We start from the raw sequence: 230,686 nt of genomic DNA on the forward strand, positions 1-230,686 counted from the left end.
CGCGGATGCTTTGTCAGGGAATGCAGAGTAAGTGCCCCGGCATTCGCTTAAATATGGCGAACGGGGTCCATGCGTTCATGCAGCACGCGGATGACCTCGATAACGCCAGATCCGGTGGATCGGTAAAAAACGACATGCACAGGGCGGCCAACTGGCTGTTCTGTGCTATGCAGGCGACTATGGCGGATATGAAAACAGCGAATGTCTGGTCGCAAATCTGGGCGATCAAGGGTCAAATGCCCGTCAGGGGCATTTGCGATGCGTTTTAGTGCAGCAAGGATCAAAGCGGCATAACGATTGCGCGCATCCTGCCCATGCCGGAATGCACTTTCGCTCAGAACCCTGGTAATGTCGGCTTTGGCCGATGCCGTAAGCCGATACTTTGCCGTCAAACGTTATGCTCCCGCCGCGTTGCCGGTTTTGCCAAGCCAGTTTTCCAGGCCTGCTTCGTCCATGTCATCGTATTGGCCGCTATCAAGGTCAGCAATGCCTGCATCAATACTTTTGCGCAGCAGTTCGAGTTTCAACTCGTCCTCTTTCCAGCGTTGTTGCAATCCACGCACGGCATCACGCATGGCTTCACTGGCGTTCTGGTATTTGCCGGTCTTGACCATTTTTTCAACGAACGCATCCTGATCGTCGGTCAAATTGACGTTTCTGGTGGGCATGTTGCAACTCCGTTTTACCGGGTAATTGTATCGATTTTGGCAAAGATTGCCAATTGCTGTTTCGGTGCCGCAAATCCTGTGATGATGGGCCGGATTGCAGGGCAAACAAAAACGGCCGCCCGATTAGGGGCGGCCGTTTGGCTGACAGGGTATTGTCAGAAATTACATGTGGATGGCGCGGCCATCGGCAGCGAGGGCTGCTTCCTTGACCGATTCACCCAATGCCGGGTGGGCATGGCAGGTACGTGCGATGTCTTCGGCGGATGCGCCATATTCCATTGCCAGAACGACTTCGGCAATCAGGTCGCCAGCAGCCGGGCCGACAATGTGGCAGCCGACGACGCGGTGCGTTTTCTTGTCTTCCAGGATTTTGACGAAACCTTCGGTGCTTTCCATTGCCTTCGCACGGCCATTGGCGGTGAAGGGGAATTTACCGACGGAATAATCCGTGCCTTCGTCCTTCAGCTGCTCTTCGGTTTTGCCAACCGATGCAACTTCCGGCCAGGTGTAAACGACGCCAGGGACCTTGCCGTAATCGACATGGCCTTCTTCGCCGGCCAGCATTTCTGCCAGGGCAACACCGTCTTCTTCGGCTTTGTGGGCCAGCATCGGGCCAGCAATGGCATCGCCAATGGCGAAAATGCCCTGAACGTTGGTCTGGAAGTGTTCGTCGGTTTTAACGCGACCACGTTCGTCCAGTTCAACGCCAGCATTATCAAGGCCAAGGCCGGTAACATACGGGCGACGCCCGATGGCAACCAGAACCGCATCGGCTTTGATTTCTTCGGCATCGCCACCCTTGGAGGGCTCGACCGAAAGCTTAACGCCGCCTTTGCCGGTTTTCGCGCCGGTCACTTTGTGACCCAGTTTGAATTCCAGGCCCTGTTTGGCGAAAATGCGTTGGGTCTGTTTGGCCAGCTCGCCATCCATGCCCGGCAGGATACGGTCAAGATATTCGATAACCGTAACTTCCGAACCCAGACGACGCCAGACCGAACCCAGTTCCAGACCGATAACGCCTGCACCGATCACGACCAGCTTCTTGGGAACCGAAGAAAGTTCCAGAGCGCCGGTGGAGGAAACGATCTGCTTTTCGTCGATTTCCACACCCGGCAGCGGGGTCACTTCCGAACCGGTAGCAATGACGATGTTTTTCGTGCTCAGGGTTTCTTCGCCGCCATCAAGCAGGGCAACCTTGACTTCGGTTGCCGAGACGATTTCGCCCGCACCCTTGACATAGGTAACCTTGTTTTTCTTGAACAGGAATTCGATGCCCTTGACGTTGGAATCAACAACCTTGTCCTTGCGGGCCATCATCTTTTCAAGATTGACCTTCGGGGTGTTGATTTCGATGCCGTGGGTATCGAAATGCTGGTTGGCTTCTTCAAACAGGTGCGAAGAATGCAAAAGTGCCTTGGAGGGAATACAACCCACATTCAGGCAGGTGCCGCCCAGGGCGCCGCGTTTTTCAACGCAGGCAACCTTGAGACCAAGCTGTGCGGCGCGGATGGCACAAACGTAGCCGCCAGGTCCGCCACCGATCACGACAATATCGTAGTTCTCGCTCATGAGTTCTTTGATCCTTTTGTCTGATCAGATATCGAGCAGGATGCGTTCCGGATTTTCGATGCATTCCTTGACACGTACCAGGAACGAGACAGCTTCACGGCCGTCAATGATACGGTGGTCATAGGAAAGGGCCAGATACATCATCGGGCGGATTTCGACCTTGCCATCAATGGCAACCGGGCGCATCTGGGTCTTGTGCATGCCAAGAATACCGGACTGCGGTGCATTGAGGATCGGGGAAGACAGGAGGGACCCGAAAACACCACCGTTGGAGATGGTGAAGGAACCGCCGGTCATTTCATCCATGCCCAGCTTGCCGTCGCGTGCGCGCTTGCCGAAATCGACAATGGTGCTTTCGAGATCGGCGAAGGTTTTGTTTTCAGCCGAACGGATAACCGGAACAACCAGACCCTGCGGGGTACCAACGGCAACGCCGATATCGCAGTAGTTTTTGTAGATGAAGGAATCGCCGTCGATTTCGGCATTCACTGCCGGCCATTCGTTCAGCGCGGTGGTGCAAGCCTTGATGAAGAAGGACATGAAACCAAGTTTCACGCCGTGTTTCTTTTCAAAGCCGTCTTTGTATTTGTTACGGCAAGCCAGAAGGTTGGTCATGTCGACTTCGTTATAGGTCGTCAGCATGGCCGCAGTGTTCTGGGCTTCTTTCAGGCGGCGCGCGATGGTCTGGCGCAGCTTGGACATTTTGACGCGTTCTTCACCGTCGCGCAGGTCGCGCTGCGGTTTCGGGCCAGCAGGTGCCGCCGGGGCCGGTGCAGCGGCGCGCGGTGCGGGCTTGCCACCTTCGAGATAGTCAAGAACGTCGCCCTTGGTCAGGCGGCCATCTTTGCCCGAAGCCGGGATTTTGGAGGCATCAAGATTGTTGTCTTCGACCAGCTTGCGCACAGCCGGGGCCAGCGGATGGTCGGTATTGGCAGACTGGGTTGCCGGAGCACTGGCAGCAGCCGGTGCCGCAGCCGGTTTTTCAGCTTTCGGCTCTTCTTTCGCCGGAGCAGCTTCTTCCTTGGCCGGGGCTTCTTCTTTGGCTGCCGAACCTTCGGCGCCTTCGTTGATCATGGCGATCAGGGCGCCAACTTCGACTTCGTCGCCTTCGCCAACAACCAGTTCAGCGATGGCACCGGCAACCGGCGAATTGACTTCGACGGTAACTTTGTCGGTTTCAAGTTCGACAATCGGTTCGTCAGCAGCAACGGTGTCGCCGACTTTTTTGTACCATTTGGCAATCGTGGCTTCGCTAACGGATTCGCCCAGTGCGGGAACTTTTACTTCAGTCGCCATTTTTTCCTCGACCGTTTTTTAAAAAGGCAGTGTGGGGCTGCCGATTTCAAATACAAATTATGATGTGACCAGACCAGACAGGCAGGGAACCCTCCCTGCCTGTCTGTGAAATCATTTTACGCTCAGCGCGGCGTCAACCAGTTCGGCCTGCTCGCGCAGGTGAACCTTGAGAAGACCCGTTGCCGGGGATGCAGCCGTTGCACGGCCGGCATAAACCGGACGCGACGTTTTGTGTTTGATGTCGGTAAGGACTTTTTCGATACGGCGATCGACAAAGTACCACGAACCCATATTTTCGGGTTCTTCCTGACACCAGACCACGTCGGCATTGCTGTAACGTGAAAGCTGTTCGCCCAGTTCCTTTTCCGGGAACGGGTAAAGCTGCTCGACACGTACGATGGCAACATCCTCGATACCGCGATTGTCGCGTTCTGCCAGCAGGTCGTAATAAACCTTGCCCGAGCACAGAACGACACGTTTGACCTTTTTGTCCTCAACCATCTTGCCTGTTTCGGCAAGAACAGGCTGGAAGGTCGTGCCGGTGACGAATTCAGACAGGTCCGATACGCATTGCTTGTGACGCAGCAGCGATTTCGGGGTCATCAGAACCAGCGGCTTACGGAAGCTGCGGCGGATCTGGCGGCGCAGAATGTGGTAATAGTTTGCAGGGGTGGTAACGTTCGCCACCTGCATGTTGTTTTCACCACAAAGCTGCAGATACCGTTCCAGACGGGCCGAGCTGTGTTCCGGACCCTGGCCTTCAAAGCCGTGCGGCAGCAGCATGACCAGACCGGACATACGCAGCCATTTGGCTTCACCAGAGCTGATGAACTGGTCGATAATGACCTGCGCACCGTTGGCGAAGTCGCCAAACTGTGCTTCCCACAGAACCAGCGAATGCGGTTCGGCAAGCGTGATGCCATATTCAAACCCGAGAACACCGGCTTCGGACAGCGGCGAGTTGAGAACTTCAAGCTCGGCCTGGCCCGTACGGATATTGTTCAGCGGGGTGTATTTGACTTCGGTGGTCTGATCTACCAGCTTGGAATGACGCTGCGAGAAAGTACCACGCTGGCTGTCCTGACCGGACAGACGAACGGGGGTGCCTTCACACATCAGGGTTCCGAATGCCAGTGCTTCTGCCGTGGCCCAGTCGATCCCTTCACCGGTCTCGAACATTTTGGCCTTGGCTTTAAGCTGACGCAGGATTTTGCGGTTGATGTCAAAATCGCTCGGCGCGGTCGAAATTGCCCGACCCACTTCCTGCAGCAGATTCTGGTCAACACCGGTTTCACCGATCCAGTCCGCATCTTCGCCGTGGCTTGATGCCAGACCCGACCATTTGCCTTCAAGCCAGTCGGCCTTGTTCGGACGATAGCTTTCGGACGCCTTGAATTCCTCATCCAGATGGTTGTGGAATTTTTCAATGCGTTCCTTCACCTGGTCTTCGGTGAAAACACCTTCCTTGACCAGCTGCTGGGCATAGATGTCCTTGGTGGTCGGGTGTTTGCCGATCACGTCATACATCTTGGGCTGGGTGAATGCCGGTTCGTCGCTTTCATTGTGGCCAAAGCGGCGATAGCAGAACATGTCGATAACGACGTCCTGCTTGAATTCCTGGCGGAATTCGGTGGCGATGCGCGCAGCATGGACAACAGCTTCGGGATCGTCGCCATTGACGTGGATGATCGGGGCCTGAACGACCTTGGCGATATCCGAGCAATAGGGCGAAGAACGCGAATCAGACGGCTTGGTTGTAAAGCCGATCTGGTTGTTGACCACAAAGTGAATGGTACCACCGGTGCGGTAACCCTTCAGGTGCGACAGATCGAAGGTTTCGGCAACCAGGCCCTGACCGGCAAAAGCCGCGTCACCATGGAGCAGAATGCCCATGACCTGTTCGCGAACCGTGTCCTTGCGCTGTGCCTGTTTGGCGCGAACCTTACCCAGAACAACGGTATCAACCGCTTCAAGGTGCGAGGGGTTCGCCGTCAGCGACAGGTGAACGACGTTGCCGTCAAATTCACGGTCAGCCGAAGTACCAAGGTGATATTTCACGTCGCCCGAGCCCATGACATCGTCAGGCTTGGACGGGTTGCCCATGAATTCCGAGAAGATCGCCTGGAACGGTTTGGACATCACATTGGCCAGAACGTTCAGACGGCCACGGTGCGGCATACCGAAGACCACTTCGCGAATGCCAAGCTGGCTGCCGCGTTTGAGGATCTGTTCAAGGGCCGGAATAAGGGCTTCACCACCATCGATACCAAAACGTTTGGTGCCGACATATTTGGTGTGAAGGTAGTTTTCAAAACCTTCGGCTTCGATCAGGCGATCCAGGATGGCTTCTTTGCCACGCTTGGTAAATTCGGTCTGATTGCCGATGGTTTCGATCCGCTGCTGGATCCATGCCTTCTGGTCGGGTTCCTGAATGTGCATGAATTCGATACCGATCGAACCGCAATAGGTTTTGCGGGCCATCGATACGATCTGGCGGATGGTCGCCGTTTCAAGGCCAAGAACATTGGCGATGAAAATGGGGCGGTCCATGTCGGCTTCGGTGAAGCCATAGGTTTTCGGATGCAGTTCCGGATGCGGATCACGCGGGGCAAGACCCAGCGGATCAAGATTGGCTTCCAGATGACCACGCACGCGATACGAGCGGATCAGCATCAGGGCGCGAATTGAATCGTTTGCAGCCGCCCGGATGGCATCGGAATTAACGGTTGTTGCCTGGGCTGCGGGTGCCTGTGCAGCCGCGACCGGGGCGTAACCGCCATTGACCGGACGTTCGCTGTATCCCTGGGATACGTCGTAACCTTCCATGCCGCCCACAACCTTGGTTTCCCGTGGCTGCCAGGTCGGACCGCGCATTTCGGCGAGGAGGTCTGATGCGTCGTCCTGCAACCCTGCAAAAAAGTCAGCCCAGCTCTGGTCTACCGACTGGGGGCTTTCCAGATACCGGGCGTAGATTTCGGCGATATAGGTTGCATTCGACTCGGTTAGAATCGTGTCAATATCTTGAGGTTTCATTTGTGGTCGTGGAAGGCGATGACCCCACCGGGGCTACGCCTTCCTTTGCCTTTCCTCTGATTACCCTGATTACCCTTTCAAAGCCTTGAGCATGGTCGAGCCAAGGCTTGCCGGGGAATCGGCAACAAGAACACCAGCGCTGCGCATTGCTTCCATCTTCGCTTCAGCAGTGCCCTTGCCACCGGAAATGATCGCACCGGCATGGCCCATGCGTTTACCCGGAGGAGCAGATACACCGGCGATGAAGCCAGCTACCGGTTTCTTTACTTTGGAAGCCTGGAGGAATTCGCAAGCCTCTTCTTCGGCAGAACCGCCAATTTCACCAATCATGATGATGCCTTCGGTTTCCGGATCCTTCAGGAACAGGTCGAGGCAATCGATGAAGTTGGTGCCGTTGACCGGGTCGCCACCGATACCGATACAGGTGGACTGGCCAAGGCCGGCAGCAGTGGTCTGTGCAACGGCTTCGTAGGTCAGCGTACCGGAACGTGAAACGATACCGATTTTGCCGCGACGGTGAATGTGACCGGGCATGATGCCGATTTTGCATTCATCGGGGGTAATGATACCCGGGCAGTTCGGGCCGATCAGGCGGGTGTTGGAACCCGACAGGGCGCGCTTGACGCGAACCATGTCAGCAACCGGAATGCCTTCGGTGATGCAAACAGCCAGTTCAATACCGGCATCGATTGCTTCGAGAATGGCATCAGCTGCGAAGGGCGGCGGAACATAGATGACCGATGCGTTGGCTTCGGTAACATGCTTTGCTTCGGCAACGGTGTTGAAAACCGGCAGGTCAAGGTGCTTGGTGCCGCCTTTACCCGGGGTTACGCCACCAACCATTTTGGTGCCATAGGCAATTGCCTGTTCGCTGTGGAAGGTGCCCTGCGAACCGGTGAAACCCTGGCAGATAACTTTGGTGTTTTTATCGACGAGAACAGCCATGGTTACGCGGCCTCCTTCACAGCTTTGACCACCTTTTCGGCGGCGTCGGCAAGATTGTCGGCCGACACGATCGGCAGGCCGGATTCTTCAAGGATCTTCTTACCGAGATCAACGTTCGTGCCTTCAAGGCGAACGACCAGCGGAACATTCAGGCTGACTTCGCGTGCCGCAGCAACCACACCGTCAGCAATGACGTCGCAGCGCATGATGCCACCGAAGATGTTGACCAGAATGCCTTCGACGTTCGGATCAGACAGGATCAGCTTGAATGCGGTGGTTACGCGTTCCTTGGTGGCGCCGCCACCAACGTCCAGGAAGTTGGCCGGTTCGCCACCATAAAGCTTGATGATGTCCATGGTTGCCATGGCAAGACCAGCACCGTTAACCATGCAGCCGATGGTGCCATCGAGCTTGACATAGTTGAGGCTGTGCTTGGCAGCTTCAAGTTCGGCCGGGTTTTCTTCGTCTTCGTCGCGCAGTGCCTCGATGTCCTGATGACGGAACAGGGCGTTGTCGTCGAAGTTCATTTTGCAGTCGAGCGCGATGATGTCGCCGTCGCCGGTAACGACCAGCGGGTTGATTTCAACCATCGATGCATCGGTTTCGAGGAAGCATTCATACATGGCGGTCATGAATTTGACAGCCTTGGAAACCTGCTTGCCTTCGAGGCCCAGGGCGAAAGCCAGCTTGCGACCGTGGAAGCCCGAGAAACCAGCAGCCGGATCGATGTCAACGGTGACGATCTTTTCCGGGGTTTCAGCAGCGACTTCTTCGATGTCCATGCCGCCTTCGGTCGAGGCCATGAAGATGATGCGCGAGCAGCCGCGATCAACAAGAACCGAGAGATACAGTTCGCGAGCAATGTCGCAACCTTCTTCGATATAGACGCGCTTTACTTCCTTGCCATCCGGCCCGGTCTGGTGGGTAACCAGGGTTGCGCCCAGCATCTGGCCAGCGTTGGTGCCGACTTCTTCGACACTTTTAACGACGCGAACGCCGCCTTTGTCACCGGCAGTTGCTTCTTTGAAGGTGCCTTTGCCGCGGCCACCAGCATGGATCTGGGACTTGACGACATAGACGGGGCCAGCAAGGGACTGGGCCGCTTCGGTGGCTTCCTGTGCAGTATAGGCAACCTTGCCGTTCGGCACGGTCACACCGTATTTGCGAAGAATTTCTTTCGCCTGGTACTCATGAATGTTCATGTTCGGTCGCTTTCTTGCCTTCCGTACGATTTCCTGTGGGTCAGAAATCGTGGTTTCAATGTCCTGCTCATCTTAGGACGTTGTTGCGATCCGCGCGGCCATTACCTTGAAAAATTCCAATCAGGGCAATGACAGAAAAACGGGCCAGTTGGAAAACCGGCCCGTTCCGCGTTTCTTACAGCATGCCCTTGGCGGCGTCGACAAGGCCGCGAACGGCCGCCACGGACTTGTTGAAGTTCTCTTGTTCTTCGGCATCGAGATTGATCTCGACAACGCGCTCGACGCCACCAGCGCCAAGAACGACCGGAACACCGACATAGATGCCGTCAACGCCGTACTCGCCGCTCAGGTAAGCAGCAACCGGCATAACGCGCTTCTGGTCTTTCAAATAGCTTTCAGCCATTGCGATGGCCGATGCTGCCGGGGCATAGAATGCCGAACCGGTTTTCAGCAGGCCAACGATTTCGGCACCGCCATCACGGGTACGCTGAACGATCTGGTCGATCTTTTCCTGCGTGGTCCAGCCCATTTTGATCAGGTCGGGAACCGGGACGCCAGCAACGGTCGAATAACGGATCGACGGCACCATGGTGTCGCCGTGGCCGCCCAGAACAAAGGCGGTAACGTCTTTGACCGATACTTTGAATTCTTCGGCGAGGAAGTAACGGAAACGGGCAGAGTCCAGAACGCCGGCCATGCCGACAACTTTCTTCGGATCAAAGCCGGTTGCCTGCTGCATCACCCAGACCATCGCATCAAGCGGGTTGGTGATAACAATGACAAACGCGTCCGGGGCATGCTGCTTGATGCCCTGACCAACCTGGGTCATGACCTTGGTGTTGATGCCGATCAGGTCATCACGGCTCATGCCCGGTTTACGGGCAACACCGGCGGTGACGATGACAACGTCTGCACCGGCGATATCAGCATAGTCGCTGGTACCCTTGAGGTCGGCATCGAACATGTCGACGGGTGAGGATTCAGCAATATCAAGCGATTTGCCCTGCGGCATGCCATCAACGATGTCGAAAAGGACGACGTCGCCAAGCTCTTTCAGGCCAGCGAGGTGGGCCAGAGTACCACCGATATTGCCAGCGCCGACGAGCGCGATCTTGTTGCGGGCCATTCCGTTACCTTCTTCCCTATTGCGCTTCCGGAGTGTTGAAAACTTAACTGGGGAGCGCGATTGAAAATGTAAACCTGCGAACGCGAAACAATCGTTCGCAAACATCGTGTGTGGTAAACCGATTCGTCCCGATTTACAAGGGGAAACGCCGTTGTTTTGACGCGGAAAACCGCCAGTTCAGCGAATGTTGCGACTATTGTCTAAACGCTTAAAAAGCGATCATGTTGCGTGTGCGAAACAAGCGGAAGGCGTGATAAACACTGGCGCTCTATGTTGCACGGCACTGCCTAACAGTTTAGCAGCGGCGCAAAATTATGGCAGTTCACCTTTTAAAACTTCCAAGGTTTGCGCGAATTGGGGATCAGCCATGCGATCAGCGGGACGTTAAATCAATCAATCTGATTAAACATTCTGCTGTTTTTTCATCTCCAAAGCAGCCTTTGCGCAAGATTCTGTATCTGGCAAATCGTTCTGGGGTTGAATTGCGCGCCAGCGAAGGCACCCATCGGTCTTGGAGTCGTAACACCAATGCCGATTCTGCCCGTGAATGACCGCCAAGCCGATGAAAACATATGATGTTACCGGTATCATTTGTCCTGGCTAAGCATATCAAAAACGAAAACCGCCCGTGACGCGGTTATGCGCGTGCAACGGGCGGTTCATCAATGTCGGTCGATGACGGGGATGGCCGGGAATGCGTTATGCATTATGCATTTCGTCCCTTGCCGGTCACCCTTCGCGATCAGGTCAGATGGGGCTGATCAAGATATTCCTGGCTGCGCATTTCTGTCAGGCGCGAAACAGTACGCTGAAACTCAAACGAGAAGTCACCATCGGTGTAAAGGTCTTCGGGTTTGGTTTCCATGGCGCAGATCAGATTGGTTTTATGTTCATACATCGCATCGATCAGCGTGTTGAAACGCTTGGCCCAGTCGCGCCGGGAGGCAGGCATTTGCGGGATTAAATCGATGACGATGGTGTGAAAATGGGTTGCAAGGGCAATATAGTCCCCCGGGCCGAGCGGGCGGGTGCACAGTTCCTCGAACGTGAATCGCGCCACACCGGCACCGGTTTCACGAATGGCAATATCGCGGCCCTTCACGCGCAGGCTGCCGGCATCGACGCGCGCACCTTCGGTGACTTTGGCAAACAGTTCATCAATGCGCGCCGGGGTTTTATCATCGGCGGGATAAACAAACACGTCGGCGGCTGTCAGGTTGCGCATGCGATAATCGGTGCGGCTGGCAAGTTCAAGCACATCAAGCTTTTCTTTGAGCATCTCAATGAAAGGCAGGAAGTTCTGGCGTTGCAGGCCATCCTTGTAAAGGTCGTCAGGCACACGGTTTGATGTGGTTACAACCACAACACCCCGGTCAAAAAGCTGTTCAAACAGGCGGCCAACGATCATGGCATCGGTGATATCGGTGATCTGCATTTCATCAAAACACAGAAGCCAGGCCTGTTTGGCCAGGTCCTTTGCGATGGGCGGGATCGGGTCTGATTCACTATCGCTGCGGCTTTGGCGGAATTTATGCAGCCTGTCATGCACATCCTGCATGAAATCGTGGAAATGGACCCGGCGTTTATGTTCAACCGGGGCGGTTTCATAAAACAGGTCCATCAGCATCGATTTGCCACGGCCGACTTCGCCGTAAATATAAAGGCCCTGTGGCGGTTCCGGGTCGTTCCGGCGTTTGGTCAGGCCGAAACGTTCATACCAGGTGCCCTTGCCATTATTGGGCCGATAATCGCGCAAGGCGTTAAACAGGCTTTGCAGCTTTTCAGCGCACAGTTCCTGCATGCCATCGTGGGTCAATTCACCATCGGCGATTTTTTTACGGTATCGGGAAAGCGGGCCGTCAGACATTCGGTAACTTTCAGGCAGTGGGACACGCAGTATGCCTGCGTAAGGGGCAGGCACAAATATGGCCCGGCAAAAAACGGCTGCCTATCAACCGGGAATTTGCCGGGCATATTTAGAACAAGAAGACATAAAACATCGTCTTCGTGCAATGCAATATGCGGGATGCTGTTCTGCTTTGCACCAGGCAGGTGGTCATGGCCGGGCCGGTGCGCAAGAAGGCCGTCAGATCAGGCGCATTTTCTTAAACAGCCAGACCTCAAGCCCGACCAGCAGGGCCAGGATGATGGAAACGCCCCAGAAACCCCAGGTGTTATCCGCTGCGGGAATACCACCAACATTCACGCCTAGCAGGCCGGTAACAAAACTGATGGGCAGGAACAGCCCGGCAATTACGGTCAGCCAGTACATGGTGCGGTTCATGCGTTCGGTTTCAACGGCCATCAGGCTGTCATTGGCGATCTGGATGCGTTCGCGCAGGCTGTCGAGTTCTTCGACAAGGCGGGTGACACGGTCCGTCAGGGTGCGTGCGCGGCGTTTGTGAATTTTGTCTTCCCAGGTTGGCTTCTGGTCAAAAAACTTTGCCAGGGCATCGCGCTGCGGGGCGATATGGCGGCGCAGGCGCGACAGGCGATGGCGCATATCCGCCGTTTTCAGGCGTAAGGGCAGGGTTTTGGTTTCGGGGACTTCCTCGATCTCGTCTTCAAGATCATCAAGGTTTTCCTCGATGGTGCGAATTTCGGCATCAATGCGGAAAATCAGGCGTTCTGCCAGGGTCAGAACAAAATCATCGCTGCTGGTGGGGGCTGTGCCCTCGGCAATGCTGGCCCGGATATCCTCAAAGGCGCGCATATGCTGGTTACGCAGGGTAATGACCAGTTTGTCGCTGCACCAGATACGCACCGAAATCATATCGGCAGGGTCAGATTCCTTGTTCAGATTAACCCCGCGCAAATTCATCGAATAGCCATGATCATAAAACAGAACCGTTGGCCGTGTGCCCCGGGTGGCGAGTGTTTCAACAATACTGGCTTCCAGGCCGGCCTTTTCGGTCAGCAGGGCTGCGACACCGGGTTCCATCCAGTCCAGATGGACCCAAAGATATTCACCTTCACCCGCGGAAGGAAACGACGTGGCAAATTCATCGCCTGAAAGGGCTGTGCCCTTGCCGGTCCGGTCAATTCGAAAGGCATTGATCAGTGCTTTTGGTGTCATTGGCTGCGATCCGTGGCGCTGTGGTGTGGGTTCATATCAGTTCGGTTCATGATCAGGTTTGGGGCTTTACCCTAAACAACAAATGTTTAAAGGCCGTTATGTGGCAATATGGCGTTTTTGCAATCGATTGGGGCCTTCAGGATGAAACCGGGGGCCGGTGTGGTGCTTCTCACATGATACGGGAACGATAAGGTTACCGGATCGTTTGATCTGGCATTATAAATCGGGCAGAAAATACATACGCCTTGGGGGCGATAGAAATTTCACGATGGTTCGGGAAAAGATGAACAAGTTTCGCCATGTCTTGATGCTGGTTCTGTTTGGGCTGTTTGTGGCACTGGGGACCGCGACTATTGCGGGCACTGCCCAGGCGCAAAGCAATGTCGATGGTGTTGCGGATGCCAATATTCTGGAAAATTCGCAAAAGACACTGGCCCGCTGGAGCAAGACCTTTGACAAGGTTGAAAAGCAGCTTTCGGGCGGGGCGGTGAATGGGCGCGAACTGGCCGACAGCCGGTCGGAGCTTGAACGTGCGATTGATGGCACACGCGACCTTGAGGCGCTGGCACAAAGCAAGCTGGAACGCCTGAATGCCGCCCTTGGCAAACTTGGCCCCAAGCCCGAGGGCGATGCCGCCGAAGTCCCCGCAGTCACGGTGGAACGTGATCGCCTGAACAAGGAAATTTCACGCGTTAGCGGCATTCAGAAACAGGGTGAACTTGCGGCATTCCGCGCGGGCGAGTTGCTTGACCAGGTTGGTCGCATGTCGCGCGAACGCTTTACCCGCCGCATTTTCAGCCGCGCGGATGTGCCGTGGGAACCATCGGTCTGGCAAAAAAGCTGGGCAGAGGCCATGCGCCTGCCTGAAGTCGTACGCAGCCGTTATTCCGATATCAATCTGGCCGATCATATCGGCGACCGTCTGGAAGACGTGGCACCCGAACTGGTGTTTTTGCTGTTTGCCATTGCCTCGGCGCTTATTGGCGGCGAGGTGGTTGTATTCCGGTTTTTGCCGGCCCGCTGGCGCAATGCCAAGGGCGATGACCGCATGGCCCTGATTTCCGGTACGCGCTTTTCGTTAACCGCGATTGTGCCGGGTTTATTGCTGTTTGTGATTTACCGTATCCTGGCATCGCAGGATGACCTGATGGTGGGAAGTGGCGGCGAGCTGATTAACCAGTGCTTTTTTGCCGCCCTGTTCATGATGTTTCTGGGCGCGTCCATTCGCAGTGTGTTTTCGCCCTTTGCCCCGCAAATGCGATCGGCAGGAACAACGGTGGCAGGGGCCAGGGTGGTTGGTTTTTCCGCCCTGTTTGCGGCGGTTGTTTTTGCATCCGACATCGTGCTGTTGCAGGGGGCCACGACAATCGGCGCCTCGCTTGACCTGGCGCTGGTGCAAAGCCTTAGCAACATTACCCTGATTTGCGCGGTGATGTTTATTGCCGCCCTTGGCACCTGGTGGGAACATGATGCGGTAGACGAACAGCAAAGCTGGTGGCGTAAAATTGAACGGCGCTGCCGGCGCGTGGTGCTGTTTGTCTCGGTTCTTTTGCCGATCCTGTCTTTTATCGGCTATGTAGCACTGGCGCGTTTTGTGCTGGAAAACATGATGCTGGCACTGGCTTTTGCCACCAGCTACTGGATCCTGCGCGAATTTTTACGTGCGCTTGTGCATACCTATCTGGTCAAACCCGAAGACAGCACTGATGAAAACACCACCGATGCCGTGCATGGGACGCTGTATTTCTGGCTGCGGGTGACCATTGACGCGATGATGATGATCGTTGCCTTCCCGACCGCGATCATGGTGTTTACCGACATTGCCTGGGCTGATTTGATCAGTGCGGTCGAGGCAGCCTTTATCGGTATCCAGATTGGCAGCATCAATATTTCACTGCGCGCCATTTTAATTGGCGTTTTCCTGTTCCTGCTGCTGCTGAGCCTGATGCGGTTTTTCCAGCGGATGCTCAATACCCGCGTCCTGCCCAATACCAAGCTGGATCAGGGCTTGCAGCATTCGGTTTCCGCCATTTTCGGTTATGTCGGCATTGGCCTTGCCGTGCTGATTGCGGTTTCGGCCGCCGGGGTGGACCTGTCAAACCTTGCTATTATCGCTGGTGCGATTTCGGTGGGTATCGGTTTCGGGATGCAAAGTATCGTCAATAACTTTGTATCCGGTCTGATCCTGCTGATCGAACGGCCCATCAAGGTCGGTGACTGGATTGTGGTCGGGGCTGACCAGGGGTTTGTGAAGGATATTCGTGTTCGCGCAACCGAGATCGAAACCTTTGACCGTTCATCGGTGGTGATCCCCAATTCCGAACTGATTTCAAACCGGGTGCTGAACTGGACGCTTAAGGAACGTTCGGGCCGTGGCATTGTGCCGATTGGGGTTTCCTATGGGTCGGATGCCAATCAGGTGCGTGAAATTCTGTTGGAAATGGCCGACAAGCGCCGCGAAATCCTCAGCTATCCGGCACCGCAGGTGGTGTTTATCGGTTTTGGCGAAAGTTCGCTGGATTTTGAATTGCGCTATTTCCTGCGCGATATCGGCGATGTGCTGGCGGTGGCAAGTTCGATCCGTTTCGAGGTGCTGGACCGTTTCCGCGCCGAAGGTATCGAAATTCCGTTCCCGCAACGTGACGTCAATTTGCGTGACATTGACCGCCTTGAAGATGCCATCCGCAGTCTTGCCCGCCAGAATGGTGGTGGAAAAGACAGCGGACAGGGCACGCGTAATGAAAAGTCGGCCGACCCGCAGGGCGAAGCAAAAGAAACTGCGGATAACCCGGCCCAACAGGCGGATGGGGGCGCGGGTGCCCGGCCGGATGCCGCAGATACCACGATCCCGTCGGATTCATCCACATCCGAAATCCCCGGCAGTGCTACACCGGCCACCCGCGAACTGCCGGACGGCGAACGATAATTTAGATCTGCGCTGTTAAAGTCAGCCAAAGAAAGATCCTGCATCGTGGCGCGGAATACGCAATCACGGTGCAGGATTTTTTTTGGGAGTCGTTGCAACAGAATTGCTACCTAAAGATGAAATTTGCGTCACGGATTTCTTTTGGGATCGTCTATCTATCGGAAATACACGTATAAAAAGATAATTGTTCAAAATTAAAACTTTTTAGCTGTAATCCATCGATATTCCTGAATTACATTTATTGAAGTCATGTTTATCAACCATAGGTGGGGTTCTTGGTTATGGTTTATGTGCGCAAAAGTGTGTGGGCAAATGGTGGCGGTTTTTCCGACCCGATCCTGTTCTGGTATGCCAAAGGGGTTGAGGCATTACAGAAAAAACCGATGTCAGATAAAACAGGATGGCGCTTCATGGCTGCCGTCCATGGGATCGACAAGGCGCTATGGCAGCAATACGGGTATTACACGCCCGGTGAAGCCATGCCGCCGCAAAGCGAACAGGATCTGTTCTGGAATCAGTGCCAGCATCAAACCTGGTATTTCATTCCCTGGCACCGGGGCTATGTCTGGTCGATCGAAGGACTGGTTCGCGAAGAAATCATCAAGCAGGGCGGCCCGGCTGATTGGGCGATGCCTTACTGGAACTATAGCGATAGCCAAAATCCGCAGGCGCGAATGTTGCCACCGGCCTTTGCCAGTAAAACACTGCCTGATAACAGCCCGAACCCGCTTTATGTCGCGCAGCGATATGGCCTGGGCACGGTGCCCATTGTGCTGCCAGCCAAGGACGTAACGCTGGAGGCGCTGTTACAGCCGCGCTTTACTGGCACAGGTGCGGGGGCGCTTAGTGGTTTTGGTGGTCTTAAAACCGGTTTTTCCCACAGCGGCCAGGTTAGCGGGCGGCTTGAAAATCATCCGCACAATATTGTCCATGTCGATGTCGGCGGCGAAGCACCCAATGGTGATCCGGGCTTGATGTCGGACCCCGATACGGCCGGGCTGGACCCGATCTTTTGGCTTCATCATGCCAATATTGACCGGCTATGGAGCGTCTGGACCCGTAACCCCAACCATCAGAACCCGACAGACCCGGCATGGTTGAACGGGCCAATGGACCGCAAATTTGTGGTGCCAACCGTGGATGGAACGAATTATTTTTACACGCCGGCAGACATGCTGGACAGCACGGCTGCGCCTTTGAACTATATTTATGACGAGGAACAAAGCTCGGCGGATACTGTGATGATGGTGGCGGCCAAAGCCGCACCGCAAGCAGGGGGAGAGGGCAAGGCGATGGCAGACGGGAAAAAGGCCGAACTGGTTGGTGCGAATGCCAGCACAATCAAGCTGGTCGGCGCCGGAGCGAAAACCAGCGTCAAGCTTGATCAGGCTCTTGGGAACCAGATGGCCCAGGGCTTCAAGGCAATGCGGGGTTTTGCCACCAGCACCACACCACCTGCAGATGGTGCGCCTAAGCCTGCCGATCAGGTATTGCTTAATCTGGAAAACATTCGCGCAGACAAGGATGCCGCAGTGGTGGATGTTTATGTCAATCTGCCCGCAGGGGAAAATCCCGAGGACCGGCTGGACCTTTTGGCTGGAACGATAGGCTTCTTTGGTGTGCGCAAGGCATCGCTTCCCGATCAGCCGCATGGCGGCATGGGCATCAGCGAGGTGTTTGACATAACGCGTATCGTCGAATGCCTTGAGGCGTCCGGCGCGCTTTCTACTGATAATCTGAATATTGATCTGATCCCGCGCAAAGCCGTGAGCGAAGATGCGGGCATCACGGTCGAACGGATCAGTATTTATCGGCAGGAGCAGTGATGTGACAGTCCGGGGCGGGCGCCTGCGCGCGGTTTATTCCCTGCTGGCGGACCCGCCCTGGCCGACACTGATTATCGTCACATTATGCGGCTGGGGGGCAATGTTGCTGTTTGGCCGGGAACTGGCGCTGTCATCATTATGTGTGGCAGCGACCGGGGCATGGTATGACCAGGGCTTGCGGTCCCTTCGGGCCATGCTGGCATTTGTTTCGCCACTGCATGTTGCCCTGTCATGGTTGCTAATGCTGACGGCGATGATGACGCCTATTCTGGCCGGGCCATTGCACCATGTATGGGTGCGCAGCCTGGCCCGGCGGCGCTGGCGGGCGCTGGCCGTTTTTACTGCGGCCTATCTTGCCGTATGGATGGTCATGGCGCCGGTTCTGGTGCTTGGCGTGGCGGCGTTACGCATGTTCGCCGATGCCATTTTCCTGCCGGTAAGTGTGCTTGCAGTGGTGATTGCGCTGGTCTGGCAGGCGACACCTACCAAACAATATTGTCTTAATCACTGTCACTGGCTGCCGCGGATCGGCGTTTTTGGCTGGTCGGCGGATGCTGATTGTGCCCGTTTTGGCTTTGTTAATGGCCTGTGGTGTGTCGGAACGTGCTGGGCATTGATGCTGGTGCCCATTACAGCCACCGAAATGCATGTTCATCTTGCCCTGATGGCAGGTGTCGCCGTGATTATGGTGGCCGAACGGTTGCAGCCCGCGCGGCCTGTGCGCTGGTATTTTCCGTTTTCACGGGCATCCGGGCGGCTGGTCTGGCGGGTTCTGGGCTGGGGCAGACAGGCCGGAAGGTGAATTATGATGGCCGAATGGCCTAGCCTTCGGCGTGTGAATTTTCCATCCCGGCCAGATGGGCGGTAATTTTTTGGCCCATGGGCGCCATCAGGTGGCGTTCATCCGGGCCAAGCCAGCGCATTTCGGCAATTTCGCGTGAAGGTTCCAGTGTGCCGGAATATTCGGCGTAAAAGCAGGTCATCCGCACGATGGTCCCATCCGGCTGGTGGTGGCCATGGCCGGTAAAAACGCCAATTTCACAAATGGAACTGGCCTTTAGCTCGACACCCAGTTCTTCGCGGATTTCGCGTTTCAAAGCATTTAGCGCCGTTTCGCCCGCATCGATTTTGCCACCGGGCAGATAAAACCTGTCGCGCCCGTGGGTACGAACCGAAAGGGTGCGCCCGCCTTCCTGCAGGACCCAGTTGACCGTTTCAATGGTTTTGGACATGGCACAACGGCCCCGTTTTAAAGGTTTGCTCTGGCGAGGATTTATTACCGGGCCAGGGTGAAATAACCTGGCCCGGTATAGATTGAACACCGCTATCAGGGATGGCGGCAATAAGCCTTGCCTGATTTACAGGATCGCGACATCAAGGCCGATATCAACGGCAGGGGCGCTTTGGGTGATGCGCCCGACCGAAACATAATCCACGCCGGTTGCGGCAATATCGGCGATGGTATCAAGGCGCACACCGCCCGATGCCTCGGTCTTGCAGCGGCCATCGACAATGGCAACGGCTTCGCGCAGCATATCTGGCCCCATATTATCAAGCAGGATGATATCGGCACCGGCTTCTACCGCCTCACGAACCTGGGCGATGGTGTCGCATTCCACTTCGATTTTGGGCAGGTTGGCGGCCTTTGCCATTTCCACGCATTTTGTGATCGACCCGACAACACCGATATGGTTGTCCTTGATCATCACGCCATCATACAGGCCCATGCGGTGGTTTTGTGCGCCGCCCATGCGGGTGGCGTATTTTTCCATTTTGCGCCAGCCCGGCAGGGTCTTGCGGGTATCAAGCAGCTTGGCCGATGTTTTGCCCATTGCCTGCACATAGGCGCAGGTGGTGGTGGCAATACCCGAAAGATGCTGAAGGGTGTTAAGGGCGGTGCGCTCAGCGGTCAGAATGCCGCGCGCCGGACCTTCGATCACGGCAAGGATCGATTTGGGGTTCAGCGTATCGCCATCATTGCATTTTTTGTCGATTTTGGCGTCGGGCACCATTTTGCGAAAACATTCCAGCGCAATATCAAGCCCGGCAACCACAATGCTTTCGCGGGTTTCAAGGGCAACGCGCAGGCGGGCCTCCTCGGGAACTACATTGTCCGATGTGATATCGCCGGTGCCGATATCTTCGGCAAAGGCACGGTCGATAAATTCGGAAATCTCGCTTTGGGTCAATTCGGTCATGGGATGGGTGCGCCGTATTTGGGATCAGACAGGGGGCAATGCCGTGCGGCATGACGGGTTTTATTTCTGCCCTGAAAACAGTGTCATTTTAAGGCGGGAAATTTCAGGGCAGTGAAAAAACAGGCCCTGCACGGAATGCAGGGCCTTTAACTTCGCGATCAATCAGGCTGCCGGTTCGGCGGCGGCCTCTTTTTTCAGCGGAATGTTTTTTGACATTTCCAGCATCCGTTCCAGCGGTTTAACGGCCTGAACGCGCAAATCTTCGGGCATGACGATTTGCGGGCCGTTATTGACCAGGCACAGATACAGCTTTTCCAGCGTGTTCAGTTCCATGAACGGGCAGTTATTGCACGCACAGCTACCGTCTGCCCCGGGAACCGGGATAAAGGTTTTGTGCGGGGCTGCCTTTTCCATCTGGTGGATGATGTGGGGTTCGGTTGCGATCAGGTATTTCTGGTCGGGACCGTCAATCACATATTCCAGAATGGCGCGGGTGGAACCGATCTGGTCAGCATGGCGCAGGATGCCGTCATGGCATTCCGGGTGGGCGGCAATTTTGGCATCGGGATGCTGGGTTTTCAGGCGGATCAGTTCGCGTTCCGAAAACTGTTCATGCACAATGCACGACCCCTGCCACAAAACCATGTCACGGCCGGTTTTCTTGGCAAGATAGCTGCCCAGATGGCGGTCCGGGGCCCAAAGAATAGGCTGGTCCAGCGGGATCTGGTCGATGATTTCAGCCGCATTTGACGAGGTGACGATAATATCGGACGCGGCCTTTACCTCGGCCGAGCAGTTGATATAGGTGATCGACACATGGTCAGGATGCTGTTTGCGGAATTTGCGAAAGGCTTCGGGCTGGCAGGAATCTTCGAGCGAGCAACCCGCCTTTGAATCGGGCAGCAGAACGGTTTTTTCCGGGCTGAGGATCTTGGCGACTTCGGCCATGAAACGGACACCGCAAAAAACAATAACATCGGCATCGGTTGCCGCGGCCTTGCGTGACAGATCCAGGGAATCGCCGACGAAATCGGCCAAATCCTGAATTTCGCCATCCTGGTAATAATGGGCCAGAATAACGGCATTCTTTTCTTTCTTGAGGCGCTTGATTTCGGCTTCAAGATCAAGGGTCGGATCGATCTGGGTTACAGACATTGCACCGGCATTTGCCTCGGCAATGGTGGTAATCTGGTTCATGGCGTTGTCTCATCTCGCCTGTTTGCAACCCGGAGGTAATTATCGGGACCGGATGTTGCAAGTTGATGACTGTTTGAGAAACTGAATATCGTCATTGACGCGTGATGGCAAGGGAATGGGCGGCAAAGCACGGGATAGCACGTATACAGTTTGGGAATATTCCAAACTAAAAGCGATAAGTTTGATCGGGAAATGGGGCGCGATTTCCCGCTGCTACATGCTGTAAAAACAACCGGAATTTAAGGCGTGCCTGCCTGAAACCCCGGTTGATGATGATGACAGGCCCAAGGGCCGGTATCAGATTTAAACCGTAAAGCCGTACAAATCCCATTCCGCACGGCTGACTTCCTGGACCATCTGTTCATATTCGGCGCGTTTGATGGCGCCAAAGGCCGTATGCAGGCAATCACCCAGGGCTTTGCGGGTGAAGCCCGATTGTTCAAAGCGGTCAATGGCTTCAAGCCAGCTTCTGGGCAGGTCGGACGGGGCCTTTTGGACGTCCATTTCAACCTGGCTGGGCGCGCCGGGATCGGTTTTGTTTTCAATACCATCCAGTGCTGCTGCAAGTGTTAGGGTCGCGACCATATAGGGGTTGGCATCCACCCCGGCGACGCGATGTTCAAAATGCCGGGTTTTGCCAGGTTGGCCGGGTACACGAATGGCGACATTGCGGTTTTCAACACCCCAGTCATCCGATGCCGGTGAATAAACCGTGGACGCAAAACGCCGCCAGCTATTCAGGAATGGAGCCAGAACCAGCATGGTATCGCCCACCGTCTGGCGCAGGCCACCAATGGCGTTAAGCATCAGGGGGCTAAGACTGCCATCAGGTTGGTCGGCAAACAGGTTGGCACCGGTTTCATCAGCCATGGATAAATGCAGATGCATGCCAGACCCCGGCTCGCTGCCAAAGGGTTTTGGCATGAAGCACGCTTCCATGCCAAAGCGCCGGGCGCAGGTGCGGATCAGGCGTTTGGCGATAATGACATCGTCTGCCGCATGCAGCAGGTCGCGATAGCGGATGGTCAGTTCATACTGGCCGGGGCCATATTCGGAAATCAGGGTTTCCAGCATGATGCCAAGGTGCGCCGCCCCTTCATAGATGGCATCAAAAAGCGGTGACATTTCATCAAGTTCGTCAACCGACATGGTATTGCGCTGGTGGCTTTGGCGTTTGGTCAGGGCATAGGATGCCGGGTGAAAGCGCCCATCCGCCGTCGGGGTGGGGTTAACCAGATAAAATTCCAGTTCAAACGCCCCCATCGGGTTTAAGCCCATCGCCTTGGCCCGGTTGATCTGGCGCAGCAGGCCCGGGCGCGGTTCACCATCTACTGGCGTGCCATCGTCGTTAAACATCGTGATCAGCAACTGGCCCCGCCCGGTATGGGGCAGATAGCCCAGCGTACCGGCCACAGGCCAGCAGCGTTTATCACCGCCGCCTTCGGTCATGACCAGGCCGGATTCATCGACATCAATGCCGCGCACATCCTGCCCGAAAAGCGACAGGGGCAGGGCGCGGCCGGATTTATAAATGCCTTCAAGTTCGTGGCGACGAACGGTTTTGCCCCGGCCAATGCCGTGGCAGTCGGTCAGAAACACGTCGATTGCCTGCAAGTCGGGATATTTTTCAAGAAAAGCCTTTGCTTCGGCAAGGTCGGCACCGGTCGGGGCAATTTGCGTGTTTCCTGTCATGGTCTTTATCCCTGATAGCGCCGGAAGAAATAACGGTCCTGCGGCACACCTTCGGGCAGGGGTTCTGCAATGGTGCCGGGAACATCGATTTTCTGGTCAGAAGCGACAATCGCCCCCTTCATCAGGGCCGTGGGCAATGTTTGGCCAATGAAGGATGCAATTTTGGCGTTCAGGTCTTCATCGCCCGTGCCAACATCGGAATGCACCAGGGCAACGCGGCCTTTAAACTGTTCAACCGCCTTGGGCAGGGTTTCAAAAATATCGCCCAGAAACAGGTGGGCATCGTCCGGGATACATTTGGGGTGGGCATTGATCTGCCGGTCGAAAACATAGATTTCACGATCGGGCATGATTTCGCGCAAATGGTCGAAGGTGCGGCCATTGCCCAGGCCAATTTCAAGCACAATACCCTCAAGGTCGCTGATCATATCAGCCGATGCATTAAGGCAGTCGCGCTGGGCCTGAAGGCGGCGAATAACACTGTTAAGGCGGGACATTTATTTCTCCGTTCGGGGCGGGGGGACCGGTATGGCCGGGGAAGCCGGTGTTTCGGATATATCGGTTATGTCGTAAAACACCATGCCCGGCGGCGGTTTCTGCCGGTAATGATCCAGCCGGGATTGCCAGTTGCCTTCATGAAGTTCAAGGCGGTGGCCATCCGGGTCCAGAAAATAGACAGACGCCCCTTCGCTGCGATTTGTTTTCCATTCCCGGGCACCGGCATCCTGCAATTTCTGGCGCATGGCGGCAAAATCGGCCGCATCAACATCAAAGGCAAGATGGGTATAGCTGGTGTCGGGCGGTGATGACGCGGGATCAAGGCTCAGACACAGCCATATATCACCCAGCAAAAGATAGGCCCCGCCATCCCAGCGTGCCAGGGGCCGTGCCCCCAGAACGCCGGTATAAAAGGCGAAGCTTCCCGCAAGGTCGCGGGTTGCAAAGGTAATATGGTTAAGTCCCCTGATCACGCTTCGGGCAATCAGGCCAGCGGGTCGGTGGCGTTATAGGCCGGCACCAGATTGCGGAATTCTTCCAGCCAGCTTTGCAAAACCGGATATTTCGCACGCCATGCGCCGTCAAATCGCAGGTCAAGATAACCAAGGGCACAGGCAGTGGCAAAATGCCCGATCGACAGATCACCCGTTAGTGACGGCGGATTGGCCGCCAGTTCATCAAGGGCGCGGCGCACCTTTTCGGACTGATAGGTCAGCCAGTCCTGATGGCGCTTTTCTTCCGGGCGCATGCGGACTTCGTAAACCTGCAGGATCGAGGCATCGACAATGCCATCGGCCAGGGCCTGAAGGGTCAGCGCATCCCAGCGGGCGGCACCTTCGGTCGGATGCAGGCTTTTGCCATCGGCGATGGAATCCAGATATTCGCAAATCACGCGCGAATCAAAAAGCTTGCGGCCATCTTCAAGAATCAGGATCGGAATTTTACCCAGCGGGTTCTGCTGGCGCAGGGAATCTTCGGGATTATTGGTATCAGCCAGTTCAACTGTGATCTGGTCGTAAACACCAAGATATTTGGCGACCATTTTGACCTTGCGACCAAAAGGCGAGGGGGCGGAGCTGCGAAGAATCATCGGGTGGCCTTTCTGTGCCAATACAGGTTATGGGCGCAGTGTAAGGGCAAAATGCAGCCTGATGAAAACCAAATTTCGCAATAGGCCCGTGGCGGCCTAACTTGTTGGCGCGGACCGTTATTTTATCGGTGATGAAGATACGGTTTTACCGGCCCGCCGTTTGGCACACTCACCCCCTTGGGATGCATGAGAAGGGCCAGTTAAACCTGATAGCCATGATTGGCATCCGCATCTTCGGGGTCATTGCGTGACAGGGCGGCAAGGTGCAGTTCGCGCAGCATGCGCACGCTGGGGCGCAGGGCAAAAAAGATACTGCCGATCAAAAACAGCCAGGTGCCTGCTTCCATCAGTGACTGGTAAAAGAAAAAGATGCTGCCAACGATAAAGGCAATCGCGGCCAGCAGGTCAACGCCGGAATAGATCAGTTCGTAAGCGCTATAGACTTCGCGGTGGCGCTGGGTCTGGTCGAACCGGCGGGTACGGAACAGTTTCACGGGGGGATCTCCTGCAAAGGGGGGATGCTTTACAGGGATGCAACGCAAGCGGGGCGGAAATGTTTCGTCAAACTGTTGATTTTATGACGTTTGTTGCTGAAATGCCCGATTTCGCCCTATTTGGGGGGGCTTTACCGTGCGCGGGGATGCGCCCCGCGGTAAACCGCCATCAGGCGTTCGCTATCGACCGAGGTGTAACGCTGCGTTGTCGAAAGCGATACATGCCCCAGCAGGTCCTGGATTGTGCGTAAATCGCCGCCGCCAGCCAGAAGATGGGTGGCAAAGCTGTGGCGCATCGCGTGCGGGGTGGCTGTTTCGGGCAGGTTAAGCAATTCGCGAATACGGCGCATTTCCCGCTGGGCGACCTGGGCGATCAGGCGTTTGCCCCGTGCACCCAAAAATAGCGGGTCAGTACCCTGTTGCGGGTAGGGGCAGGCGCTCAGGTAATCGTCAATCGCCTCGATCACGACGGGTAAAACCGGGACAAGGCGCTGTTTGTTACCTTTGCCGGTAATAATCAGCGATGTGCCCTGCGGGCGCTGGTCGAAATCAAGGTTCAGGGCCTCGGCAATACGCAGGCCACAGCCATAAAGCAGGGTAAACAGGGCAAGGTTACGTTTTGCCAGCCATGGTTCATCCTGAAAGGCACCGGCATTGTCGATCACGGCCATCGCATCTTCGGGGGTTAGCGGTTTGGGAACCGATTGTGCCTGCCTTGGATTGCGGATGGTGGTGATGGCGGCATTTTGGCCCCGCCCGGTGCGATCCAGAAAGCGATAGAAATTTCGCAGGGTCGATAGGGCCCGCGCGGTGGATGATTTGGCCATATTCGCGGCATTGCGATGGGCAAGCCAGCTTCGGAAATCACGCGGGGTAAGGGATAACAGCGTTTCAAGTGTGGGCGCACCGCCGCGATGCTGGTCAACAAACGCGAAAAAGGCGTAAAGATCGACCAGATAGTTTTCGGTGGTGTGGTTGGAAGCACGCCGTTCGCTGCGCAGCCATTGCAGCCAGTCATTGACTGTCTGGCGGGTCATGGCTGGCAGGTTCAGGGCGGTCAGCGCGCTTGAAGGTTTGGTATTCAGGCCGGGTTGGTCAGCCATCGGCGAACACCAAATTCAATCACGGATGACAGGAACATGATCAGATCAGCCCCCTGGGCCGGGCTGAAATATCCCGGTTCGGCAACGCCAAAGGCCACAAGCCCGACCGGGTCGCCATAAAACGGTGCCAGACGCACCAGGGCTGCGGAATTGACGATATCGGCCTTGGGGCCAAAAATGGCTTCATCACCGGCATGTTCGGCCACCAGCCAGACATCATGATCTTCGCCCAGAACCTGGTCAACCGCGCCGTGGGTCAGGCGGCGTACACGACCGCCGCAACGCGGGATCGGGTTATCGGGATGTTCTTCAAAACAGATGGCGATGCAGTCCAGATCAAGAAGATCGGGGACAAGGTCCTGTAATGCTTCGACAAAGGTTTCAAACCCGCGCGCATTCAAAAGGGCCAGAACCGCACGGTGAATACGCTGCTGGGTTTCGAGGTTGGATTTGGAAATATTGATCAGTTCGCTGGTAGCACCGCGCAGCCGGTCGCTTTCGGCGCGCAGACGTTCAACCATGTATTGCTGCATATCGGCAATGCCCGAGCCATGATGGCGCACCGGCATTTCCAGACTGTCGAGAAGGTCGTGGCGGTGTTTGAAGAAGTCAGGATTTTCTGCAAGATATTCGGCGATGTCTTCGGCGCGCAAAGCAGTTTGTTCCATTGGTCCCGGCATTCTGTTGTCATATTAAAAAACCCGGCTGCCACAATGCGGGCAACCGGGTTAAATGCTGATTAAAGGGGGCGCAAAAAATGCCCGCCATTAAATCCTTAAAGGATCGACTGACCGGTTTTTTCCCAGTCGGCCAGGAATGCTTCCAGGCCCTTGTCGGTCAGCGGATGTTTGAACAGCTGACCCAGAACCTGCGGCGGGATGGTGACGACGTCGGCACCCAGACGGGCCGAATCGACAACATGCTGCGGGCCGCGTGCGGATGCGACCAGCACTTCGGTTTCCCAGTTCGGGTAGTTGTTGTAAACTTCGACGATGTCAGCAATCAGCTGCATGCCATCGCTGGAAATGTCGTCAAGGCGGCCAACAAACGGCGAAACATAGGTTGCACCGGCTTTGGCAGCCAGAATGGCCTGACCAACCGAGAAGCACAGCGTGACGTTGGTTTTAACGCCTTCGTCGGTGAAGGTACGGCAGGCTTTCAACCCATCGGGGGTCAGCGGCAGTTTGACGACGACATTGTCGGCAATCGCGGCCAGCTTGCGGCCTTCGGCGACCATGGTTTCGTAGTCGGTAGCTGCCACTTCGGCGCTAACCGGGCCGTCAACGACGTCGCAGATTTCCTTGATCAGGTCGATAAACGGGCGGCCAGCCTTGGCAACCAGCGACGGATTGGTGGTGACGCCATCTACCAGGCCAGATTTGGCAAGTTCACGGATTGCGTCGATGTCGGCGGTGTCGATGAAGAACTTCATTGTAATTCCTGCTGATGAAGACCGTTGTTCGATTACGCAGATTACTGCTATTGGCTGTGGGACCGTATCGTGCCGGGTAACCGGACCGCGAACGGTTCGGATCACGCCAGCCTATCGTGACGGGGTTTATAATATATGTGCGCCGCAAAGGCCATAACGGGAAATCTGTTTGAACGACGCACTGTTTCCGTGCTGCCTCCCCTGCCGCTGGCGGGGCCCTATGACTATGTCGTTCCCGAAGGCCTTGATATTCAACCCGGTGATTTTGTCGAAATTCCGCTGGGACGTCAAACCCAGCGTGGTGTTGTCTGGGGTGATGCCAGGGGTGATGTTGACCCTGCCAAACTGCGCGAAATTTATGGGGTGCTGCCCGCCGCCCCAATGCCCGCTGTAACGCGCCGCTTTATCGACTGGGTATCGGCCTACACCCTTAGCCCGCAGGGCGCCGTGCTGCGCATGGCCATGAGTGTCACCGACGCCCTTGAAGCCCCCAAGCCGGTTTTCCGGTTCGGGCTGGCACATGGCATGGCCGAGTCGCAAGGCAATATGCGCATGACACCGGCGCGCAAACGTATTTTGTCGCTGCTGGCGGATCATCCATCGCTGGAACAGGGCGATATCCTGCAGGAAACCGGCACCAGCGCCAGCGTATTAAAGGGGCTGGTTGATGCAGGCGTCATCCGGCGCGAACAGGTGGCCCCGCCATCGCCCTTTGCCCTGCCGGATTTATCCATTCCCCGCCCCGACCTGTCGCTTGATCAGGAAAAGGCAGCAGATTTTTTGTGTGAAAAGGTCGATGCAGGCGGGTTTTCAGCAATCCTGATTGATGGTGTAACCGGTTCGGGCAAGACCGAGGTTTATTTTGAAGCCGTCCGGGCCGCCCTGGCACAGGGAAAGCAGGTGATGGTCCTGTTGCCTGAAATTGCCCTGTCGGCACAATGGCTGCAGCGTTTTCGTGACCGCTTTGGTGTGGAACCGGCACTTTGGCATTCCGAAGTTGGCCAGGCACGGCGGCGCGAAACCTGGCGCGCGGTGGCCGATGGCAGCGCGCGGCTGGTGGTTGGCGCGCGATCAGCCCTGTTTTTGCCTTATCGCGACCTTGGCCTGATCGTGGTGGACGAAGAACACGAACATGCCTTCAAGCAGGAAGATGGCGTCATTTACCATGCCCGTGATATGGCGGTGGCGCGCGGGCATCTGGGCGGGTTTCCGGTGATGCTGGCATCTGCCACGCCCTCGCTTGAAACGTTGGCAAATGTGGAAGCTGGCCGGTACGAACGTGTGGTGTTGGGCCAGCGCCACGGGGTGGCCGTGCTGCCCAGTGTAGAGATTGTTGATATCCGCGTGGACAAGCCCGAACGCCAGCGCTGGATAACGCCGACCCTGAAACAAAGGCTGATGGAAACCTTTGCTGCGGGCGAGCAGGCGATGCTGTTTTTGAACCGGCGTGGCTATGCGCCCTTAACCCTGTGCCGGGCCTGTGGACATCGTTTCCAATGCCCCAATTGCACGGCCTGGCTGGTGGAACATCGCGCCTGGGGCAAGTTGCAGTGCCATCATTGTGGCTATTCGGCCAAAATCCCCGATGCCTGCCCGGCCTGCGGGGCCGAGGAAAAGCTGGCCCCCTGCGGGCCGGGGGTGGAACGCCTGTATGAAGAAGCGATCCAGACCTTCCCCGATTTGAAAATCGAGGTCGCCACATCGGATAATATTGCCGGGCCAAAGGCCGCGGCTGCTCTGGTGGGCCGGGTGCATAACCAGGAAGTTGACCTTCTGATAGGTACGCAGATCCTTGCCAAGGGCTATCATTTCCCCATGCTGACGCTGGTGGGCGTGATTGATGCCGATCTGGGGCTGGCGGGGGGCGATTTGCGCGCCGCCGAACGCAGCTATCAATTGCTGACCCAGGTGGCCGGCCGTGCCGGGCGTGGCGAACGACCAGGAACGGTACTGTTGCAAACGGCAGATCCGTCAAACCGCGTGATCAAGGCGATTGCGGCCGGGGATCGTGATGCGTTTGATCAGGTCGAGCTTGCGGAACGCATGAAATATGGCATGCCGCCGCACGGCAAACTGGCTGCCCTGATTGTTTCGGGCAAAAAGGAAAACGAAGTAGACGAAGCCGCCTGGCGCATTGGCCGGGTTGCGCCGCGGGGGGATGGCATTGTCGTTTTGGGGCCAGCACCCGCCCCATTATCGCTATTGCGCGGGCGCTTTCGTCGCCGGTTTTTGCTGCGCACCGATAAATCGGTCAAGGTGCAGGCGGTGATCCAGGATTGGCTCAGCCGGGTGAAAACGCCGGGCAGCGTGCGCGTCCAGATCGATATAGACCCCTACAGCTTTATGTAAAATTATGGTGGTGGTCGGCAGGGATGCCGGATGCACCAAACAAAGGCCTATTGCGAATAATGGATTTTGCGCGGGCCTTCGGTGCCCAGATAGCTTTCAATAATGGCGGCGATGGTGCCGTCCTTCTGAAAACGGTCAATGATCGCATCATACTGGCGTTGAAAGCTTTCTTTACCGTGATAGCGCGATGCCTTTGACCAGACATTATAATAGGCCGCCTGGCGAATGGGCGGATAAAGGAAGACAAGCTGGTCGGCAAGGCCATCCTGCTGGGCTTCGTAAAGCGACGTCATGTAATTAAGTGGCACAATATCAAACCGCCCACGCAGCAGCATCGGAATCAGCAGGTTGTTTTTGGCAACGGTTTCAATATTCAGGCCGCTATTCCAGAAGGCCGGGGTATAGGAAAACCCGGCAGCAGCCCCGATATGCAGCCCGGCAAGATCGGAAAAGTCATTAAAGCTGATACGGTCGCTATCGGTTTTGCGAATGGCAAATCGCCAGTCCAGCAGCAGGTGCGCCTCATTGGGATAGTCCAGAAATTCCTGCCGTTCAGGCGACAGGGATAGGGATAGGACAATGTCGCTTGCACCGGTTTTGGCATTGTAAAGCAGGCGGTTGCCGCTGGGCACAAGGCGAAATTCATAATCGCTGATCTGCATTTCCGCCAGAACGGCCTTCATGATGTCGATATCAACACCACGGATTTCCCCGTCCTGCTGCCATTTAAGGGGGGCTTCGCTTAACCCCTCTATAATCAGGGGGCGGGATTGCGCCGGGGAAACTGGCAAAATAAAAAGGATACCCAGCCCGATAAACAGGCTGGCGAAAAAACGACAGACAGCAGTGCTGCCGTGCGTCATTACGTCCTCCAGGTTGGTGGTGGCTACCCCTTTGGAATAAGTCTATATGATTGCGCAGCATCCGCATAACAATTTACGGACAGAACATGCAAAACGAAAACCAGACCACGATTTGCCGCTGGGCGGACGAAACCTTTGGCCCGGTGGCAGACCCCGTTGCACTGGTGGACCGCGCAATGATGGAAATGCAGGAACTGCGCGAAGCGGTCGAAGCCCGCGACCTTTCCGAGATCGGCAAGGAAAGTGCCGATGTCATGATCCTGCTTTATCGCCTTGTTGAACAGTTTGGCCTGGATTTGCTTGATCAGACCGGGGCCAAAATGGCGATCAACCGTAATCGCACCTGGCGGGCCAAGGGCGATGGCACGGGGTCGCATATCTGATCGCTTTGATACGGGCGGAATGTCTGTTGCTGTTTTTCCGGGGCGGGGGGCTCTCCGCCGGGATTGCGGCATTCGGATCGGCGCTATGGCCGGTTGTCATCCTGTCTGGTCATCAGGGTTATCGCGCAGGGCTATGCCCCTGTTATCCCGGGGCAGGATTCACCCCACCGTAAAAGCACAAAAAGAATCGACCCAGAATAAAAGTGGTCCAATTCCATTTTCCCGTTTGGGTTGGGCATCTTGTGTGCTGGTTCACACTTGCGCCGGGGTTGATCTGGGCGATTGGCTTAATTTTGCCTGAATCTTCAAGATTCGCGGTGGATTTGTCGCGCATCTGGCAAAAAAGCGCGATTTCCATAGGGGCAAACGAACCGGCAAGAGGCGCAAAAAGCCGCGATTTTTCAAGGATGATGGCCCCGGAATGAAATGAGTTGCCAAACTCGTCACAATTGCGGTTGCGCGGGGGTTGCTCCTTACAGGGACATGTGCTACCAAACGCTCGCTTCCCGAAGGGCCATCCCTTCGGGGGATCATTTTTTTATATGTATCCGAGTCGTTCTCATAACCAGAATTGAGGGCTTTCACCGGTGTCCCAAAATACTGCCGCGACCGGGCTGCAAGGGCGTTATGCAACCGCACTGTTTGAGTTGGCCTCGTCGGCCGACCAGCTTGATGTGGTTAAAGGCGATCTTGAATTGCTCGACCAGGCCATCGTCGAAAGCGATGATCTGCGTAATGTGCTCCGTAGTCCCGTGATTTCCCGGGATGTGCAGGCGAATGCTATGGCAGCCCTTCTTGACAAGCTTGGTGTTTCCGAGCTGACCAAGAAGACGGTTGGCCTTCTGTGTCAGAAACGGCGCCTGTTCGTCCTGCCGGGCGTAATCAAAGCTTACCTTTCCATGCTCTCCGCACATCGTGGTGAAGTAACCGCACAGGTGACTTCGGCTACCGCGTTAAAGGACGAGCAGATCGAAGCCGTTACCGGCGCTCTTAAGGAAGTAGTCGGTGCCACTGTTAAAGTGGACCTGAATGTCGATCCGGCGGTTCTTGGCGGCCTTGTCGTCAAGGTCGGTTCCCGGGTTTTTGATGCCTCGCTTCGTACCAAATTGCAGAAGCTCGAGCTCGCTATGAAAGGGGTTGCGTGATGGAAATCCGCGCCGCGGAGATCTCCGCTATTCTCAAGGATCAGATTGCCAATTTTGGCTCTGAAGCCGAAGTGGCCGAAGTCGGCCAGGTTCTTTCTGTTGGTGACGGTATTGCCCGTGTTCATGGCCTCGACAATGTCCAGGCTGGTGAACTGGTCGACTTCCCCGGCGGAATTAAGGGCATGGCCCTGAACCTGGAAGAAGACAATGTCGGTATCGTTATTTTCGGTTCTGACCGTACCATCAAAGAAGGCGACCAGGTAAAGCGTACCGGTGCCATCGTTGACGTGCCGGTTGGCAAGGAACTGCTGGGCCGCGTTGTTGACGCGCTTGGCAATCCGATCGACGGCAAGGGTGACCTGGGTGCAACCGAACGTCGCCTTGCTGACGTCAAGGCACCGGGCATCATCCCGCGTAAATCCGTTCATGAGCCTGTCCAGACCGGTATCAAGTCGATCGACTCGCTGATTCCGATTGGGCGTGGCCAGCGCGAGCTGATCATTGGTGACCGTCAGACCGGTAAAACCGCAATCATCGTCGACACCATCCTGAACCAGAAGCCGGTGAACGACGCCGCTGCTTCGGACAGCGAAAAGATGTTCTGCATCTATGTTGCTGTCGGTCAGAAACGTTCGACCGTTGCCCAGGTTGTTAAGGTTCTCGAAGAGCGTGGCGCGATGGAAAACACCATCATCGTCGCAGCGACCGCTTCGGACCCGGCACCGATGCAGTTCCTCGCACCGTTCATCGCCTGCGCGATGGGTGAATATTTCCGCGACAACGGCATGCACGCCACCATCTTCTATGATGACCTGTCGAAACAGGCTGTTGCCTATCGTCAGATGTCGCTGCTGCTTCGCCGCCCGCCGGGACGTGAAGCATTCCCGGGCGACGTGTTCTATCTGCACTCACGTCTGCTGGAACGCGCTGCAAAGATGAATGACGAAAACGGCGCTGGCTCGCTGACCGCTCTGCCGGTTATCGAAACCCAGGGTAACGACGTTTCGGCCTTTATTCCGACCAACGTGATCTCGATCACCGACGGCCAGATCTTCCTTGAAACCGACCTGTTCTACAAGGGCGTCCGCCCGGCTGTGAACGTTGGTCTGTCGGTTTCGCGTGTGGGTTCCTCGGCTCAGATCAAGGCAATGAAACAGGTTGCCGGTTCGATCAAGCTTGAGCTCGCCCAGTACCGTGAAATGGAAGCTTTCGCACAGTTCGCTTCGGATCTTGATCCGGCGACCCAGAAGCTCCTGGCCCGTGGCGCCCGTCTGACCGAGCTGCTCAAGCAGCCGCAGTACTCGCCGCTCAAGGTCGAAGAGCAGGTTGTCGTGATTTACGCCGGTGTTAAAGGCTATCTCGACGCGATTTCTGTTTCGCAGGTCCGTGCGTTTGAAGAACAGTTCCTCTCGGAAATCCGTTCTGCTGGCGCAGACATTCTCGATGCGATCCGCACCGAAAAGGTTCTGTCGGCTGACAGCGAAGCAAAACTGAAGGCGTTCCTCGACAAGTTCGCGAAGACCTTCGCGTAAAAGTCTGAACTTTAGGCGAAGGAGGAAACGCAATGGCTAGTTTGAAGGACTTGCGCTCGCGCATTGCCAGCGTCAAATCGACGAGGAAGATTACCTCGGCGATGAAGATGGTGGCCGCGTCCAAGCTCCGTCGCTCGCAGGATGCAGCCGAAGCAGCCCGTCCCTATGCAGAACGCATGGGGACGATGCTGGGCCGGCTCGCTGCTGCGGTTGGTGGTTCACAGGGAGCACCAAAACTGCTGGCCGGGACCGGCAAGGAAAACACCCATCTGATGGTTGTTTTCACCGCTGATCGTGGTCTTTGCGGCGGTTTTAACGCTTCGATCGTCAAGGCGGCCCGTGCGAAAATTCGCGCACTGAAAGCCGAAGGCAAAACGGTCAAGATTATCTGTGTTGGCCGCAAGGGTGCCGATGCTCTTAAACGCGACAATGGCGATGCGATTATTGCGCGCTATACCGGCGTTGAAGGCAAAAAGGGAATTGAGTTTTCCGAGGCATCCGCGGTCGCAGACAAGGTTCTGGAGCTGTTCGAAGCCGGTGAATTCGACGTTTGCACGATTTTCTACAACAAATTCGTGTCGGCGATTTCGCAGGTTGTTACCGAACAGCAACTGGTTCCCTTTGCCGTTGAGGCAAAAGCGGACAACCAGGAAGCTGACGGAAACGGCGCTTCGGCGATTTATGAATATGAACCGTCGGAAGAAGCCATTCTGGCAGACTTGCTGCCACGTAATGTTGGCGTCCAGATTTTCGGGGCCATGCTGGAAAGCAGTGCTTCGGAACACGGTTCGCGGATGTCCGCAATGGATAACGCAACCCGCAATGCCGGCGACATGATCGACCGACTGAGCATTCAGTATAACCGCTCACGTCAGGCACAGATCACCAACGAACTGATTGAAATCATTTCCGGCGCCGAGGCTTTGTAAGCGGGTCGCAGGAACTAACGGATAGATTTGTCCGAGCAGGAGACAATACCTATGGCGAACAAGAAGGCGGGGAAAATTTCCCAGGTGATGGGCGCCGTCGTCGACGTTAAATTCGACGGCGAACTGCCGCCCATTCTGAACGCGCTGCATGTTGACAACAACGGTCAGCGTCTGGTTCTCGAAGTTGCACAGCATCTTGGTGAAGGTGCCGTCCGTACCATCGCTATGGACACCACCGAAGGCTTGCAGCGTGGTCAGGAAGTCGTCGATACCGGCGATGCGATCTCGGTTCCGGTTGGTCCGGAAACCCTTGGTCGTATTCTGAACGTCATCGGCGAGCCGGTTGACGAACGCGGCCCGGTCAACGCCAAGAAGACCGCACCGATCCACAAGGAAGCTCCGGAATTCACCGAGCAGTCCACCGATACCGAAATCCTGGTTACCGGCATTAAGGTCATCGACCTTATCGCTCCGTACACCAAGGGTGGTAAGATTGGTCTGTTTGGCGGCGCCGGCGTGGGCAAAACCGTTCTCATCATGGAACTGATCAACAACGTGGCAAAAGGCCACGGTGGTTACTCGGTTTTCGCTGGTGTTGGTGAACGTACCCGTGAAGGTAACGACCTCTATCACGAAATGATGGAATCGGGCGTTATCAACCTCGAAGGGGACTCCAAAGCCGCACTGGTTTATGGCCAGATGAACGAACCCCCCGGAGCACGTGCACGTGTTGCTCTGACCGGTCTGACCCTCGCGGAATACTTCCGTGACGAAGAAGGCCAGGACGTTCTGTTCTTCGTGGACAACATTTTCCGCTTCACGCAGGCTGGTTCGGAAGTGTCCGCACTTCTGGGTCGTATTCCTTCGGCAGTGGGTTATCAGCCGACGCTCGCAACCGACATGGGTGCGCTGCAGGAACGTATTACCTCGACCAAAAAAGGTTCCATTACCTCGGTTCAGGCAATTTACGTCCCGGCCGACGACTTGACCGACCCGGCGCCGGCAACCTCGTTTGCCCACCTGGATGCGACCACCACGCTGAACCGTCAGATCGCCGAGCTCGGCATCTACCCGGCAGTGGACCCGCTTGACTCGACCTCGCGCGCCCTTGATCCGGGTGTGATCGGTCAGGACCACTATGAAACCGCCCGTGAAGTTCAGCGCGTGCTGCAGACCTACAAGAGCCTGCAGGACATCATCGCAATTCTCGGCATGGACGAACTGTCTGAAGACGACAAGCTGATCGTGGCTCGCGCCCGTAAGATCCAGCGTTTCCTCTCGCAGCCGTTCCATGTTGCTGAAGTCTTCACCGGTACTCCGGGCGTGTTCGTTCAGCTCGAAGACACCATCAAGGCATTCAAGGCGATCTGCGCTGGTGAATACGACCATATGCCGGAACAGGCATTCTACATGGTTGGCACCATCGAAGAAGCCATCGAGAAAGCCAAGAAGATGGCCGAAGCTGCCTAAGGCAGCTTCGGTCCCCCTCCGGGTAAGGAGCGAGGACTGTCATGACTGATACGACTGTACTGGAACTTGTTTCACCGTCTGCCCTGCTCAAATCCGAGCCGGTCGAGATGGTTGTCGTTCCGGGCACGGAAGGGAACTTCGGTGTGCTGCCCAAGCATGCACCGCTGATCTCGACCATTCGTCCGGGCGTCATTGACATCTATACGGGTGGCAAGGTTTCGGAACGCATTTTTGTGGCTGGCGGTGTTGCCGAGGTTAACCCCGAGCGTTGCACCATCCTGGCGGAAGAAGCGATTTCTGTTGCCGATATCAAGGCTGACGAAGCGCAGACCCGTCTGGAAGCTGCAAAAGCTGCTTTCGATGCTGCAAAGTCTACTCACGAAAAGGCGAATGCTGAACGTGAAGTCGCGATTGCCGTTGCACAGATCGCCGCTTTGACGAACTGATCTGACCGCACTGTCATCAAAAGGGCCGCTATCAAACGATAGCGGCCCTTTTTTTGTTTTATCGGGATGCTGGCGGCAGCAGGAGCGTAGCGGGAAGACGGCCAACTGACGCTTATTCAAAGCAACGGCTGGCAAGGTGATAATCTGCGATATCTGTCCTTGTTCCCATCCAGGCAGAAGACCTGTAAAGGCTCATGCCTGTCAGCATTCCTTTAATCGGTTCTGTTCTGCCGCCCTCAAAGACCGTCTTGCTGGTCCCGAACCGACTTTCGTTTAAATGTCCCGATCGGCGGAATAGGCGATGTCTTTTTGGGCTTCAAGTTCTGACAGGCGTTCCTGCAGGGCCGCATGGATCGATTGATAGGCCGTGCTACCAAGTGTGACGCGGCGCGGGGCCGGGGTTACGTCGACCGACGCCACCATTGCCTGGGCGGTGCGGATGGCATCGCCCTTGATGACAAAGTCACCATTGGCAATGGCATCACGCACATTATGCGCCGGGGTGCCGTCATAGGCATCCATCAGGGGCGGGCTGACCAGTCCCGCGCCAAAACCGGTTTCGGTCGGGCCGGGTTCGATGATCGTGCAGTCAATCCCGAACCCTGCAATTTCCTGACGCAGGGATTCAATAAAGCCTTCGATGCCCCATTTGGTGGTGTGATAAAGGCTGAAATTGGGATAGGCGATTTGCCCGCCTTCGGACGATACCTGCATGATCCGCCCGCTTTTCTGGCGGCGCAGATGGGGCAGAGCAGCGCGGATCACCTGGATCGACCCGATGATATTGGTGTTGATCTGATCAATAATCTGGTCATCACCAAGTTCTTCGGCGGCGCCAAACAGGCCGTAACCCGCATTATTGACGACCACATCAATTGGCCTTTCGGCAAAGGCCGCATCGACCACACGCCGGATGGCGGCCGTATCGGTAACATCCAGCTGATGAATTGAAAGCTGGGCGGGATATTTTGCCGCCAGATCATCAAGCACGCCTTGCTTGCGCAGGGTGGCAATAACGTGATCGCCGCGTTCGAGCAGAATTTTGGTCATTTCCAGACCAAGGCCCGACGATGTGCCGGTAATGAACCATGTACGCATCATGTTTTCCTTTCGGGGTGAAGAAACATGACCTGCATATAGGTGGGTATATTGATGGGACTATGCTATATAATTTGCATAACCTGATGGTAAATTCCCATGAATTATCAACCCAGCCTGAATGACCTGAAGGCATTTGCCTGTATTGCCGCGCGGCAAAGCTTTCGCAAGGCGGCGGATGATCTGGCACTTGCCCCCTCAACCCTGAGCCATGTGATCCGCAGTCTGGAAGAAAATCTGGGCGTGCGATTGTTTCACCGCACCACGCGCAGTGTCGCCCTGACCGAAGCGGGCGAACAATTATTGGCAAGGTTACAGCCCCTGCTGCGTGATCTGGATTTCGCGCTGGAGGAGGTAAACAGTTTTCGCAGCAAACCCAGTGGCGTTTTGCGGATCAACACCAGCGAGATCGCGATTTCCATGCTGCTGGACGATGTTGTACCGGCTTTTCTGGCGCAATATCCGGAAATGTCCCTGGATCTGGTCAGCGACGGACGGCTGGTTGATATCGTTGCCGAAGGGTTCGATGCCGGTTTGCGGCTGGGCGAATCTGTACCGCAGGATATGATTGCGGTACGGTTTGGCGGGGAAACGCGGTTTCTGGCAGTGGCATCGCCCGATTATTTTGACCGCCACAAGCCACCCCAAAGCCCGGATGATTTAAAACACCATCACTGCATTCGCCATCGTATGCCTAGCGGCAAGCTTTATCAGTGGGAATTTGAACGGCACGGGCAGGAAGTGCGTATTGATGTGCCCGGTGCCCTGACGCTGGATCATCCTGGCATGATGGTGAAGGCAGCACTGGCCGGGCTGGGTATTGCCTATGTGCCGCTTTTTCTGGTGGCAGATGCGCTTGATACGGGCAGGCTGGTCAATGTGCTGGATGACTGGTGCCCGACAATTCCGGGCCTGCATTTATATTATCCCGGGCATCGGCATGTACCCAAGGGACTGCGGGCCTTTATCGATGAGATGAAGGCACATATGAAGAAAACCGGCTGACGGATCAGCAGGTTGCATCCGGTGTCATCCGGTTTTAAGCGGCTTTCAGGCAGGTTTAGTGCGACGGGGTCAGTGCGGTGTCGAGCCAGAAGGTTTCGATCATTTTCATCAGATCGATAAATTCGATGACATCGACGGGTTTGCGCAAATAGCAGTTCGCCCCGGCGGCATAACACAAATCCACATCGCGTTCGGCCGCAGATGTTGTCAGCACGATAACCGGGATGCTGGCCGATGCCGGGTCATTGCGGATTTCGCGTAACATTTCGCGGCCATCCTTGCGCGGCATGTTGAGATCAAGCAAAATAAGCTTCGGGCGCGGCGCATTGCGATACTGGCCGTCCTGCTGCAGGAACTGCAGGGCCGTGATGCCATCTTTGACATGATGAAGGTTAACCGGGCGGGAAAATTCTTTCAGCGCTTCTTCGACAAGCCGGGCATCACCGGGATTGTCCTCTATCAGCAACAAATCGCTGGGCGTTTTCATCGCTGACATGTTTTCCACGCTCCATTATTCTTAAGAACAGGGAAGTCACCCCGGTTAGCTAGCATCGACCTAAACTTGATTATAGCATCGACGACTGTTTATAGATGAGCGGTTTTTGATTGTCGTTCGCAATTTAGCTTTCTACGGGCAAAAATCGACATTTTTTCGATTTTACGAAGTGAAAGTGCCAAATAGCATCGCATGCGGGGCGATTTTTTTCGTTAGGCACCGCGAATATACCGCAAACTTGTAAGCATTCCATATATTTTAGGATACTGATTATTGGAGTCGTAACGGTCTGGAACGTTACGACTCCCGGTATGTGATGTGTGACTGAAGGTTCAGTTTGTTGCCAATCCAACCTGGTCGGCAAGGGCAGCCAGTTGGGCCAGGGCTGGTTTGTCATCTTTAAGTGCTGTTTGCGCCTGCTGATAGCTTTCCTGGGCCTTGTCCTTCATGCCCATTACGACATAGGCGCGCATCAGGCGGGCCCAGCCATCCGGGTCCTGCGGGTTTTCTTCAAGGCGGGCGGCAAGGCGGCCGACCATGCCTTCAATCATCTGGCGGCGTTCTTCCGGTGTCAGGTCGGCTGCGGCCTTCATATCCTCCTGCGAGGGGCCGGCATTACCGGCAATGGCCGGGCCTGTTGCCCCGGATGGCAGCTTCAGGCGGCCTTCAATGTCAATGCCACTGGCTTGCGCTGTTTGCTGGATCTGGCGCACCACCATCGGCAGCCAGGATGCATCCGCCGGGGCGGAATTTGCCAGCGCGATCCAGCGTTCAAGGGCTGCATTGGCCTGGCCCTGTTGCAAATCGGCCAGCCCCAGATAAAAGGCAATACGCGGGTTATCGTTGCCCGATTTGGCGGCTTCTTCCAGCGCGCCACGGGCCGGGGCCGTAACCTGCCCGTCGCTGGCACGAATGATGGATTCCGCATACATCGCCAAAAAGGCACCGTCACGGTTGGAAAGTTTTACCGCTTCAAGAAACGCAGTCTGCGCTTCTTTCGGGCGGTTAAGGGCCATCAGGCTGTTGCCCAGCATTTCCCAGTTGCCAAGGTCATTGGGGTTCTGGATCAGCTTGTTGGACAGGTCGGCAACCGCCTTGCGCAGCGCCTGTTCACGTTCGCTGTTCTGGTGCTGGGCATTGCGGGCAGCCATGATTTCATCGGCCCGCTGGGCAATCGGGCGATCCGGCAGGGAGGGGTTGCCCAGGTCAAGATAAAGGCCAATCCCCCCAATAATGCCAATCAGCGTCAGGCAAACCGCCACAGGGCGCACAAAGGCCCCGGTGGTTTTGCCTGCGCGCTTTGCCGCACGGGCCTGAATGCGCTGGTCGGTGGCAAGGATGCGGCGCTGCACCTCGATCCGGGCGGCATCGGCCTGTTCGGCACTTAATACGCCGCGTTCGATATCGCGGTTAATTTCGGCCAACTGGTCACGATAGACCGTCAGGTCACGTTGCAATTCGTCCTGATCGGCAAGGGCGGCCAGGGTGGAAGGGGCGCTTGCCCCGGCTTTATCGCTTTCGTCGGGGGTCGTCTTTTTGCGGCCAAGTGCACCCGTGATGACAGGCCACAGCACATAGCCCGCAACCACAAGCGTAACGAGGGCAAAAACAATCCAGACAGTCATTTTAACGCGGTATCCTGTGTTCGTTTTTGCCGTTTATTCGGCCGGTTGGGCGGCATGGCCGGTATTCTGGGCCTTGCGCGAACGGTTGGGCGCACCCACGCGATAGCGCCGGTCCGACAGCGACAGCAAGCCGCCCGCAACCATCACCAGCCCGCCAACCCACATCCATGGAATCATGGGTTTGATGTAAAAACGGGTGACCCATTTGTCATTTTCATCGGGGTCGCCCAGTACGGCGTAAACATCACCAACAAAGTTTGATTTGATGGCGGCTTCGGTGGTGGGGCGGCCTTCGACGGTGTAAATGCGTTTTTCCGGTGCCAGAATGGTTGTCTGGTCGCCCGGATGCTTGACCGTGATATGGGCCTGACGCGCCATATAATTCGGCCCCTGGACTTCCTTGATGTCGTTCAGGGTAAAGTTATAGCTGCCCACCTGCACACTATCGCCAACCGCCATGGACTGGACGGCTTCGGTGGTCCATGCCTGCGACCCGGTAATACCGGCAATCACAATGGCAACACCGGCATGGGCCAGCATCATGCCATGTGCGGAACGCGGCAGATTGCGCATGCGGCGGAAACTGTTGCCAACAGGTTCGCGAAACAGCTTGATGCGCCCGGCCCATTCCACAAGCGACCCCACAAACAGCCACACCGCCAGCCCCATGCCAAACAGGGCAAAAGCCGGGCCGCCAGACAGCCAGTACGTCACCAGAACCGTCACCACCACAATGGCGATTGCCAGTTTCAGTTTGCCAATCGCGGCAAACAGGTCGGCGCGTTTCCACGGCAGGAACGGACCAATGGCCATGGCAATGATCAGCGGTGTCATGATCGGCACAAAGGTTGAATTGTAAAACGGTTCACCGACCGAGATTTTTTCACCCGTCAGGGTTTCAAGAAACAGCGGATAAAGCGTGCCGAGAAAAACCATCGCTGCAGCAATCGAAAGCAGCACATTGTTAAAAACAAGCGCACCTTCGCGCGAGATCGGCTGAAACAGCCCGCCCCCCTTGAGCGTGGGCGCACGCCAGGCATAAAGCGCAAACGATCCCCCCACCGAAAGGGCCAGCAGGATCAAAATGAAAATGCCGCGTTTCGGATCGGTCGCAAAGGCATGAACCGAGGTCAGCGCACCCGAACGCACCAGGAAGGTGCCAAGCAGCGAAAATGAAAAGGCAATAATGGCAAGAAAGATGGTCCAGCTTTTAAGGGCGTCGCGTTTTTCAACCACAATGGCCGAATGCAAAAGCGCCGTACCCGCCAGCCACGGCATGAAGGATGCATTTTCAACCGGGTCCCAGAACCACCAGCCGCCCCAGCCAAGCTCGTAATAGGACCACCAGGACCCAAGGCCGATACCCGTGGTCAGGAAAACCCAGGCCGCCAGCGTCCAGGGGCGCACCCAGCGTGCCCATGCCGGGTCAACCCGGCCTTCGATAAGGGCGGCAACGGCAAAGGCAAAGGCAACGGAAAAACCGACATAGCCCAGATACAGGAACGGCGGATGAATGGCGATACCCGGGTCCTGCAAAAGCGGGTTCATCCCCTGTCCGTTCAGGGGCGGGTTGGCAATGCGTTCAAACGGGTTGGATGTCAGCAGAATGAACAGAAGGAAGCCAACCGCGATCAACCCCATAACCCCCACAACCCGTGCCAGCAGGCTGGGCGGCAGGTTGCGGCCAAATGCCGAAACCGCAGCGCCAAACAGCGACAGGATCATGACCCATAACAGCATCGACCCTTCATGGTTGGCCCAGACCCCGGTGATTTTATAGATCATCGGCTTGGCGGTATGGCTGTTTTCCACCACATTAAGAACCGAGAAATCGGACGTGACATAGGCATATGTCAGCGCGCCAAAGGCAAAGGCGATCAGAATGAAGCTGGCAATTGCCGTGCGCGGGGCCACGCGCAGCAGGGCTGCATCATTGCGTGCGGCGGCCAGAAAGGGCACGGTGGATTGGGCAAAGGCCATCGCCAGCGCCAATACGAGGGCATAATGTCCGAGTTCAACGATCATGGGGGCGTGCGCGTCCTTTATATACAGGTTCGAGCCGATATAATGTGCGATGCAAAGTTTGGAAACCTTGCGGAATATCAAATTTGCGCTATTTGCACGGGCGCATTAAATAGAATTATTATATACACCCTGCTTCAGCATAAAGTCAGTCCTACCGAAGGGTCATGAAATGAACCAATGTCCGGTTATCGACATTGCACAGCGGGAAATGTGGGCGCGTCGTGCGACGACGGCCTCCATTATCATCGCTGCGACCCTGATTGTCATCAAGGCGATCGGGTGGTTCATGACGGATTCGGTCAGCCTTCTATCCTCCATGATCGATAGCATGCTTGATATCGGCACGTCCGTGATCAACTTCATGGCTGTGCGCAGCGCCTGGCGCCCGGCGGACCATGATCATCGCTTTGGTCACGGTAAGGCCGAACCCCTGGCGGGTTTGTTCCAGTCCGCCTTCATGCTGGGGGCGGCGGTGCTGGTGCTGGCCGAGGCATCATCGCGCCTGATGGACCCGCAACCGATGCGCCTGGCCAACGAAGCCATTTATATCATGGTGGTGTCGCTGGTAATGACCATTGGTCTGGTCTTGCTGCAACGCAAGGCAATGCGAATGTCCGGTTCGATGGCGGTCGAGGCCGATTCGCTGCATTACAGTTCCGATATTCTGGCAAATGCCGCGGTGATCATTGCGCTGTTGCTGGTGGGGTCGGGCTTTTTATGGGCTGACCCGCTGATTGGCGGCATTGTTGCAATCTTTCTGCTCTATTCGGCAGGCAAGGTTGGCCGCGATGCCGTGGCCGTGCTGATGGACCGGGAACTGCCCGAATCCGATAGCCAGCGCATCATCGAACTGACGATGAAGCATAAATCCGTCATTGGTATTCACCGCCTGCGCACCCGGTCATCGGGCGTGCACCGCTTTGCCGAGATTGAACTGATCATGGATGGCGGCATGTTGATGCGCGAGGCACACACCATTTGCCATCAGGTGATGGACAGCATCCGGGGTGAATATCCTGATCTGGATATCACCATTCACCCCGAACCGCCCGAAGACATCCATCTCGATGAATTCAATGGCTACACCGAAGACCCCGAATTCTGGCATGTGGCCCGGGCGCGCAAGGTGGGGCTGGATGATATTCCCGTTTCCAACAGCGAACTGGCAACCGGGCGCTAAGCGCAGCGTCTTTTGCCTGTTGCATATTATCGTCTGTTGTCTGGCACCGATATCAGGGTCAGTTATGTTTCCGTCATGCCTCCTTCATGCGGGCGATTGACAGTTCTTTTTTAAATTGCAATTTTGATTCCCGATCACCTGGGGGGCCCCGGCAAGGGGCTGAGATTCTGCTGGGTAAAGTTTTTGGCTTTACGCGTAGTGACCCTTTGAACCTGATCCAGTTCGTACTGGCGTAGGGATGGTGCAGATGCCCCAAAACAGGGGCACTGATAACGGTTTGATGGGCACATATACCGCGACTTTGCGGGAAATGGCGATTTCGTGCCGTTAGCGGGGAAATGATTTCATCTGAAACCTGACGCGGAACTGGGTCTCCATTGCCAAATGCAAAGGAGCCTTTGATGCCTGCCTTTAATCCTGACGTTAAAATTACCTGTGGTGCCCTGCCAGCATCGCAGAAAATTCATCTTCCCGGCATGTTGCACCCGCAACTGCGTGTGCCCATGCGTGAAATTTCGCTGCATCCCACGGCGGGCGAACCCCCGGTACGCGTATATGATGCATCCGGCCCCTATACCGACCCGAATGTGGAAATCGACATTCGCAAGGGCCTTGAACGCCTGCGCCATCGCTGGATCAAAAATGGTGATGATTTTGAAAACTATGACGGGCGCAGCGTACAAGCCATTGATAATGGCGGCACCGATGGCACCCGCCACGCGGTTGAACCGTTTCCCATAAGCCACCGGCCGATGCGTGCCGCCCGCAACGGCACCATGACCCAGCTTGCCAGTGCACGCGCCGGTATCATTACCCCGGAAATGGAATTTGTCGCCATTCGCGAAAATCTGGGCCGGATGCGTGCCAGCACAGGCCAGGTGCAGGATGGTGAAAATTTCGGTGCTGCCGTGCCCGATTTTGTCACGCCGGAATTTGTGCGCGATGAAATTGCCCGTGGCCGCGCCGTGATTCCCGCCAATATCAACCATCCCGAGGCCGAACCCATGATCATTGGCCGGAATTTTCTGGTCAAGATCAACGCCAATATCGGCAATTCGGCGGTGACATCCTCGATGGAGGAAGAGGTCGAGAAAATGGTTTGGGCCACCCGCTGGGGGGCCGATACCGTGATGGACCTGTCAACAGGGCGTAACATCCACAATATTCGCGAATGGATTATCCGTAATTCGCCAGTGCCGATCGGGACGGTGCCGCTCTATCAGGCGCTGGAAAAGGTTGGTGGCATTGCCGAAGACCTTAGCTGGGAGGTGTTTCGCGATACATTGATCGAACAGGCCGAACAGGGTGTGGATTATTTCACCATTCATGCCGGGCTGCGCCTGCATCACATTCCGCTAACGGTGGAAAGGGTAACGGGCATTGTTTCGCGTGGCGGGTCGATCATGGCGAAATGGTGCCTGCATCATCATCGCGAAAGCTTTTTGTATGAACGTTTTGCCGAAATTTGCGAAATCTGCCGCGCCTACGATGTGACCTTTTCACTGGGGGATGGTTTGCGCCCCGGCTCCATCGCCGATGCCAACGATGCCGCCCAGTTTGCCGAGCTGGAAACCCTGGGTGAGCTGACCCGCATCGCCTGGGACCGCGATTGCCAGGTCATGATCGAGGGGCCAGGCCATGTGCCGATGCACAAGATCAAACACAATATGGACAAGCAACTCGAAGTATGCGGCGAAGCACCCTTTTATACGCTTGGCCCGCTAACCACTGATATCGCACCGGGATATGACCATATTACATCGGGTATTGGGGCGGCGATGATTGGCTGGTTTGGTACCGCAATGCTGTGTTACGTCACCCCAAAGGAGCATCTGGGCCTGCCGGACCGTGACGATGTGAAAACCGGGGTGATTACCTATAAAATCGCCGCCCATGCCGCCGACCTTGCCAAGGGCCACCCGGCAGCGCGCATTCGCGATGATGCCCTGTCGCGTGCCCGGTTTGAATTTCGCTGGGAAGATCAGTTCAATCTGGCGCTTGACCCGGAAACAGCCCGGTCCTTTCATGATCAGACCCTGCCCAAGGAAGCCCATAAGGTGGCGCATTTCTGTTCCATGTGCGGGCCGAAATTCTGTTCGATGCGAATATCCCACGACATTCGCGCCGATGCCCAAAAGGAAGGTATGGCAGCCATGGCGGAAAAATACCGCGATGGTGGTGACCTTTATATGGCCAAGGAAACGGCGGATCTGCCGTGATCAGCCACAACGGCACATAAATGAAAAAGGGCGGCCCGGTTCATCGGGCCGCCCTGCGTTTGATTATTCTTGTGCGACGAAATCGGGGAAGCCTAAAGCACGGTCAACATGCTGGCGACCAGCGGGTGGCGGACAATGTCTTTGTCGCGAAGCTGGACACAGGCAATATCTTCGACATTTTCCAGCCGGTCCGACATTTCCGCCAAACCGGAAAGTTCGGGCAGAAGGTCGGTCTGGTCGGGGTCGCCCGTCAGGATCATGGTGGAATTCCAGCCAAGGCGCGTGACCAGCATTTTAAGCTGTCCGTAGGTGCAGTTCTGCGCCTCGTCAATCACGACAAAGGCGTTATTGAGCGTACGACCCCGCATATAGCCAATCGGCGCAATTTCAATCGTGCCGTCTGACAGATAGGTGCGCAGGCGTTTGGCACCCAGCCGGTCATTCAAGGCATCATAAAGCGGGCGTAGATAGGGGGCCATTTTGGCCTCCACATCGCCGGGCAGAAAGCCGATATTTTCGCCTGCTTCAACAGCCGGGCGGGCCAGAACGATGCGGGCGATATCCCCTGCATCAAGGGCCTCGACGGCCTTGGCAACCGCGATATAGGTTTTGCCTGTGCCTGCCGGGCCAAGGGCCAGGATCAGGTTGAAATTATCAATCGCCTCCATCAGGGCAGCCTGATTTTCGCTTTTTGGCCGGATATGCCGGCGGAAACTTTGATCGCGATGTGCTGGAGGAACATTCTGGCCTTGCTCTGCCAGTGGATCCCAGCCGGATTTGCTGTCATCGAACAGTTCGTGGATGTTGCTGTCTGCCTGTTGCGGACGGCTCCGACGGCGTGCTGCGCGCTTACCCATGATGATCACCTCGCGATTTGAAACCGGCAAAACCGGAACAGTCCAAATTCCGGTCTGACGGTTTACGTTGTGCAAAAAGCAAAACGCGCCATTCCAGTGCTGGAAAGGCGCGCGAACATTCTTCATCGAGCAGAAAATAAGAGGACGGTCTAGGCAACTGACCGGACCCTGATGCATGCTGCATCTGCGATCCGGGGGGAGAGAAGATACGATGTGAGACGCTAATTTGCGGCACTCATTTGTCCCCTTCTGATACCGGTTCACGACCAGTATCAAGAATCCTACGCCCGCAAGTTGGCCTTTGTCACCTTCTTTTGCATTGTTAAATTTGAATGAAACCGGAAATTGCTTGTTTTCAAATGTTTATCTTGCAACTGCGAACAAAAAATTTGCTTCACTGCGAAATGAAATCACTCATGCAGCCCGGATTTACCCCAATTCATGGCCGCGTTGCCCGTTTGCGCGGCGCTGATTTTTGCAATCGGGGCGGGGAAATGCCGCCAGCCGGGGCGGGAATGGCGTGCTTCATGCCCGATATGATGATTTCATTGTGGTAACATGGCCAAAAATCGGTACAGTGCGCCGCAATTGAATATTTCTGGATAATTGGAACTACCATGTCGTCGATCGACCAACAGGTATCGCGCCGTCGTACCTTTGCCATCATTGCCCACCCGGATGCGGGTAAAACGACACTGACCGAAAAGCTGTTGCTGTTCGGCGGTGCCATTCAGATGGCCGGTGCGGTGAAGGCAAAAAAGGAACAGCGTGGCGCACGTTCGGACTTTATGAAGATCGAACAGGATCGCGGTATTTCCGTATCCTCGGCTGTGATGACCTTCGAGTTTGAAAAGAACATCTTCAACCTGCTTGATACGCCGGGCCACGAAGACTTTTCCGAAGATACCTATCGCGTGCTGACCGCAGTGGACAGCGCGGTGATGGTGATTGACGGCGCAAAGGGCATCGAAGCCCAGACGCGCAAACTGTTCGAGGTTTGCCGCCTGCGTGACGTGCCGATCACGACTTTTGTAAACAAACTTGACCGCGAAGCCCGTGATTCGTTTGAACTGATTGATCAGATCGAACAGGATCTGGCGCTTGATGTGTCGCCGGTGACCTGGCCGATTGGCTCGGGCCGTGATTTTCATGGTTGTTACGATCTGGTCAATGATCAGCTTCTGTTCATGGAAAAAGGCGGCAATGTCGTCAAGGAAGCCATTCCGATCAAAGGCCTTGATGATCCGAAGCTCGATGAACTGATCCCGGATTACCTGCTCGAAAAGCTGCGCGAAGAAGTCGAAATGGTGCGCGAAATCTGCCCGCCATTTGATTTGCAAAGCTACCGCGAAGGGCATTTGACGCCGGTATTTTTCGGGTCGGCAGTCAATAACTTTGGCGTGCGTGAATTGTTGCGCGGCATTGGCGATATCGCACCAACCCCGCGCCCGCAGGAAGCTGCCACGCGCCAGGTAGAAGCCGTCGAGCCAAAGGTTTCGGGCTTTGTGTTCAAGGTGCAGGCCAATATCGACCCCAACCATCGCGACCGTATTGCCTTTATCCGCCTGTGTTCGGGGCATTTCAAACGCGGCATGAAACTTAAACATGTGCGTGCAGGCAAACAGATGGCGGTGCATAACCCGATGCTGTTTTTTGCCAATGAACGCGACATTGCCGAAGAAGCATGGCCGGGCGATATTATTGGTATTCCCAACCATGGCACATTGCGCATCGGCGATACCCTGACCGAGGGTGAAGACCTGCGCTTCCGTGGTGTTCCGGCCTTCGCACCTGAATTGCTGCAAAAAGTACGTCTGGATGACCCGTTAAAGGGCAAACATCTTCAGCGTGCGCTTGAACAGCTTGCCGAAGAAGGCGCATCACAGGTGTTCAAGCCGATGATGGGTGCAGACTGGATCGTTGGTGTGGTCGGGCAGCTTCAGTTCGAGGTTCTGAAAGAACGCATCGCGGCCGAATACGGCATCAAGGTGCATTTTGAACCGACCCCGGCCTATGCCGCGCGCTGGGTGATGTGTGATGACCCGCTGGAAATGAAAAAATTCCGCGATTCAAACCAGTCCGCCCTGTTTGAAGACCATGACGAAACCCTGGTTTTCATTGCGCGTAACGCCTGGCACCTTGAAACCATCGAACGCGACTGGCCGAAATGCAAATTTGAAGCCACCCGCGAACAGAACATGGTCGCGGCGTAAGCCCATCAGCTCTGCCAGCAGTGCCATTTAAATGGATATTAAAAGCCGCCCGGCTCATCCCGGGCGGCTTTTGTTATGTGGTGCGCCTACCAGGAAACCAGAACCTGCGGATTGCCAAATTCAGCCCCCATGCTAACAACGATGGGGCCTGCTTCATCGGTATGGATGGTATTCGCCGGGGCCGGTTGCGTCAGGTAATATTGATGCGAATGTGCGTTTTGCTGTGCCGTAACCGTCGCAGTAGGGCCAGCAGTCAGGGTGATGTTGACCTGAACGGCGTCTGGAATGGTAACCGCCTGATGCGGGCCGATTGTTTGTTGGGGCATGGTTTTTCTCCGCCAGAATTGCTCACAGCTTTGTTTTGGCGGGAATGTGGAACGAACAACACGGGCAGCATACCGTGCCGGAAGGTTTGATATGGCAAAGAAAAAGCCGCCGGTTTTGACACGGGCGGCTTTGTGTCGCTTGCGCGCGACAAGGGGGTGACGGGTTGAGCATCAGGCCCCGAAAAAATAACGCCCTGTTGCAACCAGCCCCATACCGGCGATCATGGCGGCAAACAGGTTGCGGGTTGCGATCATGGCAATCAGGGTTCCTGCCGCGCCAATAATGCCGATCAGCCCGGCAGAAAGAGCACTTGGCACCCAGACGGAAATTAAAACAGCACCCGGTAAACGTTCCAGCACATGGGCCCAGCGGCCGGTTTGCGGCAGGCGGTCCGCCATTAAAAGCCCGCCAAGGCGCATGCCATAGGTAACAACGGCCATGCCCATGATGGTCAGGATGGCTTCGGGGGTGAAGCTTGTGAAATCGGGCATGGTTTATTCTCCGGCGCGGGGCGAAAGGCGGCGATCATTGGGATCAGGCGTGTATTCATCGCCCGATACGCCGTTGCTGATGGTTTCTGGCTGGGCTGATTTATCGTCATCCCCCTTCCAGGTCAGGGCCGAAACAACAACACCGGCCCCGGCACCGGCCAGGATCGACCATGTCCCAGGCAACAGATAATGCCCGATGATGGAGCCAATGGCCGCTGCGATCCAGGGCAGTAAATCGGCCTGGCCTTTCCACATGCCGATGGTCAGGGCTGCGAAAATGGCGGTAAAGGCAAAATCCAGTGCATAGACATTGGGATCAGGAATGCCGCCAGCCAGCATATAGCCAATCGTGTTGCCGCTACCCCAGACAATGGCAAGGAAAATGCCGCCGCCCAGCAGAAAGCCGGGAATGGGCGTTTCCTTTTGTGCCATGGTCATGGCCCAGTTTTCGTCGGCAACCATATGCATACCGCAAATTTTTACCCATAGCGGACGCCCGCGAAATACCGGCCGTAAGGACGCACCAATCAGCACATAGCGCAGATTGATCACAAAGGTTGCGATGATAATGGCAACGGTCGGAATGGTTTCACGCCACAGATCGACCGAAACGAACTGGGCGGAACCGGCAAAGACCGTCAGGCTCATGAATAGAAGTTCGCCAAGGCCAAGGCCGCGCTGGGTGGCAAGCACGCCCAATACCGCCCCAAAGATAAAGGTACTGGGGAACAGGGGCAGGCAGGCGATTGCGCCGCGCCGAATGGCATCGGAGGTGAAATGGGGGCCGCTTGGCATGATATTTCCCGGACAGTTTCCTGGTGGCATTTATGATTAAGCCATCTATGCCACTTTTTAGGCGTTCTGATCTTGAACGATATTGCTGTTATCGGGTGTGGGTAATAAAGGCGCTGGGGCTGACACCCCACATGGCCTTGAAATGGCGGTTCAGGTGGCTTTGATCGGCAAAGCCGGTGGCTGCTGCCGTATCGGCAATGCTGAAACCGTCAAACAGCATGCGTTTGGCCCGGCGCAGGCGCATATGGTTAAGGTAGGTGTGCGGCGGCAGGCCGGTTGCCTCGCGAAACACGCGCAGCAGGTGAAACCGGCTAAGCCCGGTCAGGGCGGCCAGGCTTTCAAGCGAGATGTTTTCGTCCTGGTGGCTGTTCATATAGTCGATCACCTGGCGCACGCGGCGGTCTTCGGCACCGGGTTTGAAATCATAGGGGGCGGCATCGGCATGGCGTAGCGACAGGCGCGCAGCCCCGTAAAAAAGCTGGGTGTCGCGTTCAAGGTCGCTGCTCAGATGCTGGCTTTCCGGGGCGAACAGGCGATGCAGTTTCTGCAACAGCAAATGCAGGTCGGGATCATTGATCACATGCTGGCTGAAACAGGGCAGGCCTTTGCTTTTGGGCGAAATTTCCGTCACCAGATCGGCAAAGATTTTCGGGTTAATGAACAGCACCTGATAATGGTAGCCATCCTCGCAGGCGGGGCCGCCATCGTGAACCTGCATGGGGTTCATCGCAATAAGCTGGCCGCGCCGGGCAATGTGGCTGGTGCCGCGCGTGGTGAATTTTTCCGCCCCGTTTAACACCGTGCCAAAGGCGTAATAGTCGTGGCTGTGTTTGGGAAAGGTGAAGCGTTTGTAATCCGCCTCGAACAGGTCAATACCATCGGCAGCGCGCCAGTGGCGGGCACGTTCGCGCGGGCGTTGGGTCGCCGGGGATGGATGGGTCAACATGTTCATGGTGGCAGTATAACGCGGAAAAATTGGCACAGCTTGTACAATATTGATGTTGCCGCGATGCTTCGCAATGGGGGCTGTGCCGGGTCCGCGCGATATCCGTTTGATACGGGTTTCACACCGATTTTATATCCCCCTGGTGTAATGGGGGCGAATGTTGCCTAACACCCTGATTGCGTTTGATAATGGGAAAAACCGCACAAAACTTGAGGATTTTGCCGAGTCGCCGCGTTTCGGGTTCAGGCGGGACCCTGTCCGATGGCCTAATCTTTAGGGTGGGTTCATTTGATGCGTTTTCGGGGTGATAAATGTTCGTTTGATGTATCGTTTCTGGTTGTTCCGGTAATAAACCGGCTGAAACATGATCTTCATAGAAGTGTTACAAAAAGCGGCTGAAATTCACTGTATGGCAGCAGCGTGAACGATTTTTACCGAACCTTCGGAGCCGTCATGTTGTTTGACCGAATTCGTATTGGCCATCGCATTTATGCGGGTTTTCTGATCCTGGTTGTGATGCTGCTGGGGTTAAGTGCGCTGTCATCCTGGTATCTGCTGGGATTTGCCAGTGATGCGGACCGCATTGCCAAACGGACCGAACTGGTCGGCCTTGCCAATGATTACGCCCTGAAGCTGGAACGCCTGTCAAACCAGGTGCTGCTGTATGCGCAAACGGTTGACCCCGAAGTGCGCAGCGAAATTGCCGCCATCCAGGAAAACGCCATTACCAGCCGCGAGGCGTTGACCGATGCGCTGATCGCGATTGGCGATGAAACCAAGGCAAATGACCTGAAGGTTCTGGCGGAAAAATACATTGCAACGCTGGAGCCGCTGGTTCTGCGTGCTGAAAACATGACGGCATCCGCCGATACCATTTTGCTCGGCGCCAACCAGATGGGCGGGTCATCGTCCGATCTGGTGTCGTTTATCAATAAACGCGACCCGGAAATTGCCGATAAATATGGTGATCGCCTGTCAAAGGCGAATTTGACGGCCATTGTCAGCAATCTTGAATATGCGATTGTCCATAGCCCGGAAACGCTCGATGCGGCGCGTAATGCCACATCATCCCTGACCGATTTGCACGAAGAAATCAAAACGGCGATGGGGTCGTTAAAGCGGGCGGACAAAAAGCTGTTTTCCTATGCCACGCGCGACAATGACCTGCTCAAGCAGGGTGCAAACCAGCTTGAAGGGTCGTTTAGCGGCTTTAGCCAGTCGATGAATGATTTTAAGGCTGCCGTGCGCGAAGTGCAGAAAATTACAGGTCAAATCCGTAGCGAAGCCATCGCTGGCCAGAACGAGCTGGTTGATGTGGTGCATGGCAAATCCGAAAGCTCCGCCATGACCAACATGATTGTTGCGATTGTTGGCGCGCTGATCGCCATCATGCTGGCCGCAGGCACCGCAACCAGCATTCTGCGCCCGTTGCGCCGGGTAAATGGCGATATGGCCCGCCTTGCCAGCAATGACACCAATATCGACCTGGCCGACATCAACCGCCGCGATGAATTTGGTGCGATGGCGCGCACCGTTTCGATTTTCCGTGAAAATGCCCTGAAAATTGAAACCATGGCCGAAGAACGCATTGAATTGCAGCGCCAGGAAGAAGAAAAACGCCGCGCTTCCCTGGGCGGGATGGCTGAAACGATTGAAGGTGAAACATCGGGCCTGGTTGAATCGGTTTCACGCCAGGTGAACCGGATGCGCGATGCGGTGGGCGAAGTTGCCGCCGCTGCCAACCGCGTAAATGGCCAGACCGAAGCCGCCACCAGTGCCGCCGAACAAAGCCGCGAACATGCCCAGTCGATCAGCGATGCGGCAAGCCGGCTTTCAGGGGCGATCGGGTCAATTGCCGGGCGGGTTGAACGCCAGCGCACCATTGCCCAGTCTGCTGTCGATAGTACCCGCCAGTCTGCTGCTGCGGTCGATGATTTGCGCGAAGTCGCCAGCAGCATCGAACAGATGGTGGATCTTATTCGCGGCATTGCCGCCCAAACCAACATGCTGGCCCTTAACGCCACCATCGAGGCTGCCCGCGCGGGCGAAGCCGGGCGTGGTTTTGCCGTGGTTGCCGCCGAGGTCAAAAACCTGGCCGGGCAAACCGCCGAAGCAACCGAGCAGATCACCACCCATGTTGGTGCGATGGGCAATGTGACGGATCGTTGCGTATCGGCGATGGAAAATGTGGGTGTCACCGTGCGTGACATGATGGCGATTTCAGACGAGGTCGCCGGTGATGTGATCCAGCAGCGCCGCGAAACCGAAGAAATCTCGCTGGCCATTCAGGCGGCAAGTGATGCGGCCAAAAATGTTGGCGATGCAATTATGGAAGTATCGCGCGATATCGACCATACCCGCAATCTTAGCCAGGATCTGACCGGGCACGCCGATGATGTGACCGCACATGTAAGCGAACTGACCCTGTCGCTGAACCGCGCGGTACGTGATGCGGCGGAAAAGGATGATAACAAGGGCAAAGACCCGCGTGTAACGGCAGGCCGCGATGTGCGTGTGGTGTTTGATGACCATGGCAAACGTATCGAAACCAGCCTGTTTGACCTGTCGATTGGCGGTATTTCCGTTACCCCGTCGCAGGATTGGGAACGGGGCCGCCAAATGGTGGTCGAAATTGATGGCCTGCGTGGCAAATACAATGTCGAAGTCATGAGCCGCCGGGGCCTTGATGCCCCGAAAATGCGCCTGAAATTTACCGATCCGCTGGAACAGCGCGGGGATCTGGTGCTGTTTGTCGCCCGCATGTGGCAGCAGCACCTGGCCGAAAGCCACAATATCCTTGATGGCGATGAAAACCGCCTGCGCGCCGAAGTCGCCAATGATTATCTGGCCGAACCCCAGCAGATTGCGGGTTAAAGCCCATTGCCCTTAATCAGGCGGCATTACCCGGCTGTGTGACGGTAGTTAATATTGGCCGTTTGGCATCGGGCTGCTGGTTTCAAGTAATTTCAATTTTCCGGGTAACGCACCGCGTTGCCCGGTTTTTTGTAACCGGTTGCACCATCTTTCGTGGCTTCCGGGGGCAATTTTGTGCGTGCGTATGGGGCAGGATGCCCGGAAAAGCGGGCTTTTGGTGTGTTTCGTACGCTTTGATACAATGACGTACAATTTTGCACTCGTACAAATGTAATGCCGGTGGCAGTGTAAATATGAGGGCGGTTTAAAAACCGGGCGGCGGGTTGTGAAGTCCTTTCATACCTGTTGAGGGGCATTCACCGATAGATTTCAGGGAACGGGACATTCGATGTCACGAATGGTTAGGCTGGTTGTTATTTGTGTGGTGGCATTTGCTGTCATTGGTGGGCTTTTTGCCTATCGCGAGGGGAAATTGCCGTTTCTGTCGGCTGACGGGCCGATCATTGTGCAAAATGATGGTTCGGGGTCGCCAGCCAAAGGGGGCGGCAAGGGGGCCGCATCCGGCCCGGCCTTGCCCGTTATTGCCGAACGTGCCGTTTCCACGCCCAATAACACTGTTGTCGAAGCCGTGGGTACCGGCCGTTCCGCCATTGGTGTGCAGCTTTTCCCGCCCGTTGCCGGCGAGGTAAAGGATGTGCTGTTTCATGCCGGGGATGAGGTAAAAACCGGGCAGGTTTTGCTGATCCTTGATTCCGCACGGGAAAAGCTGGCGCGTGACCTGGCGGCCGTTCAGGTGCGTGATGCCAAACAGTTGCTTGACCGCTATGAAAAGGCCCGCCCGCGTGGTGCCGTGTCTGACAGCGAAGTGGACGAAGCCCGCACCGCCCTGGCCGAGGCGCGCATTCGCCTGGACCAGGCGGCGGTCGATCTTGATGATCGCACCATTCTGGCCCCGTTTAACGGCATGGTGGGTATTCCCGCTGTGGAGCCGGGGGACCGCATTGAAAAAACCACCGTGATCACGACACTGGATAATATCGACAGTGTATTGGTGGATTTTGAAGTTTCCGAAACCCGTTTTCGCGATGTGAAACTGGGCCAGTCCGTGCGGGTAGAAACCTGGAGCCTTCCGGGCGAAAAATTTGATGGCGTGGTCGATGCCATTGGCAGCCGCGTTGACCCGCAAAGCCGGACTTTCAGCGTACGCGCCCGTATTCCCAACCCCGAAGGTCGCCTGCGTTCGGGCATGTCTTTTGCGGTTTATATTGATATCGCTGGCAATTCCTACCCGGCGGTGCCGGAAATTTCGGTGCTGTGGGGCGATAGTGGCACCTATGTTTGGCGGATCGAAGGGGAAAAGGCCGTTCGTGTGCCAGTACGTGTGGTAAAGCGGACGGCTGGTCGTATTTTGCTTGATGGCCCGGTTAATGACGGCGACCTGATTGTGGTTGAAGGCGTGCAGCGCCTGCGCCCGGGCCGTGATGTTGCCGCCACCATCCGCGGCGATGACCAGGGTATCGCACAACGCAGCGGATCGACGGACGGGGGTTCGTAACATGTCGCAAAATAACGATATTGCGTCATTAAGCGTTCGCCGCCCGATCCTGATTGTTGTGATTTCCCTGCTGATCATTCTGGCCGGTCTGGCCGCGATGATGGGTGTTGAAATTCGCGAATTGCCCGACGTAGACCGCCCCGTTGTCACCATTTCGGCCACCTATACCGGGGCATCACCCGAAACGGTGGATACCGAAGTTACCAGCGTGATCGAAGGCGCCGCATCACGTGTCAGTGGTGTGCAGGATATCAGTTCCAGCAGTGAAGAAGGCAGTTCGCGGGTCCGTATTGAATTTTCGCCCGATGTGGAAATCAACGATGCCGCCAACGACATCCGCGAAGCCGTCAGCCGGGCGCAGCGCAGCCTGCCCGACGAGGTTGATGATATTCGAGTGGTCAAGGCGGATTCCGATGCCAGCCCGATCATGCGCCTTGCCGTCGTCAGCAGCCGACTGACCGAAGATGAACTGGCAAATGTGGTTGAAGACCAGGTTATTCCGGCCTTTTTGTCGGTCCCCGGCGTGGCCGAGGTCAATGAAAATGGCGACAGGGAAAAGGTTTTGCATGTGCGGGTCGATCCGCTGCGCATTGCCAGCTACGGCCTGTCGATTGACGATATTGCCGATGTGCTGGAAACCGCAAAATTTGATATTCCGGCAGGCAGTTTTGATTCCAACGACCAGAACCTGTTTGTGCGTGCCAATGCATCGGTCTGGAAACCCGAAGATGTGAAGGCCATTTTCGTCCGCGATGGCGTACGCCTGGGCGACGTTGCCGATGTCTATTACGGCCCGGATGATGCCACATCCTATGTGCGCCTGGATGGGCGCGCGGTGATTGGTCTTGGCATTGTCCGCCAGGCCCAGTCCAACACGATTTCAATTTCAAAGGGCGTTCATGCAACAGCCGAAAAGCTGAACAAGCAGCTTGATGGCGTGCGGGTGCTGGTAAATTCCGACGATGCGGTTTTTATTGAAGGCGCCTTGTGGGAAGTGATCCGCAGCCTTGTTCTGGCTGTGGTGATCGTGATTGGTGTTCTCTACCTGTTTTTGCGCTCTTTCAGTGCCACGCTTATTCCCACCGTCACCATCCCCATCGCCCTGATTGGCACCGTGGCGGCTGTGTGGATGCTGGGTTTTTCCATCAATATCCTGACCCTTCTGGCGCTGGTTCTCTCAACTGGCATGATCGTGGATGACGCGATTGTGGTGCTGGAAAATATTCAGCGCCGCCGCCATCAGGGCATGGGGTCGCTGGCAGCAGCGGTGCTGGGTACGCGCCAGGTGTTTTTTGCCGTAATCGCAACCACGCTAACGCTGATGTCGGTTTTTGTGCCAATCTCGTTTTTGCCCAGCACGGCGGGTCGGCTGTTTCGTGAATTTGGCTTTGTGCTGGCGGTATCGGTGGCAATTTCGTCCTTTGTCGCACTGTCGCTTTGTCCGCTTTTGGCATCGCGCCTGAAGCATATTGACCCGGAAGCCCCGAAAAAGGGCGATGGCAAATTTCATTTGCTCGATCGGGTCGGGGCGTTTTTTGGCGGGCTATACAAGGCCATTCTGGAACTGGTGCTGCGTTTCCCGGTCATGACGGTGATTGCATCGGTCATTGTTGCCGTATTGGCGATTGGGGCGTTCAAGCTGGTCAAACAGGAACTGCTGCCCGATGAAGACCGGGGCCGTTTGCTGGTATCGCTGCGCGGGCCGGATGGTGTCGGCATTGATTATATGGACCGCCAGGTCGAGGCGGTTGAAAACATCCTGCGGCCCATTGTGGATCGCGGTGAAGCCCAGAACATCTATACCATTGTGGGTTTTCGCGATAACAACCGCGCACTGGTGATCGCAAGCCTGACCCCCTGGGAAGAACGCAGCCGCAGCCAGCAGGAAATTACCGCGTCCATCCGGGGCAAGTTAAATGCCCTGCCGGGTGTGCAGGCCTTTGTCTATCAGCCCAACTCGCTGGGTTTGCGGGGCAGTAGCTCGGGTGAAAGTCTTGAATTTGCCCTGACTGGAACAAATTACCGCAACCTTGCGGCAAATGCCCAGGCCCTGCAAAAGGAACTGGAAAAGAACTATCCCAATATCACCGGCATTCGTGTCGGGTATCAGACAACGCAGCCGCAGCTTCTGGTCAATATTGATCGCCAGCGGGCGTTTGATCTGGGTGTTTCGATTGACAGCCTTGATACCACCCTGCGCGCAATGATTGATGGCTATGAAGTTACCGATCTGTCGGTGGATGATACGACCGTTCCCATCAAACTGCGCAGTACGGCCGGGGCGATCCGCGATCCATCGGATCTCGATAACCTGTTTGTTCCGGGCAAGGACGGGCGCATTTTGCCGCTATCTTCCATCATTCATCTTGATGAAGAAGCCGTGGCATCGAACCTGGATCGCGAAGGGCAACAGCGCGCAGTAACGATTTCGGCCAATATGGTGCCGGGCTATACCCTGCAACAGGCGGTGGCCGATGTGGAAAAGGCCGCACAGGCCGTTGTGCCAACCGGGACAGGCTTGCTGTTTTTGGGCGATGCCGCGGCCCTTGGCGAAACATCGCACGATGTGGTGATTACGTTCCTGGTGGCGGTGCTGGTGGTGTTGCTGGTGCTCGCTGCCCAGTTTGAAAGCTTCATGTCGGCATCCGTGGTGGTGTTAACGGTGCCATTCGGCCTTGCCGCCGCAATTTTTGCCCTCGTGATCAGCCATACCTCGATCAATATTTACAGCCAGATCGGCCTTGTGATGCTGGTGGGGCTGATGGCGAAAAACGGCATTCTGGTTGTCGAATTTGCCGACCAGTTGCGTGACCAGGGCAAATCGGTGCGTGATGCCATTCATGATGCCGCCATGATCCGCCTGCGCCCGATCATGATGACCATGATTTCAACCGTTCTGGGGGGCTTGCCGCTGGTTCTGGGAACGGGAGCAGGGGCCGAGGCCCGTGCCGCGATCGGCTGGGTTATTTTTGGCGGGCTGGGTTTTGCCACGGTATTTACCCTGTTTTTGACGCCGGTTTTATATTTGCTGCTGGCCCCGCTGGTTTCGGCCCGTGCCGATGGCAGCCAGAAACTCGAAGACCAATTGCGCATTGCCCAGGGCATTCCCGATACCGATGAATATGAAGGGAGTGCCGGGTAATGCGGTTACATACCCTGTTAAAACATGGCCCGGTTTTGGGGATATCAATGCTGGTACTGGCAGGCTGTGTTACGGCCGGGCCGGAATACCAGGCACCGCAATTTGATCTGAAGGCAACCTATAGCCCGCAGGTGCCACAAATTGCCGATCATAAACCCGATCAGGCGCGCTGGTGGGAAAGCACAACGGACCAGGTTTTGGACCAGCTTGTGACCGATGGCATCAAAAGCAATATTGACCTTAAAATTGCCGCCAGCCGCATTGCCGAAGCCCGTGCCGTTGCCCGGGGTGTTACCGGCGAAAATGGCCCGCAAATCGGGGCCAGTGCGGGCGGGCGCGCTGAACGGCAATGGTCCACCCGCGAGGATGGCAATTATCAGGATGATCTTGGCGGCAATGCCGGCATTGATTTGTCCTGGACGCCCGATTTATGGGGCGGGCAGGCGCGTGAAGGGCAGGTCGCCGAAGCCGATATCCTCCAGCAGGTATATTTGCGCGAAGATGTCTATCGCGTGGTTATTGCCGATATCATCCGTAATTACATCACGCTGCGCGGAACCCAGCAACGCCAGATATTGCTGCGCAATTCGCTGGATTTGCAACGCCAGACCCGCGATATCGTTGATTTGCGTGCGCAGTCCGGTTTGGCGTCTGACCTCGATTTATCCCGTGCTCGGGCCGAAGTCGCCGATATCGAGGCAACCCTGCCCGTCCTGCAAACCAGTATTGACCGGTCCATTAACGCCATCGCCATTTTAACTGGCGCACAACCGGGCACCTATCGTGACCTGTTAAGCCGCTCAGCACCCCTGCCGGAATTTGACAGTGCCCCGCCAATTGGCGTTCCCGCCGATTTGCTGCGCCGTCGTCCCGACGTGCGAGCCGCCGAACTGGGCCTGATTTCGGCCACAGCGGAAATTGGCGTCCGCACGGCAGAACTTTATCCTGAACTGTCGCTGGATGGCAGCCTGTCACTGGCGGCAACGGGATATGGCACCGGGCCAATTGTGCGCACGGCACTGGCCGCCATCAGCGCGGTGATTGATGCCACCATTTATGATGGCGGCGTCCGCAAGGCCAATATCACCGTGGCCGAGGAACAGGCCCATCAGGCGTTTTACACCTATCGCAAAACCCTGTTATCCGCGATCAGCGATGTTGAATCAGCCATTTTTGGCTATGTCGGTGCGGTATCACAGCGCGACAGTCTGATATTGGCGGTATCGCATCACCGTCAGGCGTTTGAACAATCCCGTGTGCGCTATACCCAGGGGCTTTCCAACTTTTTGGACGTGCTTGATGCCCAGCGTACACTGACACGTTCCGAACAGGACCTGGCCGATGCGCAAACCAGCCTGGAACTTGAAACCATCAATCTGTATTCGGCGGTGGGGCTGGATGCTGATGAAGTCGATCGGCTCGCTGAAAACATGAACCGCGATAGCGACCATAACGGCAAGGCGTTTGATCCCTATTACATCCAGCCAGCAGGATGATGACGCGACCTGCAAAGCGTGTGATTTAATGAAAACCGGGCGATGAGGGTTCTTCATCGCCCGGTTTTTTTAATGTCGAAAACTTACTGCCCGCTAGCAGCGCCAAGAATGGGATACCAAACCGCCAGCGCAAGCAGGGTCAGGAACAGGACGGGTGTTGTAATAACAATGCCGACCTTCATATATTGCCCCCAACTGATTTTATGCCCCTTGCCCGCCAGAACATGTAGCCAAAGCAGGGTGGCAAGACTGCCGATCGGGGTGAATTTGGGGCCAAGGTCATTGCCGATCACGTTGGCATAAACCATCAATTGCTGCACCAGTGCGGGCACATGGCCATTTACCTGGTCAATCGCCAGCGCGCCGATCAGGGTGGCGGGCATATTGTTCATGACCGATGCCAGAAAGGCCGCCGCAAAGCCCGATCCAATGGTGGCGACATAGATATTCTGACTGCCAAGCAGGGTAAGTACATGGGCTGCCTCGCTGGTAAGCCATGCCTGACCCAGCCCGTAAACCACAAGATACATGCCTAGCGAAAACAGCACGATTTGCCAGGGTGCGTTTTTAAGAACATGCGCCAGCGAAATAACCCGTTTGGATCGCCCGCCAAACCAGCGCCCGGCAATGGCCATCAGTGCGAGTGCACCCGCCCCCATGAACAGCGAAATGGGGATATCAAGATGCGCTGTCACGAACAAAGCCACCAGCAAAACGCCGATAATGGGGAAGGCAGCGTAAAATACCTGCCGGTCACGAATGGCGTGGGCGGGGTCTTCCAGGCGTTCAAGCGGGTATTGCGGCGGAATATCGCGGCGGAAATACAGCCAGAGCACCAGCAGTGTTGCCAGCAGCGAAACGATATCGACCGGCACCATGACCATGGCATAGCGCGAAAAGCTGACATCAAAGAAATTGGCGCTGACGATATTGACCAGATTGGAAATCACCAGCGGCAGGCTGGTTGAATCCGCGACAAATCCGGTCGCGATAATAAAGGCCAGCGCGGACTTTTCGCTAAATTTCAGGCGCATCAGAATGGCCAGAACAATAGGTGTCAAAAGCAGGGCCGCACCATCATTGGCAAAAAAGGCCGAAATGGCCGCGCCAAGAATAATGATTAACGGAAACAGCAAACGTCCGTTCCCCTTGCCCCAGCGGGCAATATGCAGGGCTGCCCAGGCAAAAAAACCGGCATCATCAAGGACCAGCGAAATAATGATCAGCGCGACAAAGGTGAATGTCGCATCCCAGACAATATCCCAGACAATGGAAACATCCCCCCAGCCAACCACACCGGTCAGAAGGGCAATGATGGCGCCTGCCATGGCGCTCCAGCCAATGCCAAGACCGCGCGGCTGCCAGATCACGAAAACAAGCGTGATGACAAATATCAGCAATGCAAGCACGTGCGTCCCCTGACTAGATGGAAGGCTGATTGACCCGCCGGGAAAGTTCCTCGGCGGTTTCAACACGTTCGGAATAACGTGCTGTCAGATAGCTGGAATGATGGCGGGTTAACCAGGTGAATTTGGCCAGTTCTTCACACACATCAACAACCCGGCTGTAATAGGGCGATGGTTTCATGCGGCCAGCATCGTCAAACTCGTTAAAGGCCTTTGCCACCGATGACTGGTTGGGAATGGTCAGCATCCGCATCCAGCGGCCTAAAATGCGCATCTGGTTGACAGCGTTAAAACTTTGGCTGCCGCCACATACCTGCATGATCGCCAGTGTCTTGCCCTGTGTCGGGCGTACACCGCCCAGTGACAGGGGGATCCAGTCGATCTGGGCTTTCATGACGGCTGTCATGGCACCATGGCGTTCCGGGCTGACCCAAACCATGCCTTCGGCCCATTCGGCCAGGCCGCGCAATTCGTGGACCTTGGGGTGGTCAACCCCGGCGTCATCGGGCAGGGGCAGGCCGGACGGGTTAAATGTTTTAACCTCGCAGCCATACCATTCCAGAAGGCGCGATGCCTCCTCGGATAACAGCCGGGAAAAGGACCGTTCCCGCAATGACCCATAAAGCACAAGGATACGCGGCGCATGGGTTGGCGCATCGGGGCCAGCCAGGCGGGCATAATCAATGGGGTGCAGGCAGTCGCCATTAATGCCAGGCAGGGTGGATAAATCTTTGTCAGTCATTTTCAGTCTGCGGGCGTAAGGGTGATGACTTCGCCGTCTTCCTTGGTGAAAGACGATACCGGATGGGGCAGCAGGGCCAGCACCTGTTCAGACGGGCGGCACAGCCTTGCGCCCATTTCTGTCACAACAATGGGCCGGTTGATCAGGATGGGATGGGCCATCATGGCATCGATCAGGGCATCGTCGGTCAGGGTTGGGTCATCAAGGCCCAGTTCATCATAAGGGGTGCCTTTGCGACGCAAAAGGTCGCGCGGGGTGATGCCCATTGCCGCAATCAGGTCGCACAGTTTGGCGCGCGATGGCGGGGTTTTCAGATATTCGATGACATGGGGTTCTTCGCCGGACTGGCGCATAATTTCCAGCGTGTTGCGCGATGTGCCACAGGCCGGGTTGTGATAAATCACCGAGATCATTTTTGCGGTTCCGTTTTGCACGATGCCGGTGCGACCCCGGTCAGGGCGATGGGCTGGCACAGTTCGGGGTGGCCAGCACAGCAATCATTAACCATGAAGCCCAGCATGTCGTTCATGCGCGTCAGGCTGGCACGGTAAATGATGGATCGCCCCTGCCGTTTTGATGTGATCAGCCCGGAACGCGATAACACACCCAAATGGGCCGACATCGTGTTGTGCGGAACATCAAGCAGGCGCGCAAGTTCCCCCGCAGGCAAACCTTCCGGTTCATGCCTGACCAGCAGGCGGAAGGCCTCAAGACGGGTGATTTGCGACAGGGCCGTAAAGGCATCGATAATTTCATTTGTGTCCATATGTCCAAGAATATGGACACATTGGGTCGCTGGCAACAGCAATTTTCGCTTGGTCTGTATTTGGATCTGTATTTGGGCCTGTATCAGGCAGGCAGGATGCTGGTGATATATGGCCAAAAGGGCGGGAAACGGGGGGCGGCATTATGCGTTGGAAAAAACAAACCCCGCCATCACATGGAATGGCGGGGTTCGCATAGGGGCGAGTTTGATGCGCCAATATTACTCGGCGTTTTTTAGCAAACCCTTAACCTGGCTATAAAGCGTATCGGAATGGCCGGAAAGATCGGTCGAGAAGGCAGCAAGGCGGTTTGCCTGGTCCGATGCCTGGTCTGCCAGATCATCCAGATTGCCAAGATCGCGCGAGATCATTTGCACGCCATTGGCGACTTCCTGAATATTGACGGTGATTTCCTGGGATGCGGAACGCTGCTGTTCAACAACGGCACCCAGGTTCCCGGCGATTTCTTCGTTTTCTTCGATCACGGTGCGGGTATCGCCCAGTTCATTGACAACACGGCTGGTATTGTCGCGAATGGCGCTGATGCGATCGGTGATTTCCTGGGTCGAACGCGCCGTCTGGGTTGCCAGGGTTTTCACTTCGTTGGCAACCACGGCAAAACCTTTTCCGGCATCGCCCGCACGGGCTGCTTCGATGGTGGCGTTCAGGGCCAGAAGGTTGGTCTGGCTTGCGATATCCTGAATGATTTTAACCACCGAACCGATTTCATCGACAGCTTCGCTCAGCTGGTTCATCACCGAACCGGTATGGTCCATTTCCTTGACCGCGCGATTGGCAATTTCGGTCAGCCGGTCGATCTGGCTGGAAATTTCATTGATCGACTGGGTCATTTCTTCGGATGCGGAAGCAACGCGCTGTGCGGTTACGGCGGTGTTATCGGCAGCACCACGCACCGAACCGGCCAGATCGGCACTGGTGGCCGATGTCTGCGTCAGTTCACCAGAAAGCTTTTTAAGGGCAACGGCGGAATTGCTGACTTCGCCAGACAGTTCAACGCAGCTTTTGCCCAGGGTGACTTCGTCGGTGATGATATCGGCCGAAAGGGCAAAGCCATTCGGGGTGCCATCGTCATTTTTCATGACGGTGATGGCAACAAGGATGGTGTCGTTATCAATGCGGATACGATATTCCAGCGGCAAACGGCTGAGCGAACGGCCCAGATTGCGGAATTTATCCTGGCCCAGAACGCGGTGCAGGTCGTTGATATGTTTACCCTTGGCAGAAGCTGCAGCCTCGCCGCGCCCGGAATAGATCAGTTCACCAAAACCATAGGACATGTAACGCACATTGCCATCAAGGTCGCAGGCAAGCAGGCGGCTGGGAATGGCGTTAAGGATGTGCTTGTAAAGCAGGGCTTCTTCCTGCTGCTGGGCCTGCGCCTGGGATAGGGCGGCCTGGTTTTCGGCGATCTGATTGCGTTTCGACAGAAACATTATTATTCCCCCTTGTGAAATCCGTGCCCGCCAACTTTTGTGGCTTGCCGCGTGGATACAGCCCCTCTGGAACCCCTGCCTGCTTTTGGCATCCAAAGTTGAAATCGGCGTACCCGCGAAACTATGTCGCGGGATTTTCATGGTGATATCAAATGGAAAAGAAAATTGCCTGCAAAGCACCTTCCAACCGGGCGGGGGGATTGGCGATATGGGGTTATAAAACATAATCTTGCGTATATAAAAATTGCCAATTTTTGTAACGAAACCGATATGGCTTATACAAAGGTTTTGTCGAATCGTTTTCGCGGCGCGGCGTAACGAGTCGCATCGCAATTTTTGCGTATGGCGGCGGGTAATTTTGCAGTTCTGTTGTCGGTTTAACGAATTGATACGCGATAAGATAATGATTTGCCGGGATATTTTATTTCAGGTGGATTTTTGATGCTGTGATTTGTTTGTTATGGTTGTGGTTTGGCTGGGGATGGAGGTTTTGTCTGGCGCGGTGAAAGGCCGGGTAATGTTGCGATGCAATATGATCCGCATCACCTACGATAGGGTGGGGTGGATGCTCGATACTTCAAATTTGTCGCAAAACCGCCTAAACCGTTGATATGGAATTCATCCATTCCATTCAGGAAAGAACGGAATAATGCGCGATCTGTTTGCCGACCAGCCCCCGCAAAATATTTTGCCCTGTGATGGCGAAGCCTGGCTTCACCGGGATATTTTACCCCTAAGCGAGGCCGACCGCGTATTTGACCGTTTGCATATGGCCCTGAACTGGCAGCAGGAAACAGCCCATATCATGGGCCGTGATATTGCCGTACCACGGCTGACTTCCTGGTATGGCGAAGTCGCCTATCGCTATAGCGGTGTTTATCACCCGGCAGCCCCGTTCCCCAAGGTGTTGCTGCCGCTGCGCCAGCTGGTCGAAGAACGCGCCGGGCAAAGCTTTAACACCGTGCTGTTGAACCTGTATCGCGATGGGCGCGACAGCGTTTCATGGCATGCCGATGATGAAGATGTGCTGGGTGAAAACCCGGTCATTGCCAGCCTGTCCTTTGGCGGGGAAAGGCGGTTTCACATGCGCCATAAACATAATGGCGAACGCGTCAGCATTGATTTGCCCCATAATTCCCTGCTGATCATGGGCGGCACCATGCAGCATCACTGGGTGCATCAGATCCCCAAAACCGCCAAGCCGGTTGACCCGCGCATTAACCTGACCTTTCGCAAAACCGTTGCCGAACGCCGCGCCTGATTTAAGGCAAGGGTTTTAAAATCTCACCCCTTTTTGCGCGGCAAATGCCAATTTGTTTTCCTGGCGGTTCACGGGTCTTCCTGATCATCTCCCGACTGCCGACTGCCGACTGCCGACTGCTGACTGGCAACTGGCAACTGGCAACTGGCAAATGGGGAATGGGGAATGGGGAATGGGGAATGGGGAATGGGGAATGGGGAATAAGGTGTGGTGGCCTGGCCTCGCCTCGCCCCGCGCGGTTATTTTCAGTCGTGTACGCTTGTATCGAGCAGGATTGTATCGTGTCGCTTTATATCGTGCACGGTCGGTTATGGCCGTCTTACGCGCAAAAAAAAACCGCCCCTGAAAAAGTTGGGGCGGCAGGATATCGAAGTGCAATGCGAAATTGCCGGGAAAACCGCAAACACATAAAGCGCGCGGCAGTGGCAGATTGTGAAGGGAGAATCTGCCAGACAGAATCGTAATGAATCGATTCAACAAAGCCATAGTGGCGGTGCGGGGTGGCATCTGTCAATATTATCGTGAACCGATTCAAAAAAATGTTATCGAATATGTTATTGTGCCAGCGCACGATGGCAGAAAAACGGGGAGAATTTCGGCATATGGGCAATCGGGTTCGTCTGGTGGATGTGGCCAGGGCCGCAGGGGTTTCCCAGGGAACGGCATCCAATGCGTTTGGCAAACCGCATCTGGTGCGCGAAGAATTACGCGAAAAGATTTTGGCCGCTGCTGCCGAACTGGGTTATCGCGGGCCGCATGTGATGGCCCGTATGCTGCGAACCGGCAAGGCCGGGGCGCTGGGGGTGGTTTTTCCCGATAACCTTGAATATGCCTTTAGCGACCCCGTCGCGATTGAATTGCTGCGCGGTATTGGCCGCGAATGTGCGCGCCAGTCGGTCAATATGATGATCATTTCGGCTGAAAACCACGAACAGGCGGTAACAGCAGTAAATAATGCCGCGGTCGATGCGTTTCTGGTGCATTGCTATTCCGATAATAACGATGTGATTTCGGCCATTCGCCGCCGCAACCTGCCAATGGTTGGCATTGATACCGATATTGTCGGGGCAACCGCGACCGTGGTGCTGGATGATTTTGAAGGGGCGGCAAGTGCTGCGCGCCATTTGCTGGAATGCGGTTCCCGCAAATTTGCCATTCTGTCGCTTCAGGCCGATGAAGACGGGCAATTTGGCCTGATGGATGCGCGCAGGCGTGGGTCTGTCAGCCACCGTGTGGTGCGCGAACGGCTGGCGGGTTATCATTCGGTGTTAAAGGATGCCGGTATTGGTGTTACCGATATCGTGCATGTCGAATGTGAAAACCTGTCGGAAAATGTGCGTGCCCAGGTCATCGACCTGATGGCGCAGTTCCCCGATATTGATGGCATTCTTGCCATGTCGGACGTGATTGCGATTGGCGCGCTGGAGGGGCTGGCAAAAACCGGCCATGATGTGCCTAACAAAGTACGTGTGATTGGCATTGATGGTGTCGCGCGTGGGGCGCGCACAACCCCACCCCTGACCACTGTGGCGCAAAATTCGGTTGAAAAGGGCCGTATTGCCGCCGAACTGGCCCTGGCAGGTGATGATGTGGCCGAACCGGTTTTGCTGAAAACCCGGTTGCTGGTACGTGCCAGCAGCAAGGCCACCGATCAGGGCTAAGCCCGCAGGGAATGCCGCCGTCACGCGACATGACACCTTCCCGGCGGATCGTATATTTCCTGTATTTTTGATGTGCAGGTTGTTGTTATGCGCTTAACGCCCTTTGTTCTTGATCAGGGTCATTTTGTATGACTTCGGCGTGTCTTCTGGCTGGGCACATCGCGCAGCGCGGTGCGGTGTATCGGGCAGATGATATAACACACCCAGAAGCCGCCGAAATGAAACCCATAGGGCCGATGCCATTTGTCGCCCTGCCAGGTCGAAATCCTGGACTGTAAAACCGTTACACCCTGCGGATTTCTGCTTGCGGGGCACCAAATGACAGCGGCAAAAAGAGCCTGATTAAGGGCAAAGGGTATTAGCCCGCCGTTAATTCCTGATAGCGGAAGCAGTCGGTTGTGTGATCCATGATCAGACCGGTTGCCTGCAAATAGGAATAAATGATCGTCGATCCAACAAAGCGCATCCCGCGTTTATGCAGGTCTTTTGAAAGGGCATCGCTGACCTTTGTTGTGACTGGCACATCGCCATGCGTCTGCCAGTGATTGACGATGGGCGTGCCATCGACAAAGCGCCAGACATAGGCATCAAAACTGCCAAATTCGCTGGCGATATCGATAAATATCTGCGCGTTACGTACGCTGCTGGCGACTTTCAGGCGGTTGCGGATAATGCCGCTATCGCCCAGAAGTGCAGCCTGTTTGGCATCGTCATAGGATGCCACCTTTTGCACATCGAAATTATCGTAGGCTGCCCGGTATTCCGCGCGCCGTGATAAAACTGTCAACCAGCTAAGCCCGGCCTGCGCCCCTTCCAGGATCAGCATTTCAAAGAAATGCCGGTCATCATGCACCGGTGTTCCCCATTCATAGTCGTGATAGGCAACGTAAAAGGGCTTGTCGATATGGGTAAGCGCCCATTGGCAGCGCGGAATGGCGGTATCGACCGGGCCGGTTTGAGCATGAGTATGGGCGCGGGCATGGTGCTGTTTGGCGTGCTTGTGATCGGTCATCAGGCAATGCTTTTTATAAATTGCGATTTGGGGCGCACAGGCTGCGTTGAGGGCAGCTTAGCACCGCTTACCCCGTGTACCGAGATTATCTTGCCGGGTTTTGCCGGGCAAAAACGGCGAATTGCCCAAAAGGCATGCAGATTTGAGTGCCAAACGGGATGTGACATAAAAGTGCAATCAAAATGCAATTGAATATTAAAAATTGAAATAATTTTAGCGTGATAAATGCTTGGACGGTTCCTTTCCAACAAAAGACCGTTCACCCGATGATTTCCGCTGAAAATTCCACCAGGCAGGCCGGTTCGCCGGTTGTTGTGACCGGCGCATCCCAGCGTTTTGGTCGCAATACCGTGCTTGAAGCCATTGATCTTGCCGTTGCACCGGGCGAGGTCGTTGCCCTGCTTGGCCCGTCGGGCTGTGGCAAAACCACATTGTTGCGGTTACTGGCCGGTCTTTCGCGCCCGACAACAGGCAGCATTCATATTGGCGACCAGCTGGTGGCAGATGCTTCGTCGGGGGCGTTTGTGCCGCCGGAACGGCGTTCGATTGGCATGGTGTTTCAGGATTACGCGCTGTGGCCACATATGACTGTGGCGCAGAATGTCGGCTTCCCGCTGGAAATGCAGAATATTGGCCGCGCTGAACGCGACACCCGCATTGCCGGTGCGCTGGAAATGGTCGGGCTGGGCCATGTGGCAGACCGCCAGCCAGGCACCCTTTCGGGCGGGCAGCAGCAGCGTGTTGCCCTTGCGCGTGCAATTGTATCGCGCCCGCGCCTTGTTTTGTTTGATGAACCGCTTTCAAACCTGGACCGTGAATTGCGCGAAAGCCTGGTGGTCGATATTGCCGCCCTGTTGCGCAAACTGGGCATGACGGCGGTTTACGTCACCCACGATCATGGCGAGGCCTTTGCCATTGCCGATCGTGTCGCCATTTTGCATAGCGGCAATATTTTGCAAATTGATGCGCCAGAACAGCTCGTTGGTCGCCCGACCTCGCCGCAGGTGGTTGATTTTCTGAAGCTGGGGCTGGTTTTGCCCGCCGAAGTCAATAATGGCGAACTGGTTATTGGCGGTGGTGCCCATCGCCTGTCGCCGCCAGCCGGGCTGGTTAATGGCAGCCGGTCGGGGGATTTGTTTTTGCCGCGTTCGGCCCTGATGGCATCGGGTGTGAATAACGGGGCACGCAACGGTAATGCCATTAGCGGCACGGTCGTTCACAGCATGTTTCGCGGCGATGGTTACGCCGTTCAGATGCGTTTTGACCAGAATATCGCCATTGAAATGTTCAGTGCCACACGCCTTGGGGACGGCACGGTTCACGACCTTGATATCTCGTGGGATCGGGCCTTTTGGTATCCGCACGACACTTCACATACCGAACGCACACATAACGCGTAAAAGGGGATGACTAAGATGAAAAGCCTGAAAACGGTTCTGCTTGCAGGTTTCGCCTGCCTTGCACTGACGGGAAATGCCATGGCGCAAAGCGTCACGGTTTACACGGCGGGTCCGGGGGGCCTGATCGAAAAGCTGGCAGCAGGTTTCAAGGATGAAACCGGCATTGATGTGAATGTGTTTCAGGCAACCACCGGCAAGGTGATGGCCCGCCTTGAAGCTGAATCGGCCAATCCGGTTGCCGATGTGGTTATTTCGGCATCATGGAAAACGGCAACCAGCTTTGCCAAAAAAGACATGCTGCTGGATTACACCAGCGACAATGCCAAAACCGTTCCTGATTTCCTGAAAGGCCCGGGTTATGTGGCCCAGGGTATTTCGGCGCTGGCCATTGCCTGGAACCCGAAAAGCGGCACGCCGAAACCGGCAGACTGGTCGGACCTGACCAAGCCGGAATATAAAGACCTGATCACGATGCCGGACCCGGCACAGTCCGGTTCGGCCTATGAGCTGACCGCGGCACTGGCCGCACAGCCTGATCTGGGCTGGAAGCTGTTTGAAGGCCTGGCTGAAAACAAAATGATCGTTCCTGGTGCCAATGCCCAGGCCCTGAACCCGGTTTTGCAGGGTGCCAAGGCTGTTGTGTTTGGTGCGGTGGACTATATTGGTCTGGCACAGGCAGCCAAGGGTGAATCCATCGAAGTTGTTTTCCCGACCAGCGGCACCGTGATTGCCCCGCGTCCGATGATGATTTTGAAAACCTCGTCCCATCAGGACGAAGCCAAAAAATTCATCGATTACGTTCTGTCCGATGCGGGCCAGGCGATGGTGGCAAAAACCCAGTTGATGCCGGCGCGTTCCGACGTCAAGGCTGACCGCCCGCTGATCGCGGATCTGAAAATTCTGGAAGTTGATCCGAAAACCGACCGCAAGGCCGTTCTTGATCGCTTCGCCAAAACCTTTGGCATGGAATAATAGGCCCAACGTGCGCCTGACATCTTTGAAATCGCGAGTATTTGGCAACGGCGGCATGATTTTTGCCGCCGTTGCCCCTGTTTTGATCATTCTGGTGGCGTTTCCGCTGCTGTTTGTGGTGTTACAGGCCATTTTTCCCGATATCGCGCGGGGTATTTTTGCCAATCCGTTTTCCCGGTTTGTCGAAACCCTGTTTGACAAACACCTGATTGCCTGGACGTTAAACACCCTGATGCTGGGCGGCAGTGTTGTGCTGGTTTCGGCATTGGTTGCCGTGCCGCTGGGTATTTTGCGTGGGCTTTTTCGGGTGCCGTTTGCCGGGCTGTGGGATGTGGTGTTTCTGGTGCCTTTTACCATTCCGCCCTATATCGCAGCGCTTGGCTGGATCATGGCCCTGCAGCCACGCGGTTATCTGGAACAGATAACCGGCATTAATTTTGGTGGTTTTCTTTTTTCATTTTGGGGCGTCGTGTTTGTCATGACGCTAAATGTTTTTCCCGTCGTTTATTTTGCCATTTCACGCATGGTTTCGTCGATTGGCGGGCGGTATCTGGAGGCGGCGCGCGTGGCGGGCTGCCCGCCGATGCGGTCTTTCTGGCGTATTACCCTGCCTTTGACGACGCCGGCAATTGCCGCCAGCCTGCTTCTGGTTTTTGCCATGTCGATCGAAGAATTCGGCACACCGGCCGCACTGGCAGCACGCAGCGGTTTTCTGGTGCTGGTCACCGGGATCGAACAGCGCCTGTCGGATTACCCGATTGACCTGCCTGGTGCGTCGTTATTGTCGGTTATTCTGGTGGTGATTGCGATGGGGGCGTTTGTCCTGCAGCATCGCATTGTGTCGCGCCGCGATTTTCAAACCGTATCGGGCAAACCCGGTGCCAGCCGCCCCGCCGAACTGGGGGTATGGCGTATTCCGGTGGTGATCTTTTTTGCCATTATCGGGTTCCTGGGGGCGGTTATGCCGATTTTGTCGGTCGTCCTGACGGCATCAACCCGCACCATTTCCGGCGGGTTAAGTGCCGATAACTTCTCGACCGAAAATTTTGCCGAGATTTTCGCCAATTCCGGCGGTGCGATGGAGGCCCTGGGCACCAGCCTGTCGCTGGGGCTGGGCGCTGCTGTTATTACCGGTATTCTGGGCACCATGACGGCCTATGTCGTTGTGCGCCAGCGCACGGTTTCGTCACGCATCCTCGATTTTCTGACCCTGATGCCCAATACCATCCCCGGTGTTGTGGTGGCGGTCGGGCTTATTCTGGCGTGGAACCAGCCGTGGCTGCCGGTAACGCCGTATAATACCATCGGGGTTTTGGTGCTGGCCTATTGCTGTTTGCTGCTGCCCTATCCGGTGCGTTATGCCAATGCGGCCTTGCGCCAGGTCAGTGTCAGCCTGGAAGATGCCGCACGGGTTGCCGGGGCGGGCGGGATCAAGGTGTTTTTCCGCATTTTGATGCCCCTGATTTTTCCCAGCATCCTTGCTGCCATGCTTCTGGTTTTTGCGGTTGCCGCGCGTGAACTGGTGGCCACCATTCTGTTAGCACCCATCGGCACCAAGACGGTGGCACTGTTTATCTGGCGGCAGTTCGAGCAGGGATCGGTCGGTATGGGCATGGCCATGAGCGTGATGGCAATTGCCATTACCATGACCATTCCGGTTGCCGTTGCGATCTGGGCGCGAAAACAGGGCCGGTTGTTCTGATTTTTGATTGGAAATACCGGGAAAATTGACCAAAACCCGGCGTTTGGGTGGCTTCGCGCTTGCGCCGCTCCGTCCTTGTCATTACCTTCGCGATGAACTGGTTTCCGTCATCCCAACGGGCAAGACAACACGAAGGAGCGGTAATGCAATCTGTCCTGATCCTGATAAGCACAGTGATCAAGCTTTATATCTGGTGCTTGATTCTTCAGGCGATCCTGAGCTGGCTGGTAGCGTTTAACGTCATCAATACCAGCAACCGTTTCATCTATATGGTCGGTGATTTTCTTTACCGTATTACCGAACCGGCCTTGCGGCCCATCCGGGCGATTTTGCCCAATCTTGGCGGTATCGACCTGTCGCCGGTTGTGCTGATTTTGTTGCTGAGTTTCGCGCAAAACCTGCTGTTTGAGCTGTTCGCAAAGATGATGTAGTAATGCCGCCTTTGTTCTGTTGATTTCTGTTTATTGATGATAGCAAAACCTGCATGCGAAATGCTGCCTGATGGCGGGGCGGTCCGGCTTTATCTTAGGTTGACGCCCAAGGCATCGCGCAATGCGGTAGGTGGTTGCCATCAGGATGCAGATGGACAGTGCCGTTTGAAGGCAACAGTTACGACTGTGCCGGAAAACGGCAAGGCAAACGAGGCATTGGTCAAATTGCTGGCGAAAACGGCCAAATGGCCCAAATCGGCGATCGAAATTGTGAGCGGCCAGACCGATCGCAATAAGGTCTTGACCATTGCCGGTGATGCAATGCAGATCATGGCGCAAATCAATATATGGACGGGCGAGAACTGATATGAGCAATGCGAAAATCATTGATGGCAAGGCATTTGCCGCAAAGCTGCGCGGTGATATCACAACCGAAGTTGCCAAGCTGAAGGCCGAACACGGGATCGTTCCCGGCCTTGCCGTGGTTCTGGTGGGTGAAGACCCGGCCAGCCAGGTTTATGTCCGCAACAAGGGCAAGCAGACCATTGAATGCGGCATGAATTCCTATGAACATAAACTGCCCGCCGCCACCAGCCAGGAAGACCTGGTTGCGCTGATTACGCAGCTTAACAACGACCCCAATGTTCATGGCATTCTTTGCCAGCTGCCGGTGCCCAAACACATTGATGAAAATGCTGTTCTTGCCGCGATTGACCCGGCAAAGGATGTGGATGGTTTTCACATCATCAATGCGGGCGCACTGGCAACGGGGGGCGACGGCATTGCACCCTGCACCCCTTATGGCTGCCTGATGCTGCTGAAAGATACGCTGGGCGATCTGTCGGGCAAGCGGGCGGTGGTTGTGGGCCGGTCCAACATCGTTGGCAAGCCGATGGCACAGTTGCTGCTGAAGGAAAACTGCACCGTCACCATCGCGCATTCGCGCACCCGCGATCTGCCCGAGGAAGTCCGCCGCGCTGATATCGTTATTGCTGCCGTTGGCCGCCCCAACATGATCAAGGGTGACTGGATTGGCAAGGGTGCCACGGTGATTGATGTGGGCATCAACCGTATCGAAGGCGAAAATGGCAAAATGAAACTGGTCGGCGATGTTGATTTTGATAGCGCCGTTGAAGTTGCCGGTGCGATCACCCCGGTTCCCGGCGGTGTCGGCCCAATGACGATTGCCTGCCTGCTGAACAACACCCTGATTGCCGCGTGCCGGGCCAATGGCGTTGAAGCCCCCAACCTGGGTTTTGATAGCTAAGCTGTTATCGCGATAAAACATTATCGAAGCGGGGCTGGTGAAAACCGGCCCCGTTTTATTTTGTCTGCATGGTGTTTCTGTGATTGGCGGTGACAAGCGTATGGCAGGGGAACAAAAACAGAAAATCAACTGCCAAAACTGTCAGCAGGCTGTGTTAGGATCGCGGCAAGTTTTTGAAAACAGTCAGGGTTCGCCCCTGTATAACCGCATATCCGCCGAGGAATACATGCCTGAAGTGACCGCCACCAAGCCTGTGTCGATTTCGGCAAAGCAGGCGCGCCATCTTGCCCTGGCGGGGCAGGGATTTGAAACGCCAGATGCCGGTAAACCGGTTGATCGCCGCCGGATCATGAAGATGATCCGTAAAACCAATATGTTGCAGATCGACAGTGTGAATGTGTTAAGCCGTGCCCATTACATGCCGGTATTTTCGCGCCTGGGCATTTATGACCGCGACCTTTTGGACCAATTAAGCTGGGGCACGGCAAAGCAGCGCAAGCTGTTTGAATATTGGGGCCACGAAGCATCGCTGATCCCGGTGGAAGATTACCCGCTTTATCGTTGGCGGATGGAAGATGCATTGAACGGGCAGGGCATGTGGGGCGGCATTGCCCGCACCGCGCGCGAACATCCCGAATTTGTCAGCAGCCTTTTACAGCATCTTGAACGGGAAGGCCCGACAGCATCCAGCGAATTGCATGACGAACCCCGTGAAGGCGGAAGCCAATGGTGGGGCTGGACCAAAACCAAGGCGGCGATGGAATTTCTGTTCTGGAGCGGCCAGGTCATGGCGCGCAAGCGGCGTGGGTCGTTTGAACGGGAATATGACCTGCCCCATCGCATCATTGGCAGTATGGCCCATGAGGCACTATTGCCCCGCGATGTTGCCCAGCGTGCCCTGATCGCCAAGGGCATAGTTGCCATGGGTGTGGCCACCATTGCCGACCTTCGCAAATATTTCCGGCTGCCAACGGAGGATGCGAAGGCACGGGTGGCTGAAATGGTTGAAAATGGTGATCTGCTGCCAGCCAGTGTCGAAGGCTGGACCCAACCGGCCTTTATTGCACCCGATGCCAAAATAAGGCGGCGATCATCGCCCACGGCCCTGATGGTGCCGTTTGACCCGGTCATGTGGGAACGAGACCGCGTTGAACGGATTTTCGGCTTTAATTACCGCATCGAAATTTATACCCCGGCCGAAAAGCGGCAGTATGGTTACTATGTGCTGCCTTTCATGCTGGATGGTGATTTTGTTGCGCGCGTGGATTTGAAAGCAGACCGGCAGGCAAAGGTTTTGCGGGCATTTTCCGCCCATGCCGAAGACGGGCGCGATAATGATATCGTCGCAGCAGCGCTGCACCGGCATTTGTGCCAGCTTGCGGTTTTTCTGGGTCTGGATGATGTGGTGGTGAGGGAAATGAACCCGTTTTCCATTCGCCTTGCGGCACAGAAAGGCAGCATTTAAACGGGCGGCAGGAAGGGTAGTCATCATGGTGGCGTTATTGCCCTGCCAGATGATGCCACCTGATAAAAAGCGAACGGGGCGTAGGTCCCACAACCACGCCCCGTTCTTTCCTTGTCTTGACCCGATCACAAATGAGTTTCAGGACAATGTGATCGTTGGCTAGACCTGCCTCCTTACCAGCAGGAATAGCCCCCATCAGCCAAAACAATGGAACCGGTCATCAGGCTTGCCGCATCGGAAGCCAGGAACAGAACGACAGAACCGATTTCATGGGTTTCGCCAAGGCGAGCCATCGGGGTGCCGTTGATCCAGGCGTCGTACATTTCCGGCTTGGATTTGACGAATTCGTTCAGCGGGGTTGCGATATAGGTCGGTGCAACCGCGTTAACACGAACGCCGCGTGCGCCCCATTCGGCAGCAAGCGATTTGGTCAGGTGATGAACGCCTGCTTTGGAGGCGTTGTAATAGGCCTGTTCCTGCGGCTTGTTGACGATAAAGCCGGACATGGAACCGATATTGACGATCGCACCGCGTTTTTTCTCAAGCATCTGCTTGCCGAATTCACGGCAGCACCAGAAGGTGCCGTTCAGGTTGACGTCGATAACGTTGCGCCAGTGTTCGTCTGCAACGGTTTCGGCAGGCGTTTCGGAACGTGCGATACCGGCATTGTTCACCAGGATATCAATGCCGCCGAGTTCGGCCTGCTTGGCTGCGCTGGCGCGGACCTGATCGGGGTTGGTGACGTCCATCAGATCGATGCTGGCTTCATAGCCTTTCGATTTCAGGTAGTCGCGGCCTTCTTCGGCAACTTCTGCACTGATGTCGCCGATAACCACATGTGCACCGGCTTCAGCAAGAGCCTCGCAGCAGGAAAGGCCAATAGCACGGCCACCCCCGGTGACATAGGCGCGGCGTCCGGTCAGATCGAACATTTTCAGATACATTTTGATCTCGCAGTTTGGTCGGAGGGGAAAACTGGAACAGGGCCGTCTGGTCGTAGGGTGCAAGAACAACCCTGTTCCGGAAATTTGCCAGTTCCCTTAGCGGGGAATGGCTTTTCCGCTGGCATCGAAGCGGTGTATGCGTTCGGCGTCCGGCGTCAGCCAGATACGGTCATGTTCGCCAAGCGGAACTTCGCCGGTGGCACGGACCGTCATCGGGCCAATATTGTCTGCATTGACATGCAGGTAGGTTTCAGCACCCAGATGTTCAGCAATTTTCACAGTCGCCGGGATGGCACCCGCGCCCTGCGTTTCCTGGCTGATCACAAAGTGCTCGGGGCGAATGCCGACACAATGGCAGTCATATGCCTTGGCGTAATCGCCTTCGATGAAGTTCATTTTCGGTGAACCGATAAAGCCTGCGACAAACTTGTTTGCCGGGTTGGCATAAAGGTCCATCGGCTTGCCGACCTGTTCGATGCGGCCTGCCTGCAACACCACGATCTTGTCGGCCATGGTCATGGCTTCGACCTGGTCGTGGGTCACGTAAATCATGGTGGTTTTCAGTTCCTGGTGCAGACCGGTAATTTCCAGACGCATATTGACGCGAAGGGCCGCATCAAGGTTGGAAAGCGGTTCGTCAAACAGGAAGGCAGCCGGGTTACGCACAATGGCACGGCCAATGGCGACACGCTGGCGCTGACCACCGGAAAGCGCGCCGGGGCGACGTTCCAGATAATCGGTCAGGTTCAGGATTTTTGCGGCATTGCGGACTTTTTCATCGATGACGGCTTTGGATTCACCAGCCATCTTCAGACCAAAGGCAATGTTGTTGTAAACAGTCATATGCGGGTAAAGCGCATAGGACTGAAACACCATCGACAGGCCGCGTTTTGCCGGCGAGGCATCGGCCATATCAACGTCATTGATCATGATCTTGCCGCTGGTGACATCTTCGAGGCCGGCGATCAGGCGCAGCAGGGTTGATTTGCCACAGCCAGACGGGCCAACGAAAACGACAAACTCGCCGTCATTGATTTCAAGATCGACACCGGGAATAACGTCGATGTTCCCGAAGGTCTTCTTGACATTTTCCAGTCGGATTGCACCCATTTTGGTGTTCCTTCCTTGTAAAACTTGGGTCGGCTGCGGTTTATTTCACCGCGCCAAAGGTCAAACCGCGGACAAGCTGTTTCTGCGAGAACCAGCCAACGATCAGGATGGGCGCAACCGCAAGGGTCGATGCTGCCGACAGCTTCGCCCAGAACAGCCCTTCGGGGCTGGAATACGAGGCGATGAAGGCGGTCAGCGGGGCGGCATCCGAAGTCGTCAGGTTCAGGGTCCAGAAGGCTTCGTTCCAGGCGAGAATAATATTGAGCAGCATTGTCGATGCGATACCGGGCACCGCCATGGGCAACAGCACAAAGAAGATTTCCTTGGGCAGGGTTGCGCCATCCATGCGGGCGGCTTCAAGGATGTCTTTGGGGATTTCCTTGAAATAGGTGTAAAGCATCCAGACCATGATCGGCAGGTTCATCAGGAACAGAACCATGATCAGGCCAAAACGGCTGTCCAGCAGGCCCCAGTCACGAAATACCAGGTAAATCGGAACCAGCACGCCAACCGGCGGCATCATTTTGGTCGACAGCATCCACAGCAGGGTATCCTTGGTGCGTTTGGTCGGGTTAAAGGCCATTGCCCAGGCGCAGGTAACTGCGAAAAGCAGGCCGATAACCGTGGAGCCAAACGACAGGATGACCGAGTTCATGGCGAACTTGAAGTAGTTCGACTGCGCAAGGATCCCGGTATAGTTTTCCAGTGTCCAGTCAAAGTCGATAAAGAGAGGCGGCATGTTTACCGCATCAATTTCGGATTTGAAGCTGGTCAGTCCCATCCAGAGAATGGGGAAGAAAATTGCAAGACCGACAATCCAGGCAAAGACCGAATAGGCAAGCTGGCCAAATGGTGATTTGAAATTTTTTTCCATTTCTGCCCCCTATGCGTCCAGGTTTTTGCCAATGAGGCGAACCAGAAAGATCGCAACGATATTGGCAAGAATGACAGCAACGATACCGCCCGCCGAAGCACCGCCAACATCATATTGCAGCAGGGCCTGGGTATAGACGAGGAAGGCGATATTGGTGGTCGAAAGACCTGGTCCGCCGCCGGTGGTCACAAAGATTTCGGCAAACACGGTGAGCAGGAAGATCGTTTCGATCAGAATGACAACCGTGATCGCACGGCTGAGGTGCGGCAGGGTAATATAGAAGAAAATCGCAATCGGACCGGCACCGTCCATCTGGGCGGCTTCTTTCTGGTCGCGATCAAGTGACTGCAGGGCGGTCAGCAGGATCAGCGTTGCAAAAGGAAGCCATTGCCAGGCCACCATGATGATGATGGCGGTCAGCGGTGCCTGGGTGAACCAGTCGATCGGCTCGAAGCCAAGAGACATCGATATCCAGGCGAAAAAGCCGGAAACCGGGTTCATCAGCAGGTTTTTCCAGACCAGCGCATTCACCGTCGGCATAATAAAGAACGGCGAAATGACCAAAATACGCAAAATGCCACGGCCGAAAATCGGCTGATCGAGCATAAGGCCGACCAGAATACCCCCTACCACGGTAATAACGAGGACGGATCCGACAAGGATCAGGGTATTGGCAAGGGAAGCAAAAAAGGCGTGATCAGTCAGGAAGAATTTGTAATTAACAAAACCGATCCATTCCTCCATGCCCGGCGTGAGCAGGTTATAGCGAAGGAATGAAAAGTAAATTGTCATGCCCAAAGGCACGATCATCCACAAAAACAAGGCGATGATCGACGGTGCGGACATAACGCGCCCGGCCAGGGTCGAGGCCCGTGTCGACATGGTGCGCTCCCCGTTTGCAGTGTCTTTGACTGACCCGGGAAGAAAAGGGGTGGCGGAAATGCCGCCACCCTAGTCTACCAGGTCAAGGAGGTCAGATCACAGGATCCGGATCAGTAGTAACCAGCTTTCTGCATGGTACGATCCGTGCTTTCCTGTGCGCTTGCCAGGGCCTGGTCAACAGTGACCTGACCGGCAAGTGCTGCAGAGAACTGCTGACCGACAACGGTACCGATACCCTGGAATTCAGGGATCGCAGCAAACTGAACGCCAACATAGGGTTTCGGCTTCAGAGTGGAGTTGATCGGATCGGCGCTGTCGATTGCAGCAAGGGTCTTGATGGCAAACGGAGCTGCATCAAGATATTTTTCGTTCTGGTACAGCGACATACGGGTTCCCGGGGGAACGTTCGCCCAGCCTTCTTTGCTGGCGACCAGTTCGATGTAGGATTTCGAGGTTGCCCAAGCGATGAACTTTTCGGCAGCTTCGGTGTTTTTCGAGGAAGCCGGGATAGCCAGGCTCCATGCCCAGAGCCAGTTGGCACCGGTGCAGGTTACAGCGCAGGGAGCTTCGGTGAAGCCAACCTTGTCAGCAACCTTGGAATCTTTCGGGTTGGTCACGAAGGAAGCAGCAACGGTTGCGTCGATCCACATGCCGCATTTGCCAGCGTTGAACAGCGACAGGTTTTCGTTGAAGCCGTTCGAGGTCGCACCGGGAGGACCGTAGTTGCCGAGAATGTCGACATACATGGAAAGGGCGTCTTTCCATTCCTGGCCGTTGAATTCCGGTTTCCATTCTTCGTTGAACCAGCGTGCGCCGTAAGCGTTGCCCATGGTCGAAATCAGAGCCATGTTTTCGCCCCAGCCGGCTTTGCCGCGCAGGCAGATGCCGTAGACGCCGTTTGCCGGGTCATGCAGCTTCTTGGCGATGTCGAGGGTCTGGTCCCAGGTCAGACGGCCGTTGATTTCGATACCGGCTTTCTCGAAGAGGTCCTTGCGGTACATCATCATCGAGCTTTCGGCATAGAACGGAGCGGCATACAGCTTGTCTTCGTTGCTCAGAGCCGAGCGGATTGCCGGCATCAGGTCGTCGACGTCATAGTCGGCGCCGAGATTTTCGAGCGGTGCCAGCCAGCCCTTTTTCGCCCAGATCGGAGCTTCATAGGTGCCGATGGTCATGATGTCATACTGGCCGCCATTGGTGGCGATGTCAGTGGTGACGCGCTGGCGCAGGGTGTTCTCTTCGAGAGTAACCCATTCAACCGAAATGTCGGGATTTTGTTTGGTGAAGTCATCCGTCAGCTTCTGCATGCGGATCATGTCACCGTTATTAACCGTAGCAATCGTCAGCTTGGTCTCGGCACTGGCACCAAATGCGACGCCGCCGGCCAACAGCGCGCACAGCGCTGCTCCCATAATATTTCTCATAATTCCTCCCAAAAGGACTCTTTCCCGTCGGACAAACTGTGTCGTCCATTTTGATCATTTGTTCAGGACATGAGCATTCACTCAATTTTCATATCCTTTGTCAACCGAATTCGATTGTGCGTTGCAACAGAAAAACCCGCGGCACGAGCCCGCGGGTTTTGGCTAGTTTATTGAATTTGAATAAGAAGTTTTTTCGATTTAGCGCAGCAAAGCTTTTGCTGTCGCTTCGTCGGTAACCAGCGATGTAATTAATTTTCCTGTCATCGCCCCGCGAATCGCAGAAACTTTCTTCGCGCCCTTGGCGACCGCAATTGTATTTTGCGCCGGATATTGCAGCGGGGCGCTGGTCACGCGGTTATTGACATCATGATCCAGGATCTGGCCGTTCCGATCAAAGGTCCAGCTGATCAGCTCGCCAATGCCGCCATGTTCCTGCAGGCTTTTAAGTTCGGCCGGGGTGATAAAGCCATCGACCAGAAGCGGGGCGTCATCGCCCATCTGGCCGATACCGACAAATTTGACATCTGCGCGCGCGGCAAGATGCAGGATATTGTCCATCGGGGCCTGTTCCTGCATCGGTTTGCGCTGTTCGGCCCGTGGCACGATAACAGGAATTGAAAGCGGGTAATGGGGCGCGCGGGTCAAATCGGCCAGTTCGGTTACGGCATCATAGAAACTTGCCGCACCATCGGTGGCAATGGTGCCCACCAGGGAAACGATTTTGTGGTGGCTGGCATCGATGCGCTGCACTTCATTGACCATGCCGCGCATGGCGCGCCCGGTGCCCAGTGCAATCACCTTGGGATCGGGGGATTGTAAAACACGTTCCAGCAGGCTTGCCGCTGCCTGGACAATGCCAAACATGGCATCGGGGGCGGCGGGGTCCGTCGGCACGACTTCGCATTGTTCAAGGCCGAACCTGTCGCGCAGGCGTGCAGCCAGTTCCATGCAATCGGCTATCGGGTGATCCAGGCGCACCTTTACCAGCCCTTCGCTGATGGCGGCCGAAACCAGGCGCTGTGCGGTCGGTCGGGAAACGCCAAGTTTGGTGGCGATTTCATCCTGCGTGTTGCCTGCGCAATAATACAGCCAGCCAGCACGGGCGGCTTCATCAAGGCGGGTTGCTTCTTTACGGGTACGTTTTACCATCCCTGTCTTCCGGTTTTTTCTTGTTGGGCAAATGCGCAGCGGGCCTGCGCTGTGGTTGTGCTCCGATCTTGTATGTCCGGCAGATCATGCCGGTGACCCCAAACGGAATATGGTGCCGTTTTTCCCACCACCTGCAACCGGTGGCAAAGCCAGACGGCAGGCAGGACCAGGCAGTGTGAAAACCGTCAATCCGATTGCGGCTTGGTTCAGTCCGGCTGACAGGCAATGACAGTTTCATTGCATTTTTGCAGGCGGGCTTTGATTTCCTCTAGCTCTTTTTAAGTGGTATGACCAGTCTCAATCACAGGAACGGCCATAAAACAACAGGGCCGCCCGAATGGGGCGGCCCTGGTTCGAAAATACCGGATCACAAAAAACGGTTATTTCTTCGGCAGGTAATCGGAAACCAGCAATTCAGCGATCTGAACCGCATTCAGGGCCGCACCCTTGCGCAGATTATCGCTGACACACCACAGCGACAGGGCGTTGGGAATGCTGGGGTCCTTGCGGATACGCGAAATGAAAACGCTGTCTTCGCCGGCAACTTCCTGCGGGGTGACATAACCTTCATCCTGGCGGTAATCGATTACGGAAATACCCGGAAATGCCTTAAGCGCCTTGCGGGCTTCTTCGACGGTGACGGGCATTTCAAATTCGATATTCACGGCTTCGCCGTGGCCAACAAAAACCGGCACCCGGACACAGGTGGCATGTACAGCCACATCCGGATCAAGGATTTTGCGGGTTTCGGCCGTCATTTTCCATTCTTCGCGGGTCGCGCCATCATCCATGAATTCATCGATATGCGGGATGACGTTAAAGGCGATCTGCTTGGTGAACTGTTCCTTGACGGGCGTGTCATTTACATAAATGCCGCGGGTCTGGTTAAACAGTTCGTCCATGGCGGCACGCCCGGCACCCGAAACCGACTGATAGGTCGATACCACCACGCGCTTGATCGGTTGGAGGTCGTGCAGCGGTTTAAGCGCCATGACCATCTGGATGGTCGAGCAGTTCGGGTTGGCGATAATGTTTTTCTTGGCGTATCCCGCCAGGGCATCGCCATTGACTTCGGGCACTACCAGGGGAATGCCCGGTTCCATGCGCCAGTAGCTGGAATTGTCGATGACAACACAGCCTGCTTCGGCGGCTTTGGGGGCAAGCGTTTTTGCCGTGCTGCCGCCTGCCGAAAACAGCGCGATATCAGCCTGGGAAAAATCAAAGCGGGCGGCGTCCTGTACGGTCAGGTCGTCATCGCCATAGGAAACGGTGCGGCCGATCGAACGTGAAGACGCCAGCGCAAAGACTTCCTCGGCGGGAAAATTGCGTTCAGCCAGTGTGTTGAGCATTTCGCGCCCGACATTGCCGGTGGCGCCAACAACGGCGATTTTGTAACCCATCAAGTGCCTCTTTCAGTTTTGGTCCGGACCGGGATGAGCCCCGAATGTGCCTTTAGACAATCGGATAGGATGCCCCTCGACCGACCGGTAAGCTGGGCGAGATGTAAGGCTTTCTGCGGCGTCGCGCAAGGAGAGTTCGGGTTTTTACTGCTTGTGATTGCAGTGAAATATGTCACTATATCTTACGGGGTTTGCAAAAAGACGGTTGATCTTTTGCAATTTTGGGGGTTGTCGCATTTCCGGCTTGAGAAGGACGGCTATGACGTACCCGATGACTTTGAACTGGACTGACAAGAAAGTCCTGGATTTCTTTCGCGAACATGTCACACGCGGCACGCTTGTTGTGCGCGTTAATGACCGCCACGAAGTTGCCCTTGGCGATGGGGGTGATCCCCGCGCAACCATGACGCTGCCAAACTGGACCGATGCTGTTAAAATGGCCCTGAGCCCGGACCCGGGTTTTGGTGAAGTCTATATGCAGGGCGGCATCAATGTTACTTCTGGCGAGCTTGAAGACCTGATTCGCGTTCTGCGCCTGAATTTTGATGGTGGCCATTCCAGCAGCAATTTTGGCCTGTTGATTGAAAAATTGCAGGCTTTCAAATTTCGCATCGCGCAATTCACCTCGGTCGAGGCGGCATCGCGCCGTGTGCGCCACCATTATGATATTGGCAATGACCTTTATACCCGCTTTCTGGATGCGGATATGCAGTATTCCTGCGCCTTCTGGGATGAGGGTGCGCGCGATCTGACTGAAGCCCAGCAGCATAAGATGCAACTGACGACGGATCGTCTGGAAATTACCGATCCCAACACGCGGGTTGTCGATATTGGCTGTGGCTGGGGCGGGTTAAGCCGCTTTATCCGCCGTACGACAGGGGCCGAAGTGCATGGCATTACCCTGTCGAACGAACAATATAACTGGGCACTGGAACGCAAGGCCGAACTGCCGGCCGATTTCCATGAGGGCCTGGATTATCACCTTCAGGATTACCGCGTTTTCGCCCGGGCCAACCATGACCGCTATGACCGTGTGGTTTCGGTGGGCATGTTTGAACATGTCGGGCGGCCGCAATTTAAAACCTATTTTGAACAGGTTGCCCGGTTGCTCAGGGCCGGGGGGCGGGCGGTGATTCATACCATCATCAAACCACGGCCCGAATTTACCTCGCCGTGGATTGATCGCTATATCTTTCCTGGCGGTTATATTCCGGCGGTGCATGAAGTGGTCGAGGCGGCGGAACATGCCGATCTTGATGTTGAGGCCTGCCATTTCCATCCGGGTGAAAACTATGCCCGGACCCTGATGGCGTGGCGCGATAATTTCCGCAAAATCCAGCACGAGCTGGACCCGGAAAAATACGACACCGAATTTAAACGGATGTGGGAATTTTACCTGGCGGGGTGCATCAATGCGTTTGACGTGCGCGAAGGCGGCGGCGGTATGCGTGTTGGCCAGTTTGTTTTTACCAAACCGGGTTACCGCCATAACTGATTTACTGGTATGATCTTCCGGCGGCAGGGGCTTGTTCCCCCTGCTGCTGGCAACGACCTTTTGAAGCAGTCATTTTTACAGTCATTGGTTTGCGTTTAACGCGACGACCCAGCAGGCCGCAAGAGCCTGTCCGCCGGGACACAGGGATGCAACCGGCCCTGGTAAACCCGGAAATGACCGGTTGATTTCCTTATCGGGAGGAAAACCATGCTGTATTCAGGCCCTGTTCACCCGCGCCGCGGTGTGGACGATTTTCTGTTTCCAACACAATCTGATGACGGACAAAGACCTGCCCATGTTGGTTCTGTTGCGCAATATGCGGCGGCACTGGCGGTGGTTGATCTTTCAAGTTGCGAACGTGACATGCTGCGCGCGCACCTTTATGCGCCCGATCACATCATTACCGGCATGGAGCTTGCCGGTGCTGCCGGGCATTTCGGGCCGCGCATCGGCCATAAAAAATATGGCCGGGTGGGCCGCAAAATTGCGCAGGCGGCCGGTTTGCCGCATTGCCAGGCCGATGTGAGCGATTATCTGGCCGCCATTTTTACCCTGGCCGAAGGAACGCAAATGGAAAGCGAGGACTGGCGCTGGGTGCTTCATCCATCGCTTGCTCATGCCCTGCGCCAATGCGGCTACGCCTGAGCAACAATCAGAAGCGACAAGCTGATTTCCGAAGGCAATGGCCATCTGGCCGTTGTCTTCGCCTGTGTCTGTTTCAGATTCAGAAAATGCGATTTTGCTGCGCGGTGGTTTGTTTGCTGGCGCGAGCAAATTGTTGTGTGTGGATGCGCTGGTTTGCTGCGGTTTTTATACCCCAAGCGGCTTAACCTGTTTTCGGTGAACTATCGCGCCGGGCATATTGACCGATTAATTTTGGGGAAAAATGCAGCATGGCTGTAACGCCGGGCCAGGCTGTTTCGTCCTGTTTTCAGAGAGTGATCCCACAACGGGAAAACTGGATGAAAACAGGAGACGGAAATGAGCCGTTTTGAATTTGCCAAAGCCAGCCCGGTGCTTTTCAAGGGCCTTTATCATGCATCGACCGTGTTTGAGACCAACAATACGCTGGCAAAAACGCTGGTCGAGATTGTCAAATGCCGGGTATCGCAGATGAATGCCTGTTCATTTTGCCTGCGTATGCACCGTGATGATTATCTGAAACATGGTGGCGAGCAGGACAAAATCGATATGCTGGCTGTTTGGCGCAATGCCAAGGATTTTAGCGTCGAAGAACGTGCCGCACTGGATTGGGCGGAAAAGCTGACATCGGCAGCAGATGCCGCGGCCATTGATGCCAGCTTTGAGGCACTGGGTAGCCATTTTAGTGAAGAGCAGATTTCGGAATTGACCACCGGTATTGCCCTGATCAATGCCTGGAACCGTTTGGGCATTGCCCAGCACCAGTTTGCCTGATTAAGGGCAACGGGTTTTCGGATGCTGGTGGATTGATGGCTGCGAACAGCCACCATTAAGAGGTAGCTATTCGCGCGATTGCCATTATCCTGCCCCAGCATGGCGATGGACGACCTTACATGATTATGCGGTGCAGGCTTTGGCCTGCGCCGTATTGTGCGTTTTGAATACGGGATAAATCACATGTCGACGGCGATTTTTGAACAGCAGCGCCCCCGTTTGTTTGCCCTGGCCTTTCGCCTGTTGGGCAGTTACGCCGATGCCGAAGATGCGGTTCAGGATGTGTGGCTGCGCTGGAGCAAAACGGACATCACCAGCCTGAACGACCCGACCGGGTGGCTGGTGCGGGTATGTTCAAACTTATGTCTTGATGTGTTGAAATCGGCCCGGCGGCGACGCGAAAATTATGTCGGGCAATGGTTGCCCGAACCCTGGGTAAACCCGTTTTCGCGCGAAAATGAAGACAGGCTGATTGACCAGGACCATTTATCGCAGGCCTATCTGGTGATGCTGGAGGCGCTAACCCCGCAGGAACGTATTGCCCTGGTGCTGCATGACGTTTTTGACTGGGACCATGCTGCGATTGCCGATGTATTGGGCAACCAGCCCAATAATGCGCGGCAGATCCTGTTTCGCGCACGCCGTAAAATGAGCGGCGTTACCACAAGTGACGATGAATTGGATGCGCTGGCGGCGGATGAAACGCCAGATATTTCGATGGAGGCATTGTCACATTCCAATGCCAATTCGATGCGTGGTAAGCGCCTGACGCGCGATGATCTGGCGGGATTTGTGGAAGCCCTGCAATCGGGCCGTGCAGACAGGATTGCCGCCCTGCTGGCACCGGGCGTGACCCTGCAGGGCGATGGCGGTGGCAAGGCCAGTGTGAATATCAATGTTCTGTTTGGTGCGGACCATGTTGCGCGCTTTTTTGAAGGTGTGTGGCGCAAGAATTTTGTAAATGCCGATATGCACATTCATGAAAGCGATGCTGAAAGCTGGGTGCTGTTTTCGGTTGATGGTGTGGTGCATACCGCAATCACAATTTCCCGGTCCGATGATGGTATCGAACGGGTGTTTGTGCATCGTAATCCCGACAAGCTGGCGGTATTTAACTGATTTTAAGTTATGTGGCGTTGTGACGCGAGGCTTTGGGCTTCTTTCCTCGTCAATGCGCAAGAAAAAGGCCGGGCATGTTCCCGGCCTTTGTGCATCGACGATCGTGCATCAGCTATTGGCTGATTTCGTCATTGGCGAGAATTTTAAGGCCAAAGGTTTCGGCCAGAACCGGCGGGGATGGCGGTACGCGGCTGTTCATAAACGTGGCGAAGGGTACTGGTTTTTCAGGCGACAGCGTAATTTTCAAATGCTGTGGTCTGGCAATCCAGTTGGCCAGTTGCTGCAATGAAGTGCCGAGCTGCCCGGTTTTGCCAAATTGTTGCTGGGCCTGCATGATGCTCATGCCTGCTGTTAGCTGTAACTGGTCAGTCGGGACACCGGTTTTCGCCGAAATCAGGCGCAAAATGGTCGGGACAAGGTTATCGCCATAAATTTCCAGCGAGGCGGCCTTTAACTGACCATGCTGCCCCAGGACTTCTGGCAGCAATTGTTCGGCCCGCAATACCGGAATGGACTGGATCTGCCCGACAATTTCGGGTGTGAAACCCGTAAAGGTCAGCGAAAGTTTGACCGTGCCAAAATCACGCAGGGTCAATTCATCAATGGCATATTGGTATTCGCCATTTTCGCGCGACCAGCGTTGATGGGCGTCCATATCCATTGTGACCTGTGAAAACTTCTTCAGGCCCAATGCATCAAGCAGTTGCGGGTCGCTGGCAACGTCGTCAGGCAGTTCAACGCTAAAGCCGCCAATATGCCCTGTCTGGGCACGGGCAACATCGGTTTCACCCTCGGCAATCGGGCCGATATCGCCCTGGGCGCCGCCAAGCTCGTCGATTGTGATGTGCAAATCCTGGACGCCGGAAATGCCCAGTTCCACCCCGGAAAACAGATAGGTCGAAAGATAATGCGGGCTGAAGGGAAAGCCCATTTTTCCCAGCGTCTGGTTTTCAAGGGCAGCAAGCTGTTCTTCGGGTGTTGTGCCGGTTTGGAAATATTTGGCGGCTGTTGCGATGTTTTTAAGGCTGACATCACGCAGCGTCATATTATCCAGGCCGAATTTCGCCGTGATGCCGGAATCACTGCCATGCACCGAAAAGCCGCGCGATGATATTTCGCCGATTTCCTGATTGCCAAGGTTTTGAACGGAAAACTGGTCCCAGCGAATTTCAGCTTCGGGGGTGGTGTAAAGCTGGTCTGAAAGTTCCAGCGAACCGACTTTCACCGTCTCAAAGGCAGCAAGCCAGCGGGCGAAATCGAATTTTTCGCCGGGTAGGGGGATCTGGTCGGGGTCGATGGCCTGGTCAAAATCGCTGATTTCAATACGGCCAATTTCAAAGGCACCCTGATTGCGCGGCAACCGCACACGCAGGCCATTAACACTGGCCTTTTCAAAGGACTGGTTGTTCAACCCGTCAATTAAAACGCCAGCAGCGGCCATGGCGGAATGGTCAGGCAATGACATGGTCAGATCGGCCAATGCCAGGTTTTTACACGATTCAGCCGAATTCCAGTTAAATTCGGTGGTATCGATCTGCTTAAGCAGGGTCATCGGCCCGGCACAATTGGCGAAAATGCTTTGCGCGATGCTGGCATTGCCAAATTCGGTACCGGCATCATAGGTCCAGGCACCGGTGGTAATGCCGCCAATATGGTCAAAGGCAATATCCTGAATATGGATTTCCTCGATCGTGCTGCTTTGATCAAGGAAAGTCTGTTTCAGGCTGGGGCTTTGAATGTCGCCAGCGGCAAAGGTTTCGGGCAGCCAGCTTGAGGGATCGGCACTGACATCGGCAAGATCGGCGCGATCAAAGGTAATGACGCGGCCATTGCTTTCGATTTTGGCATTGCGAAGCAGCATTTTGCCTGCCAGCGCGTCATGGGCCGGGTTAAATCCATAAACCGCGAGCCAGTCAATGCCGTTAAAGGTGACATTGCCTGCCTGATAAACCGTACCATCCATGCTGACGATTTTGACATCATCGGCCGTCATGGTGCCGCCAAACAGGGACATGTGGAAATTGGAAAATTCGCCGCGAATTTCAGATTGCGGATCGGTCAGGGCGCTGCGCAGGCTGTTTTCGGTATAAATGGGGGCCAGAAGGTGTAATCCGGCGCCAATGGCAGCCACGACAACGACGCTGCCAATGATAAATTTTGCGGTTTTGGCCATCTGCTCAAGCGATCCTTGTTCGTCGGTAAAAGCGTGATGCCAATATATCACGCGATACGTGCATTGCATGAGCCGATTGCGATTTTATGCGATTCTTATTCTCTACAGCAGGTTGAAATAAAATAAAAAGGCCGGGATTGGCTAAAATCCCGGCCTTTGCGATCTGATGGATCGTTTGTCTGATCAGACGAGCTTGTTCAGTTCGTTGATAACGGCTTCACCCATAACGGTGGTCGAAACCTTTGCCATGCCAGGCTGCATGATGTCTGCGGTGCGCAGGCCACCTTTCAGAACGTTCTGAACGGCGGTTTCGATCATGGTGGCGTCTTCGCCCATATCGAAGGAATAACGCAGCATCATTGCAAAGGACAGCAGGGTTGCCAGCGGGTTTGCAAGGTCCTGACCGGCGATATCCGGGGCGGAACCGTGTACCGGCTCGTAAAGGGCTTTGCGTGCGCCGGTTTCATCGGCGGCACCCAGCGATGCGGACGGCAGCATACCAAGGGAGCCGGTCAGCATGGCGGCACAATCGGACAGGATGTCGCCAAACATGTTGGTGGTAACCATCACGTCAAACTGTTTCGGGTTGCGAACCAGCTGCATGGATGCGTTATCGACATACATGTGGCTGACTTCGACTTCCGGGAATTCCTTGGCAACGCGTTCAACAACTTCGCGCCACAGAACGGTGGATTCCAGAACGTTGGCTTTATCAACCGAGCACAGGCGCTTGTTGCGCTTCATTGCCATGTCAAAGGCAACGCGGGCAATGCGTTCGACTTCGGGTTCGGAATAAACCAGGGTGTTGAAACCAAAACGTACGCCATCGCGTTCTTCAACGCCGCGCGGCTGGCCGAAATAGATGCCACCGGTCAGTTCACGCAGGATCATGATATCCAGACCCTTGACCACATCTTCCTTCAGGGTCGATGCGCCAACAAGGGCGTCAAATACCAGGGCCGGGCGCAGGTTGGCAAACAGGCCCATTTCCTTGCGGATTTTCAAAAGGCCGCGTTCCGGTTTGATATCAAACGGAAGGTTGTCCCATTTCGGACCACCAACAGCACCCAGCAGAACCGCATCGGCTGCCATGGCATCAGCCAGGGTTTCGTCGGTCAGCGGGTTGTTGTGGGCATCGATGGAGGCACCACCAATAAGGCCTTCGGTAACGTCAAAATTGATGTCACGCTTTTTTGCCATCCAGTCCATGACACGCTGGACCTGGCGCATGACTTCGGGGCCAATGCCGTCGCCCGGCAACATCAGGACTTTTTTGGTAATCGTCATTTTCTAACCTTCGCAAAGATAGTTCGGCGCGCAGGCGCGCCAGATATGCGGGAAATCGAAAAAGGGCGGCGCATATTGACGCCGCCCGAATTTTTACAGCGACAGCCAGGGCTGGGATGCTGCGCGCTGGGCTTCAAAGGTGGCAATGTCATCGGACTGCTGCAGGGTCAGGCCGATGTCATCCAGGCCATTGAGCAGGCAATGTTTGCGGAACGGTTCGACATCAAACTTGATGCAACCGCCATCCGGGCCGCTGATTTCCTGTTTTTCAAGGTCAACGGTGACGGTGGCGTTGGCACCGCGTTCGGCATCCGCCATCAGCTTGTCCACATCTTCCTGCGGCAATTTGATCGGCAGAATGCCGTTCTTGAAGCAGTTGTTATAGAAAATGTCGGCAAAGCTGGGCGCGATGATGCAGCGAATGCCAAAATCCAGCAGCGACCACGGGGCATGTTCGCGCGAGGAACCACAGCCGAAATTGGCACCGGTCACCAGAATTTTCGCATCGCGATATGCCGGCTGGTTGAGGACGAAATCAGAAATTTCGTTCCCATTGTCGTCATAACGCATTTCATCAAACAGGTTTTTACCCAGACCCGAACGTTTAATGGTCTTGAGGAACTGTTTGGGGATGATCATGTCGGTATCGACATTGAGCATCGGCAACGGTGCGGCCACACCAGTTAAAGTGTCAAACTTTTCCATTGTCTTATCCCTTATTCTCGGCATCCCACACCAGACCGAGTGCTTCGATCAGGTCTTCGGTGGCATCGATGTCATTGGCGACGAAATCGGGAAGGTTGATACCGGTGAGCTGGGGCAACAGGGTTTCAAGAACCATTGCCCGCCCGAAACGCGATACGCCTTCGTCCCGAATGATAAAGCCTTGTGCAGACATTACGGGGCCTTACACAATTTCGAGTTTGCGAACGTCAGCCAGATGACCGGTCACTGCAGCAGCAACAGCCATGGCCGGGCTCATCAGGTGCGTACGGCCGCCACGGCCCTGACGCCCTTCAAAGTTACGGTTCGAGGTCGATGCGCAACGCTCGCCCGGTTCCAGACGGTCCGGGTTCATTGCCAGGCACATAGAGCAGCCCGGTTCGCGCCATTCAAAACCGGCTTCGATAAAGATCTGGTGCAGACCTTCGGCTTCGGCCTGTTCCTTGACCAGGCCGGAACCCGGAACAACCATCGCATTGACATGACCGGCAACTTTGCGGCCCTTGGCAATAACGGCAGCAGCGCGCAAATCTTCGATACGGCCATTGGTGCACGAACCGATAAAGACGCGGTCAACCTTCACTTCTTCAAGCGGGGTGCCAGCAACCAGACCCATATATTCGAGCGAACGGGCGATGGCTTTTTTCTTGCCGGGATCGGTTACATCATCGGGGCCAGGGACAACGGCGCTGATCGGTGCGACGTCTTCCGGGCTGGTGCCCCAGGTAACCTGCGGGATGATGTCATTGGCATCAAGTTCGACAACTTTGTCGTAAACCGCGCCTTCGTCTGACGGCAGGGTCTTCCAGTATTCAACAGCCTGTTCGTAGGCAGCACCCTTCGGTGCCATCGGACGGCCCTTGATATATTCAAAGGTTTTTTCGTCCGGTGCGATCAGGCCGGCGCGTGCGCCGCCTTCGATCGACATGTTACAGACGGTCATACGACCTTCCATCGACAGCGAACGAATGGCCGAACCGGCATATTCGATCACATAACCGGTGCCGCCAGCCGTACCGATACGGCCGATAATGGCAAGGGTGATGTCCTTTGCCGTCACACCCGGATGCAGGTCGCCTTCAACCTTGACCAGCATGTTTTTGGCCGGTTTTTGAACCAGGGTCTGGGTTGCCAGAACATGTTCAACTTCGGAGGTGCCAATACCAAATGCCAGTGCGCCAAATGCGCCGTGGGTGGATGTGTGGGAATCGCCACAAACCATGGTCACGCCGGGCAGGGTAAAGCCTTCTTCCGGGCCGACAATGTGAACGATACCCTGACGCAGGTCATTCATCGGGAAATAATGGATGCCGGTGTCACGTGCGTTCTGGTCAAGGGTTTCAACCTGGATGCGGCTGTCTTCTTCCTTGATGCCTTCCGAACGGTCGGTGGTCGGCACGTTATGGTCGGGAACGGCCAGTGTCAGTTCCGGGTGACGGACCTTGCGGCCAGCATTGCGAAGGCCTTCAAAGGCCTGCGGGCTGGTAACCTCGTGAACGAGATGGCGGTCGATGTAAATAAGGCAGGTGCCGTCTTCCTGCTGATTGATTACATGGCTTGCCCAAATTTTGTCAAAAAGGGTTTTCGGGTTTCCCATTTCGACCTCCTCTCTTATCGAACCTGTATGCGGTAATGCAAAACGTAACGCGCGGGCAGGCGATGTGAATGATACCGGGTAAAGCAGGCCACCCGCAAAACGGGGTAGCAGGCAGTCGGGATGGCGTGAAACGCCCGTTCCTCCGGCGCAGCTTGGCGCTGCGAAATATTATTATTCAGAAACGCGTGCCCGGGGCTGTTTTTGCCGCGGGACTGTTTTTATACACCGCACTTTCCAAATCGCAAGCGCCGCTGCGGGTGTTTTTTTGATCAACAACACCTTTAAATAGAGTTGTTGAAAAAATGGCACCTATAAATAGCTAAAGCAGCACATTTACCGGGCTTTTGAAATTCATCAGGAATACCTGATATAGAAAAAAGTGATCGTTAAGCCCCAAGAAATCCGCCATTGCGTGAAAAAGCACCGAAAAAGTGCGATTCGCTATAATGCAACTTTAAAGGGTATTTGTTTCCTGCGGATCGCGGGTGGTTTGACGGACGGTGAAGATGCAGATGTTTATGAAGCGGCATGTTGTAAGGGCTGACAGGGCCAGCATCGCGCCGCAAAGATGATGACTCGTTTAGTGGGCACAGCCCGACGAAAACCCGCATAAAACCAGCGGCATTACGGGGAAACAGACACCGGTTATCCCGGCGCCATGGCATGGGCGACGCGGGCAGTGAGTGTATTTGAGGGAAGCGTCAACACACTCTATTGCATGGCTGCGTGGGGGAAAAACAACTTATGCGGGGCGCGTGCTGGGATAATAATAAGTCGCATTAACGGCCATGCCTTTTGTAAGGCACTGAAAAACCTCCAGAAGGCATGTCAAAAAAGGAGCAAGTTGTGGCTGCTGATCTAAAAAATTATTCAGGACAATATCGCCAGTTTGAAAATGAACGCACCCGCCCGGTGCGTGACCTGGTGGCGGCAATCCCGGCAGGGGATGTGAAACAGGCGATTGACCTGGGCTGCGGGCCGGGCAATTCAACCGAAGTGCTGCTGGCGCGGTATCCGCAGGCAACAATTGGCGGTGTTGATGCCTCGGCCGATATGATTGCATCTGCACGCACGCGTTTGCCACAGGTACAGTTTGATGTTGTTGATATCGCGGCCTGGGCGCCCGATGCCCAATATGATGTCATCCTTGCCAATGCATCGCTGCAATGGCTGCCCGATCATGAAACCCTGTTTCCCGATCTGCTTGGCAAAGTGACCCCGGGGGGACATTTTGCCGTTCAGATTCCCGATAACCTGGATGAACCTGCCCACAAACTTACCCGTGAAATTGCTGCGAACGGCCCATGGGCCGCAAAGCTTGCCGGTATCAAACGCACCCCACGCCTAAGTGCCAATCGCTATTACGAGGTGTTGGCCCCGCATTGCCGCCATATTGATATGTGGCGCACAACCTATTTCCATGTTTTGCAAGGCGGCAGTGATGCGGTGGTGGAATGGTTTAAGGGCAGTGCCCTGCGGCCTTTCCTTGCGGCCCTAAGCGGGGATGAACAGGAAGATTTCCTGACGCAATACCGTGAAGGCATCGCCCGACATTACCCGGCACTGGAAGATGGCACGGTATTACTGCCTTTCCCGCGCCTGTTCATGGTCGCAACCCGGCGTTAACGGGGTTGGGTGCCTGCGGTTATAAGGTGTTTTGGCCGGCCAAAGGGCTTTAAGACCCGCGCGCTATATAAGCCAGCCGGTTTTCCGCCAGACTATTTAATAGTGCAATTATGCCAAAACAAAACGGGCCCATCCGAAGATGAGCCCGTTTCGTATTTTTGCGATCCGGTTGCCCGGAAGCAAACTTATTTCTTGCGTTCAGCAGCGGTGAGCTTGCCTTTGTGACCGGTGGTCTGCTCGGCGATACGAGCGGATTTACCGGTACGACCACGCAGGTAGTACAGTTTCGCGCGGCGAACGTCGCCACGGCGAACGACTTCGATTTTGTCGATGGCCGGGGAGTAGTTCTGGAAAATACGCTCAACGCCTTCACCCGAAGCGATTTTACGCACGGTGAAAGAAGAGTTCAGGCCGCGGTTCTTACGGGCGATGCAAACGCCTTCGAACTGCTGGATACGCTCGCGCGTGCCTTCAACAACTTTGAGGTGGACACGGACGGTATCGCCAGCGTCGAATTCCGGCACGGCGCGCTTTTCGGAAATTTTATCGAGCTGATCTTTTTCGATCTGCTGGATGATTGCATTGGTCATGATTTAACCCTCTTTGCTGGGCCCGTGGCAACATACTGATCCCAAAGGTCAGGACGCCGTTCACGAGTGATTTCTTCTGCCTGGTCAAGCCGCCAGGCCTGTATCTTGGCATGATGCCCGGAAAGCAGAATTTCCGGCACTTCACGCCCGTTCCAATTGGCCGGGCGCGTGTAATGCGGATATTCCAGCAACCCGGTTTCGAAGCTTTCCTCGTCAGCAGAGGCTGAGGTATTCAGCACCCCGTCGATGAGGCGTACGCACGATTCAATCAGGACCATGGCCGGCAATTCGCCGCCCATAAGGATGTAGTCGCCAATGCTGATTTCCTCGACCTGGTGTTCATCCAGTACGCGCTGGTCGATACCTTCGTAACGACCGCACAACAGCATCACACCCGGTCCGGCTGCCAGTTCGCGGCAGCGTTTCTGGTTCAGCATTTTTCCCCGCGGGCTGAGATAAATCAGCGGTAATTCCGGTGCCGAAGCACGGAGTTCACGCAGGGCGGCATCGACGATATCGGGGCGCATGACCATTCCGGCCCCACCCCCGAAAGGATTATCGTCTACCGTGCGGTGGCGGTCGGTCGCATGGTCGCGAATGTCTTTGACATCAAGCGACCAGATCCCGTTTTCCAGCGCCTTGCCAGCCAGAGCCTGGCCGATGGCACCGGGAAACATTTCCGGGAACAGGGTTGCAACCTTGGCCTGCCACACGGGCATCCTTCAGGCCTCCTTTCCGCTGCCGGTCGCGGTTTCCGCGCCTGCCGCATCTGCGGTCACGGCTTCGGAGTCACGGTCGGCCTGGGTATTGTTGCGCGATTTGGACGCACGACGCGGGCGATTGCCCGGTCCGTCTTCTTCATGCAACAGCCCCTCGGGCGGATTAACCACCAGCTTGCGTTCGGACAAAATCACATCGGGAACAACCGCGCGGGTAAACGGCAACACGACGACTTTTCCACGGCTTTCTTCCAGGGCGATTTCGATAACATCGCCCGCCCCAAAATCAGCCACGCCGCGGACGGTCCCAAAAACGGATCCATCAACATGGATCGCTTTAAGGCCGACCAGATCGGCAAGATAGAATTCGTCTTCGGTATCCGTGTCCGGCAGGGCCGTCCGTGGAATGTGAAGCCGGGTTCCGCGCAGTCGCTCGGCACCGTCACGATCGTTCACGCCTTCGATCTTTGCGATCAACTGGTCACGAACATGGCCAACGGGCGACAGTTTGAATTTCTGTTTCCCTTTGGCATCGAATAACGGGCCATAGCCAACCAGATTATCCGGATCGACGGTATAGCTTTTGACGCGCACGGCACCACGAACCCCGTGTGGGGCCGTGATCATACCGATGCAGACAAAATCCACGTCGTTTTTGGATTTACGGTTCTCAGCCATGTCAGTTCACAATTACCTGGTATCTGATCAGATCGTACGATCAGCCAATTATTCGCTGGCAGCTTCTGCTTCAGCAGCGGCTTCGGCCGCAGCGGCAGCTTTTTCAGCCTTTTCACGAAGACGTTCCTGGGCTTTCGCCTTCGGAGCGGACTTCTGGGGCTGTTCGGTCGGTTTGAAGGCATCTGCCAGACCAGCTTTACCCAGGAAACGGGCAACGCGTTCGGTCGGCTGTGCGCCAACGCCGAGCCAATATTTAATGCGCTCTTCTTTGAAGGTAACGCGGTTTTCGGCTTCTTTCGGAAGCATCGGATCGTAGGTACCGACCTTCTCGATGAAGCTACCGTCGCGCGGAGCGCGAGCGTCAGCAACTACGATACGGTAGTACGGACGTTTCTTGGCACCGCCACGGGAGAGACGAATCTTGACAGCCATTCGGATAAGTTCCTTTCAGCTTGGGTTTAGTAGTCTTTACGTTACGGCCCCTGATGGGGCCAATTTGATCCGGTTCGAATGAACCATTAAGTCTGGTTCCTGCGAGACCGCATGATTTGGTTCTTTCGAACCGGGGGCCTGGTTATTTCTTTTTACCAAACCCCGGAAAGCCCGGCGGCAATCCACCGCCGCCCAATCCCGGAAGCTTCGGCATTCCGCCGCCAACCCCGGGAAAACCTTTGGGAAGCTGGAGGTCGCCAGCATCCCCGCCTTCCAGCATGGACGGATCCATCTGGGGCATTCCTTTGCCAAACAGTCCCTTTTTGCCCATTTTGCCGACCTTTTTGATCATGGTCGCCATGGTCTGGTACTGTTTGAGAAGCTTGTTCACGTCCTGAACGCTAAGCCCGCAACCAGCCGCAATACGTTTCTTGCGGGACGCCTTGATGAGGGCGGGGTTTTCGCGCTCTTTCGGGGTCATGGACTGGATGATGGCTTCCTGGTGTTTCAGGAGTTTCGGGTCGATCTTGGTCTGGGCCATCTGCTTTTTGATGGCACCCATGCCCGGCAGCATGCCCATGATGCCCGACAGATCACCCATTTTCTGAAGCTGTTTAAGCTGGGCGAGAAGGTCGTTCAGGTCGAACTGGCCCTTCTGCAGCTTCTTGGCCATCTTTTCAGCGTCTTCACGCTCGATGGTTTCGGCTGCGCGTTCAACAAGGCTGACAACGTCGCCCATGCCCAGGATGCGGCCAGCGATACGATCGGGATGGAAGGGTTCCATCTCGTCGATTTTTTCGCCAACACCCAGCATCTTGATCGGGCAGCCGGTAACCTGGCGCATCGACAGTGCCGCACCACCGCGTGCATCACCGTCAATACGGGTCAGGACGATACCGGTAATGCCAACCTTGTCGGCAAATTCCTTGGCGACATTGACCGAGTCCTGACCGGTCATTGCATCGGTGACCAGCAGGGTTTCCGTCGGGTTGACTGCATCACGGACCTGGGCGACTTCGCTCATCAGTTCCATGTCGATATGCAGGCGACCGGCGGTATCAAGGATCACGGCGTCAAAGCCTTCCTTGCGGCCCATATCCATGGCGCGTTTGGCAATCGCAACCGGCTTTTCACCAATGATGATCGGCAGGGCATGCAGGCCATTGGCATCGGCCAGAATTTTAAGCTGCTGCTGTGCTGCCGGACGGTAAATGTCGAGCGATGCCAGCAGGACTTTTTTGTTGCGCTTCTTGGTCAGATGCAGGGCGATCTTGGCAGAGCTGGTGGTTTTACCCGAACCCTGCAGACCAACCATCAGAATCGGAACCGGCGGGGTGGCGGCAAGATTGATATCTTCGCCTTCGCCCAGCATGTTTTTAAGTTCATCATGGACGATCTTGACGACCATCTGACCCGGCGTAACCGAACGCAGCACATCCTGGCCGACAGCGCGTTCCGTTGCGTTGGTGATGAATTCCTTGACGACAGGCAGGGCAACGTCAGCCTCAAGCAGGGCGACGCGAACTTCACGCATGGCTTCGCGGACGTCAGATTCCTTTAACGCACCGCGTTTACGCAGTTTGTCGAGAACGCCGCCAAGCCGATCGCTAAGTCCTTCAAACATCCCATATCCCGTCTGTTTGCTGGTGTTTCCACCGAGTGCGCACAAAAAAAATTTGCCCAGTGCTCGAAAACTCGAGGACTGGGGGAGTCATCGTATGGATGACCTCTGGTGAGGGGTGTTTAAGTGAGTACAGGGCAAGAGTCAAGCGCAAACCAAGGAAAAAGGCCCGGTTCCCGCGCTTTTTAATCGAATCGGACGGGCGTTTCGGGGCGGGATTGATTCTGCCCCGAAACATTTTCCATCCCTGGCAAAAACCGGCCTGAAAATAGGCTGTTATTCCATGCCGGGGCGGTCAGGGGTGATCGCTGCGGCAAAGGGTTTACGCCGGGCAGGTCGCACTTTGATGTCGTGCCGTGCCTTGTAACTGCGCGCAGCTTTGCCCGCTGCGCGGCAGGTTGGTGTGCGGATATTGCTTCAGGCGTCGCTGTTTGCCGGAATGATCGCCATATTATCGATCAGCCGGGCTTTGCCCAGGCGCGCAGCAACAAAAACCCGCGCCGGGCGGTCAATAACGCCATGCATCAATTCCAGATTTTCGGCATCGCGAATTTCCAGATAGTCGATCGGGGAAAAACCCGCAGATGCAATTTGTTGCCGCCCGGTTTCAAGCAGTGGTTCAATCGCATCACCACGACTTGCCCGGTCCGTGATCGAGGATAGAACCCGCGACAGCGTGGTGGCTGTTTCGCGTTCTTCCGGCGAGAGATAGCGGTTGCGCGACGACATCGCCAAGCCATCGGCCTCGCGATGGATGGGGCCACCAATGATTGAAACGGGAATATTCAGGTCGGTGACAAACCGTTTGATGACCATCAGTTGCTGGTAGTCCTTTTCGCCAAACAGGGCGTAATCGGGCATGGCCTGCAACAGAAGCTTGGTGACGATTTGCGCCATACCGTCAAAATGACCAGGGCGGGCTGCACCACACAGCATGTCGGTCAGATTATCGATATGCAGGCGGGTGGCAAAACCGGACGGATACATTTCCTCGACCGAGGGGGCAAAGCACAGCTCGACCCCGGCAGCATCAAGGATTTTCTGATCAGCCGGTAATGTGCGCGGGTAGGCTGCGAAATCTTCGGTCGGGCCAAACTGGGTCGGATTGACAAAAACACTGACAATCACCCGGTCTGCCTGTGTACGGGCCAGTTTGGTCAGGCTGATATGGCCTTCATGAAGGGCGCCCATGGTTGGCACAAGCGCAACTTTGAGGCCTTCTGCGCGCCACCGGGAAACCCTGGCGCGCAGATCGGCGACGGTGTGAACGGTAGTCAGGTTCATCTTCTGATATTCGCTTGTCTTATTTTACCGCGCGCAAATTGCCGGGTTTCGCCATGCCATAGCAATGTTCGTCAGCCGGGAAGCTGCGGTTTTTAACTTCGGCGGCATATTCGCCCGCTGCCTGTTCGACAAGGTCGCCAAGATTGGCATACCGTTTGACGAATTTTGGCGTGAAATCGGAAAACAGGCCCAGCATATCCTCGGTCACGAGGACCTGCCCGTCACAGGCAGGCGAGGCACCAATGCCAATGGTCGGAATGTCGATTTCGGCGGTAACAGTACGGGCAACCGCCTCGACCGTGCCTTCGATGACGACGGAAAAGGCACCGGCCGCGGCAACGGCCTTGGCATCTTCAAGCACGCGGGCAGCCGTGGCATCGTCCCGGCCCTGGGATTTGAAACCACCCAGGGTATTTACCTGCTGGGGCATCAGGCCGATATGGGCCATCACGGGCACGCCGCGCTGGGTCAGGAATGCGATGGTGTCGGCCAGTTCGGCGCCACCTTCAAGCTTGACGGCCGCACAGCCGGTTTCGGCCATGATATGCGCTGCGGTGCGAAAAGCCTGTTCCTTTGATTCCTGATAGCTGCCAAAGGGCAGGTCAATGACGACACAGGCGTGTTTGCTGCCACGCATCACGGCCTTGCCGTGATTGACCATCATATCAACGGTGACAGCAAGGGTCGTATCCATGCCATAGACAACCGTGCCGACGGAATCGCCGACCAGCAGCAGGTCGCAATAGGCGTCAAGGCGCTGCGCCATTGGTGTGGTATAGGCTGTCAGACAGACGATAGGCTCGCCACCCTTGCGGGCGCGCAGGGCGGGAACCGTGACCCGACCCTTTTTATTGGTGGTGGTGCTCATGACGTTTCTCCGCCGGTGTGACCGGGATGTGCAGCCCGGTCTTCGCCGGGCGGGCAGTCATGTTTACAATAGGATGACAGCAGGCGCGAAATATTTTTTCGCAGTTGCGTATGCACTTTGGTCGGGGGAGCATCCCGTTTGGCGGGCCATTTCGCGAAAGGCCCGCAATCCTAACGGGTTAAAGGCCTTCGGCCAGATCCTCAAGCATGTCCATGCCAATGGCTTCGATATGCTTGTTATCCTTAAGCGAGATGGTCGCTTCCTTGCGCAACTGGGTCAGAGTGCGCGAAACCGTTTCAATCGTCAGGCCAAGATAGTCGGCAATGTCCGAACGGCTCATCGGGACTTCGATGGCATCGGTATCAAGGCCGCGATGTTCCTGGCGGCGGGCCAGCATCAGCAGGAAGGATGCAACTTTTTCCTTCGCCGTTTTACGGCCCAAAAGCAGCATCTGGTCCTGGGCGGCGGCAAGTTCGTCAACAGCCATGCCCAGCATGCGTTTTTCCAGACGCGGAAATTCGTCAAACAGGCGTTCAAGCTTCTGGCGCGGGAAACGGCATGCCGTGACCGGCTCAATTGCTTCGGCAGTGTAGCTATAGCTTTGGTTCAGGGCCAGACCCAGGAAATCACCGGCAAAAAGGAAACCGGTAATCTGGCGGCGACCATCGCCCAGCAGCTTGTAAAGCTTTACCGAACCCGATGTGACATTGAACACATAATCGGCGTCTTCGGCTTCGTGGAAGATGGTGCTGTGGCTGTCATATTGAACATGGGTCAGCAACTGACGCAAACGGGTGTGTTCTTCGCCATGCAAAGCAGAGCAGAACGTAAGGTCCCGGATATCACAGGCCTCACAAAGCTGGGAACGAACCGCCATCTGTTTCTCCGAGACTGTACAATCTTCACGCGCACAAACTGGAATCACTTTAGACGATTGTCATGTAAGGTTTCAAGACAATCATGCATTGTTAATGCTTCGAATTTGCTTGCTTTTTTACAGCAGGGCCTTCGTCGTCATCAAACAGTATCCGGTTTGCGGCACCATCCATATCGTCGAATTGCCCGGACTTCAATGCCCATAAAAAGGCAGCAAGTCCCATCAGTCCCAAAAACAGGGCGATCGGGATTAAAAGCAGCAGATTGCTCATGGCTTTTTCTTCCAGTTAAGGCGCAGGGCATTGGCAATGACAACCAGCGAGGATGTCGACATCGCGATGGCTGCGATCAGGGGGGTAACCACCCCGGCAATGGCCAGTGGAATGGTGACAATGTTATAGGCAAATGACAATGTGAAGTTCTGGCGCACCAGCCGGTCTGCGGTTTTTGCTACATCCAGTGCCGTCATTACCGCGCCAAGCCTGTCACCCTGAAAAACGATATCGGCGGCATTCTGGCTGATTTCGGCGGCACTGGCGGGCGACATGGAGGCATGTGCCGCCGCAAGGGCCGGTGCATCATTGATGCCATCACCCACCATCAGGTCATGATAGCCATTTGTGCTGCGCTGTTTGACGACATCAACCTTCTGTGCCGGTGACAGGCCCGCCTGCCAGTCATGGATTTCAAGTTCCGTGGCAAGCTGGCGTACATTTTCCGCGCGGTCCCCCGAAAGCAGGCGCGTGGGCAGGCCCGCCCTGTGCAGGCTGGCAATGGTGGATGCGGCATCGGGGCGGGGCAGGTCGCGAAAACCAAAACGAACTGCCGATTTTCCCGGTTCGGCCAGCCACATTTCCGGCCCGGCAACATCACTGGCAGGGATTACCGCATGGTTGGCACCGCAAAATTCGCGGCTGCCCAGCCGGATTTCACCGGTTGGCCCCATCATGGACAGGCCCTGACCGGGATGTTCGCGCACGCGGGCGGCAACAACCGTGTCGCCAACCGCGCGCACCAGCGCCTTTGACAGCGGGTGGGAACTGTTTGCCGCCATTGATGCAGCAAGCTTCAGCGAGTTCGCATCCGGTGTGCTGACAAGTTCGGGGCGGCCGGTGGTCAGGGTGCCGGTTTTATCGAAAATAACACCGTCAATTTTGGTTAACCGTTCCAGCGCCGTTGCCGATTTGACCAGAATACCCGCCTTTAACAGCCGCCCGGTTGCCAGCACCTGAACAACCGGCACCGCAAGGGCAAGAGCACAGGGGCAGGTGACAATCAGAACGGCAATTGCATTCATCAGGGCGTCCTGCCAGTTGGCCCCGGCAAGCAGCCACCAGCCGATGAATGTGATGGCCGCCAGGCTATGGACCACCGGGGCATAGGCACGTGCAACCCGGTCCGCCAGTGCAACATATTTGGCGCGGCCCTGTTCGGCATTTTCCATCAGCCGGACGATTTCGGCGAGCAAGGTTGAATCCCCTGTCGCGGTAATTTTAACCCGGATCGCGGCTGAGAGGTTCATGGTGCCGGCAAAAACGCGGCTGCCCACTGTAACCGGGCTTGGCAGGCTTTCGCCGCTAATCACGCTGGTATCAATATCGGACTGGCCATCGATGATATCCCCGTCAATGCCAACCCGTTCACCGGCCGCCACCAGCACCACCATGCCCGGTATTGCCTTTTCCGGGGCCAGCAATTTGCGGGTGCCATCCTCGGCAATCACGGTGATGGAGCGGGCACGCAATGTCAGCATATGTTCGGCGGCGGATCGCGCCTGGCTGCGGGCGCGGCCATCCAGATACCGGCCAATCAGCAAAAAGAACAAAAGCGTAATGGCGGAATCAAAATAGGCGTGTTCGGCCCCGCGCATGGTTTCAAACAGGCTCATGCCTAGGGCCAGCAAAACAGCCAGCGTGATGGGCACATCCATATTCACGCGCCCGTGGCGCAATGCCCCCAGGGCTGAGCGGAAAAATGGCCGCCCGGCATAGGCCACGGCGGGCACCGCAATCAGGGCGGAAAGCCAGTGAAACAGGTCGCGGGTAAATTCGCCCATCCCCTGGATATATCCCGCCCATATCGACACCGATAACAGCATCACATTGCCTGCGGCAAAGCCCGCCACGGCAAGGCAGCGCAGTAGTTCGCGGTTGCGCTGGTCGGTGGCGCGTTCAAGGGTTGCCGGGTCATAGGGGATCAGGCGGTAACCCATCTGGAAAACCGGGGCGATCAGGTGCGTGATATCGGCCGTATCACCCTGCCATTCCAGATGCAGGCGGCGGGTTGTCATATTGACGCGCGCATGGCTGACGCTGGGCTGTTTTTGCAAAATGCTTTCAATCAGCCAGACGCAGGCCGCGCAATGCAGCCCGTCAATCATCATATCAAGGCGGCACAGGCCATCCTGGCCCGTGCTGACAAGATCGGTGAAATCAAACGCGCCAAGCCCTTCTTCCTCGGGTTTTAGCGCGCGGATATTGGGATCAACACTGCGCCGCGCATAATAGGACTGAAGGCCCAGATCATTGATCAGGGCATAGGCACCTTCGCAGCCATGGCAGCAAAAGTCGGGTCCTGCCGGCGAGCTGGCTGTTACCGGCTCGCCACAATGGCGGCAGGCGGTAATGGCGTTCATTGTTTAATCAGTACGTCCTCGACGACCTGATAGTCGTGGTTCTGTGCATGGGCAACGATACGCAGTTTCCAGTTGCCATAAACCGGGACGCTAGCACGCGTGCGATATTCGCCGGGGCTGACTTCGTTCAGCATGATTTTTTCATCAACGTCGTCACGGTCGTTACGCATCAGCACCGCTTCCATCTTTGCGCCTGAAATCGGCTGCTGGGCCTTGTCACGGAACAGAACGGTGATGGTGGCTTCGTTGTTGATGATGCCTTCAACGCTGACCTTGGTGCGCCAGCCCAGATCGGACTGGGCTTTGGCATCGGCGATGGCTTCGTTGTAATTGTTGCCATCTTCAAAGGCATGATCGCTGACAAGCCCGACCCAACTGGTCTGGGAAAATACGATCAGGCAGACATTGGCAAACAGCATGATGGCGAAACCGCCAACGAAATACCAGGGAATCAACCGGTCCGATTTGCGCGGGCCCGTAGAAGCCGGGATCGAGTTTTGAGTGGTTGTTGTGGTCATTTCGAGGGCCCTTCTGGCGGGCCGGTCCGTTATTTTTTCGGACCGGCAAAGATGGTGTCGTGGGTTTCGGAAACGCCCGAATCAGTGTTGGTGACAATGAAGTCAATCGGTGTGGCATCACTTTGCAGGCTTGAAGGATCTGCTGCAATGAAAACCCGATAGCTCCCAACCTGGTCCGGTGCAACGGTCAGTGCAAACTTGCCATCGGCTTTTGGCTTCTGGCCGATAATCTGGAAGTCGGTGGCATTTACACCCGAAAGATCAAGGATATAGGTCTGCTGGCTTTGCTGTTTGTTCAAAACTTTCAGCGTATAGCCATTGCGCACATCCCCACTGGAAAGCGGCACAAATAGCGGGTTGCGGTCGCGCAGGACATTGACTTCCATGGTCGTGCGGTTCAGCAGGCCAAACAGCATGACCGCGCCAACCAGTGCCAGAATGAGGGTGTAGAAAATGGTGCGCGGGCGGACAATGCGAACCTTGGTGGCCTGGCCATGTGCGCGCAGTTGCGAATTCTGGACAGAGTCAAACCGGATCAGATCACGCGGGAATTCGACCTTTTCCATCATTTCGTTACAGGCATCGATGCAAAGACCACAGCCGATGCATTCAAGCTGCAGGCCATGGCGGATATCAATGCCGGTCGGGCAGACATTCACACAGGCGCGGCAGTCAATGCAGTGGCCGACTTCGGGGACTTCGCCGCGCACCAGGTTTTTGCGTTTGATCGGCCCGCGCGGTTCGCCGCGCCATGATTCGTAGGTAACGATCATGGATTCATCATCAAGCATGGCAGACTGGAAACGCGGCCACGGGCACATATAGGTGCAAACCTGTTCACGCGCCCAACCCGCCAGCAGGTAGGTTGAAAAGGTCAGGAAGGCCATGGTGATGTAAACCGACATGCTGGCCTGACCGGTGAAAATATCAACCACCACGGTCGGCGCGTCGTTGAAATACAGCACAAAGGCACCACCGGTCAGAAGCGAAATTCCGACCCAGGCCAGGTGTGTCGCCCCGATTTTCCAGACCTTTTCAAGGCTCCAGGGGGCTTTGTCCAGGCGCATGCGGGCGTTGCGGTCGCCCTGGATGTGGCGTTCGACCAGCATGAACAGGTCGGTCCATACGGTTTGCGGGCAGGCATAACCGCACCAGATACGACCAAAAAGCGATGTCGCCAGGAACAGGCCAATGGCAGCCATGATCAGGATGCCGGTGATGTAATAAACTTCCTGCGGCCAGATTTCGATAAAGAAGAAATAGGCACGGCCCAGGTCCATATCGATCAGAACTGCCTGATGCGGGGCCGAAGGCCCACGGTCCCAGCGCAGCCAGGGCACAACCCAGTAAACCGCCAGCAGCGTGATCAGGGCAAACCATTTCAGGTTCCGGAAATGGCCGGAAACGCGTTTCGGATAGACCTTCTCGCGGTCCTTATAAAGGGGGATGTCGTCCTCAAGCGGCGCATCGTCGTTTTGCGGCGTCATCTTTTGCGGATCTGATGATTGAGTACGAGACAATTCCATGATCGGGACCTGACCATTCGCCGTGCGATACAGTCCGGCTGCTCTCTCATGCGGGTTGTGGGGCAACCTGCCAGCCGGTTTTCTGCGGGGTTCTGCCGGGTCGGCACGCTCGGCCAGACAGACTTGGGATAATTCAAATCCCGCAGGCAAAATATTGGAAACTGGTCTTGCTGTTCCATGACACAAATCAATTTTCGGCCATCATGGCTTGCGCGGCGCTTTGCGCATGGCCGCAAGAAACGGCGAAAAATCATTCGTCAAAACGCGGTCGGGCGGGGGAGGTGGCAGGCAAGTGCTTGATGTGCCTCATTTTTATATTCAAAAAACGTAATAAAAAGCCGGGTTTGAAAACCGGGCAACGTGATTTGGCTGTGTGGATGGCTTTTAAATTTTATAATTTTTTTGCGAAAAGGATCACTGAAAGCCGCGAAAAACGGGGGATTTTTGATGCCGGAAAGGGGTGATTTTGCCGTACAATATGCATACAAATCAGCCTCGAAATGCAGGGCATTTGCAATCAGCCGTGAAATGAGTCGCCCGCAATTCAGATTCGCAATCGGGATGGTATAGGAAGCGCGGTGCAGGACCGGTGCAGGATATATCCGTAACGATAGCATAAATGATAATGATTATTATTTACATTGCGATGGGCGGGTAAAGTTGCTACCAACGGCGTCCATCCTGTTTTTCACCGTTGGTTTCGCAAGCCCAGGCATGCCTGCACACGATCCGTTGCATCATCTGTTTTCAAAGCGCCGCAAGGCGCTGCTGGCGCTGGCCTATCAGCGGTGCGGTTCGCATACCGACGCCGAAGATTTCGTGCAGGAATGTTTCGCCCGCGCCATGCAACTGGATTGGGGCGAGGTGGAAAAACCCGATGCCCTGTTAGCCACCATTTTGATCAACCTGATCCGTGATCATGGCCGTCGGCAGCAAACGCGCCAGTGGGCCGAAGACGGCAGCGGGTTTGAAACCATGCTGGCAAAAGTATCCGATCAGTCCCCATCCCCTGAACAGCGGCTTGAACATCGCCAGGCATTGGGCCGGGTGATGGCGGCAATGGCGGAACTGCCCGACAAACGGGCGCGTATTTTTCGCATGCGCCGGTTTCAGGGCATGAGCTATGCCGCTATTTCCAGTGCCACCGGCCTGACCAAAAAGGGAATTGAAAAACATATTCAGCGTGCCCTGAGTGACCTGCGCGAGATATTGCGCAGGCAAGATGTTGGAAAAAGGCGTTATTTTCCCGACAAGGACAGTTAGGATTATGAATTCAAACCTGAAAGCAGTGGCGAGCATTCCCCAATCGATGTGCAATTTGGATATCTTGTGATGGCCGGGCCCGATCAGAACAAAGCCGAACAGGAACAGGCGGCGCGTGACTGGTGGCATGTGATGGCCGACGATGCCCGCGCGGCTGAAAATTTTGCGGCCTTTGCCCAATGGTGTGACGCCGCACCGGGCAACCGTGAAACATTTGATCGCATCAGCCTTGCCTATCAGCAAAGCCGCATGGCATCGCCCTTGCGGACCAAATCATCCCGGCGGCAAGACCTGCGCCACCTGCGCCACAAACCGGCACGGCGGATCAATCCGCTGCACCGGTTGGGGATGACCCTTGCCGGTGCGGGTTTTGCGCTGGTTGCGGCTTTATCTGCGGTGGCGGTTATTCCGCGTGATGCCGCCTGGCAGGAAATTGATCTGGCCGATGGCTCGGTTGCTTCGGTTGCACCGGGAAGTGATTATGACATTGCCTTTAATGATCAATTTCGCAACATCCGCCTTGCCCATGGCAGTATCGTTATTTCGGCCGCCAAGGACCGGCAACGGCCGATGCAGGTGATTACTGACCAGGCAACGGTGCGGGTTGTGGGCACCAAATTTGCTGTTTCCATCATTGGGAATGATGTTGAAACGTCGGTTCTGGAAGGCATTGTTGGGGTGCATGGCAATGCCGGGGATGGCCGCAATTATGAATTGAAACCGGGCGACCGCCTGTGGCTTGGTGCCGGGCACGATGCCCTGCAAACCACAGTGCCGCTGGCAAACGCACTGGAAATTCGCAAGGGCTGGCAAAGTTTTCGCAATGCCCCGCTTGCCGATGTGCTGGATGGTATTTCACGCCATAGCGGGCACCGTTTTGTGCTTTCGCCCCTGTATCAGGGACAAAAAAGGATCACCGGGCGGTTTAACCTGACACGCGCAGATCAAACCATTGCCGTACTGGCCAAACTGGCCCCGATCACCATTCAGCCGGTAACGGGTAATTTGACGCTGGTTTATTAGGTGCCCTGCCTGCGTGCCTTGCCGTTTGTGCGTCAGTCATCTGCGATTTTCAGTTCCGGCTGCCCGGCGCAAATGGCAGCCAGAAAGTCAATGAAATGCCGCACGCGTGATGGCATGCGCCGCCCGGCACTTGTTACCGCATTGATCGGGTAGGGCAGTGGTGCATAGGCATCAAGGATGCGTGTCACCTCGCCACTTGCCAGTTCGCGGGTGAAAAGCCAACTGGCATGATGGGCAATTCCCAAACCGGCAAGCACCGCGCCGCGCACATGTTCGGCATCATTGGTGCGAAAGGCCCCCTTGGCATCAAAGGTGGTTTGCTCGCCATTCACCAGAAAACCCCAGCCCATAATGTCACCTTTATAAACATAGCTGATGCAGTGATGCTGGCCCAGTTCATCAAGGTTTTGCGGGGTGCCGTGCCGGGCAAGATAACTGCGGGATGCCAGCGTGATCATGCGCATGTCGCCAATATGGCGGGCGATCAGGGCTGAATCTGACAGCCGCCCGATGCGAATGGCAACGTCAACGCCTTCCTCGATCAGGTCCACATGCCGGCCCGATACCTCCATTTCAATCGCAACATCAGGGAAACGGTCGCGGAATTCTGCCAGTTTGGGAATGATAAACATGCGTCCGAATGCCGGGGAAACCGATACGCGGATCAATCCGGCCGGGGCGGATTGCCCCTCGGTTACCCTTTCTTCAATCAGGTCGATATCCTGCAAAATACCAAGGGTGGCTTCGTAATAATCCTGCCCGGCGGGCGTAACGGCCAGCACCCGCGAATTGCGTTGCAAAAGCTGGATTCCAAGCCGGGCCTCAAGGGCGGCCAATTGCTTGCTGACGGTTGGCTGGCTGATATTCAGGTCACGTGCTGCCTGCGAAAAACTGCCGCTTTCAACAACGCGCACGAACATTCGCATGGCATCCAGCTTATCCATTGTCCACCTTCCAGTTTCTGCTTACCCGGTCATTTACTTTTCCGGTTTTCATATGCGTGACCAAACCTTTGGCTATTGGGCGGGGAAAGGCAGGGCCATCTGAAGGTGCCAGGCCTGCGCGTGCCCTCCCCAATGCTTTGGCGTGCCATGCTGCCGCGTTTTGGCCCTGCATCTTGCGGTATGGATGGCTGCTTGAACCATCATCTTAAATTCTGAAATAGAATAGATGGTATTATAAATGCGTCAATTTCATTCGGTATGTGAATGGATATATAGCCGTGGCAGCGCCCAGTCACGGGCTTTGATTTGAAAGGTAGCATTATGGCGATCAGGATTTACGGTGACGCGGGCTCGGGCAGCCTGCGCCGTGTGACCACTGCAGCAAAGATCATGGGCATTGATATTGAACGCGTCAAAATTGACCTGTTCAAAGGCGAAAGCCAGACCGATGCCTTCAAGGCACGTCTTAATCCCCACGGTTTGACACCGGTACTGGAGGACGAAGACACCATTTTATGGGAGGCATCGGCCATTAACCTTTATCTTGCCAGCAAAGCAGATTCACCGCTGGTGGGCAGGACAGCGAAAGAACGTTTTCAGGTCTTGCAATGGATGTTCTGGTCGGGCGAGCAATGGCGCACCTTTACCACCACCATTTTTGGCGAACGTGTTGCAAAGCCGGTCATGGGCCAGCCCGAGGATGAAGCCGTGCTTAAATATGCCGAAGACCGGATTCACGGGGCGGCGAAGGTTCTGAACCAGCATCTTGAAGGCCGGAATTTCATGGTTGGCGATGCGCTGACCTTTGCCGATATCGATATTGCAGCGCCGTTTTCACAAATTAACCGGGCCAAATTTCCATTTGGGGATTATCCGCACCTGATGGCCTGGCATAACAATCTTTTGCGTACCATCCCGGCCTGGGCCGAGACAAAAGCCGAGGTCGATGAACGCATGGAAACCTTCCTGCGCAGCGTGGGTGTAACCCTGTAGCACGGTTTTGCGGTGGCTGGTTGTCGCTCCGCTGCGGAGAGGGGACCGGCACCCGCATTTGGTGCATGTGTGAGGGCGGGCTGGCAGATTGGGTGATGCCGGTACAGCAGGTTATTCGCGCGAATACCTTATCCTTGCCCTTGGAAAATTCCCCTGAAATATCGTGTAACCTTCGTCCGCAGGCATCGTTGCCAGTACTGGGCGGTGGCGGACAGCAGGGGCGGGAATGCCTAAATCGCGGAAATCCAGCGTGTTTGGGCTGTTTTCCGGTCTTCTCAAAACTAATTGCGAATAATTTTCATTTTCTTTGTCGGGCAGTCAGTTGTTTCTGCGTCCTTACTATCAAGCCGGATTTATTTCTCTGCCGTCAGATAGTTTAGGACACCAGAATATGACTTCACCCTTGCCATCGGGTTCTTCGTTCAAATGGGTATTGCTGTTGGGGACGGCCCTGATCCCTGCCGTTTCTGTATCCGCCTTTGCCCAGCAGAAACCAGTGCTGGCAGCCGATAGCGCCCTGCAATTCAACATTCCCCGCACCGACCTTGTTTCAGCGATTGATCTGTTGTCCCAGCAGGTGGACCGCACCGTTGCCCTGGGGGACGGGGTAAATGGCAGCCAGCAGGTGGGGCCGCTTGTTGGCCGGTATAGCCTGGATCAGGCCCTTTCGCGTTTGCTGGGGCAAAGCGGCATGGGTTATCAATTGGGGAATGGCAGCATCATTGTGCTACCCGCCAAACCGGCAGGCCGGGTGTTATCAAACCAGCCGGGCGAGGTGCAAAAACTTGACCCTGTTATTGTGGTTGCCGACCATATCAACCGCTTTAATGCTGGCGTGTCATCGGTTGACAGCAAGCTGATCGAACGGACCCAGGCAACCACCGTTCCCGAATTGATGGATGATTTGCCCGCCGTTGATATGAATGGCACGGCGCGGCCCCAGGGCCAGTCGCTGAATATTTGGGGTTTTGGCGATCAGGAAGATGTGAAAATCCTGCTTGATGGGGCGCAGAAGGATTTCGAGAAATACCGTCAGGGTACGGTCTTTATCGAACCCGAACTGGTCAAACGGATCGATGTGCATAAAGGTGCCTTTTCACCGCGATCCTATGGTGCATTTGGTGGCACGGTGGAGCTGACGACCAAATCAGCCGCCGATATGCTGCGCGATGGTCAGGATTTTGGTGCTTTTACCAAATTTGGTTATGCCACCAATGGCAATGAAAATACCGAAACAACCGCTGTTTATGGCCGCGACCAGGATGCGGGTATTCAGCTTCTGGTGTCGGGAACACGGCGTGATAACAACAAATTCCGCACCAGCGACGGGCAGCGGCTTAATCTGTCATCAGGCACGCTTTATAGCGGTCATTTCAAAGGCAGCATCGACCGGAATGACCATTTCATCGAAATTGCCGGTGCCATGTCGCAAAGCGATCGGCTTGCCCCCTTTGCTGCCAAACGCGGGCAGATTATCCCCAGTGATTATCTGATTGGGGTTCATGGGTATGACCTGGCATTGGCACGATCAACCGTGGACCGTGAAACCAGCGACCGCTCGCTTTCGGGGGAATATAATTATAATCCTGATAGTGACCTGATCAATACAACTGCCAAGGTCAGCTGGTCGCGCACCAGCCAGCGCGATGCCCGCCTGATTCAGGATATGTTTGTCAGTTTGGGGCTGGGCGGCAACATGAACTGGCTGACCTATGATACCTACACCGCCGACCTTTATAACCAGTCCGATTACAGCCTGTTTGGACTTGATAACAGCTTTACCTATGGTGTGCAGTACAAGTTCCAGGACCGCGACAGTTGGGCCTATGATTACAGCCAGCGCAACAGCGCCAGTGGCAATTATGGCCATCTGCAACCCTATAACATTCCTTCAGGCGATCAGGCGACCTATTCGGGCTGGGGCGAATATAATATCGATTTTGGCAATGGTTTCGAACTGACGCCGGGTCTGCGCTATGATTACGTGGTGACACGTGGTGTTGCCAATGCCGCCAGCAAATATAACAATCCTGCCGTTGGGCATGATTACGGCGAAGAACGCTATAGCGGTTTTTCGCCGTCGGTGAATGCGTTTTACCAGATCAACCCGAATTACAGCCTGTTTGGTGACTGGGCCTATAAGCTGCGCGCGCCGCTGGTGGACGAAATTTATACCGTTGGCAGCACACGTGCGACATCCAACCAGTTGACGGTCGAACGGGTTAATTCAAAGCGCATCGGTTTTGCCACACGGTTTGAAAATGTGCTGCAGGAAAGCGACGTGACCCATACCCGTCTGTCGCTGTTTCGCAATGATGTGGATGATAATATCCAGGTGCTGTTTGGCAGCCCCAATGTCGCACTTTATGGTGACAATGCCCCGTCTTATGCCAACCTGACGGGCTATTACACCCAGGGGATCGAGGCGGAATTTTACTATGACAGCCCCAATGTGTTTGGCGGGGCGACATATTCGCTGATGGAAGGCCAGCATAATGGCTCGCTTCGTGACATCAATGGTGCCGACCAGCCGGTTTATGATGTTGCGCCCATGAAACTGGTGACAACACTGGGCTACAAGGTTGCCGCCTATGACCTGTCGCTGGGTTGGAAGGGCAAGTTTGTCAAACGCAAAACAGACATTCCCGATGATGACGTTTTCCCCTATTCACCCTATCCCGCCAGTGCCGGTTATGCCCTGCATGACCTGTTTGTAAGCTGGACACCCGATGACGGGGCCTTTGCCGGGGCCGAGGCAAACTTCACTGTCCAGAACCTGTTTGATAAAAACTATGTGCCCTATCTGGGCGTTTTCCCGGGCAAGGGGCGGAATTTCAAATTCTCGCTTAGCTACAAGCTGTAAGGGGCGCGCTGCCGAACGCTAACCAACGCTGACGTTCGTAAAGCAGGCATAAAAAAAGACCGGGGCGATCAAACCCCGGTCTTCTTTTTGTCTGGTGTGTGAAACGGTTTTGGCCGTTTCGTGTGGGTCGTTACTGACCACCACCCAGCGAGTGAACATAAACCGCCAGCATTTTGATGGTTTCGTCGCTCAGTTTGCCTTCCCAGGCCGGCATGACGCCACGGCGTGCATTGGTGACCGTCTGGGTAATGGTGGCCTGGTCGCCGCCATAAAGCCAGATATTGTCGGTCAGGTTCGGTGCACCCATTTCGACGATGCCTTTGCCGTCGTCGCCATGGCAGGCCGCACAGTTATCCGCAAAGATTTCTGTGCCACGCGTTGCGGCGTCGGCGTCGGTTTCACGACCGCTAAACGACAGGACATGCTGGACAACGTCACTGATTTCTTCATGTGACAGGATGCCATCCTTGCCAAAGGCAGGCATGTCGTTAAAGCGGGTGTCGTCATTGTCCGAAGAACGAATACCGACATGGATGGTTTGCGAGATGTCATCAAGCGTACCACCCCACAGCCAGTCGTCGTCCTGCAGGGACGGGAAGCCGGTATTGCCAACACCACCCGTACCATGGCAGGGGGCGCAGTTTTCAGCAAAGATCGCCTTGCCGCCAGCCATCGAGAAGTTCAGCAGTTCCGAATCATTGGCAATCTGATCAACATCAAGTGCTGCAAGACGTTCCATATAAGGGGCGCGTTCGGCAGCAACATTTGCCATTGTTTCTTCGATCTTGGAGCGTTCGGTAATGTTGAACACCCCTTTCAAATAGCCGTGTGCGGTTGGAAAGGATGGATAAACCACCCAGTAACCGATCGACCAGATGATGCAGACCCAAAACACATAGACCCACCAGGACGGGAGCGGCGTATTGAGCTCCTTGATACCGTCCCATTGATGGCCGGTTGTTTCGCGGCCGGTAACATTGTCTTTTTCGACATGCGTCGACATAGCTCGGTTCTCCCTCTTCCTAGTCCTTGAAAGGGATCTGGGCGTGGTCTTCGAAGTTCTGTTTCCGCTTTTTGCTTGGCCACATAACGAAAGCAATAATCGCGGCAAAGAACAACATCAGCCACAGACCCCACAAGGGCCGGAGAAAATCAGCGAGTGCGGAAAAAAATTCCATGATTCGCGTCCTTGTCTCAGCGCAGATTCATGCTGGGGTTGTAGGTCGTGAAATCAACCATGCGACCCAGGATCTGCAGATACGCAATCAGGGCGTCCATCTCGGTCAGCTTTTCCGGATTGCCGTCAAAGTCGCCAGTGGCGGCATTCGGATAACGGGCGAGGAAGTCGTCGTAATCCTCGTCAGCAGTAGCCTGGAGATGGAGATCCGCAACCGCGTCCTCGATCTGTTCGTCGGTGTAGGGAACACCAACCATGCGCAACGTCTTGAGGTGATCGGCAACGTCGTCGAACTTCAGTTCCGTTTCAGCAAGGAACGGATAGCCCGGCATAATCGATTCCGGCACCACCGAACGCGGATCATCAAGGTGGGCAACATGCCATGCATTGGAATATTTCCCGCCGACACGTGCCAGATCCGGACCGGTACGCTTGGAGCCCCACTGGAACGGATGGTCATACATGGATTCAGCAGCAAGGCTGTAATGACCATAGCGTTCAACTTCGTCACGGAACGGACGGATCATCTGCGAATGGCAGTTATAGCAGCCTTCGCGGATATAGATGTTCCGGCCTGCCTGTTCCAGCGGCGAATAGGGACGAACCCCTTCCACCTTCTCGATGGTCTGTTCCATTGTGAACAACGGAACAATTTCAACGATACCGCCGATAATGATGGTCAGAAAAATACCAAGGATCAGGAAGAAAACGTTCTTCTCGAGGAAGTGGTGTTTTTTAAGAAGCATTTTCCATTCCTCCTTACTGGGCCGCTGCCGGCGCGCTTACGCCGATCGGAGCTTCCCGACGGGTATCACCGCGGATCGTCTTGTAGACGTTCCAGACCATCAGCAGCGAACCCAGGACGAACAGGGCACCGCCAGTGGCGCGGATGATGTAGTAGGGATGCATCGCTTCAACGGTCTCAATGAAGGAATACTGAAGGAAACCAAGCTGGTCGTGTGCACGCCACATCAGACCCTGCATGATACCCGAGACCCACATCGAGGTGATGTAGAGAACGATACCGATGGTGCCGAGCCAGAAATGGTGGGCAACCAGGCGCATGGAATAGAGGCGTTCACGGTTCCACAGAACCGGGATCAGGAAGTAGATCGCACCAAACGATACGAAAGCAACCCAGCCCAGAGCACCAGAGTGAACGTGACCAATGGTCCAGTCAGTGTAGTGAGACAGGCCGTTGACCGATTTGATCGACATGACCGGGCCTTCGAAGGTCGACATGCCGTAGAAACCGACAGCAGCAACCATGAAGCGCAGTACCGGGTCGGTACGCAGTTTGTCCCAGGCACCCGAAAGGGTCATCAGGCCGTTGATCATACCACCCCAGGACGGCATCCACAGCATGATCGAGAAGGTCATGCCAAGGGTCTGTGCCCAGTCGGGCAGGGCGGTGTAATGCAGGTGGTGCGGACCAGCCCAGATATACAGGAAGATCAGCGCCCAGAAGTGAATGATCGACAGGCGGTAGGAATAAACCGGACGTTCAGCACGCTTCGGAATGAAGTAGTACATCATGCCGAGGAAGCCAGCCGTCAGGAAGAAGCCCACAGCATTGTGGCCATACCACCACTGGGTCAGGGCGTCCTGAACACCAGAGAACATCGAATAGGATTTCGTGCCAAACAGCGAAACCGGAATCGCCAGGTTGTTCCCCAGATGCAGCATCGCGATCGTCACGATGAAGGCAAGGTAGAACCAGTTGGCGACATAAATGTGCGGTTCCTGGCGTTTGAGCAGGGTGCCGACAAAAATGGCCAGATAGGCGACCCAGACAATGGTCAGCCACAGGTCGACGAACCATTCCGGTTCGGCATATTCACGGCCCTGGGTCACACCGAGAACATAGCCAAGTGCGGCCATGACGATGAACAGCTGATAACCCCAGAACACGAAGGCAGGCAGGGCCTTGCCACCGAACAGGCTGGTGCGGCAGGTGCGCTGGACAACGTAAAACGATGTACACAGCAGCGCGTTGCCGCCAAATGCAAAAATGACCGCCGAGGTGTGAAGCGGACGCAGACGCCCGAAATTCAGATACTCGAAGTCAAAGTTCAATGCGGGAAACGCCAACTGCCAGGCGATAAAATCACCTGCCAGAAAGCCGACGACGCCCCAAAAGACGGTCGCCAGCGCGCCCCAGCGCACTACGTCCATATTGTAGTCAACGGCGGACGAAGCCGTCTGTGCCATGCTCCCCTGGCTCATTCTCGACTCCCGTTTGCGTGTGCGGGTGGACTGCCGCATGGGGCCGGCAATCCGAACAGCCCTGGCGGCATCCTGCAATGACCTGGTCATCCCCCGTGCCGCCGACGATTAAATATCCTGTTTCACGTCAAAATTGTAATTCTGCGTGAATTAAACGCTCGTAAATACGTATGTCCGGCATCATCCGCCTATTTCGTTCGCGCCACACTGATCGATATCAATTCGGCGCGATTTACGTCACGGGCGTCGGGAATGCCAAAGACACTCTTCTCGCTTCAGAATGTTTTTTCGCAGTAATGCTTATGCCTTGTTATTGGGGCAGTTGTTGTTGATGCACATCAACGCTGGGGCGTTTTCTTTGCGTCATGATCGCAGGGTAAATTCGGGAAAATGACCATGTTGAACACCTATAGCGCACAACCCCTAACCGCCGGCATTGCGGATATGATCTTTCCTCTTGTCCAGATGACAGAGGCAAATATCACCCTGCAGAAATGGCAGGATTTCGTTGCGGAATATGTCTGCACCGACGACCCTGTTCCCGACAGCCAGTGGCTTCGCGACAAGGGAATCGTGGTGATTCGCAACGACCGTGGTTATGTCCACGGGTTATTTTCATATGAGGTCCGCACCGATATCAGCATCGGTACGGTTCTGCATGTCGACAATGTAAAGGCTGTTGAAATTGTCGCGCGCGGGCATGTTCTTTATTGCATGCGCGAAGCAATGGACCGGCTGTTACGTCTGCATGGCTGTGCTGCAACCTATGTTGCAGTGGACGAACCCAATATGCGTTTGAAATCCTTTCTTTCGGACGCAGGATTTGTGCCGCGCAAAATCCGCTATTGCGCCCCGGCACCAAAGCCGTGATGCTACCGGCTGTAGATGACTTTTTACAGCCGGTAGTAAAACGGACATGAACGGAATTTCCTTTATCAAGATGCATGGCCTGGGCAACGATTTTGTCGTCTTTGACGGACGGCGGGATTCTGTTGTGCTTGACATGGACGATGCCACCGCCGCACGGATTGCCGATCGCAAAACTGGCGTGGGCTGTGATCAGTTGATCGTGATCGAACCGCCGCGCGACGATGACGCCGACGCCTTCATGCGTATTCGCAACAATGATGGCAGCGAAGTTGGTGCATGTGGCAATGCCACCCGCTGTGTGGCCGATGTGCTGATGGGGGAATTCAAACGTCGCGATGTGACAATCCAGACGGTGTCGGGCCTGCTTGAAGCCCGTGGCCTGGATGATGGCACGGTTACGGTCGATATGGGCCAGGCCTGGCTTGACTGGCGCGAAATTCCGTTATTGAAAGCTGTTGATACCAACCATATCCCGCTTAGCGTTGGTCCGCTTGCCGATCCGGTCGGGGTCAGCATGGGCAACCCCCATGCGGTGTTTTTCGTCGATGATGCTGAAGCCATCGATCTGGAAAAATACGGGCCGGTGCTTGAACATCACGATATTTTCCCCGAACGCGCCAATATCGAGGTATGCCACCTGATGGGTGACAACCGCATTCGCATGCGGGTGTGGGAACGGGGTGTGGGCATTACGCGTGCCTGTGGCACTGGGGCCTGTGCGGTGGGTGTTGCCGCGGCACGCCGTGGCCTGACCGGGCGCACTGTTGAAGTTGTGCTTGATGGCGGTGTTCTGGGAATCGAATGGTTGCCCGATGAACATGTTTTAATGACCGGTCCGGTCGCCACCAGCTTTTCGGGTATTTTGCACCCGTCGCTTCTGGGAATTCATTGATAGGCAATTCGCTTCGGGCTTGCGCTGGCCGGGTGGATCGGCCACAAAAGGCACCCGATTGTGCCGCTGTTCTGGCGGCAGTTCCCGGTGGCGGGGCGCGGTTATTTGCGCCCGGCCGGGGCTTGTTAAACGCAAAGGCAGGTTCTGATAATGGTTGATTTCAATACGCTTGACGGTGTTTCAGTCGCAGGCAAGCGCGTTTTGCTGCGTGCCGACCTTAACGTTCCGATGAAAGATGGCGTTGTCAGCGATACGACTCGCATTGACCGCACCGTGCCGGGCCTGGTTGAACTGGCCGATGCCGGTGCGAAACTGGTGATCATTACCCATTTTGGCCGCCCCAAAGGGCAGCGCGTTCCTGAAATGTCGCTTAAACCGGTTGCCGATGCGCTGGCAAAACAGCTGGGCCGCCCGGTTGCCTTTGCCGATGATTGCATCGGTCAGGCCGCAGCGGATGTTGTGAACAACCTGAAGGACGGCGAAATCGCCATTCTGGAAAACCTGCGTTACCACGCTGAAGAAGAAAAGAACGACCCTGCTTTTGTTGCCGAACTGGCCAAGCTGGGCGACATTTTTGTCAATGACGCCTTTTCGTGCGCGCACCGCGCCCATGCCTCGACCGAAGGACTGGCGCACAAGCTGCCGTCCTATGCCGGCCGTTTGATGCAGATCGAACTGGAAGCCCTGGGCAAGGCGCTTGAAGCACCGAAACACCCGGTCATGGCCATTGTTGGCGGTGCCAAGATTTCCACCAAGCTCGACCTTCTGGGCAATCTGGTTGAAAAGGTTGACCAGCTTGTGATTGGTGGCGGCATGGCGAACACCTTCCTGGCGGCCAAGGGCGTTAATGTTGGCAAATCGCTGTGCGAACATGACCTGCTGGAAACCGCGCGCGAGATTTTCGCCAAGGCCGAAGCCGCCAATTGCGAAATCGTGCTGCCGGTTGATGGCCTGGTTGCCAAGGAATTCAAGGAAAACGCCGATCACGTCGTTGCCGATATGACCGGTATTGATGCCGATGGCATGATCCTTGACGCTGGCCCGGCCACTATTACCGATTTGAACACGCGCCTTGAAAGCTGCGAAACCCTGGTGTGGAACGGTCCGCTGGGCGCGTTTGAAATTGCGCCCTTTGACACGGCAACTGTTTCGGTGGCCCAGCATGCTGCCAAACTGACCAAGGCTGGCAAGCTTCTGTCAGTCGCGGGCGGGGGTGACACGGTTGCAGCCCTGCGCCATGCCGGTGTGGACGAAGATTTCTCTTATATCTCGACCGCTGGCGGGGCTTTCCTGGAATGGCTGGAAGGCAAGGTTCTTCCTGGTGTGGCCGCCCTGCGCAAGGCCTGATTGATTTTATAAAAGCTGCTGGTGCCTGCTTTCACGCAGCCACCACCCGGTTTTGATTTTGAAAACCCCTGCCAGTTCTGGATTGGCGGGGGTTTTTGTTTGCAGCCATTTGATCCCGCGCGCGTTGCTGATTTGCGGTCATATCTGCCTTTTTCAGGGGCGACTGGCGAAAGGTATAGGGGCGTTTATGGCAGCATTTGCGATGTGATTCGATTTCGCGATCAATTTCAATTTAACGCGCAAACCGTTACGGGTGGCGGGGCAGGGCGGGATATGCCCCTGAAAAATTGGCAGATTTTTGCAATTTTTCAGGGCTTTGACGTGGTGTCATATTGTTGCCATGTTCTAGCCAAAGGTTGGGGGTGTTAACCCTCCTTTGGTTTTGTCACAGCATGGACATTCGTCACAATGACTGGTCATGACAGCCGTTACCTTCACTGCCCGCTCGTTACACCCATTCCTCCCCCCTCGTAACGGGCAGGTTACGTAAATATCAGCAAAAAAGCTGGCGCGTGTCGCTCTCCCCGCGATGCGTGAATAATTACATGTGTCCCAACCCGTTCAAAAATCCCGTTTACGGAAATAACAGATGATCAAACTGGAGCATCTGACGCGCTGCTATGGCGATTTCATAGCGGTGGATGACGTCAGTTTTGAAATAAAGCACGGCGAGATCGTCGGTTTGCTTGGCCATAATGGCGCGGGCAAAACCACGATCATGAAAATGATTACCGGCTATCTGGAGCCGACTTCAGGTAAAATCGCCATCGATGACCTTGAAGTTGGCCGTGATACCCGCGCCATCCAGAAACGCATTGGCTATTTGCCGGAAAACTGCCCGGTCTGGCCGGAAATGACGGTTATTGATTACCTGGATTACCAGGCCAGCCTGCATGGTGTTCCTGCCGATAAACGCCCTGCCGCCGTGGCAAGTGCCATTCGCCGCACCGTGCTGGAAGCCAAGGCAACCGCCCCCATCCAGACATTGTCGCGTGGCTATCGCCAGCGTGTGGGCGTGGCCCAGGCGATTTTGCATAACCCCGATATCATCATTCTTGATGAACCCACCAACGGCCTTGATCCCACGCAAATCCGCCATATGCGCGACCTGATTGCCGATCTGGCCAAAACCGCCACGGTTATTGTTTCCACCCACACTTTGCAGGAAGTGCAGGCAGTATGCGAACGCGCGCTGATCATGCGGGCGGGCAAGCTGGTGGTGGATGCCCGCATCGATGAATTGCAGCAATCGGGCGGGTTGCTGGTGACGGTGGATCGCAATGCTGATCAGGCTTTTTCAGCTATTCGCGAAGTCACCAATATCGTTAGCCATTCGGAAGAAAACGGTCGTCATCATTACCGGCTGGAAGCCAGCAATGATGCCGCCCCGGTCATTGCCGAAAAACTGACCCGCGAAGGTGTTTTGCTTTTTGCCCTGCAGCCGCAGCGCCGCGACCTAGAAACCATTTTCGCCGAGGTAAACGAGGAGGCGGTCAATGGCTGATGTTCTGCGCATTTCCCGCAAGGAATTCCGGGGCTTTTTTGCCACCCCTGCGGCCTATCTGTTTATCGGGGCCTTTCTGGCGGTAAACCTGTTTGTGTTTTTCTGGGTGGAAACCTTTTTCGCCCGCAACATTGCCGATGTGCAGCCATTGTTCAAATGGATGCCGGTATTGCTGATTTTCCTGGTGTCGGCCCTGACCATGCGCGCCTGGTCCGAAGAACGCCGGGCGGGCACCCTTGAAACCCTGCTGACCGCGCCAGTGCGCCCCATTTCGCTGGTTCTGGGCAAATTCCTGGCCGCGATGCTGCTGGTGGTGGTGGCCCTTATCCTGACGCTGCCTTTGCCCATTACGGTTTCCATTCTGGGGCCGCTGGATTGGGGGCCTGTTATTGGCGGGTATGTCGCAACCCTGTTTCTGGCAGCGGCCTATATCGCCATTGGCCTTTATATGAGTGGCCGCACCGATAACCCGATTGTCGCACTGATTTTAACGGCACTGGTTTGTGGTGTGTTTTACCTGATCGGGTCAGACACCCTGACATCGCTGTTTGGCGACCGGGTAGGTGGTTTGCTGGCCGCCCTTGGCACAGGAACGCGGTTTGAATCGATCACGCGTGGCGTTCTCGATCTGCGCGATCTTTATTATTACCTGTCGATTGTGGGTGTGTTCCTGACGCTGAACCTGTTCAGCTTGGAAAAACTGCGCTGGTATGGCAACCCGGCCAGCAACAAGCACCGCCTGTGGGGGGCGCTTGCCACCCTGTTTGTGCTGAATTTTGTGGCGGCAAATTTCTGGCTGGCACCGATCACGGCGGCCCGTGCCGATATGACCCGCCAGCACATTTATTCGCTGTCATCCTCGACCAAACAGGAATTGCAGCATCTGGCTGAACCGCTGGTCATTCGGGCCTATTTCTCGCCACGGACCCATCCGCTGCTGGCCCCGCTTGTCCCGCGGATCAAGGATTTGCTGTCGGAATATCAGGTGGCATCAAAGGGACATGCCCGGGTTGAATTTATCGACCCCACGGCAAACCCTGACAAGGAACAGGAAGCGGCTACCAAATACGGGATTCGTCCCGTCCCCTTCCAGACCAACAGCCGGTATCAGTCTTCGGTTGTGAACAGCTATTTCGATATCGTGGTTTCCTATGGCGACCAGTTTGAAACCCTGACCTATGGCGACCTGATCGAGGTCAAGACCCAGGGGGAAGGCGATATCAATGTCGGGCTTAAAAACCCGGAATATGAAATCAGCCGGACGATTCGCAAACTGGTGAATGAATATCAGGCGGGCGGAAACCCGTTTGAAAACATGACCCAGCCTGTAACCTTCGAGGGCTTTGTTTCCCCGGAAACCAAGCTGCCCGGCCAGTTGCAAACCTTCCGCAAAACCCTTGATGATGTGCTGAAGGATTACAAAAAGCAGGCTGGTGATAAATTCAACATCGCCTTCCAGGACCCGGATGCCGGTGACGGTGCCCTGGCAACACGGTTGCAGGATGATTATGGCTTTGGCCCGCAGGTGGCCAGCCTGATGAACCCACAGCCTTTCTGGTTTTACATGATGCTGAAAAGCGGCAAGGACGAAGTTCAGGTTCCCCTGCCTGAAACCACCGACAAGGCCGCGCTGAAACGGTCGATTGATTCGGCCCTGCATCGCATGGCACCGGGTTATTTGAAAACCATCGCACTGGTCAAACCGGCCTCGCCGCCGCCCAGCCCCTATATGCAGCAGGCACCGGGGCCGCGTTATACCCAGCTTGATAAAACCCTGTCGGAAAATGCCCGCGTCGTTGAAACCGACCTGAAGGATGGTCACGTGCCCGAGGCCGCCGACCTTCTGATGGTCATGGACCCGGTCGATCTGAATGACAAACAGCGTTTTGCCATTGACCAGTTCCTGATGCGCGGTGGCAGCGTGGTGCTGTCAACATCGCCCTTTGGTGTCAGCATTACCGATTCGCTTTCTGCCAAAAAGGTCGATTCCGGCCTGAAGGACTGGCTGGCAGGCTATGGCATTTCCATTGACGATAAAATGGTGCTTGATCCGCAAAATGCGTCGCTGCCGGTTCCGGTTGAACGCAAAATTGGCGGCATGACCGTCCAGCAGATCAGCATGATGCCTTATCCGCATTTCCCTGATTTGCGGGGCGACCAGCTTAATGCGGACAGCCCGGTTACCGCAGGGCTGGACCAGTTGACCCTGAACTGGGCATCGCCTGTGACTGTGGATGCGGCCAAAAACAAGGGCCGCACCGTAACCCCGCTTCTGCACAGCTCGTCGCAAAGCTGGCTGTCAGACAGCACCGACATCCTGCCTGATTACAAGGCCCATCCCGATAGCGGATATGCCATTTCCGGCAATCGTGGGCAGCATGACCTAGCTGTTGCGATTGAAGGTGAATTCAAATCCTTTTATGCAGGCAAGGAATCGCCGCTTCTGGCGGACGATGCCAAAAACGCCGATAAAAAGGATGCGAAGAAAGACAGCAACACCGCCAAAAAAGATGACGACAAAAACGTCCAGATTGGCGGCGTGATTGACAGATCACCGGCTTCTGCCCGGTTGATCCTGGTTGGGTCCAACAGCTTTGCCGATGACATGTCGCTCAGCCTTGCGTCACGCGGGATGGGCACAAGCTATACGGCGCCGCTGGAATTTATGCAAAACGTGGTCGATTGGTCGCTTGAAGATCAGTCCCTGCTGGCATTGCGTGGACGGACCCAGTTTGCCCGTACCCTTGTTCCGACATCCGAAGGTAGCGAACAGATGTGGGAATATCTGAATTACGGCATCGCCCTGATTGGCCTTCTGGCCGTGTGGGGGTGGCGTCGCCAGGTGGCGGCAGCCGAACGCAAACATTACCAGCGCATTCTTCAGGAGGTCTGAGAACATGAAACGGACCATACAGATATTGGTGGTGTTGTTCGTCGTTCAGGTCGGGTTTGCCATCGGTATCAATTTCTATCAGCCCCAGGCCGATAGTACCGAAGGCAATGACAAACTTGTGGCCGCCAAAACCGATGGTATCGACCATTTGACCATCGAGGATTCGGACGGCACCAAGGTTGCCCTGGTGAAAAACGGCAAGGACTGGCAACTGCCCGACCTTGGCAATTTCCCGGCAGATGGCAGCAAGGTTGACGGATTGATCAGCAAGCTTTCCGACCTTCACGAAGGCCTGCCGATTGCAACATCAAGTGGCGCGATCAAGCGTTTCAAACTGGCAAAGGATGATTTTGAACGCCGCATCACCCTTAAAAAGGGCGATGAGGCCGTGGCGACCCTGTATTTCGGAACTTCGCAGGGGACCCATCAAATTCATGCCCGCCGCGAAGAACAGGACGAAGTCTATGCCGTAACCATGGGCAGCTATGATGCCCCGGCCAAGGCCGATGACTGGATCGACGCCACTGTTTTGCAGGTATCGGCCAACGATATCGACCAAATGGATGTTGCAGGCCTGTCGCTGGTGGCAAAACCGGCCCCGGCGGCCAAGCCTGACGATGCCAAAACCGACAAACCTGCTGCCGATAAAAACGCCGATAAGGCCGATCAGGATAAGGACAAAGCCGTTGTAACCTGGGACCTTGCCAATGCGGCACCGGACCAGAAATTGCAACCCGCTGCGGCCTCGACCCTGGCAGCCATGGTGGCACGGGTGCGTGTTTCGGCGGTTTTGGGCAAGGATGCCAAGCCGGAATACGGCATGGATCACCCGGTTTTGAAAATGTCCCTGTCGTTAAAGGGCAAAGACAAACCGGTTGATTACGTGATTGGCAAAAGCGACGGCAAGGATGGGGATTACACCCTGAAACTGTCCTCGCGGCCGGAATATTTCCGCATTGCGGGCTATACCGGCAAACAGCTTGTCGAACATGCCGATGCCAAGGCGCTTCTGGTCGCAAAACCGGCGGATACCAAACCGGCAGATGATGCCGGTGCAGCTGCCGCCAATGCCAGCAAAGCCATGAACTAGGCTTGCTGCCATACATAAATTTCAAGGCAAAGGCCCGGCGAAAATCGTCGGGCCTTTTGTCTTGTTGCTTAACGGCGTTACCCCAGGCGTCATCTTGCAGATTGGCCTGTGTTGTAGCGTTTGGCTTATTGCGTGTTCGGGCCGGAATCACCGCTGTCTTTTACCGGGTCTGCGGCGTCATCGTGGCTGGCGGCATGGCCCTGTCCGGTTTTGCTGGTGGCGGTTGCACCGGGAAGGTCCGGCAGGCTTTTTTGTGCGGTGTCTTTGATGATCTCGGCCCGGTCGGCCAAAAAGGCACCGTAACCGGCATCCATTAGGGCGGCCAGTTCGATATAGACGCCAAAAAGCCGCGACAGGGTGTCGGTTTCTTCGGGGTCAAGAATGGCAAGCAGTTCAGCACTGCGGGCCTGGCCGGTTTCAAAATGCTCCCATGCCTTTTCCAGCATGAAGGCGCCAAGCTGGTTCAAGGCATCGAAATTCTGCTGGCCGATGGCATTGCGGATTTCACCAATGCTGATATCGGCAGCCAGCAGGATTTCACCTGGAATGGTGACAAGGCGATCAGGGCCTTTCACATCAATTGGCAAATCACGCAGGATATGAACGACATAGCAGAAAATTGCCATGTCGCGCGCATGATAAAGCGGCGATGCCGTCAGCGCGGAGACATAACCGATTTCATCGTCAAACCGTGCAGATAGCAGATAAACAAAGATCGATGCCGGAGCGGCAGTGGCCCCTTCGCAATAGGCGATGAAATCGTCCCATTCATCAAGCGGGTCTTCCGCCACATCCTTGCGCAGGGCATCGGCAAGCTTCACCCACGGATCAACCGAAAGATCGCTTTCGCCAAGGGTCAATGTCAGGGCTTCGTATACGGCAGCGGGAAGCGGGCCGACATCGGGCCAGGGGTTGTCGGCCATGACTTTGGCGGCTTCGATCTGGTCCTGCCAGCGGTCGATAATGTCGAATGTTTCGTCGCGCAGGCTGTCGCGTTCGGCATCGGATTTTTCAAGGAAACCATCATCGACGATATCGTCGATCACCCGCATCGAGGCGTAAGCCGCAAGGAAAAAGCGCTGTCTGGCAGCGTTCAGGCGCATCGCTGCCCGGTAAAGGTTGGCGTTCTTGGCGGCAGCCAGTTCCTTGCAGGCAAAAAACGGATCTTCGGAAGAACCGTAAAAGGGCGATGGTGACGCAGTCATTTAATTTCCAGAACTTGCCGTAATGTCTGTTCCAAAGACGGCATTTTTACCGTGAGTTTGGCCGCTGCATGAAAATGCATCCAAGGGCAACATGCAGCCTTGATGCAGGGCTGGCAAGTGATCAGCCGCATTCGGGGTCAATTTTCGCAAAAATTGATGGATTAAGCCTTAAAACAGGCGATCTCGCCCTTAAAACTGCAACCGGTAACCGGCTGTCAGGCCCAGCATGGCATCAAACCGGTCTGTCGGGCTGCTGCTTGACGATGTTAAATCGCTTGTCAGGCGGCCATGAATGCCAACCCACAAATCCTCGAACGGCATATAGGACAGGCTGGCAGCAAGGCCGGCACTGTCTGAACCCTGTTCATTGCCAAAACCGATGCCCGAAAGGCCGTTTTCGCTGCGCATCGTCGGGGTGACAAGGTAATCCTCGTCATCGCTGCCTGATACGCCAACATGGTTGCCCAGCGAACCATTCAATTCCACAACCGGGCCAACGGCGAATCCAAGGCTGCGGTTGGGGGAATAGCCAATGCCAAACTGCGCCGAAACACCTTTGCCCGGTGTCTGGTCGCTATTGGCTTCAAACCACATCACGCTTTCCTGCTTTTTGCTGCCGGTTTTGGCCTTCGAGCCAGGCAGGGTCAGGATGGTGGCGTGGCTGCGGGACGGGCCGGTGGCGAAATAATTGTCAAACCCGTTGCGCCCCGGTGCGGGCAAAATCCCCTGCACCAGATAGCTTGACGGTTTGCTTTCCGGTGAATTGGCAGCGGCTGACATTTCCTGTTCGGAAACAACCTGTTGCGCGCAAACAACAGACGGCAAAATGGTCGATAGCATTGCAATGCCACCTATCATTCCCGCTGTTAAAATCTGCCGCATTTTCATCGCCGTTAAATCCCGTAAAGCCCCAAAGGGCCGTCTCAACCATGTCAGTCGGGTCTGCAATTGCCCGCCCTGTGTTGCCCAAAATGGCGAACACTGGACTGAACGTTTGCAGGCACCAAAAGGAACGCCCCCGAAAGAAAAAATTTTGCATCTTTGGGCCGAACGGAGTCTGGCGACGGGATGCGGGTTTTCTGTTTGCGTGTCGGGCTGCGGCAATATGGTTAATTTGGCGTAAAACGCCAGCCCGGATATTGCATAGCAACCATTCCATGCCGGTTTTCCGGCTTTTTTAGTCTCGTTCCAGTTTGCGTTGCAAAATGGTTTTTTTGTGATCGCTTTAGCTTTTTAAGAATATTTTAACGGCTTCAATTTGCGCCCTGGTATTCAGATAGGGCGCATGTCCGCAGTTTTCCAGAGACAGAACCGGCATTTCGGGTTTGGCTGCCGTCATTTTTTCGACGATGGCTTTGGGGATCAAATCGGACTTCGCCCCGCTAAACAGGGTGATGGGGCAGGTGATGGCATTAAAGATATCCCAGGCGTCATAATCGTCGATCTGGTCGCGAAAAACATCCATCACGCGCGAATCGTAATGCATGGCGAATTTGCCATTGGGCAGCCTGCGGGCGGAATTCATCGCCAGTTCGGCCCATTCGGCATCGTTTTCCAGGCCGAAGGGCGCATAGATGGTGCGCAAAACGGCTTCGATTTCGGCAATGCTGGCAAATTCCGGCGTGCCACCGACATAGGCCTTGATGCGGTCGACGGCCTCCTGTGCCAGTTCCGGGCCGATATCGTTTAACAGCAGGCGTTCAATACGGCTTGGGGCCATGCTGGTTACAACCATGCCAATGATGCCGCCCATCGATGTGCCAATCCAGCTACAGCGATCAATATTGAAATGGTCCATCATTTCAATCATTTGCCGGGCATAGAATGCCGGTACATATTCCTCGTCCGGGCTATTGGCCCAGGCGGAATGGCCGCGCCCGATAATATCGGGGCATAGAATGAAATAATCATCGGCAAGCTGGCTTGCGAGGATATCAAAATCGTGGGACAGGCGTGCCAGCCCATGCACCATGATAATCGCGGGTTTACCCGGCTGGCCCCATTGCCGGATGCGGGTTTCATAACCGCACAAGGCAATGAAATGGTCGCAAACGACCCGGCCTGGCGTTCCGTTATCCGTATCTTTCTGCGCAGCGATAGTTTCGGTCACGGTCATCAGGGCCTCCGGCATTTGGGGATGGGTCGGGCAAAGAAATGGTATTTCAGGCAGGCTGTTTTATCGTCTCTCAAGACATATCTTTGCACGCCGCGCGCGCAATGGGCAGCCCTTAGGTTTGGTCATTTTGTGCGATGGGGATGGATATGCTTCTTGCGAAAATCAGTCCAGCGATGCGGCAAAGGCCTTCATCAGATCATCAAACTGGTCCATCGGCGGGAATTCATCGAACTGGTATTTCGCCGGGGTGCTGACCCACGAAAGCCGGTTTTTGGTCATTGTCTCGATAAAGGGCGTGGTCCAGCGGCTGTCTTGCAACAATGTCGGGCGGACATTGACAAAGGCATCGATGCCTTCAATCCGCGTGAACATCCATGTCATGCAATGCGGGCAGAAAAAATGGTGCAAGTCTGGCCCGTGCAGCCCACCCAATACCGGTTCGCCCCTGGTTACGGCAAAGGCCGCGCCGGGGACCATGGCGGTCAGGGAAAAGGCGCTGCTGCTCATGGATTGGCAACCTGCACAATGGCAGGCTGCCGTCATGATCGGGCGGGCCGTGATTTGGAAATGTACCTGCCCGCATCGGCATTGTCCCGTCATTGTGTGATCGAGGTTGGCATCAACGGTGGGATCAACGGCGGAACCCATGCTGTGATCATGCGTCGTCATGGCAGTTTCCCTGTTGGCGATTTGGCGGGAATAGGTGGGCAATAACGCAGGGCAGGGCAGGGCAGGCAAAAGGCCGTTATCCGGCCTTGCTGGCAACAATGAATAGCCGGTTGAACGGAAACAGCGTCAGCCCATCCGGGCGGGGCGGGTAAACCTGGCTTAGCCGGGTTTTGTAATGGGTGCAAAAGGCTTCGCGGGCGTCATCATTGGGCAGGTTTGCCAGAACCGGGCGCAATGCGGTGGATGAAACCCAGTTAAAAACCGGGTCTTCGCCTTTGAGGACGTGGCAATATTGCGTTTGCCACAAATCGACATTGCTGCAATGGGGAATCAGAACATCAAAATAATCGCCCGGCCGCATGATTTTAATCTGGTCCTGCGCGGCGGCAACTTCCTTTTCCCATTTTTCACCGGCTTCGTTGATCAACTGGTGGCTGGGCGCAAGGAAATTGTTGGGAACCTGAATGGCAATCAACCCGCCGGGTTTGACAAAACCACACAGGCGCGGCAACAGGTTGGCATGGCCAGGAACCCATTGCAGGGCCGCATTGGTAAATAACAGATCAACCGGCTTTTCCGGCTTCCAGGTGGCAATATCATGCTGCTGCCAGGTGATGCGATCATCATGTTTGCGGGCTTTTTCAAGCATCTCGGCAGAATGATCGACCCCGGTAATGGTGGGCATGTTGCCATCAACGCCATAGGCATCCGCCAGAAGCGACGTTACCGTGCCGGGGCCGCAGCCCAGATCAACAATGTTTTCAGGGGAAAAACCCTGTGCCGGTTTGGGCAGGCGGGCAATCAGATCAATTGCGGGGCGGCGGCGCTCATCACCGAAAAGGCCATATTTAACGGGGTCCCAATGTGTATTGGACAAATTCCGGTCCTTTCGTTTTGGCCCGCCGGGGCACCTGCGCGGGCATTAGTGCGAGGAGTTTTCGACCTCGCTGAAATGGCTGTTGATCAGCTGGAACATGAACAGGATGGCACCAAAAAACAGGGCCAGCCCGACAAAATAGGAATATCCGTCATGTGCGGCTGACGCATAGAACAGGCCACCAAGGCCAACAGCGATGGTCAATATACCGAAAATCAGGCGATCCAAACCCATTTTAGAACCCTTCCAAACCCAGGGGTGTTAACGACACAGGAATTTAAAGCATCGATACCGCTAAAGGAACCATGCTTTGCACATTTGCATGCGTCAGTTTTGCACGCAAACCGTCTTATGCCTGATCTTCTGACTGTTTGATTTGATCTGGAACAGTTTTGAAAATTTCTACCAGCTGTTGGTAAACCGGGCGTTTGAAGGGAACGATCATATCGGGAAGGGACAAAAAGTCGTTCCAGCGCCAGGCATCAAATTCGGGATGATCGCCATGAATGACAAAATCTTCGTCCTGCCCCAGATAGCGCATGGCAAACCATTTTTGCTTCTGGCCCCGGTATTTGCCGCCAAAAGCCTTGCCAATCAAGTGCGCGGGCAGGTCATAGGTCAGCCATTCGGGGGTTTCGGCAATGATTTCGGCCTTGTCAGTGCCAATTTCTTCCATCAATTCGCGAAGGGCGGCGTCTTTTGGGGTTTCATCCCCGTCAATGCCCCCCTGGGGTAACTGCCAGGCGCCTTCAAATCCGATGCGGTTGCCAATCCAGACTTCGCCCTTTTCATTAAACAGGGCAATGCCAACACACGGGCGATAGGGAAGGTCGCTTCCGGGCATATCGCTATCGCTGGACTGACCGGCATCAATAGGCAGCGGCAAGCCTTCGGGTTTGCGCTTTTTCGACTTCTTTTTCTTGTCGGCCTTGGCTTTTTTTACGGGGTCTTTGGACATGGCAGATCAGTTACCCTCGATGGTTTGTTCGGTGGCGTCAGCATTGCCTGATGCGCTATCGCCCTTGTGGGCTTCTTCGTCAGACATGTTTCTGCGCTGTGCGGCGGCGGCTTCCTGCGGGTTCTGCGGGACGACCTGTTTACCGGCAAGGGCGCTTATTGGTGCAAGTTTGACCCCCTGGCGTTCCAGGCGCTGCGCCCAGTTGCGCAATCGCTGGATCGTCACCGGGTAGGATTGGGCAAGGCCAATGGCAAAACCATCGGTTTTTGCCTTGTTCACCATTGCGGCAAGCTGGGCATCAATGGCGCGGCGGCTGGGAATGGTATCGATGTTGAAATCAATAATGGCGTTGGGTTCTTCGGTATTGGCGGCAAGCTGCGCGGCAAGGCTGACCATGCCGCTATTGCTGCCATCAACATACATCAGGCCCGTTTTGTCGAGGAAATCTATCACCGGGCGAATGGAACTGTCCAGATTGGCAAATTTCGACCCCAGATGCCCCACCACCCCGGCATAACCTGGAAAACGCGCCAGCAGCCATTCCAGCCGCACAAGGTTTTCACCTTCGGGCAGGCTGGTCATCAGGGCGCGCGGGCCGGGGTCCGAAAGCGGGAAATCATCGGGTTCCATCGGCAATTGCAGGAACACTTCGTGGCCCATCTGCCGGGCGCGGGCCACAATTTTGGGCAGGTTATCGGCATAGGGCGACAGGCCCAGCGAAATGTTAAGCGGCAGGTCCTCGATCGCCTTGGTGGTGCGATCCTCGTTCAGACCAAGCCCGGTAACAATTACCGCGACATAGGGCTGTTCTGGTTCCAGCGTGAAGGGGCGGGCATAAACCTTGGCAGGCGTGCGGCCATCTTCGGCAATGCGCGGAATGCGGCCAAAGCTGCCTTCTTCATCCATGCCGGGAATGGGGGCCGGGCGCAGCGGGTCGGGTTCGATTTTTTCATCAAATCCGCCGCCTTCTGCAAGGGCTGCCAGTTCCTCGGGCGAGGGGCCACTGGCCGAACCGCCACTGCCATTACCCGCCGCCATTCCGCCCGCACCATCGCCCTGGCCGGTTTCCCCGCCTGCAAGGTCCGATACGCCCGGGGGCATGTCGGCGGCATTGGGGGCGCCCGCACCGGCTTGGGCGGCGGCTTTGCGACGGGCTTCTTCCTCGGCACGGTTGCGCGCCTCGATATCAAGCACGCCTTGGGCAATTTCGTCCTGCAATTCGCGTTCAGTGCCGGGGATGGCATCGGTTACGCGTGGTGATCCCATATGAAACAGGCGCCAGCCGGTTTCAGGGTCCAGCAGGGGAATGGCCGCCAGCGACGCAACGCCAAACGGCAGCAGATAAAGAACCAGCAACAGAAACTTTGACAGGCGCCAGCGCCGTGTTGGCGGGCGCAGCGGCAAACGGCGCAACTGTTCATCATAGGGCAGTTCTGTAAACGGAACATCCTCCGCCCCCGTTTCGGACGATAAATCGTCGTCCGGTTCAGGTGCAGAGGATTCCGCTTTGCGGCCACGCCGCATGAATTTGAACAGTTTACCGATCACTGCGGGTCAGTCTCTTCCTGTTCCCGTCACGATCTTTCAGCTTTTCGTTCGGAAGCTGCCATAAAGCGAGATGCCCCGGATCATATCAAGTGCACGGGCAAGCTGATAATCGTCTTCGGTTACTTTTTCGGCATCCTGGCGGCGTTTTTCTGCCTGGGTTTCAGCATCGCCAATGGCTGAATCCTCGTTATGCAGGGCGCCGTTCAGGTCGGCTTCGGACCGGCGCTGGCCGGTTTCGATGGTTTCCACCTTGGACTGCGGCACGATGATATCGGGCACAATGCCAACTTCCTGAATGGAACGGCCCGACGGCGTATAATACCGCGCTGTCGTCAGGCGCAAGGCCACATTGCCCGGCATCGGCAGAATGGTCTGAACCGAGCCTTTGCCAAAGCTGCGTGTGCCCATGATGATGGCACGGCCATGATCCTGCAGGGCACCGGCGACAATTTCCGATGCCGATGCCGACCCGTCATTGATCAGAACGACAATCGGCAGGCTATCGGCAAGGTCGCCTTCCTTGGCGGTGTAACGTTCGGTGTTTTTGGTATCGCGCGGGCGGGTTGATACGATTTCACCGGCATCAAGGAACGCATCGGAAACCGCAATCGCCTGGTCCAGAAGACCACCGGGATTGTTGCGAAGGTCGATCACGAAACCTTTCAGTTTCGGGCCGATTTCCTTTTTCTGTTCTTCGATGGCACGTTGCAGGCCGCTAAAGGTCTGTTCGCTGAATTTGGTAATGCGGATATAGCCGACATCGTTTTTCACCTGCGGGCGCACCGACTGGATCTTGATCACCGCACGGGTCAGCGTCACATCGAAAGGTGCCTGTTCGCCCTTGCGCACGATGGTCAGGCGAATGTCGGTATTGACCTTGCCGCGCATCAGATCAACGGCATCGTTAAGCGGCAGGCCGCGCACCGATTTGCCATCGATATTGGTAATGAAATCGCCTGGTTGCAGCCCGGCTTTTTCGGCAGGAGTATCAAAGATCGGGGAAATGACTTTGACAAAGCCGTTTTCCTGCGTGACTTCAATGCCCAGCCCGCCAAATTCACCGCGGGTATCAACCTGCATATCCTTGAAATTATCCATATCAAGATAGGATGAATGCGGGTCAAGCGATGTCAGCATGCCGTTAATGGCGGCTTCGATCAGCTTTTTGTCATCAACCGGTTCGACATATTTGGCTTTGACCTGTTCAAACACGTCGCCAAACAGGTTAAGCAACCGATAGGTTTCTGCTGATGATGTCGGGGAATCACTTGTGACCGGGGCCTGCGCCAAAACAGGCGACGCAAGACCGATATTCAGGCCCGCCGCCAGGGCAAATACTACCAATCGAGACTTTTTCATCCGCTTACCTTGCCGTTTTGTGATGCCAGCCAGGGAAGCGGATTGATCGCTTCGCCGTCATGGCGCATTTCAAGATACAGTTTTGGCCTGTTTTCGCCCATGGTTCCAACAGGTTCACCCGCCAACACATATTGTCCTACCACACTGTCAAGGCGATCAAAACCCGCAACAAGACTATGGTATCCCTCGCCGTGTTCGATAATCAAGAGGCGGCCATAACCCCGGAAGGGCCCGGCAAACACCACTTTACCATCAAAAGGCGATACAACCTGAGCCTCGGGGCGGGTTTCGATCTCAATTCCCTTGGCGTGTGTGCCGCCGGGAAGGCCGCTTTGCACGCTGCGTTCACCAAAAAGTGTTACGACTTTGCCCGCAACAGGCATGCGCAAATGGCCGCGTGCCTCGGTAATCGAGCTGGCAACAACCACTTCTTCGGTCGCTTCGCTTTTTTTGCTGCCGGTTTTTGCTGCCGGTTTGGCGGCCGATGCGGTTTGCGTTGGCAAAACATCGTCAATTTCGCTGTCGGGCCGGTCCTTGACCAGCTCGTAATCGGGTTTGTCGCGCGGTTCGGGCAGGCCCTCGGCGCGGTTTTTAATGCTGGCCAGCAATTCGCCCAGGCTTTTTGCCTCGTCAGCCATTTTTTGTACGGCACGGGCGGCTTCGCGGGCTTCGTCCTCGGTATCCTGGCGAAGCTGGCGTTTATCATCCAGCAGGCTGGAAAGATGTTCGCGTTCGTCGCGCAGTTTGTCGGTCACGCTGGCAAGTTCGCTGCGCCGTGATTTGATGGTGGCGCGCAGTTCGGTAATTTCGCCCAGTTCGCGTTTCAAATCCTTGGCGTGCTGTTCTACGCCGGGCAGGGCTGCCTTTAACAATATCGCCGATCGCAACGTATCCTGCGGGCTGCGCGGCAGGGCGATCATGGCTTCGGGCGGGGTGGTTGACAGGCGTTCAAGCGCCATCAGGATGCGGGCATACTGACCAGCCTTGTCTTCAAGGGCGGTGGTGGCATCCTTTTCGCGGTTTTCCAGTTCAACCAGCTTGTCTTCGATATCGGTAAGCTCGGTTTCATATTGCTGCACGCGGCGCGCAATCGAAACTTCCTCGGATTGCAGGGCCTGTTCTTCTGTCAGCAATTCATGGGATTTGCGTGACAGAAATTCTTCCTGCTTTTTCTGTTCCGAAAGCTGGCTTTGGACGGCATCCAGGCGTGAATCAACCTTGCGCAGCGACTGGGCGTCTGCCGTAAAAAACACCCCGGCACTGGCAACCAGAATGGAAGCCAGTGCCGGGGCCATCAGCCATTTTCCAAGATCAGCTTGCCGAGGGCAGCGCATCATCGGGTTTCAGACCTTCGATCAGCGATTTGCCGGTCATTTCCGCAGGTTGCGGCAAGCCCAGCAATTGCAAAAGTGTCGGGGCGACGTCGGCCAGGCGGCCGTCGCGCAGTGTAACCCCTTCCGGGGCATTGACCAGAATGGTCGGCACCAGGTTCAGGGTATGGGCGGTATGGGGGGCACCGGTATCGGGGTCCACCATGGTTTCACAGTTGCCGTGGTCGGCCGTGATAAAGATGGTACCGCCAACCTTGCGAATGGCTGCAACCACCTTGCCTACGCATTCATCAACGGCTTCGGCGGCTTTGATGGCTGCCGAAAGGATGCCGCTGTGGCCGACCATGTCGGGGTTGGCAAAATTGACGATGATCGCATCATAGGTTTCATCTTCAATCGCGCCGACCAGCTTGGCACAAACTTCGGGTGCCGACATTTCCGGCTGCAGGTCATAGGTCGCAACTTTGGGCGAGGGTACCAAAATACGGTCTTCACCCGGAAATACCTGTTCTTCGCCGCCGTTAAAGAAGAACGACACATGCGGGTATTTTTCGGTTTCAGCGATGCGCAACTGTTTCAGACCGGCATTGGAAACGACTTCGCCAAAAATATTCGGCAGGGTTTTGGGCGGATAAATCGCATCCATATATTCGGCATGGCTGGATGAATATTCAACCATCCCGGCCTGAACGGCAAATTTCACCGGCGTCCCACGGTCAAAGCCATCAAATGCCGGGGCGCACAGGGCTGCCAGAATTTCACGGGCACGGTCCGCCCGGAAATTGGTCATCAGCAGGCCGTCGCCATCCTTCATGCCGGCATAATCGCCAATCACGGTCGGCAGAATGAATTCGTCGTTGGTTTCGGCACCATAGGCATTGGCAATGGCATCTTCGGCGCTGGCGGCTGTTTTGCCGTCCTTGTATGCGCTGCCCTGTACCATGGCGAAATAGGCCTGGCTGACACGTTCCCAGCGATTATCGCGGTCCATGGCGTAATAACGGCCGGTGACGGTTGCGATTTCAACATTCGCATCGCCCAGCAGGGCACGGAATTTTTTCAGGAAATCGGCGGCACTGCGCGGCGGGGTGTCGCGGCCGTCGGTGTAGGCGTGGATTTTAACGGCAATGCCAGCATCCGCGACGATTTTGGCAAGGGCTGCCATATGGGCCTGGTGTGAATGCACACCCCCTTCGGACAGAAGGCCGGCAATATGGCAAACGCCACCGCTTTCCTGCAATTTGGCGATCAGTTTTTTGACAGTATCGGTCTGCGCAATCGAACCGGTTTTAACCGCATCGTCGATTTTGGGCAGTTCCTGCATCACAACGCGCCCGGCACCCAAATTCATGTGGCCGACTTCGGAATTGCCCATCTGCCCTTCCGGCAGGCCAACATCCAGGCCGCAGGCCTTCATAAAGCCGGTCGGGTTGTTGGCATACAGGTCGTCCCACACCGGCGTATTGGCCAGTGCAACGGCGTTATTTTCGCTTTCCTCGCGATAGCCCCAACCGTCCAGAATGCATAGCACCACCGGACGGGGACGCTTTGCGGCGTTCGATACAGTCACTGTCATAACCCCACTTCTAGGATAAAAGGCTGAATTACCAGTAAACAAACCTGTAAATGGTAAATAGCCAATGGTCAAAACGGCGCCGGGCGCGGTGGGTTCCGCCATCTGACGCAAATTCTGGCCTAACTTATCATGAAAGATGCGCCTGAACAGCCACCCCGCGTGAATTTTTAACGCGATCGCAGTGCTGCTTTGACAAGCTTTACTGATTACAGTTACCATCCTAACCCTAAACGGTGATACCTCGCATACCGCAACGGGAGAGACCGGCCGGGCAACGTTCCGGATGGCGCCGAAGGAGCAATCCACCCCGAACACTCTCAGGCAGATGGACCGTTGCGGATTGAGGCTCTGGAGAGCGAAAGGCGAAAAACGCCTTTCCACCGAAGGATGAAGTCGGCGCGGAACGTTGAATGCCCGCCAGCCGATGCACAATCTCAGGTAAGGGCAGCTTTGCGCCCTAAGGACAGAGGGGGCTGGCACCGGTTCGTTGACATCGCAAAAAATAATACGCGATCCTGAGCCGAGGGAGGCCCATGCCTGATACATCCACGCAACGTCCCCAGGACGTTAACCTTTCTGTTGTTGACCTTTACACCATCGGAATTGGCCCATCGAGTTCGCATACGGTCGGGCCGATGCGGGCCGGGTTCCGCTTTTGCCTGGAAATGGAAGCCCGCAATCTTCTGGACAAAACCGGCAGCCTTATTGTTGATCTTTACGGGTCACTGGCACTGACGGGCAAGGGGCACGCTACCGATATTGCGGTTCTGATGGGCCTGAGCGGCCAGCGCCCGCGATCGGTTAACCCCGATGATATCGTACCAACCATGGATGCGATCAAACGCGATAGCTGCCTGATGTTTTATGGCCAGTACAAGGTTGATTTCAACTTTGCCAACAACCTTGTTTTCCACATGGATGAAAGCCTGCCCGAACATCCCAATGGCATGCGTATCACGGCCTATGACAGGGATGGGGTAAAACTGCATTGCCAGGAATATTTTTCGGTGGGCGGTGGCTTTATCGTTTCGGGGGATGACCGCGGGGCGGAATATTCCGGCGATAATATTACCCTGCCACATCCCTTTTCATCGGCTGACGAACTGATGGCGATCTGCAAGGAACATAACCTGTCGATTGCCGAAGTGATGATGGAAAACGAAAAATCCTGGCGCAGCCATGATGAAACCTATGAATTTGTTGATCGCGTTTACCAGGCGATGATGGATTGCATCGAACGCGGCTGTGCCACATCGGGCGTGCTGCCCGGTGGCTTGAATGTCAAACGCCGGGCCAACAAACTGTACCGGGAACTGGTTGACCGGCCTGAAGCCGGCCTGAAAGACCCGCTTACCGTGATCGACTGGGTAAACCTGTATGCGTTGGCCGTGAACGAGGAAAACGCCGCTGGCAGCCGCGTTGTTACCGCACCGACCAATGGGGCTGCCGGGGTTATTCCCGCTGTTTTGCGCTATTATGAACGGTTTTGTCCCAATGTGACCCAGGCGAAAATCCGTGAATTTCTGCTGACCGCAGCGGCAATTGGGTCGATTTACAAAAAGCGTGCCTCCATTTCCGCAGCCGAGGTCGGCTGTCAGGGGGAAGTTGGCGTTGCCTGTTCGATGGCGGCGGGTGCCCTGTGTGCTGTTTTGGGTGGTTCGCCCGAACAGGTGGAAAATGCCGCCGAAATTGGCATGGAACATAATCTGGGCCTGACATGCGACCCGATTGGCGGGCTGGTGCAGGTGCCCTGCATCGAACGCAACACGATGGGTGCGGTCAAGGCGATCAATGCGTCGCGCCTGGCGTTGCGCGGGGATGGGCAACATACCGTGTCGCTGGACCGTGTGATCGAAACCATGCGTCAGACCGGGCTTGATATGCAAAGCAAGTACAAGGAAACTAGCCAGGGGGGCCTGGCGGTGAATGTAAACGTCGTCGAATGCTGATTTGCCCGCGCATTTCGTAAACGTGACGGCAAAAAGGTCAAATATGGCCTAAATGGACGCCTCAAGGGCCGGAAAATGTCGGCTTTTGGGGCGTTTTTGCTGTTTGGTCGCCCAGATAACCCTATTCCAGCCGGAATATCGCCACCAATCAGGGGTAGTATCTGAAAATTGATACTAAACTAAAACTAAAATTGAGCCGGAAAAATCCGGCTGGTTGGTTGGGCTATGACAATGGGTAAAAAACTGTTCCGCGTTTATGTCGCGGTCAGTCTGGATAGTTATGTCGCGCGTCCGAATGGCGCGGTTGACTGGCTGGACGACTATGACCCGACAGAATTTGACTTTGAAGCATTCCTGGACCGGATTGGCACGCTGATTATTGGTCGCCGGACCTTTGATCAGGTGATGTCCTATGGTGAGTGGCCGTATGGCGACCGTCGCACCATTGTTCTGACATCCCATCCGCTAGGGGATGATGCACCTGAAAATACTGTCGCCTTTGGCGGCAGCCTGATGGAATTGACCGATGCCTTGCGCAACGAACGGATAGACAATGGTGATGTCTGGATCGTGGGTGGTGCAAGTGTGATCAACCAGTTCCTGTTTGCCAATATGGTCGACCAGCTTGACCTGTTTGTTATTCCTGTGGTGCTGGGCGAGGGGATATCCCTGTTTGACAAGGATACCAGCCATCTGCGCCCGACGCCGGTTTCAACCCAGATCTATGAATCGGGTGTGGTGAAAATGGAATACCGGCTGAAATAGCCACCATCTGGCAACGCATATTGTGTTTGCACAAAATCAAAAGCCGATAGCAGGTTTGGCCTGCTATCGGCTTTTTTGTTTTTTGGTTTTGCGGTTTCTGCCTATTTGGCGGCCTGTTGCAAGCGCAGGCGTAATTCGTCGGCAAACTCGGTCAGGGATTGGCCAGCGGTTTGCGGCCAGTCGTTATCCAGCACCATTTGCATGCCATCCTGATAATGGTGTTCAACCGTCATGCCATTGCCAAGGGCGGGCAAATCCCCCTTAAGCGTTACCTTTATGCGGTTATGAAGCGTGAGCTGCCAGAAACCCGGCTGCATCCATGTCCAGAATTCAAGGATATCGGCAGTTACCGGAATGGCCTGTGCTGCGTCGGTTGCGTTGCTGGAACCATCAAGCACGCGGTATCCGGCCCGGCGAAAACCGGTTGTGATGGCTTCTTTAACCTGATTGGCAACCGTTTCGCCTTCGGGCAGCAAAACATCCCCCAATGCTTTGCCAAACCCGCCGCGTTTGCGGGCATAGGCGCGTTCGGTAATGGCACGGTCATCAATTTTCGCATCGGAAAGCGACGGGATATCCGCCGAACGCGGTTTAACCTGAAATTCGCGGAGATCATTAACCGCAACGATCCGAACGGCTGTGCCTTCGCTGGGGTTAATCGAGCTTGCTGGCCCGTTAAAGCCCTTTGCCCTTAATCATGTTCATTTTATTTCATTTCGGCGTGTCTTCTGGCAAGGCACATCGCGCAGCGCGATGCGGTGTATCGGGCAAGTGATGTAACACAGCCAGAAGCCGCCGAAATGAAACCCTTCGGGCCGCTGTCATTTGTCGCCCTGCTACGTCGAAATCCTTGGCCGTAAAACCATTACGCCCTGCGGACTTCTCCTTGCTGGGCAACAAATGGCAGCGGCAAAATGAGCATGATTAAGGGCAAAGGGCTTTAATATCGACAACGCTGCGCCCGACGGCGCAGGCCCCAAGAACCATCATGCAGCCCATAACGGCTGCCAGTCGAAGTTGTTTAAACACCCTTAATCCCCCTTTTGGGTTTCATAAGGGCGCTTGTTTAGTCTTTGCTTATGAAATTCGCAAGTATCTGATCATAAAGAATTTATTGGCGCTATGCCAAGGTGGTGAAGGCTATTCTCGATGATAGGGATGGTTGGTTTGAATGGCATGGGCGCGAAAAAGCTGTTCGGCGATCAGGGCGCGTACCAGCATATGGGGCCAGGTTGCCTTGCCGAGCGACCACATGGCATTGGCGCGTGCCTTGATGGCGTCGCCATGCCCGTCGGCACCGCCAATGGCAAAGGCGATATTGCCGCCATTCTGGTCGATCCAGCCTTCAAGTTTTTTGGCAAAATCGATGGAGCCGAATTCTTTGCCATGTTCATCAAGGGCAATCAGAAAAGCATTTTCCGGGATCACGCCGAGCAGCAATTCCGCCTCACGCGCCTTTAGCTGTGCAGGCGGCAGCTTTTTCTTTTCTTCGACTTCACGCAGGGCAAAGGGCCAGCGCAAACGGGCGATGTAATGATCAAACAGGTCCTTTTCCGGGCCTGCCTTGATACGGCCTACAGCGGCAAGGGTGATTTGCATGCGTGTGGTCGTCCGTTTATCTGGTCAGATGGTAGGGATTGGTGCCAGGGGCGGGTATTTTGATATCCGATGCTGAAAACCGGGCGTGACAGGACAGCGTTTTGTGCCGGTTCGCAGGCTGGCGGCCATTTTTGCCGCGCAAAGCCCTGATGCCCGGGCCAGATGGCGTTACGGGCCATATTACAAAGGCAAAAACCGGGGACATGAGCCCGGCATCACGCCGGGCACAAGGCCGGTTGCCTATCAGTACAGACGGGCGGCCTGCTGTTTCAGGGCCGGATTTTCAACGCCCCACATCTGTTCGATGTTGTAAAAGGCGCGGACTTCCGGGCGGAACAGGTGAATGATGACATCACCGGCATCAACCAGAACCCAGTCACCCTGTTCGGTGCCTTCGGCCGCAGCGCGACCCTGTCCGGCATCTTTCAGGGCTTCGACGATATGTTCACCCATCGAGGCAACCCGGCGCGAGCTGGAACCCGAAGCAATGATCATATAGTCAGCCATGGCTGTTTTGTCGGTCAGATCGATGGTTACAAGGTCTTCGGCCTTGTCATCGTTCAAAGTTTCCTGAATGAGCGCAAGCAACTCGCTTGGTGTCAGGCTTTTTTTCGCAGTAATTATTGTCGCCACCTTAATTTGGGGTGGATGTTCGCCGCCATCATCTTGCGGAAATAAAACACCCACAGGTCAAACCTGCCACCGGCCTTCGGCACGAATTGCCGTTGAAGAGGCCGGATGGCGCCGTATCGGCAGGTAAACCCAAGCTGGCGTATCCATATCGGCCAGCAGACCTGCCTTTTCTGCGGCAATGCGCCAGCGTTCCATACGCTTTGCCGCAGTGCCACGCAATGCTTTATTAGAATAACCCTCGCGATCAAGAACCGCAATGGGCGCGCAGTGGATCAGCTTTTGCCAGAACTTCCAGCGATGAAACTGAGCCAGGTTATCCGCCCCCATCAGCCAGACAAATCGCGTTTGGGTAAAACGCCGCTGCAAGGCTGCAAGTGTGTCGGCCGTATAGCTTGTCCCTAACTGGGTTTCAATTGCAGAAACGACAATGCGGGGATGTTGTGCGATCATTTCCGCCGAATCAAAGCGTTCGGCCTGTCCTGCCATGCCCTGGCGGGACTTTAACGGGTTCTGCGGCGATACCAGCCACCACACTTCATCAAGCTCAAGGCGCTTTAACGCCTCAAGCGAGATGTGCAAATGCCCCTCGTGGGCGGGGTTGAACGACCCGCCCAGTAATCCGACTCGGGGTGGCGCATTATGACGGCGCGGAATGCGAACCTTCATCACGGGCGTGTTTGCCCCTTGCCACGCACCACATATTTATAGCTGGTGAGCTGTTCGACACCAACCGGGCCGCGGGCATGCAGCTTGCCTGTCGAAATGCCAATTTCCGCCCCCATGCCAAATTCACCGCCGTCGGCAAACTGGGTCGATGCGTTGACAATAACAATGCCGCTATCCACCCCGTTCAGGAAGGCTTCGGCTGCATTTGTGTCTTCGGCCAGGATGGCATCGGTATGGTGCGATCCGTAATGATTGATGTGATGGATGGCATCTTTCACGCCATCAACCGTTTTGATCGATACAATCGCATCGAGATATTCGGTTGACCAGTCTTCCTCGGTCGCCGGTTTGATCGCGTCATCCAGGCTGCAAACGGTTTCATCGCCGCGCATTTCACAACCGGCATCCTTCAGGGCGGCAATCACCTGCGGCAGCAGGCTGGCAACAACGTCACGGTCAATCAAAATGGTTTCGGTTGAGCCACACACACCGACACGGCGCATCTTGGCATTGACAACGATATCGCAAATCTTTGCCGGGTCGGCACTGGCATGGATATAGGTGTGGCACAGCCCTTCAAGATGTTTGAACAGCGGAATGCGGCTTTCATCCGTGATGCGCTGAATAAGCGACTTGCCCCCGCGCGGCACGATCACATCGATATAATCGGAAAGTTTCAGCATCTCGCCCACGGCGGCACGGTCCGTCACCGGGATCATCTGAATGCAGGCTTCGGGCAGGCCAGCTTCGACCACGCCCTGCTTCATGCATTCAAAAATCGCACGGGACGAATTAAAGCTTTCCGAACCACCCCGCAAAATGGCGGCATTACCTGATTTCAGGCACATCGCGGCGGCATCGGCCGTTACATTGGGGCGGCTTTCATAAATGATGCCGATCACACCCAGCGGTACACACACACGCGCAATATCCAGCCCGTTATGTTCGGGGCTCCAGCGTGCCATTTCCAGGCCAACCGGGTCATTCTGTTTGGCAACGTCCTCAACGCCCTTTGCCATGGCTTCAACCCGGGCGGGGTTCAGCTCCAGCCGGTCCAGCAGGGCGGCGGTCAGGCCCTTTTTGCGGCCACCTTCCATATCAATGGCATTGGCAGCCAGAATCTGGCTGGCATTTTCGCGGATCAGGCGGGCAGCAATATTAAGGGCATCAATTTTTGGCTGTGACGGGACCTGTGCCAAAATCAGGGCTGCATCGCGCGCGGCGATACCGATGCTAAGCATCAATTGTTGAATGTCCTGGTTTTCGGTGCTGGCAAGTGCCGTCATGGTCCTGTTTCCGTCATTGGGCACCACCTTTTGGGATGGTGCGGCCTTAAATTGTAAAATCGTCAACAAATTAGCAACATAGTCCGGGTGCCCGGGAACTGCAATCACCTTGGTGTGCCACATCCCTGCGCTTTATTACGGATATAAACTGTGCGCTTTTTTGGCAAAGGCGGGTGAAAATTCGTACCCGTCCGTGTGTCGGTCTGTTACCTTGAAACTTCGGGTTTCACGGCGGCTTTGGCCTGCCGGGAATAATAGGGAATATGGTGAAGGCAATTTGCCCAGTCCATAACTGCCCCCGCAACTGTAAGTGCCGGTTGCTTCCTTGATGTCACTGGGATCATCCCGGGAAGGCGGAATTGCAACAATCGGCACCAGTCAGGAGACCTGCCCGAATATTTATAACCGACGTAACCGGTGTGCCGGTGCGTCCATGCACGGTGGGTGCAAGAAAGGAATTAGTCATGCATATTGAACCTGGTGTCGTTGATGGTGCCAAAATCGCGCTAAGCTATGCAACCGCAACCGGTGCGGTTGGGGTGGCCGGTAAAATGGCTGTCGATACCGTCAAGCGCGATGGTCTGGGCTCGCTTCTGGCGCGCAGTGTAATCACCACATTGCTTGTTTTTGTGTTTTTTGAAGTTCTGCCGCATCATCCGGTCGGGGTTTCGGAAGTTCACCTTATTCTGGGCTCGACCCTGTTTCTGATTTTCGGGGCGGCACCTGCGGCCATTGGCCTGGCACTTGGCCTTCTAATCCAGGGGCTGTTTTTTGCCCCCTTCGATCTGCCGCAATATGGCATCAACCTGACCACGCTGCTGGTGCCGTTATTTGCCATGGGCGTACTTGCCAACAAAATCATCCCGGCGAAAACCGCCTACAAGGATGTGTCCTATGTGCAGGCACTGGCACTTTCGACCTCCTATCAGGGGGGTATTGTGTGCTGGGTCGCATTTTGGGCCTTTTATGGCCAGGGTTTTGGCGCAACCAACATCGCCCATGTTGTCAGCTTTGGCGCGGCCTATATGACCGTTGTTCTGGTTGAACCGCTGATCGACCTTGCCGTGCTTGCTGTTGCCAAGTCGCTTTATCGGTTCCGCGACAGTGGCCTGTTTGAACGCCGCCTTTATGGTTCGGCGCATTCCGCCTAAGCCATCTGGCCTGATATAGACTGCGTTGGGCGTTCCCTGCTGTGCGGGGGACGCCTTTTTTGTGGCCGTTATGGCGGTGGGTTTTGCCTCTGTCTGGTGCATCTTCATATAGCGATGCTTGCCAAATTGCGGTTTACGGGCCATTTGTGGATCATGGGTAAGGGGAAATTTCGAGAACGCGGCCGGTTATCTGGCGCAACGCCCATATCGGGGACGGGTATGACAAGGAAGAAGAAGTGAAACAAACGGGTGCCAAAGAATCATCCGCCCGCGCCGATCTGGGCGTGATCAAAACCTTTTTGCCCTATCTGTGGCCCAAGGGTGAAAGCGAATTAAAAATACGTGTCGTTGTGGCACTTTTGTTCCTGGTGGGGGCAAAGGTGGCGAACGTTTATGTCCCGGTTTTGTATAAATATGCGGTCGATGCCCTGGGCGGGGGCAAGGCAGCAGCAGCGGGTGATGCGGCAGCCGCGTTGGTGACCGTGCCGGTCAGTCTGATTATCGGCTATGGCCTGGTGCGGGTTTTGTCATCGGCCTTTGGCGAAATTCGTGATGCCGTTTTTGCCAAGGTGGCCCAGCGTGCCATTCGCAATGCGGCCCTTGGCGTATTTGAACATTTGCATGCACTGTCTTTGCGGTTCCATCTGGACCGGCAAATGGGCGGGCTTTCGCGCGCGATTGAACGTGGCGTAAAGGGCATCGAATTTCTGCTGTCCTTCATGCTGTTTAACATTCTGCCCACCCTGCTTGAAATCGTGATGGTTTCGATCATTCTGTGGGTGCTTTACGATGTGTGGTTCGCGTTAATCACGTTTGTCACCATCGTCATCTATATTGCCTTCACGCTGATCGTGACCGAATGGCGCATGAAATTTCGCCGTGAAATGAACCAGCGCGATGACGAGGCCAATACCAAGGCCATCGACAGTCTGATCAATTATGAAACGGTCAAATATTTCAGCAACGAAGCCCATGAATCCTCTCGCTATGACAAGGCGCTGCGTGGATACGAGGTTGCGGCTGTCAAATCCCAGGAATCCCTTTCCAAGCTGAATATCGGCCAGGGGGCCATTATTGCGGTCGGGCTGGTGTTGAATATGCTGCTGGCGGCAAACGGGGTTAAAAACGGCAGTATGACGGTGGGTGACTTCGTGTTGGTCAATACCTACCTGCTGCAGCTGTATATGCCGCTGAACTTTCTGGGTTTTGTTTATCGCCAGATCAAACAGTCCCTTACCGACATGGAACGCATGTTTTCCCTGCTGGATGTTGGCAAGGAGGTCGAAGACCGCGCCTCATCGCAGGATCTGGTGTGCAACGAGGCAACCGTGCGGTTTGAAGACGTGCATTTTGCCTATAACGCCGATCGCCAGATTTTAAAGGGTGTCAGCTTTGAAGTGCCGGCCGGTAAAACCGTGGCGGTGGTTGGACCCAGTGGTGCCGGTAAATCGACGCTGACCCGCCTGATGTTTCGTTTTTACGATGTATCAAGTGGCCGCATCACCATTGACGGGCAGGATATCCGCGATGTGACCCAGGGGTCGCTGCGGCGATCCATCGGGATCGTGCCGCAGGATACGGTGCTGTTTAACGACACCATCGCCTATAACATTGCCTATGGTCGCCCCGGTGCCGCACAGGATGAAATCGACAAGGCCGCAACCCTTGCCAGCATTCGCGATTTCATCAATGGCCTGCCCGAAGGCTTTAAAACCAAGGTGGGTGAACGCGGCCTGAAACTTTCGGGCGGTGAAAAACAGCGTGTATCAATTGCACGCATGTTGCTGAAACGCCCGCAAATCATGATCTTTGACGAGGCGACTTCCGCCCTTGATACAAGAACGGAAAAAGACATCCAGCAGGCCCTGCGCGATGTGTCGCGCGGGCATACGACGCTGGTGATCGCACACCGCCTGTCCACCGTGATCGATGCCGATGACATCATTGTGCTGCGCGATGGCAAGGTTGCCGAACGTGGCCGCCACCATGACCTGCTGGCACAGGGTGGCCTTTACAGTGAAATGTGGTCACAGCAGCAGGAAATCCGCCAGGCAGAAGAAATTCTGGCCCATGCGGGGGATGCTGCGGCACCCTGATTTTTGCTGGAAACCTGCCCCTGTTATGCCCACTATAAAACCGGAGGGTGCATTGCGCCCTCCGGCAATGGGGAGGACGGGGCATGGGCAAAACACATCATCACGGCCATTCTGGCAATGATCATGACCATCATGATCATGACCGTCATGATCACGACCATCATCAGCATCACCTGCATCATGGCGATCCTGCACATGGCAGCACCGTGCATATATGCGATGAAGGTGCCTATCAGGGCGATCATCGCCCGGAAATAGACCATATGCGCCGCAATGTGCTGGTGGGGCTGGGGATGTTGCCGCTTGCCGCGATGGTATTAAATCCGGTGCGCCAGGCCTGGGCGCTTGCCAATCAGGTGACGATCCGTGAAGACGGGGAATATCGTTATATTCGCTCCAACGCGATCCCCGATCATGCCGTTGGCCAGTTTCCCAACCGGCACAACCCCAACACCATAAAGGCGCAGTCGCTGGAATTTCGCCTGCCGGTAAACCCGGTACGAAGCGGGCGTTTTACGCCCAATCCGCGGAATATGTTTGGCATTGCGGTAAATGGCGTCCCGTTTGATCCCTACACCGCCGAATTCTGGCAGCGTGACCGTCAATCAGGCTGGCGATACGAGGCGATTTCACCCGCGCTGGATTTGGGGCTGGATGAAAATAACGCCCATGTGCAGCCCGATGGCACCTATCATTATCATGGTGTGCCCAAAGGCCTGATTAAAAGCTGGTCGCCCAGCCAGCATTCCATCCGCATCGGTTTTGCCGCCGATGGTTTCCCGGTTTATGCCCTGTATGGCTATATCGACCCGCACCAACCTGCATCGGGGGTAAAGGCCCTGACCAGTTCCTGGCGGGTGAAAAAGGGCGCACGGCCCGGCGGACCGGGTGGCAATTATGATGGCACCTTTGGCGAGGATTACGAATTTGTCGCCGGCCTTGGCGACCTTGACGAAGCCAATGGCCGCGAAACGATTACCCCGGAATATCCCGGCGGCACCTATGCCTATTTCGTAACGGAAAGTTTTCCCTTCATCCCGCGTTTCCTAGCCGGAACGGCCGATGCCAGCTTTGATCGCGGGCCGCCCCCCGGCGGTATGGACCGGCCCCGTCCGGGTGGTGGATTTGGTGGGCCTGGCGGCATGGGCGGTCCTGGCGGAGCAGGTGGTTTTCCCGGCGACCGGCCACCACCCCCGCTGCAATTCTGGCGAAATGGCGGGCGCGGGCCGGGCGGATAACCCCGGCTGGCTTGCCATGCCCGCCCCAACCATGCCATAGCCATGCGATATTCAGGCGGGATAAAGCATTTAAACGGGATTGGGCCGCAATATGGGGAAGGATTGGCAGGCAGGCCTGCAAGCGCAGGATTTTACCGGTTTGCAGGGGCTGCATCGCCCGCAGGCAGGGGCGCGTGGCGCAAATTGTGCCGCGTCATTGCAGGAAAGCGGTGTTTGGCAGGCCTTATCCCTCTTTGGCCCTGCCGTGGCGGGCACCATACCGCTGGGCCTCGATTTGCCCGGTTCGGATATTGATGTCCTGCTTGAGGTATCAGATACGCAAAGTTTCACAGCATTTTGCGATCAGAACTTTGCGGGCCTTGATGGCTATCAGCGCCATGATCGCGCCGCGACAGCCAATGTCGGGGCCGCGGTGGTGGTGCAGTTTATGCTGCCTGCCGGGCAATATCCGACCGAGGAAGTCGAACTTTTTGCCACCAATCGCCCGGTTATGGACCAGCACGGTTTTCGCCATATGGTGGTCGAAGCCCGGCTGATATGGCTTTGCGGGGATGCATTTGCCCAACAGGTACGGGCCTTAAAAAAGGCGGGCCTGAAAACAGAACCCGCCTTTGCAACGCTTTTGGGTATTCCGGGCGATCCCTATCTGGGCCTTGATGCCCTGTTTGGTTTATCCCCATCCCAACTGGAACACTGGCTGGCCAGGCGGTTGTGAAGTTATCAAACCGCCATATCGCCAAGGGGCGAGGCTTAAGTCGGGTCGGATAAGCCGGGCAGGATCAGAAAGGCCGCGTCGCTTATTCTGCCGGTAACAAACGAACCGGTGCGCCAAGGGCAATGTCGGCCCCTTCGATCACCCGGCAGGTGACACCACCACGCCAATCAGGGCGCAGGGCTTCTTCAAGGCCGGTTGCGGCTTCTTCCATGCGTTTGCACGGGTCGGTTTCGCCGGAAACCTCCAGTACCAGATCGCCAATGCCAATCCGTGCGCCAACTTCATGGGGCAGGGTAAAACCCGAAACCAGCAGGTTGGCACGGCGCACCGTCCAGTCAAGGTCCGGGCGGGCAATGTCGTTGCAGGCGGCCTGCCAGTCTTCAAGGGCAAGCACGGTTACTTTGCGACGGCGAACCTTGCCACGGTGATCACCATCCACACCCAGTTCGGTTGAAACCGAAACCTGCTGCAATGTCTCGACCGGGGCACGCGGGGCGGCCTTGCGGCCAATACCGCATAATTCACCAACGGTTTTTTGCTGTTCGCTGGAATGCGACATGTTTGTTATTTCCTGTAAAATCAGCTTTTCCACTGGCCTGAAACAACCCAGCGCCCGGCAAAGTTTTCGGGAACCTGGATGGTCTGGCGCGGGGTGGCTGAATCGTCACGTTCCGGGTAATCGGTGGTGAAATGCAGGCCACGGCTTTCATGGCGCCACAGGGCCGACTGAATGATCAGCTTTGCCACAACCGACAGGTTACGCAGTTCCAGCAGATCATTGGTAACGCGGAAATTGCCATAATATTCATCGATTTCCGATAACAGCAAATCCACCCGGTGCTGGGCGCGCTGCAGGCGTTTGGTGGTGCGAACAATCCCCACAAAGTCCCACATCACGTTGCGCAACTGTTCCCAGTTATGGGCAACGATCACTTCCTCGTCGGAATCGGTAATGCCGGTTTCATCCCAGGCAGGCAGGTCGTTGAAACGGTCATCAACCGGCAGGGCTTCGATAATGTCCTGAGCGGCGGCTTCGCCAAATACCAGGCATTCCAGCAGCGAGTTCGATGCCAGGCGGTTGGCCCCGTGAAGGCCGGTTCCCGCACATTCGCCAATCGCATAAAGCCCGGTCAAATCGGTACGACCGCGAAGATCGGTTAAAATCCCACCGCAGGTATAGTGGGCGGCAGGCACCACCGGGATGGGTTCGCGCGTCATATCAATGCCAAAACCCAGGCAGGTTTCGTAAATGGTGGGGAAATGTTCGCGGATAAAATCCGCCCCCTTATGGGTGATATCAAGATAGACGCAATCGCTGCCCAGACGTTTCATTTCATGGTCAATGGCGCGGGCAACAATGTCACGCGGGGCCAGTTCGCCGCGTTCGTCAAACCGGTCCATGAAACGGGTGCCATCGGGCAGCAGTAATTTGCCACCTTCACCGCGCACCGCCTCGGAAATCAGAAACGATTTTGCCTGCGGATGATACAGGCAGGTCGGGTGAAACTGGCTGAATTCCATATTCATCACCCGGCACCCGGCGCGCCATGCCATGGCAATGCCATCGCCGGTCGATCCATCGGGGTTGGATGTGAAACGGTAAACCTTGCTGGCCCCGCCCGTTGCCAGAACAACCGTGCGCGCATTAAAGCTTGCGACCCGCCCGGTTTTGACATCCAGCGCATAGGCGCCAACGCAGCGGCGGCCTTCACCGCCCAGCTTGCGGTCGGTTACCAGGTCGATGGCCAGGTAATTTTCAAAAATTTTGATGTTCGGGTGGTTCAGGGCCTGTTTTTGCAGGGTGGTTTGCACTGCGCGCCCGGTGGCATCGGCCGCATGCACGATGCGGCGGTGGCTGTGCCCGCCTTCGCGCGTCAGGTGAAAGGGCTGGTCATTGCCACCTTCGGGGTCACGCGTCAGATCGATGCCAAGTTCATCAAGCCAGCGCACGGCAGCCGGTGCATTGCGCGCAACAAATTCAACGGTTTCGCGTTTGCATAAACCCGCCCCGGCATTCAGGGTATCTTCAACGTGGCTTTCAATGCTGTCTGCGGCATCAAGAACGGCGGCAATGCCGCCCTGGGCATAGTTGGTGGACCCGTCGTCGATTTTGCCTTTGGACAGAACGGCAACCTTTACATGGGGGGCCACTTTAAGCGCGGTGCTCAAACCGGCAGCACCACTGCCGATGACAAGTACATCATAGTGATAAGAAAGATCGGTCATAATTTCCCGTCATGTGAAGGGTTGTTCGCATTCCGTCCCCGCAGTCGCGGCAGAATAGGACTGTGTGCTGGCAATCTCAAACATTATTGCAACATGCTTGACGATAGGCTGCTTTGTGGAATGATCCTGTCTTGCCCTGCCAGTGCCTGCTTTTTGCCGTGAAGAATGGCTTTTATTGGAAATGTCTGACACCAACTTTGGGTGTTGCGCACGATAAAGGATATCCGTCATGCCCGATAACGATCAGCACGTAACAGATTCCGGCGTTCATGATGAAACGTGCCATCATGGTGGCTGTCATTGTGGTGCGGTGCGCTATGAAGTGCGCGGCGAAATTGATGATGTGACGCTGTGTCACTGTCATTTGTGCGCAAAACTGCACGGGCATGTCAGTGCCTATGCATCGGTTATCAAGGATGAGTTGCATTTTTCCGATGATAGCGGCCTGCGCTGGTATCGCCTGTCCGATAAAACCGACCGCGGTTTTTGCAAGGAATGCGGATCGGCGCTTTTCTGGCGGGTCGTGCGATCCAAAAATATTGCGATTACACCAGGTACGCTTGATGGCCCATCGGGGCTTAAAACCAAATCGCAAATATTTTGCGCTTTCAAGGGCGACTATTACCCGCTTGATCCCGCCATTCCGGCCTTTGACCACGATGATTAGGCAAAACAAAATGGCGGGCCTGTAAAAGGCACCGCCATTTTGATGTTTCTTGGCCGCAAAGCCCGGTTTTGCGCGTTACTTACTGGTCGGTAACGCCGGGCACTTTCATCCAGGTCAGTTCATGTTTGTTATTGTAAAGATGAACAACCTTTGATCCCGGAATATCGGCAAACTGGGCAACGGCGGCGTGGTCGGTATCGCCCTGCATTTTGATGGTGCAGATGAAATTGGTCGCCATGCCGGTTTCCATCCACTGATTGACCAGCCGATACAGGCGATCCGGGTAACAAATGACGTCCGAACACAGCCAGTCGATCGGCCCGGTTTTTTCCGGGTCAAGGCCAAACGCACTTTCCTGGCGGAAATCAACACGCGGCAGCTTGGCAATTTTCGGGTCCAGCTTTGCCTTGTCCACCGAAATCACCGAGGCCCCGGTTTCATGCAAAACCCAGGTCCAGCCACCGGGGCTGCCGCCCATATCCATCGTCATTTCGCCTTCCTGGGGAAACACGCCCAGTCGGGTGAAGGCTTCCCACAGTTTCAGATAGGCGCGGTTTGGCGGTGTGACCTTGTCTTCTTCAAATTCGACTTCGCCGTTTTTCCACGGGCTGGAACAATCCATCGCAGCAATGATGGTGTCCGGGTCAATCAGTGTCCATGACCCCAGCGGTGCGGTCGGTGCCGGTGCGCCAAAAACCTGCCGCTTTGCCGAAACATGGGGCAGGTTGGCTTCGATCAGTTTGGCGCGGGAAAAATGGTCAAATTTAAACATCGCCCAGTTGCGCTGGTTAAAGCGCAAAATCTTGGCTGCCCCCTTGACCGAGGGAATGGCAATACGAACCGGGTTGCGCCACACATTTTGCGCCCAGAAAACCCGTCTTTCCGGGCCAGGCGCAAACATCAGCCGGTCATGGGTTTCAATAACGTCCCCCAGTTCCTGGCGCAGTTGGTCCTCGAACCCCACAGCAGCAAGATAGCCGGTGGCGTTCATCGGTTCGATCACGGCATCAATGCCGTCCGGTGTGGAAAAAATCTCTGTCATGGGCTGCTTTTACCGTGCTTTTGGGGGCGGTAAAAGCAGCAAATAGACATGCTACTTTCAACACTGCCCTGCCGGGACCGCATATGAAATGCAAAGACGGTCCACAAAGGTAAACGGGTATTACCAGAAATCTTCGCGCCGGACGGTAAAGCTTTCCGAAATCGTTGCATATTCCTGATAACCCAACCGCGTTAACGGTTCGAATTTGCCGATATCGACCATGCCATCGGTCAGCACGCTTTCATCAATATGAAGGCCAACAACCGTGCCAATAACCATGCTGTTGGGCTTTCCCGGGTTGGGGCTGGGCAGATCCACAATCTGGAAAACCTTGCATTCCATATGGATCGGCACGCCTTTGACCAGATAGGGCTTCACGACGCTGGCAGGCAGTTTTTCAAGCCCGGCATGGGTGAATTCATCCTCATCGGCGGCAAGCGGGGCTGAACACAGGTTAATTTCGCGCAGCATTGTTTTGGGTGTTACCGCAACAACAAATTCGCCGGTTGCCCTTGCATTGGCCGCACTGTCGCGCGAGGCGCCGCTGGCACCGAACATCACCATCGGCGGCGTGCCGCAAACGGCGTTAAAAAACGAATAGGGTGCCAGGTTGGCATGCCCTTCGGGGCTGATTGTCGATATCCAGCCGATCGGGCGGGGCACAACACAGGCCTTGAACGGATCATGCGGAAGATTGTGCGGGGTTTTACCCGGTTCGTAAAACATTTGGCCGTCCTGTTCTGATTTTCGCCGCATTTCACGACTAGGAAGAAAAACTTGCCAAATAATTGGCGCAAATGTTTTGCGATGCAACGTGACTCTGCAGAAAACCTGAAATTTCGCGTCGCAGCCCGATTTTTCTTGGCCTTTGGATTTCGCAAAAGCGAATCGGCTTTCCCGGGCAAAATTCCCCAGTCTTTTGACGCCTATCAGTTAAGATTGTCTAAACAACTGAAATTCCATTCAAAGTGACGCGACTCCGCAATAATTTTCGGAGTCTGTTAACTTTTTGCGCCCATGATTTCCTCAAGTTTCAAGGGGGAACCGTGAAGGCATTATGACAAAGAAGCAAACATTACCGCTTGATCAGGTTCTGGTAGGTGACTGCATCGAATTGATGAACACCCTGCCGGAAAAGTCGGTCGATCTGATCTTTGCCGATCCGCCCTACAATTTACAACTGGGCGGTGATCTGCTGCGTCCCAACAATACCAAGGTTGATGCAGTTGATGACCACTGGGATCAATTTGACAGCTTTCACCATTATGACGATTTCAGTCGTCAGTGGTTGCAGGCTGCGCGCCGTGTGCTGAAAGACACTGGCGCGATCTGGGTGATCGGGTCCTATCATAACATCTACCGTGTTGGCACGGTGATGCAGGATATCGGTTACTGGATCCTCAATGACATCGTTTGGCGCAAAACCAACCCGATGCCCAATTTCCGGGGCAAGCGTTTCTGCAATGCGCATGAAACCCTGCTGTGGTGTTCGAAAAATGCCGAGCAAAAGGCCATCACCTTCAATTACGAAGCGATGAAGCAGCTTAACGAAGGGCTGCAGATGCGTTCGGACTGGTTGCTGCCGATCTGTTCGGGCGGTGAACGTTTGAAGGATGAGAAGGGTAAAAAGGTCCATCCGACCCAGAAACCCGAAGCCCTGTTGCAGCGCGTGTTAATGGCTACCACCCGTCAGGGTGATGTGGTGCTTGATCCGTTCTTTGGCACCGGCACCACCGGGGCGGCAGCCCGTCGTCTGGGCCGTCACTTTATTGGTCTGGAACGCGAGGAAGACTACGCCAAGGCCGCGCGTGAGCGTATCAGCAAGGTTCAGATGCTTGATGGTGAAAGCCTGGAGCTGACCGAATCCAAACGGTCCCTGCCGCGTATTCCTTTTGGTGCGGTCATCGAACGTGGCCTTTTGGCACCGGGCGACAAAATTTATGACAATCGCGGCAACGTTGCGGCCATGGTCCGTGCCGATGGCTCGATTGCACATAAGGATGCCGCAGGTTCCATTCACCAGGTAGGCGCACAGGTTCAGGGCGCACAGGCCTGTAATGGCTGGACTTACTGGCATTACAAATGCGACGGACGACTGGTTTCGATTGATAATCTGCGCAGCCAGTTGCGCAAGGAAATGGGCCAGATGTCTGCCTGAAATGGCAACCGGGCGCATCATACGCCGTAGCAGTTGACAGCATTGTGAAGACCGAAACGCAGCATTGCGCGTTTCGGTCTTTTTGTTTTGACCTGAATTCTGGTATAAATCACGGGTTGATAAGTTTAGCGGATCGGAGATGACGATGCAGATTGGTGGTTACGGTGCAGCCTATGCGCCCAATCCCGTGCAGATCCAGCAAGCCGTTGCGCCGATCGCCGAAACCGGCGGCAATGATTTGCAGGCACCCCCGGCACAGCGTGTTGAACAGGCTGCCGAAGCCGAACGTGCACAGTCCAAACCGCTTGAAAGCAGTGGTCGGGGCCAGATTATCGATATTACCGCCTGATCGAATGATCATTCATGTCAAAGGCCCGCAGTAATTTGCTACGGGCCTTTTTCTTTGCATCGGTTTATGCCGCTGGCCTTACAGATTTTTCAGGGCGTGGCGGACGATCTTTTTCATCACGGTGGGCAGGGCGTAATCGGCAAGGCCATCAATGCTTGTCCAAACCCCGTCGGGGCCAGGGGCAATATCATTGCCAACCTTTGTTGCCAGAACGCTGACATCGAGATGGAAATGGGTAAAGGTATGCCCGACCGTGCCTGAAATTTCCTGCCAGTCCGCATTGATCGGGGCCTGGTCCTTCATGATCTGGTCCGGGGCGTCAATGGCGCGCCATTCACTGCCGGGTACTTCATATAAACCACCCAAAAGCCCGCTTTCCGGCCGCCGGCGGATCAGGATTTGCCCATCATCACGCTGGACCCAAAAGGCATAACCAACCCGCGTGGGTTTGGCGGGTTTTTTACGTTTGCGTGGTAGTTCCGGGGCGATGCCGGTTTTGCGGCCATCGCAAAATGCCTGCCAGGGGCAAATGCCACAGGCCGGGTTGCGCGGCGTGCAAATGGTTGCGCCCAAATCCATCAATGCCTGGGCATAATCGCCGGGGCGATCTGGCGGGGTCAGGGCGGCGGATTTTTCCTTAATTTCCGGTTTCACATCGGGAAGCGGCGTTTCAAGGGCAAACAGCCGTGAAATAACCCGTTCGATATTGCCATCAACCGGGCTGGATGGCCGGTTAAAGGCAATGGCCGAAACCGCTGCTGCCGTATAGGGGCCGATGCCGGGCAGCTTTAACAGGCCTTCTTCGGTATCGGGGAATTTGCCGTCATAATCGCTGGCAACCGCCTTGGCGCATTTATGCAGGTTACGCGCCCGCGCGTAATATCCCAGCCCCTGCCAGGCATGCAAAACATCGTCCAGTTCGGCATTGGCAAGGTCGGTGACCGTGGGCCAGCGGTTTAAAAATGCCGCAAAATAGGGGCCAACCGTAATCACCGTTGTTTGCTGCAACATGATTTCAGACAGCCACACATGATAGGGATTGGGTGTATCGCCCGGTTCCGAACGCCAGGGCAGTGTCCGGTGATGGCGGTCATACCATTCCAGCATGGTCTGGCGAAGTGTGATGATTTCTTGATCAGTGAAATGCACGGCGTTTCCGTGATATGTTATGCAAATTGGCGATTTTGGCGATAAAGTTGCAGCGACCCTACGGAAGACGCCGCCGTGAGCAAGAGAAAAGATTTCCCATGAGCAAGAGCAACAATTCCGATCATACGTCTCGGGCTTCTGGTGTGGATCAGGAAAGCCAGCGAATTGCTGCAAAAAATGCCGCGCGCAAACGCCAGCGCATCACGCCCATGGCGGGCGACCGTGACCGTTACACAGGTTTGCGCAATGTCGCCCCGCTGGTGTCAAACCTGACGCGGCCGCTGGTGCGCAAGCGCGGCTTCTTCCAGGCCGAAATTTTGCTGCACTGGGCCGAAATTGTGGGGCCTGCGCTTGAAAATTGCACCATTCCCGTGCGCTATACCCCGCCGCGCGGTGAAAATGGTGGCGGTGGCACGCTTATGGTGCGTGTTTCGGGGCCGATGGCGCTGGAATTGCAGCATCGCATGCCGCAAATCATTGACCGGGTGAATACCTATTTCGGTTATCGTGCGGTGGAACGCATCAAAATGATGCAGGGTGATATTTCCCGCCCGGAAAAACGGGTGCTGCGCCCCGCCCACGTGCCCGAAGGCCCGATCCGCCAAGGTAGCGAAAAAGTGATCAACGAAATCGAAGACCCGGCCCTGCGGGAAGTGCTATTGCGTTTGGGTCGTCATATCAGTGGCGCCGGTAAAGGCCAGGGCAAACCATGAAAATGCAGCACCCCGGTTGAATTGTACCGGCGGTGATGTGTTTGCGATAGGCAACCGGTTGCCGCTTTTGTCGAATCAGTTTCTGGCGAAAGATCAACATGGATTTGCCCGAATTTCGGGCAATGTTTGCGACTCGTTGGTTCAACGGCCATTGCGGGGCTGTGTTGACTTAGCAGGCGCAACCGGCTTGTAATCGCAAAAGTTTGTTTTAACGGAGGTTTCCTTGCTTAAGCCGTTTAAATACCTTGTTGCGGTGGTTGGTGTTTCCCTGGCGGCATTGACTGCGCACGGGGCGCAGGCCACGGAATACAAAGAACACGTAATGGGCGCAGAAGATGCGCCGGTGACGATTGTTGAATATGCATCCTTCACCTGCCCGCATTGTGCGCGTTTTGCCAACGACGTGTTCCCCGACGTCAAAAAGGAACTGATCGATACCGGCAAGGTTAAATGGATTTACCGCGATTACCCGCTGGACGGGGTTGCGGTTCGTGCCTCTGCCGTTGCCCAGTGTGCGGGTGATGACCGGTATTTTGGCGTGCTGGAACTTCTGTTCAAATCCCAGTTGACCTGGGCACGCAGCAGCGACCCGATCGCCGGTATCAAACAGGTTGCCCGCTTTGCCGGCATGGACGGCGAAACGGTGGATAGCTGCCTGGCCGATGAAGAACTGATCAATGGCATTGTGGGTTCGCGCCTGGAAGCCGAACAGAAATACAATGTCAATGCCACGCCGACCTTCCTGATCGATGGCAAAACCTATTCCGGTGAAAAGGATTTGGAATTCTTCACCGAAAAGGTCGATGATCTGACCAACTAATTGATTGAAACTTGCTTTACCGGCGCGTTATGCAATGCGCCGGTAAAAACACGGGCCTTTATCGGCCAGGGGAACTGATTGGTCCAATTCAAGTCGCTGCGACTGACGGGGTTTAAGTCCTTCGTCGATTCAACCGAATTGCTGGTCGAAGACGGGCTGACAGGTGTTGTCGGTCCGAATGGCTGTGGCAAATCCAATCTGGTTGAAGCGCTGCGCTGGGTGATGGGCGAAACATCGGCCAAGCAGATGCGTGGCTCGGATATGTCCGACGTTATTTTCGGCGGCACATCCACACGTCCGGCCCGCAATGTGGCCGAAGTTTCCGTGGTGCTGGACAACAGCGAACATCGCGCCCCGGCAATGTTTAACGACCACGAGGAACTTGAAGTCGTCCGCCGGATCGAACGGGGCGGCGGTTCCAATTACAAGGTTAACGGCAAGGATGTCCGTGCGCGTGACGTACAGCTTCTGTTTGCGGATGCCGCAACAGGGGCGCGGTCCAACGCCATGGTGTCGCAGGGCAAAATTGGCGCGCTGATCGGGGCAAAACCCTCGCAACGGCGCCTGGTGCTGGAAGAAGCCGCCGGGATTACCGGCCTGCATTCACGCCGGCACGAGGCCGAACTGCGCCTGAAAAATGCCGAACAGAATCTTGAACGTCTTGAAGACGTTCTGGTGACGCTTGATAGCCAGATTACTTCGCTGCAAAAGCAGGCCCGGCAGGCCCAGCGTTACCGCAAATTAAGCGAAAGCATCCGCCAGACCGAAGCCCTGCTGTTTCATATTCGCTGGCAGGAAGCTGCCAAGCGCCAGCAGGATGCCCGAGAATTGCTGGTGGCCGGTGAATCAGCCGTGCGTGATTTGACCGGCGAGGTCACCCGCGCCACCACCGAACAGGCCCATATTGCCGCCAGCCTGCCCGATTTGCGCAAACAGGAAGCCGAAGCCAGTGCTGCCCTGCAACGCCTGGTGATCGAGCGTGAAGGCCTGGACAAAGAAAAGCAGCAGATCGAAACGCAGATGGCGCAGCTTCGCGCCCGCATTCAGCAAATTGATGCCGACCTTTCCCGTGAAGCCGAACTGGCAAACGATGCGCAAGGCGCGTTGGACAAGCTGAAACGCGAACGCCAGGATTTGCGCGACGCCCAGGGCGGCGAAGACGACGAACTGGATGATGCCCGCGAACGCGTTGCCGAAAAGGCCCTGCGCGTTGAAGAACTCGAAGGTCTGGTTGACGAGCTGACCAGCCGGGCCGCTGCCGAGGAAGCCCGCCTTAAATCGGTGCAGCAGCGTTTGTCCGAACTGGGTGCACGCCGCATCCGCCTGACGGACCGTTACGACGAAGCCGTTGCCAAGCTGGATGATATTCGCGTTGAAGCCGATTTCAGCGATGCCCTTGAAGATGCCGAAATGGCGCTTGAGGAATGCGAGGAAACGGTTGAACAGCGCAAAATGGCAATCGAAGAAGCCGAAATGCGCGTCGCCGAATTGCATGACCGCGAAGATGCCGCCAAAATTGCCGAAAATCAGGCCCGGGATGCCCAGCGCGATGTTGAATCGCGCCTTGCCCGCCTGCGTGCCGAGATCGAAGCCCTTGAAGGCCTGGTCAAAGGCAGCGGCGATGGTCAATATTCCCCGATCATTGAACAGATCACGGTTCAGGGTGGGCTGGAACTGGCGGTGGCTGCTGCCCTTGGCGAAGACCTTGACGCACCCGATGCCCCCGAAGCGCCAACCCATTGGGCCGGGGTGGACCCGCTGCCCGATGACCCGGCATTGCCTGAAAATGTCCAGGCGCTGGCGAAATTTGTGCAGGCCCCGGCATTGCTTAATCGCCGCCTGTGGCAAATTGGCGTGGTTGATGACGACTCCACCGGTAACTGGCTGTGCAAGGAGCTTAAAACCGGGCAGCGGCTGGTCTCACGGGATGGGTCTTTGTGGCGCTGGGATGGGTATCGTATTCTGGCCGGGGCGGAACTGCCCGCAGCAGTTCGCCTGCGCCAGCGCAACCGCCTGGATGAATTGCGTGCCGAACGCGACGAAATCGAAGATCTGGTTGAAGAAAGCGTTGAGCGTGCCGAACTGGCGCGTGAAACGCTGGAACGCTTGAACGAGGAAATTGCCGAGGCCCGTGCAGCCGAGCAGGAAGCCCACCGTGCCGCGCGCGAGGCCGATGGCCAGCTTTCACGGGCACGCGAGGAAATCGCTAATATCAAGCGCGATGCCAGTGCCATTGAAAGCCGCCTACAAGCCGCCGAGGACGTGGTGAACCGCACCCGGCAGGACCTCGATGAACTGATTGCCGAACAGGAAGAGCTAGCCGCCACCCCGCAGGAAAGCAGCGATGGCCTGATCGAGATTAAGGCCGAACTGAACGAAAAACGCGCTGATCTTTCTGATGCACGCGCCGACCAGATGGAATCACGCAGCCAGCTTGAACGCATGCAGCGCGATATGTCGGGGCGGCGCAAACGGCTGGAATTTGTTGAAAACGAAATTGCCACCTGGAATGAACGTGCGTCGGGGGCGGGGGACCGTGTTGCCCAGCTGCGCGAACGCCAGGAAGAAGCGCAGATGGAGCTTGAAGAGCTTGAACTGCGCCCCGACGAAATTGAAGAACGCCGAGCCGTTTTGACCGACCGTGTCGGCTTGGCCGAACAGGAACGCAAGGATAGCGCGGATCGGCTTGTCAGCGCGGAAACAGCGCAGCGCGATGCCGACCAGGCCCTGAAAGATGCCGAACAGAAACTGGCCGAAGCCCGCGAAGGGCGTGTGCGCTGCGAGGCCTTGTTAGAGCAGGCCGAACAGCACCGCCGCGATTTAATCGAGCGTATTCGCGAACGCGTAAATGCCACCCCTGATCAGTTGCCGGAACTGGCAATGCTTGATCAGAATGAAGAACTGCCATCCGAGGCCGATATTGAAGCCCGCCTTGGCCGCCAGACACGTGAACGCGAAAATCTGGGGGCGGTTAACCTGCGTGCCGAGGTTGAACTGGCCGAGATGGAAGAACAGAAAAACACGCTGGTAACCGAGCGCGACGACCTGCTGGCTGCGATTGACAAATTGCGCAATGGGATCAGCCAGCTTAACCGTGAAGCGCGTCAGCGCCTGAATAAGGCGTTTGAGGAAGTCGACAAGCATTTCCAGCAATTGTTCGTGCGGCTGTTTGGCGGGGGGCATGCACATCTGATGCTGACCGAAGCCGATGATCCGTTAAATGCGGGGCTGGAAATCATGGCCTCACCGCCGGGCAAGAAGCTGCAGCATCTTTCGCTGCTATCTGGTGGGGAACAGGCATTGACGGCGATGGCGCTGCTCTTTGCGGTTTTCATGACCAATCCGGCGCCGATCTGCGTGCTTGACGAAGTTGACGCCCCGCTGGATGACGCCAACGTTGACCGTTTCTGCCGTCTGCTTGAGGCGATTGGCCGCCACGCCAATACCCGATTCATGGTTATTACCCACCACCGTATGACAATGGCGCGAATGAATCGCCTGTTCGGTGTGACGATGGCAGAGCGCGGTGTATCCTCCCTGGTGTCGGTTGACCTGCGCCAGGCGGAAGTTTATTCGCAAAAAGAACAGCATGAGCTGGATTTGACCAGTTAGGTCAAAAGAGTGCCTGAAAGATCCATTTCATGTCCGGGAACCCAGGGAAACCGCCGGTTGCACGGCTTTGCGGGTTGTTTTCGGGTCGGGTGTATAAGGAGTGATCCCGAACACACCTGAGGCCCATTTAGGGTGCTTTTTCGTTAAAAATTGTTATTTTTCAATTTGTTAAATGGGGTTTTCGATGCTGCGAACATCCGGGTTTTACGGCTTGACAGCCTATGGGGGGCTAAGTATGTTGCCCGCGCCTTTCCTTGTGTTGCACGCAAGGCTGTCACAGCGGGGTTTGTCACGATGAGCGAGGATAAAGATCGCGCTTCTCTGGCTGAGCTGGATCGCAAGTTGACGGCCGTAGCTGGACGGCGTGAAGAAAAGCAGGGCCCGGTTTCGGGTGGCCGGAAAAGTTCGTCGGCGGGCATGGCGCTAGGCATGCGGATATCAGCGGAAATGATCGCTGCTACTGTGGTCGGGCTGCTGATTGGTTGGGGACTGGACCGGTTTTTTAATACGATGCCTTTGTTGCTTGTCCTTTTTGTCATTCTTGGGGCAGGTGCCGGGGGCCTTAACGCCTATCGCGCAGCCAAAGGCTATGATAGTGCCATTGGACTTGGGCGCGCGATGGGGAAGCCCAAGCAGGGGGACAAGGAATAATCCTTGGCCTGACAAGATTGAGCGAGGATTACGGTGGCTGGACCGCTAGAGCAGTTTGAAATCAAACCGTTGGCCGAAATCTCGGCAGGTGGTTTTGATATTTCCTTCACCAATTCCGCCCTTTGGATGGTGATCGCAGCCGTTCTCGTAACGGCGTTCATGACGCTTAGCATGCGTCGTGGCGCACTGGTGCCGGGTCGCTGGCAGGGTGCGGCCGAGGTGATGTACGAATTCGTCGCCAATATGCTCAAAGATAATGTGGGGACGGCCGGGCGCAAGTACTTCCCGTTTGTTTTCACGCTGTTCATGTTTGTGCTGTTCGGGAACCTTCTTGGTATGATCCCGCACGGCTTTGCCTTTACGAGCCACATCATCGTGACCTTCGCGATGGCTCTGGTGATTTTTATCGGTGTAACGATTATCGGCTTTGCGCGCCACGGAACGCATTATCTGCGTATGTTCTTTCCGGAAGGTGCCCCGATTGCGACTGCGATCATTTTGATCCCGATTGAAATCATTTCCTATTTCTCTCGTCCGTTCAGCCTGGCAATCCGACTTTTCGCAAATATGACAGTCGGCCACATCATGCTGAAAGTGATTGGCGGGTTCGTCGGATTGATCGGCATTTTCGGCGTGCTTCCCTTCGCTATGCTGACGGGGATTACCGTTCTGGAGTTCGGCATTGCTGCGCTTCAGGCCTATGTTTACACAATTCTCACCTGCATCTATCTCCATGATGCAATCCACATGCACTAATGTGCTGTGGACTGGTGTGATCTTTTCTTATTGCCTTTAAGAAATTCGAAAGGGTGAAGTTATGGAACTCGATGCTGCGAAAATGATCGGTGCTGGCCTGGCTGCTATTGGTATGATTGGTGCCGGTATCGGGGTGGGTAACATTTGGTCGAGCCTGATCGCGACCGTTGGTCGTAACCCGGCTGCCAAAGCTGACGTTGAACTTTATGGCTGGATCGGCTTTGCCGTTACCGAAGCTATTGCACTGTTCGCACTCGTCGTTGCGCTGATCGTTCTGTTCGGCTAATCGGCGCCTTTTGCGCGAATACTCGGCCCGGCGAGGGTTTTCTCTCGCCGGCGTCGTTGAATTCGGGAGTAGGCTATGCCGCAGTTTGATATTTCGTCGTTCCCGTCCCAGGTTTTCTGGCTCGCTGTTGTTTTCGTCGTCCTTTACATTCTGATGTCGAAAATTGCACTGCCGAAAGTTGGTGACGTGTTGGAACGCCGTCACAAGACTATCGAAGACAACCTTGGCAAGGCTCGGGCGTTGAAAGACGAAACCGATGCCGCCATCGCACGGTACGAAGCAGCCCTGGCAGAAGCCCGGGAAGCCGCTCATGCCGATATTCGCGAAGCATCGGAAAAGGCTGCTGCACAGCAGGCTGCTGAAACCGACGCGCTGGCCAAGAAACTGTCTGACAAGACATCCGCAGCCGAGAAACGGATTGCAGATGCCAAGACTGCTGCCCTTGGTGGTGTGTCTGAGGCCGCGGCTGATATTGCCCGCGAAGCAACTGCGAAACTGATCGGCGTCAAGGTCCAGACCAAAACTGCAGAAAGTGCAGTTTCGGCAGTCATTGGGGAATAAACACCATGGAAGCAGAACACGGTAGTTTCTTCACCAATCCGGAAACCTGGGTAACTTTTGCATTCCTGCTGGTCGTCGTTCTCGGCGGCTTCAAGGTTGTAAAGGGTATCTCAGCAGCGCTTGATAAGCGCTCTGGCAAGATTTCCAACGAACTTGACGAAGCACAGCGCCTGCGTGAAGAAGCCCAGGAGCTTCTGGCCAAATATCAGGCCAAGCAGCGCGAAGCGCTTAAAGAGGCGGATGAAATCCGTGCTCATGCCAAGTCGGAAGCCGACCGTATGCTGGCAAATGCCAAGGCTGAACTCGAAGCGTCGCTCAAGCGTCGTGAACAGCAGGCCATGGATCGTATCAGCAATCTGGAAGCCCAGGCCGTGGCTGAAGTTCGTGCCCGTGTGGCCGAAATCGCTACCCAGGCAACCATCGCAATGGTGTCTGAAAAGGCAACTGGCGCGAAGGCGGAAGAACTGGTTGATAACGCGATTGCCGAGATCAAGGGCCGCCTGAACTAATTCAGGTTTGCTCCTTTTCGGAAAAAAGCCCCTTTGGCGTTCGCCAGAGGGGCTTTTTCATATCTGCGATCAGGGCCTATGGGGCGGGGGCGATGCTATTATTGAAACGCTTCTTGCTGATCACAGGTATTCACAGCACAGCCTGTAAGTGATGCCCTCGGAATTCATAAAGGGGACTGGCAGAAGCAGTTTGTATGGATATCTGCCAGTCCCCTTTCCATTTTTCGCAAGGGGTTTGTTGGTTCAGTTGGCAAACCGTTCGGCCCGGCCATGGGGTGCCATGAAGTCCAGCATCGGGCCAACCGGCACAATCCCGGTCGGGTTGATCATACGGTGGCTTTCGTAATAGTGGCCCTTGATGTGATCAAAATGAACGGTCTGTGCGATACCGGGATGCTGGTACAGGTCGCGGGTATAGTCCCACAGATTGGGATAATCCTTGAGCATGCGGATATTGCATTTGAAATGCCCGTGATAGACCGCATCAAACCGCAACAGGGTTGTAAACAGGCGCCAGTCGGCCTCGGTTAACTGGTTGCCAACCAGATAACGCTGGCCGCCCAGCCGGTTTTCCAGCCAGTCCAGCGCGGAAAAAAGGGTGCCAACGGCATCTTCATAGGCCTGCTGGGTGGTGGCAAAACCTGATTTGTAAACACCGTTATTCACCTCGTGATAAACACGGTCATTCACCGCATCAATTTCATCACGCAGATGGTCGGGGTAATAGTTCCCTTCCTTCGCGCCCAGGCCATCAAACGCGGTATTGAAAATGCGGATGATTTCGGCTGACTCGTTATTGACGATGGTGTTGGTTTTTTTGTCCCACAAAACCGGCACGGTAACGCGGCCGGTATAGTGCGGGTCGGCATCGGTATAAACCTGATGCATGAAATCATGGCCACCAAGATCATCGGTCAGATTATCTTTGGGGGAAAATTCCCAGCCATTTTCCAGCATCCGCCAATGCACCACCGAAACCGAAATCATATCTTCCAGCCCCTTGAGGCTGCGAAAGATCAGCGCGCGGTGCGCCCAGGGGCAGGCATAGGAAATATATAAATGATACCGGCCCTTTTCGGCCGGGAAGCGGGCATCGGCATCGGTCGAGATTTCATTGCGAAACGCGCTTTCCTGGCGCTTGAATTTGCCGCCGGTGGATTTGGTATCGTACCACTGGTCCTTCCAGACCCCGTCAATCAGCAATCCCATGGTCGTTTCCTTCATTTCCGGCCGGTAAGCATCAGGCAGTCTTACCGGCTGTGCATATTACGGTGTTGACCCTATCTTGACGTTTTCCAAGTTGAAGGCAATGGGGTGATGTGACATTAATTTGTTTCCATATGCGCAACAGTGATGTGGCAAACCCCGACAGGTAAGGATGGGACAATGCTGATTGGTAATCTGGATGGCATGACGGTTTTTGCCCGCGTGGTCGAAGAGCAAAGCTTTTCTGGCGCATCGCGCAAACTGGGCATGTCGAAATCCGCCGTTAGCAAACATGTCACCAAGCTGGAAGACAGTTTGGGCATTCGCCTGTTAAACCGTACCACCCGCCGCCTCAGCCTGACTGATGCCGGTTCAACATTCTATCAGCATTGCGCGCGTGTGGTCGAAGAGATCGAATCTGCCGAACATGCCCTGACGGATTTGCGTGGAACCCCGCGCGGGGTTTTGCGCATTTCGGCCCCGCTAACGTTTGGTCAGCGTTTTTTGCCCAATGTCATTGCGGATTTCATGGAGCTTTATCCCGGCCTGAAGGTTGATATTCATCTGGCCGACCATAAGGTGGACCTGGTGGCCGAAGGTTTTGACATGGCCATTCGCATCACGCGCCTGCGCGATTCCAGCATGATCGCCCGCAAGCTGGCCGATTTTCACGGCCAGATGGTGGCATCCCCGGAATATCTTGAACGGCGCGGTACGCCCAAGCATCCCAATGATCTGGTTGATCATGATATCCTTGCCTACAGCAACCTGCCGAACCCCAATGTGTGGGAATTTGACGGCCCCGACGGCCCGCTCAGCGTGCGGGTAAACCCGACCATGTGGTGCAACAATGGCGAGTTTACCGCCGTTGCCGCAAGGCGCGGTCTGGGCATTGCCAGCCAGCCGGAATTCATTATTGCCGAATCGCTTCATAGCGGTGAACTGGTACCGATCCTGCCGGAATACTGGCCGCGTCTGGGAGGCGGTATTTACGCTGTCTATCCCGAACGCCGCCACCTGCCGACCAAGGTGCGCATGTTTATCGATTATCTGGTGGAACGGTTCAATTCCGGCCTCGCAACCGAAATGCGCGGCCCGTGCGCAAAGGTCGTAAGGCCGCTTCCCGAACATGTATTGGGCAGGGCTGACGACGAAGAAGCAGACGCATAAGCAATCCTGTGCCGTTGTTTTTGACCGCCACAGTTAATTGACATCGCCGCGAATAAAAAACGCCAGAAGGGCCTTTTCCCCTCTGGCGTTTTTACTTTGTTATCTCTAGGTCGCGTAAAGGGCGTTAACGGGTTTCCCGCCGCCAGCCAAACAGGCAAAGCAGCACGCCAATAACGGCCAGTGCAGGCAGTGGCAGCAGGCTGGTAGTTGTGCCAATCAGGGTGCGGTAGCTATCGGTTCGCACAATGCCCGCCCAGTTTGTGCCATGCCATTGGTCCGCCCTGTCCACGCGCCGCCAGTCCGGTTCACCTTTTTCAAGGCGGCCGATAAAGCCATTATTGTCCGCCACCGTTTTTGCCAGAATTTCCGTGGTCGATGTGGTGTTGCGCCGTTCGCGGGTTAACACATCGCGATCAACATGAAGGGCGGTTTGGCTTTTTCCCTGGCTGTCGCGTGCGGTAATGCGGATCAGCCCATGTTGTTCAATCGGAATATTGGCATGCCATGTCTGGTCTGACTGGCGGACAAAGGGGGCCTCGATCGACCGGGCCGTTACCGGGTCCAGCGCCGTAGCGTTTTGCGGGGCTGCGCCAATTTTATGCCAGGTCAAATCCAGTGATTTGCCATCGGCGGACCGGGTGGTTTCGATGGTGTTTTCTTCCAGTGCCGGTTCCTTCATCAGCCAGTGCGACAGGCGGCGCAGCAATTCGGCCACCGGGCCGCCACCATCATGGCCGCGCTGCCACAGCCACATCTGGTCACTGGTCAGGATGGCAGCACGCCCTTCGCGCACGCGCGACAGGGTGAGTAACGGCAAATCATCAATGCCGGTCATAACGGTCATGGCCTGGTTGTTGGTTTGCCGGGTTTCAAGCTGGCGGTACCATTTGCCCCATTTCTGGGTGTTCTGGCGGGGGCCTGCAATGGCCGATGTGACAGGGTGCATCCGCCCGGTTTCATTCACCTGCGGGACAAATCCCTGTTCAAGGATACGCCCGGTCGCGGCAAGCGGCATCATCTGGCCCAATACCGTATCGGCAAGGCCATCTTCGGCAATATATTCAGGCCCGGCCACCACAAGGGCCGCGCCGCCGCCCTGCACATATTCAACCACCTTTTCCAGATACTGCACCGGCAATACGCCACGGCGCTGGTAACGGTCAAAAATCACCAGATCGAACTGTTTCAGGCGCACCTCGAACAGATCTCGGATCGGAAAGGGGATCAGGGCCAGTTCATTGATCGGCGTGTCATCGCCTTTTTCCGGCGGGCGCAAAATGGTGAAATGCACCAGATCAACCCCGGGATCGGCGCGCAACAGGTTGCGCCATGCGCGTTCACCGGGATGCGGTTCGCCTGATAACAGCAAAACACGTAGCCGGTCACGAACACCGGTGGTTTCCAATATCAGGCGGTTATTGCTGGTATCGGCTTCGTCGGGCAGGGCGGGCATGCGCAGTTCGGCCAAAACCGGGCCTGCATGGGTGATGGGAATGGTGACCGATGTTTTCTGGTTGGCTGGCACATCAAACCGCCGCACCGTGCCATCTTCCTGCAAAAGGGTCACACCCAGCGGGCTGCCAGGTGTCAGGTCCGGGTCAATCGCCTCGACAATGAATTCCGCATCTTTGCCAACAATGCCGTAATCGACATTCTGATGCATTTGCAGGCGGCGGTCGCGTTCGTCCTGCGTGCCTGTAATCAGCACATGTAAAGGCGCGTTCAGCTTCAGGCTGGCGGGGACATCATGCACCTGCCCGTCGGTAATCATGATAACCCCGGCCAGGCGTTCGCGCGGGATGCCGCCCAACAGGCGGTCCAGCGCTGAAAACATATCGGTCTGGGTGGTGCCGGGAATATTTTCAATACGCAGGTCAATATCCGGGTCGTCATCATATTCCCGGTGCAGTTCCGCAATGGCCTGATCGGTCTGGGCCTGGCGGTTGCCCATATTCTGGCTTTCGGACCGGTCCGCCAGAACCAGCAGAATATCGCTTAGTTTTTCGTGGGACTGGTCGGTAAATTGTGGCGCCAAAAGCCCGATCAGCATCAGGGCCATCATCACCGCCCGCCAAACACCGCCGCGCAGCCGCATGGCAATGCCAAGCACCAGAAAGCCAATCGCAATCACGGCGAGAAGGCCCAGCCAGTCGGTCGATATCAGCGGATTGATCTGAAAATCCTGCCAGTTGCTCATCGGCCCAGCCTTTCAAGGATGGCAGGCAAATGTACCTGATCCCCCTTATAGCTGCCGGTCAGGGCATAGATGACCAGATTGACACCAAAACGCAGCGCCATTTCGTGGCGGCGTGGTGAAATATCGTCAATCGGGTTGCTGGTGGCTTCGCCGTAACGTTCAAGTTCCAACCGTGTTTGCACCCAGGATGCCGCCCAGTCATTGCCGCCAAACAAAACCGATGCCACACCATCAAGGCGCGGGTCGGGCCGGGCATCTACCCAAAGCGGGGCGTCAAACCGGCCATAGGCCTGATCCAGCAGGTAAAAACTGCGAAAAACAATATGGTCGCCGGGTGCACGTGCCAGTGTCGGAATATCCACCCCGGCCAGCAATCGGCGCAGGCGGGCGGGTTCCACCTCGCGGTCGCGGCTGTCAATCAGGATCATGCCGCCATTGGCAAGGTAACGGTTAAGCTGTTCGCGGCCATAGGCCGACATTTCGTTCTGGCCTTCGGTCAGCGGCCAGTAAATCAGCGGGTAAAAGCTTAGATCATCGGTTTGCGGGTTCACCATGCTGGGCGTTGCCAGGTCGGCGGCAGTGCGCCGGCGCAGCGTTTCGGTCAGGCCGGTCAGCCCCGCCTTGCTAAGGCGGTCAATCGCGGCAACACCGGTTTCCATATAGGCAAGGCGCGGATGCAGGGCCGCGCGAAAATCGCTTTGCGGGGCCTGGCTGTTTTCCTGCGCATGGGCGGTGTTTGGCAATGTTAAAAGGCCGCAGGCCGCGGCCATGCTGCCCGCCAAAATCACCAGCATACCAAGCCGGTTCTGGGCGCCATTATTGCCGCCTGCCGCACCTGGCTTCTGTGTTGCTGCTTTGCTGTGCGCAGCATTGCTGCCCTTAGCACCTCCATCGGATTGCGAAAGCGTGGCACGCATTTTCCGACCCCGGCGATAGCCCTGAAACTGGCTGTTGGCCCCGGTTAAAATAATGATCAGCGTATCAAGCAGGAACAGGCAGAAGGCGGCAAAAACGCAAATGGCGGCAAGGTCCATCTGGTTGTCATCGACCAGGGTTTTTAACTGCACCTGATCGGGCCAGTTCACCGGCCTATCCAGCCCGGTTAAAAACGACCCCAGATTATGGGCAACAGCCTGGCCATTTTGCCCGTAAATACCCGGCGGGTGGCGCGGGTCGGGCATGGCGGCAGTACCCTGAAGGCCCAAAACAGTCGGGTCGGGCTGGTGGGCATGGCCAAACCCGTCGAGCACCGATTGCGCAGGCAATAAAGCCTGAATTGCCGAAGACGCCTGATTATCCGGGCTGGCAAGGGGCAGGATGCGCTGCCAGATTTGCACAAAAAGCCCCGACATGGGCAGGTTGGACCAATCCGCCCACGGGGTGACGTGAAACAGCACAATGCGCCCGGCATTTTTCGCCATACTGGTAATAAGCGGCGTGCCATCGGTTAACCGGGCCCAGGTTTTTTCCACAATATCGCGGTCTGGCTCGGCCAGAAGCTGGCGGTTCACGGTGATGTCTTCGGGGATGGGCAAACCATGAAACGGGCTGGTATCGGCAAAGGCAGTCAAACGTTTGGGCCGTTCCCACGACATGGACCCGCCAAAATCGCGATTTCCCATACGCAGGGTAACGGGCAAAAAGCGGTCATCAGGGCTGCTCGCACTGTCACCGGCAAAACGTACCAGCATCCCGCCATTATCCAGCCAGCTTGCCAATTGGCCCTGCTGGCTGCCCAGGCCGGGAATATTGCCGGTGGCAACCAGAATATCGGGCTTTTGCGCCAGCAGGTTTGCCAGTGTGCCATAACTGATATCGGCATAGGGCGATATTGCCCGATCAAGAAAGAAATACCGGTCCGACAGCAAAACCGGGCCTTCGCCAGAACTGACGATAATGCCAACCTTGCGCTGCTGCCATTTTGCCCCGGTCTGAAACAGGGCGGCGGCACTTTCAATACCCGTCAGGCCAACGGTTTGTATGGCATTGGCAATGTCGCCGGGCAGGGCCACTTCAATGCGGTTGGTGGTCGTTCCACTTTGCAATGTGGCGGGATGGCGCAAAATCACCTGCCCGCGGCTGTCGCGCGCAACAAGGGTAACCGGCTTGTCGCTCCCCAGCGGTGAATGGCGCAAATTAACGCTCATGCCATTGCGATTGCGGCTTAACCCGGAAATAACAATGCTGCCGTCATTGGCATCGGCAACCGGGTGCAAAACAATTAAGGGCGACACCGCCGATAGGTCACCCGCCAGGGTGGCCTTGCCATCGGCGGCAATGTTGTCGGTTACGAAAATGGCGCTGGATATGGCGTTGATAATGTCCTGGCGCGCCGAAATAAGGTTTCCCAAACCATGATAATCCGGCGCCCAGGGGCGGGGTTGAATGCGGTCAAACGCATCCTGGCTGGCATGGGGGGAAAGCGGCCCCAAAATGGGGGGCAGGGCAATGTCATTGGCCCCGGCGGCTTCGGGGGCCGTCAGCGCAATGAAAACCGGCTGGTTGTTTAACCGCGCCTGGTTAACGATCTGCTTCATCCCCTGGCGATATTGCGGCCAGTGCGCGGCACTGGACCAGCTATTATCAACCATCACCAGAATGGCACCATTATCGGGTGCGTAATCGTTTTTGTTCAAAACCGGGTGGGCCGCCGCCAATATCAGGCAAAGCAGGATCAGGCTGCGTAAAATGGTTTGCCAGATCGGTGCGCGTTCGGCATTGCGGCGGTTATTCGTCGCCCCCAGCAGCAAGCGTGCAGCGGGAAAATGAATACGGCGTGGTCGGCGCGGCGCACTGCGAATAATCAGCCACAATACCGGCAGCAACAACAGGCCTGCCAGAAATGCGGGGTAAAGAAACGTAATGGCGTTAAATGTCATGCAGGCCGCCCGCGGGCATTGCCCGTTGCCGGGCCGCCGCCATTGCGCAAGGGCCGTTCGGTAATATGCTGATACAGGGCAAGCAGGGTCTGGTTGGGGCTTTCGGTGGTGACATGCAGGTCATAAAGCCACTGGCTGGCCATGGTCGCATCGCGAATGCGCGCACGCCAGCGCAGGCTGCGCCGGGCAAATTCGGCGTGTTGGTCCTCGAACTTCTCGCTATGCAGCAGCAGGTTGTCGTTGCCATCGGTAAAATCGATGCGGCCGGTAAATTCCGGTGTGCATTCGGCCGGGTCCAATACCTGGATCAACGCCCCGTCATTCAGGTTATGGGCCAGGCGGCGCAGCGCCGTGGCAGGGGATTGGTCCGGCGCGGCATATTCCAGAAAATCGCCCAGAATTAAAACACTGTGCCTGCGCCCGGGATGAATGGCCGAAATACCGCGATCGGCATTATCCGGCGCGCTTAGCATGGCATGGCCCAGTTTTTGTAGCTGGTCATGCACGGTAACGCGGGTGTGGGGGGCATCGAAGGCGCCAACGGTTTCGCCATTGCGCAATAAAAGGTCGGCCAGGGCCAGGGCCATAACCATCATGCGGTCGGCCTTGGGGCGGTATTTTTCATCCGATGCCCAAAAGGCCGAACTGCCAAACACCGGCCATATCCAATAGGTGTGGCTGGCCTGCCATTCGGTCTGGCGAATAAAGGTATTGTCGCTGCGCGCCGAACGGCGCCAGTCGATCTGCCCGGTCGGGTCGCCCGCAACATAGGGGCGAAACTGCCAGAAATCGCTGCCTGGCCCTACCTTGCGGTTGCCGTGCAAACCACTGCGCAGCGCGGTTGCCAACCGGCGCGATTCATCAACAAGTTGCGGCAGACGCGCCGCCAGGGAACGGGCGGCGGCAATCTGGTCAGGCAAATTGCGAGCAGGCACCATTATGCGTGCTGATCCCTTATTCTGGACAGGACATTGGTAATCAGCGATGCGGCGGAATAACCATCCGCCCGTGCGCCATAGGTCAGGCCAAAACGATGCCGCAAAACCGGTATTGCCAGTGCCGACACATCATCAAGCGACGGGGCAAATCGGCCCTGCAACATTGCACGCGCCCGGCACGCCAGCGACAGGGACTGTGCCGCGCGGGTGCCCGGCCCCCAGGCAACATTGTTCTTGATATCGTCAAAGCTGGTGCTTTCCGGGCGGCAGGCCCGGCAAAGCGCAATAATGGTATCAAGCACACGGTCGGGCATCGGCAGGCGACGGACAAAATCCTGTGCCTCGATCAGTTCGTCGGTATGTAAAATCTGGCGCGGGCGATTTAAATGGCGCCCGGTGGTTTGGGCCACAATCTGGCGTTCGGCATCCCGGTCGGGATAGGCCAGGCGAACTTCCAGCAGGAACCGGTCCAACTGCGCTTCGGGCAGCGGATAGGTGCCTTCCTGCTCCAGCGGGTTTTGCGTTGCCAGCACATGGAACGGCAGGGGCAGGGCATGGGAATATCCCGCTACCGAAACCTCGCGTTCCTGCATGGCCTGCAACAGGGCCGATTGCGTGCGCGGGCTGGCACGGTTGATTTCATCAGCCAGCAGCAACTGGCAAAAAACCGGGCCCCTGATAAAACGAAAGGCACGTTTGCCATCCGGCCCTTCTTCCAGGACTTCGGACCCCAGAATATCGGCAGGCATCAGGTCCGGTGTGAACTGCACACGTTTATCAAGAAGCCCCAACGCCTTGCCAAGGGTATGCGCCATCAGCGACTTGCCAAGGCCAGGTGCGCCGACCATCAAAACATGGCCGCCAGCAAGAATGCCAATCAGGGTCTGGTCAACGGCTTCATCCTGGCCGAAGATGATGGATGCGATCATATCGCGGGCTTCGCCCAGTCGGGCAACACAGGCGTCCAGGCGGGCGGCATCCTGTTCCAGGCTGCTTTCGCGGGACATGCCAAATTCTTCAGGAAAGTGCTGCGTGTTTGTCATGGCCGTAAATTCTGCATCCTCTGTTGCATTGGATCTATCGGGCTGTCACACAGGCTGGAAATTCCTGGATCGTAAACTAGCTAATATGCAGGGTATATTAGAAACCTTGACCACAAGTGTATAACATGACCCAAAGCGATAAAACTGTCGATCTTGCAGAAAATCTCTGGAAACGTCTGCGCAGTGGCAAGCCGCCATCGGGCCGCCACCCCCAGATATGTGGTGATATTCCCATGGCCATCAAGCGGGATGGCACATGGTTTTATCAGGGCGGGCCAATTGGCCGCATCGAACTGGTAAAACTGTTTTCCACCGTCCTGCAACGCGACGAAGAAGGCGGTCACTGGCTGGTTACCCCTGCCGAAATGGCCCGGATCGACGTTGAAGACGCGGCCTTTGTCGTGGTCGAGGTGCGACGCGAGGAAGGGGCGGAAAATGCTGATGCTGGCCCGGTCATTAAAATGCGCACCAATATCGACCAGTGGGTTGATCTTGATGAAAATCATACGCTTCGGGTCGAGGAAGACAGCACAAGCGGCGAACCATCGCCCTATATTGCACTGGATCGCGGCCTGGAAGCCCGGCTGAACCGGGCCAGTTTTTACCAGCTTGTGGACTGGGCCGAAGAAATTGAAACCGATGATCCGGCAAAAACGGCGATCGGCGTTTACAGCCACGGACGATTCTTTAAAATCGGCACCGTGGAGAATGACGAAAAATGACACCGGAACAGATTATTACCGCCCTTAAAGCCCCGCGCGATGGCCTTGAATTGCGGGTGGGCGACCATGCCGTGGATTTTCCCGGTTCCAAATCGCGGGCGCGCGCCTTTGCCGAGGGCGAATTGCAGGCACGGGCTGCGGCCGTGCTGGTGCCGTTAGTGGCGCGCGACAATGGCCTGTCGGTGATATTGACGCGCCGTACCGCTCATTTAAACGCCCATGCCGGGCAAATCAGCTTTCCCGGTGGGCGGAAGGAAGATGCCGACCCCGACCTTGAAGAAACCGCCTTGCGCGAAACGGAAGAGGAAATTGGCCTGAACCGCCAGCATATCCGTCTGGTGGGCCGGTTAAATGATTATTACACCGTTACCGGGTTTCAGGTGACGCCGGTGGTTGGCATTGTAACCCCGCCATTCGATCTGGTTGCCGACCCGTTCGAGGTCGACGAGGTTTTTGAAGTGCCGCTATCCTTTATTCTTGAACAGCGAAACCAGAAACTGCAAACCGTGGAATTTGAAGGGGCCAAGCGGCGCTATTTTGCCATTCCCTACCGGCAATATTATATCTGGGGGGCAACGGCTGGCATGCTGGTCAATTTCAGCGACCTTCTGCGCGCCCAGGGGGCTATGCCTTCGGGGATATAGGGCGCGTTTAACCTGCTGCCCGTTTTGTTTGATCTATGCCTGGCATGTCATGAATGCCGAACTGACCAGCCAGAAAGAAGGCCGCCATGCTGCGTGAAATTATCCAGATCGGACTGCCGCTTATTCTGCCATTCGTGATTTATTCCGTGTGGCTGAAATATGCGCGCGCCAAGGCCATACGCGAAGGGCACGATATTATTCCGCCCTGGGATCAGGGGCCGTGGCTGATGCTGTTTTTTATCGGTATTTTGCTGGCAGGCAGTATTCTGGTGTTCACCGCACTTACCAGTGGTGCCGCGCCTGATTCGGTTTATCATGCGCCCGAACTCAAAGATGGTGTCATCACGCCGGGCTATTTTGAACCCAAAGATCCGCAATAATATGTGCCGTGCGCTGTGCGGTATTTATCTGTCACAACGGTTATCGGCCGTGCCTTCCGCTTTTTTGTAATTACTGGCTTTGCCCAAGATTTCGCATGACAAAACTGGAACCCACCGGGCATCTGGCCCCCTATGGCGTTATGGCCGCCCCGGAAACCCGCAGGGTGTTTGCTGCCCTGGCCAAAAAGGGCGGCACGGCCCGGTTTGTCGGTGGTATTGTGCGCGATGTCCTGCTGGCGCGTGATTTGCACGATGTTGACATTGCCTGCGATCTGAAACCCGAAGCCAGCATGAAAGCCCTGCAGGATGCCGGTATTCGCGTTATTCCCACCGGCCTGCAGCATGGCACGATAACCGCTGTCATTGATGATTACAGCTATGAAATCACCACTTTGCGGGTCGATGTCACAACCGATGGCCGCCATGCCGAGGTCGCCTTTACCGATAACTGGCTGTTAGATGCCAAACGGCGCGATTTCACCTTTAACGCCCTATATGCCGATGCCAATGGCACGATTTACGATCCCTTTAATGGCGAAGCGGATTTGCGTATTGGCAAGGTGCGGTTTATTGGTGTTGCCGAAGACCGCATCGCCGAGGATTATCTGCGCATTTTGCGGTTCTTCCGGTTTTTTGCCCATTTCGGCCGCCCGCCAGTGGATGCCATCGGTGCCGAAGCCTGCCGCAAGGGTGCGGCGGGTTTACGCGATATTTCGCGCGAACGTATTCGCGATGAAATGTTCAAATTGCTGCGCGCCAAAAGCCCGGCAGCCACCATTGGCGACATGATCGGCTTTTCGGTGTTACCCGCCATTTTGCCCGAACTGACCAATGTGGCACGCCTGCGCATTGTTGAATGGCTGGAAACCACGGCACTGGCTGATGCCGCGATATCGATTGATCCGTTGCGCCGGATGGCATCGCTTTTTGTAAGTCCACATACCGGCGATGACGCCATGGCCCATGCCGCGCGGTTTGCCCGTTCCCTTCGCCTGTCAAATGACGAGGTCGAACGGTTTTCCCTGATGTGTTTCAGTTATCGCCTGATCGAAAATGTCATGGATGCAAAACGCGTGCGCCAGCATTTGTATCATTTGGGTGTGGCGGCCTTTCGCGATGCGGTGATCATGGCCTGGGCCAGCCATGCCGCCCACGCAGCAGCCCGCCCGGTGCCCGGCGAAAACCGCCGCTGGCAGGAAATGCTGGAACTGGCAAATGGCTGGCAGCAGCCGGAATTACCCGTAAAGGGCCGCGATATTTTACAGGCCGGGCTGGTGCCCGCCGGGCCGATGGTCGGCCAGCTTTTGCGCCGCGCCGAAGAATACTGGCTGGAAAATGACATGCAGCCAGACCGCGACATGTTGATGGATTATATGGCGGCACATAAAAATGCCGATCCATCCCGGGAGATGAAATGACAGACCGTAAGTTTGGTCACCGTGTTTGCTTTTTCGGTGACAGCATTGTTGCAGGTGTTCGCGATGCCCAAAAGGGCGGCTGGCCAATGCGGTTGGGGCAACGCCTGTTAACCGACAGCAAGCTTGATGTGACGATTTACAATCTCGCGATCCGGGCGGAAACCAGCGACGATCTGAAATCGCGCTGGGAAGAGGATGCCAAACGCCGCATTGCTGGGGAATTCCCCCTGGTGCTGGTTTTTGGTTTTGGCCTGAACGATGCCATGCACGCCCAGGACCGCGGCGAAGAAACAACAATGCGTGTGTCCCATGCCCAGTCACTGGCGAACGCCACCGATATCATGTCGCGCGCCCGTGCGATGGCACCCACCCTGTGGGTCGGGCCGCAAGCCGTGATTAATGGGGGCCGTTCCAGCCAGATCGTGAATGAACGCCTGGAAGGCTTAAACCAGCTATTTGCCGAAACCGCCAAGGGCATGGACATTCCCTATCTGGATGGGTTTGAGCATACCCGCACCGACGACACCTGGCAGCGTGCCTTGCGCCGGGGGGATGGCTATCACCCTGATACGGCGGGTTATGACATGCTGGCAGATATGATCTGGCAGTGGCAGGGCTGGAAAGACGCATTTGAAATCGAAGACCAGCCTGAAGGCTGATCACGGGATAACAACATCCGCAATCATCGCGGCTGGGGCATTGCACAGCAGGGATAGGTTGGCATGGCGCGGTATTGATCAGGCGATCAGATCAACCCGGCTGCCGCGTGGCAGGGTGTTAAGTGCCGCAATATTGGAAGCCTTGCCACCATTGCTGTAGCCCGATGCAACGCCGTCGCTGTCGCTGGCATCAATGGTCAGGGCGGTGGGGCTGCTTTCGGTTTCGCTGGCATAGCTTGCCTGACGTGACAGGTTCTGACCGCCATTTTCATCGGTGATCAGGTCGTTTTGGGCGGCCTGGTTAACGGCCTCGCCGCTTTGGTCGATGATCTTGCCAAAATCGCCACGCGCCGCACGTTCTGCAACCGGCGCAACCGGGCGCAGGGCAGCAGGAACGGCAACATTATAACCAGAACCAATTTTACCGATCATGGGTGTGTTCGACGTATCCGCGAATTACAGGGCAAAACTTCAATCAGAAACGGCCAATATCATAGCCAGCCTTTTTGTACGGGAAAGCAAAATTTTGTCCATACCCGCATAATGGCTGCGTGCCATTTATAATGGCCCTGGGATTTCCGTTAAATAACTGATTTCATGGTTTAAATTTTCAGTTTTCACTGCCGGGAAATACGCCGTCAGGATGCTGGCTGTCGCCAGTATTTTCCATATCGGGGAAGGGGGCATACGAATCGCCATCTTCGTAAATGCCGCTGGCAAAACGATCCGCGCTGTTTTTGGCCTGTTCTTTCAGTTTTGCCGCTTCGGTTGAAATATGGTCCAGCGTGATGTCGGTTCGTTCCGGCGGAATGCGGATCAGCGCGGCACTGACCGTCATTAACGGGAAGCGTTTATCAATCCCGTCGCGGCCTTTACCCTGCAAAAAGCCGTTTTCACGGGTTTTCGGGTCATAGAAGCTTTTGATTTCTTCATCAAACATTGCCTGTGCGCGGCGCACGGCCAGAACGGCTTCTTCAAAATCAATCGACTGCACATAGGCAAAAAAATCATCGCCGCCAATATGGCCGATAAACCAGGCATTCTGGCTGAGCGCCTTACCCAGAATATCCTTGAACAGCAAAATGGCGCGGTCGCCCTGGCGGAAGCCATAACGGTCGTTAAACGGTTTGAAACTGTCGAAGTCGAAATAAACGGCAAAGCGGCGACGGCGCGGCGTAGACAGGGCATTGGCCGCATAACGGTAAATCGCGCTGTTACCCGGCAGGCGGGTAAGCGGGTTTTCATCCCGCGCATTGAGGGTGTTGCGTTCATTCACCGCACGCAGCAGGGCGCGCTGGTCCAGAACGCCCAGGTAACGGCCATCTTCGGTCAGGATCAGGCCATCAAGGGTATCGGTGGTGACGAATGTTTCAAGCAGTTCGGACAGGCTGGTGCGAATATCAGCCGACGGGCAGCGCCGCAAAAACCGCGACAGATAGGCCCTGTTGGACGGGTTCTGCAGCAATTCGCGCCCGAATGGCGTATAGATGAACGCCTTGAAATCGGAATCGCGGATAATCCCCACCGGCTCACCCCGGCGATTGATCACCGGGACAATGGTTGAATCCGCGTTCTGCTGGAAAAAATCCAGAATATCGTTTGGCTTGATGGTGTCGGGAACGGCCTGTGCCTCGATCATGAAAGACCGCAGCAATTCGCCATCATGGTCCCCCTGGCGGCGGTTCTGGTTTAAAACCTCGCTGATTTTGGGGATGATGTCGGTGCGTTCAGGCAGCTCAACCGATGGCCGGGCAACAAAAAAGCCCTGCACAAAATCACAGCCAATGCGCCGGCAGCACATCAGCTCTTCCTGGGTTTCAACACCTTCGGCAACAACCTGTGCGCCAATCAGGTGGGAAAACCCGGTAATCTGGGTAACGAACAGTTCCTTGCGGCGGTCCTTGTCCATGCCATCAATAAAGAACCGGTCGATCTTGATGATGTCGGGTTCGCAATCATAAAGGGCGCGCATCTGGGCAAAGCCGCTGCCGTAATCATCGGTTGCCACCTTGAAGCCCTGTGCGCGATATCGCAGCAGAATGTCCTGGAAATTGTGGGCATGTGCAATGTCGTGGCGTTCGGAAATTTCAAGGCAGATGGCATCGGGTGCCAGCCCCGCTGCGGTCAGCAGTTCAACCGTCTGTCCGGGGCGGTAATCGGCGGTGCGCACCACGCGGCTGTCAAAATTGTAAAACAGTTTTAATTTGTCAGCACCGGGTAAACGGGCAAATTTATTGATGACGATGGCACGGAACTGCATGTCGATGCTGTGTAAAACACCGGTTTCCCATGCGGTATCGAAAACATCCTGGATGGATGCGAAACCGGCCTCGGCCCAGTTGCGCAGCAGGGCTTCATAGCCGAACACACGTCCGGTATGGGTGCTGATGATGGGCTGAAAGGCAAAATCGATCGTTTCAATGATTTTCGGCCAGTCGCGCGGACCAAGGCGATGCGCAGGAATGGACATTGGAACGGTGGTTTCATCGGATCTGAGCGTCACGCTCATTTACCCTCGCGCAGCGGATCGTTAGGCAACCCAGTGGTGATATGCAGGCTGCAATAAGCAAGCTGGTATCGTAAAAATGGTATCAGTCTGATGACGGTTGAATGACGAATATATGACAACATCAATCAATCGACCAATTTCAGAGTATAAGGTTTGAGATGCCTATACAATGGTATTTGGTCTATCGCCCCTGCCTTAGCATAGTCTGCGCGCAGGACGTGTGTCTAGCGGGCCTTTTTGTGCGCCAGCGGGTGATGTTCCTGCACCAGCCCGCGCAGGCGAGACTCGATAACGTGGGTGTAAATCTGTGTTGTTGAAATGTCCGAATGGCCCAGCATCTGTTGCAGGCTGCGCAAATCGGCCCCGTTTGCCAGCAAATGGCTGGCAAATGAATGGCGCAAAACGTGGGGCGATACCCGCGATGGGGCAATGCCCGCCTTTACCGCCAGATCCTTGATCATGTTTAAAAACATCTGCCGCGTCAGGTGGCCGGTTTTGCCGCGCGAAGGAAACAGATAGGGCGAATGCCCCGGCTGCCCGCTGGCATCAAGGGGGATAAACGCCTCGCGAATGGTGATGTATTGGGCAAGGGCCTGTTTGGCAGGCACCGAAAGCGGCACCAGCCTTTCCTTGTTGCCCTTGCCCCGCACGACCAGCATTTGCGGGTCACGGGCAACGGCGCTAAAGGGCAGTTCGACCAGTTCGCTAACACGCATGCCAGTGGCATAAAGCAGTTCCACCATCGCCAACAGGCGGGTGCCCTTGATGCCGTCCTGCTGGTTGGCGGCCTCAATCAGGCTGTCAATTTCGCTGGTCGATAAAAATTTCGGCAGCACGGTGCCAAGGCGTGGGCTGTCAATATGGGCGGCGGGGTCATCCCCCCGAATGCCATCACCATAAATGAATTTGTGAAACTGCCGCACGGCCGATAACCGGCGGGCCTGTGTGCGCGCAGCCAGCCCGGCATTTGCCAGTTCGTTCAAATACCGGCGCACATCATCGGGGCGGGCATTTGCCAGGTCGGTTTTGGCGGCTTTTAACGATGCCTGGTAATCTTCAAGGTCACGGCGATAGGCATCAAGGGTATGGCGGCTTGCCCCGCGTTCTGCCGCCATCATTTCCAGAAATTCGGAAACAAGCCGGTCGTCACGCGGGGATGATGCCATGGTTTACCTGTGTCCCTGTGCCGTTACAGGCCGGATTCAAGAATGGTTTCAACCGCAATGCGCCGGGCATCATTTTCCAGGCCGACAGCCCGTAATGCGCCAACGGCCTGGCCCAGTGACACGGCATTGCGCATGTCGCTATCTAGCGTGCCATTGCTGATCGCAACCAGGCTTGCCGCCATGGCGCGTTGCCCGGTGGCTGCCGCCTGTGCCAGTTTGTGAACCACACCGGCATTGGGCACGGCACTGGAAACCACATAGGGCTGGGTTAACAGGCTGTCCCAGAATTTTTCGGGCACTTCGACGCCAAATGCTGCAAACAGGCTATAGACCAGTTCGGCATCATCGCGGGCTTCAACCTGGTCATTGCGCGCGGTTTGCAGTTCGGCCCATTCATCCATCCGGGCCCGGTGGCGGGCCTGTGCCTGCGATGTGGCGGGGGCCTGTGCGCCGGTGGTGTTCGCACCACCCAGGCCAAATGTTGCAACCGGGGCAATGCCGGTGGCAGCCGATCGTTCATTATCAGCCGCGCCGGTATCTTCCAGCCCGGCCAGGACCAGTGCCGGGTACAGAACGATCAGGCGGCTTTCAATGGAATTGCCATTATTGGCCGATGATTTTGCCTGCGCCAGCCAGCCACCGGCACGTTCCAGATCATTGCTGTAAATGGCGGCTGCCAGGGCATCGGCGGCAAACCAGGCAAAGTCATTATTGATGGGAATATCTTCCAGAAGCGGGGCACAAAGCCGTGCGATCTGGCCGTAATCGCCATTGCTGCGCGCATTTTCGTAAATATGCGCCAGGATTTCCGCCCGTGCAGCAGGCACTTCGGATTTTGCCGCCGCCTGGTAAAGCTTGGCATATTCGCGTGCCGGTGTTTCTTCGCTGGCATCATCAAGAACATTTGCCAACTCGTCCGACGTGAATGTCACGGCCATATAGGCGCCGGCAAGGTCATCAATGGTGATAAAGCCGCGCTGTTCGGCAAGGCGTGCGGCCTCAAGCTTCAGGTCGCTTGCGGTATTGGCACTTTTGACAAAGGCAATCAGGGTCGGGGCATCGGCATTTTGCAGTTTGCCAGCGGGCAGGCCCTGTTTGGTCAGTTCTAGCATCGCCACATCAAGCGGGCGCAAATTCACCAGCAGATCGGGCGAAACATTGCTGCCGGTACGGATGGCTTTGTTCAGCGCAAAGAAAAGCTTGTCGTTTTCGCCTTCCACTTCGCGGATCAGGTCGGTGGTGAAGGTGGCCGATGATGTGTTTTTGGCCCGTAACTGGCAATAAACCGCCGCTTTTAACCAAAAAGGCGTGTCAAACTGGGTGCCATAACCTTCAATGGCAGAACAGGCTTCATCAAGCTGGCCAGTCACCAGCAGGGCATTTACCTGTGCCTCGGCCAGATCAGCCGATGGTTTGTTATGCGCGGTGGCATTGATCAGCTTTGCCACATCGCCGTAAGCCCCCATCGATTGCAGTTTGGCAACGCGATGTGAAAGCAGGCTGATATCCTTGTGGTCTGCCGGTGCCGCAGCAATGCTTAACAGTAGGCGCCGTTCCAGATTGCGAATGGCACGGCTGCCAGGCTGGTCGGGCAGGGCATCAATCAGGCGGGCGGCGGTGTCGCGCGTGGTCCCCGACCACATATCAACGCCCAGCCCACCCGAATTGCGATCCAGAATACCGACAGATTCGGCATCAACCGCATTCAGTTCCAGTGTCTGCACCGCATCGGGGTTGGTGGGGTAATTTTCATCGCCATTACTGGCAGCTCCGCCACCCCAGCCAAAAACACCGTTTGGCCCCTGCGGTATATTTTGCGATCCGGCACCATTGCTGGCTCCACCGCCCAGCCCTTGCTGATTTGCACCATTGCCGTTCGCGCCATTTCCATCGGTTGCAGTGGAAGTGTCGTTATTGCGATTTTGCAAAAACAGGGGAACGGGGCCTTGCTGTGCCCCGGCGGGAATAACCTGCATCAAGGTGCCCAGCCCGGTCAGGCAGGCAACAAGGCAGGCCCTGGTGGTGCCTGAACGCATTTTAATTGAACCTCGAATCAGGGATGGGTTGTTCGATCTGCGATGTCGGTGCCGGTATGTCCCAGGTCACAAGGAAAATGGCGCCGCCCGCAATGACCGCGATAATCAGAAACAGAATGATCCGGGATAGAATTTTCATGGGCTCTCAAGCTTTGGTTTGGGTGTTCTGACCGAGAAATCAGCCACTTCGATAATAACTGCTTACATCCTAATTCGGCAGGACCAAGGCAGTCTAGGGCCGAGAACGTTAATAATTGTATGTCATTTTTAGGATAACAGCCGATAAATATGATCAAAATGGCCTGTGTCGCCGCCGAAATGGCAGCCTGTTTCCCCGCCGAAAGCCATATGTCAGACACTGAATACCCCACCCATTGCACCCCGTTTTATTGACCGGGCAACGACATGGCGCGCCTCAGGCATTTCTGCGGGTTGTGTAAGGGTTCATTTTTTATCCGGGCACGATCGGCATTTGGGTGCCATCATTTTATGGTCAGGATGATGTTCCGCACACTGTTTGCAATTTCACCATGCGGTTTGCTTGCGTTCCGCGCTACCGTGCCCTAAAGAATTGTACAACAGTGTCAATTGTATCAGGCGGTCAAGGGACCGTATGAACATGTTAAAACAGGAATGCAAACCGGTCATGGACAGTAAAAGTGCCGATTCGGGTTTGCACACGGATATCGCCGCACAAATCTCTGCCGGTTTGAACAACCGGTCGCTGGTTTTTGTCGGCCTGATGGGCGCAGGAAAAAGCTGCATCGGGCGCATGGTCGCCAAAACGCTGGACCTGCCCTTCATCGATGCCGACCGTGAAATCGAGGAAGCGGCCGGCTGCTCGATTGCCGACATTTTCAGGCTGTATGGCGAAGACGCCTTCCGGGATGGCGAAGAACGCGTGATCGCGCGCCTGCTGGAAGGGGATCAGGTTGTACTGGCAACCGGTGGCGGTGCCTTTATCCGTGAACAAACCCGCAAACTGATTTTGGAAAAAGGTGTTTCGGTCTGGCTGCGTGCCGATCTGGATGTGTTGGTGCACCGTACAGCCGGGCGACCACATCGCCCGTTGCTCAATAACGGTAATCCGCGCCAGATTCTCGCTGATCTGATTGAAACCCGTTACCCGGTATATGCCGGTGCCAATGTGACATTTGATTGCGGTGATGCTTCCAAGGAAGATACCCGCGACGGGGTGCTTGCCGCTTTGGCAAATGCCTTTGACGAAAATGGAAAGTTGAAATCTTGAACAGTGCAGAAACCCTTCGCGTTGAACTTGGTGATCGCAGTTACGATATCGTAATCGGCAGTGGCCTTTTGCCCGATACCGGCAAATATGTTGCGCCTTTTGCCCGTGCTGCCGGTGTTGTCATCCTGACTGACAGCAGCGTTGCAAAGCTGCATTTGCCCACCGTCGAAGCATCGCTCGATGATGCCGGTATTTCCTATCGCAGTGTTGTGGTGCCGGCGGGCGAGGCCTCCAAAAGCTTTGCCACCTTTGAAAGCGTGATCGAACAGATCCTGGCCTTTGGCATTGAACGTTCCACCCTGATTATTGCACTGGGCGGTGGCGTGATTGGTGATCTGGGCGGGTATGTGGCTGCTTCGCTTCTGCGCGGGCTGGATTTCGTCCAAATCCCGACCACCCTGCTTTCGCAGGTCGATAGCTCGGTGGGCGGTAAAACCGGTATCAATTCCAAATCGGGCAAAAACCTTGTCGGGGCCTTTCATCAGCCGCGCCTGGTTCTGGCCGATACATCGGTGCTTGATACCCTGCCAAAACGCGAAATTCTGGCAGGTTATGCCGAAGTGGCCAAATATGGCCTGATCGACGAGCCGGATTTCTTTGAATGGCTGGAAAACAATGCCGAAGCGGTAATTGCGCGCGATGGCGAAGAACGCAAGCTGGCCGTTTATCGCAGCTGTTCGGCCAAGGCCCGTGTTGTGTCACAGGATGAACGCGAAAGCGGCAAACGTGCCCTGCTTAATCTGGGGCATACCTTTGGCCACGCGTTTGAAGCCGAACTTGGCTATGACGGGCGGCTTTTGCATGGCGAGGCCGTGGCAATGGGCATGGTGATCGCGCATGATGTCTGTGCGGCAATGGGCATGGCCCCGGCACAGGATACCACGCGCATTATCAACCATCTGCAGGCAGTTGGCCTGCCGGTGCGTGCGTCGCAAATTGCCGGTGTGCACTGGGATGTGGACCGCCTGATCAGCCATATGTCGCGCGATAAAAAGGTCCGCGACGGGCAGATTACCTTTGTCATGACGCGCGGCATCGGCAAGGCATTTACATCGCGCGAAATGGATGTGGGCAAAATGCGCGCTGCCATTTCGCGGTCCTGCCGCGCGCAGTAAGGGCCTTTGCCGCGGGCCTGCTGCTGGTAGCGGGCGGGGTGGCACAAGGATCGAAAATTGCCCCGGCCTGCCGGTTTATGGCAGGCTGGGCTTTGTGTACTTGAAAATGAACCATTTGATGTTTTCGGGCGATAGTCGCCGTTCTGAGGACGAGGGGACCGCATGACAATCACGATCGTCGTGATTTTTATCCTGCTGATGTTGTCTGCATTTTTTTCGGGGTCGGAAACGGCGCTGACGGCGGCATCGCGTTCGATCATGCATCACAAGGAACAGGACGGAGACGCCCGTGCCGGGGTGGTTAACCGCCTGCGTGAAAAGCAGGAACGCTTGATTGGCGCCATCCTGCTGGGCAACAACCTGGTCAATATTCTGGCATCCGCCATGGCAACATCTGTCATGATCACGATGTTTGGTCCGAATGGTGTGGTTTATGCCACTGCGGTCATGACGGCACTTGTCCTGATTTTTGCGGAAATCCTGCCAAAAACCTATGCCCTGAAACATGCAGACAGCATGGCGTTGCGCGTTGCCCGGCCCATGAAATTTCTGGTCACCCTGTTTGCCCCGGTAACCGAGGCGATCCAGGTGATTGTGCGTGCCACCATGCATCTGTTTGGCAGCAGCGACGGCCCCGGCACCGATAGCGAACGCGAATTGCGCGGCGCAATCGAACTTCATGCCGATGACGAGGTGATCGGCGACCATCAGGCTGAACGTGCGATGTTGCACGGTATTCTCGACCTTGATGATGTCGGGGTTTGGGAAATCATGGTGCATCGTCGCAAGGTGCAAATGATCGATGTTTCCCGATCCCTTGATGAAATTCTTGAAACGGTGCTGGCAAGCCCGCACACCCGTATCCCGATCTATGAGAATGACCCGGATAATATCGTCGGTGTGTTGCATGCGCGCGAAGTGCTCAAGGCAATTGTACGGGGCAACAAACCCGAAAATGCCGATGATATCCGCGCACTTGCGGCCAAGCCGTGGTTCATTCCCGATTCAACCACCCTTGCCGACCAGCTAAAGGCCTTTAAGGAACGTCACGAACATTTTGCCATTGTCGTGGACGAATATGGTGCCTTTGAAGGTGTGGTTTCGCTTGAAGACATTCTTGAAGAAATCGTTGGCGACATTGCCGATGAAACCGACGTTGAAGTGGTCGGCGTTCAGCCGCAGGCCGATGGATCGGTCATTGTGCGCGGCGATGTTACCATTCGCGATTTGAACCGCCGTTTTGGCTGGCGCCTGCCCGACGAAGAAGCCGCCACCATTGCCGGGCTTTTGCTCTATGAAACCCGGCGCATTCCCGATGTTGGCCAGCAGTTCCGTTTTCACGGGCTGGAATTCGAGGTTCTGCGCCGCGTTCGCAACCAGGTCACACGGGTTAAATTGCGTCCGGGCGACAGTGTTCCTGCCACCGAAGAAGAATGATTTTATGTGACGGGCCTGTTTCGCATTTGCGTAAGCCGTCCGCGGTTCTAACGCCTGTCATGCAACACTTCATATAGCCCTTCATGCAACACCCCGCAGTTTTCTGCGGGGTGTTTTGTTTGGGGAAAAGCGACGGAAAAATGCGCGATCACGCGTTAAATGGTCGAAAACATTCTACTTATCGGTTAAAATTTCCGGGTGATGGCATGCGTGCCGGTTATCAAGGGGTGCGCTCTGGGTGCCATTAAACGGCAACAGCAAACCGCATAGAGAGACAAAATGGACACAAAAATCGTACCGGGTCTCGTGAAGGAACAGTCCCTTGCCACTTTAAACCCCGCCGATTCCGTAATGGATGCGGTTTTATTGATGAGCGAACGCAAAATTGGTGCGGTCATCATCGTGGATGATTCCGCCAGGCTTTCGGGCATCTTTACCGAACGCGACCTTGTAAACCGGGTTGCCGCCAAAAAGCTTGATCCGGCAAAAACACCACTGGCCGACGTCATGACCGCCAACCCCGATACCCTGCGCCCCGATGACAGCGCGCGTGAAGCCCTGTCACTGATGAGCGAACATCGCTATCGCCACCTACCCGTGGTGGATGGTGAAACAGTGGTTGGCATGGTTTCCATCCGTGACCTGTTTAATGTGGTAAAGGCCGGGTTGGAGGACGAAGTCCGCGACCGGGAAAAATTCATTTTCGGTTCTGATTACGGCGTTGCCTGATCCGGGCCGGTGTAACAGCAGATAAAACCAAACTTGTGTGTCTGGCGCACGTACGGGCATCTTGCCCGTGTGGTGCAGTTTGGTGCGTGGTGATGGAAAGGTGATGGCGGTTCTGCCATACCATACCAGACGATGCTAGACCTTCCCTTCCCGGTGTGTTGGCGGCGGGAATTGTTGGTCTGCAACTTTGTTCTTGCGCGGATGGCAAAGGGGCAGGCGGCATTGGTGGTATATGGCGGGCAAAGACACCGTATTAGGCCAGCTTGCGCGTTTCAGAGTTGACAGCGGGGTATGTTCTGTCTTTACGTTTACGTAAAGGAGAGAAAAATGCCCCTGTCAGATCCCGCCCCGCGCGAACATATTCATACCCGCAAGGTAACCTGCACGGGCTATCGGCGTGCCGATGGTCTTTGGGATATCGAAGGGCATATTACCGATGTCAAAACATATGGTTTTGAAAACCATGATCGCGGCGAAATCCCGCCCGGCGAGCCGATCCATCAAATGTGGCTGCGCATTACCGTGGGCAACGACATGGTCATTCAGGCTGCCGAAGCCGTAACCGACCACGCCCCTTTTGCCGCCTGTGGCGAGATTGCCCCCAATTACGATAAACTGGTCGGCCTTAAAATCGGCCCGGGCCTTAAACAGCAAATCCGCGAACGGGTTGGCGGCATTTATGGCTGCACCCATTTAACCGAACTGATGGGGCCGGTCGCAACAACCGCCTTTCAAACCATTTTCCCCATTCGCGCACGCGAAGCCGCCGAAAAACAGCGCCGCGAAGAAGCCGCGGGCACCGCAACACCACGCAAACGCCGCAGCCCGCTGGTCAATAGCTGCCATGGCTGGCGCAGCGATGGCGCGGCCGTCAAACGCATCGCCCCGGACAGCTATACTGGCGCGGATGCGGACTGATTAACGCCGCAGGGCGGTGCGGACCGTAACTTTGTGACCGGGCTGCTGCGATCGGCTGGTCTGGCGGATGTTCTTCTTTTCGGACCTTGCCAGCCGGTTTGCAGGCTGTTGCATGGATAAAGCCGTCCTTTTCTTTCCCGGCTCCGGGTGGTGAAATGCCTGGTTATCGGCTTATTGATGACTTCCCAATCTTTGGTTTTCCACTAGGCGGGCGCTGGATTCGCACCAAATTCAATACCGCCGGATGTAAAAATGTACCCAAAATACCTGTTCAGGTTTTATAAAGTGCAGGGCGCTTTGCGTTGATTCTGTTGGCATCCTAGCTTTTAGATTAGGATACCTATCCCAAAGGGGTTGTTTTTGCCCGTTAATACGCCAATATCGCACGGATAGATGGGGTTCGGTGCCAGGTGGGGGCAAAAGTGGTTCGTGGGGTTTCAGGCTGTCATAAAGCGGAATACGGCATTGCAGATGCCGCCAGCCGGCTGGGCAGGCTGGTGCTGTTTGCCGCCCTTTTAAGTGTGGTTTTCGCGGTGGCAGGGTGCCACCGGGCAAAGGCCGCACAGGGCGGTAAAAACTTTCTGGTTTTGCAAACCAACCTGCAGCCGCCCTATCAGGAACTGGTCAATGGCGCGTTAACCGGGTCAACCATCCGTCTGCTTGATTGCGCCTTTCGTAAAATCGATGTCGATTACGGCATTACCCTTGCCCCGCGCCAGCGCAACCGCGACATGACCCGCAAGGGCCAGGCCGATGGTTTTTTCCTGTCGCGCATTTCATCGGAAATGGCAATTTACGCCGAACCAACCTCGCCACTGGCGCTGGAAAAATGGGTGTGGGTGTCGCTGCATAATGTCAGTGACCAGCAATCACGTATTCCCCATCCGGATCAGAAGGTAACGTTGGGGGTTGTTCTGGGCTCGAACGAGGCCGAATGGATCATTGACCAGGGCTATCAGGATGTTGTCCATGCGCCATCCCTGCATTCGCTGGTCAGCCTGTTGCAAATGGGCCGGGTTGATTTCGCCCTGATCGACCAGCAGGCCTTTGCCCGCATTCGCGACGATATGAAAATCGCAGCCGACCAGTTTACCGAACGCTTTGCCCATTACATGCCGCTGGTCATGTATTTTGCCCGCGACTACACCGCCAGCCACCCCGATACCGTAAAAAAGCTGAACCGCGCTTTGACCGAATGCGGGCCTGCCGCTGTCCGCCTGGATCACCATGAACAACAGCGTATTATTCGCGATGAAGTGGGCCGTATCCGCCAGCTGATGCGCGCCCCGGCCCTGATCAGCGCTTTGCATAATCTGGGACACAAGGCCGATCCCAGCGTTGGCGATGCACCGGACCGCGAAACAATCGCCCGGCTGGACCGCGAATGGCAGGAAGCCAGCGCCAATGGCACGGCATCGCGCCTCGCGGCCGATATTTTGCAAAACGAAGTTTCAACCTATCTGCAGCGGGCCTATCGCAACCGCGATATCAAATTTGCCGAAGCCTTCATTTTCAATCGTGACGGGCTGGTTGTCGGCATGTCTAGCCCGACCAGCAATTATGACCAGTCCGGCGAAAGCAAGTTTTCAATCTTTAAAGACCCGTCACCCGATGCCGTCCAGATCGCCGATATCTATTACGATCCCTCGACATCGAAATTTTTATCGCAAATCACCCTGCCACTGACCGACCCGGAAACTGGCGAGGTCGTTGCCGCCCTCACCGTCGGGCTGGATGTGACCGCCGCACTGGATGCCGAAGATTATTGATCGCGGGTGATTGCATGTTGGCACATGCCTGCCAAATCATGGCAGGTGGCGGCGCAACCGGGTCTTTGGCCCGTGGGTTGCGGCCACCATCCTTGTCATTTTACGAGCCTGCCAGCTTCGCCCATTCATCGGGCGTCATGGTTTTCAGGGCCAGGGCATGCACCCGGTTTTTCAGCAGATCGTCAAGGGCGGTATAAACCAGCCGCTGGCGATTAACCCGGTTCTGCCCTTCAAAGCTTTGGGAAACGATCAGCAGGGAAAAATGGGATTCGCCGCGCGGATCCGCACCGGAATGCCCGGCATGCTTGGCTGAATCGTCAATCAGTTCGAGTTTTTCCGGCGCGAACTGTGCGGTGATGATATCGCGAATTTGCTGGGCAACCTGCATGTAACATTCTCTAATTGTTGGAAGGATTGCGTGTGAAAATACCCGCCGTAAAAACTGTGGCGTTCATTACGCCGGTTTTTTGAACCGGGCAGGCTTTTTCAATCCTTTTATCGTTCGCAATCGACACATATGATATTGCGTCCCTTGATTGTTCCGAACATATAAACCCCTATGAACAGAGCGCAACGAAACAAACGCAAGACGTTGTATTTTACCGAGCCCGATCTGCCGGTGTGCGATTGGCCCGGCTGTGCGGAGCATGGGGAATTTCGGGCACCCAAAGACCGGAGCCTGAGCACCTATTATCAGTTCTGTCTGGAACATGTTCGCCAATACAACAAGTCCTGGGACTATTTCAGCGGCATGAAAGCCGATGATATTGAAGAACATGTGCGCCGCGATACCCATTGGCAGCGTCCGACATGGCAGTTCGGGCATATTCGCGGCGCTAAAAAACCATTCGATTTCAAATTTTCGGATGGCTTTGGCTTTTTCAACGAAGATGGCGAACAAACCCACCATGGCCCCGGTGGGGACCCCAATGCCAATCGCCGTGAACGCAATGCCGAGGATGCCGCACGCCGTGCCGGTGCGCTTGGTATGCCGCGCGAACAGCAGCAGGCCATGGCAACGCTTGATCTGGGTTGGCCGTTTTCCAAGGACGAGCTGAAATCCAAATACAAACAACTGTCGAAAAAATACCACCCCGATGCCAATGGTGGCGACAAACGCGCCGAAGAACGGTTCAAAAGCATCAGTGCGGCCTATTCCAGCCTGATGACCTATATCCGCGATCTTGAGGCGCGGGTTTCGATTTAAGCCCTCATGTCCCATGGCCCGGCCTTTTGCAGGCTTTGCCAATCGGCACACCATCCCGGAAAGTGCTGCGAATACAGGTTTTTACCCCAAAGGCAAAAAATTCCGTAACTTTCCTTTGTTCGCGGCGGCTTAATCGTTATTAATGAGAAAGATGACACATTCGGCCGGAGCAACCGGTCTTTAAATGCGCGAGTACTTATGAGCCAAGGTTACGAAGCGAGTGGTGTAGCAGCAGAACATCCGTTGGATGCACCCGACACCAAGATTTCCGTGCGTGAGGCATTCGGTATTGATAGCGACATGATGGTGCCGGCTTTCAGCCAGAGCAGCGAACATGTCCCGGCAAGTGATCCGACCTACCGATTTGACCGCGATACCACACTGGCCATTCTTGCGGGCTTTGCCCACAACCGCCGTGTGATGATTCAGGGCTATCATGGCACGGGTAAATCCACCCATATCGAACAGGTGGCTGCCCGCCTGAACTGGCCGTGTGTCCGCGTTAACCTTGACAGCCATATCAGCCGTATTGACCTGATCGGCAAGGACGCCATTGTCCTGCGCGATGGCAAACAGATTACCGAATTCCGCGAAGGCATTTTGCCCTGGGCGCTTAAACGCCCGGTCGCCATGGTGTTTGACGAATATGATGCCGGTCGCCCGGATGTGATGTTCGTGATCCAGCGTGTGCTTGAAGTCGATGGTAAACTGACCCTGCTGGATCAGAACAAGGTCATCCACCCGCATTCGCATTTCCGCCTGTTTGCCACCTCGAACACGGTGGGCCTTGGCGATACCACGGGCCTTTATCATGGCACCCAGCAGATCAACCAGGCCCAGATGGACCGCTGGTCGATCATTGCAACGCTGAACTATCTGCCGGTGGCTGATGAAACCAACATCGTTACCGCCAAGGTGCCCAGCTTTGATACCCCCGATGGCCGCAGCAAGATCGAGGCGATGGTGGCCCTTGCCAATCTGACCCGTCAGGGTTTTGTCGCTGGTGATATTTCAACGGTGATGAGCCCGCGTACCGTGATCACGCTGGCGGAAAACGCCGAGATTTTCAACGATGTCGCCTATGCTTTCCGTGTGACGTTCCTGAACCGCTGTGACGAGGTTGAACGGCCGATCCTGGCTGAATATTACCAGCGTTGCTTTGGCGAGGAACTGCCGCAAAGCGCGATTAACGTGATGGTTCGCTAGGCACACGCCCTTGATGTGACCGGTTTGCTGCAGGCTGTCTTTTGGCCTGCAGCATCATAACCCCCAGACGGATACGAGACAGCAAGCGATGAAAAACGACGAAGCGCTTTCCGGATTTCTGCGCGGCACGGCGGCGACATTTCGCGCGCTGGCTGGTCGCAATGATCTGGAGGTCGGCTTTGTCAAGGGTGGTCGCCCGGGCGGCTATGGCGAACATGTGCGCCTGCCCATGCCCAAACAGGCCCTGCCCAAGGATGAAGTCGCCGATCTGCGCGGTGTGGCCGATGGCTGGGCCCTGAAATTGCGTCACCATGATGCGGCCCTGCATCAAAAACGCATGCCCGAAAGTGCCGAGGCCCAGGCCGTTTACGAGGCCCTTGAATCCGCCCGTTACGAGGCCCTTGGTTCGCGCTATTTTCCCGGTGTGCGCAAAAACCTGCGTGCGCACGAGGATGCCGAATACAAGGCCAAAAATTTTCATCGTGTAACATCGCGTGACGATGCCCCCTTTGCCGACGCCATCGGCATGCTGGCGCGTGAATTGTTTACGGGCGAAAAGGCACCTGATTCCGCCCGCAACCTGATCGACCTCTGGCGTTCCGAGATCGAGGAAAAGGCCGGCAGCGATCTGGCTGAATTGCAGTCTTTGCTTGATGATCAGGAAGCATTTTCGCGCGGGATGCGCCGCTTGCTGGATCATCTGTCGCTGGAAGACGACCTTCTGGAAGATCCGCCCGAACAGGAAGGCGACGATCAGGACCAGCAGGACGGCGAAGATGCCCCGGACAATGAACAGGAAAGCCAGGGCGGCGAACAGGGCGATAGCGACGAAACCGACCCCGATGGCGATGATCAGCAGCAGGAAAGTGGTGCTGATGACGCGGAATCGGGCGAAGGCGACATTGACGACCAGCAGCTTGAAGCACAGTCCCAGGAAGAACAGCCTGCCGGGCCGGGCGAACAGCCGGAATTTGATGGTCGCAACGAACCGCTGGAACGCGGATACGAGCCGTTCACCCGCGAGTTCGATGAAATCGTCTTTGCCGATGAACTCTGCGAAAGCATGGAACTGGCCCGCCTGCGCGCCATGCTCGACAAGCAGCTGGCAGCACTGCAAAGCGTGGTGTCACGTATTGCCAACCGCCTGCAACGCCGCCTGATGGCGCAGCAGAACCGCGGCTGGGATTTTGACCTTGAAGAAGGCATCCTGGATGCGGCCAAGCTGGCGCGTATCGTGGCAACGCCGTCAACGCCGCTATCCTTCAAGCTGGAACACGATACCGATTTTCGTGATACCGTCGTCACCCTGCTGATCGATAATTCCGGTTCCATGCGCGGACGCCCCATTACCATTGCCGCCCTGTCGGCCGATATTCTGGCGCGCACGCTGGAACGCTGCGGGGTCAAGGTTGAAATCCTTGGTTTCACCACCCGGCAATGGAAAGGCGGGCAGTCGCGTGAATCCTGGGTCGAATCCGGTAAGCCGCCCAAACCGGGCCGTCTGAATGATTTGCGCCACATTATTTACAAGGCCGCCGATACGCCCTGGCGTCGCGCGCGCAAAAACCTTGGCCTGATGTTGCGCGAAGGCCTGCTTAAGGAAAATATCGACGGCGAAGCATTGCTGTGGGCGCATGAACGGCTGCTGGCGCGGAATGAACAGCGCCGTATCCTGATGGTTATTTCCGACGGGGCGCCGGTTGATGATTCCACCCTGTCGGTCAATTCCGGCAATTATCTGGAACGCCATTTGCGCGAAGTCATCGACTGGATCCAGACCCGTTCGCCGGTGGAATTGCTGGCAATTGGTATTGGCCACGATGTGACCCGCTATTACCAGCATGCCGTCACCATTAACGACCCCGAAGAACTGGGCGGCACCATGCTGCGCGAACTTTCGGACCTGTTCGATGAAAAACCCAAACGTGGCCCCAAACGGCCGCTGCGCCATGTCGCGGCCGACACGGCCAAGGATAAGGGCCATGGCGACAAGGATCGCTGGTAATTTCCCATTCGGTGTGCGGGGCAAGCATGGGTGACATCACCCGGTTTGCCCCCAGCCCGACGGGCTATCTGCATTTGGGCCATGCGGCATCGGCGCTGTTTGCCGCGCAAAATGCCGGTGCCAGCGGTAGATTCTTGTTGCGTATCGAAGATATCGACCAAACACGCTGCCGCCCCGAATTTATCACCGCCATTTACGATGATCTTGCCTGGCTGGGCTTACACTGGGAACAGCCGGTGCGCATTCAGTCCGCCCATTTCAGCGATTACCAATTCGTGCTGGACCGTCTAAGCGAACGGGGCCTGCTCTATCCGTGCTTTTGCACCCGCAAGGAAATCCAGGCGGAAATTGCACGCATCGGCAACGCCCCGCATGGCCCGGATGGCGCGCTTTATCCCGGTACGTGCCGCCACCTTGGCGCGCAGGAACGCCACGATCGCATGGAAGCAGGCGAATCCTACGCCCTGCGTCTGGATATGGGGCAGGCAATAAAGCAGGCAGGCCGTCGCCTTTACTGGCATGACCGTGCTGCTGGGCGGCAACTGGCCGTGCCCGAAATTTTTGGTGATGTGGTCTTGGCCCGCAAGGATACCCCAACCAGCTACCATGTTTCCGTCACCCATGATGACCATTTGCAGGGCATTTCGCTGGTCACACGCGGCGAAGACCTGTTTTTCGCCAGCCACCTGCACCGCCTGTTGCAGGAATTGCTGGGCTACGATGTGCCGGAATATCATCACCACAAATTGCTGATCGGGCCGGATGGCAAACGCTTTGCCAAGCGCGATAAATCTGAAACCCTACAATCCATGCGCGATGCAGGCATGAGCATTGAAGATGTTTTGGCGCGGATCGGGCCTTTATCCCGATAATCCGGTCAGCCGGTATTTGTTTCCAGCAAATGGGGCCGCCCATAAAACCAGTTGCGGATAAAATCGATGAATAAGCGGTTTTTAAGCGGTTGTGCGCCCTGATAGGGGTAAACAAGGCTGATGGGGCTGCGCGGGGATGTGAAATCATCTAACCGGGTTTCAAGGCGTCCTGCATCAATCTCTGTCATGGCGATGTAGCGCGGCAGGCGGGCAACACCCAGCCCCTTGCACACGGCATTGCGAATAAGCGGGTAATGGTTAAGCCGCAAATTGCCATCCACCAGCACCGATACCGGGCCGTCCTTGCCAAAAAACAGCCAGCGATGATCCTTGCAGTAATGAAAATTATTGATGCAGTTATGGTTGCGTAAATCATCCGGGGTTTGCACCGGCGGCTGGCTTTGCCAATAGACCGGGCTGGCACAAACCAGTTCGGATAATTGCCCTAATGGAATGGCGATCTGGTCCGGGTCATCAGGCAGGCCCGCACGAATGGCCATATCAACCGGGTCAGCCCGTAAGTCGCGATATCGGTTTTCCAGTTCCAGTTCGATGATGATGCCGGGATTTTCCGCCTGAAAACTGGCAATGATATCGTTTAAAAATATCTCGCCAAACGATACCGGCACCGTAATGCGCACAATCCCCGTCGGGCTTTTGCGCAGGCTTTCAACCGCGTCAAAGGCCGCATCGGCATTTTCGCCCAGGCGCTGGCAATAACCCAAAAATGCCTCGCCAGTTTCCGTCAGCTCCAACCGGCGGGTGGACCGGAACAAAAGTTTGGTCCCCAATGCTTCTTCCAGCCGCGATATCTGCTGGCTGATTAACCCCTTGGAAACACCCAAAACCTTTGCCGCGGCGGTAAAACCACCCTGTTCGATCACAACGGCAAAGCTGTTCATTTCTGTCAGATACTGTTTCATCGTTTAATATATTAAACAAAATGTTTGGTAATTGGCATGTTATCGAACCAATGATGCTGTGAGAAGATCATTTCATCCTTCTTCCACAAACAATGGAGATAACGAGATGAAGATTCTTCTGATTGGGGCCTCAGGCACCATTGGCAAGGCCGTTGCCGCCGAACTGGGCGCACGCCACGACATCATCACCGCCGGGCGCAGCAGCGGCGATGTAAAGATCGATATTTGCGATCCGGCCAGCATCCGTGCTGCCTATGAAAAGGTGGGTACGCTTGATGCCGTGGTTTCAACGGCGGGCAAGGTCCATTTTGGTGATTTTACCGAAATGGATGATGAAAAATATCGCATCGGCATTAATGACAAACTGATGGGCCAGGTTAACCTGGTGTTGATCGGGCGGCATTTCGTCAGCCCCCGTGCATCCTTTACCCTGACCACCGGGATATTAACCAAAGATCCGATTCGCTATGGCAGTTCGGCATCCATGGTAAATGGCGCGGTCGAGGGTTTTGTCCGTGCCGCCGCCATTGAAATGGAACCGGGCCTGCGCCTGAATGCGGTCAGCCCCGGTGTCATTACCGAGGCCATGGAAGGCTATGGTCCCTTCTTTCGCGGGCATGATCCGGTGCCAGCTGCCCGGGCCGCGCTGGGATACGCCAAATCGGTTGAAGGTTTGCAGACCGGTCAGGTTTTTGAAATTTTCTGATCTTGCTGGCCGGGTAACGTCGGATTGGCAGAAAAATGCACCGGAAAACATTCTGGTGCGTTTTTTTTATAAAAATGCATGTGATTGGTAACTAACCCTTGCGTTCGCGCACACGTATTCCATTTATAGCGCGATAGTTGGCGGCTGTTGGGGGACAGGTTGTCGCATGCAAAGCCAAGAGACGTATCAAGATGATATTGTATTACATGCCGGGGGCTTGCTCACTCTCGACGCACATATCACTGCTGGAAACAGGGGAGCAATTCAGCCTCGTTAAGGTTGATCATAAAAACAACAAGACCGAAAACGGCGAAAATTTTCTGGCCATCAATCCCGATGGCAGCATTCCTACCCTTAAACTTGCCAGCGACCACATGATTACGGATTGTGCTGGTGCCCTTCATTATCTGGCGGATCATTTCTGGGAAAGCGGTGTATCACCCGAACCGGAAACGCCCGCCCGTGCGCGCATGGATGATTTCCTGCGCGATATCGAACAGCAGCTTCATGTGCAGTTTGAACCCCTGCATCAGAAGGTAAAGGACGACGCCATTCGCAATGCGGCGATCGCCCGGCTTTCGGCCGAGTTTGAAAAATATGAAAACCTGTTTTCCGATGGCAGGAAATATCTGCTGGGTCGGGAATTCAGCGTTGCCGATGCCTATCTGTTTGTCGCCATTAACTGGGCGGGCATATCGGGCATCAATATTTTCCGCTGGCCCCATATTGGTGATTTTGGCGAACGCATGCGCGCGCGCCCGTCGGTTCTGGCTGCGCTGCGCGCCGAGGGCCTTTTGGCTGATTAAGTCAAAGGGGCTTAAAACCGGTTTGATAATCAAAAAGTGGTTAAAACTTAATGGGGGCGGTTAATCGCCCCTTTTTCGTGCCTGTGTGGTTTCCTGCCGGGGCGGGGCGGATACGAAAAAAACAGCCTGCGGCAAAGGCCGGCAGGCTGTTCTTGTTTGGGCATCAATGGTGTGGTTTCGGCCTGCTTAGCGGCTGAAATCCAGCAGAACCAGAAATGCAACCGGTACCAGTGCCAGGGCAACGTAAATCCAGGCCGAAGCAATGGAAATACCCAGGGCGGCAAGGACATAACCGCTCAGATACAGAACCAGGCCAATTACGGCGACCAGCAGGATGCCGATTAACGGCAAGGCGACTTTGGAATCGGTTTTCATCGATGCATTGCTCCCCAAGCATGGGCCCGGACGGGTCCCCTGAAAATCTGCGGGACTTATACCATCAGGGGGCGAAAACTGTTTTGACAAGGATCAATATCATCACGCCCTTTGCAAAAGGGCAGGATGCTTTTCTACCTCACAGTTAAACATATTCCCGTCTGAATTCACAGGGGCGGCCTGCCTGGTATTAGCCCGGCCTGATGATCTGCCCCTAACTGGCGTTGTCAAAGCCCGCGCATTCGCGATGTACCTTATATATAGGGTATATATAGGCTGCATATATCGGGTCCTGGGCAGGGCCAACCGGGATTAAACGGGATCAAACGGGTGTTTGGCTGGGTGAGGGATGCGCCAGAATCGCGAATCTCCGGTTTCATGGGGGCGAATCCCCAAACAACCGGGCGGCTGTGGATAAAAGGCCCGCGTGACCTGCAAATATTGATCGGTTATACAGGGCAACGGACAGGGTATTTTGGCGGTAACGGGCCGTTGTGACGGGCCAAAACCGCCAAAAAACGCCAAACTGGCGGGGAAACGCACAATTCCGCAGCAATTGCAGGTAAATTGCGTGGAAGAGGCTTGACGGCACTGGTTTGAGGCAGTATTAACCCGGCTCCAAGCGCGGGCCTGCGTGTTCAGGCCAAGCGTCCTTTTGCGAAATTAGACCAGGAGATCAGGTCATGGCACGTCGCTGCCCGGTATCCGGCAAAGGCGTTTTGGTCGGCATGAATGTGAGCCACGCCCACAATCGTACCAAACGTCGTTTTCTTCCGAACTTGCAGCAGACCTCGCTGCTGAGCGAAACGCTCGGCCGTTCGGTTCGTATGCGTCTGACCACCAATGCAATCCGCACCATCGAAAAACGTGGTGGCCTGGATGCATACCTGATTGGCACGGCTAACACCAAGCTTGATGCCGATCTGCTGAAGGTTAAGCGTCAGATCGTTAAAGCTGCTGAAGCAAAAGCTGCCTAAGGCAATTTTGCTTTAACGAAGTACGAAGGTCCGTCATTGGCGGGCCTTTTTGCTTTTCAGATATGGCCACAGGGCCGAAAAACAGCCGGACAATGCGTTCCGGCTGTTTTTGTTTGTCCGTGGTGGTGCTGGTTGCCAAATGGTGCCAGGGCCGGTTTAAACGGCTTTGGCTGATGGTCTGGTCACGGGTCGGATGGTGTGGAAAACACGGGGCTTTCCGGCATTATTTTGCAATGCGGCGACTCGGCGTAAAAGCGATTTTGCGCTTTTGGGAAATTCGTATATAATCTTCTCAATCAGTGATTTATGTGTGCGTTACCACCCGTATGTAAAACGTCACAGGATATTCATCAGCCCCGTGTGACGAAGATGCTAGACAGGCGGTACGACTCTGTAAACACGGCGGAGCGGATGATATGTTTCTATCGCCCAATACGTGTCCGGCCCTTGTTCTTAACGCGGATTTTCGCCCGTTAAGCTATTTCCCGCTGTCTTTGTGGTCCTGGCAGGATACGCTAAAGGCGGTGTTCCTTGATCGCGTCAATGTTCTTTCCGAATATGACCGCGAGGTACGCTCGCCTTCCTTTAAAATGAAGCTGCCCAGCGTCATTTCGCTAAAAGAATATGTGCCGATCAAAAGCACACCTGCCTTTACCCGTTTTAACGTCTTTTTGCGCGACCGTTTCAGTTGCCAGTATTGTGGTGACCGCCTGCCGGTAAACGACCTGACCTTTGATCATGTCGTGCCCCGGTCCAAGGGCGGGCGTACCAACTGGACCAACATTGTCGCTGCCTGTGGGACGTGCAACCTGCATAAGGGAAGCCGATCGGTGAAAGAAGCTGGTCTTCATTTACGCCGGCGGCCCGACCAGCCCACGATGCAGCAGTTGCAAGCTATCGGACGATCCTTCCCGCCAAACTATCTTCATGAAAGTTGGCGGGATTTTTTATACTGGGATACCGAACTGGAATACGATTTCTAGGTTTGAATTTTCGTACGCTAAAGCCCTTTGCCCGCCGCAATAAAAAACGCCGATGGACAGTGCCATCGGCGTTTTTGATTTAGATATGACCAGCACTTTTACCAGTTCATGGTCAGCTTCAGCAGGGCCGTGCGGCCTTCGGCATAGCCGCAGGCATTAACCGAACTACAACCCGCGACATATTCCTTGTCGAACAGGTTTGACACATTCAGGCTCAGGTCCCACTGGTCTTCAACGCCATAACCGATGCCGGCATCAAAAACGGTGGCTGAGGGGACTTTGTACTGGTTGGCATCATCGGCATAGGATGCCCCCTGATAGCGCACGCCACCGCCCAGGCGAAGCCCGTCAAGTGCTCCGTCGCGGAAGGTGTAATCCAGCCCCATATTTGCCATTTCGGTCGGCACGGTAACCGGCTGTTTGCCAATCAGGCTCTGGTTTTCTTCCTTGGTAATTTCAAGGTCAAAGGCCGTTGCACTGGCTGTCAGGCTCAGTTCTTTGGTCAGGTTGGCCTTGGCTTCAAATTCGATCCCGCGTGAATTGACTTCGCCAAGCTGGCGTTCATTGCCAAAGGTGCCGGTAATTACGTTCTGGCGGGTCAGGTCAAAAACGGCAAGGGTGAACAGCGCGTCAAAGTTTTGCGGCACATATTTCAGGCCAGCTTCATATTGTTCGCCGGTTTCGGGCCGGAAAACGCCCTGTGCACTGGACCCCAGAACCGGGTTGAAAAAGGTCGATGCGCTGACATAGGGGGTCAGGCCCATATCGAAATTATAGGCAAGGCCAGCACGCCCGCTCCATTCGCCTTCGGTGTCGTCGTAATTGTTATTGGTTGAAATCGGGTCATCGGCATCGGTCGAAACATAATCATAACGGCCGTTCAATGTCGTGGTCCAGCCATCGCCAAAACGGATCTGGTCCTGGGTGTAAAAACCAATCTGGTTCAGGTCAATATCCTGGTCCAGATAGGCCGACATGGCTGGTTGCGCCTGACCATGCGCCGGGTTAAGCGGGTCTACCGCCGTTGCCGAGCTTGAATATTCCGTGCGCTTCATATGAAAGCGTTTCAGGTCAATCCCGCCCAGCAGGGTGTGATCAAGGCTGCCGGTGGTAAATTTCTGTTCCAGCTGGTTATCCAGCCCGATCGAGGTAATTTTGGTCCGGTGCTCGAACCCGTAACGGGTCAGGTTATAGTTGCTTGTCGTCGGGGCCGAACCGCCAACCGCATAGCCAAACGGGTAATAATAAACTTCGTGAATGTCGGTATGGCCGATGCGGGCATTCTGGCGGAAGGTCAGATCATCATTGATCTCGTGTTCCAGCTCGTATCCGACCATAAACTGGCGACGAACATCCTTATCAAGGTCGGGTTCGGTGAAGTTTGTTTCCGGGTCAATTTTGCCATAGGGGGCGGAAACAACCGTGCCGGTATAGGGCAAAAAGCCCAGCCCGCCATTATGCTGCCCATCGACAAAGGTAAAGCTACTGAGCAGGGTCAGGCTGGTATCGTCATTGGGTGTCCACAGGAAGCTGGGTGCAATGGACCCCTGGAAACCTTCGTTGTCATCGGCCTGTTCCTCGCCATTGGTAAACTGGCCGGTCAGGCGATAGGCGGCTGTGTTGCTCAGCCGGTCGCTATAATCAATGCCGGTGCCGAATTTGCCGGTATCGGTCACCGACAGTTCAAGCTGGTGCATCGGTTCGGCCGTGGGGCGCTTGCTGACATAATTCACCATCCCGCCGGGGTTGGTGCCGCCATAAAGAACCGATGCCGCCCCGCGCAGCACTTCAACCCGTTCCAGGTTATAATCTTCGACCAGAAAGGCGCCAAAGCCATAGGCATAGTTTTGCAGACCGTCGAGATAAACACCGCTTTGGGTGGCGTTAAAGCCGCGAATGTAAAACCAGTTGGTATCGGTATCCGACCCGTAGGGCTGCGTAAACACACCCGCGGTATAGCGCAATGCTTCATCAAGCTTGTCCACCCCGCGATGATCCATTTCCTCACGCCCGATAACCGATACCGATTGGGGGATTTCCTCGATCGGGGTATCGGATTTGGACCCGGTTGCCGTGCGTTTGGCAACATATCCCCGCACCGGCGATGTGGCATCCTGTGCCTCGGCATCGCGGGTGATCTTGATGGGATCAAGCACCACAGGGTTATCTGATGTGCTTTCTGCCTGTGTGGTGGTTTCCGTGCTGTTGGTACTCTGCGCGCGGGCATAATCCGGTGCGGCGCCCAGCAGCGCCAGTGCCGTCCCACCCAATAGGATTGATGAATATTTCCATCCCGATAAATGCATTGTGGTCTCCCCTGTCCAGATGTCTGAATGACGACCAGCAGGGTCAAAACCGGCGGGCCATCTACCATAGGGGCCGCTCAATAGCATAGCGTCAGGCGGGATTATTGAACCGGATTTGGCTGTATTGAACGGATTTTGGCTTTTTTACATCAGCCGGGCTTTTCGCCATGCACCGGGTGTAGTGCCCGCGATTTTGCGAAATACGCGGGTTAAATGCGCCTGGTCGGCAAAGCCGACATGGGCGGCAATGGCAGCAAGCTGCGTGTTGCTGTTTTGCAGCATGTCCTTGGCCCGGTTGATGCGGGCCTTCATCTGCCATTGCTGGGGCGGCATACCGGTTGATTCGCGAAATGCCGAACAGAAATAGGATTGCGATAATCCCGTTAACTGCGCCAGTTCATCCAGGCGGATGGTCCGGGCGCAATTTTCCTCGATATAATCAACCGATTTGCGCAAATGATGGGGCGATAATTTGCCGCGTTTGCGCTGCGGTTCGCCAAAATTGCTGGATTGCAGCAGGGCCGCGGTTAACGCGGTCAGCAGGCCTTCGCCGTAAATCTGCGGCGATGTCATGCCGTTTTCCAGATCATCGGCCAGAAGATGCACCAGCGCATTGATGCGCGGATGGCAAAATCCGATCTGCGGTGTTTCAAGGGCCGTGCGGTTAAAGGCGCTTTCCAGGCTGTTTTCAAGCGCATCGATATCAAAGTGGATATCAAGGTGGCGTAACCGGCAATTATCCCGAACATAGGAGGATACCTCCATCCCTGCCGGAATATAGGACAGGCAGCCCTGCATCTGCCGTTGCGGGCTGGGTGTTTTCGCCGTTGATCGCACTTCCATGCAGCCATCGCCAACGCAGTCCAGAATGGCAACCAGCCGGGGTGCCTGCGACATATAGGTGCCGTGCGCCGAACGCTGGCATTCCACCTGCCACAAATCAGTGATCGCACTGTTCCATCGCCGAAATCGCAAATCATCAAGAAGCGAGAAACCCTCGATCCTTGTGGTCATCTGGGGATGGAATGCGGCGTTGTTCAAGTTCGGATCAATCCCGGTTTTGTGTGCGTTTGACTGGCGATGAAATCATGCATTTGAATATACCCGGAAATTTCATGCAAACAAGAACGATTCGCATTTTCAGCATATGGAAAAGCAAATATCAAAGATGCTTTGAAAGCGCCGGGTTGGGCGGAGGAGTCTGGATCGTCGAGCTGTGCAAAGAATCTGCGCAAAGAATTTGTGCACAGAAAAAGCCGGCACGTGATGTACCGGCTTTTGCACTCGCACTATGTTCCTGGGGTTGATATGCGCTTATCCGTCTCATTGGACAATGCAGGCGGCCCTTTGGTCGAGCGATACCTCGTTTTGGCTTAGTTCTGGCCGGTGGTGCGCATCATGCTGCTGCGCGGTGCCAGAAAGCAGAAAACAGCCATGACGATGGAAAAGAACAGGTTCACGGTCGGCATGGTAATGCCAAACAGTTTCCATTCGATTTTGTCACAACGGACAATCGGCTGTGCCAGAAGCTGTGCTTTCAGGTCGGCAACATTCGATGCGCCGCTGGTCAGGCCGCCGCACATTTCCGGGCCGTCCCACCACAATTCCTGAACGCCAACATGGTAAAAGGCAATGCCTGCGCCAATGGCAAAGGCCAGCCCGCACAAATAAATCATCCCGCGTGACAGGCCCGGCTGGCGGATCAGCAGCAGCGAAATAATGGCAAGGCCCGTTGCACTATAATAGGGAACGCGCTGATACAGGCAGAGAATGCAGGGCAGAAACTTCTGCACATATTGCGCATAAAACGCAAAGCCAAGGCTTCCGGCGGAAACCAGAAACACAAACAGGCCGGGCAGGGGCGAAGGGGTACGACGGCGGGAATATGAAGATGCCATGGGGCTCCATCCGTAACGCAAGGGGGGACAGCAGGTTTAAAGCAGGTATTTGATGGCAACAAAGCCGCCAACCAGACCCACAATGAAAATGGTAAAGACAAGACCCAGGCGCTTTTCGATAAAATCGCGGATGGGCGGGCCAAACTGCCAGATCAGACCGGCAATCAGGAAAAAGCGGATCCCGCGGGCCAGCACCGATGCCACCGAGAATATGACCGGATCAAGCCCCGTCACCCCGGACAGGATCGTAATGACCTTATAGGGGAAGGGCGTAACACCGGCGATAAACACGGCCCACGCGCCCCATTCATTATAATAGTCGCGGAACTGTTCAAACTTGCTGGCATAACCATAAAAGCCCAATACCGGCTGGCCGACACTTTCAAACAGAAAATGACCAATGGCATAGCCTGCCAGCCCGCCCAGAACGGATGCGACCATGCAAATCGTCGCATAGCGCCACGCCTTGTTGCGTGCGGCTAAAATCATCGGGATCAGCAGGATGTCTGGCGGGATCGGAAAGAATGAACTTTCAACAAAGGCAATGACGGCCAGGGCAATTGCAGCATGGCGATGGGATGCCAGGCTAAGGGTCCAGTCATAAAGTCTGCGAAGCACCAGGGGCGACCTTTATTTCAGGCCGCATATGGGCCGTATGCTGAAGGATGAGGGGATGTAACTCTATTTGAATGGCGGCTGCAATGGTTTCTGACGCAAACGTGATCAAGTTGATTTTTTTAAGCAAAGCCCCATTGACCGCCGTAAAATTCTCGCTATTATCCGCCCCCACGATGGACGGCGCAACATGCGCCTTGCTGCCCCTGTGGCGGAATTGGTAGACGCGGCAGACTCAAAATCTGTTTCACTTTGTGAGTGGGAGTTCGATTCTCCCCGGGGGCACCATCGAATTTCCCAATATCCGAAAATCATCTTTTATGCCCGGAAGTTTTCTTCTGGCATCGATGTGTTGCGGCATGTTTGCATCTGCCCGCCTGCATCTGTAGGGGCGGTTTGTTTTCCGCACGATTAACGTTTCCTGGTTTTTGCGGTTTTGCCAAAGGCAGTTTTGCCGTTTAACGCCAGCATAAATGCCGGAATGGCCGTCGCGGTACTTCTTGCCTGTCTTCCTTTGCCGAGTCTTTTTTTGCTGGTAACCGGAGTCGCAATTCCAATATTGGCGGAATTGCGCCATATCGCTGTGATTGCAGGTTGCAAGAAATATATATTTTTAGTTGAATTATTGTGTAAAATAATCCCCAATAAGGGATAATGGGACGCATTGATGGGGGATGGTGGCAACGCAACCGTCGGTATTAAAAATCATTCTCAATGATATGCACTTATTCTGACGCATAATGCCCCAAAAAAGTGAAGGTCAGCATTTGTCAGGATTCCAAACTGTGTTATTAATTTATTGATTTTAAATATAAAAATATCCAAACAACCATTAATTGAACAGTTTTGGGGATGTTATAATTCTGTTTTCGTAGTCTAGGATCGGTGATATACCAACGTTTGGTAGAATATGCTAATGTATATGTTCCGCGTTGTGTGTGTTGGGGTTGCCATGGCTCATCGTTTTTTCTCCTCCCGGCTGATTTCGGAACTTGAACCGCGCGTTATGTTTGACGGCGCCGGGGCGATTGTCGCAGACACTGTTTTGGGCGATGCGGATAGTACCGCTGTTGACCAGCATGTTCAGGACACACAGGATGCCACAGCCGCAAGCGATGCCTTCAATAGCCAGGGCGCGCAACTGGCAACGGGCAGCCCGGTTGATGGTGCCAGTGCTGACAGCGTAGCTGACGCGGGAACGACTGATGGCAGCGCCACACTTGATTCAGCCAGCATTTCCGACATTGCAATAACCGACCTTGGCGGTGTTGACGCCAGTGTCGCGCTGACCCCGCGCGAAGTGGTGATCTATGATCCCTCGATTGATGGTCTTGATGATCTGCTGTCGCAGTTGGATGGCAACACCCTGGTTTTCGCGCTTGATAGCGGCGAAGATGCTCTAAGCCAGATCGCGCGGATCATGTCCGAAGTCGGCTCGGTCAGCGGGTTGCATATCGTTTCCCACGGTGATGATGGCGCGATTGAACTGGGTGGCAAAACCATCACCACTGAAACGCTGCTGGGCTCAAGCGATGTTCTGGCGTCCTGGCAAACCAGCATGACGGCGGATGCCGATATTCTGCTTTACGGTTGCGAAGTGGGGGATGGTGTTGCCGGTCAGGCATTTTTGCATACATTTTCGGCACTTACCGGTGCGGATGTTGCCGCATCCGATGACGTTACCGGCCTGGCTGCCTTGGGCGGGGACTGGGACCTGGAAGTACATGTCGGTGCCATTGAAACCAGCGTGCTGGCACCGCTAAGCGGTTATCAGGGCGTTCTGACCACCGCGATGAGTGCGGCCAGCACCAATTTTGCCGAAGTTCTGAAAGGCGGGTCCTTTGACCCGGGCCAGGATACCCAGGCAACGGCGGCTGTTGACCTTGTAGGCGATGCCAGCAATGCCATGCTTTACATCAAGTATGATGACAATGGCACGACGGGCACTACCAGTGATGATGAAATCTATTTTCGTCTTCGCACGGACCATTCTGCCGATAAAAGCCAGGGTTTCAGCGGTTATGCCTGGATGGGCATGGATGTTGATGGCGACGGCGACCTTGATGCCTTCCTGATGGCATTTGGCACCTCGCAGGGTTTTTCCATTAACGTTTACAGTGCCGGCACCGGTGCCAATAACTCGCCCAGCACCACCAGCCTCGATAGCCAGAACCCTGTTGCCATTGTCACCAAAGAAGCCGTTTCTGTGGATGCTACGGGTTCGGTTCTGAACTATTCCAGCAGTGCTTCAAGCTATTTTGGCCGGGTTGCCGATATTGATAGTGGTGCAAATGGCAATATCGATAACGATGGTGACACCGACTATTTCCTGACCTTCAAGGTCAATGCGGATAATTTCTTCTCCAAGGTCAACACACTGAAGGTGACCGGGGGTGGCGGCGCGCTTATTTCGTCGATTAACGGCAATACCGGCATCAATAAAGATACCAATCTGCGTTTTGTTGTTGCCACCGCGCAGCAGGCCAACTCGCTTAATGGTGATATGGGCGGTATCAATGATGGTACGGCCGATAAAACCGCGACCTATTCGTCGCTTGGCATGTTCGTAACAGGGTCGCTTGGCAACCCTGAAACCCTGAGCACCGGCACCGGCACCGCGCCAACCATTACGGTGGGTGATCTCAGCTTTACCGAAGGCAACAGCGCAACCCAGATCGATACCGGTGCCAGTGCATCAGACAGCAATGGCGATACCGATTGGGACACCAATTCCAAAATGGAAGTCCAGCTGACATCGAATGCCGAAAGCACCGATCAGTTGGCGATTGCCACCAACGGTAATTTCACCATTTCCGGCGGCAATCTGTCGCATAACGGAACGGTGATTGGCACGGTTTCCGAAACCAGCGGAACCGCCAATGACGGTATTGTCACCGGTTCCGACAAGCTGACGATCAATTTCAACAGCAATGCGACCAACGCCATTGTTCAGGAACTTGCGCGTTCGATTACATTCTTTAACAGCTCGGAAAATCCGCTGGCCCTGGCACGTATTGCCACCTTCACCCTGACGGACAAGGGCGGTCTGACCGGTTCGGACACCTCCACCATTTCCGTGACCCCGGTAAATGATGCGCCAACGGCATCCAACAACACCGTCACGACGGCCGAGGACACACCAAAGGTCTTTGCCGCGGCTGATTTCAATTTCTCCGATGTCGATGGCAACAGCCTTGCATCGGTTCAGATCACCACATTGGAAACCAAGGGCAGCCTGCAATATAATTCGGGCGGTACCTGGGTTGATGTGACGCTGAACCAGGTCATCACCAAGGCCGATATCGATGCCGGAAAGCTGCGTTTTTCGCCTTTGGCCAATGATAGCGGCACAAGCTATACCAGCTTTGACTTCAAGGTTTCCGACGGCACGGTCTATTCAGTCTCCGCCTATACGATGACGGTGGATGTTACGCCGGTAAATGATGCGCCAACAGCGGCGAACAACACCGTTACGACAAACGAAGATACCGCAAAGGTCTTTGCAGCTAGCGAATTCAACTTTGCCGATGTGGATGGCGACAGCCTGGCAAAAATCCAGATCACCACACTCGAAACCAACGGCACCCTGCAATATCAATCGGGCGGTAACTGGGTTGATGTGACGCTCAATCAGGAAATCAGCAAGGCTGATATTGATCTGGGTAACCTGCGTTTCATGCCAGCGGCGAATGCGAATGGCAGCAGTTATGACAGCTTCGGTTTCAAGGTGTCGGACGGTTCTGTTTATTCGTCTTCGGCCTACACCATGACCGTGGATGTAACGGCGGTGAATGATGCGCCGACGGCGGCCAACAACACCGTTACGACAAACGAAGATACCGCAAAGGTCTTTACAGCGAGCGAATTCAACTTTGCCGATGTGGATGGTGACAGCCTGGCAAAAATCCAGATCACCACACTCGAAACCAACGGCACCCTGCAATATCAATCGGGCGGTAACTGGATCGATGTGACGCTCAATCAGGAAATCAGCAAGGCTGATATCGATAACGGCAACCTGCGTTTCATGCCAGCAGCGAATGCCAATGGCAGCAGCTATGACAGCTTTGGTTTCAAGGTGTCGGACGGTTCTGTTTATTCGTCTTCTGCGTACACCATGACGGTGGATGTTACGCCGGTAAATGATGTGCCGACGGCGGCGAACAACACCGTTACCACTAACGAAGATACCGCAAAGGTCTTTACCGCCAGCGAATTCAACTTTGCCGATGTGGATGGTGACAGTCTGGCAAAAATCCAGATCACCACACTCGAAACCAACGGCACCCTGCAATATTTCAATGGCACGTCCTGGGTTGATGTGACGCTCAATCAGGAAATCAGCAAGGCTGATATCGATAACGGCAACCTGCGTTTCATGCCGGCAGCGAATGCCAATGGCACAGGCTATGACAGCTTTGAATTCAAAGTGTCCGATGGCACGGATTATTCGGCTTCCGCTTACACCATGACGGTGGATGTTACGCCGGTAAATGATGTGCCAGCAGGGGCAGACAACACCGTAATAACCGCGATCAATACGCCGAAGGTTTTTGCATCGTCCGACATCACCTTTAATGATGTGGAATCAACCGATTACAGCAAAATCCAGATCACCGCGCTGGAAACATCCGGAACGCTGCAATATTTCATCGGCACAAGCTGGGTCGATGTGACGCTGAACCAGGAATTCACCAAGGCCGATATTGATAATGGCAATCTGCGGTTTGTACCGGTCAACAATGCCAGTGGTCAGGGCTATGACAGCTTTGAATTCAAGGTATCTGACGGAACCGCATATTCCAGTGATGCCTATACCATGACCATCGATGTTACCGGCAGCATCGCGCCGACCATTTCGGTTGCTGATCTCAGCTTTACCGAAGGCGATGGTGCAACCGCGATTGATGGCAGTGCAACCGCATCGGACAGCGATGGCGATAGTGATTGGGATGCCAGCGCCAAGCTCGAAGTCCAGTTAACGGCAAATGCGCAAAGCAGCGACAGCCTGTCGATTGCGACCAGTGGCAATTTCTCCATATCTGGCAGCAACCTGCTTTATAACAGCACGATTATTGGCACCATCGAAGAAACCAGCGGCACCGCCAATGACGGTGTCGTAAGCGCTGGCGACAAGCTGACGATCAATTTCACCAGCAACGCCACCAATGCCATCGTGCAGGAACTTACCCGTTCCATTACCTTTAATAACAGCTCGGAAAATCCTGATACATCGGCACGCACCGCAACTTTCACCCTGACCGATAAAACCGGTTCCAGCGGCAGCGATACGGCCACCATTACGGTTGCCGCGGTAAATGACGCGCCAACGGCGGCGAACAACACCGTTACGACAAACGAAGATACCGCCAAGGTCTTCACTGCCAGCGAATTCAACTTTGCCGATGTGGATGGCGACAGTCTGGCAAAAATCCAGATCACCACACTCGAAACCAAAGGTAGCCTGCAATATTTCAATGGTACGTCATGGGTCGATGTGACGCTCAATCAGGAAATCAGCAAGGCCGATATTGATAACGGTAACCTGCGTTTCACCCCGGCAGCGAATGCCAATGGCAGCAGTTATGACAGCTTCGGTTTCAAGGTGTCGGACGGAAACGCTTATTCGTCATCTGCCTACACCATGACCGTGGATGTTACGGCGGTGAATGACGCGCCGACGGCGGCGAACAACACCGTCACCACCAACGAAGATACCGCAAAGGTCTTTGCCGCCAGCGAATTCAACTTCACTGATGTTGACAATGACCCGCTGGCAAAGGTTCAGATCACCACACTCGAAACCAAGGGCAGCCTGCAATATTTCAATGGCACGTCCTGGGTGGATGTGACGCTTAATCAGGAAATCAGCAAGGCTGATATTGATAACGGCAATCTGCGTTTCACCCCGGCAGCCAATGCCAATGGCAGCAGCTATGACAGCTTTGGCTTCAAGGTGTCGGACGGTTCTGTTTACTCGTCTTCTGCCTACACCATGACCGTGGATGTTACGGCGGTGAACGACGCCCCGACGGCGGCGAACAACACGGTTACCACAAACGAAGATACCGCGAAGGTCTTTGCAGCCAGCGAATTCAACTTTGCCGATGTTGACAATGACCCGCTGGCAAAGGTTCAGATCACGACGCTCGAAACCAAGGGCAGCCTGCAATATTTCAATGGCACATCCTGGGTCGATGTGACGCTCAATCAGGAAATCAGCAAGGCCGATATTGATAACGGCAATCTGCGCTTCACCCCGGCAGCGAACGCCAATGGCAGCAGCTATGACAGCTTTGGGTTCAAGGTGTCGGACGGAAACGCTTATTCGTCGTCTGCCTACACCATGACCGTGGATGTCACGGCGGTGAATGATGCCCCGACGGCGGCGAATAATACTGTCACTACCAACGAAGACACTGCCAAGGTCTTCACGGCAGGTGAGTTCAATTTTGCCGACGTTGATAATGACCCGCTGGCAAAGGTTCAGATCACCACGCTTGAAACCAAGGGCAGCCTGCAATATTTCAATGGCACGTCCTGGGTGGATGTGACGCTTAATCAGGAAATCAGCAAGGCCGATATTGATAACGGCAATCTGCGCTTCACCCCGGCAGCCAATGCCAATGGCAGCAGCTATGACAGCTTTGGCTTCAAGGTGTCGGACGGTTCTGTTTACTCGTCTTCTGCCTACACCATGACCGTGGATGTTACGGCGGTGAACGACGCCCCGACGGCGGCGAACAACACTGTCACCACAAACGAAGATACCGCGAAGGTCTTTGCAGCCAGCGAATTCAACTTTGCCGATATTGATAATGACCCGCTGGCAAAGGTTCAGATCACCACACTCGAATCCAAGGGCAGCCTGCAATATTTCAATGGCACGTCCTGGGTCGATGTGACGCTGAACCAGGAAATCAGCAAGGCTGATATTGATAACGGCAATCTGCGTTTCACCCCGGCAGCCAACGCCAATGGCAGCAGCTATGACAGCTTCGGCTTCAAGGTGTCGGACGGAAACGCTTACTCGTCTTCTGCCTACACCATGACTGTCGATGTCACGGCGGTGAATGACGCACCGACGGCGGCGAATAATACTGTCACTACCAACGAAGACACTGCCAAGGTCTTCACGGCAGGTGAGTTCAATTTTGCCGACGTTGATAATGACCCGCTGGCAAAGGTTCAGATCACCACGCTTGAAACCAAGGGCAGCCTGCAATATTTCAATGGCACGTCCTGGGTGGATGTGACGCTTAATCAGGAAATCAGCAAGGCCGATATTGATAACGGCAATCTGCGCTTCACCCCGGCAGCCAATGCCAATGGCAGCAGCTATGACAGCTTCGGCTTCAAGGTGTCGGACGGTTCTGTTTATTCATCTTCTGCCTACACCATGACCGTGGATGTTACGGCGGTGAATGATGCACCGACGGCGGCCGATAAGACCCTGTCGACAACCTATGAAAAACCGGTTGTGATCCAGACATCCGATCTTGGATATGGCGATACCGAAGGCAGCGCCCTGACCAAAATCCGGATCACCACGCTGGAAGCCGCCGGTCAGCTACAATATTACAATGGCACATCCTGGGTGGATGTGACGCTGAACCAGGAAATCAGCAAGGCTGACCTTGATGCGGGCAATCTGCGCTTCAGCCCGGCCCAGGGTGGCAGTGGCAATGCCTATGCCAACTTCAAATTCCAGGTTCATGACGGCACCGATTATTCGGCAACGCCCAATACGATTACCTTTAATGTCGGGCCGAATACCGCACCCGCTGTCACGTCAAATGGCGGTGGCAGCACTGCAACCATTTCCGTGTCCGAAAACCAGACGGCGGTAACAACCGTTACCGCAACCGATGCCGAAAACCAGAATTTGACCTATTCCATCAGCGGTGGCGAGGATGGGGCCAAATTCAGCATTAATTCCGCGACTGGCGCGCTGGTGTTCAAAGCCGCACCGGATTATGAAAACCCGACCGATATTGGTGCGAATAACACCTATATCGTTGAAGTTTCCGTATCCGACGGCAATGGGGGCGTAACCAAACAATTGATCACGGTGAATGTCACCGATGTTCCGGAAACTGTTTATATTCCGCCCGTAGCACCAACCCCGGCACCGGTGCCAACCCCGGCCCCCACACCGGCACCCACGCCCGCACCCGCGCCGGTCATTGCAACGCCGCCCGCCCAAACACCGCTGACCCCCGAACCCACCAACCAGCAGCAGGGTCCGGTCAACGATCCAACCATTATCACAACCGGTAATGGCCCGGGCTTTAGCACGGTTGTCTTTACCGGGCAGGGCACCAGCCAGCAGACGGTTCAGAATATCGCCATTTCGGTTAGCAGCGTTGTTTCCACCACCACAACGGCAACAACCAGCAGCAGCACGACCCAGGGCGAAAATGCACAGAATGGCCAGAATGGCCAGACTGGGCCGAATGCACAGGGTGCTAACGGGCAGGGGAACCAGACCGGGCAAAACGCAACCACCAATGCCCCGGGCGAGCGTAATCTTGCCATCCAGAGCTATGTGATCTCGGCCAAGGATAACAGCGGTGCTGGCCGGATCGAGGTTTCGGTCGAGGAAGGTTTGCCCTCCTGGATGCAGATCCAGACCGATGGTGCCACCGGCACCCTGATTTTGCGCGGCGAACGCCCCGAAGGTGACAATTCCACCTATCAGGTGAAGGTCAAACTGAAGCGCGTCGATGGCGAGGAAGTCGAAGTGATCATCACTGTCGAGCCCGTGGTTGAGGAAGGCCAGGGCAGTGATGCAAATGCCCCGAAAGTACCCGATGGTCCGGGCCTTGCCCCGGCACCAGGGGCAACTGGCGGGGCGAACAATGCGATACAGCCAGGTGACCAGGCATCGCTTGACTGGATCGAACAGCTTTTGGCGTCGCTTGATAACCAGGACACGGATGGAGCGCATGTTCCCACCGATGCCCCGGATCTGGCCGCAAAAAGTGGCTTTGCCGATCAAATGGCGGAAATTCGAATTGCACGTGACGTATGGCAAGCGCGCCTGATGCAGGGGTGATGCCCATACCGGTTTTCTACAGGCTCAAGGTACCGGGATAAATTAATGCTAGGTCTTTTAAAACTGCCCTCAAAGAAGGCACCAACGACTGTTCTCTTGGCCATGCTGCTTTCCGGTTGTGCGGTGGTAACCGAACCACTGACGATCGGGGAACGTCAGAAGCTCATGATCGACACCATGAAAGCGGTGCAGGAACAGGAGCTTGAGCCCAACCAGGTTGTGACATTGCATGAAGCAATGGCACGCGCGCTGATTTACAACTTTGAAACCCGCCTTGATGCGCTTGAGGAAGATATTTCCAAAGACCGTATCGCTGCCGGGTACTGGGATTTTCTGCCCCAGGCCATTGCATCGGCCGGTGTCAGCCGCCGGTCCAACGTGCAGGCATCAAACAGCTATTCTGTGACCACGGGTCGGGAATCACTTGAAACCTCCAGCTCGTCTGACCAGACGCGCGAAACGGCGGATTTGCGTTTTGCTTGGAATGTGCTGGATTTCGGGGTGAATTATTACACCGTCAAACAGACAGCCAACCAGTCGCTGATGGCGCAGGAACGCCATAAACGTGTCGTGCGCGAATTGCTGCAGGATGTACGGGCCGCCTATTGGCGCGCAGTGGCATCCGAACGCCTGCTGGTCGATGTGACACAGATGCTCGAGCGCGTGAACACCGCCATTGTCACGGCTGACCGCATCCAGAATGATCGTCTGCAAAACCCGCTTGATATCCTGTCCTACAAACGGGAACTTTATGACAAGCTGTTGCAGTTGCGCACCATCCGCAAGGGGCTTTTGCAGTCCAAAATGGAACTGGCAAAGCTGATGAATATCGTGCCTTCGACCAATTACCGGCTCGAAGTGCCCGAAGAATCACCCGAACCGGTTACCGATATTGGCGCATCACCCGATAATCTGGCCCTGATTGCCCTGCAATCGCGCCCGGAAATTATCGAAGCTGGCTATAACCAGCGCATTGCCGCACTTGAAATCAAAAAATCGATCGCCCGCATGTTTCCGGGGATCGAGTTTTCAACCTCGCTTAACTTTGACAGCAACCAGTATCTGCTTAATCAAAGCTGGAACGAAGTCGGCCTGAAGGTTTCGTGGAACCTGCTGAATTTCCTGCGGGGCAATTCCGAAGTTGAAATGGCCGAAAAGCAGGAAAAAGTCAGCCTTCTGCGGCGTCAGACCCTGGGGATGGCGGTGATGGCGCAGGTCAATATCGCGTTTCTTGATTACGAAGAAGCCGTAACCACCTATTCCACCACTAACAGCCTGGCCGAAATCAACGAACAGATCGAAACCATCCAGCGCAACCAGGGTGGATCGCGCAATCTGGGCGAATTGCAGTTGATCAAGCTGGAACTTGACAGTCTGGTGGCAAAATTGCGCCGTGATGAACAATATGCCCAGGTGCAAAATGCCATGGGCCGCCTGATGTATTCCAGCGGCGTGAATATTTATAACGACCTGCCCAGCACCCGCGAAGTGGGTGTGCTGACCGCCGCCCTGCAGGATGCCGAAGATGCCTGGGTGCGCAATGGCATGTTCAAACGCCAGTATTTTACCCAGATCAGCCAGGATGAAGACAGCACCGCTGATGCAACGCTTCCGGGTGACAGGACGGACGATCTGGCACAGACTGAAAAGGCAGCAATGAACAGCGAAGACGATGCTGCAGCCGCAGCAATCGTCAGTTCTGTTCCGACGACCCCGGACCTTTAAGGACTGGTCAGCCAGAACGAGTGCTTTGCGATATGAGACAGTTTGCTTTTTGGGCCTTGATGGGATTAACTGTTTGCTCTGCGCCGGCATGGGCGCAGAGCGATTATTCCCAGCCAACCGCGCACGCCATTCTGATTGCCGAGGACGAAGTTGTTGTCTCCTCGCAGATGAGCGGGCGTATCATCAACCTGCCATTTGATGAAGGACAGCATTTTAAAAAGGGCCAGGTGCTGGCCGGTTTTTCGTGCGAAATTCTTCAGGCGGAAGAAGCCGTTGCCGTGGCAACCGTGGAAGGGGCCAAGGCCGAACTGAAAAACGCCCAGAACCTTGATAAACTGAACGCCGCCGGTGCCCTTGATCTGGTGCTGGCGGAAACATCGGTGCAGCGTGCACGCGCCGAACTGGAAGTAGCACGCAGCCGCAAACGGTTATGTCAGATCATTGCGCCCTATGACGGGGTGGTTCTGTCGCAGGACGTGCGCCAGTTTGAAAGCGTGGATGCCAGCGCACCCATGATGCGTATTGGCCGCGATGCGCCTTTGCGCGTCAGCATTGTTGCACCGGCAGCCTGGCTTACCTGGCTGGATCGCAAAACGGGCCTGAAATTCCAGCTGGCCGGGCAGGCCCCGGCGGTAGAAGGCAAAATTGACCGTATCGGCGCATCGGTGGATGCCGCCAGCCAGACCGTCAAGGTCGAAGGCATTTTGCAGGGCAAGGACATCAAAGGGCTGGTGCCAGGACAAAGCGGCCTTGTCACCTTTGACAGTCCGGCCGGGCAAAGCCAATGACTGGATCAGGGCCAGGGCCGAAGCCGGGCGCAGGTGCGGGCAATGGGGGCATTTCGGTTGACGGGCGCCTATTGCATCTTTCAACCGCCTTGCTGATTGAACGCGAAGTCCGCCAGCAGCGCGATGCCCGGTCGCTGGCCTATTATCTTGTCAATGAAACCGCACGCCTGCACCAGCATTCGCTGGCCTTTTTCATGCGGCCCAAGGCACGCGGCTGGTCGGTCATCAGTGCGACCGATGTGCATAATGTCGAAGATGCCAGCGGTCTGGGCGACTGGCTGCGCAAGGTTGCCAAGCGCAAAACCGATGACGATGTAACACCCTTTGAAACAGCCGCCCTTGCACCCCCTGCCGATCTGGCATCGGGTCTTCCGCCTTACTGCATGTTGATGGTGCTAAAGCATCCTGATGGTGGCGTTGCGGGCAAGCTTCTTTTGCTGCGTGATACCCCGTTTCAGGATCGGGACCGCCTGATCGCCGAACCAATGGCGGAATGTTATGGTCATGCCATTGCATCGCTGGATGACCGGCCGTTTTTAAGGCGCTTTGGGTCACGCAAGGGTAAAAAATGGCTGATTGCTGTGGTGGTTCTGCTTTGTGCCGCAGGTTTTATTCCCGTGCCCATCACCGCCCTTGCCCCGGTTGAAATCGTTGCGCGGCAACCCACCCCCATCACTGCCCCCTTTGATGGCATTATCGCCGATGTGCTGGTGCGCCCCTATGAGGCGGTAACACCGGGCCAGATGGTCGTGCGCATGGATCAGACCGAACTGGCAATGGAACAGAACGTTGCCAGCCGGTCGCTTGCCGTGACCGAAGCCGAACTGGAACGCTACCGCCACGAAGCCTATCTGATGCCCGAAAGCAAGGCGAAGATGGCGATCTGGGAATTGAAGGTCGAGCTTTCCAAGCAGGAACTGGCAAATGCCCGGGACAAGCTTGAACGCCATCGCATTACCGCCCCGGTTGCCGGTGTTGCGGTGTATGACCATCGCTTTAACTGGCGGGGTCAGCCGGTTAAGGCCGGGCAGCGCCTGATGACAATTGCCCAGCCCAATGACCTTGAAGCACAGATCGAACTGCCCGCAGGTGCCCTGATCCCGCTTGCCAACGGGGCGCCGGTGACGCTGTTTCTTGATATTGATCCAACCCGGCCCATTGCCGCAAAGCTGACCAGCATTGGCTATCAGGCGCAGCCAACGGCGGCGGGCACCATGGCCTATCGGTATCGTGCCGATATTGATGGCACCTTGAATACCGACCTGTTGGGCGCGCGCGGTACGGCACGGCTGGAAGGCGATAAAATCCTGCTGGCTTATGCGCTGCTGCGCAGGCCCATTGCCGCGTTACGGCAGTTTGTCGGCTTATAGGTGGGGGCGATGGAAAAATTCCTTCCTGCCAGCGGCCTGTTGCCGCCTCTTCGTGAAAATATCCGCTTTGTCAGCCGGTCGCGCGACATTGGCGGCGATGCGGTGTGGCTGGTCTTTGATCCGCTGCGCAACCGCTATCTTGAACTGCGCCCGGTCGCCTATGAATTGCTGTCGCGCTGGGGTTTGGGTTCGATCGAGGCCTTGATCGATGCCATGGCGCGCGAAACACGCCACCATATCAGCCGCGGCGAGCTGGGCGAATTTATTGCCTATCTGGCACAAAACCAGCTTTTGCGCCGTTCAACCTCGCCCAAACTGCCGCCGGAAAAGGGGTTGTTGGCGCAACTGGAAAAGTCCCTGTCTTCGCTGGTGTTTTTCCGTGTCCGCCTGATCCGGCCTGATCGGATGCTGTCATTATTTGTTGGCGCGGTCAGCTTTATTTTCTCGGCCCCGTTCTGGGTGGTGATGGCGTTTCTGGGTATTTCCAGCCTGGTTCTGGTCTCGCGCCAGTGGGATGAATTTCTGGCGACCTTTACCGGCTTTCTTGATGTGCAGGGCGCAACGGTTTTGTTGCTGGCAATTGTTTTTGCCAAAACAATTCACGAACTGGGCCATGCCTTTGCCGCCAAACATCTGGGCTGCCATGTACCGGCGATGGGGCTGATGTTTATTTTGGGGCTGCCGCTGGCTTATACCGATGTCAGCGATAGCTGGCGGGTGGAAAACCATCGCCACCGATTGCTGATATCGTGCGGCGGGATCATTGCCGAAACCATATTGGCAATTTTGTGCACCTGGGGGTGGTTGTTATTGCCCGATGGCCCGGCGCGAACAGCCTGTTTTACCCTGGCAACAACCGGCTGGATTGCGACTTTGGCCATCAACCTTAATCCGTTCATGCGTTTTGATGGCTATTACATTCTGGCCGATCTGATTGGCATGCGGAACTTGCAAACGCGCTGTTTTGCCATGGGGAAATGGCAATTGCGGCGCGCAATTTTGGGCTGGCACGCCCCCGTGCCCGAAATTGTACCGCCCCGTTTGCAACATTTCATGATCGCCTTTGCCTGGTCGACCTGGGTGATCCGCTCATTCATCTTTGCCGGGATTGCGATGTTCGCCTATGTCATGCTAGGCAAGCCATTTGGCGTTATAATTGCTATATTTGAAATATGGTTGCTATTATTGTCGCCACTGGTGCGGGAACTGGCAACCTGGATTGCCGGGCGCAAAAACTGGCTGGCGCAACCACGGGCCTGGGTTTCGATGGCATTGCTGGGTTTGGTTCTGGCATTTGTGCTGGTCCCGCAAAGTTTCCGCGTTGGTATGCCCGCCATTTTAACCCCGCAGGACCGGCTGGTGATCCATGCCAGTGATGCCGCCCTGATCGCCGATTTCCCGACAGAAAACCGCCAGGTCAAGGCAGGCGATGTTTTGCTGCAATTGCAGGACCCGGACCTTGATATGGCCATTGCCCAGTCGGACCGGAAATTGCAAATCATTGCCCTGGCAAAACAGCAAACCGCCGTCAACCAGATGGCAGCGCGCGAAAACGCAATCATTGACCAGGAATATGCCGAAGAACAGGCCCGCATGACCGGCCTGATCGCCCGGCGCGACAGATTGACAGTCCGTGCACCCTTTGCGGGTCTGGTAACCGATATTGACCCGTTATTGGCAAAGGGCATCTGGGTTAACCGCGAACAGCCGCTGTTTTTGCTGGTGGCCGAGGGGACCGGCCTTTTAACCGCCTATGTCGATGAACGGGACCGGTCGCTGGTCTCGGCTGGCAGCGCGGCGCGCTTTTACCCCGAAGCCGGGGATTACCCGGTGATGGATGGTGTTGTGCGCGATGTGCAAAGCGTCCCGGCCGAATTTTTGACCGAACCCATGCTGGCATCGATCAATGGCGGCGAAATTCCCGTGCGCGAAGATGTAAACGGCCAGCTGGTGCCCGAACATGGCCAGTATCAGGTGATGGTTGAAATGCCAGACCAGCACGGATTTGGTGATATTCACCATGTGCTGCGCGGCGTTGTTTATTCCCAAAGCAAACCCTATTCCCTCGCCGGTTACGCCTATGACCGGGTGCGGGCATTGTTATCGCGGGAAACAGGGTTTTAGGGGCGTATTGATGCCATCCGTGCGGGATGGGTGATGGGTGACACGCGATGGATGGATTAGGCCAGGCTTGATGCAAAGGGCCTGGCAGGTACGTGAAGACCGGGAGGGTCGGTTTTGATCATGGGGTTTGGTATTTAAGGTGCGAATAGGGAAAGTTGAAATGTGCTGGAACATAAAACATGCAGCCAAAGCGTTTGTTGCAGTCGCGCTGATCGCGCCGGCCCTGTTGGGGCATGCACAGGCCGGGCAGGGTGATATTGCCATTGGCACCGGCGGCGTAACGGGGATCTATTACCCGGCGGGTGGTGCCATTTGTGAAATGGTCAATCGCGAAAGCCAGGCGACCGATCTGCGCTGCTTTACTGAAAGCACGGCAGGCTCCATTGCCAATATCCGGGCATTGCGGGATGGCTCGCTTGATTTTGCCATTGTGCAGTCTGACTGGGTGTATCACGCCTATCACGGAACATCGGTTTTTGCATCGGACGGCCCGTTTGACGGGCTTCGTGTGGTGTTTGAACTGCATTCCGAACCCTTTACGCTTGTCGCCCGCAAAGGCAGCGGAATTATCGGGTTTGAGGACTTAAAGGGCAAAAAGGTCAATATCGGCCTGCCAGGGTCCGGGCAACGCAGCACCATGGATGTGGTGATGAAAGCCTATGGCATGGATTATGATGCCCTGGGGGGCACCACCGAATTAAGCGAAACCGGCATGGCCAAGGCGATTTGCAATGGCGAGATTGATGCGATGGTTTACACCGTGGGCCATCCGGCCGCCGCAATTTCCGACGTTGCCAATAATTGCGATGTCGAACTGGTTAATGTCGAAGGACCCGCAATTGATAAACTGGTTTCGGAAAACGGCTTTTATCAAAAAGTCAGCATCCCCGGTGATCTTTATGAAGGTACTGGCAGTGCGGTGAACAGTTTTGGCGTCCGTGCGGTGCTGGTCACAACGGCAAAGGAACCGGCCGGGACGGTCAACCGGCTAACGACGGATGTGCTGGGCCATTTCGCCGATTTCGCCCGCCTGCATGATTCATTTTCAGTCCTGAAACCCGAAGACATGATCAATGACCACCTTGCCCCGATCCACGAAGGGGCATTAAGTGCGATTGCAGCACTTGGTTTGCAACCGCAACCATAACAGGGGCGTTTGGCCGCAATGATTTCGAAAGGCCCTTGTGCATAGCAGGGGCCTTTTTGTTGCGTGGTCCTGATGCAGTGCAGATTGGTAACAGGCGGCTGGCTGGCACAGGCAGTTTACAAAATTTGAAATTAAAATTCTGATTATGCGTTATTTAAAATACATCTTTCAGGCGGATTTCCGCCCGATAGCTTATTTTGAGGTGATTAATTTTTCAGGATAAATCAGGTTAAAGTTGTATTTTTGGCAGGTTGATAACGGTGAAAACGATGTTGTTTTGCCAAAATGCCGCGATTTTCGCCGTTTAATTCCCGGTAATATTGGTGTGGTTGTATCTTTTACCATTGCCTGGCTATGCATGAAATTTGGCGTTCGCGAAGGTTTCACCACTGCGCCAACACCGGGTTTATCGTTTCGGTCGATCCATCATTTTGGGGCTTCTGTGAGACAGAAGGGAAGCCCTTATATCAGGCAGTCATAGGCAGTCAGCCGGGATAGGTCTGCCCGTTCAAGCTGGCCGTTTCTCCGGTGTTTTCCGCGAATTTTCGGGAAACCGGGCATTAAAAAAGCCCCCGATATGGGGGCTTTTTGATCTTATTTTTCCAGCTCGGCAGTATGAGCTTTGTAATTCGGATGTTCCGGGTTCAGGTAAGCCGGATCATTTTTAATGGCATCAACGGTGGTGCCTTTTTCTTCTGCCAGTTTAAGAACCCAACCGATAACACGGCCACGGCCAGTCCAGGTTTCTTCCGGGTTTACCGGGTTGCGGTATTTCGGCGGCGTGGACTGTTTGTTTTTCGCCGGGGCAGAAGCATTGGCAGCGGTCGGTTTAAAAACTTCCGGATACAGTTCGCGAATGGAAAAACCTGCATCATTCAGCTTCTGGTTAAATTCAGCGCGAAGGTCTTTGATCGCCTGTTCTTTTCGGGTCTCGACTTCTTCTTCGGTCTGCTCCATCAGTTCGCGAAGTTCTTTATAGCTCAATTTGGAAATATCGATTTTGCTCATTATTCTCTCCTGAAACTAATAAATTCACGTCTTACATAATGCCTATTCTTCCGAAGGGCAAGATGTTTTAGTGAATTAAAAAGATTATGGAAGGCGTGTCCCGGTTATTAATACCATGTGTTACTTTGAATTGTGGTAATTGTATGGACAGCAATTTTAGATTTCGATGCCCGTTCGGGCAATGCAAAAACCATTGAAAACACTGCGGTTGCGGGGGCGCTGTTCGACCGGGGAAAGCGGGTTTTGACTGGGCGATGGTCAATTATCGGCTTTTCTTTTAATATATTCGATTGAAATTGGCCGTATTTTTAAAATCCCGTAGTGCTTAAAACACAATAATCTACTTTACGGAAAATTAAACAAACTATCTATGGTGGTCTTGTTTTTCTATCTTGTTGTATATGTGCGCTGCAGCAATCGTTCATGTACTTGCGCAGGGATGGCGGGCTGTTTGCGTGCGGTGGCTTTGATTGAAACTGAAATACGGTTTGCCGGGAAAAGCTGTTTTTCAGACTGCCGGTTTGGGTGTGCTGCTGATCTGGCGTCATGAATTTTCCGGTCATAATCGTCGGCGGTCGTGAACCTGCCTTTTTCCCCGGACTTTTCACCCTGCCGGTTTCCTGCCGGTGCCTTGCTGATCCATTATCAGCCGTTTTGGCAGTTGTTGTGATATTACGGAAAAATTTCGGTTCCAGGTGCTTGACCAGAAGAAATTTGTGCGAGAAAACGATTTTCCCGGAAAATACACAGAAATTTCAAAATTCACAGCAATCCGAAATGGAAATTCTTTCGTAATGTGATTCGGTCCCTATATGGGGGTGCAATCCTGTGCGTGATTGCGGCAAAAAGGTGTCACAGCGTGCCATGACAGGCAGTGATAAGACCCGATGTCGCGAATCGGCATTATCCCGTACTTACTTTGGTATAGGTTTTGCGGTGGATGCTTCGATTTTTCTGCAAGGTCGAACATCCCGGTTTCGCTGGGATTTTCGTTTGAAAACAGGTTTCTGGCGCCCTGGATGCCAAGGTGCTTACAGGTTCCCTATACGAAAAGAGAGGTTTTGCATTGATTAACTGTTAAAAAAATATACCTTGGCGGAAACAGTTTGGCCGCCATTCCCACCGGTTTTGCCAGCTTGGCTTCCGGCGGTAACTGACGGACCATTTAACTTATCATTGCCGAAAAGGTCTGATGAGCATCCTGCCAGTGGTACTGGTGCGGGTTCAGCTTCAGTAATTGGCCTGCGCCGGTTTGCGCGTCGCCGCTCTCCCGTGTTCCTGAATGTGTGACTGGCAGAAATTGCCGGCGAGGGAACCTGTTTTCGGAGATGTCCGATCACACCGGACTTTCGACATTTTCGACGATATTTTGGACGGAGTTTGTTGATGTTCGGGTTCGGGCACATCAGTCAGCGCAAAGCGCGAGAATACCAGCAGGTTATCGAAGCGCTGGATAAATCGGCCGCCGTTATTGAATTTGGCCTCGATGGCCATGTTCTGCAGGTAAATGACAATTTCCTGAAGGTCATGGGATACAGTGCGGATGAGGTTATTGGTAAACATCACCGCATGTTTGTTTCCGGTAAATATGCCCAAAGCACAGAATATCGTGATTTCTGGGCAACGCTGGCAAAAGGGCAGTTTCAGGCTACCGAATTTCAGCGGGTGGCGAAAAACGGCCAGACCATCTGGATCGAGGCATCCTATAACCCGGTTTTCGATAGTAATGGCAAACCCATCAAGGTCATCAAATTTGCCTATGATGTAACAGCCAAGCGCGAACAGCGTGCGGAAATGGAAAGCATGTTAAATGCCATCCAGAAATCCCAGGCAGTTATTGAATTTAATCTTGATGGTACGGTGATTGACGCGAACGATAACTTCCTTTCCGTGATGGGCTATCGCGGTGATGAAATTATCGGCCGCCATCACAGTATGTTTGTGAAACCCGATGAAAAGAACAGCGCGAAATATCGCGATTTCTGGAAATCCCTGAATGACGGCAAATTTGAAGCCGGGCAGTTTCACCGTGTTGCCAAGGGCGGAAAATCAGTCTGGATCGAAGCATCCTATAACCCGATTTTCAATGCCGCAGGCAAGGTTTACAAGGTTGTCAAATTCGCAACCGATATTACCGCCAAGGTGAACCTGCTGGTTGATCTGAAATCCATGATCGACAATAACTTTTCCAGCATCGAAGCTGCCATTGGCGATTTGCGCGCCATTTCCCAGCACGCGGTGGATGTTTCGGCGGACACGGTTTCAAATGTGCAAACCGTCACCGCCGGGGCCGAAGAAATGAGCGTTTCGATCAGTGAAATTGCGCGGAATATGACGGCATCGCAAAGCACCACCGAACAGATGGTGCAGGAAACTGCGATTGCCGATGAATCAACCCAGCGCATGGCGCAGGTTGTCGATGCCATGACCGGCATTGTCGAGGTAATCCAGGATATCGCCGGGCAGATTAACCTTCTGGCCCTGAATGCGACGATTGAATCTGCCCGCGCAGGCGAAGCAGGCAAAGGCTTTGCCGTTGTTGCCAACGAGGTTAAAAACCTTGCCAATCAGGCCGCCCGCGCAACTGACCAGATTTCAGCCGAAATTCACGGTATTCAGGAAATCACATCCGAAGTGGTGGGAGCCTTGCAGACCATTCGTAATTCGGTTTCCACCGTGCGTGATGCCGTCGGTGTAACGTCTGACGCACTCGGCCAGCAAACCCGCATCACATCGGGTGTGTCTGACAATATGCGCAACATGAATTTCGCGGTGGACAGTTTTTCGCGCAGTATCGATGAAATCCGCGATACGGTCGAACGTGTGTCGCAATCGGTAAGCCACACCCGTGCCGCAGCCGAAGTGCTGGCGCGTTAAACGACAGGGGGTAACCCCGCTGCCCAGGTGGCTGAGGCGTTAAAAATAAAGGGAAGATGCGTGACCCTGCATCTTCCCTTTTTTATGTTTGCGATGTGGCTTTCTATGCGGGCGCGTTTATTCCGCCAGGGCGCGCATCGGGGTGATCAGGTCGGTTTTGCCTTCAAACCCGATGCCGGGCAGTTCGGGCATGGTGATATAGCCGTCTTCGACCTTTACGCTGTCAGGGAAACCGCCATAGGGCTGGAACAGGTCGGGATAGCTTTCATTGCCGCCAAGGCCAAGGCCCGCCGCGATGTTAAGCGACATCTGGTGCCCGCCATGCGGAATGCAGCGTTTGGGTGACCAGCCCGCCTGTTTGATGACATCAAGGGTGCGCAGATATTCGACCAGACCATAGGAAAGGGCGCAGTCAAACTGCAGCCAGTCGCGATCCGGGCGCATGCCGCCATAACGCAGCAGGTTGCGTGCATCCTGATGGGAAAACAGGTTTTCGCCGGTTGCCATGGCGCCGGGGTAAAATTCCGCCATTGCCGCCTGAAGCTGGTAATCAAGCGGATCGCCAATTTCTTCGTACCAGAACAGCGGATATTGCCGCAGCATTTTGGCATAGGCGATACCGGTTTCGAGGTCAAACCGGCCATTGGCATCGACTGCAAGCTGCGCTTCGCTGCCAATTTCGTCCAGCACGGCTTCAATGCGGCGCTGGTCTTCGGCAATATCGGCCCCGCCGATTTTCATTTTGACGACATTATAGCCGCGATCAAGATAACCCCGCATTTCCTTGCGCAGCGCGCCAAGATCCTTGCCGGGATAGTAATAACCACCAGCAGCATAAACAAAAACGCGCGGGTCGGCTTCAACCCCGTTTTGTTCGGCCAGCAGGCGAAACAGCGGTTTGTCGGCAATTTTGGCAACCGCATCCCATACCGCCATGTCAATGGTGCCAACCGCGACAGACCGTTCGCCATGCCCGCCCGGTTTTTCATTTTGCATCATCGCCGCCCAGATTTTGTGGGGGTCCAGGTTGTCGCCTGCCTCATTGATAAGGCTGTTGGCGTCGGCCTGCAAAATACGGTCCCGGAAACGTTCGCGGATCAACCCGCCCTGGCCATAACGGCCATTGGAATTGAAACCATAGCCAACAACGCGGCGGCCATTGCGTTCCACATCGGTCACAACCGCCACCAGGCTGGCGGTCATTTTGGAAAAATCGATATAGGCATTGCGGATCGGCGATGCGATCGGTTTGGTGATTTCCACAACATCAATAATGCGCATAACAAATAGCCCTGTTTTCATGGCGGTTGATCTTTGATGCCCTGATATTAAGGGTTGCGCAGCAGTTGCGGCTAATGCCAATCTGGCGTTTGGTTATACGTTTATGGCATTACCAAAATGGAATTGCGCTGGTTTGAAGATTACATCGCCCTGGCTGACTGCCTGAATTTTTCGCGCGCCGCCCAGCAACGCAACATTACCCAGCCCGCCTTCAGCCGGCGTATTCGCGCGCTTGAGACCTGGGTAGGCACGCCTTTGTTTGAACGGACCACCCATGATGTGTCGTTAACACCTGCCGGTATCCATTTTCGCAATCAGGCCGAAGCCCTGACCCGTTCCATCCTGCAATTGCAGCGCGAGACTTGCGAGGTCGCGGGGCAAAAACAGGCGGTCATTGGTTTGGCGGCCACCCATGCCCTGTCCTTTACCTTTTTTCCCAAATGGATGCAGGAAATGGGCCGGGTGATGCCGCTGGGAACGCTTAACCTGATATCGGACAGCATGCAGGCCTGCGAACAGGTGATGTTGCGTGGCGATGCCCCGTTTTTGCTCGCACATTTCCATGCCAGCATGCAAAGCAACCTGCCTGCCGGGCAGTTCAAAAGCATTGTGATCGGCAAGGATCGCCTGGTGCCCCTTTGCACCCCCGATTTTGCCCGAAAGGCGGGTTTGAGCAGCGGGGATATCTCTGCGGATGTCTCCGGGGATATCACGGGCGATGATGCGGAACTTGCGGTACGGAACGCTTTGCCCGTTGCTGAAAACACTGGTGGGCAGGGAAAACGGCAGGATCAGGATCAGGTGCAGGATCAGGAAATTTCCTGGCTTGCTTATCGCCGGGAATCCGGGCTTGGCCGCATCATAAAGGCGCATTGGGCCAAACGGGCGCCATCCTTTACCCTGCGGGAAAGTTTTACATCGCATTTGGCCGCAACGCTGCAATCCATGGCAGGGTCTGGTGCCGGGGTGGCGTGGCTGCCCGAAACGCTGGCAATGGCCGATATGGCCGAAGGCAAACTGGTGCCATTTGGCGGGGCGGAATTGATTATTCCCATCGAAATCCGCCTGTTTCGCCCGGTCGCCCGCCAAAGCCCAATGATCGAGGAATTCTGGCGAATGGCCAGCCAGACCATGCAGGAAAAGGTGCTGGATTAAGGTTTTGGCTTGCAGGTGTAAAGGCGGGGCAGGCAGTGACCAATAAGGTCACTGCCGGTAAGCTTTAGGCCGAAACTGCATCGGCAATGGCTTTGCCACAGGTGATGGTATCGGCTTTGCCGCCAAGATCGCGGGTGCGCAGGTTTTCATCAACCAGCACGGTTTCAATGGCGCGCAGGATGGCATCATGGGCATCGGAATACCCCAGATGGTCCAGCATCATTGCCCCGGCCCAGATCTGGCCAATCGGGTTGGCAATGCCCTGACCGGCAATGTCCGGGGCCGAACCATGGACCGGCTCGAACAGGGACGGGAATTTGCCTTCCGGGTTGATATTGCCTGATGGCGCAATGCCAATGGTGCCGGTGCAAGCCGGGCCAAGGTCGGACAGGATATCGCCAAACAGGTTGGAGGCGACAACCACATCAAAGCGGTCCGGGTTCAGCACGAAATGGGCGGTCAGAATATCGATATGGTATTTGTCCCAGGTGATATCGGGATAGTTTTTTGCCATTTCGACAACGCGTTCATCCCAGTAGGGCATGGTAATGGCGATGCCGTTGGATTTGGTTGCCGATGTCAGGCGTTTGCGCGGGCGTTTTTGCGCCAGATCGAAGGCATATTTCAGGATGCGGTCAACACCGGTGCGGGTCATTACGGTTTCCTGCAGCACCACTTCGCGGTCCGTGCCGGGGAACATTTTGCCGCCAACCGATGAATATTCGCCTTCGGTGTTTTCGCGCACCACGTAAAAATCGATATCACCGGGTTTGCGACCCGCCAGCGGCGAGGGCACACCGGGCATCAAACGGGCCGGGCGCAGGCTGACATACTGGTCAAATTCACGACGAAACTGGATCAGCGATCCCCACAGCGAAATATGGTCCGGCACAGTGGCAGGCCAGCCAACCGCGCCATAGAAAATGGCATCGTGATTACCGACCTGGTCTTTCCAGTCATCGGGCATCATCTGGCCGTGTTTCAGGTAATAATCGCAGCTTGAAAAATCGAAATCATCGAATTGCAGGCTGATATTAAAGGCTTTTGCCGCAGCTTCGAGAACGCGAACGCCTTCGGGTGCCACTTCCTTGCCAATCCCGTCGCCGGGGATGACCGCTATTTTGTGTGTCTTCTGCGACATGGGGGTCTTTCCTGTCTGTTCTATCGGTGTTGGTTGTCGGTCGGTGTCGGTGGGTGTGGATTATAAATTTTGTTTTTCAAAGGGTTAAATGCGATGCCGGGCGGGTTTGGTTTATGTCACCAGGATCGCGCGAAAATCATTCACATTGGTCAGCGTCGGGCCGGTGATGATACTGTCGCCCAGTTTTTCAAAAAAGCCATGTGCGTTATTGTCGGCCAATTCATTGCCAATATTCATACCGGCTTTTTCGGCGCGCGCGATTGTATCGGGCACGATAAAAGCGCCTGCGATTT

197 protein-coding genes, 1 tRNA gene, 1 pseudogene and 3 riboswitches (2 of these 202 cut by a window edge) are annotated in these 230,686 nt (G+C 55.4%); of the genes and pseudogenes, 91 read left to right on the plus strand and 108 right to left on the minus strand.

The window, feature by feature from the left end:
* Nucleotides 1-31 carry the final stretch of a glycoside hydrolase family 18 protein gene (locus CSC3H3_RS01600; protein ID WP_157831801.1) on the plus strand. The gene continues 878 nt to the left of window position 1, outside the view, so only the last 31 of its 909 coding nucleotides appear in the window; its start codon lies beyond the left edge, outside the window; it ends in the stop codon at nt 29-31.
* Between the two features lie 16 nt (nt 32-47).
* Here the strand turns inward: CSC3H3_RS01600 and CSC3H3_RS01605 are convergent, their stop codons facing one another.
* The 10 genes from CSC3H3_RS01605 to CSC3H3_RS01655 all read right to left on the minus strand — a co-directional run bounded on the left by CSC3H3_RS01605 (nt 48) and on the right by CSC3H3_RS01655 (nt 12,915).
* Nucleotides 48-392, minus strand: a complete 345-nt coding sequence (locus tag CSC3H3_RS01605; protein WP_101283289.1) for a type II toxin-antitoxin system RelE/ParE family toxin — start codon at nt 390-392, stop codon at nt 48-50.
* A 3-nt stretch (nt 393-395) separates the two neighbouring features.
* The gene (locus CSC3H3_RS01610; protein ID WP_101283291.1) at nt 396-668 is read right to left on the minus strand and encodes a type II toxin-antitoxin system ParD family antitoxin; all 273 of its coding nucleotides are present in this window, start codon (nt 666-668) and stop codon (nt 396-398) included.
* Between the two features lie 162 nt (nt 669-830).
* Nucleotides 831-2,237: a dihydrolipoyl dehydrogenase gene (gene lpdA / locus CSC3H3_RS01615; RefSeq protein ID WP_101269977.1), complete on the minus strand. Its 1,407-nt coding sequence runs from the start codon at nt 2,235-2,237 to the stop codon at nt 831-833.
* 24 nt (nt 2,238-2,261) lie between these two features.
* Nucleotides 2,262-3,533 carry a 2-oxoglutarate dehydrogenase complex dihydrolipoyllysine-residue succinyltransferase gene (gene odhB, locus CSC3H3_RS01620; protein WP_101269979.1) on the minus strand — a complete coding sequence of 424 codons (1,272 nt, stop codon included), beginning with the start codon at nt 3,531-3,533 and terminating at the stop codon, nt 2,262-2,264.
* A gap of 111 nt (nt 3,534-3,644) precedes the next feature.
* Nucleotides 3,645-6,566, minus strand: a complete 2,922-nt coding sequence (locus CSC3H3_RS01625) for a 2-oxoglutarate dehydrogenase E1 component (protein ID WP_101269981.1) — start codon at nt 6,564-6,566, stop codon at nt 3,645-3,647.
* Nucleotides 6,567-6,635: 69 nt separating this feature from the next.
* Nucleotides 6,636-7,511, minus strand: coding sequence for a succinate--CoA ligase subunit alpha (gene sucD, locus CSC3H3_RS01630; RefSeq protein ID WP_101269983.1), 876 nt, complete (start codon nt 7,509-7,511; stop codon nt 6,636-6,638).
* Between the two features lie 2 nt (nt 7,512-7,513).
* Nucleotides 7,514-8,743 (minus strand): ADP-forming succinate--CoA ligase subunit beta, encoded by a 1,230-nt coding sequence (sucC, locus tag CSC3H3_RS01635; protein ID WP_281262541.1) that lies wholly within the window; start codon nt 8,741-8,743, stop codon nt 7,514-7,516.
* 145 nt (nt 8,744-8,888) lie between these two features.
* Complete coding sequence (gene mdh, locus CSC3H3_RS01640) at nt 8,889-9,839, minus strand: malate dehydrogenase (RefSeq protein ID WP_101269987.1); 951 nt, start codon at nt 9,837-9,839, stop codon at nt 8,889-8,891.
* A gap of 742 nt (nt 9,840-10,581) precedes the next feature.
* Entirely contained in the window at nt 10,582-11,706 is a 1,125-nt protein-coding gene (zapE, locus tag CSC3H3_RS01650) for a cell division protein ZapE (protein ID WP_101283295.1), read from the minus strand.
* Nucleotides 11,707-11,925: 219 nt separating this feature from the next.
* Nucleotides 11,926-12,915: a CorA family divalent cation transporter gene (locus tag CSC3H3_RS01655; RefSeq protein ID WP_101269990.1), complete on the minus strand. Its 990-nt coding sequence runs from the start codon at nt 12,913-12,915 to the stop codon at nt 11,926-11,928.
* Nucleotides 12,916-13,198: 283 nt separating this feature from the next.
* On the opposite strand from CSC3H3_RS01655, the gene CSC3H3_RS01665 reads away from it, so the two are divergent.
* The 3 genes from CSC3H3_RS01665 to CSC3H3_RS01675 all read left to right on the plus strand — a co-directional run bounded on the left by CSC3H3_RS01665 (nt 13,199) and on the right by CSC3H3_RS01675 (nt 18,469).
* Entirely contained in the window at nt 13,199-15,841 is a 2,643-nt protein-coding gene (locus CSC3H3_RS01665; RefSeq protein ID WP_101286056.1) for a DUF3772 domain-containing protein, read from the plus strand.
* Between the two features lie 383 nt (nt 15,842-16,224).
* The gene (locus CSC3H3_RS01670) at nt 16,225-17,667 is read left to right on the plus strand and encodes a DUF7868 domain-containing protein (protein ID WP_281262542.1); all 1,443 of its coding nucleotides are present in this window, start codon (nt 16,225-16,227) and stop codon (nt 17,665-17,667) included.
* A 1-nt stretch (nt 17,668) separates the two neighbouring features.
* The gene (locus tag CSC3H3_RS01675) at nt 17,669-18,469 is read left to right on the plus strand and encodes a copper chaperone (protein ID WP_157831803.1); all 801 of its coding nucleotides are present in this window, start codon (nt 17,669-17,671) and stop codon (nt 18,467-18,469) included.
* Nucleotides 18,470-18,488: 19 nt separating this feature from the next.
* Here CSC3H3_RS01675 and CSC3H3_RS01680 read toward each other — a convergent pair whose 3' ends face one another.
* The 11 genes and pseudogenes from CSC3H3_RS01680 to fsa all read right to left on the minus strand — a co-directional run bounded on the left by CSC3H3_RS01680 (nt 18,489) and on the right by fsa (nt 27,371).
* Entirely contained in the window at nt 18,489-18,899 is a 411-nt protein-coding gene (locus CSC3H3_RS01680; protein ID WP_101283303.1) for an NUDIX hydrolase, read from the minus strand.
* Between the two features lie 126 nt (nt 18,900-19,025).
* The gene (gene nadC / locus CSC3H3_RS01685; RefSeq protein WP_101269998.1) at nt 19,026-19,865 is read right to left on the minus strand and encodes a carboxylating nicotinate-nucleotide diphosphorylase; all 840 of its coding nucleotides are present in this window, start codon (nt 19,863-19,865) and stop codon (nt 19,026-19,028) included.
* A gap of 162 nt (nt 19,866-20,027) precedes the next feature.
* Complete coding sequence (nadA, locus tag CSC3H3_RS01690; RefSeq protein WP_215907547.1) at nt 20,028-21,062, minus strand: quinolinate synthase NadA; 1,035 nt, start codon at nt 21,060-21,062, stop codon at nt 20,028-20,030.
* Between the two features lie 303 nt (nt 21,063-21,365).
* Complete coding sequence (locus CSC3H3_RS01695) at nt 21,366-22,754, minus strand: glutamine synthetase family protein (RefSeq protein WP_101283305.1); 1,389 nt, start codon at nt 22,752-22,754, stop codon at nt 21,366-21,368.
* A gap of 5 nt (nt 22,755-22,759) precedes the next feature.
* Nucleotides 22,760-23,251: a class I SAM-dependent methyltransferase gene (locus CSC3H3_RS01700; RefSeq protein WP_101283307.1), complete on the minus strand. Its 492-nt coding sequence runs from the start codon at nt 23,249-23,251 to the stop codon at nt 22,760-22,762.
* A gap of 72 nt (nt 23,252-23,323) precedes the next feature.
* A pseudogene (locus CSC3H3_RS01705) lies at nt 23,324-23,725 on the minus strand (fosfomycin resistance glutathione transferase); the annotation flags it as partial.
* A gap of 11 nt (nt 23,726-23,736) precedes the next feature.
* Nucleotides 23,737-24,342: a glutathione S-transferase gene (locus CSC3H3_RS01710; protein WP_101283311.1), complete on the minus strand. Its 606-nt coding sequence runs from the start codon at nt 24,340-24,342 to the stop codon at nt 23,737-23,739.
* Nucleotides 24,343-24,542: 200 nt separating this feature from the next.
* A complete protein-coding gene (locus CSC3H3_RS01715) occupies nt 24,543-24,836 on the minus strand; it encodes a YrhK family protein (RefSeq protein ID WP_101283313.1) in 294 nt (97 codons plus the stop codon).
* A gap of 131 nt (nt 24,837-24,967) precedes the next feature.
* The gene (locus tag CSC3H3_RS01720; protein WP_101283315.1) at nt 24,968-25,939 is read right to left on the minus strand and encodes a tyrosine recombinase XerC; all 972 of its coding nucleotides are present in this window, start codon (nt 25,937-25,939) and stop codon (nt 24,968-24,970) included.
* Nucleotides 25,918-26,607: a DUF484 family protein gene (locus CSC3H3_RS01725; RefSeq protein WP_101270011.1), complete on the minus strand. Its 690-nt coding sequence runs from the start codon at nt 26,605-26,607 to the stop codon at nt 25,918-25,920. Before CSC3H3_RS01725 ends, CSC3H3_RS01720 begins: the two co-directional genes overlap by 22 nt.
* Nucleotides 26,608-26,714: 107 nt before the next feature.
* On the minus strand, nt 26,715-27,371 hold the full coding sequence (fsa, locus tag CSC3H3_RS01730; RefSeq protein WP_101270013.1) for a fructose-6-phosphate aldolase: 657 nt from the start codon (nt 27,369-27,371) through the stop codon (nt 26,715-26,717).
* 135 nt (nt 27,372-27,506) lie between these two features.
* On the opposite strand from fsa, the gene CSC3H3_RS01735 reads away from it, so the two are divergent.
* Nucleotides 27,507-29,720 (plus strand): primosomal protein N', encoded by a 2,214-nt coding sequence (locus CSC3H3_RS01735; RefSeq protein ID WP_101283317.1) that lies wholly within the window; start codon nt 27,507-27,509, stop codon nt 29,718-29,720.
* 47 nt (nt 29,721-29,767) lie between these two features.
* Here CSC3H3_RS01735 and CSC3H3_RS01740 read toward each other — a convergent pair whose 3' ends face one another.
* A complete protein-coding gene (locus CSC3H3_RS01740; protein ID WP_101283319.1) occupies nt 29,768-30,583 on the minus strand; it encodes a substrate-binding periplasmic protein in 816 nt (271 codons plus the stop codon).
* A gap of 86 nt (nt 30,584-30,669) precedes the next feature.
* On the opposite strand from CSC3H3_RS01740, the gene CSC3H3_RS01745 reads away from it, so the two are divergent.
* The 6 genes from CSC3H3_RS01745 to atpC all read left to right on the plus strand — a co-directional run bounded on the left by CSC3H3_RS01745 (nt 30,670) and on the right by atpC (nt 36,488).
* Complete coding sequence (locus CSC3H3_RS01745) at nt 30,670-30,966, plus strand: nucleoside triphosphate pyrophosphohydrolase family protein (protein WP_101283321.1); 297 nt, start codon at nt 30,670-30,672, stop codon at nt 30,964-30,966.
* A 587-nt stretch (nt 30,967-31,553) separates the two neighbouring features.
* On the plus strand, nt 31,554-32,111 hold the full coding sequence (locus CSC3H3_RS01750) for a F0F1 ATP synthase subunit delta (protein WP_101270024.1): 558 nt from the start codon (nt 31,554-31,556) through the stop codon (nt 32,109-32,111).
* Nucleotides 32,111-33,643 carry a F0F1 ATP synthase subunit alpha gene (atpA, locus tag CSC3H3_RS01755; RefSeq protein ID WP_101270026.1) on the plus strand — a complete coding sequence of 511 codons (1,533 nt, stop codon included), beginning with the start codon at nt 32,111-32,113 and terminating at the stop codon, nt 33,641-33,643. The genes CSC3H3_RS01750 and atpA overlap by 1 nt, the downstream gene beginning before the upstream one ends.
* A 32-nt stretch (nt 33,644-33,675) precedes the next feature.
* A complete protein-coding gene (locus CSC3H3_RS01760) occupies nt 33,676-34,572 on the plus strand; it encodes a F0F1 ATP synthase subunit gamma (protein ID WP_101270028.1) in 897 nt (298 codons plus the stop codon).
* 51 nt (nt 34,573-34,623) lie between these two features.
* On the plus strand, nt 34,624-36,042 hold the full coding sequence (gene atpD / locus CSC3H3_RS01765; protein WP_101270029.1) for a F0F1 ATP synthase subunit beta: 1,419 nt from the start codon (nt 34,624-34,626) through the stop codon (nt 36,040-36,042).
* Nucleotides 36,043-36,083: 41 nt separating this feature from the next.
* Nucleotides 36,084-36,488: an ATP synthase F1 subunit epsilon gene (gene atpC / locus CSC3H3_RS01770; protein WP_101283323.1), complete on the plus strand. Its 405-nt coding sequence runs from the start codon at nt 36,084-36,086 to the stop codon at nt 36,486-36,488.
* A 273-nt stretch (nt 36,489-36,761) separates the two neighbouring features.
* Here atpC and CSC3H3_RS01775 read toward each other — a convergent pair whose 3' ends face one another.
* Entirely contained in the window at nt 36,762-37,589 is an 828-nt protein-coding gene (locus CSC3H3_RS01775; protein WP_101283325.1) for an SDR family oxidoreductase, read from the minus strand.
* Nucleotides 37,590-37,685: 96 nt separating this feature from the next.
* On the opposite strand from CSC3H3_RS01775, the gene CSC3H3_RS01780 reads away from it, so the two are divergent.
* Entirely contained in the window at nt 37,686-38,591 is a 906-nt protein-coding gene (locus CSC3H3_RS01780) for a LysR family transcriptional regulator (RefSeq protein ID WP_101283327.1), read from the plus strand.
* Between the two features lie 55 nt (nt 38,592-38,646).
* On the opposite strand, the gene CSC3H3_RS01785 is transcribed toward CSC3H3_RS01780, so the two are convergent.
* From CSC3H3_RS01785 to CSC3H3_RS01795, 3 genes are all read right to left on the minus strand, one after another.
* Nucleotides 38,647-39,087, minus strand: a complete 441-nt coding sequence (locus CSC3H3_RS01785) for a response regulator (RefSeq protein ID WP_101270035.1) — start codon at nt 39,085-39,087, stop codon at nt 38,647-38,649.
* Between the two features lie 332 nt (nt 39,088-39,419).
* Nucleotides 39,420-40,712, minus strand: a complete 1,293-nt coding sequence (ccmI, locus tag CSC3H3_RS01790) for a c-type cytochrome biogenesis protein CcmI (protein WP_101283329.1) — start codon at nt 40,710-40,712, stop codon at nt 39,420-39,422.
* 33 nt (nt 40,713-40,745) lie between these two features.
* Nucleotides 40,746-42,737 carry a heme lyase CcmF/NrfE family subunit gene (locus tag CSC3H3_RS01795; RefSeq protein WP_101283331.1) on the minus strand — a complete coding sequence of 664 codons (1,992 nt, stop codon included), beginning with the start codon at nt 42,735-42,737 and terminating at the stop codon, nt 40,746-40,748.
* A 169-nt stretch (nt 42,738-42,906) separates the two neighbouring features.
* On the opposite strand from CSC3H3_RS01795, the gene CSC3H3_RS01800 reads away from it, so the two are divergent.
* A complete protein-coding gene (locus CSC3H3_RS01800) occupies nt 42,907-43,917 on the plus strand; it encodes a cation diffusion facilitator family transporter (protein ID WP_101283333.1) in 1,011 nt (336 codons plus the stop codon).
* Between the two features lie 129 nt (nt 43,918-44,046).
* Nucleotides 44,047-44,174, plus strand: a riboswitch (TPP riboswitch).
* 144 nt (nt 44,175-44,318) lie between these two features.
* The gene (thiC, locus tag CSC3H3_RS01805; RefSeq protein ID WP_101283335.1) at nt 44,319-46,136 is read left to right on the plus strand and encodes a phosphomethylpyrimidine synthase ThiC; all 1,818 of its coding nucleotides are present in this window, start codon (nt 44,319-44,321) and stop codon (nt 46,134-46,136) included.
* A gap of 92 nt (nt 46,137-46,228) precedes the next feature.
* Here thiC and CSC3H3_RS01810 read toward each other — a convergent pair whose 3' ends face one another.
* Nucleotides 46,229-46,993, minus strand: a complete 765-nt coding sequence (locus tag CSC3H3_RS01810; RefSeq protein ID WP_101270166.1) for a PhoH family protein — start codon at nt 46,991-46,993, stop codon at nt 46,229-46,231.
* 332 nt (nt 46,994-47,325) lie between these two features.
* Here CSC3H3_RS01810 and CSC3H3_RS01815 point away from each other — a divergent pair, with 332 nt between their 5' ends.
* Together CSC3H3_RS01815 and CSC3H3_RS01820 are read left to right on the plus strand one after the other, a co-directional pair.
* Entirely contained in the window at nt 47,326-47,550 is a 225-nt protein-coding gene (locus CSC3H3_RS01815) for a hypothetical protein (protein ID WP_133125858.1), read from the plus strand.
* A 60-nt stretch (nt 47,551-47,610) separates the two neighbouring features.
* The gene (locus CSC3H3_RS01820; protein ID WP_101270046.1) at nt 47,611-49,206 is read left to right on the plus strand and encodes a peptide chain release factor 3; all 1,596 of its coding nucleotides are present in this window, start codon (nt 47,611-47,613) and stop codon (nt 49,204-49,206) included.
* Between the two features lie 86 nt (nt 49,207-49,292).
* Here the strand turns inward: CSC3H3_RS01820 and CSC3H3_RS01825 are convergent, their stop codons facing one another.
* The 4 genes from CSC3H3_RS01825 to CSC3H3_RS01840 all read right to left on the minus strand — a co-directional run bounded on the left by CSC3H3_RS01825 (nt 49,293) and on the right by CSC3H3_RS01840 (nt 51,771).
* The gene (locus tag CSC3H3_RS01825) at nt 49,293-49,532 is read right to left on the minus strand and encodes a hypothetical protein (RefSeq protein WP_101283337.1); all 240 of its coding nucleotides are present in this window, start codon (nt 49,530-49,532) and stop codon (nt 49,293-49,295) included.
* A gap of 171 nt (nt 49,533-49,703) precedes the next feature.
* Nucleotides 49,704-50,024, minus strand: coding sequence for an AzlD family protein (locus tag CSC3H3_RS01830; protein ID WP_101283339.1), 321 nt, complete (start codon nt 50,022-50,024; stop codon nt 49,704-49,706).
* Nucleotides 50,025-50,027: 3 nt separating this feature from the next.
* On the minus strand, nt 50,028-50,819 hold the full coding sequence (locus CSC3H3_RS01835; protein ID WP_101283340.1) for an AzlC family ABC transporter permease: 792 nt from the start codon (nt 50,817-50,819) through the stop codon (nt 50,028-50,030).
* 88 nt (nt 50,820-50,907) lie between these two features.
* Nucleotides 50,908-51,771 carry an AraC family transcriptional regulator gene (locus CSC3H3_RS01840; RefSeq protein ID WP_101270168.1) on the minus strand — a complete coding sequence of 288 codons (864 nt, stop codon included), beginning with the start codon at nt 51,769-51,771 and terminating at the stop codon, nt 50,908-50,910.
* Between the two features lie 447 nt (nt 51,772-52,218).
* Between CSC3H3_RS01840 and CSC3H3_RS01845 the strand changes: the two genes are divergently transcribed.
* The 4 genes from CSC3H3_RS01845 (at nt 52,219) to CSC3H3_RS01860 (ending at nt 60,832) form a co-directional block, all read left to right on the plus strand.
* On the plus strand, nt 52,219-54,639 hold the full coding sequence (locus tag CSC3H3_RS01845) for a methyl-accepting chemotaxis protein (RefSeq protein ID WP_101270052.1): 2,421 nt from the start codon (nt 52,219-52,221) through the stop codon (nt 54,637-54,639).
* Nucleotides 54,640-55,027: 388 nt separating this feature from the next.
* Complete coding sequence (locus CSC3H3_RS01850; protein WP_245881231.1) at nt 55,028-56,194, plus strand: efflux RND transporter periplasmic adaptor subunit; 1,167 nt, start codon at nt 55,028-55,030, stop codon at nt 56,192-56,194.
* 1 nt (nt 56,195) lies between these two features.
* Complete coding sequence (locus CSC3H3_RS01855) at nt 56,196-59,336, plus strand: efflux RND transporter permease subunit (protein ID WP_172963383.1); 3,141 nt, start codon at nt 56,196-56,198, stop codon at nt 59,334-59,336.
* Nucleotides 59,336-60,832 carry an efflux transporter outer membrane subunit gene (locus CSC3H3_RS01860; protein WP_101283346.1) on the plus strand — a complete coding sequence of 499 codons (1,497 nt, stop codon included), beginning with the start codon at nt 59,336-59,338 and terminating at the stop codon, nt 60,830-60,832. The genes CSC3H3_RS01855 and CSC3H3_RS01860 overlap by 1 nt, the downstream gene beginning before the upstream one ends.
* An 83-nt stretch (nt 60,833-60,915) precedes the next feature.
* On the opposite strand, the gene CSC3H3_RS01865 is transcribed toward CSC3H3_RS01860, so the two are convergent.
* From CSC3H3_RS01865 to CSC3H3_RS01890, 5 genes are all read right to left on the minus strand, one after another.
* On the minus strand, nt 60,916-62,241 hold the full coding sequence (locus CSC3H3_RS01865) for an arsenic transporter (protein WP_101283348.1): 1,326 nt from the start codon (nt 62,239-62,241) through the stop codon (nt 60,916-60,918).
* 13 nt (nt 62,242-62,254) lie between these two features.
* Nucleotides 62,255-62,980 (minus strand): arsenical resistance protein ArsH, encoded by a 726-nt coding sequence (gene arsH, locus CSC3H3_RS01870; RefSeq protein WP_101283350.1) that lies wholly within the window; start codon nt 62,978-62,980, stop codon nt 62,255-62,257.
* Nucleotides 62,981-62,982: 2 nt separating this feature from the next.
* Nucleotides 62,983-63,393 (minus strand): arsenate reductase (glutaredoxin), encoded by a 411-nt coding sequence (arsC, locus tag CSC3H3_RS01875; protein ID WP_101283352.1) that lies wholly within the window; start codon nt 63,391-63,393, stop codon nt 62,983-62,985.
* Nucleotides 63,390-63,746 (minus strand): ArsR/SmtB family transcription factor, encoded by a 357-nt coding sequence (locus tag CSC3H3_RS01880; protein WP_101270065.1) that lies wholly within the window; start codon nt 63,744-63,746, stop codon nt 63,390-63,392. The genes arsC and CSC3H3_RS01880 overlap by 4 nt, the downstream gene beginning before the upstream one ends.
* Nucleotides 63,747-63,965: 219 nt before the next feature.
* Nucleotides 63,966-65,198, minus strand: a complete 1,233-nt coding sequence (locus CSC3H3_RS01890; protein WP_157831804.1) for a methyl-accepting chemotaxis protein — start codon at nt 65,196-65,198, stop codon at nt 63,966-63,968.
* A 649-nt stretch (nt 65,199-65,847) separates the two neighbouring features.
* Between CSC3H3_RS01890 and CSC3H3_RS01895 the strand changes: the two genes are divergently transcribed.
* The gene (locus tag CSC3H3_RS01895; RefSeq protein WP_245881232.1) at nt 65,848-66,459 is read left to right on the plus strand and encodes an alpha-ketoglutarate-dependent dioxygenase AlkB family protein; all 612 of its coding nucleotides are present in this window, start codon (nt 65,848-65,850) and stop codon (nt 66,457-66,459) included.
* 602 nt (nt 66,460-67,061) lie between these two features.
* Nucleotides 67,062-68,120 (plus strand): LacI family DNA-binding transcriptional regulator, encoded by a 1,059-nt coding sequence (locus CSC3H3_RS01905; RefSeq protein ID WP_101286058.1) that lies wholly within the window; start codon nt 67,062-67,064, stop codon nt 68,118-68,120.
* Between the two features lie 358 nt (nt 68,121-68,478).
* Here the strand turns inward: CSC3H3_RS01905 and CSC3H3_RS01910 are convergent, their stop codons facing one another.
* Complete coding sequence (locus CSC3H3_RS01910; RefSeq protein WP_101283362.1) at nt 68,479-69,132, minus strand: DNA-3-methyladenine glycosylase I; 654 nt, start codon at nt 69,130-69,132, stop codon at nt 68,479-68,481.
* Nucleotides 69,132-69,395 carry a hypothetical protein gene (locus tag CSC3H3_RS24310; protein WP_157831805.1) on the minus strand — a complete coding sequence of 88 codons (264 nt, stop codon included), beginning with the start codon at nt 69,393-69,395 and terminating at the stop codon, nt 69,132-69,134. The genes CSC3H3_RS01910 and CSC3H3_RS24310 overlap by 1 nt, the downstream gene beginning before the upstream one ends.
* Nucleotides 69,396-69,398: 3 nt before the next feature.
* Here CSC3H3_RS24310 and CSC3H3_RS01915 point away from each other — a divergent pair, with 3 nt between their 5' ends.
* From CSC3H3_RS01915 to CSC3H3_RS01945, 7 genes are all read left to right on the plus strand, one after another.
* The gene (locus tag CSC3H3_RS01915) at nt 69,399-70,532 is read left to right on the plus strand and encodes an ABC transporter ATP-binding protein (RefSeq protein WP_101283364.1); all 1,134 of its coding nucleotides are present in this window, start codon (nt 69,399-69,401) and stop codon (nt 70,530-70,532) included.
* Nucleotides 70,533-70,547: 15 nt separating this feature from the next.
* A complete protein-coding gene (locus CSC3H3_RS01920) occupies nt 70,548-71,504 on the plus strand; it encodes an ABC transporter substrate-binding protein (RefSeq protein ID WP_101270076.1) in 957 nt (318 codons plus the stop codon).
* 55 nt (nt 71,505-71,559) lie between these two features.
* Nucleotides 71,560-73,206, plus strand: coding sequence for an ABC transporter permease (locus tag CSC3H3_RS01925; RefSeq protein ID WP_101283366.1), 1,647 nt, complete (start codon nt 71,560-71,562; stop codon nt 73,204-73,206).
* A gap of 143 nt (nt 73,207-73,349) precedes the next feature.
* Entirely contained in the window at nt 73,350-73,637 is a 288-nt protein-coding gene (locus CSC3H3_RS01930) for a YggT family protein (protein ID WP_101270077.1), read from the plus strand.
* Nucleotides 73,638-73,697: 60 nt separating this feature from the next.
* Complete coding sequence (locus tag CSC3H3_RS01935; RefSeq protein WP_245881233.1) at nt 73,698-74,003, plus strand: DUF167 domain-containing protein; 306 nt, start codon at nt 73,698-73,700, stop codon at nt 74,001-74,003.
* Nucleotide 74,004: 1 nt separating this feature from the next.
* Complete coding sequence (gene folD / locus CSC3H3_RS01940) at nt 74,005-74,904, plus strand: bifunctional methylenetetrahydrofolate dehydrogenase/methenyltetrahydrofolate cyclohydrolase FolD (RefSeq protein ID WP_101283367.1); 900 nt, start codon at nt 74,005-74,007, stop codon at nt 74,902-74,904.
* A gap of 226 nt (nt 74,905-75,130) precedes the next feature.
* Nucleotides 75,131-76,369, plus strand: coding sequence for a winged helix-turn-helix domain-containing protein (locus tag CSC3H3_RS01945; protein ID WP_101286059.1), 1,239 nt, complete (start codon nt 75,131-75,133; stop codon nt 76,367-76,369).
* 173 nt (nt 76,370-76,542) lie between these two features.
* On the opposite strand, the gene CSC3H3_RS01950 is transcribed toward CSC3H3_RS01945, so the two are convergent.
* The 7 genes from CSC3H3_RS01950 to CSC3H3_RS01980 all read right to left on the minus strand — a co-directional run bounded on the left by CSC3H3_RS01950 (nt 76,543) and on the right by CSC3H3_RS01980 (nt 84,152).
* Entirely contained in the window at nt 76,543-77,313 is a 771-nt protein-coding gene (locus tag CSC3H3_RS01950; RefSeq protein ID WP_101270084.1) for an SDR family NAD(P)-dependent oxidoreductase, read from the minus strand.
* 96 nt (nt 77,314-77,409) lie between these two features.
* The gene (locus CSC3H3_RS01955; protein WP_101270085.1) at nt 77,410-78,423 is read right to left on the minus strand and encodes an ABC transporter ATP-binding protein; all 1,014 of its coding nucleotides are present in this window, start codon (nt 78,421-78,423) and stop codon (nt 77,410-77,412) included.
* A gap of 40 nt (nt 78,424-78,463) precedes the next feature.
* Nucleotides 78,464-79,297, minus strand: coding sequence for a carbohydrate ABC transporter permease (locus CSC3H3_RS01960; protein ID WP_101270087.1), 834 nt, complete (start codon nt 79,295-79,297; stop codon nt 78,464-78,466).
* A gap of 9 nt (nt 79,298-79,306) precedes the next feature.
* Nucleotides 79,307-80,179 carry a carbohydrate ABC transporter permease gene (locus CSC3H3_RS01965; RefSeq protein ID WP_101270089.1) on the minus strand — a complete coding sequence of 291 codons (873 nt, stop codon included), beginning with the start codon at nt 80,177-80,179 and terminating at the stop codon, nt 79,307-79,309.
* Nucleotides 80,180-80,289: 110 nt separating this feature from the next.
* On the minus strand, nt 80,290-81,603 hold the full coding sequence (locus tag CSC3H3_RS01970) for an ABC transporter substrate-binding protein (RefSeq protein ID WP_101270091.1): 1,314 nt from the start codon (nt 81,601-81,603) through the stop codon (nt 80,290-80,292).
* 198 nt (nt 81,604-81,801) lie between these two features.
* A complete protein-coding gene (locus tag CSC3H3_RS01975) occupies nt 81,802-82,752 on the minus strand; it encodes a sugar-binding transcriptional regulator (RefSeq protein WP_101270093.1) in 951 nt (316 codons plus the stop codon).
* Nucleotides 82,753-83,132: 380 nt separating this feature from the next.
* Nucleotides 83,133-84,152: an aspartate-semialdehyde dehydrogenase gene (locus tag CSC3H3_RS01980; protein ID WP_101283369.1), complete on the minus strand. Its 1,020-nt coding sequence runs from the start codon at nt 84,150-84,152 to the stop codon at nt 83,133-83,135.
* Between the two features lie 259 nt (nt 84,153-84,411).
* Here CSC3H3_RS01980 and CSC3H3_RS01990 point away from each other — a divergent pair, with 259 nt between their 5' ends.
* From CSC3H3_RS01990 to CSC3H3_RS02005, 4 genes are all read left to right on the plus strand, one after another.
* The gene (locus CSC3H3_RS01990; protein WP_245881234.1) at nt 84,412-85,647 is read left to right on the plus strand and encodes a class I SAM-dependent methyltransferase; all 1,236 of its coding nucleotides are present in this window, start codon (nt 84,412-84,414) and stop codon (nt 85,645-85,647) included.
* Between the two features lie 207 nt (nt 85,648-85,854).
* Entirely contained in the window at nt 85,855-86,292 is a 438-nt protein-coding gene (locus CSC3H3_RS01995) for a hypothetical protein (protein ID WP_101283373.1), read from the plus strand.
* Nucleotides 86,293-86,628: 336 nt separating this feature from the next.
* Nucleotides 86,629-87,063 carry a carboxymuconolactone decarboxylase family protein gene (locus CSC3H3_RS02000; RefSeq protein WP_101283375.1) on the plus strand — a complete coding sequence of 145 codons (435 nt, stop codon included), beginning with the start codon at nt 86,629-86,631 and terminating at the stop codon, nt 87,061-87,063.
* Nucleotides 87,064-87,246: 183 nt separating this feature from the next.
* Nucleotides 87,247-88,182 carry a sigma-70 family RNA polymerase sigma factor gene (locus tag CSC3H3_RS02005; RefSeq protein ID WP_101283377.1) on the plus strand — a complete coding sequence of 312 codons (936 nt, stop codon included), beginning with the start codon at nt 87,247-87,249 and terminating at the stop codon, nt 88,180-88,182.
* A 112-nt stretch (nt 88,183-88,294) separates the two neighbouring features.
* Here CSC3H3_RS02005 and CSC3H3_RS02010 read toward each other — a convergent pair whose 3' ends face one another.
* From CSC3H3_RS02010 to leuC, 5 genes are all read right to left on the minus strand, one after another.
* Nucleotides 88,295-90,355: a hypothetical protein gene (locus CSC3H3_RS02010; protein ID WP_101283379.1), complete on the minus strand. Its 2,061-nt coding sequence runs from the start codon at nt 90,353-90,355 to the stop codon at nt 88,295-88,297.
* A 183-nt stretch (nt 90,356-90,538) separates the two neighbouring features.
* Entirely contained in the window at nt 90,539-91,642 is a 1,104-nt protein-coding gene (gene leuB / locus CSC3H3_RS02015) for a 3-isopropylmalate dehydrogenase (RefSeq protein ID WP_101283381.1), read from the minus strand.
* 93 nt (nt 91,643-91,735) lie between these two features.
* Complete coding sequence (gene leuD, locus CSC3H3_RS02020) at nt 91,736-92,347, minus strand: 3-isopropylmalate dehydratase small subunit (RefSeq protein ID WP_101270107.1); 612 nt, start codon at nt 92,345-92,347, stop codon at nt 91,736-91,738.
* 4 nt (nt 92,348-92,351) lie between these two features.
* Nucleotides 92,352-92,540: a hypothetical protein gene (locus tag CSC3H3_RS02025; protein ID WP_101270108.1), complete on the minus strand. Its 189-nt coding sequence runs from the start codon at nt 92,538-92,540 to the stop codon at nt 92,352-92,354.
* A 9-nt stretch (nt 92,541-92,549) separates the two neighbouring features.
* Complete coding sequence (gene leuC / locus CSC3H3_RS02030) at nt 92,550-93,962, minus strand: 3-isopropylmalate dehydratase large subunit (RefSeq protein WP_101283383.1); 1,413 nt, start codon at nt 93,960-93,962, stop codon at nt 92,550-92,552.
* An 846-nt stretch (nt 93,963-94,808) separates the two neighbouring features.
* Here leuC and tam point away from each other — a divergent pair.
* A complete protein-coding gene (gene tam / locus CSC3H3_RS02040; protein WP_245881235.1) occupies nt 94,809-95,588 on the plus strand; it encodes a trans-aconitate 2-methyltransferase in 780 nt (259 codons plus the stop codon).
* A 185-nt stretch (nt 95,589-95,773) separates the two neighbouring features.
* Here tam and rplS read toward each other — a convergent pair whose 3' ends face one another.
* From rplS to ccoG, 12 genes are all read right to left on the minus strand, one after another.
* On the minus strand, nt 95,774-96,178 hold the full coding sequence (rplS, locus tag CSC3H3_RS02045; RefSeq protein ID WP_101270116.1) for a 50S ribosomal protein L19: 405 nt from the start codon (nt 96,176-96,178) through the stop codon (nt 95,774-95,776).
* Nucleotides 96,175-96,897: a tRNA (guanosine(37)-N1)-methyltransferase TrmD gene (trmD, locus tag CSC3H3_RS02050; RefSeq protein ID WP_101270118.1), complete on the minus strand. Its 723-nt coding sequence runs from the start codon at nt 96,895-96,897 to the stop codon at nt 96,175-96,177. The genes rplS and trmD overlap by 4 nt, the downstream gene beginning before the upstream one ends.
* Before the next feature lie 3 nt (nt 96,898-96,900).
* Nucleotides 96,901-97,575 (minus strand): ribosome maturation factor RimM, encoded by a 675-nt coding sequence (gene rimM / locus CSC3H3_RS02055; RefSeq protein WP_101270119.1) that lies wholly within the window; start codon nt 97,573-97,575, stop codon nt 96,901-96,903.
* A 48-nt stretch (nt 97,576-97,623) separates the two neighbouring features.
* Nucleotides 97,624-98,007 carry a 30S ribosomal protein S16 gene (gene rpsP / locus CSC3H3_RS02060; RefSeq protein ID WP_101270121.1) on the minus strand — a complete coding sequence of 128 codons (384 nt, stop codon included), beginning with the start codon at nt 98,005-98,007 and terminating at the stop codon, nt 97,624-97,626.
* Nucleotides 98,008-98,149: 142 nt separating this feature from the next.
* Nucleotides 98,150-99,631: a signal recognition particle protein gene (gene ffh, locus CSC3H3_RS02065; protein ID WP_101283389.1), complete on the minus strand. Its 1,482-nt coding sequence runs from the start codon at nt 99,629-99,631 to the stop codon at nt 98,150-98,152.
* Between the two features lie 414 nt (nt 99,632-100,045).
* Nucleotides 100,046-100,912, minus strand: a complete 867-nt coding sequence (gene panC, locus CSC3H3_RS02075) for a pantoate--beta-alanine ligase (RefSeq protein ID WP_101283393.1) — start codon at nt 100,910-100,912, stop codon at nt 100,046-100,048.
* Nucleotides 100,913-100,931: 19 nt separating this feature from the next.
* A complete protein-coding gene (gene panB, locus CSC3H3_RS02080; RefSeq protein ID WP_101270127.1) occupies nt 100,932-101,780 on the minus strand; it encodes a 3-methyl-2-oxobutanoate hydroxymethyltransferase in 849 nt (282 codons plus the stop codon).
* 178 nt (nt 101,781-101,958) lie between these two features.
* Nucleotides 101,959-102,657, minus strand: a complete 699-nt coding sequence (locus CSC3H3_RS02085; RefSeq protein WP_101270128.1) for a cyclic nucleotide-binding domain-containing protein — start codon at nt 102,655-102,657, stop codon at nt 101,959-101,961.
* Between the two features lie 91 nt (nt 102,658-102,748).
* Nucleotides 102,749-102,928, minus strand: coding sequence for a cbb3-type cytochrome oxidase assembly protein CcoS (gene ccoS / locus CSC3H3_RS02090; RefSeq protein ID WP_101270130.1), 180 nt, complete (start codon nt 102,926-102,928; stop codon nt 102,749-102,751).
* Nucleotides 102,925-105,291, minus strand: a complete 2,367-nt coding sequence (locus CSC3H3_RS02095; protein ID WP_101283395.1) for a heavy metal translocating P-type ATPase — start codon at nt 105,289-105,291, stop codon at nt 102,925-102,927. The genes ccoS and CSC3H3_RS02095 overlap by 4 nt, the downstream gene beginning before the upstream one ends.
* Entirely contained in the window at nt 105,288-105,809 is a 522-nt protein-coding gene (locus tag CSC3H3_RS02100; protein WP_101270133.1) for a FixH family protein, read from the minus strand. The genes CSC3H3_RS02095 and CSC3H3_RS02100 overlap by 4 nt, the downstream gene beginning before the upstream one ends.
* A gap of 29 nt (nt 105,810-105,838) precedes the next feature.
* Nucleotides 105,839-107,296, minus strand: coding sequence for a cytochrome c oxidase accessory protein CcoG (gene ccoG, locus CSC3H3_RS02105; RefSeq protein ID WP_245881236.1), 1,458 nt, complete (start codon nt 107,294-107,296; stop codon nt 105,839-105,841).
* A 206-nt stretch (nt 107,297-107,502) separates the two neighbouring features.
* On the opposite strand from ccoG, the gene CSC3H3_RS02110 reads away from it, so the two are divergent.
* From CSC3H3_RS02110 to CSC3H3_RS02120, 3 genes are all read left to right on the plus strand, one after another.
* Nucleotides 107,503-107,799, plus strand: coding sequence for a hypothetical protein (locus tag CSC3H3_RS02110; RefSeq protein WP_101283399.1), 297 nt, complete (start codon nt 107,503-107,505; stop codon nt 107,797-107,799).
* A 250-nt stretch (nt 107,800-108,049) separates the two neighbouring features.
* Nucleotides 108,050-108,598 (plus strand): RNA polymerase sigma factor, encoded by a 549-nt coding sequence (locus CSC3H3_RS02115; RefSeq protein ID WP_157831806.1) that lies wholly within the window; start codon nt 108,050-108,052, stop codon nt 108,596-108,598.
* 69 nt (nt 108,599-108,667) lie between these two features.
* A complete protein-coding gene (locus CSC3H3_RS02120) occupies nt 108,668-109,621 on the plus strand; it encodes a FecR family protein (RefSeq protein ID WP_101283403.1) in 954 nt (317 codons plus the stop codon).
* Between the two features lie 32 nt (nt 109,622-109,653).
* On the opposite strand, the gene CSC3H3_RS02125 is transcribed toward CSC3H3_RS02120, so the two are convergent.
* Complete coding sequence (locus CSC3H3_RS02125) at nt 109,654-110,565, minus strand: LysR family transcriptional regulator (RefSeq protein ID WP_101283405.1); 912 nt, start codon at nt 110,563-110,565, stop codon at nt 109,654-109,656.
* A 321-nt stretch (nt 110,566-110,886) separates the two neighbouring features.
* Between CSC3H3_RS02125 and CSC3H3_RS02130 the strand changes: the two genes are divergently transcribed.
* Nucleotides 110,887-111,558, plus strand: coding sequence for a glutathione S-transferase family protein (locus CSC3H3_RS02130; RefSeq protein WP_101283407.1), 672 nt, complete (start codon nt 110,887-110,889; stop codon nt 111,556-111,558).
* A gap of 391 nt (nt 111,559-111,949) precedes the next feature.
* Nucleotides 111,950-114,421, plus strand: coding sequence for a TonB-dependent receptor domain-containing protein (locus tag CSC3H3_RS02135; RefSeq protein ID WP_101283409.1), 2,472 nt, complete (start codon nt 111,950-111,952; stop codon nt 114,419-114,421).
* A 130-nt stretch (nt 114,422-114,551) separates the two neighbouring features.
* On the opposite strand, the gene ccoP is transcribed toward CSC3H3_RS02135, so the two are convergent.
* Genes ccoP through ccoN form a run of 4 tightly spaced genes read right to left on the minus strand, consistent with a single transcriptional unit; the run spans nt 114,552 to nt 117,809 of the window.
* Entirely contained in the window at nt 114,552-115,424 is an 873-nt protein-coding gene (gene ccoP / locus CSC3H3_RS02140) for a cytochrome-c oxidase, cbb3-type subunit III (RefSeq protein WP_101271167.1), read from the minus strand.
* Nucleotides 115,425-115,443: 19 nt separating this feature from the next.
* Nucleotides 115,444-115,599, minus strand: a complete 156-nt coding sequence (locus CSC3H3_RS02145; RefSeq protein ID WP_101271169.1) for a cbb3-type cytochrome c oxidase subunit 3 — start codon at nt 115,597-115,599, stop codon at nt 115,444-115,446.
* Nucleotides 115,600-115,615: 16 nt separating this feature from the next.
* Nucleotides 115,616-116,344 (minus strand): cytochrome-c oxidase, cbb3-type subunit II, encoded by a 729-nt coding sequence (ccoO, locus tag CSC3H3_RS02150; protein ID WP_101271171.1) that lies wholly within the window; start codon nt 116,342-116,344, stop codon nt 115,616-115,618.
* A 13-nt stretch (nt 116,345-116,357) separates the two neighbouring features.
* Complete coding sequence (gene ccoN / locus CSC3H3_RS02155; RefSeq protein ID WP_165791947.1) at nt 116,358-117,809, minus strand: cytochrome-c oxidase, cbb3-type subunit I; 1,452 nt, start codon at nt 117,807-117,809, stop codon at nt 116,358-116,360.
* Nucleotides 117,810-118,214: 405 nt separating this feature from the next.
* On the opposite strand from ccoN, the gene CSC3H3_RS02160 reads away from it, so the two are divergent.
* The 6 genes from CSC3H3_RS02160 (at nt 118,215) to CSC3H3_RS02190 (ending at nt 126,420) form a co-directional block, all read left to right on the plus strand.
* Nucleotides 118,215-118,694: a hypothetical protein gene (locus CSC3H3_RS02160; protein ID WP_245881237.1), complete on the plus strand. Its 480-nt coding sequence runs from the start codon at nt 118,215-118,217 to the stop codon at nt 118,692-118,694.
* Nucleotides 118,695-118,740: 46 nt separating this feature from the next.
* Nucleotides 118,741-119,586, plus strand: coding sequence for a diaminopimelate epimerase (dapF, locus tag CSC3H3_RS02165; protein ID WP_101283411.1), 846 nt, complete (start codon nt 118,741-118,743; stop codon nt 119,584-119,586).
* A gap of 150 nt (nt 119,587-119,736) precedes the next feature.
* Nucleotides 119,737-120,933, plus strand: a complete 1,197-nt coding sequence (locus tag CSC3H3_RS02170) for a phosphoglycerate kinase (RefSeq protein WP_172963384.1) — start codon at nt 119,737-119,739, stop codon at nt 120,931-120,933.
* Nucleotides 120,934-121,522: 589 nt separating this feature from the next.
* Nucleotides 121,523-122,437 (plus strand): ABC transporter ATP-binding protein, encoded by a 915-nt coding sequence (locus CSC3H3_RS02180; protein ID WP_101283417.1) that lies wholly within the window; start codon nt 121,523-121,525, stop codon nt 122,435-122,437.
* Nucleotides 122,430-125,330, plus strand: coding sequence for a Gldg family protein (locus tag CSC3H3_RS02185; protein WP_101283419.1), 2,901 nt, complete (start codon nt 122,430-122,432; stop codon nt 125,328-125,330). Before CSC3H3_RS02180 ends, CSC3H3_RS02185 begins: the two co-directional genes overlap by 8 nt.
* 4 nt (nt 125,331-125,334) lie before the next feature.
* Nucleotides 125,335-126,420: a DUF4340 domain-containing protein gene (locus tag CSC3H3_RS02190; RefSeq protein WP_101283421.1), complete on the plus strand. Its 1,086-nt coding sequence runs from the start codon at nt 125,335-125,337 to the stop codon at nt 126,418-126,420.
* Between the two features lie 125 nt (nt 126,421-126,545).
* Here the strand turns inward: CSC3H3_RS02190 and CSC3H3_RS02195 are convergent, their stop codons facing one another.
* From CSC3H3_RS02195 to gpmI, 11 genes are all read right to left on the minus strand, one after another.
* The gene (locus tag CSC3H3_RS02195) at nt 126,546-127,625 is read right to left on the minus strand and encodes a squalene/phytoene synthase family protein (protein ID WP_101283423.1); all 1,080 of its coding nucleotides are present in this window, start codon (nt 127,623-127,625) and stop codon (nt 126,546-126,548) included.
* A 189-nt stretch (nt 127,626-127,814) separates the two neighbouring features.
* On the minus strand, nt 127,815-128,465 hold the full coding sequence (locus tag CSC3H3_RS02200; protein ID WP_101283425.1) for a hypothetical protein: 651 nt from the start codon (nt 128,463-128,465) through the stop codon (nt 127,815-127,817).
* 385 nt (nt 128,466-128,850) lie between these two features.
* Nucleotides 128,851-129,741: an alpha/beta fold hydrolase gene (locus tag CSC3H3_RS02210; RefSeq protein ID WP_101283427.1), complete on the minus strand. Its 891-nt coding sequence runs from the start codon at nt 129,739-129,741 to the stop codon at nt 128,851-128,853.
* A gap of 162 nt (nt 129,742-129,903) precedes the next feature.
* Entirely contained in the window at nt 129,904-130,410 is a 507-nt protein-coding gene (locus CSC3H3_RS02215) for a GFA family protein (RefSeq protein ID WP_245881238.1), read from the minus strand.
* A 76-nt stretch (nt 130,411-130,486) separates the two neighbouring features.
* Entirely contained in the window at nt 130,487-131,287 is an 801-nt protein-coding gene (locus tag CSC3H3_RS02220) for a methyltransferase domain-containing protein (protein WP_101283429.1), read from the minus strand.
* Between the two features lie 45 nt (nt 131,288-131,332).
* Nucleotides 131,333-131,521, minus strand: a complete 189-nt coding sequence (locus tag CSC3H3_RS02225) for a hypothetical protein (RefSeq protein ID WP_101283431.1) — start codon at nt 131,519-131,521, stop codon at nt 131,333-131,335.
* Nucleotides 131,522-131,636: 115 nt separating this feature from the next.
* Nucleotides 131,637-132,131: an RNA pyrophosphohydrolase gene (locus CSC3H3_RS02230; RefSeq protein WP_342751390.1), complete on the minus strand. Its 495-nt coding sequence runs from the start codon at nt 132,129-132,131 to the stop codon at nt 131,637-131,639.
* Between the two features lie 120 nt (nt 132,132-132,251).
* Complete coding sequence (locus tag CSC3H3_RS02235; RefSeq protein ID WP_245881239.1) at nt 132,252-133,793, minus strand: divergent polysaccharide deacetylase family protein; 1,542 nt, start codon at nt 133,791-133,793, stop codon at nt 132,252-132,254.
* A 36-nt stretch (nt 133,794-133,829) separates the two neighbouring features.
* Nucleotides 133,830-135,152: a S41 family peptidase gene (locus CSC3H3_RS02240; RefSeq protein WP_101271199.1), complete on the minus strand. Its 1,323-nt coding sequence runs from the start codon at nt 135,150-135,152 to the stop codon at nt 133,830-133,832.
* Nucleotides 135,149-136,447, minus strand: coding sequence for a murein hydrolase activator EnvC family protein (locus tag CSC3H3_RS02245; RefSeq protein WP_101286062.1), 1,299 nt, complete (start codon nt 136,445-136,447; stop codon nt 135,149-135,151). Before CSC3H3_RS02245 ends, CSC3H3_RS02240 begins: the two co-directional genes overlap by 4 nt.
* Nucleotides 136,448-136,463: 16 nt before the next feature.
* On the minus strand, nt 136,464-138,059 hold the full coding sequence (gene gpmI, locus CSC3H3_RS02250) for a 2,3-bisphosphoglycerate-independent phosphoglycerate mutase (protein WP_101271310.1): 1,596 nt from the start codon (nt 138,057-138,059) through the stop codon (nt 136,464-136,466).
* 244 nt (nt 138,060-138,303) lie between these two features.
* A riboswitch (glycine riboswitch) is annotated at nt 138,304-138,402 on the plus strand.
* 190 nt (nt 138,403-138,592) lie between these two features.
* Here gpmI and CSC3H3_RS02255 point away from each other — a divergent pair.
* Together CSC3H3_RS02255 and CSC3H3_RS02260 are read left to right on the plus strand one after the other, a co-directional pair.
* Nucleotides 138,593-140,008 (plus strand): L-serine ammonia-lyase, encoded by a 1,416-nt coding sequence (locus tag CSC3H3_RS02255; RefSeq protein ID WP_101283435.1) that lies wholly within the window; start codon nt 138,593-138,595, stop codon nt 140,006-140,008.
* 231 nt (nt 140,009-140,239) lie between these two features.
* Complete coding sequence (locus CSC3H3_RS02260; RefSeq protein WP_101271312.1) at nt 140,240-140,773, plus strand: dihydrofolate reductase family protein; 534 nt, start codon at nt 140,240-140,242, stop codon at nt 140,771-140,773.
* A 101-nt stretch (nt 140,774-140,874) separates the two neighbouring features.
* On the opposite strand, the gene CSC3H3_RS02265 is transcribed toward CSC3H3_RS02260, so the two are convergent.
* The 5 genes from CSC3H3_RS02265 to CSC3H3_RS02290 form a co-directional block, all read right to left on the minus strand.
* A complete protein-coding gene (locus CSC3H3_RS02265) occupies nt 140,875-141,261 on the minus strand; it encodes a hypothetical protein (RefSeq protein WP_101283437.1) in 387 nt (128 codons plus the stop codon).
* A gap of 652 nt (nt 141,262-141,913) precedes the next feature.
* Nucleotides 141,914-142,372, minus strand: coding sequence for a 23S rRNA (pseudouridine(1915)-N(3))-methyltransferase RlmH (gene rlmH / locus CSC3H3_RS02270; protein WP_101283439.1), 459 nt, complete (start codon nt 142,370-142,372; stop codon nt 141,914-141,916).
* Nucleotides 142,373-142,615: 243 nt separating this feature from the next.
* Nucleotides 142,616-143,059 carry a ribosome silencing factor gene (gene rsfS / locus CSC3H3_RS02280; protein WP_342751355.1) on the minus strand — a complete coding sequence of 148 codons (444 nt, stop codon included), beginning with the start codon at nt 143,057-143,059 and terminating at the stop codon, nt 142,616-142,618.
* A gap of 3 nt (nt 143,060-143,062) precedes the next feature.
* On the minus strand, nt 143,063-143,671 hold the full coding sequence (locus tag CSC3H3_RS02285; RefSeq protein WP_101271209.1) for a nicotinate-nucleotide adenylyltransferase: 609 nt from the start codon (nt 143,669-143,671) through the stop codon (nt 143,063-143,065).
* The gene (locus CSC3H3_RS02290) at nt 143,671-144,957 is read right to left on the minus strand and encodes a glutamate-5-semialdehyde dehydrogenase (protein ID WP_101286064.1); all 1,287 of its coding nucleotides are present in this window, start codon (nt 144,955-144,957) and stop codon (nt 143,671-143,673) included. The genes CSC3H3_RS02285 and CSC3H3_RS02290 overlap by 1 nt, the downstream gene beginning before the upstream one ends.
* A gap of 204 nt (nt 144,958-145,161) precedes the next feature.
* A riboswitch (cobalamin riboswitch) is annotated at nt 145,162-145,366 on the plus strand.
* Between the two features lie 55 nt (nt 145,367-145,421).
* On the opposite strand from CSC3H3_RS02290, the gene CSC3H3_RS02295 reads away from it, so the two are divergent.
* The 4 genes from CSC3H3_RS02295 (at nt 145,422) to CSC3H3_RS02310 (ending at nt 150,157) form a co-directional block, all read left to right on the plus strand.
* Nucleotides 145,422-146,108 carry an energy-coupling factor ABC transporter permease gene (locus tag CSC3H3_RS02295; protein ID WP_101283442.1) on the plus strand — a complete coding sequence of 229 codons (687 nt, stop codon included), beginning with the start codon at nt 145,422-145,424 and terminating at the stop codon, nt 146,106-146,108.
* Between the two features lie 236 nt (nt 146,109-146,344).
* Nucleotides 146,345-148,204, plus strand: a complete 1,860-nt coding sequence (locus CSC3H3_RS02300) for an ABCB family ABC transporter ATP-binding protein/permease (RefSeq protein WP_101283444.1) — start codon at nt 146,345-146,347, stop codon at nt 148,202-148,204.
* Between the two features lie 83 nt (nt 148,205-148,287).
* A complete protein-coding gene (locus CSC3H3_RS02305; RefSeq protein ID WP_101283446.1) occupies nt 148,288-149,442 on the plus strand; it encodes a YHYH protein in 1,155 nt (384 codons plus the stop codon).
* A 91-nt stretch (nt 149,443-149,533) separates the two neighbouring features.
* Nucleotides 149,534-150,157 carry a DUF4269 domain-containing protein gene (locus tag CSC3H3_RS02310; protein ID WP_101283448.1) on the plus strand — a complete coding sequence of 208 codons (624 nt, stop codon included), beginning with the start codon at nt 149,534-149,536 and terminating at the stop codon, nt 150,155-150,157.
* An 82-nt stretch (nt 150,158-150,239) separates the two neighbouring features.
* Here the strand turns inward: CSC3H3_RS02310 and CSC3H3_RS02315 are convergent, their stop codons facing one another.
* Both CSC3H3_RS02315 and nadB read right to left on the minus strand, forming a co-directional pair.
* Nucleotides 150,240-150,716, minus strand: a complete 477-nt coding sequence (locus CSC3H3_RS02315; protein WP_101283450.1) for an MOSC domain-containing protein — start codon at nt 150,714-150,716, stop codon at nt 150,240-150,242.
* 20 nt (nt 150,717-150,736) lie between these two features.
* Entirely contained in the window at nt 150,737-152,383 is a 1,647-nt protein-coding gene (gene nadB, locus CSC3H3_RS02320) for an L-aspartate oxidase (RefSeq protein ID WP_172963385.1), read from the minus strand.
* Nucleotides 152,384-152,612: 229 nt separating this feature from the next.
* On the opposite strand from nadB, the gene CSC3H3_RS02325 reads away from it, so the two are divergent.
* Entirely contained in the window at nt 152,613-153,050 is a 438-nt protein-coding gene (locus CSC3H3_RS02325; protein WP_101271222.1) for a GFA family protein, read from the plus strand.
* A 79-nt stretch (nt 153,051-153,129) separates the two neighbouring features.
* On the opposite strand, the gene CSC3H3_RS02330 is transcribed toward CSC3H3_RS02325, so the two are convergent.
* Nucleotides 153,130-154,092, minus strand: a complete 963-nt coding sequence (locus CSC3H3_RS02330) for an SAM-dependent methyltransferase (protein WP_101283454.1) — start codon at nt 154,090-154,092, stop codon at nt 153,130-153,132.
* Nucleotides 154,093-154,212: 120 nt separating this feature from the next.
* Nucleotides 154,213-154,818 carry a flavin reductase family protein gene (locus CSC3H3_RS02335; protein ID WP_101283456.1) on the minus strand — a complete coding sequence of 202 codons (606 nt, stop codon included), beginning with the start codon at nt 154,816-154,818 and terminating at the stop codon, nt 154,213-154,215.
* A gap of 331 nt (nt 154,819-155,149) precedes the next feature.
* On the opposite strand from CSC3H3_RS02335, the gene CSC3H3_RS02340 reads away from it, so the two are divergent.
* Nucleotides 155,150-156,250 (plus strand): site-specific DNA-methyltransferase, encoded by a 1,101-nt coding sequence (locus tag CSC3H3_RS02340; protein WP_101271227.1) that lies wholly within the window; start codon nt 155,150-155,152, stop codon nt 156,248-156,250.
* Between the two features lie 139 nt (nt 156,251-156,389).
* The gene (locus CSC3H3_RS02345; RefSeq protein WP_245881240.1) at nt 156,390-156,599 is read left to right on the plus strand and encodes a hypothetical protein; all 210 of its coding nucleotides are present in this window, start codon (nt 156,390-156,392) and stop codon (nt 156,597-156,599) included.
* A 78-nt stretch (nt 156,600-156,677) separates the two neighbouring features.
* On the opposite strand, the gene mutY is transcribed toward CSC3H3_RS02345, so the two are convergent.
* Nucleotides 156,678-157,748 carry an A/G-specific adenine glycosylase gene (gene mutY / locus CSC3H3_RS02350; RefSeq protein WP_101283458.1) on the minus strand — a complete coding sequence of 357 codons (1,071 nt, stop codon included), beginning with the start codon at nt 157,746-157,748 and terminating at the stop codon, nt 156,678-156,680.
* Between the two features lie 98 nt (nt 157,749-157,846).
* Here mutY and CSC3H3_RS02355 point away from each other — a divergent pair, with 98 nt between their 5' ends.
* The 8 genes from CSC3H3_RS02355 (at nt 157,847) to CSC3H3_RS02390 (ending at nt 165,656) form a co-directional block, all read left to right on the plus strand.
* On the plus strand, nt 157,847-158,461 hold the full coding sequence (locus tag CSC3H3_RS02355) for a DUF721 domain-containing protein (protein WP_101271231.1): 615 nt from the start codon (nt 157,847-157,849) through the stop codon (nt 158,459-158,461).
* A 223-nt stretch (nt 158,462-158,684) separates the two neighbouring features.
* The gene (locus CSC3H3_RS02360; protein ID WP_245881241.1) at nt 158,685-159,281 is read left to right on the plus strand and encodes a DsbA family protein; all 597 of its coding nucleotides are present in this window, start codon (nt 158,685-158,687) and stop codon (nt 159,279-159,281) included.
* A 78-nt stretch (nt 159,282-159,359) separates the two neighbouring features.
* Nucleotides 159,360-162,893 (plus strand): chromosome segregation protein SMC, encoded by a 3,534-nt coding sequence (gene smc, locus CSC3H3_RS02365; protein ID WP_101283460.1) that lies wholly within the window; start codon nt 159,360-159,362, stop codon nt 162,891-162,893.
* Between the two features lie 294 nt (nt 162,894-163,187).
* The gene (locus tag CSC3H3_RS24945; protein WP_245881242.1) at nt 163,188-163,544 is read left to right on the plus strand and encodes an AtpZ/AtpI family protein; all 357 of its coding nucleotides are present in this window, start codon (nt 163,188-163,190) and stop codon (nt 163,542-163,544) included.
* A gap of 33 nt (nt 163,545-163,577) precedes the next feature.
* Nucleotides 163,578-164,300, plus strand: a complete 723-nt coding sequence (locus CSC3H3_RS02375) for a F0F1 ATP synthase subunit A (protein WP_073953290.1) — start codon at nt 163,578-163,580, stop codon at nt 164,298-164,300.
* A 61-nt stretch (nt 164,301-164,361) separates the two neighbouring features.
* A complete protein-coding gene (locus tag CSC3H3_RS02380) occupies nt 164,362-164,586 on the plus strand; it encodes an ATP synthase subunit C family protein (protein WP_073953291.1) in 225 nt (74 codons plus the stop codon).
* Between the two features lie 75 nt (nt 164,587-164,661).
* Nucleotides 164,662-165,147 (plus strand): F0F1 ATP synthase subunit B family protein, encoded by a 486-nt coding sequence (locus CSC3H3_RS02385; RefSeq protein ID WP_101271235.1) that lies wholly within the window; start codon nt 164,662-164,664, stop codon nt 165,145-165,147.
* A gap of 5 nt (nt 165,148-165,152) precedes the next feature.
* Nucleotides 165,153-165,656 carry a F0F1 ATP synthase subunit B family protein gene (locus CSC3H3_RS02390; RefSeq protein ID WP_101271237.1) on the plus strand — a complete coding sequence of 168 codons (504 nt, stop codon included), beginning with the start codon at nt 165,153-165,155 and terminating at the stop codon, nt 165,654-165,656.
* Nucleotides 165,657-165,899: 243 nt separating this feature from the next.
* On the opposite strand, the gene CSC3H3_RS02395 is transcribed toward CSC3H3_RS02390, so the two are convergent.
* Entirely contained in the window at nt 165,900-166,865 is a 966-nt protein-coding gene (locus CSC3H3_RS02395; RefSeq protein ID WP_101286065.1) for a glutathione S-transferase family protein, read from the minus strand.
* Nucleotides 166,866-167,042: 177 nt separating this feature from the next.
* Between CSC3H3_RS02395 and CSC3H3_RS02400 the strand changes: the two genes are divergently transcribed.
* Nucleotides 167,043-168,032, plus strand: a complete 990-nt coding sequence (locus tag CSC3H3_RS02400; RefSeq protein WP_101271241.1) for a LysR family transcriptional regulator — start codon at nt 167,043-167,045, stop codon at nt 168,030-168,032.
* A gap of 124 nt (nt 168,033-168,156) precedes the next feature.
* On the opposite strand, the gene CSC3H3_RS02405 is transcribed toward CSC3H3_RS02400, so the two are convergent.
* The 4 genes from CSC3H3_RS02405 to CSC3H3_RS02420 are packed head-to-tail and all read right to left on the minus strand — an operon-like array spanning nt 168,157 to nt 175,089.
* A complete protein-coding gene (locus CSC3H3_RS02405) occupies nt 168,157-170,229 on the minus strand; it encodes a hypothetical protein (RefSeq protein WP_101283462.1) in 2,073 nt (690 codons plus the stop codon).
* On the minus strand, nt 170,226-173,108 hold the full coding sequence (locus CSC3H3_RS02410; RefSeq protein WP_245881243.1) for a DUF4159 domain-containing protein: 2,883 nt from the start codon (nt 173,106-173,108) through the stop codon (nt 170,226-170,228). The genes CSC3H3_RS02405 and CSC3H3_RS02410 overlap by 4 nt, the downstream gene beginning before the upstream one ends.
* Nucleotides 173,105-174,046 carry a DUF58 domain-containing protein gene (locus CSC3H3_RS02415; protein WP_101283464.1) on the minus strand — a complete coding sequence of 314 codons (942 nt, stop codon included), beginning with the start codon at nt 174,044-174,046 and terminating at the stop codon, nt 173,105-173,107. Before CSC3H3_RS02415 ends, CSC3H3_RS02410 begins: the two co-directional genes overlap by 4 nt.
* Nucleotides 174,046-175,089 carry an AAA family ATPase gene (locus tag CSC3H3_RS02420; protein WP_101283466.1) on the minus strand — a complete coding sequence of 348 codons (1,044 nt, stop codon included), beginning with the start codon at nt 175,087-175,089 and terminating at the stop codon, nt 174,046-174,048. The genes CSC3H3_RS02415 and CSC3H3_RS02420 overlap by 1 nt, the downstream gene beginning before the upstream one ends.
* A 125-nt stretch (nt 175,090-175,214) precedes the next feature.
* Here CSC3H3_RS02420 and CSC3H3_RS02425 point away from each other — a divergent pair, with 125 nt between their 5' ends.
* The 5 genes from CSC3H3_RS02425 (at nt 175,215) to CSC3H3_RS02445 (ending at nt 178,912) form a co-directional block, all read left to right on the plus strand.
* The gene (locus CSC3H3_RS02425) at nt 175,215-175,811 is read left to right on the plus strand and encodes a DUF1285 domain-containing protein (RefSeq protein WP_101283468.1); all 597 of its coding nucleotides are present in this window, start codon (nt 175,215-175,217) and stop codon (nt 175,809-175,811) included.
* Complete coding sequence (locus CSC3H3_RS02430) at nt 175,808-176,455, plus strand: CoA pyrophosphatase (protein WP_101271251.1); 648 nt, start codon at nt 175,808-175,810, stop codon at nt 176,453-176,455. The genes CSC3H3_RS02425 and CSC3H3_RS02430 overlap by 4 nt, the downstream gene beginning before the upstream one ends.
* A gap of 86 nt (nt 176,456-176,541) precedes the next feature.
* Entirely contained in the window at nt 176,542-176,835 is a 294-nt protein-coding gene (locus CSC3H3_RS02435) for a DUF6111 family protein (RefSeq protein WP_101283470.1), read from the plus strand.
* 95 nt (nt 176,836-176,930) lie between these two features.
* The gene (locus tag CSC3H3_RS02440) at nt 176,931-178,253 is read left to right on the plus strand and encodes a CCA tRNA nucleotidyltransferase (protein ID WP_101283471.1); all 1,323 of its coding nucleotides are present in this window, start codon (nt 176,931-176,933) and stop codon (nt 178,251-178,253) included.
* Nucleotides 178,250-178,912, plus strand: coding sequence for a DUF459 domain-containing protein (locus CSC3H3_RS02445; RefSeq protein ID WP_101283473.1), 663 nt, complete (start codon nt 178,250-178,252; stop codon nt 178,910-178,912). The genes CSC3H3_RS02440 and CSC3H3_RS02445 overlap by 4 nt, the downstream gene beginning before the upstream one ends.
* Nucleotides 178,913-178,990: 78 nt before the next feature.
* On the opposite strand, the gene CSC3H3_RS02450 is transcribed toward CSC3H3_RS02445, so the two are convergent.
* The 4 genes from CSC3H3_RS02450 to CSC3H3_RS02465 all read right to left on the minus strand — a co-directional run bounded on the left by CSC3H3_RS02450 (nt 178,991) and on the right by CSC3H3_RS02465 (nt 184,623).
* A complete protein-coding gene (locus CSC3H3_RS02450) occupies nt 178,991-179,344 on the minus strand; it encodes a hypothetical protein (protein WP_101283475.1) in 354 nt (117 codons plus the stop codon).
* A gap of 178 nt (nt 179,345-179,522) precedes the next feature.
* On the minus strand, nt 179,523-181,421 hold the full coding sequence (locus tag CSC3H3_RS02455) for a GGDEF domain-containing protein (RefSeq protein ID WP_101283477.1): 1,899 nt from the start codon (nt 181,419-181,421) through the stop codon (nt 179,523-179,525).
* 224 nt (nt 181,422-181,645) lie between these two features.
* Complete coding sequence (gene xerD / locus CSC3H3_RS02460; RefSeq protein WP_101283479.1) at nt 181,646-182,587, minus strand: site-specific tyrosine recombinase XerD; 942 nt, start codon at nt 182,585-182,587, stop codon at nt 181,646-181,648.
* Nucleotides 182,588-182,610: 23 nt separating this feature from the next.
* Nucleotides 182,611-184,623 carry an antifreeze glycopeptide gene (locus CSC3H3_RS02465; protein ID WP_101283481.1) on the minus strand — a complete coding sequence of 671 codons (2,013 nt, stop codon included), beginning with the start codon at nt 184,621-184,623 and terminating at the stop codon, nt 182,611-182,613.
* Nucleotides 184,624-185,269: 646 nt separating this feature from the next.
* Between CSC3H3_RS02465 and CSC3H3_RS02470 the strand changes: the two genes are divergently transcribed.
* The 6 genes from CSC3H3_RS02470 (at nt 185,270) to CSC3H3_RS02495 (ending at nt 191,840) form a co-directional block, all read left to right on the plus strand.
* The gene (locus CSC3H3_RS02470) at nt 185,270-185,872 is read left to right on the plus strand and encodes a shikimate kinase (protein ID WP_245881245.1); all 603 of its coding nucleotides are present in this window, start codon (nt 185,270-185,272) and stop codon (nt 185,870-185,872) included.
* On the plus strand, nt 185,869-186,987 hold the full coding sequence (gene aroB, locus CSC3H3_RS02475) for a 3-dehydroquinate synthase (RefSeq protein WP_101283483.1): 1,119 nt from the start codon (nt 185,869-185,871) through the stop codon (nt 186,985-186,987). Before CSC3H3_RS02470 ends, aroB begins: the two co-directional genes overlap by 4 nt.
* Before the next feature lie 162 nt (nt 186,988-187,149).
* Nucleotides 187,150-188,424, plus strand: a complete 1,275-nt coding sequence (locus CSC3H3_RS02480; protein ID WP_101283485.1) for an HlyC/CorC family transporter — start codon at nt 187,150-187,152, stop codon at nt 188,422-188,424.
* Between the two features lie 279 nt (nt 188,425-188,703).
* Entirely contained in the window at nt 188,704-189,153 is a 450-nt protein-coding gene (locus CSC3H3_RS02485; protein ID WP_101271271.1) for a CBS domain-containing protein, read from the plus strand.
* 327 nt (nt 189,154-189,480) lie between these two features.
* Nucleotides 189,481-190,071: a DUF2889 domain-containing protein gene (locus tag CSC3H3_RS02490; RefSeq protein ID WP_101283487.1), complete on the plus strand. Its 591-nt coding sequence runs from the start codon at nt 189,481-189,483 to the stop codon at nt 190,069-190,071.
* A gap of 422 nt (nt 190,072-190,493) precedes the next feature.
* Complete coding sequence (locus tag CSC3H3_RS02495; RefSeq protein ID WP_157831807.1) at nt 190,494-191,840, plus strand: hypothetical protein; 1,347 nt, start codon at nt 190,494-190,496, stop codon at nt 191,838-191,840.
* A 100-nt stretch (nt 191,841-191,940) separates the two neighbouring features.
* Here the strand turns inward: CSC3H3_RS02495 and CSC3H3_RS02500 are convergent, their stop codons facing one another.
* A complete protein-coding gene (locus tag CSC3H3_RS02500) occupies nt 191,941-192,228 on the minus strand; it encodes a BolA family protein (RefSeq protein WP_101283491.1) in 288 nt (95 codons plus the stop codon).
* Nucleotides 192,229-192,459: 231 nt separating this feature from the next.
* Between CSC3H3_RS02500 and CSC3H3_RS02505 the strand changes: the two genes are divergently transcribed.
* The 4 genes from CSC3H3_RS02505 (at nt 192,460) to gluQRS (ending at nt 197,130) form a co-directional block, all read left to right on the plus strand.
* Nucleotides 192,460-193,047: a J domain-containing protein gene (locus tag CSC3H3_RS02505; RefSeq protein WP_245881246.1), complete on the plus strand. Its 588-nt coding sequence runs from the start codon at nt 192,460-192,462 to the stop codon at nt 193,045-193,047.
* A gap of 198 nt (nt 193,048-193,245) precedes the next feature.
* Nucleotides 193,246-194,253 (plus strand): cobaltochelatase subunit CobS, encoded by a 1,008-nt coding sequence (cobS, locus tag CSC3H3_RS02510; protein WP_101271280.1) that lies wholly within the window; start codon nt 193,246-193,248, stop codon nt 194,251-194,253.
* A gap of 88 nt (nt 194,254-194,341) precedes the next feature.
* A complete protein-coding gene (gene cobT / locus CSC3H3_RS02515; RefSeq protein WP_101271282.1) occupies nt 194,342-196,258 on the plus strand; it encodes a cobaltochelatase subunit CobT in 1,917 nt (638 codons plus the stop codon).
* A gap of 26 nt (nt 196,259-196,284) precedes the next feature.
* Nucleotides 196,285-197,130, plus strand: a complete 846-nt coding sequence (gluQRS, locus tag CSC3H3_RS02520; RefSeq protein ID WP_101283493.1) for a tRNA glutamyl-Q(34) synthetase GluQRS — start codon at nt 196,285-196,287, stop codon at nt 197,128-197,130.
* A gap of 5 nt (nt 197,131-197,135) precedes the next feature.
* On the opposite strand, the gene CSC3H3_RS02525 is transcribed toward gluQRS, so the two are convergent.
* The gene (locus CSC3H3_RS02525) at nt 197,136-198,053 is read right to left on the minus strand and encodes a LysR family transcriptional regulator (protein ID WP_101283495.1); all 918 of its coding nucleotides are present in this window, start codon (nt 198,051-198,053) and stop codon (nt 197,136-197,138) included.
* Between the two features lie 106 nt (nt 198,054-198,159).
* Between CSC3H3_RS02525 and CSC3H3_RS02530 the strand changes: the two genes are divergently transcribed.
* Nucleotides 198,160-198,759 carry a short chain dehydrogenase gene (locus CSC3H3_RS02530; RefSeq protein WP_101283497.1) on the plus strand — a complete coding sequence of 200 codons (600 nt, stop codon included), beginning with the start codon at nt 198,160-198,162 and terminating at the stop codon, nt 198,757-198,759.
* Between the two features lie 206 nt (nt 198,760-198,965).
* Nucleotides 198,966-199,565, plus strand: a complete 600-nt coding sequence (locus tag CSC3H3_RS02535; protein ID WP_157831808.1) for a glutathione binding-like protein — start codon at nt 198,966-198,968, stop codon at nt 199,563-199,565.
* A 186-nt stretch (nt 199,566-199,751) separates the two neighbouring features.
* Here the strand turns inward: CSC3H3_RS02535 and CSC3H3_RS02540 are convergent, their stop codons facing one another.
* The gene (locus CSC3H3_RS02540) at nt 199,752-199,940 is read right to left on the minus strand and encodes a hypothetical protein (protein ID WP_101271292.1); all 189 of its coding nucleotides are present in this window, start codon (nt 199,938-199,940) and stop codon (nt 199,752-199,754) included.
* 683 nt (nt 199,941-200,623) lie between these two features.
* Between CSC3H3_RS02540 and rpmB the strand changes: the two genes are divergently transcribed.
* Nucleotides 200,624-200,917, plus strand: coding sequence for a 50S ribosomal protein L28 (rpmB, locus tag CSC3H3_RS02545; protein WP_073953319.1), 294 nt, complete (start codon nt 200,624-200,626; stop codon nt 200,915-200,917).
* A gap of 416 nt (nt 200,918-201,333) precedes the next feature.
* The gene (locus CSC3H3_RS02550; protein ID WP_101271294.1) at nt 201,334-201,900 is read left to right on the plus strand and encodes an HNH endonuclease; all 567 of its coding nucleotides are present in this window, start codon (nt 201,334-201,336) and stop codon (nt 201,898-201,900) included.
* A gap of 98 nt (nt 201,901-201,998) precedes the next feature.
* Here CSC3H3_RS02550 and CSC3H3_RS02555 read toward each other — a convergent pair whose 3' ends face one another.
* The 4 genes from CSC3H3_RS02555 to CSC3H3_RS02570 form a co-directional block, all read right to left on the minus strand.
* A complete protein-coding gene (locus CSC3H3_RS02555; protein ID WP_101283499.1) occupies nt 201,999-204,206 on the minus strand; it encodes a TonB-dependent siderophore receptor in 2,208 nt (735 codons plus the stop codon).
* A 144-nt stretch (nt 204,207-204,350) separates the two neighbouring features.
* A complete protein-coding gene (locus CSC3H3_RS02560) occupies nt 204,351-205,247 on the minus strand; it encodes a helix-turn-helix transcriptional regulator (RefSeq protein ID WP_245881247.1) in 897 nt (298 codons plus the stop codon).
* A 332-nt stretch (nt 205,248-205,579) separates the two neighbouring features.
* Entirely contained in the window at nt 205,580-206,104 is a 525-nt protein-coding gene (locus CSC3H3_RS02565; RefSeq protein ID WP_101271298.1) for a disulfide bond formation protein B, read from the minus strand.
* Nucleotides 206,105-206,140: 36 nt separating this feature from the next.
* Nucleotides 206,141-206,722 (minus strand): YqaA family protein, encoded by a 582-nt coding sequence (locus CSC3H3_RS02570; protein WP_101271300.1) that lies wholly within the window; start codon nt 206,720-206,722, stop codon nt 206,141-206,143.
* Nucleotides 206,723-206,921: 199 nt separating this feature from the next.
* Here CSC3H3_RS02570 and CSC3H3_RS02580 point away from each other — a divergent pair.
* The 7 genes from CSC3H3_RS02580 to CSC3H3_RS02615 all read left to right on the plus strand — a co-directional run bounded on the left by CSC3H3_RS02580 (nt 206,922) and on the right by CSC3H3_RS02615 (nt 222,931).
* Nucleotides 206,922-207,007, plus strand: a tRNA-Leu gene (locus CSC3H3_RS02580).
* Between the two features lie 664 nt (nt 207,008-207,671).
* Nucleotides 207,672-215,777, plus strand: a complete 8,106-nt coding sequence (locus tag CSC3H3_RS02590; protein ID WP_172963386.1) for a tandem-95 repeat protein — start codon at nt 207,672-207,674, stop codon at nt 215,775-215,777.
* A gap of 45 nt (nt 215,778-215,822) precedes the next feature.
* The gene (locus CSC3H3_RS02595) at nt 215,823-217,502 is read left to right on the plus strand and encodes a TolC family protein (RefSeq protein WP_101283507.1); all 1,680 of its coding nucleotides are present in this window, start codon (nt 215,823-215,825) and stop codon (nt 217,500-217,502) included.
* 32 nt (nt 217,503-217,534) lie between these two features.
* A complete protein-coding gene (locus tag CSC3H3_RS02600) occupies nt 217,535-218,290 on the plus strand; it encodes an efflux RND transporter periplasmic adaptor subunit (protein ID WP_101283509.1) in 756 nt (251 codons plus the stop codon).
* Entirely contained in the window at nt 218,287-219,660 is a 1,374-nt protein-coding gene (locus tag CSC3H3_RS02605) for an efflux RND transporter periplasmic adaptor subunit (RefSeq protein ID WP_101283511.1), read from the plus strand. Before CSC3H3_RS02600 ends, CSC3H3_RS02605 begins: the two co-directional genes overlap by 4 nt.
* A gap of 9 nt (nt 219,661-219,669) precedes the next feature.
* Nucleotides 219,670-221,784 carry a site-2 protease family protein gene (locus tag CSC3H3_RS02610; RefSeq protein WP_101283513.1) on the plus strand — a complete coding sequence of 705 codons (2,115 nt, stop codon included), beginning with the start codon at nt 219,670-219,672 and terminating at the stop codon, nt 221,782-221,784.
* A gap of 160 nt (nt 221,785-221,944) precedes the next feature.
* The gene (locus CSC3H3_RS02615; RefSeq protein ID WP_101283515.1) at nt 221,945-222,931 is read left to right on the plus strand and encodes a TAXI family TRAP transporter solute-binding subunit; all 987 of its coding nucleotides are present in this window, start codon (nt 221,945-221,947) and stop codon (nt 222,929-222,931) included.
* Nucleotides 222,932-223,525: 594 nt separating this feature from the next.
* On the opposite strand, the gene CSC3H3_RS02625 is transcribed toward CSC3H3_RS02615, so the two are convergent.
* Nucleotides 223,526-223,939: an H-NS histone family protein gene (locus tag CSC3H3_RS02625; RefSeq protein WP_101263651.1), complete on the minus strand. Its 414-nt coding sequence runs from the start codon at nt 223,937-223,939 to the stop codon at nt 223,526-223,528.
* Between the two features lie 1,386 nt (nt 223,940-225,325).
* Here CSC3H3_RS02625 and CSC3H3_RS02635 point away from each other — a divergent pair.
* Entirely contained in the window at nt 225,326-226,816 is a 1,491-nt protein-coding gene (locus CSC3H3_RS02635; protein ID WP_101283521.1) for a methyl-accepting chemotaxis protein, read from the plus strand.
* A gap of 117 nt (nt 226,817-226,933) precedes the next feature.
* Here CSC3H3_RS02635 and CSC3H3_RS02640 read toward each other — a convergent pair whose 3' ends face one another.
* Nucleotides 226,934-228,097, minus strand: a complete 1,164-nt coding sequence (locus CSC3H3_RS02640) for a mandelate racemase/muconate lactonizing enzyme family protein (protein ID WP_101263653.1) — start codon at nt 228,095-228,097, stop codon at nt 226,934-226,936.
* 117 nt (nt 228,098-228,214) lie between these two features.
* Between CSC3H3_RS02640 and CSC3H3_RS02645 the strand changes: the two genes are divergently transcribed.
* Nucleotides 228,215-229,252: a LysR family transcriptional regulator gene (locus CSC3H3_RS02645; protein WP_101283523.1), complete on the plus strand. Its 1,038-nt coding sequence runs from the start codon at nt 228,215-228,217 to the stop codon at nt 229,250-229,252.
* Between the two features lie 64 nt (nt 229,253-229,316).
* Here the strand turns inward: CSC3H3_RS02645 and CSC3H3_RS02650 are convergent, their stop codons facing one another.
* A complete protein-coding gene (locus tag CSC3H3_RS02650) occupies nt 229,317-230,393 on the minus strand; it encodes a tartrate dehydrogenase (RefSeq protein ID WP_101263655.1) in 1,077 nt (358 codons plus the stop codon).
* A gap of 111 nt (nt 230,394-230,504) precedes the next feature.
* On the minus strand, nt 230,505-230,686 hold the final stretch of the coding sequence (locus tag CSC3H3_RS02655; RefSeq protein WP_425444970.1) for a glycerate kinase type-2 family protein. 1,141 nt of this gene lie beyond the right edge of the window; only the last 182 of its 1,323 coding nucleotides appear in the window; the start codon falls outside the window, past its right edge — the gene reads right to left on this strand; its stop codon occupies nt 230,505-230,507.

It is taken from the genome of Thalassospira marina (assembly GCF_002844375.1).
Lineage (GTDB): Bacteria > Pseudomonadota > Alphaproteobacteria > Rhodospirillales > Thalassospiraceae > Thalassospira > Thalassospira marina.

Bases quoted from the DNA above. Each gene is read 5' to 3' on its own strand.
- CSC3H3_RS01710 (WP_101283311.1), bottom strand. From the start codon at position 24,342: ATGATTCTTCGCAGCTCCGCCCCCTCGCCTTTTGGTCGCAAGGTCAAA.
- CSC3H3_RS02540 (WP_101271292.1), bottom strand. From the start codon at position 199,940: ATGAAAACCGATTCCAAAGTCGCCTTGCCGTTAATCGGCATCCTGCTG.
- CSC3H3_RS02565 (WP_101271298.1), bottom strand. From the start codon at position 206,104: ATGGCATCTTCATATTCCCGCCGTCGTACCCCTTCGCCCCTGCCCGGC.
- CSC3H3_RS02185 (WP_101283419.1), top strand. From the start codon at position 122,430: ATGGCTGATGTTCTGCGCATTTCCCGCAAGGAATTCCGGGGCTTTTTT.
- CSC3H3_RS02430 (WP_101271251.1), top strand. From the start codon at position 175,808: ATGACACCGGAACAGATTATTACCGCCCTTAAAGCCCCGCGCGATGGC.
- CSC3H3_RS02470 (WP_245881245.1), top strand. From the start codon at position 185,270: ATGGACAGTAAAAGTGCCGATTCGGGTTTGCACACGGATATCGCCGCA.
- CSC3H3_RS02440 (WP_101283471.1), top strand. From the start codon at position 176,931: ATGACAAAACTGGAACCCACCGGGCATCTGGCCCCCTATGGCGTTATG.
- fsa (WP_101270013.1), bottom strand. From the start codon at position 27,371: ATGAAGTTCTTCATCGACACCGCCGACATCGACGCAATCCGTGAACTT.
- CSC3H3_RS02010 (WP_101283379.1), bottom strand. From the start codon at position 90,355: ATGGCCAAAACCGCAAAATTTATCATTGGCAGCGTCGTTGTCGTGGCT.
- CSC3H3_RS02400 (WP_101271241.1), top strand. From the start codon at position 167,043: ATGCTGATTGGTAATCTGGATGGCATGACGGTTTTTGCCCGCGTGGTC.
- CSC3H3_RS01915 (WP_101283364.1), top strand. From the start codon at position 69,399: ATGATTTCCGCTGAAAATTCCACCAGGCAGGCCGGTTCGCCGGTTGTT.
- CSC3H3_RS01980 (WP_101283369.1), bottom strand. From the start codon at position 84,152: ATGGGTTACAAAATCGCCGTTGTTGGCGCCACCGGCAATGTCGGGCGC.
- CSC3H3_RS02130 (WP_101283407.1), top strand. From the start codon at position 110,887: ATGGCGATCAGGATTTACGGTGACGCGGGCTCGGGCAGCCTGCGCCGT.
- CSC3H3_RS01830 (WP_101283339.1), bottom strand. From the start codon at position 50,024: ATGCCCGATTTCACAAGCTTCACCCCCGAAGCCATCCTGACCATCATG.
- CSC3H3_RS02555 (WP_101283499.1), bottom strand. From the start codon at position 204,206: ATGCATTTATCGGGATGGAAATATTCATCAATCCTATTGGGTGGGACG.
- xerD (WP_101283479.1), bottom strand. From the start codon at position 182,587: ATGGCATCATCCCCGCGTGACGACCGGCTTGTTTCCGAATTTCTGGAA.
- rimM (WP_101270119.1), bottom strand. From the start codon at position 97,575: ATGGCTGAGAACCGTAAATCCAAAAACGACGTGGATTTTGTCTGCATC.
- CSC3H3_RS01655 (WP_101269990.1), bottom strand. From the start codon at position 12,915: ATGACACCAAAAGCACTGATCAATGCCTTTCGAATTGACCGGACCGGC.
- zapE (WP_101283295.1), bottom strand. From the start codon at position 11,706: ATGTCTGACGGCCCGCTTTCCCGATACCGTAAAAAAATCGCCGATGGT.
- CSC3H3_RS01950 (WP_101270084.1), bottom strand. From the start codon at position 77,313: ATGTATCTGAAAATGTTCGATCTGACCGGACGCCGCGCCTATGTCACC.
- odhB (WP_101269979.1), bottom strand. From the start codon at position 3,533: ATGGCGACTGAAGTAAAAGTTCCCGCACTGGGCGAATCCGTTAGCGAA.
- CSC3H3_RS01955 (WP_101270085.1), bottom strand. From the start codon at position 78,423: ATGGGTGCAATCCGACTGGAAAATGTCAAGAAGACCTTCGGGAACATC.
- CSC3H3_RS01835 (WP_101283340.1), bottom strand. From the start codon at position 50,819: ATGCCAAGCGGCCCCCATTTCACCTCCGATGCCATTCGGCGCGGCGCA.
- CSC3H3_RS01935 (WP_245881233.1), top strand. From the start codon at position 73,698: ATGCTGCCTGATGGCGGGGCGGTCCGGCTTTATCTTAGGTTGACGCCC.
- CSC3H3_RS02315 (WP_101283450.1), bottom strand. From the start codon at position 150,716: ATGTCGCATTCCAGCGAACAGCAAAAAACCGTTGGTGAATTATGCGGT.
- CSC3H3_RS01745 (WP_101283321.1), top strand. From the start codon at position 30,670: ATGCAAAACGAAAACCAGACCACGATTTGCCGCTGGGCGGACGAAACC.
- CSC3H3_RS02330 (WP_101283454.1), bottom strand. From the start codon at position 154,092: ATGACAGAGATTTTTTCCACACCGGACGGCATTGATGCCGTGATCGAA.
- CSC3H3_RS01800 (WP_101283333.1), top strand. From the start codon at position 42,907: ATGAACCAATGTCCGGTTATCGACATTGCACAGCGGGAAATGTGGGCG.
- folD (WP_101283367.1), top strand. From the start codon at position 74,005: ATGAGCAATGCGAAAATCATTGATGGCAAGGCATTTGCCGCAAAGCTG.
- ccoS (WP_101270130.1), bottom strand. From the start codon at position 102,928: ATGAGCAATCTGCTGCTTTTAATCCCGATCGCCCTGTTTTTGGGACTG.
- CSC3H3_RS01720 (WP_101283315.1), bottom strand. From the start codon at position 25,939: ATGGCTGACCAACCCGGCCTGAATACCAAACCTTCAAGCGCGCTGACC.
- CSC3H3_RS02025 (WP_101270108.1), bottom strand. From the start codon at position 92,540: ATGTCTGCACAAGGCTTTATCATTCGGGACGAAGGCGTATCGCGTTTC.
- CSC3H3_RS02295 (WP_101283442.1), top strand. From the start codon at position 145,422: ATGCATATTGAACCTGGTGTCGTTGATGGTGCCAAAATCGCGCTAAGC.
- CSC3H3_RS01975 (WP_101270093.1), bottom strand. From the start codon at position 82,752: ATGGTAAAACGTACCCGTAAAGAAGCAACCCGCCTTGATGAAGCCGCC.
- CSC3H3_RS02485 (WP_101271271.1), top strand. From the start codon at position 188,704: ATGGACACAAAAATCGTACCGGGTCTCGTGAAGGAACAGTCCCTTGCC.
- arsH (WP_101283350.1), bottom strand. From the start codon at position 62,980: ATGACTGACAAAGATTTATCCACCCTGCCTGGCATTAATGGCGACTGC.
- CSC3H3_RS02195 (WP_101283423.1), bottom strand. From the start codon at position 127,625: ATGACTGCGTCACCATCGCCCTTTTACGGTTCTTCCGAAGATCCGTTT.
- CSC3H3_RS02605 (WP_101283511.1), top strand. From the start codon at position 218,287: ATGACTGGATCAGGGCCAGGGCCGAAGCCGGGCGCAGGTGCGGGCAAT.
- CSC3H3_RS01930 (WP_101270077.1), top strand. From the start codon at position 73,350: ATGCAATCTGTCCTGATCCTGATAAGCACAGTGATCAAGCTTTATATC.
- ccoP (WP_101271167.1), bottom strand. From the start codon at position 115,424: ATGTCGACGCATGTCGAAAAAGACAATGTTACCGGCCGCGAAACAACC.
- leuB (WP_101283381.1), bottom strand. From the start codon at position 91,642: ATGACGATTACCAAAAAAGTCCTGATGTTGCCGGGCGACGGCATTGGC.
- CSC3H3_RS01785 (WP_101270035.1), bottom strand. From the start codon at position 39,087: ATGTCAGCGATGAAAACGCCCAGCGATTTGTTGCTGATAGAGGACAAT.
- CSC3H3_RS01735 (WP_101283317.1), top strand. From the start codon at position 27,507: ATGTGCGCCGCAAAGGCCATAACGGGAAATCTGTTTGAACGACGCACT.
- CSC3H3_RS02160 (WP_245881237.1), top strand. From the start codon at position 118,215: ATGACCATGTTGAACACCTATAGCGCACAACCCCTAACCGCCGGCATT.
- CSC3H3_RS02385 (WP_101271235.1), top strand. From the start codon at position 164,662: ATGCCGCAGTTTGATATTTCGTCGTTCCCGTCCCAGGTTTTCTGGCTC.
- CSC3H3_RS02125 (WP_101283405.1), bottom strand. From the start codon at position 110,565: ATGGATAAGCTGGATGCCATGCGAATGTTCGTGCGCGTTGTTGAAAGC.
- leuC (WP_101283383.1), bottom strand. From the start codon at position 93,962: ATGGGAAACCCGAAAACCCTTTTTGACAAAATTTGGGCAAGCCATGTA.
- CSC3H3_RS01995 (WP_101283373.1), top strand. From the start codon at position 85,855: ATGCTGTATTCAGGCCCTGTTCACCCGCGCCGCGGTGTGGACGATTTT.
- mdh (WP_101269987.1), bottom strand. From the start codon at position 9,839: ATGGCCCGCAACAAGATCGCGCTCGTCGGCGCTGGCAATATCGGTGGT.
- CSC3H3_RS02310 (WP_101283448.1), top strand. From the start codon at position 149,534: ATGGGGAAGGATTGGCAGGCAGGCCTGCAAGCGCAGGATTTTACCGGT.
- CSC3H3_RS01820 (WP_101270046.1), top strand. From the start codon at position 47,611: ATGTCGTCGATCGACCAACAGGTATCGCGCCGTCGTACCTTTGCCATC.
- CSC3H3_RS02600 (WP_101283509.1), top strand. From the start codon at position 217,535: ATGAGACAGTTTGCTTTTTGGGCCTTGATGGGATTAACTGTTTGCTCT.
- CSC3H3_RS01855 (WP_172963383.1), top strand. From the start codon at position 56,196: ATGTCGCAAAATAACGATATTGCGTCATTAAGCGTTCGCCGCCCGATC.
- CSC3H3_RS02650 (WP_101263655.1), bottom strand. From the start codon at position 230,393: ATGTCGCAGAAGACACACAAAATAGCGGTCATCCCCGGCGACGGGATT.
- atpA (WP_101270026.1), top strand. From the start codon at position 32,111: ATGGAAATCCGCGCCGCGGAGATCTCCGCTATTCTCAAGGATCAGATT.
- CSC3H3_RS02005 (WP_101283377.1), top strand. From the start codon at position 87,247: ATGTCGACGGCGATTTTTGAACAGCAGCGCCCCCGTTTGTTTGCCCTG.
- CSC3H3_RS01625 (WP_101269981.1), bottom strand. From the start codon at position 6,566: ATGAAACCTCAAGATATTGACACGATTCTAACCGAGTCGAATGCAACC.
- CSC3H3_RS02145 (WP_101271169.1), bottom strand. From the start codon at position 115,599: ATGGAATTTTTTTCCGCACTCGCTGATTTTCTCCGGCCCTTGTGGGGT.
- CSC3H3_RS02000 (WP_101283375.1), top strand. From the start codon at position 86,629: ATGAGCCGTTTTGAATTTGCCAAAGCCAGCCCGGTGCTTTTCAAGGGC.
- CSC3H3_RS02450 (WP_101283475.1), bottom strand. From the start codon at position 179,344: ATGATCGGTAAAATTGGTTCTGGTTATAATGTTGCCGTTCCTGCTGCC.
- CSC3H3_RS02225 (WP_101283431.1), bottom strand. From the start codon at position 131,521: ATGGGTTTGGATCGCCTGATTTTCGGTATATTGACCATCGCTGTTGGC.
- CSC3H3_RS01740 (WP_101283319.1), bottom strand. From the start codon at position 30,583: ATGACGCACGGCAGCACTGCTGTCTGTCGTTTTTTCGCCAGCCTGTTT.
- panC (WP_101283393.1), bottom strand. From the start codon at position 100,912: ATGAACCTGACTACCGTTCACACCGTCGCCGATCTGCGCGCCAGGGTT.
- CSC3H3_RS02285 (WP_101271209.1), bottom strand. From the start codon at position 143,671: ATGAAGGTTCGCATTCCGCGCCGTCATAATGCGCCACCCCGAGTCGGA.
- CSC3H3_RS02255 (WP_101283435.1), top strand. From the start codon at position 138,593: ATGCCTGATACATCCACGCAACGTCCCCAGGACGTTAACCTTTCTGTT.
- CSC3H3_RS01925 (WP_101283366.1), top strand. From the start codon at position 71,560: ATGATTTTTGCCGCCGTTGCCCCTGTTTTGATCATTCTGGTGGCGTTT.
- CSC3H3_RS02395 (WP_101286065.1), bottom strand. From the start codon at position 166,865: ATGGGATTGCTGATTGACGGGGTCTGGAAGGACCAGTGGTACGATACC.
- CSC3H3_RS02245 (WP_101286062.1), bottom strand. From the start codon at position 136,447: ATGGCCCCGGCACTGGCTTCCATTCTGGTTGCCAGTGCCGGGGTGTTT.
- ccoN (WP_165791947.1), bottom strand. From the start codon at position 117,809: ATGGCACAGACGGCTTCGTCCGCCGTTGACTACAATATGGACGTAGTG.
- CSC3H3_RS02610 (WP_101283513.1), top strand. From the start codon at position 219,670: ATGGAAAAATTCCTTCCTGCCAGCGGCCTGTTGCCGCCTCTTCGTGAA.
- CSC3H3_RS02595 (WP_101283507.1), top strand. From the start codon at position 215,823: ATGCTAGGTCTTTTAAAACTGCCCTCAAAGAAGGCACCAACGACTGTT.
- CSC3H3_RS02135 (WP_101283409.1), top strand. From the start codon at position 111,950: ATGACTTCACCCTTGCCATCGGGTTCTTCGTTCAAATGGGTATTGCTG.
- CSC3H3_RS02645 (WP_101283523.1), top strand. From the start codon at position 228,215: ATGGAATTGCGCTGGTTTGAAGATTACATCGCCCTGGCTGACTGCCTG.
- CSC3H3_RS02635 (WP_101283521.1), top strand. From the start codon at position 225,326: ATGTTCGGGTTCGGGCACATCAGTCAGCGCAAAGCGCGAGAATACCAG.
- CSC3H3_RS02415 (WP_101283464.1), bottom strand. From the start codon at position 174,046: ATGGTGCCTGCTCGCAATTTGCCTGACCAGATTGCCGCCGCCCGTTCC.
- atpD (WP_101270029.1), top strand. From the start codon at position 34,624: ATGGCGAACAAGAAGGCGGGGAAAATTTCCCAGGTGATGGGCGCCGTC.
- CSC3H3_RS01845 (WP_101270052.1), top strand. From the start codon at position 52,219: ATGTTGTTTGACCGAATTCGTATTGGCCATCGCATTTATGCGGGTTTT.
- CSC3H3_RS01610 (WP_101283291.1), bottom strand. From the start codon at position 668: ATGCCCACCAGAAACGTCAATTTGACCGACGATCAGGATGCGTTCGTT.
- CSC3H3_RS02290 (WP_101286064.1), bottom strand. From the start codon at position 144,957: ATGACGGCACTTGCCAGCACCGAAAACCAGGACATTCAACAATTGATG.
- atpC (WP_101283323.1), top strand. From the start codon at position 36,084: ATGACTGATACGACTGTACTGGAACTTGTTTCACCGTCTGCCCTGCTC.
- CSC3H3_RS02625 (WP_101263651.1), bottom strand. From the start codon at position 223,939: ATGAGCAAAATCGATATTTCCAAATTGAGCTATAAAGAACTTCGCGAA.
- CSC3H3_RS02455 (WP_101283477.1), bottom strand. From the start codon at position 181,421: ATGAGCGTGACGCTCAGATCCGATGAAACCACCGTTCCAATGTCCATT.
- CSC3H3_RS01680 (WP_101283303.1), bottom strand. From the start codon at position 18,899: ATGTCCAAAACCATTGAAACGGTCAACTGGGTCCTGCAGGAAGGCGGG.
- CSC3H3_RS02210 (WP_101283427.1), bottom strand. From the start codon at position 129,741: ATGACCGTGACCGAAACTATCGCTGCGCAGAAAGATACGGATAACGGA.
- CSC3H3_RS02420 (WP_101283466.1), bottom strand. From the start codon at position 175,089: ATGACAAACACGCAGCACTTTCCTGAAGAATTTGGCATGTCCCGCGAA.
- CSC3H3_RS02380 (WP_073953291.1), top strand. From the start codon at position 164,362: ATGGAACTCGATGCTGCGAAAATGATCGGTGCTGGCCTGGCTGCTATT.
- CSC3H3_RS01695 (WP_101283305.1), bottom strand. From the start codon at position 22,754: ATGACAGGAAACACGCAAATTGCCCCGACCGGTGCCGACCTTGCCGAA.
- CSC3H3_RS01760 (WP_101270028.1), top strand. From the start codon at position 33,676: ATGGCTAGTTTGAAGGACTTGCGCTCGCGCATTGCCAGCGTCAAATCG.
- CSC3H3_RS02390 (WP_101271237.1), top strand. From the start codon at position 165,153: ATGGAAGCAGAACACGGTAGTTTCTTCACCAATCCGGAAACCTGGGTA.
- CSC3H3_RS02215 (WP_245881238.1), bottom strand. From the start codon at position 130,410: ATGACGACGCATGATCACAGCATGGGTTCCGCCGTTGATCCCACCGTT.
- CSC3H3_RS02410 (WP_245881243.1), bottom strand. From the start codon at position 173,108: ATGACATTTAACGCCATTACGTTTCTTTACCCCGCATTTCTGGCAGGC.
- CSC3H3_RS02535 (WP_157831808.1), top strand. From the start codon at position 198,966: ATGCCGGGGGCTTGCTCACTCTCGACGCACATATCACTGCTGGAAACA.
- ccmI (WP_101283329.1), bottom strand. From the start codon at position 40,712: ATGACTGTCTGGATTGTTTTTGCCCTCGTTACGCTTGTGGTTGCGGGC.
- gpmI (WP_101271310.1), bottom strand. From the start codon at position 138,059: ATGACAGTGACTGTATCGAACGCCGCAAAGCGTCCCCGTCCGGTGGTG.
- CSC3H3_RS01960 (WP_101270087.1), bottom strand. From the start codon at position 79,297: ATGGAAAAAAATTTCAAATCACCATTTGGCCAGCTTGCCTATTCGGTC.
- CSC3H3_RS01990 (WP_245881234.1), top strand. From the start codon at position 84,412: ATGACGTACCCGATGACTTTGAACTGGACTGACAAGAAAGTCCTGGAT.
- CSC3H3_RS02260 (WP_101271312.1), top strand. From the start codon at position 140,240: ATGGGTAAAAAACTGTTCCGCGTTTATGTCGCGGTCAGTCTGGATAGT.
- cobT (WP_101271282.1), top strand. From the start codon at position 194,342: ATGAAAAACGACGAAGCGCTTTCCGGATTTCTGCGCGGCACGGCGGCG.
- nadA (WP_215907547.1), bottom strand. From the start codon at position 21,062: ATGAACCAGATTACCACCATTGCCGAGGCAAATGCCGGTGCAATGTCT.
- CSC3H3_RS01815 (WP_133125858.1), top strand. From the start codon at position 47,326: ATGAAACCGGAAATTGCTTGTTTTCAAATGTTTATCTTGCAACTGCGA.
- CSC3H3_RS02525 (WP_101283495.1), bottom strand. From the start codon at position 198,053: ATGAAACAGTATCTGACAGAAATGAACAGCTTTGCCGTTGTGATCGAA.
- CSC3H3_RS02405 (WP_101283462.1), bottom strand. From the start codon at position 170,229: ATGAGCAACTGGCAGGATTTTCAGATCAATCCGCTGATATCGACCGAC.
- CSC3H3_RS02435 (WP_101283470.1), top strand. From the start codon at position 176,542: ATGCTGCGTGAAATTATCCAGATCGGACTGCCGCTTATTCTGCCATTC.
- CSC3H3_RS02590 (WP_172963386.1), top strand. From the start codon at position 207,672: ATGGCTCATCGTTTTTTCTCCTCCCGGCTGATTTCGGAACTTGAACCG.
- CSC3H3_RS02180 (WP_101283417.1), top strand. From the start codon at position 121,523: ATGATCAAACTGGAGCATCTGACGCGCTGCTATGGCGATTTCATAGCG.
- CSC3H3_RS01700 (WP_101283307.1), bottom strand. From the start codon at position 23,251: ATGTCCCGCCTTAACAGTGTTATTCGCCGCCTTCAGGCCCAGCGCGAC.
- sucD (WP_101269983.1), bottom strand. From the start codon at position 7,511: ATGGCTGTTCTCGTCGATAAAAACACCAAAGTTATCTGCCAGGGTTTC.
- CSC3H3_RS02640 (WP_101263653.1), bottom strand. From the start codon at position 228,097: ATGCGCATTATTGATGTTGTGGAAATCACCAAACCGATCGCATCGCCG.
- CSC3H3_RS01775 (WP_101283325.1), bottom strand. From the start codon at position 37,589: ATGATGCGTACATGGTTCATTACCGGCACATCGTCGGGCCTTGGTCTG.
- ffh (WP_101283389.1), bottom strand. From the start codon at position 99,631: ATGTTTGAAGGACTTAGCGATCGGCTTGGCGGCGTTCTCGACAAACTG.
- lpdA (WP_101269977.1), bottom strand. From the start codon at position 2,237: ATGAGCGAGAACTACGATATTGTCGTGATCGGTGGCGGACCTGGCGGC.
- CSC3H3_RS01890 (WP_157831804.1), bottom strand. From the start codon at position 65,198: ATGTTTCTGTCGAAACGCAATCAGATCGCCGAAAACCAGGCCGCCCTA.
- CSC3H3_RS02445 (WP_101283473.1), top strand. From the start codon at position 178,250: ATGACAGACCGTAAGTTTGGTCACCGTGTTTGCTTTTTCGGTGACAGC.
- CSC3H3_RS01920 (WP_101270076.1), top strand. From the start codon at position 70,548: ATGAAAAGCCTGAAAACGGTTCTGCTTGCAGGTTTCGCCTGCCTTGCA.
- rpmB (WP_073953319.1), top strand. From the start codon at position 200,624: ATGGCACGTCGCTGCCCGGTATCCGGCAAAGGCGTTTTGGTCGGCATG.
- CSC3H3_RS02550 (WP_101271294.1), top strand. From the start codon at position 201,334: ATGTTTCTATCGCCCAATACGTGTCCGGCCCTTGTTCTTAACGCGGAT.
- CSC3H3_RS01945 (WP_101286059.1), top strand. From the start codon at position 75,131: ATGCCTGAAGTGACCGCCACCAAGCCTGTGTCGATTTCGGCAAAGCAG.
- CSC3H3_RS01905 (WP_101286058.1), top strand. From the start codon at position 67,062: ATGGGCAATCGGGTTCGTCTGGTGGATGTGGCCAGGGCCGCAGGGGTT.
- cobS (WP_101271280.1), top strand. From the start codon at position 193,246: ATGAGCCAAGGTTACGAAGCGAGTGGTGTAGCAGCAGAACATCCGTTG.
- ccoG (WP_245881236.1), bottom strand. From the start codon at position 107,296: ATGACGCCGCAAAACGACGATGCGCCGCTTGAGGACGACATCCCCCTT.
- CSC3H3_RS02115 (WP_157831806.1), top strand. From the start codon at position 108,050: ATGCCTGCACACGATCCGTTGCATCATCTGTTTTCAAAGCGCCGCAAG.
- CSC3H3_RS01825 (WP_101283337.1), bottom strand. From the start codon at position 49,532: ATGCCCCAACAAACAATCGGCCCGCATCAGGCGGTTACCATTCCAGAC.
- rplS (WP_101270116.1), bottom strand. From the start codon at position 96,178: ATGACCAATGCAATCATCCAGCAGATCGAAAAAGATCAGCTCGATAAA.
- CSC3H3_RS01840 (WP_101270168.1), bottom strand. From the start codon at position 51,771: ATGAACATGTTGACCCATCCATCCCCGGCGACCCAACGCCCGCGCGAA.
- CSC3H3_RS01965 (WP_101270089.1), bottom strand. From the start codon at position 80,179: ATGTCGACACGGGCCTCGACCCTGGCCGGGCGCGTTATGTCCGCACCG.
- trmD (WP_101270118.1), bottom strand. From the start codon at position 96,897: ATGCCCGTGTGGCAGGCCAAGGTTGCAACCCTGTTCCCGGAAATGTTT.
- CSC3H3_RS02335 (WP_101283456.1), bottom strand. From the start codon at position 154,818: ATGTTTTACGAACCGGGTAAAACCCCGCACAATCTTCCGCATGATCCG.
- CSC3H3_RS02095 (WP_101283395.1), bottom strand. From the start codon at position 105,291: ATGAACGCCATTACCGCCTGCCGCCATTGTGGCGAGCCGGTAACAGCC.
- CSC3H3_RS01895 (WP_245881232.1), top strand. From the start codon at position 65,848: ATGCGCGATCTGTTTGCCGACCAGCCCCCGCAAAATATTTTGCCCTGT.
- CSC3H3_RS02170 (WP_172963384.1), top strand. From the start codon at position 119,737: ATGGTTGATTTCAATACGCTTGACGGTGTTTCAGTCGCAGGCAAGCGC.
- CSC3H3_RS01860 (WP_101283346.1), top strand. From the start codon at position 59,336: ATGCGGTTACATACCCTGTTAAAACATGGCCCGGTTTTGGGGATATCA.
- CSC3H3_RS02500 (WP_101283491.1), bottom strand. From the start codon at position 192,228: ATGCAGGTTGCCCAGCAAATTCGCGATATCATCACCGCACAGTTCGCG.
- CSC3H3_RS02100 (WP_101270133.1), bottom strand. From the start codon at position 105,809: ATGACCACAACAACCACTCAAAACTCGATCCCGGCTTCTACGGGCCCG.
- gluQRS (WP_101283493.1), top strand. From the start codon at position 196,285: ATGGGTGACATCACCCGGTTTGCCCCCAGCCCGACGGGCTATCTGCAT.
- CSC3H3_RS01665 (WP_101286056.1), top strand. From the start codon at position 13,199: ATGAACAAGTTTCGCCATGTCTTGATGCTGGTTCTGTTTGGGCTGTTT.
- dapF (WP_101283411.1), top strand. From the start codon at position 118,741: ATGAACGGAATTTCCTTTATCAAGATGCATGGCCTGGGCAACGATTTT.
- CSC3H3_RS01670 (WP_281262542.1), top strand. From the start codon at position 16,225: ATGTCAGATAAAACAGGATGGCGCTTCATGGCTGCCGTCCATGGGATC.
- CSC3H3_RS02230 (WP_342751390.1), bottom strand. From the start codon at position 132,131: ATGCCCGGAAGCGACCTTCCCTATCGCCCGTGTGTTGGCATTGCCCTG.
- CSC3H3_RS01795 (WP_101283331.1), bottom strand. From the start codon at position 42,737: ATGATCGTTGAACTCGGACATTATGCCCTCGTATTGGCGCTGGCGATG.
- ccoO (WP_101271171.1), bottom strand. From the start codon at position 116,344: ATGCTTCTTAAAAAACACCACTTCCTCGAGAAGAACGTTTTCTTCCTG.
- CSC3H3_RS02240 (WP_101271199.1), bottom strand. From the start codon at position 135,152: ATGAAAAAGTCTCGATTGGTAGTATTTGCCCTGGCGGCGGGCCTGAAT.
- CSC3H3_RS01725 (WP_101270011.1), bottom strand. From the start codon at position 26,607: ATGGAACAAACTGCTTTGCGCGCCGAAGACATCGCCGAATATCTTGCA.
- CSC3H3_RS01780 (WP_101283327.1), top strand. From the start codon at position 37,686: ATGAATTATCAACCCAGCCTGAATGACCTGAAGGCATTTGCCTGTATT.
- CSC3H3_RS02085 (WP_101270128.1), bottom strand. From the start codon at position 102,657: ATGGCGGTTCGTTCCCAGCTTTGTGAGGCCTGTGATATCCGGGACCTT.
- CSC3H3_RS02340 (WP_101271227.1), top strand. From the start codon at position 155,150: ATGACAAAGAAGCAAACATTACCGCTTGATCAGGTTCTGGTAGGTGAC.
- CSC3H3_RS02530 (WP_101283497.1), top strand. From the start codon at position 198,160: ATGAAGATTCTTCTGATTGGGGCCTCAGGCACCATTGGCAAGGCCGTT.
- CSC3H3_RS02305 (WP_101283446.1), top strand. From the start codon at position 148,288: ATGGGCAAAACACATCATCACGGCCATTCTGGCAATGATCATGACCAT.
- nadC (WP_101269998.1), bottom strand. From the start codon at position 19,865: ATGACCGAATTGACCCAAAGCGAGATTTCCGAATTTATCGACCGTGCC.
- arsC (WP_101283352.1), bottom strand. From the start codon at position 63,393: ATGATCTCGGTGATTTATCACAACCCGGCCTGTGGCACATCGCGCAAC.
- CSC3H3_RS01970 (WP_101270091.1), bottom strand. From the start codon at position 81,603: ATGAGAAATATTATGGGAGCAGCGCTGTGCGCGCTGTTGGCCGGCGGC.
- CSC3H3_RS01880 (WP_101270065.1), bottom strand. From the start codon at position 63,746: ATGGACACAAATGAAATTATCGATGCCTTTACGGCCCTGTCGCAAATC.
- CSC3H3_RS01850 (WP_245881231.1), top strand. From the start codon at position 55,028: ATGTCACGAATGGTTAGGCTGGTTGTTATTTGTGTGGTGGCATTTGCT.
- CSC3H3_RS01810 (WP_101270166.1), bottom strand. From the start codon at position 46,993: ATGGGTAAGCGCGCAGCACGCCGTCGGAGCCGTCCGCAACAGGCAGAC.
- CSC3H3_RS02490 (WP_101283487.1), top strand. From the start codon at position 189,481: ATGCCCCTGTCAGATCCCGCCCCGCGCGAACATATTCATACCCGCAAG.
- panB (WP_101270127.1), bottom strand. From the start codon at position 101,780: ATGAGCACCACCACCAATAAAAAGGGTCGGGTCACGGTTCCCGCCCTG.
- CSC3H3_RS02480 (WP_101283485.1), top strand. From the start codon at position 187,150: ATGACAATCACGATCGTCGTGATTTTTATCCTGCTGATGTTGTCTGCA.
- thiC (WP_101283335.1), top strand. From the start codon at position 44,319: ATGCCTGCCTTTAATCCTGACGTTAAAATTACCTGTGGTGCCCTGCCA.
- CSC3H3_RS02325 (WP_101271222.1), top strand. From the start codon at position 152,613: ATGCCCGATAACGATCAGCACGTAACAGATTCCGGCGTTCATGATGAA.
- CSC3H3_RS02465 (WP_101283481.1), bottom strand. From the start codon at position 184,623: ATGCGTTCAGGCACCACCAGGGCCTGCCTTGTTGCCTGCCTGACCGGG.
- CSC3H3_RS24945 (WP_245881242.1), top strand. From the start codon at position 163,188: ATGAGCGAGGATAAAGATCGCGCTTCTCTGGCTGAGCTGGATCGCAAG.
- rpsP (WP_101270121.1), bottom strand. From the start codon at position 98,007: ATGGCTGTCAAGATTCGTCTCTCCCGTGGCGGTGCCAAGAAACGTCCG.
- CSC3H3_RS02425 (WP_101283468.1), top strand. From the start codon at position 175,215: ATGACCCAAAGCGATAAAACTGTCGATCTTGCAGAAAATCTCTGGAAA.
- nadB (WP_172963385.1), bottom strand. From the start codon at position 152,383: ATGACCGATCTTTCTTATCACTATGATGTACTTGTCATCGGCAGTGGT.
- CSC3H3_RS02120 (WP_101283403.1), top strand. From the start codon at position 108,668: ATGGCCGGGCCCGATCAGAACAAAGCCGAACAGGAACAGGCGGCGCGT.
- CSC3H3_RS02355 (WP_101271231.1), top strand. From the start codon at position 157,847: ATGAGCAAGAGCAACAATTCCGATCATACGTCTCGGGCTTCTGGTGTG.
- rlmH (WP_101283439.1), bottom strand. From the start codon at position 142,372: ATGCAAATCACCCTTGCCGCTGTAGGCCGTATCAAGGCAGGCCCGGAA.
- CSC3H3_RS02190 (WP_101283421.1), top strand. From the start codon at position 125,335: ATGAAACGGACCATACAGATATTGGTGGTGTTGTTCGTCGTTCAGGTC.
- CSC3H3_RS01910 (WP_101283362.1), bottom strand. From the start codon at position 69,132: ATGACCGATCACAAGCACGCCAAACAGCACCATGCCCGCGCCCATACT.
- leuD (WP_101270107.1), bottom strand. From the start codon at position 92,347: ATGGAAAAGTTTGACACTTTAACTGGTGTGGCCGCACCGTTGCCGATG.
- CSC3H3_RS02345 (WP_245881240.1), top strand. From the start codon at position 156,390: ATGACGATGCAGATTGGTGGTTACGGTGCAGCCTATGCGCCCAATCCC.
- CSC3H3_RS02200 (WP_101283425.1), bottom strand. From the start codon at position 128,465: ATGCTATCGACCATTTTGCCGTCTGTTGTTTGCGCGCAACAGGTTGTT.
- CSC3H3_RS02615 (WP_101283515.1), top strand. From the start codon at position 221,945: ATGTGCTGGAACATAAAACATGCAGCCAAAGCGTTTGTTGCAGTCGCG.